The sequence below is a fragment of the Streptomyces deccanensis genome, assembly GCF_022385335.1.
In the GTDB taxonomy this organism is placed as follows: Bacteria; Actinomycetota; Actinomycetes; order Streptomycetales; family Streptomycetaceae; genus Streptomyces; species Streptomyces deccanensis.
In genome coordinates this window covers 7442321-7673006 of the sequence record NZ_CP092431.1, presented here as the reverse complement: position 1 = coordinate 7673006, position 230686 = coordinate 7442321, and the positions used below count along the sequence as shown (strand labels likewise).

The window sequence follows — 230686 nt, the reverse complement described above, 5'->3', positions numbered from 1 at the left end:
AGCTCCAGCCATCGCCGCCACGCCCACCGCTACGCCGCCCTGGGCACGCCACCGCTAATCGTCTCGGGCCCAAAGGCCAGCGGTACGGGGCTGAACGCCCGGCCCCCTCGGAGTCTCGGGGGCCCAGGTACCTGCCTACACCCCACTCACAGCGACAAGCGCAGTGCGGTGTCCAACAGCTGTCTCCGCCGCCCTCAGCGCACGGCTGCCCCTCCAGCGATCCCACCTTCCGGAGTCCACGCCCATGCCCCATCCGCCTACTGCCACGGAGGTGTCGTCCGTCTCCGCCGCGGACGGCACACCCCTGTCCGTCTACCGCGATACGCCTGTGCGCCCGCGTCGCGACGGCGCGACGGTCGTCCTCGTGCACGGCGCGTCCGTCACCGCCGACCTGTGGCGTCTGCACACCCGGCACCTGACCGGTCTGGGCCTGGGCGTCCTGCGCTACGACCAGCGTGCGCACGGCCACACTTCCCGAGGCCGGGCACCGCTGACGGTCGAACAGCTCGCCGACGACCTGCACCAGATCCTGACCCGCCTCGTCCCCACCGGACCGCTCGTGCTCGCCGGCCACTCCCTGGGCGCCCTGGTCCTGCAGGAACTCACCGCCCTGCACCCCGAGCACCTGGCCCGCGTACGGGGCATGGTGCTGCTGTCTCCCACCGCACGCGGTGCGACGGTGCTGCCCGGCCGCGGCCCGTGCGCCTGGCTGTTGGCCGCCGCGCGCAGCCTCGCTGCCCTGACCTGCGCCCACGCACCTCGCGCGGTGGATCTCCTGCGCCGACGGCTACCCGCCACGCACCCCCACCGCCTCGCCCCAGGCCCCAACCGGTCGGCCGACGGGCCACCGCCGTGCCGCCACGGCGTCCGCCACACCGCGACCGGTGATCTCGCCGCCCTGTGGCAGTCCCTGCGCGACTACAAGCCGCGCGACCTCACCGTCCTGAGCCAGCTCGGCGACCGGCTGCTGCTCATGGCGGGAGCCGACGACCGGCACATCCCCGCCGCCCACACCAAGCAGCTGGCCGCCCATCTCCCGGCCGCCGCACTGGACGTCCTACCCCGCACCACAGGGCTTCGGCGTAGTCGCATGACGTCCGGTTCGTGATCATCCGAGGCCGAGGAGTGCGAGGGGGCGGCGTGGGTCGCGGGCGTTGCGGCGAAGGCCGGCTGCGATGTTCTTCACTCCGGCCGTGCGGAGGACTCCGATAGCGAGGTTGCGCCAGGTAGCCATCACGCGGGGCGCGTTGCCGGTCCGCAGCTGGGAGGAGTCCTCGGCGAAGGTGGTGTCGCGGACATGGTGCAGGGCCTCGATCTTCCAGTGGTCGCGGACGAGTTCGGCGAGCTGGGCCGCAGTGGCCTGTTCGGCGGTCAGGCTGGTGACGGCGTAGACCGTCTTGACGGTGGTCTTGCCGGTCTTGCGGTCGGTGCGGCGGCGCTTGATCTGGACGGCCTGGCGGGCTCCGGGGAAGAGGAGGCTGTTGACGGTGGCGACCTTGATCCGGCGGATCTCCGAGCGGCCGTGGCCGATGCCCCGGGTGCGTCCCTGAAGCGGGATGTCTTTCCAGGGAAGGGACTTGAGCTGCCGACGCAGCTTCTTCTGGTTGCCCTTGACGATCACGATGTAGTGGGCGCCGCGGCCGAGGAGGTAGTCAGCGTGCTCGCGCTGGGTGTGCATCGCGTCGCTGGTGACGACGGTTCCTGCCAGGTCAGCGACGGTGTCCAGCAGCGGCTGGAAGCAGGTGATCTCGTTCGTCTTCTCGCCGACGTCCAGCTGGGCCAGAACCAGGCCGGTGGCGTGCTCCAGTGCGGCGAGCAGGTGGATCTTGCGGCCCTTCGCTCTGGCCGCGCCGCGCAGGCTCTTGCCGTCCACTGCGAGGCCGCGCAGCCCGGTCGCCTTCGGGCGGCGGTCGGCGAGCCATCGTCCGACCGCCCGGTCCAGCGCGTCGCCGTCGATGCGGGCCAGGAGCCGCCGGACCGTCGTTTCCGCAGGCAGGAGCCGTTTCGGGAACAGTGGGTCGAGGCGTATGCCGAGGGGTTCCAGGATGTGTGGCGGGGCGTCGGCGATCCATTCGCTGACTGCCAGCACAGAGGTCGCCCCCGCCAGAACTGCGCACGCGGCCAGCGCGAGCACGGCAACCAGAGCGTGCCGTACACCGCGTGGGTCTCGTGGGTCGGGCACCTCGGCCAGCCGCTCCAGCAGGCGCGGGACCTCGTCGGATACGACCTCGGGATGCTTGCGGAGCTGGTCAAGGGCGCGCGGGATCAGCGATGATGCGTCGACAGGCACGGTCTTCCACTCGGATCACGGGGCGTAGAGAACTCCATGATCTTCGAAGCCCGTGCCTGCCACGTTCCGGGTACCACCGAGTTGACAGACCGTCATGAACCGGGCCCCACACGACAACGTCGAAGTCCTGGAAGCAGGGCCGGTCAGTCGACGTCCAAGCCGCCCGAGTCCACGTCGGCGCTGTCTCCGCTGTCCTCCCGGTCGGGCCCGCCCGGCGGCCCGGCCGTTTCGCGGAGCTGTGTGCTTTTGGCGGAGAGGAATATCCCGGTGATCCCGCCCGCTATGCAGGCCATCATGAGGGCCATCCCCGAGAAGAACAGGGCGGCCCACGGCGGCCTGCTGGTGTCCACGTCGAAGAACATGAGCAGGAACGCGCCGGGCAACACGCCGAATATCCACGAACCGCAGACGGTAATCACGGTCAGGCTCTGGTGGAGATCGGAGAAATCTGCGTCGTCCCGTCCCGGCCACACGACCGGGATCAAGGCGATCGCCTGACAGGCCAGGCAGGCGAGTTGGATGACGGCGTAGCCCGCGAACCAAATCGGGCGCGACCAGTAGTACACCAACCCGGCCAGGGCGCTGAGGAATGTGCCCGCGTTACCCACCGTCACCCACACCGAGCGGGACCGTACGAAATCGGACACCGCGTCGAACACCTCCACCCAGAACCATCCCTGGGTGAAATCTCTCCGCCTGAGGTTGTGTTTGATGTTGTTCAGCATGCGCCCCCCGAGTGTGCCGGTGTCGTCCCTGCCCTGCATCATGCCCACGTCAGGGGACTCTTCCACCGGGCGCAGCCTCGCCGTCGGAGCCCTACGCACGGCCGGGGTGAAGAACATCGCGGTTGGTCTCCGCCGCAACGACCGCGACCCTCGCCACCCCCTCGCACTCCTCGGCCTCGGATGATCACGAACCGGACGTCATGCGACTACGCCGAAGCCCTGCCCCGCACCACACACGCCTTGCCCATCCGCCACGCCGCCCTCATCAGCGCCCGCATCGCCCGCCTCGCCGCCGAACCGGGCCGGCCCCATCACCCCCAGGACCAGCTATTTCCAAGCTCCCCACTTTCCATGCGATTTCACTAGGCGCTGGAATTCAATCCAGCACCATGCTCGCCCTGTCCGCCGAAGGCATCCTCCCCAAGGTCGACTACGCAATTTTCGCCGACACCGGCTGGGAACCCAAGGCCGTCTATTCCCACCTCGACCGCCTCGAACAGGAAATAGCCGCGCCTGCAGGCATACCCGTTCTGCGCGTCACCGCGGGAAACATCCGTAATGATGCCCTAGATCCCGAGCACCGCTTCGCGTCCATGCCTCTGTACATCCTCAACCAGGACGGGAAGCAGGGCATGACCAGGCGCCAGTGCACCGGGGAATACAAGATCAAACCGATCAAGAAGAAGGTCCGGGAACTCCTCGGCTACCCCTACCCCCAGCGCATCCCCAAGGATATATTCGTCGAACAGTGGGTCGGCATCTCGACGGATGAATTTCACCGGGCCAAGGACGCCGACGTCAAGTACATGCGCAACCGACATCCACTCATAGAGCTCGGCTGGTCACGCGCAGACTGTATCCGTTATTTGACCTCTATTGGCCTGGCAGACACGCCGAAATCGAGCTGCCTCGGTTGTCCATTTCACGGAAACGCGCAGTGGAGGAATATCCGGGACAGCAGTCCGGCGGAATGGGCGGACGTGGTCGCGTTCGACGCAGACATCCGCCAGGGCAACGCCCGCGCGAACGCCTCCGGGAACCGGCTGCTGGGCCAGGCTTTCCTGCACCGCTCCCGCGTCCCGCTCGACCAGGCCCCCATCGACCACGTCACCGCCGCGGAGTGGGCTGCGCGCCAGCAGGAACTCGACGACGGTGCCGTCATGGTGGAGGAGCTGGAGAACGGCGTGGTCGACGGTTGCTCTCCCTGGGCCTGCCGCGGAGCCTCCGAGCACGAGCCGGTGGAGGACGACTTCGGACTGGCCTCGTGAGGCGGATCATCCTCGATCTGTTCGCCGGCCCCGGCGGCTGGAGCCACGCCCTCACCGTCCTCGGCGCGCGGGACATCGGCCTGGAGTGGGATGAGTGGGCCTGCAAGACCCGGGCCATGGCAGGGCAGTTGACGATCAGGACCGATGTCGCCCGCTATCCGACGTGGATCTTCTCCGGCCGGATCCTCGGGCTGATCGCCTCCCCTCCGTGTCAGGCATGGAGCATGGCGGGCAAGCGCCTCGGTCTGGTCGACCAGCCGCTCGTCCACCAGGCCGTCGCCGACCTCGCGGCCGGACGCGACACCCGTGAGCAGCTGCTCGGCGCGTGCGCGGACGACCGCTCTCTCCTGGCGGCCGAGCCCATGCGCTACCTGCACGCCCTGAACACCGTGGGCGAGCCCGAGTGGGTAGCCATGGAAGAGGTCCCCGACGTTCTGCCGTTGTGGAAGCAGTACGCGGCCATCCTGCGCGCTTGGGGCTTCTCGGTGTGGGTCGGCATTCTCAACGCCGCTGACTACGGTGTCCCGCAGACCAGGCGGAGGGCGATCTTGCTCGCCTCCCGGGTACGGACCGCCGAGCCGCCACCTCCCACGCATGCACAACTGGCCGAGCCGGAAAGCCTGTTCGGGCCCGGCCGTGCCCGCTGGGTGTCCATGGCGGAGGCTCTGGGCTGGGGCGCCACCGACCGGCCCGTGCCCACTGTGTGCGCGGGCGGCGGACCAGGCGGAGGCCCAGAGCCCTTCCCCTCCGGCTCCCGCAAGACCCTCACCGACGCACGCGCCCGCGGCACCTGGGCACCCCGCCCCGACTCCGAGATTGTCCTGGCCTCCCGGCGAGAGGGCTCCGGCTGGACCGCCCGGCACGGCGCCCGCGACAACCGCCCCGCAGACGCTCCAGCCCCCACGTTCACTGCCGAGGCGCACCGCTGGTCGTGGTCGCTTCGTAGCAACAACCAGACCAACGCCACCATCCGCCGGTCCGACGAACCCGCCGGCACGCTCTTCTTCGGCCACCGAGCCAACGAGTGCACCTGGGTCGCCGAACCCACCGTCGAGGCAGCAGGGTCGGCACCGGAGCCGATCAAGATCACCGCACGGGAAGCGGGCGTGCTGCAGAGCTTCCCCGCCGGCTATCCGTGGCAAGGCAACAAGGGCCAGATGTTCTCGCAGATCGGCAACGCCGTCCCCCCTCGCCTGGCCGCACACCTGCTCGCCCCGCACCTCAACAAGCCCTTCAGCCCTCCTGACTTCACCCTCGCCGCCTGATGCCCCACACTCCCGATCCCCATGACGACGACGGCCTCGACCGCGTCCCGGCACCGAAGCCCGTGCACTACGCCGAGCAGGCCCTGCTCGGCGCCCTCCTCCTCGAGCCTGCGCGTCTGGCCGACACCGAGCCGCTGATCGCCCACCACTTCGACAGCCACACCCACGCCGCGTTGTTCACCGCGATCCGCGCGCTCCCGCCACCCGACCCCGCCGCCCACGCCAAGGACACCGCCTGGCTCAACGCGGTGCTGGACCACGCCCGTCCTCACGCTCGCGGCCTGAGCGCCTCCTACCTCCACGCCCTCATCCAGTTCTGCCCGCAGCCCAAGCACGCTGCGGCATATGCCAGGATGATCCGCGCCGACAACGCCCGCCGGATTCTGCGCGGGCACGCCGAGCGCCTCGCGTCCACCGCAACCGACCCGGGCCTGCCCAACCCGGTAGCCGCGACGCTCGGCCTGGCCGACGACATCGGCCGCGTCCTGGATTCCCTCGCCGAACAGTTCGTCCCGCACCCCGGCTCCTTCCCCCGCACGGCACTCCCCCCAGATGTCCCACGGCAGGCCGGCGAGGAGGACCTCGACGAAGAACGCCTCCTCCTGGCGACCGCCACCGCCTATCCGGCAGAGGTCCAGCAGATGCGGTGGCTGACCGAGGCGGACTTCCTGCTGCCGCTGCACGCCGCGCTCTGGCAGTCCATCACGGCGCTGGTCCACCGCGGCGACATGGTCGACCTTGTCACCGTCCTCGGCGAGGCCCAGCACCGCGGACTGCTCACCGACTCCCTCACCCCCAAAGACCTGATGGCCCTGGTCTCCACACCCGCCGGCTCCCCCGAGTACTGGGGCGAGAGAATCCTCCAGCGCGCCCTCCTCGCCCGCGCCCGCGCGGTTGCCGACCGGATCACCGCCTACACCGACGACCCCGCGAACACCCCCCACCAGCTCATCACCGGCAGCCGCCGCGCCCTGGCCGAGCTCAACTCCCTGCGCACCCGCTGGAACCGCGCCACCGCTCCAGCCCCGTCGCCCGCCACCCGGCCCTCGGCACGCCCAGCCCCGGCCCCCCGGGCCGGTCCGCCTCACCGGCCGGCCTTCACCTCCGCACGCACCCACTGATGACCTCAATCACCGGACCCGGCCACCCCACATCCGAGACCGAACCCGAATCGAGCCCCACCTCCATGTCCGACCACTCGATCGACGCCCACGTCCGCTTCGACACCCACCCCGCCCACACCAGCGCCGTGACCGCCACCCTCACCGGCACCCACCACCGCGCCGCCCAGGCCATCCTGGCCGCCCGCGGCTTCGAGAACCTCGACGACCACACCATGGTCCTGGCCCGGATCGACCACGAAGAGCCCTACTGGGCCCACCAAGCCACCCACGCCCTGCACGCCGAAGGCATCACCACCGAGATCACACCCCGGCTACGTGAAGCCATCGACGAGGAATGGACCTGGGCGAACTACCCCATGCACTGGCTGACCCGCGCCGAGGTACGGGAGGTCTCCAACGCAGCCCAGACCATCTACGACGACATCCGCCACGGCCGGCTCATCATCCACGCCCATGCCCACGACGGCTGGACCACCGTCGCCATCGGCACCTACCTCGACGGAGGGACCGTCGCCCTGCACGGCGAGAACCACCTGCGCTCCATCGCCGACAGACTCGAATCCCCCGCCCAGGCCCTCGCCTCCTTCCAACGCCTTCACGGCGACGCCGTACGCCCCGGACCCGCACCCATGACCGACATCGAACAGCAGACCGCCCAGGCACGCACCAGCCTCCGTTCACCCGACACGGCGCAAACCCCCGCCGCCCCACACGTCGCCAGGGTCCCCTCCTACGAAGCCGACCCTGGCGATCACGAAGCCCTGCTCAACGGCTTCCTCACAGAGAACAACGACTGGGAGAAGTACCGCACCTGGGAAGACCACACCACCGTCGCCACCCACGAGTCGCTCACCCTGCGGATCCTCTTCGACCACGAGGCCGGCCCCCGCGACCCGCGATGGACAATCGCCGCATACGAGAGCCCCGTCAGCGAACGCATGTGGCACATGGCCCTCACGCCCACCGTCCCCGCCCCCGTCGTCAAATCCCTCCTCGACGCCCTCGGCGCCGGTGACGCATGGGAGACCGCACTCGGCAGCCCAATCACCGACAAGCAGATCGCCGAGGCCACCCAGCCGCTCACCGCCGCCGGTTGGAGGTCTGCCGTAGACGGACACTCGCTGCACTGGAACACCCAACAAGGAGATGTCGGCGTCCAGTTCGACACCTTCGCCGCCCACAACCCCCACAGTCCCCTCCATACCTGGACCCTCTGGGCCGGCCCCGACAGCAATAACCCCACCTGGACAATCCACGCCTCCGTCTACACCCCCGCCGGTCTTCTCGCTGATCTCGCGGAGGAACTCGCGCACGGCACCGGGACCCGCCAGACGCGCTCCGGTCAGCCTCGGCGCGTGAGGCACATCGCCGGCAGCACGCCCGCAGCGCCGCCCCCGCCCCTCTCCACGCGCCTTCGACGCTGACACCTGTGCTCAGGCGTTGCGGGTCTTCTCACAGGTCCGGCGCTTTTCCTGAACGCCGACACCGGACGTGCAGAGGGGCGCAGCGTTGAAAAGGAACTCTTTCGCCAAGTGCCGACGGTGCGGCGATCTACTCCCACACTTTGGAGTGACGACGCTCCGGATGCGCTCGCGGTGTTTGACACCGAGGCCCCACATGAGCTGGAGTAGTGCTACCTGGCCCCTGGAAGCGGCCAGCTCCGAGTGCCGTTGAACCGACCCTGGCACTGCCGGACAACCCTCTCCGACGATCTCAAGATCAACCACTTCATCGAACAGTTTCATGAGCCTTCTGTGCCAGGTCGGGGCACGCACCAGAAGGAGCATGATGTTGATCGAGGAGCAAGTCGCCGCCGCCAGGCAGCAGATGACGGGGGAATCCCTGCGTGCCGTACGGCTGCGTGTCAAGGAACTGCCGAGCTGGCGGTCGCTCGTTCCGAGCGGCACGGACACCCAACTGCTCCTGGAATCAATCCTGTTGCAGTACATCGGCAACGTGCAGCTCTCCAGCCGCTTCCCGCTCGGGATCTCCGAAGTCGTTCCCTCATCGAGCCGCCTGGACATCCGCTTCGAGCACTCCGACTTGGTGCGCCCCGCCCTGGAGATGCTCCCCTACCGTGAGCGGGGCGAGCGGACGGTTCACGGCGTTCCCGGGCTGTGGGCCCGTGTGGTCGGCAACAGCATCGAGATCGCGTTCGCACGTCACCCTGCCGCAGGCGTCATCGCTCTCACCACACAGGACCGGTCCGACGATGTCGAAGGACTGCTCTCCGCATACGAAGCGTCCCTTTCCGCGCAGCGGCGTGTGCCCCTGTGGACCGTTGACCCAGGCACCCTTCCGCCCGAGAAGCTCCGCACCGGCGGCCGACGCCGCAAGCCCCAGCCCCGTACGATCATCGACGACCATCGCCCGGCGGTCGCGCTGCCCAGCGCCGTCCTACGCCGGATCCGGCTATGGGACCGGCTGTCCGGCCACACAGGTCTGAAGGTGTCAGCCGCAACCGCGGACCATGGCCTGGACTGGCTCATCGTGCGCGAGGTCCACCAGGACGTTCCCCTCCATGACGACCGGCTCGCCGCGATTCTCAGCGACCCCGTGGCCGGCCCGGGCCTCGTCGCCGATGGGGTAGGCCACCACTGTGATGACGACCGCTGTGTCATGGAGTTCACCGCGCCGGCCGACCACATGAGCGGCTGGCGCGGCATCCTGCGGGTGGAAACCGCTGCGGCGAGCGTCCCAGTACCGCCTGTGCCGCAGAGGCCACGCCATTTCACCGCACTCGACGAGACCGCGTTCCCCAGCCACGGCCTCCCTCGCAACGCACCCGCCGCCCGCCACCGTTCTCAACGCACCCGGGGCACCGACGGCGAGGAGCCGACGGCAGGCCGATCCACCCAGCTGCTCGCTCCTCGATTCAGCAGATGCCAGTGGGACCTGACGGCGATGGCGATGAAAATCGGCGCGGCCTGGGCCTTGGACGGCTGCGCGGTCCTCGTCGTGACCCACTCCTTCGACGCCGACCGTGAGGTGCGCCGCCTCTACGAGCATGACGTATTCGGATGGTCAATCCCAGATCGCCCGACCTTCATTCCGTCGTTGCCCTGGCGCAGGGGCAGGCTAGTTCCCGGCAGCGGCGCACTCTTCACCCACACGGTGTCCGGTTCCCGTACGGACGTGGGCGCCCTGCTCCAGCAGGCGCGCGCCCAATTCGACTGGGCCATCTTTGTGGACTGCAACGACGACCTCGGTATGGGCCCCTCCATCGAACAATCCGTGGACAGCCACTTCGTCGTAGTCGATTCTCCCGGATACCCCGAGAGCTTCCTGACCGCGCAGGCACGCAATGGCGTCGCCGAGCGCCGTGAGGTGGCCCTCACCCCGGCCGCATCGGCCATGGCCTGGCGCCAGCAACACCTCACCGGGATTCCCCTGGACCGTGTCCCCATGTCAGGCCTCGTCCTGCGGCAGTCCTCCCCCCGCGCCGGCAGCACCCCGTCACCGGACTTCACCGCACAGGTGGATGCAGAACTCGCGCGGTTCGGGATCCCGGTTCTCTCCCGCCTGCCCGAAGATCCCGACGTGGCCCTAGGAGACCCGTCCCCCACCGTGCTAGACGCTGTCGACGACGCCTCCCGGGAGGCGTACGTAAAGGCGTGCACGCCGATTCGCCTCGCCCTGCGGGCGGCTGAACCGTGCTTGATCCCGTCAGTGGATCCCTGGAGTTAGGCCGAGGTCGCCCTCGCCTCTTGCGTCGCGAGCGTGACGTGCGACTCCGTCCACTGAACCTCGCGGCGCAACAATCCCACCCACCACATTCATCTGACAGCCGGCAGCAGCGTGATCAAGGGCGCAGTCCACGTACCTGCCGACCTCGCGCACGCCCCGACGAACCGGCAGTTCACGCCCCTGGGACACCCGGGCGGTTGAGGCACCCACATGGTGGCAACGCAAGAGTGTGCCGACCCAGGGGTTTCTTCCCCCTTTCGGGTGGCCGTGAGGTCGGAAGTCCGCCGGGTTGCCTACCCTGCGCCGAAACGCGATCTACGGTGCGTCTGCGGCGTGACCACCGCTCCCCGGAGACCCTTTCGGCCCTGTTCCTCCACGCTCGGGTGAACCGGTCATCCAACGAATTACACGCATCCCACCGGATCTCGATTGCGTACGTCCTGGGCCGAGACGTACTGGAGACCCATGCGCGCACAGCACCAAGACGTTCCTCTGCTCCGACGGCTCTACACGGGGGAAAGCGTCCAACAGGCCCGCCGGGCAGTCGATGGCCTGCAGAACAGCCAGACCGCCATTCCAGAGACCGCCTCGCCGGCCCAGCAGATCCTCGAAGCCCGCGTCCTGGTCGGGCTCCTGGAGTTCCGCAACCTCTACACCCGCTTCCCCCTGGGAATCAGTGCGGTCCAGCCTCGGCCCGACGTCATCGGGCTCGGCGTCGAGAGTGAAGAGCGAGCGGCTGAAATCCTCTTCAACCTCTTGCCCTCCTTTGTCCCTGCCCACAACGAGGTGCATGGCGTACCCGGCCTTCGCATCACCCGACGGCATCAAACCGCGATCGAATTGCAGGTCCTGGGCGAGTCCGCCCGCCTGCGGCTGACCGGGCTGCCGTCCACTTTCTGGCGAAGCGCCGAAGAACGAGCACTCTCCAACTGGGTCGACGCGGACAGCATGCGCCTGTGCTGGCGTTCCTCGCCGCGCGCCTGGACCGCGGAAGAGCGGGAACACCACGCTCGCTGGGAGAACCCTGATGACCAGTACGTGCAGGTGAAGCGGCGTGGAGCTTGGCTGGGCAGCGGCCTACTCCGGCGGGCGGCGCTCCTGCACACCGTCGCGAACACATTCATGGCCGACGGACACCACTCCGCGGCCTTCGGTATGGCACGCCTGGTCCTGCAGTCCTCCCACGCCCGGGCACAGGGGCCGGGACCGCACAACGTCGTGGCGGCCCTGCTGGACCCCGTATGCGGCCTGCCCCTCGAACTTAAGAGGTACCGCGGCGACACGGACGAAAACTACGGCAGCGACCAGCAGTTCGTCCTCGAAGACGCTGACAAGACTGCCGTGCTCGATCTCCGGGCCGCGGTGGAGCGGCCTCCCTCCCGCCTTGCGCCCGAACTCTGGCAGGCCATCGTGCGCCGCATGCCCCGCTCGGGGTTCACTAGCGGCCTGTCCCCGAGCGTCCTCGCCGGCTTCTGCAGCCTCGGCGCCGCGTAAGAACACTCCGTCCCCGCCGACGGCCCAGCGCGAGCCGCGCTGGGCCGTCGGCGTGAAATGTCCACCGCCTCGCTCACGAGGACGGGGCTAGGTAGCTGTCGTATGCATAGGGTGCGTCGCACGGGCCTGGCGAGGTCCGACGTGCGGTGCGCCCACCCGACAGGGTGTGCCGAGAGGAGCCAACTCGGCTGGCGTCGCGTCTCAGTACGGATTCGTGTACCGCGGAGGACAGCCGCGCATCCTGGGGTCGGGACAGGCAACGCGGCGGAAAGCCTTCCGTGAAGAGCACCCGTGTGGAACGACGCGCCCAAAAGCTCCAACTGGCGACCGGGATGGTCTGGACCGACGCACTCAAGCGCGCGAGGTCCCTCCCACCCGCATCGCCGCTGATCCCCGAGGCGCAGCCAAGTCAGGCCGTCCTTGAGAGCTACATCCTGTCGGGCCACGCCTGGCCGATGATCGACACCCGCAACCCGTGGGGCATCCGATCCGCCGACCCCCGCCCCGACAGTCTGACCCTGACCTTCGAGAACGACGTCACCCAATCCCTCGCCTCGGAATCCATGGCCAGGGAACTGATCCGCAATCTCGTCCCCTGCTTCGACGAACATGGCGAGGTACGCGGCATCCCGGGAGCCCGCTTCACCGCCAACACCAACGGCATCCAGATCCGGCGCCTCGGTATGCCCGGCTCGATCACGATCCTGGGCATTCCCGCCGAAGACTGGTTCGCCGCCCTACCCCTTCAGCGAGAAGAGAACGCGGCGGACGGGAGGCGCTACTGTCACGAGCCGAGCCCTCATCGGTGGCACCGCAGCGAAGCGGCCTTCCGTGAACCGGCTACCAGCACCGTCCTGGGCCGATATCACCACCGCAAGAGGCCCTCAGCCTGGCTCGCCAGCGGCTTGCTGCGCCGCGCGCCGCTGATGCGGACCATCGGCGTACCCCTGAGCACCACGGCGTGGACCAACCTCACCGAAGACGGCGGCTCGGAATGGATCATCGAGTACATCAACGAGCCCCTCGCGGACGCTCCCTGCTACCACGAGGGCTTCACCAACCTGCTGACTGACCCGGACTGCGGCCTGCCGCTCGCCGGGACAGAACTGGACTGCTGCTGCGGTCTGCCGCCCGAGTCCTACTGGGGCTGCCGGTTCTACGCTCGAAGCGGCACCGGTCAGCCCGGCGCACTCCAAGTCCGCTTTTCCCGCAGATCTGGCGAGCGAGCGCACTTCTACGAGACCAACCCGACGGAGTACGAGAGGCGCCGGCAGCTCTACCAGCCCGTCCCTGCCCACCTCAGCCGCAGGCACGTCGAACCGATGCACAACCGCCACCAAAACGGGTGAACGCGACAGATAATCATCCTACTTCACCGACATCGCCGCGATCCGGGACAGTGTGACAATTCTGGTCCGCAGCTCAAACACCACGCTGAGCTGCGGACCATGGCTCACGTCACAGACAGGAACGCGACGGAGATGTCTGCTGCTCGAACCCGAGTCACGGCATCAGGGCATCCCAAGCAAAATCCAGGCCGTAACGCCGCCCAACTGGCCTGTGGAGCTACGCCGTTCCAACCACCCCTCCGGCATCCTCACTCTCGTCGAGCTCGTCGTTCTCGATCTCCACATCCTCGACCTTGACCACCGGATCGCCACTGGCCTCAGACAGCTCCAGGCCGAGCCACCCCTTGAGTCGCGTGTAGGCCAGACGCAGGAGGGCGTCAGCACGCTGATCCATGAACGTCGGATTCAACTCGTCCTCACGCTGACCCAGCGCCCGCAGGTGCGGGAGGTAGCGCGACATGGACGCTAGCTCTTCAGTCGCCTGCGCGAAATTCAAGCCAGAACTGTCGAGGATCGACTTCGCGTCGTCGGCCGTCGGGGCACCGAGTGCCGCATACAAGACCTTCTTCTCGTTCCAAGGCCGCGAGCTGAGGGACGCGTTGGCAGCGTTTGGCGCCAGGACCAGATTGCCCAGCTTGTGGACGGTCTCCTTCTCGCTGTAGAAATCCTCATCCCACCCACCCGTGGCCTGCTGCGGTGCGATGTGTTCGATCGTGAAGTGCGGCTCGTCCGCCCAACCGTCTGCGGTGAAGCACGAGGCGACCCCCGCCTTGCCTTGGATGATCAGTCCCGGACTCTCCGGATCTTCAATTGTGTCGTGATACGCAGCCAGAAGAAGGAAACGCGTCAGCGGGCGGCTAATCTTGTAGAGCGGCAACGCGGAAGCAGCTGCCACGAACGACGCCAAGTTTGGGACGCCGCCGAGCTTAGGGTCCGACAAACGCGCCGCAAGTTCCTTCTTCAGCGCCTCAGCGTCGACGATCGGATCAGGCTTCAATGCATCCGGCACTGCCCGCTGCCGAGCGAGCGGTCCAATGCCGGTGAGCGAGTCTCCGGCCATGACCGCCCGGTACTGGCTGTCGATGTTGCCCGTGCCGCGGCGGGTTGCTCGCCAGAAGACTGTGAAGGCAGCGATTGCCTTGATCGCCTTCTCGAACTCGGCGATGCGCTCGGTCCTCGCCTCCCCTTCGTCCGCGTGGACAGCTTCGGAGTAGAAGCGCACGAGCGGCGCGATGGCAATGGTGTGATTGAGTGAATTAAGGAAGGCCAGACACAACTTCACAGTGTCCGTCATGGCAGTCGCTTCTAGACCGGGTAGCGCGCGAGGAGAGCTGTTCGCAGGCTCCCATGCATTCCCGACAAAGGCCGCAGTGTCACGCAGGTGGCGCAGGTACGCGCTTCGATCCTCTGCCGAATCCTTGTGGTCCTCAAAGGTATCGCGCATGTAGACCCGTTGATCCGGGAGGCGCTTGGAGAGCTTCTCCCCAGTCTCTGCCAACGCGAAAGTGACCAGCAGGTCTCGAGTTGCGTTCTGAAGCTTGTCTCCGACATCGAAACGGTCCAGGTAGCCCTGAACCGCCTTCATGTACGCGTGTGCGTCGGAGTCCTGGTAGTCCTGAATCTTCTCTGCCATCACCACCCGAGGGAGGAAGGTCTCGAAGGCGGTCAGCGGCTCGCCCGTGGTATTCAACGACTCGAAGATCGTGAAGGCATAGTCCTCGTCCTTGCCTTGCACGACCGTCAGAGCGATGCGGTTCAAGCCATAGGCAGCAAACATGACGAGTCGCATCAGCTCAGCCTCGGGCTCGTCTTGCAACTCCCCCAGCCAAGCGCAGAGCTCGGGGTCGAGTTCGTGATTGAAGAGCGCACGCTGGAACTCGATGTTGGTGGCAAGGGTGGCTAGCGGCGGCAGATCCTCCAGCTCCTCGATGGACTTTCGCTGCGACAGCTTGGTCAACCCCATACGGATCTCGTTGAACCTCTTGATGAGGTCGCCTTCGCCTTCACCCGCATTCTGTCGCGCCGTCGGCCTGAAGTCCGTCGGCTTAGAAGACGGCAGCTCACTGTCGGCTAGCGATGAGTACGTGTAGATAAGGTTGGCGATCGGCGAATCATACTGCTTGAGCTTCTCGTCCCTGGCCCACTGATCCACGAAGGCTCGAATGAGGCGCGGGTAGATCGGCGTAGATCCGAAGTTCTTTCGCTCATAGAACGCCGCCGCAAGCATCTGCAGGATGTCGCTCGTTTCCGAGTAGAGGTGCGTCCGAGCACTGTCGGTCGGCTCCGGCGTCTTTCCCTTGAAGACCTTCCATGCACGCTGACGAATGAGATTGTGCAGGCCGACTAGCAGGATAAGGAGGCTCGACAAACGCTGCTGCCCATCGATCACGGTAAGGACCTTGGACGGGACCTCGGACTTGACGATCGGCTTCACCGTGACGTGGTTGACATCATGGATGGTGATGACGGTCCCCAAGAAGGTGAAGCTGTCCGGCGCCTTGCCCAGATTCTTGAGGCCATGCAGTGTGTCGTCGAGCAATTTCTCGACCTTGTCTTTGCCCCAGCCGTACGGACGCTGGTAGGGCGGCAGGTAGAGGCCCAGACCATTGTCAGAAAGCAGCTCGCGGACACTCTTGCTCTGCGCCTCGAATATTTCCTTGGCCTGCGTAGGCATGCGTATTTCCTTTTCCGTTCAGCAGGTTCGGTCAGATCAGATGCAGCATCACACTGGAAGGGGCCTGCGACCGGTATTTCTATTCAACGGTCGTGTCGTCGATGTCGCGAAGTGCGATGAAAGCAGCAAGACAACAGATCGAGTCCTCGAACTCGGCAAGCCGGTTAGGGCCGTGCGCGACGTCACCGAGGAGGCGTCCGATCTTGGGGAGCTCCAGCTGCATGCAGGCCGATAGAGAGGAACATAGAGCTCGCGACTGTGCTCACTGAGGAATTGAGGAACTGGGATAGGTGCCAAATCAAAGAGCTCGCGATTTCCCATATCCCCGATTTCTCTCCGTTACCGTTTCGCGCCGGTGGGTGAGCCGTCACTCATGGTGGCATACGAGTGGTCGTCGGAGGCAGCAGGAGCGGCATGCGCCCATCATGCCCCACATGTGACGTTGCGTCACTCCATCACAGAGAAGCTCGACTTGTCATGGGCGAGCGTGCTGTGTTCCTTCGGAAGGTCTGACTCGGAGTCTGGGCAAGATGACAACCTCAAGCGGGACAAGCTGGTTGGAAGTCGGGAAAACAACAGCGGCCCCAGCTCGGACTGCTGGGGCCGCTGTATGTGGTGCGCGTCAGAGGTGGCAGACGGAGCAGCCAGCCTCGTCATCGTCGGAGTCGAGCGCGTCCGAGAGCACCTCCAGGAGGGGCCGGTTGGGCTTGACGCGCTTGGCTGCACGTTCGAGGGCGGCCTGGTGCTTGGCTTCGATCTCGTCCTTGCGCTCTATGAGTTCCGGGAGCGACTCGCCTTGCGACCAGGTGTAATTGCGGCCCTTCATGGCGGTGTGCCGGAAGCGGACCTTGTCTTCGTACTCCACGGCCTTGTCGTACAGGTCCGGGTGGCGCTCCTTGAGGCCGACCCACTCGTGCTTTCGCTGGAAGAAGCAGAAGTAGCAGCCCGATCGCGTGCGCCACTCGTAGTAGCCAGGGAGTCCAATGCCGGCTTCATCGAGGATGCGCATCACGCCGTCCTTGTCGATGCCGTCCTCGCGGAAGGGGAAGACGGCATCGATGTTCGGCTTGGTGCTGACGTAGCCGAGGCGGTTCTCGTCGGCCCGGATCGCGACGTATGAGATGACCTTGTCGTCGCCGACCCACTCCTCCAGCGGCTTGATCTTCAGATTCTTGGTGCACCAGCGCATCTGGGGGCTGGGCAGGGTGCCCTGGTAGACCTCCATCCAGTGATCGAAGTCCCGGTCGGCGTTGAGTCGCTCGATGGGCTTACCGAGGGCCGCTTCCAGCCGGTTGAGGTACTCGTACGTCTCTGGCAGTTCGGCACCGGTGTCGCAGAAGAAGTACTCCATCTCCGGCACGCGATCGCGCATGTAGATGGCAAGCGCCGACGAGTCCTTGCCGCCTGAGATCCCCAGGACGTGGCGAACCTTCTCCTGGGTGACTGGATCCGTCATGCCCCCTCCTTCGTGTCAGTTGCTGTGACAGCCGGCCCGTCGGCAACGCGTTGTGCAAGAGCGGCGAGCAGGATCCGTGCACCGTCGGGTCCGAGGGCCTGCTCAGCCTGCTGCAGTACGTCGGCCGCGAGCTGGTCGGCCTGTCCGCGGGACTGTTCCGGCACGTAGATCAGCGTCCGTCGTTCCGCCCCTGTCTTGTCCGTCAAGGTCAACAGCCGCGTCTCCAGATTTACTTCCTGCTCGCGGGGCTCGCTGCTGTCCTGGTAGAGGTGGGCGACGCGGTCGAGGGATGCGGACATCTCGCGTGCAAGGCGAGGGAAGATGCCTGCGTCCCGGTCATCCCAGTCTCCGAGTGCCTTGTTGGTGAGACGGACCACGATCGGGTCGAGCCAGTCCTCGTCAGCGAGGCTCTCGCTGAGCACGAAGTCGACGAAGCCCCGCAACTCCGGGTTCAGCGACACCGTGGCGAAGCCGCTCAGCCGCGCAGCGAGTGTCGACCGCAGCTCGGGAAGCGTCGTAGGCAGACGGAACTCTTCGGCGAGAACCGCGACCACTTCTTCCCGCAGCGTGCGTTCGATTCCGGTGATCTCGTCTGCCGCTGCGGTCAGCCGGTCGGCATACTCCGTGGCGGCTGCCGCGTTGGCGCGGGTGCCTGCTTCGACGGGGGCGAGGCCCAGCGCCTTGGGCAGAGCCCGGAAGAGCAGGTCGTCCGGATCCTGGGAGTTTGCCAGGGCGTTGCGCACGGCGAGCGCATCCGGAGAGATGCGCTTGGTCTTGCGAGCGTAGCTGTTCAAAACCATGACGCGTTCGAGCAACGCCCTGGCTACGGACAGCAGATCAGGGTTACGCAGTGCCTGTGAGCGTGGTGGTTCGACCTTCAAAGACACCAGGAGCTTCTTGATCACGCTGGCGCGCTGCCCCTGTCCGACCGGCGTGTATTTCACGTCGAAGCGGGCTGGGGCGGCGAGGATGCGGTCGACGACGTCCGGCGTCAGCCGGGGCAGGTAGGAGCCTTCTTCGAAGAGGGCGACATCGTGTCGGCGGATCACCAGGGCGGTGACGACCAGCAGCGGCCAGACACCGGCCTTCACCCCGTAGGGCGGGCTCATTAGGACCCGGATGATCTGGTCGAGGCTGGTACGCCGGGTTGCTGCGTCCAGCGCCTTCTGCAGCGCCTCCCAGACTGGCTGGGCGTGCTCGTGGCCCTCGCCTGGAGCGGAGAAGCCGTAGGGCAGCAGGCTGTTGGGGGATTTCTCGGCCTGGATGGTGCTGTTGGCCCGGTGCAGGCCGAGGTAGGCCAGCGCGCCGCTGTAGATGGCTCGCTCCGGACCGTACCTTCCGGCCGTCGCGTCGAAGCCCAGATATTGCTCGCCGGAGCGGGTGAGCATCGCGTCCAGCACATCGCTTCGGGCACGGGCGGCGTTGCTGGTGAGCGAGTGCCGTCCGAGCATCTCGTTGCGAATGTGCGGGGTGTGCGGGAAGACCTTTTCGCAGGCGAGGGAGACGAGGCCGCTGAGGCTGCGGGCCGGCAGGCTCGAGCTGTCGGGAGACGCCTCAGGGGCCAGGCCGGCGTTCCACAGGTCCCAGGTGGCGTCCTGGGTCGGCGGGTAGAAGGCCGTCTGAATGACCTCCCGCAGCTCGGCCTCCGCCTGGACGGCTCGGTCGGTGACCTCGCGCCGGGCGACGTGATCGAGTTCCTTGTCTTCGAGCAGCTCTTTCAGAGCGATGAGGTGCGTGGCGGAGTTGAGTACCACGTCGGGGTGCGTGGTTGTTCCGAGAATCACCGGCAGCGTCGAGTTGACGGTGGGCAGCTGGTCCCGGGCGCCGAGGTGGAAGACGAGGAGGCCGTCGGCCGGGTCCTTCAGCTCGTCCGGCGCCTGGATCTCGCGGGTCTCTGGGCCGCTGACGGCGGTGAGGAACACCCGCATCATCCCGGTGACCTGGCTGTGGCGGCCAGCGACCACGGCGCTGGGGAGGTGTGCGCCCAGGCGCTGGACGATGGAGGCATCGTCGAGGTGACTGATGATCTCCTTCAGGCGGGCGTCGATGTCGAAGTCTGTGCCCTGCCAGACACGGTACTCACCGCTGAATTCCCGGTGGACGAGGAAGCCGCGGCGGACGAGGTCGGCGAGCTGCTCCTCAAGGCCGGCGAAGGCGCTTGCGTCGGTCAGGTCGGTCGGGTCGTGGAGCGCGAGGTGGATCATCTCGCTGGTGGCGCTGAGTGCGCCGTCGGCGTCGATGAGGTTCAGAACGCCGATGGTCTTCAGCAGTGCCTGGTCGGCGTCGGGCAGTCCGTTGGCTTCCTTGATGCGTGCGTCGACTTCGATCCAGCGGCCAGCGTTGGAGGCCGCGAGCAGAGAGGTCCGGCCGGAGTTGAGGAAGTAGTCGTACAGCTGTGACAGCTGCACGGTGCTGGCGCGTTCGGCATCCGGCCGGGAGTGTGCGGCCAGCGAGTCGCGGACGGTGTTGGGCTCTCCGCTGTTGAGGAAGCCCGACAGGCTGCGGTCGTGCTGGCCGATTTGCGCCGCCAGGATCGGCGCAGCGATCGCCGTCAGTGGGTGCAGCGGGTACAGGTTGGCAAAGTCGTCGCTGGCCAGCTCGGTAAGGACGTTCAGGCCATGGTTCTTCCACGCGAGGGCTGATGCCTGGGCCGAGGCGCGGATGAGGTCCTGGCCCGCTGCGTCGACCGCGGAGTGGTCCAGACGCCGGCGCAGGAGCTGCAGGGAGTCGCCGTGGTGCGGGACGAAGGTGACGTCTTCGAAGCGGCCCTGGATCTTTGCCCATTCGCGGATCTTGAGCTCACTGGAACGTGACGCGTAGTCCATGAACGACAGGTGCTGCAGGGTGACCAGGAAGACCGGCAGGCCGTTGGGCCCGGCGCTGTGCTCGGCGAGCTCCTGCAGGAGGAAGAGATCGTTCTCGGCGCCGGAGAATTCGTTGTGTCCGGCAAGGTGCTCCAGGGTCTTGCCGAACTCGTCGATGATCAGCAAGAGCGGCTGCTGATTGTCGGTCAGGGCCTTGATGGCGGCCATGACCTGCTTCGTCTTCGGCCCGGTCGTCATCGGGTCTTCGCAGGCCGCGAGTGCTGCGACGACGTTCTTCGGGATGCGCTTGCCCCAGCGGCGCTTTGCCGCGGTGTCCAGCGCACGGGTCACGGTGGTGACCAGTGGTTCCCGCCGCGCGGTGGCCACGGCTCCTAGGAACCCTGTTCCCGTCCGCTCAGCCCGAGCTGTGGCGAGACGCTCGGCGAGGGCTGGGCTGGTGTCCGCAAGGATCCGGTGAGCCTCGTCGCGGCGGTCCTCGTCACGGCCGAGAAGCGCGTCGATCAGGTTAGCCAGCGTGGACTTCCCGGAGCCGTAGGGTCCGGTGAAAGACCAGGCTCGGGGACGCCGCAGGTCGCTGACAGCGTTGGCGATGCGCTCCAGTACGTCAACTGCCTTCGCGCCGACATACGGTCCGTGCAGTTCGTCCTCGACGTCGCGTTCGAGGTTGGTCGACCGCATCTGGGAGCCGACCAGTTCGATTCCGGCCGGGAACTGAGGGGTTGCCTCGTCCTGCGGGGTGCGGGAGGTCCGCGTGGGAGCTGCGGTGGTCACGCGTTCTCCTGAGTCGTGAACTGCTGCTGGTGGTCCTGGGACTTGCGTTCAGCCTTCTCGGCCTTCTCGGCCTCCTCCGCTTCGGCCAACTGCGGGTACTGCGCGCTCCATTCGTCCCGGGTGGGAAAGCCGGGGCGCCGGGTGACGTGGTCGTACTGCTCGTCGAGGATGTCCCAGGCGAGCGCCCTCGGATCGCTGGAGAAGGACATGGTCCGCTGGCCGACGGCGTCCACCCGGTTGAGTTCCGGACGACCCACGGCGACCTTGTCCAGGGCGGCGACAATCTCAGGCTCCCGGACCCGGAAGGCCCGGCCAGGCGCTCCGGGCTCGTTGGCAAGCCGCGCCAGAGAGATGGAGCCGGAACCCTCGGTGTCGCGGGCGGCATAGTCGAGGCAGGCATAGACCAGAACGTGGGCCGGGAGAGAGGTGCGCGTGCCAGTCGTGAACTGCCACTCCTGCTTGCCCCGGGTGCCCACAGAGGTCAGCAAGTCCAGCTCACGGAAAGGGCAGGCCAAGAGGTCTTCATAGGTGGCGCGGGAACCGCTCTGTTCGACAGGCGTGCGCGCATACATCTTGGTCAGGCACTCGACATCCCGGGTGATCGACGCCTCAACCGGTCCATCACTGAAAGAGAAGTTGACATGCCGCGTCACGACCTGCGTCATATCCGCGACGGTGAAGCGAGAGAACGGAGCAAGGTGAAACGCCGTGTACCACGCGGGAGCCCAGCATTTGGCGCCCGGCCGCGACGACACGAGCCACCAGTGCAACAGCCACAGGCTGCCAGGTTCCTCAAGGTAGGGATCGGCGCCATCCTTCTCGTCGAGCAGCCACCGCGCTTCCCAAGTCGGGGACGCGTACTGGGCCTTCGTCTTACCCGCCGGGTCGGCGTGCTCACGGGTGAGCTTGAACGCCTTTGACCAGTACCGCATGGCATGGACCATGTTCTTACCCACGCCGAGCAGGACCGGAGCATCTTCAGCGAGGAAAGCAGCCGGATTCTCCTTGACCTGCATGTACGCCTTATGCAGCCAGCCGAAGCGGGGGGCGAAGGTCTCATGGCGCGCGAAGCTGGAATGTGCGGCTTCCGCGAGCCTGCTGTCTGCCATACGAGGGCCTCTCAAAGCACGAAGAGATAAAGGGAAACGTTGAAGTCAGTGAGCAGCCGCGCCGGCTGTCGCTGCCATGGCAGCGCGCACCTGGTGGACCGCACGCACCACCGCCTCGGCGGCTGCGGCGATCTCTTCCTCGGTTGTGGCGTAGCCGAGCGAGAAGCGCACAGTGCACTCCGCTTCCTCCCGGCTCAGCCCCATAGCGAGCAGGACATGGCTGGGAGTTGGGGCTCCCGAGGCGCAGGCGCTTCCGTCGGATGCGGCTATGTGCGGCATGGCGGCCATGACTGCGTCAGCCGGGGCGCCCGCAAAGGTGATGCTTGCCACACCGGGCAGGCGGGGTGCTTGTTGCCCGTTGATACGGCATCCATCCACAGCCGCGGTGACCATGTGTTCGAGCTGATCGCGCAGTTGGGTCACGCGGGCGACGTCGTCGGCAAGGTCACGGCTGACGGCCGCAGCGGCAGCTCCGGCACCGGCGATCCCGGGCACGTTGAGTGTGCCGGCCCTCCACCCCTTCTCCTGCCCACCACCGGTGATCAGCGGCCTGAACGGCAGCGGAGTACCGCGTCGTACGAACAGTGCACCAACGCCTTGAGGGCCGCCGAACTTGTGGGCCGACAGGGACAGAAGATCGACGTCCACTTCGGAAAGGTCCAGGGGCAGCCGGCCGATCATCTGTGTGGCGTCCGTGTGGACCAGCGCGCCTGCGGCATGCGCCGCCTTGACGACCGGCGTGAGGTCGGTGAGAACCCCGGTTTCATTATTGGCTGCCATCAGGGAGACGAGACCCACATCGCCCCGGCCGAGCGCTTCCTCCAGGGCCACGGTTTCCACCAGGCCGTCCACCCGCATTGGCAAGACGGTCAGCGATCCCGGCTCGTTTTGGGCCAGATCCCGGGCTGTCTCCAGCACCGCAGGGTGCTCTGCACCACCCGTCACAATGCGGGCACTGCGGCGATGAGCCGCGCGCAGCGCGAGATTGTTCGCTTCGGTTGCCCCCGACGTGAAGATGATCTCCCCGGGTGAGCAGTTCAGCAGGTCAGCAAGGTGCCGACGAGCGACTTCTACGCGATGGGCGGCGTCCCGGCCAGGGTGATGCACACTCGACGCGTTACCGACGGCCTGCAGGGCGTCCACAACGGCCGCCAACGCCTCGGGCCGAATTGGCGCCGTCGCGTTGTAGTCGAGATACGCCGAAACCGGCCCATCAGACTCATCCCTCATGCCCCACCTCGTCTCGCTCAGCACCGCACACAATCTACTCCTGGTGGAACCCGGACGTGCGCACCGGGGGCAGCACCAGGAGTGAGTCGCGATCGAAGCGATCGAGATCGATCAGTCCGCGAAACCGACACTCAGCCCGGAGCGCAAACTGTAACTCGAACTAATGTTCCCTATCGCTTGGGTGCCTGCAACCGGTATTGGGAAAGGACATCGACGCAGAAGCGGCACGGGATCCTCTAGGGGGCCTACCGCACGTCATCAGCGCCCCTGAGCTGCGAATATCGATCGCTGAGATCCGAGTGTCAGTGGGTGGGTTTATGGTGATCGGGCACTGTAACTCTGGGGCGACTCAGAGTTGCGGGCAGCTCGGCATGCACAGAACTGAGGCGGGAGCTCCGCAAGTTGACGGTCACTCAGACATTGGGGGAAATCTCCCCTGTTCCGCAGGGGTGGTGAATCGATGACAGCGTGGTCGCCCGGCCTGTCCTTCCAAGCCGTGCTGGACAGCGCTCCCATGCCGTACATCCGCGAGCGGCTCGGCAAGCACATGTGCGCTCTGCTTGACCTCATCGACGGCGGAAGCGCCGGCGATGAGCGGCTCCGGGCAGTCGCTGCCGTGGCGGTGGACGCCGAGAAGCTCGTGTCCCATCAGACGGACCGCGAGGAGCTGCTGCGGCTCCTGCCCGCCGACAAACAGACGGAGCTTGCCCAACGTCTTGGGGCGGACGGCGCGGGCACCGATGCCCTTCTCTACCTGAACGGTCTGAAGTGGGCGAGTGAGCAGCAGCGGCAACTGCTGGAGTTCTTCGGCTTCAGCGTCGACAGGGCGCCTGCGCTGCCCCCGCTCTTTCGGCAAGACGCCGAACCGGAGTACGGGCTGTTCCCCCACCAACGGCGCGCAGCCGCACGCGTGAAGGAGTTGCTGTACGACGGACCGCGGCGGGTTGTTCTTCACCTGCCGACGGGCGTGGGCAAGACCCGCACCGGAATGAACCTGATCGCCGACCATCTGCGACAGCACGAGCCCACCCTCGTGGTCTGGCTGGCGCGTGGGCAGGAACTGCTGGAACAGGCGGCTGCGGAGTTCGAGCGCGCGTGGTCCAAGCTCGGCGACCGTCCGATTACGGTCGTCCGGATGTGGGGCGAGGCGCCCACCGATGTGGAGGCGCTGACAGACGGCCTTGTCATCCTGGGGCTGGAGAAGGCCGTCTCCGCGGACAAGAGCGATCCTGAGCTTCTCCGCAAACTCGCATCGCGCAGCACCCTCACCGTCTTCGACGAGGCTCATCAGATCATCGCGCCGACCTACCAGCGAGTGGTGGACGCCCTCACCATCCGCCCCGATGCCAGCTTGCTGGGCCTGACGGCCACCCCTGGCCGAACCTGGGCGGACGTCACGCAAGATGAGCGGCTGTCGGACTTCTTCGCCCGCCAGAAGGTCATGCTGCAGATCGACGGATACAGCAACCCGGTAACCGCCCTCATCGAACAGGGCTACCTGGCCAAGCCCATCATGAAGACCGTCGCCTCCGAAGCCGGCCTGCATCTGTCCGCGCGCGATCAGCAACTCCTCGCGAAGTCCTTCGACATCCCGTCGGACATCATCGCGTCGCTGGCCAGCGACGAGCAGTGGAACCTCAAGGTCGTCCAGACCGTGCTGGAGCTACTGGAACGCCAGCACCGCAGGATCCTGGTATTCGCGGCCTCCGTTGACCATTGCCGCCTGATCGCCGCCGTCCTGTCGGCGCTCGGCCTCGACGCTGACTTCGTCACCGGCGAGTCCTCTCCCCGGCACCGGAACGACGCCATCAGACGCTTCAAGGGCGCCGGCCGACGCCCCATGATTCTGTGCAACTTCGGGGTCCTGACCACGGGCTTCGATGCCCCGGCGGCCAGTGCTGCCATCATCGCCCGACCGACCAAGTCGCTGGTCCTGTACAGCCAGATGGTCGGCCGGGTCATCCGCGGCCCCAAGGCCGGAGGAACCGCAACCTGCGAGATCGTCACCGTCGTCGACCCGGAGCTGCCCGGGTTCGGGGACGTGGCCGAGGCATTCACCAACTGGGAAGACGTATGGGAGACCGCGTGACCGGCGAGGGAAGCAAATACCGGATCGTCAGCCCTTCGCTGACCGTCAAGGCCATGCGCGACAGCGGCTACAAGAACACCGCCTACGCGCTAGCCGAGCTGATCGACAACAGCATCGACGCGGAAGCCACGCTGGTTCAGGTCTTCGCCTGTGAGAGCCCAGTGCAGGGCGCCACGCAGACGAGGCACCGGGTGGACACCATAGCTGTCCTTGACAACGGCAAGGGGATGGACGCCGAACGCCTGCGGCGCGCCTTGAAGTACGGCGACGGCCTCGGGGGTGACCGCAACCGCATCGGGCGATTCGGCATGGGTCTGCCCAACTCCAGCATGTCCCAGTGCACCAAGGTCGAGGTCTGGTCATGGACCAATGGGGCCCCGAACGCCATGTACACCTACCTCGATCTTGAGGAGATCAACGGCGGACTCGACGACGTCCCCAGTCCCGTACACCGCCCCGTTCCGGAGTACTGGAGCGACCTCAGCGAGTCACCGCTGGGCACCACCGGCACCCTCGTGGTCTGGTCGGACCTTGACCGGGTCAAATGGCACGGCGCCGGCGCCACCCTGCGCAACACTGCCGAGCTGATCGGCCGTGTGTACCGGCACTACCTCCACGACGGCAGGGTGGAGATCAAGATGGCGCCGGTCCGCGAAGCAAAGGTCCTCGAAGGAGACAACGGGGCGTACTTCGCCGAGCCCAACGACCCCCTGTACCTCATGGACTCAACGGGGACGCCGCCCCCGTTCGGGAATAAGCCCATGTTCGAGCCCTTCGACATGGGCAACGAGAAGGAACCCGGGGTCGCCTACTTCCCGATCACGGTCGACGGGACGAAGCACAACGTGAAGGTGCGGGCATCCATCGCCCGGCCCGAGGCCCGCCGCGCCGACGTCGAAGGTCACCCGTGGCCCGACAACGCGAACCCCAACGGGAACCCCGGTTTCCACCCGTGGGGTCAGCATGCTCGTCGGAACATCGGGATTTCCCTGGTCCGGCAGGGGCGCGAACTTGACCTCGATTCCAAGTGGGCCATCGGGTACGACCCCGTCGAGCGCTGGTGGGGCATCGAGGTGGAATTCCCCCCGGAGCTCGACGACATCTTCGGCGTCACGAACAACAAGCAGACCGCCACGGTCTTCTCGTCTCTCGCCCACTTCGACTGGACGGCCGAGGCCGAGGGGGACGAGACGCCCAAGGCGTTCAAGGACCGCATCGCCGAGTTCGGCGACCCGCGCCTTCCTTTGATCGATCTCGCGGTCTACCTGGAGAAGAACCTCCTGCCCGCAATGCGGCGGAAGCTGAGGCAGCAGACGCTGGGCAACCGGGGAGGCAAGAAGCGCCACGACGACGTCGTCACGTCCAAGGCCACGGACGCGGTGAAGCGCCGACAGGAGGACGGTCATACGGGAACGACCGACCGCCTGGCAGAGGAGGCCACCGAGAAGGACAAGCGCCAGGAGCAGTTCGCAGCGCTCACCGAGCGGCATCACCTCGACGAGCACACCGCCCAGTCCATGGTCGACGAGGCACTGGAGAAGGACTGGCGTGTTCGCTGGATCTCCAGCCCGCAGGACTCCACGGCATTCTTCAACATCGACCTTATGGCCGGCATGCTGCAGGTGATCTTCAACACCGAACACCCGCTGCACAGCGAGCTGATGACCGTCCTTGAAGACGTGCCTGAAGACGCGAGCGAGACCGAACTCCGCCAACGCCTCGCCCGCGCCTCCGACACCTTCAAACTCCTCGTCTTCTCCTGGGCCCGCATGGAGGACGAGATCCCCAACAAGCGGGACCGCGCCAGGATCTCGGACGCCCGGCGCGACTGGGGCCGCTACGCCCGCGACTTCATCGAAGACGGGAGCGATGACGAGTGACGCAGCCGGACCACGTCTGGCAGCAGATAGCCGACCTGATGAAGGGCGCCACCACGCGAGTGACCCTCGTGGCGCCCTTCATCAAAAAGACCGTCTTCGAGGAGACCCTCGCCTCGGTGCCGGCCTCGGTGGAGAAGATCGAATGCGTCACGCGCTGGACTCCGGCGGAAGTAGCCGCCGGAGTCTCCGACCCCGAGATCATCGAGGCAGCGGAGCGGGACGAACGCGTGCAGATCACTCTCTGCCCCTCGCTGCATGCCAAGATCTACGTCGCCGACGACCGATGCCTGGTCGGATCCGCAAACCTGACCGGCAAGGCCACCGGCCGAGTCCCCAACGCCAACGTGGAGCTCTTACTGGATGCACCCCTCACGCATCCCGAAGTGCAGCGCGTTCTCAGCCAGATCGAGTCCCACTCGGCAGCGGCCACACCCGTGGTGGCCGCCCTTGTTCGGCAGCAGGCAGAACTTCTGAAGGAGGAACGCATCACGTCCCCGGCCGAGGGTGGACCCGCCCCACTCTGGTACCCGGAGACGAGGCGCCCGGAGAACGTGTTCGCGCTCTACAGCGGGCGAACACGGTTCACCTCCCCGGTTGAGGCCGGCATCATCCAGGACCTTGCCATGCTCGATATCCCGGCAGGTTTGGCCGAGCACGACTTCAACACGGCGGTCGAAGCTCGGCTGCACGCCATCCCAGAACTCCACAAGCTGCTCGTCGGCGAGCGCCTCAGCAACATCGAGCTCCAGAAGGCCATCGTGGAACGGACAGGAGACCCAGAAGACCAGGCACGGAGGACGACCGAGACCCTCGCGGCCTGGCTGCAGCACTTCGGCCGCTATTACACCGAGGTGGGCTCGTGGGAGCTGCGGCCAGGACGGGAGCACACCTAAGATCTGCGTGCACGGCGTAGGGCGGCGGAGCACTCCCTCGCCCATCGCCACCCCACGGAGACGAAGGTGATGGGAAGGCTCCTCATGGCACAGGTGCGGGTCCCGTTCCTGCTGGGCCATGCCGAAATCGCCTCCCTCTATCGAGTGGAGCGCCAAACATCGCAGAAATGGCGGACAGAGGGCGCCCTCGCCGCACCTGACCTGGTCGCGTCCGGCAACCCGTACTGGCTGCTGGCGACGGTAATGCGGCTAGACGGCGTCGGCGACCGCCACGTGGCGCGAGACCGGCTGGCCTCCTACAAGACCGGCATCCCCCGCGGCTACGAGGTCCAGGACAAGGAGGACCTGCCCGTCATTCTCGGCATCCAGGAGGCCGCCCGCGTCCTCGCGCGGGACGCGCAGGCGATCTCCCGATGGCGTAACCGGCGACAGATCGCCGAGGCTGACTTGACCCTCTCCGGGTCCCCTCTCTGGCTCCTGGAGACCATCGTGGATGATGCGCAACAGCGGCAGCGCACCATCCTCTCGTCCGAGGTCGAGCTGCTGCGTACAGGTCACCGCGCCCCGCAGAAACCACGTGGGCGTAGGCAAAGAGAGCACCTCTCCCAGCCGCGACACAAGGCCCCGCCCGCAGCACGAACATTCACCGGTGCCGACCAAGCAGCCGCGGCCGAGTTCCTGGCAGCAGTCCTGGCGGAGGGACACTCTGTGGTCATCGAGCCGCGACCTTAGTCGGCCTCTCCCTACCTGACTGGGACGGATCCCCAGGACGCTATGCCGCCTAAGGGCCGTCCCGTAATCGATCTTCAGGCGCTCTGGCGGCGGTCCTCCGGCGGGCGACGGTGATCTTGTGCAGGCGAACGATGCCGAGCAGGACGGCTGCACGTAGGCTGCCCCTGGCTCGGCCTAGTCACTGGGACAGGCTCGCCGGGGGGTGATTTACCTGATAGCTCGTCATCGGTCTGAAGCTGCAGCATCAGTGGCTCGCCGGGTTGGCAGAGCCCTGGGGGTGGTCGCCGCCGCGGCGGCCGTGCTGGCGGCGCTGCTGTTGTCGCCTTTCGTGCTGGAGGACGTCTCTGGCTCCAAGGGGGTGGACTGGAACAGACTGAGTCAGGTCGGCGCGGCGTACGGCTTCACGTCTGCGATCGTCTCGGCACTCGCGTTGGCCGGCGTCGCTGCTTCGCTGGTTGTTCAGAACCGCCAGGCCAGGGCAGAGCAGGTCCAGGGGATCCGCAGTTACTACCTTGAGCTGGTCCGCCTGGAACTGGACGACATGGCGCTCTATCAGCCGGTTTGGGGCGCCACGGACATCGCCGATCCCCATGAGCGCAAGCGGCATGTCTATGCCGACCTGATGATGAACTACGCGTGGATGGGCTTCGAAATCGGGACCCTTCGCGAGCCTCTTCTGCGGGACATGCTGGCCGGGATGTTCACCGGAGACTCTGGGCGGCACTACTGGAGCAGGGCCCAGATCTCATGGACCGCCAGCTCGTCCGGAAGCCGTATCGGTCGTCGGTTCCTGGCCATTGTGGACGAGGAGCACGCTCGTGCCATCGCTGCCGGACCACCAACGCCGTCGGCCGCCGCACCTCATCCACCTGACGTGCCCGTCGCCGGAGCAGCGCCCGCATGGCGGACGTCAGTCGGCGCCCTGATCGGCCTGGGCGCCGGCTTGGCGCTCGGATCCCTCCTGCGCAGCCGACGCTAAAGGTTGTCGGCTACGGGTTGGATGATCACAGTGTAGGTTCTCACAGGCCCGAACGAGTGTTGAGAGACTCCAGATATGGGATCTTGGGGAACGTTGGGGCCGGCGTTGATGTCTCTAGCGGGCGTTGCCCTCGGCGCGGGCGGATCGCTGTTGGGCCAGTACCTCGTGTCACGAGCCAGCACCAGGCAACTGGAAGTGCAGGAGTCAGCCGCGCACCGCGCGGAGCTCAAGAACGCGGTCCTGAAGTTTCTGAGCATTGCGTCGCAGGTGGAGAAGGCGGCGCTCACGCCCTCGGACGCTGGCGGCACCGCGGTCGATACCGTGCACGGCCAACTCGTCGATGACCTGTGGCTCGCGCAGGCGGAGATCGACCTGGCAGCCAGGAGCGAGCCCCTGCGGGGCGCTACCTATCGTTATGCCTTCCGCCTCGCTGAGGCAGCCCGGGGTGAGATAGCCGACGCGTCCGCACTTCGCGGGCCACAGGTGCAGTTCATGGACGCCGCCTATGACGATATGTGGCCTGGCCAGCGACGGGCAGCCGGAATACCCGCCACATCGCAGTGAGACGATCTTGCTGTGGCTGGTGTGATCACGGCGTCGGAGCCGTCCTGGATAGCCCCGTTCACCGGGCTGAGCTCGCGGCAGTTCAGCAAGTTGAACACGGCGCTGCGGCGCGAGGGCGCGGACCCGGTGCGTAGAGGCCGACCGTGGAGTCTGCCGTTGGAGGATCGAGTGTTGCTGGTCGCGGCCTACTGGCGCACGAACCTGACAATGCGCCAGCTGGCCCTGCTGTTCGGCATCTCGAAGTCGGCGGCAGACCGGATCATCGACCACCTGGGCCCGCTGATGTCCCTGCAGCCGCGGCGCCAGTTCTCCAAGGACACCGTGCTGATAGTGGACGGCACCCTCGTGCCCACCCGCGACCACGAGGTAGCCGAGCAGTCCAAGAACTATCGGTACTCCACCAACCATCAGGTCGTGATCGACGCCGACAGCCGACTCGTCGTCGTGGTCGGTCGACCGCTGCCCGGCAACCGCAACGACTGCAAGGCGTGGCAGCTGTCCGGAGCCAAGGACGCTGTCGGCAGGACCACGGTGATCGCAGACGGCGGCTACCGGGGTACCGGACTGGTGATTCCGCATCGCCGCGAGCGCGGTCAGACCGAACTGCCAGCGTGGAAAGAGGAACACAACGCCTCCCACCGCAAGGTCCGCGCTCGCGTCGAGCATGTCTTCGCCCGCATGAAGGGCTGGAAAATCCTCCGCGACTGTCGTCTGAAAGGCGACGGAGTCCACCACGCCATGCGCGGCATCGCCCGTCTGCACAACCTCGTCCTCACGGGATAAGAGCAGAGACCACCGGTCGGCCCACCGCGCCCCCAACCCGTAGAAGATCGTTTGCGGGACAACCCTTAGCTTAGCTAAGCAGTGTTCGCCGACAGCTGTGAGAGAAACACTTGATACCTCTATGCTTCATCCATACTGTCTCTCACATGCCGATCTTGTCACGCACCCCCGGAGCCCACCACGACAACCCTACGAAAACGGACCCACGGGCCGTCCTCGACCTGGCCGTTCACCAGCCAAGTGAAAGCCCGATGAGGGTCATCTCCTACGGAGGCGGCGTCCAATCGACCGCGCTGCTGGTGCTGGCCGCCCAGCGCGAGATCGACTTCTCCACCTTCCTCTTCGCCAATGTCGGGGACGACAGCGAGCACCCGGCGACCCTCGCGTACGTTCGCGAGATCGCCATCCCTTACGCCGAGCGTGCGGGACTGCACATCTACGAGCTCAAGCGACGCCGCCGTGACGGGGCCACGGAAACCCTCATGCAGCGGCTGAACCGGCCGGATACCCGGTCGATCCCCATCCCGGTCCGTATGGCCAACGGCGCTCCTGGCCGCCGCAACTGCACCGCAGACTTCAAGATCAAGGTGGTCGGGCGGTGGCTTCGGGAGCATGGCGCCACCGCGAAGGCACCGGCGGCGGTCGGCATCGGCATTTCGCTCGACGAAATCCATCGCGCCAACCGTCGGCGGAGGGAAGCCCACGAGGTCATCGAGTACCCCCTCCTCGACCTCGGGCTGCGCCGAGACGACTGCGAGCGCATCATCACCGAGGCCGGCCTGCCAGTACCGCCCAAGAGCTCCTGCTTCTTCTGCCCCTTCCGTACCGTCGACGCCTGGCGTCACCAGCGTCGCCACGAGCCCGAATTGTTCGCACAGTCGGTCCGGCTGGAGGAGACGATCAACCGCCGACGGGCGGCGCTCGGCCGGGATGACGTCTATCTCACGCGGTACGGGATCCCGCTCACCCAAGCCATCCCCGATGAGAGCCCGGGGGAAGGCGAAGTCGATGAGGGTGACGGGGCATGCGACTCCGGCTGGTGCATGACCTGATGCCTGCCGAGCAGGCCACGACGGGCGGGCCCGAAGCCATTGGCGTCGGGCCCACCCGTCGTTTGCCTCTAGTCTGCCGACGTGGCCGTCGCAGGGCGCTGCTGGTGGCGGAATCAGAGCTCGGGCGGCTCGCCGGACTGGAGGTGGAGAACGGCGAGGTACTCGCCGTAGGGCATTTCTTCATCCACCCATCGGCTGCCGCCTGCGGAGTCGGGAATCCACATGCCGTCGAGAAGGTACTTGTCGTCGAAGACAGCAACGCGGTTTTCCTTCACCGCTGCGGTCATCAGCAGCTGGATCCCCAGCAGCAGTACCGTGGAGGCTTCCTTGGCCGCACAGACCTCGGCGTGTCCGGTGGGAAAGACCTTTCCGTCATCGTCGCTTCCCGGCTCGGGGATGGCGGCGCGGCCCCGGACGGCCATTTCGTGCAGGACAATCGCCTGGGTCACCGCTGCCGCCACCGAAGGGCCAGCGCCCGGCACGCCGTCCGAGGCATGCGTCCGCAAATGGTCGGCGACCGCATGCGCGTGCACCGGCCATGCGTCGGCATGGTGTTGCAACTGCTGCTCAGCGGCCTCCACCGCCAGACCAGGCTCCGCGGTGTCCGGGTACAGCAGCCGGACGAATCCTTCGAGTGCTGCGCGCAGGTAGCCGAGACGGACCTGGTGCTGCTGCCACTCCTCCATCATCTCGGTCCAGACGGCGTCGAAGTCGAGGCCCGCTGAGCACATGCCGCCGTCGTCGTAGGACATGTCGAACGTCACCGTGCGCAGGCCCTGGGCGAGGCGCAGCCACTTGTAGGCCGTGTCCCAGCCGTTCTGCGCCCCGGGGGCTCCTGTGACGGCGGAGGCATGCTCCACCCAGTCGGTGAGTTCACGGACATGGTCCTCGGGCTCGGACAGCGCGAGGGTGGACAGGGTTCGGTATGAGGGCAGGCAGGAGCCCTCCATCCGGGTGGTGGTCATGGGTGGAGCGTGGCACACGGCACTGACAATCACGGCGGTGCCGAAAGCCGGAGCGAGGCTCAGGTGCTGGTGGTGCGCCGTACGAGCCTGTGGCCTCGCAACTCCCGCTCGCAGCGAACGAGTTCGCGCTCCCACCCCTCTTCTGTGCCGATCAGGTGCGGGCTCTCGTAAAGACCGGCGCGGACCTCGGCGTCCGTGAGCCTCCGGTACTTGGGTGCGTCGGGATCATCCTCGGCAAGGAACTCGTGCTTGCGGTGCAGCAGGGGACGGTTGGTGGAGTCCGCGTACGAGGTGAAGGAGGACTTGAGGGTCTTCAGGTCGACGGCATACGAGGCCGCGATTCGCGGGTGGGGATCCGCGTCGAACTCGGGATAGTCGAGCCAGCTGACCCCGCGGCCCTGATGGCGGAGCTTGACGACAGACCACTCGCCAGGACGGCCGGCGGCAATGCTCGCGCACTGCTCGTACAGGCGCAGCACGGCCGGGATCCGATGGAGTGCGCGGCGGTGAACGTACAGGGCGGTCGCGGTGAACTTGCCGGCGATCGATCCGTTCATCGCCCGGCGGACGTAGGCGTCGTCGCGCAGTTTGAACAGCAGCCGATCCGCTCGGTGGCACGCCTCGGTGTACGACGGGAAGAAGGCACGGATGTCCAGTTGAACTGGCAGGGGCAGACTGCTGACCGGGCCTCGGCCGTGAAACAGCTCCAGCGCGAGGAACTGCAGTGTGTCGAGGGCTCCGCGCTCGGCGCTTCGTTCTACCTTCGCGGGGTCGGCTTCCTGCTCGGCAAGGCGCTTGAGTTCAGCGGGGCGCAGGTGGCCAAGGAGGCTGATGATGGGCTGCGGCATTTCCTCCAGCTGAGGCATCCTGCCGCGCTGTTCGAGATGATCGACGACCGAGGTGATCGCCGAGGCGGTGTCCTCGGACGCCATCCACCCCCCGTCAGGAGCGACCTGTCGGGCAAGGTAACTCAGGCGGGCCGCATCGTCCTTGAACGCGTAAACGATGCCGGGCGCCGCCGACACGCAGCGGACGCCGGTGGCCTCCTCGACGTAGTCGCGCAGCTCGCCAGCGGCGTAGAGGCGCTGGAAGGTGCGGCGCTGCGTGAGAATGCCGTCGCCGTACTCCGCGCCTTTGATCTGGTTACGCTCCCACCTCAGCCGCGCGGACACGACCAGCACCGATTTAGCGAGGTCCCAGGCTCGAAGGAGCGTCTCGCGTCGTTCGGCGGGATCCTCAATGACGTTCAGGACGTAGGTGAGAAGGACCACCTCGGCCGGCTCACGCCGCCCGTCCGGGAAGTGGACCGGGTCCCACCCCGCGGCGTCGAGGCCGAGGTGCTGCAGTGCCCGTACATCGCCGCCACGTCCGCACCCGTAGTCCAGTACTCCCGTGTCGGGTTCCAGCTGGAGGTCGCCGACGGCGCGACGAGCCGGCAGCGAGAGGCCGACTCGGCCGATCGCGGTCTGATGCCTCTGGCTACTCCAAAGCTGCTGTGTCATCGGCGTCCCCTGATTCCACGGACAGGCCAGCATGCGACAGCACCGAACTTTAACTGACACCCGATCCGGCTTACGCGGAGTCGCACCTCCCAGCTGACCTCGGGTGACGCTGCTCTCGTCACGATTGCGGGCGTGGCGGGTCGTCCACGTGACGAGGCCGAGGGGTCTGCCCGGGTTACGCCTGAAGCCGGCAGGAGGGCGCTACTGCCGCACAGGTGACCCGGATCTCCGAAGAGGTGTGCCGCTCGCTTCAGCGCAGGGTGATGGGGCACTTGGGCAGGCCGTTGGCGAGTAGCCCCGGCAATCAGGCCGAGGAGGCGTCGTGGTGGTGCAGCAGCAGGACCCGCTGAGCATCGTCGAGGGAGCGGACGCGGGCGGCTTCCCGCAAGGGTGGGCTGATCATGCCGCCCATTGTGGCGTTCATACCCTCTCTCGACGAGACGGTCCCCCACTCACACGGTGTTCTGATCTCTTGCCGGGAAGGGCGCGAGTGCGTGGGCAGGTGCGTGCAGCCCGGCCGCACGGACGACGTCAACACCTGGCGCAGCCGGACAGAGCGAGGTGCCCGAATATCTCGGGAGCCGGCCCCGTGTGGTTGCCAAGCTGGGTCAGGAACCCTACTGAGTGACGGTCGGCGGCGGAGTGGAAGCGGACGACCAGAACGAAGCGGCCCTGCATCCTGAAGCATTCGGGGAGCTCGGCGGGACAGTGGACCGCGCTGATCTCGCCTAACTGATCACCGACGGTGCACCGCACGCAGCCAGGCACCCTGGCCAACGGCGTTGGAGCCCGGAATCCGAGCCCTCATCACGCCGTACTGCCGTGCCGCACGCGCAATATAGCTGCGGGGGCCCGGTTACCGAAACCGGGCCCCCGCAGCATCATTGGTAGTCCACCGCCAAATCCGTTACCGCCAATGCGAAAGGGAAGTAGACCACCACCACTCACAACCGAATAACCCGCCTTGCCGTCCTCTCGGCTGCGAAGCCTTACGCCGCGGCATAGCTGAGGCGGAACAAGTCCTGGGCACGCTCCAGGTCCCGCTCCGTACGCAGCTGCACCTCCAGGTCGCCTGTGCCGTGGTGGCCGAGCCCCGTCACGTCCCGGGTAAAACCGGGGACGATGTCGACCGCCTTCGGGTCTGCCTTGAGGTAGACGAGGAGCTTGGTCTGCTGCGGCGGGCAGACGCAGGCAAAGTTCCGCAGCCGCTGGTACGCCGCGTACTGCTTGCGCTGGACCCGGTTGATGCCGTCCCCAAGGCCGAGCAGCACCTCGTCGACCGCTTCGGCCAGCTCCGCCAGGGTTCCGTCTTGCCTACGGGCAGACTTCGTCCCGGCCGCGCGCCGGCGGACTTGCTTGGCCATGGCCGAATGCCCGGTGACGGAGGCCACGGTCTCAAGGCCGATGAGGTCGTTGCCGAAGTACCGGTAGCGGACCAGGTCGATCGAGCGCCGGTGCTCACGCACGGCGTGCCCGTCGTAGCGGGTGAAATCGCCGGCGACACAGATCAGCCGGGGTGCGCTCCACAGCACCTGGGACGCGGCCGATACCCCGAGCCGGTCCCGGACCAGGTTCCGGAAGGCGTCCTTGTGCGCCATCAGCCACGCCATGTAATACAGGCCCTGATTGATCACGCCGGCCGCAGTGCCGCGCTTGAATTCCACGACCACCGGCGCCCCGTTCTCATCGAGCCCCAGCGAATCGATCCGGCCGCCGTCAGCACAGTCGATGACGTACTCACTCGCTAGGAACCGCACCCCCAGCATGGTCTCCATGTGCGCCTCGACGAGGCCCTGCACATCCGCCTCGGCCTCGGCAAGGCGCGGCGCGACCTCCGTCACGCCACCATTCATCGTGTGGAACAGTTTCAGGCCCGACACCTTCCCCTCCTCGGCTCGAAGATCGAGAACGCAGGAGAGGGGTAGATCTATTTCCGCGCGGGCGCACCGAACAGGTGAGGAGATTTGAGACGGTGAGCACCTGGCACAGTCGGGAACCCCTGCATCCCCATCCGTCCCAGAGATGTCCTCGTCCCACAGAGCCCCTGACGGCGCGTCAGCGAGAAGGAAAGTTGCAGGTCAAAGGACCTGCCGACGAGATACGCCAGGCGTCCGCTAAGCGCTTGGCCGCAGGTTCGAGTCCTGCCGGGATGCCTATGGCGGGTTAAGGCAGGTCGGGCCACGGATACAGGATCATTTTCCAGGCGCCTTCCAAGCACTCCGCCCAAATTGCTCCCGTGAAGGGTCCGCCTCGCACCGTTCCGATCAACAAACAGGCCGCATTCTTGCTCGGAGAGGCTCATCACGACGGCAAGGAGACCCGCTGCTTGCCTTCCCCCGCGGGCTAGCGGACGGGGCCCTGAGGCTGCCGCAGCCCGTCTAAGGATGTGCTCCCAGTACGACCTACACCCGATCCGGCTCCGCGCTATCCGCAACCGATAGACATGAGGCAGGACCGGCCCCTGCGATCTCTCACTACGGTGACCGAGAAGGTGTGCTGCCAGCTCGCTCAGAGCCGGATTAGCAGCACACCTTCCGTACCTGACAACCAATCAGAACGTGCGTCAAACGTGCGTCAAACATGCGCCGCGTGCGTCAAACGTGCGTCAAGATATCGCCCGTAACGCCCACAGCGCACATAACGCACACCACCCAAACTTGCAGGTCAGGCGCCCTTTGCCGCAGGCTCAAGGATCGCGACACACTCAACATGGTGCGTCATCGGAAACAGATCGAACGCCCGCAGCATCCGCACCCGGTACCCGCCCTCCCGGAAGTACCCCAGATCCCGTGCGAGCGCGGCGGGGTCGCAGGCGACGTAGGCGATGCGGCGGGCGCTCAGGGACGCGAGGTGTTGGACCGTCTTGCGGCCGGCGCCCGATCGCGGCGGGTCCAGGACGATCAGGTCGACCTCCGTGATGCCCGTGCGCGGCAGTACCGCCTCGACCTTGCCCTGTTCGATCCGCACCCGGTCGAAGTCGGCGAGGTTGTGCCGCGCGTCCTCGACCGCGCGCTTGCCGGACTCGATGCCGAGGACGGCACCCTTGTCGCCCACGCGGTCCGCGAGGGCGCCCGCGAACAGTCCCACACCGCAGTAGAGGTCCAGCGCCATGTCGCCCTTGCGGGGCAGCAGGCCCTGCATGACGGCCTTGACCAGGGTGTCCGCAGCCTTGGGGTGGACCTGCCAGAACCCACCGCTGCCCACCCGGTACGTCCGGTCGTCCGCGCGCTCGCGGACGAAGGGGCGCCCGTGGACACGGTGCACTCCCCCGTCCTTCTCCTCGACCCGCATCACGGACACCGGCTTGTCCAGCTCCACCAGAGGCAGCCTCGCGCCCGGCCGGGGCTCCAGGATCACCTGACGGTCCTGCGAACCCGTCGCCGCGATCGCGTCGATCGACGCCATGCCCGTCCAGTCGCGCTTCTCGATGCCCAGCTCGGAGACGCCGGGCGCCGCGATCATGCAGTGGTCGATCGGCTCGACCTCGTGCGAGCGGTGGCGGCGCAGACCGGCGCGCCCCGACTCGTCCACCGCGTACTGCACCCGCGTACGCCACGCCGGGACCTCGCCCGCCGGCACCTTGTCGCCCTCGGCCGGCATCACGGTGCCGTCCCAGCCCGCCTCCTCGGGGGTGAGACCCGCGAGGCGCTGCAGCTGTTCGGCGATGACCTCGCCCTTGAAGCGGCGCTGGGCGCCCGGCTTGGCGTGCTGCCAGTCGCAGCCGCCGCAGCGGCCGGGGCCGGCGTAGGGACAGGGTGCCTCGACCCGGTCCTTGGAGGGCGACAGGACCGAGACCGCGTCCGCCCGCAGGAAGCGCGCGCCCTCCTCGCCGTCGGTCACCCGCGCCACGACCCGCTCGCCGGGCAGCGCGTGCCGGACGAAGAGGACCTGCCCCTCCGAGGTACGGGCGATGCAGTGGCCGCCGTGGGCGACGGGGCCCACCTCGACCTCGTACTCCTCTCCCACCAGCGATTTCTTCGGTTCTGCCTGCATGGTGGGGTGACTCCGTAAGAAGAGGAAAGCGAAAACGGCCGGACAACAGCCCACCAGTCTACGTGGGTGCCGTCCGACCGTTGACCACGAGCGTCAGCTCTTGGGAGCCGACGACTCCTTCGTCCGTTCGTTCGCCGGACCACGCCGCACCGACCCCGGCGCGCTCCAGTCCTGCCGCTTGCGCGCCCGGCGCTTGGCGACCTCGGAGGACTCCAGCTGGTAGGGCACGGAGGTCACCATGACACCCGGCGTGAACAGCAGCCGCCCCTTGAGCCGGAGTGCGCTCTGGTTGTGCAGCAGGTGCTCGTACCAGTGGCCGACCACGTACTCCGGGATGATCACCGACACCGCGTCGCGCGGGGACTCCTTGCGCAGCCCCTTGACGTACTCGATCACGGGCCGCGTCACCTCGCGGTACGGCGAGTCGAGGACCTTCAGCGGTACGTCGATGCCGCGCCGGGTCCACTCCTCCTGGAGCGCCTTGGTCTCCACCGGGTCGACGTTGACGCTGAGCGCCTCCAGGGTGTGGGAGCGCATCAGCTTGGCGTAGGCGAGGGCGCGCAGGGTGGGGCGGTGGATCCTGGAGATCAGCACCACCGAGTGGACCCGGGACGGCCGGACCACGTCGTCGCTCGGGCCGTCCGGCGCGGCGATCTCCGCGGCGACCCGGTCGTAGTGCTTACGGATGGCCGTCATCGTCGCGTAGAAGATCACCATGCCGAGCAGGGCGACCCAGGCGCCGTGCGTGAACTTGGTGCCGAGCACGACGATCAGGACCAGCCCGGTGAAGAAGGCGCCGAAGGTGTTGATCGCCCGGGAGCGGATCATGTGGCGTCGCTTGGCCGGGTCCTTCTCGGTGCGCAGATGGCGGTTCCAGTGCCGGACCATGCCCGTCTGGCTGAGCGTGAAGGAGACGAACACACCCACGATGTAGAGCTGGATCAGGCGGGTGGAGTCGGCGCCGTAGATCCACACCAGGAGCACGGCGGCGCCCGCGAGGAGCACGATGCCGTTGGAGAAGGCGAGACGGTCGCCGCGGGTGTGCAACTGGCGCGGCAGGTAGCGGTCCTGGGCGAGGATCGAGCCGAGCAGCGGGAAGCCGTTGTACGCGGTGTTCGCGGCCAGGAAGAGGACCAGCGCGGTGGCGGCGGCCAGCAGGACGAAGAAGAACGTGCCGTCGCCGAAGACGGCGGCGGCGACCTGGGAGATCACCGGGTTCTGCACGTAGGAGTCGCCGACCGGCGTGCCGTCGCGCAGCAGGTCGTGCGCCGGGTTCTCGGCCATCCGCACCTTGGTGACCATGGCCAGGCCGATGATGCCGCAGAACATGGTGACGGCGAAGAAGCCCATCAGGGCCAGCGTGGTGGCCGCGTTCTTCGACTTGGGCTTACGGAAGGCGGGGACGCCGTTGGAGATCGCCTCGACACCGGTGAGGGCGGCACAGCCGGAGGAGAACGCGCGCAGCAGCAGGAAGACCAGCGCGAAGCCGGCGAGGCCCTGGTGCTCGGCCTTGATCTCCAGGCCGGCGGTGGGCGCCCGCATGGTCTCGTCCAGGACCAGTCCGCGGAAGGCACCCCAGGCGATCATCGCGAAGACGCCGACGACGAAGACGTACGTCGGGATCGCGAAGAGCTTGCCGGACTCCTTCACCCCGCGCAGGTTCATCAGCGTCAGCAGCACGATGATGCCGATCGCGCACAGCACCTTGTGCTCGACGAAGAAGGGGATGGCCGAGCCGAGGTTCTCCACACCGGAGGAGATGGACACGGCGACGGTGAGCACGTAGTCGACGAGAAGCGCGCTGGCGACGGTGAGGCCGGCCTTGGGCCCGAGGTTGGTGTTCGCCACCTCGTAGTCGCCGCCGCCGCTGGGGTAGGCGTGCACGTTCTGCCGGTAGGACGCCACCACGGTGAACATCAGCACGACGACCGCGACGGCGATCCAGGGGCTGAAGTGGTAGGCCGACACGCCCGCGATGGAGAGGACCAGCAGCACCTCGCCGGGTGCGTACGCCACGGACGAGAGCGGGTCGGAGGCGAAGACGGGGAGTGCGATGCGCTTCGGCAGGAGCGTCTCGCCCAGCCGGTCGCTGCGCAGAGCGCGCCCGATCAGAATCCGTTTGGGCACGTCGGTCAGTTTGGACACGCAGAGGATCGTAAGCGCCCCGACTGGTTCTGGGCACATCCGGGTGAAATCCCGGCGGGCCCCGGGGTGAAATCGGTCCGCCGACGACTGCGAAGTGCGTCATGTCACGCATCCTCCGGTCTGATGGCTGCGTCCTCACGTCTATATGACGAATCCGCCGATCCCGTGTACGCGCCGTGTGTGTGCCGGGCATCCGACGGAACCCGTGACGTTCCCACCCCCTCTCACCTCCCTGGAGGCCCCATGCAGGCCGCGACCGCTGAGCTGATCGGCGCTCTCGCCTCCCTCGTCGGACTCGGCTTCCTGACGAGGACCAGCGTCCGCCGGATCAGTCGCCGACGTCCCACGATGTGACCCGTGGGTGCACGGGGGTGCCCCCGGCGGACCGCGCGTGTGTAGCTTGGGCGACGGTCTGAGACCCTGTTTTCGACGTTTCGGCTGAACAGTAGCTATTGACACCGGAAGGACGGTCGTGCACATCGTCATCATGGGCTGCGGGCGAGTGGGTTCCACCCTCGCCCAGACCCTGGAGCAACAGGGGCACACGGTCGCCGTGATCGACCAGGACCCCACGGCCTTCCGTCGTCTGGGCTCGGGTTTCGGCGGCCGGCGCGTCACCGGGATCGGCTTCGACCGCGACACCCTGCGCGAGGCGGGCATCGAGGAGGCGGGCGCGTTCGCCGCCGTCTCCAGCGGCGACAACTCCAACATCATCGCCGCCCGGGTCGCCCGCGAGATGTTCGGCATCGAGAACGTGGCGGCACGGATCTACGACCCGCGCCGCGCCGAGGTCTACCAGCGCCTGGGCATCCCGACGGTCGCCACGGTCCGCTGGACCGCCGACCAGATGCTGCGGCGGCTGCTGCCGTCCGGTGCCGAACCGCTGTGGCGCGACCCCACCGGCGGCGTCCAACTCGCCGAGGTGCACGCCTCGTCGGCCTGGGTGGGCCACAAGATCAGCAAGATGCAGGAGGAGACCGGTGTCCGGGTCGCCTTCCTGACCCGTCTGGGCGAGGCGATCCTGCCGACCTCGCAGACGGTGCTGCAGGAGGGCGACCTCGTGCACGTGATGATGCGGACGGACGACGTGGAGAAGGTCGAGGCGTCCTTCGCCGAGGGCCCCGACGAGGAGGGCGGTCACTGATGAGGGTCGCCATTGCCGGAGCCGGCGCGGTCGGCCGCTCGATCGCGGGCGAACTGCTGGAGAACGGCCACGAGGTCCTTCTCATCGACAAGGCGCCGACCGCCATCTCGGTCGAGCGCGTCCCCCAGGCGGAATGGCTGCTGGCCGACGCCTGCGAGATCACCTCCCTGGACGAGGCGGCACTCCAGCGCTGCAACGTCGTCATCGCCGCGACCGGCGACGACAAGGTCAACCTGGTCGTCTCGCTCCTCGCGAAGACGGAGTACGGCGTTCCGCGCGTCGTCGCCCGCGTCAACAACCCCAAGAACGAATGGCTGTTCAACGAGTCCTGGGGCGTGGACGTGGCCGTGTCGACCCCCCGGCTGATGTCGGCGCTGGTCGAGGAGGCCGTCAGCGTCGGCGACCTGGTCCGGCTGCTGCGCTTCAGCCACGGCGACGCCAACCTGGTCGAGCTGACCCTGCCGCCCGAGTCGGCCCTGGCCGGCACCCAGGTCGGTGAGGTCGAGTGGCCGGAGGACACCTCCCTGGTCACCATCATCCGCGGCACCCGCGTCCTCACCCCGACCTCGGACGACTCCCTGGAGGCGGGCGACGAACTCCTCTTCGTGGCCGCGCAGGCGCGTGAGGAGCAGCTGGAGGACCTGCTGTCGGTACGACGCGAGGACGCGACGAGCTGACGCGGGACGGTACGACGGTGAAGGGCGCCCCGAATCCCTCGGGGCGCCCTTTCGTTCTCGGTGCCTGAGCGGGGGTCCGGGGGCGCAGCCCCCAGCGAGGCCCGCACCCACCCCCGGGTGCCTACTCGCCCGCCCGGGCCGCAGCCTTCCGCTCCTCCGCCGCGCGCTCCTCCGCCTCCATCTCCGCGAACACGTCGATCGGGGCCGGCGCCTTGGCCAGGAAGATCCAGGTCAGCCAGACCGCGAGCAGGAACGGCGGGATCTTCAGTGCGATGAGGACCCAGCCCAGCTGTGTGGTGTCAGCCCACCAGTAGAGCGGGAAGAGGATCGCGCACTTGCCGAGCAGGATCGCGCCCCAGGCGTAACTCGCCTTCGCGTACGCCTTCTTGCGTCCGGGGTTCCGGGTCCGCCAGGACAGGTTCTCCTTGAAGACCGGGCCGAGCATCAGACCGATCAGCGGCACACCGGCCAGCGTGGTGATGATGTACGCGAGCCCGAGGCCCAGCGTGTAGAGCATGCCCGGCAGATAGAAGTCCTTGGCGTTGCCGGTCATCATCGCGAAGACGACACCGAAGGCGACCCCGAAGACACCGCTGAACGCGTGCTTGACGGTGTCCTTCATGACCAGCCGCACGACGACCAGCAGGACGGAGACGCCGAGGGCCGCGAGAGCCGCCGAGTGCAGGTCCTTGTTGATCGTGTAGATGGAGACGAAGAGCAGGCCCGGGAGCACGGTCTCGACCATGCCGCGCACGCCACCGAACGCCTCGAACAGCGCGGCCTCCGTCACGGCCCTGGAGTCGTGCGAGCCGTCCTGTCCGCCCTGGGCGTCCTGGACGCCCCGCTGGGCGTCTTCCGTCGGCTTGTCGAGCGACGTCACCGGCTACTCCCGTCCGAGCGGTCTGAGTTCGTACTTCGGATTGAACAGCACCCTACGGCCCCGGCTCATCGAGATCCGGCCGGATGCGATCAGCTTGCGCCCCGGCTCTATCCCGACGATGGAGCGTCTGCCCAGCCACACGACGTCCAGGGCGGCCGAACCGTCGAACAGCTCGGCCTCCAGGGCCGGGACACCGGCCCGGGGGCGCAGCGTGACCGTGCGCAAGGTACCAGTAACGGTCACGATCTGTCGGTCGTGACAGTCACATATACGCGTGCAGCCCGCGGTCTCCGCGTCCTCGCGCAGCTCCTCCGACTCCAGGTCCGTCTGGGACGAGGAGAGCCGGTCGAGCATGCGCCGGAACCGGCCCGCCGGCTTCTCGGAACGAGGAACAGCACTCATGACAAAAAGCGTACCGGGGCCCGCCGACAGTCCAGCACCCCCGTACACGGGCCCGTGCGCACTTCGGCGTCTCACTTCTCGAAGCGGTACCCCATCCCCGCCTCGGTGATGAAGTGCCGGGGCCGCGACGGGTCGCGCTCCAGCTTGCGCCGCAGCTGGGCCATGTAGACCCGCAGATAGTTGGTCTCCGTCCCGTAGGACGGCCCCCACACCTCCTGGAGCAGCTGCTTCTGTCCGACCAGGCGCCCGGTGTTGCGGACCAGCACCTCCAGGAGATGCCACTCGGTGGGGGTCAGCCGGACGTCCCTGCCGTCCCGGTTCACCTTCTTCGCCGCCAGGTCGACGGTGAAGTCGTCCGTCTCCACGATCACGTCGCCCTCCTCGCCGCCCAGGGGCTCCGCGCGGCGGACGGCGGCGCGCAGCCGGGCGAGCAGCTCGTCCATGCCGAAGGGCTTGGTGACGTAGTCGTCGGCGCCCGCGTCCAGGGCCTCGACCTTCTCGTCGGAGGTGTGCCGGGCGGAGAGCACGATGATCGGCACCCGGGTCCAGCCGCGCAGCCCCTTGATCACCTCGACGCCGTCCATGTCGGGCAGTCCGAGGTCGAGGACGACGACATCGGGGTGCCGGGCGGCGGCGAGGGCGAGCGCGGTCGCCCCGTCGTGGGCCGCGTCGGCCTCGTACTTGCGGGCCTTCAGATTGATCACGAGCGCGCGCACGATCTGCGGTTCGTCGTCGACCACGAGCACCCTGGTCATGGGGACCGCCTCATCACCCTGGTCATGGGGACCGCCTCATCCGATTCGCCTCTCTGCCGATGTGGCCGTGCCGACCGCCGCGTCGGCGGCCGGGTCCGCCGCCGGGACGGCGTCCGCCGACGTAGACGCGCCCACGGCGGGATCGGTGCCCGACGGGGCCGTATCGGGCCCGGAGCCGTGCTGTGCGGCCCGGACGGTGAGCACCATGGTGAGTCCGCCGCCGGGGGTGTCCTCGGCGTCCAGCGTGCCGCCCATGGCCTCGGCGAAGCCCCGGGCGACGGCGAGCCCGAGGCCGACGCCGGTCCCGCGCGGGGCGTCGCCGTGGCGCTGGAAGGGGGCGAAGATGCGGTCCTTGGCCTCGTCGGGGACGCCGGGGCCGCGGTCGGTGACCCGGACCTCGACCCGGCCGCCGAGGGCGCTCGCGGAGACCTGGACGGGCGTGCCGGGCGGGCTGTACTTGACGGCGTTCTCGACGATGTTGGCGACCGAGCGTTCCAGCAGCCCGGGGTCGACGGCGACCATGGGCAGGCTCTCGGGGATCTCCAGCCCGACGCTGCCCTCCGGGACGCCGCCGAGCGCCATCGGCACCACCTCGTCGAGGTCGATCTCGCGGATCAGCGTGGTGACGGTGCCGGTCTGCAGCCGGGACATGTCGAGGAGGTTGCCCACGAGGTGGTCGAGCCGGTCGGCGCCGTCCTCGATCCCTTCGAGCAGTTCGGCCTCGTCCTCCGCCGACCAGGCCACGTCGTCGGAGCGCAGGGACGACACGGCGGCCTTGATGCCGGCGAGCGGGGTCCGCAGATCGTGGCTGACGGCGGCGAGCAGCGCGGTGCGGATGCGGTTGCCCTCGGCCAGCGCCTTGGCCTGGTCGGCCTCCTGCTGGAGGCGCCGGCGGTCCAGGACGACGGCGGCCTGGGCGGCGAAGGCGGCCAGGACCCGGCGGTCCTCGGCGGGCAGGACGCGGCCGGACAGGGCCAGCGCCATATGGTCCCCGACCGGCATGTCCACGTCCGCCGCCTCGGGACGGTCCACCCGCCGGGGGCCCACGCTGCCCGCGCAGGTCCACGGGTCGACATCACTCTCGCGCTCCAGCAGGGCGACGGACTCCATCCCGAAGGTCTCGCGCACACGTTCGAGGAGGGCCTCCAGGCTGGTCTCCCCGCGCAGCACACTGCCCGCGAGGAAGGACAGGATCTCCGACTCGGCGCGCAACCGGGCCGCCTGCTGGGTGCGCCGGGCCGCGAGGTCCACGACGGAGGCCACCGCCACCGCGACCCCTATGAAGACCACGATGGCGACGATGTTGGTCGGGTCGTCGACCGTCAGCGTGTGCACCGGCGGGGTGAAGAACCAGTTGAGCAGCAGCGAGCCCAGCACGGCCGCGGCCAGGGCGGGCAGCAGACCGCCGAGCAGGGCCGCGGCCACCGTCAGCGACAGGAAGAGCAACATGTCGTTGGCGAGACCGAGATCGGTCTCGACGTTGGCCAGCAGCGCCGCGAGCAGCCCGGGCCCCACCGTCCCGACGACCCAGCCCCCGATCGTCCGGGCCCGGCCGAGCCGCGCGCCCCGTGCGACGGGCAGTCCGCGCCCCTTGCCCGCCTCGCCGTGCGTGATCAGGTGGACGTCCAGGTCGGGTCCGGAGTCCCGGGCGACGGTGGCGCCCACACCGGGCCCGAAGACGTACTGCCAGCTCTTGCGGCGCGAGACGCCCAGCACTATCTGGGTGGCGTTGACACCACGCGCGAAGGCCAGCAGCGCGGCGGGGATGTCGTCGCCGACGACGTGGTGGAAGGTGCCGCCGAGGTCCTCGACGAGGGTGCGCTGGACGGCGAGTTCATTGGGCGAGGCGGAGGTCAGCCCGTCGCTGCGGGCGATGTAGACGGCCATGACCTCGCCGCCGGCGCCCTTCTCGGCGAGCCGGGCGGCTCTTCGCAGGAGGGTCCGCCCCTCGGGGCCGCCGGTCAGCCCGACCACGATCCGCTCGCGGGAGCCCCAGATCCGCGACACCTGGTGCTCGCTGCGGTACGCGTTGAGGTACTCGTCGACGCGGTCCGCCACCCACAGCAGCGCGAGCTCCCGCAGCGCGGTCAGGTTGCCGGGGCGGAAGTAGTTCGACAGCGCGGCGTCGACCTTGTCCGGCTGGTAGACGTTGCCGTGCGCCATCCGCCGCCGCAGGGCCTGTGGCGACATGTCGACCAGCTCTATCTGGTCCGCCCGCCGCACCACCTCGTCGGGGACGGTCTCGCGCTGCCGTACGCCGGTGATCGACTCGACGACGTCGCCGAGCGACTCCAGGTGCTGGATGTTGACGGTCGAGATCACGTCGACGCCGGCGGCGAGCAGGTCCTCGACGTCCTGCCAGCGCTTGTCGTTGCGGGAGCCGGGCACATTGGTGTGGGCCAGCTCGTCCACGAGGGCCACCCGGGGCCGCCGGGCGAGGACGGCGTCCACGTCCATCTCGGTGAAGACCGCGTCCCGGTACTCCAGCGACCGGCGCGGGATCTGCTCCAGTCCGTGCAGCATCACCTCGGTGCGCGGACGGCCGTGGTGCTCCACGACGGCCACCACGCAGTCGGTGCCGCGTTCGATCCGGCGGTGCGCTTCGGACAGCATCGCGTACGTCTTGCCGACGCCCGGCGCCGCACCGAGGTAGATCCGAAGCTTCCCGCGTCCCATGTCCCCATTGTCTTCCCGTGACCACCGCCTACGCAGCGTCGACCTTACGGCCAATAATCACGGCAAAACGGGCAGAGGCGGCCCCGAGGCCGCCTCTTTGACACAACCCTGACGCCGACACCCCGCGAGGGAACCGCGCAACCGGCCAGTGGGCCGACGCGGTTCCCGTACGGCCTCGGCCGGAACCGCTAGCGGACCTCGGTGATCTCCGGCCCGCGCTGCAGCTGCCCCATGCCGCCGGAGAAGCGGGACCCGGCCTGCTCCTCCTGCTGGACGCCCTCGGGCACCATCTGCGCGTCGTTCGGCAGCTTCAGGACGATCGGGTCGCGCGGAGCCATGGGACCCTCGCCGCGGACGACGACCGTGTCCCGGAAGATCTGCTCCAGCAGCCCGGCGGTCTGCGGCTCCACCGCGCCCCGCCCGGAGATCACTCCGCGCAGGAACCAGCGGGGCCCGTCCACACCGACGAAGCGGACCACCTGGAAGCCGCCCGTGCCGTCCGGCAGCTGCACCGGCACCTGCGCGCGCAGCTCCCAGCCCAGCGGGCCCTCGACCTCATCGATGACCCCGCCCTGCTGGGTGATGCCGGAGGCGATCTCCTCACGGACCTCGCCCCAGATGCCCTCGCGCTTGGGCGCGGCGAAGGCCTGCAGCTGGACCGCGCTGTCGCGCAGCACGACGGTCGCGGCGACGATCGCGTCACCGGCGACCTCCACCCGCAGCTCCATGCCGTCGACTCCGGGCACGAAGATGCCGCCGAGGTCCACCCGGCCCTCGCCGGGCTCGCGCACCTCGGAGCTGTCCCACGGCCCGTCCGGCCGGGGCTCGGGCTCGAGCCGCACGCGCTCCCGCTCGACGTCCGCCTCAGCGTCGGCTTCCCCGGCAACGCCGTCGACCTGCTCGGCCTCGCTCGCCGCGTCCGCCGCGTCCTCAGCGGAACCCTTCTTCTTGCGACGTCCGAACACGTCACTGTCCTTCCCGGTCGGATACGACCGAAGCGTATCGATTCCCACCCGTTGTGCCGCTTGTGCTGCTGTTGCCGCTCGCGCCGTCCACGGCGGCATGACCACCGGTGGACCCGAAGCCCCCCTCGGCCCGCGCCGAGTCGGGAAGCTCCGCCACCTCGCGGAAGCGCACCTTCTCGACCTGCTGGACGACCAGTTGGGCAATCCGGTCGAAGCGCTCGAACCGTACGGCTTCATACGGGTCGAGATTCACCACGATCACCTTGATCTCCCCACGGTACCCGGCATCAACCGTCCCCGGGGCATTCACCAGGGCGACGCCGCAGCGGGCGGCGAGACCGGACCGCGGGTGCACGAAGGCCGCGTACCCCTCGGGGAGCGCGATGGACACTCCCGTGGGGAGCACGGCCCGCTCTCCGGGCTTCAACTCCCGGCTCTCCGTGGTGCGCAGATCGGCTCCCGCGTCACCGGGCTGCGCGTAGTCCGGGAGCGGCACGTCGGGGTCGACGCGCCGGATCAGAACGTCGAGAGGGGGACGGCCGCCGCTCACGGGTTCACCTCGAAGGCACGGGCCCGCCGGACCTGGTCGGGGTCGTTCATGGCCGCCTGGATCTCCTCCTCGCGGCCGTGGTCGATGAAGTGGTCGACCTTGACCTCGACGAAGAGCGCGTCGGCGCGGACGGCGAGCGGTCCGTCGGGGCCGCCGATGCGTCCCTCGGCGGTCGCGAAGATCTTCCGCCCGGCCACGGCCGTGACCTCGGCACTCAGATGCAGCACGGTGCCCACGGGGACGGGCCGCATGAAGTCGGTCTCCAGCCGCCCGGTCACCGCGATGGTGCGCAGCAGCCAGGTGAGGGACCCGAGGGTCTCGTCCAGGGCGCTGGCCAGGACCCCGCCGTGGGCGAGCCCCGGGGCCCCCTGATGAGCGGCCCGCACGGTGAACTCGGCGGTGAGAGTGACGCCTTCGCCGGCCCTCGCCTCCAGGTGCAGCCCGTGGGGCTGCTCGCCACCGCAGCCGAAACACTGCCCGTAGTGCGCGCCGAGCAGCTCTCCGGGGGCGGGTGCCTCGGGATGGCGTACGGGCGCCGTGGCGTCCGCCGGGGGCCGCAGGGCCGCGGAAGTACCTCTCACAGCCGCAGACCTTACCCGTCCGTCAGCCTCCGGCCACCGCCCCTACGGGCAGGGTTTCCCCTCGGACGCCCCTACTTCGGGGCCGGAGGGTCCGCATGCCAAGCTTGACGCCATGCAGCATTCCGTCCCGCCGTACGAAGAACGCCTCACCGCTCCCCGCACGTGGTGGCTGGTCTGCCTCCTGGTCGGCGTCTCGATGGCCCTCATCCTGCTGCCGTTCGGCACGCTCCCCCTGCTGGGCGGCCTCGCCGGCGGGACCGCGGTCGCGGCGGTCGTCACCAGCTCGTACGGGTCGGTCCGTATCCGCGTCGTCGGTGACTCCCTGATCGCGGGCGAGGCGAAGATCCCGGTGAGCGCCCTCGGCGAACCGGAGATCCTGGACCGGGAGGAGGCCCAGGCCTGGCGCACCCACAAGGCCAACCCGCACGCCTTCATGCTCCTGCGCGCCTACATCCCGAGGGCCCTCCGCATCCCGATCACCGACCCGACGGACCCGACCCCCTACGTCTACCTGTCGACCCGGGACCCGGAACGCGTGGCAGCGGCACTGGAAGCGGCGAAGAAGACGACGGCGTAGCGCGGGCCGACGCGCCGCGCGCCTTGGGGCCGACAACGCGCAGCCGCGCGGGATGCCGCCGGTGCCCCAGCGGCTGATGCGCCTCGGGTGCGCAGCCGGGCCAAGGCGGACGACACACCCGCCCGAGGGCCCGGCCTGCTGCCGACGGCACTCAGCGGCGCGCCACCCGGCCGACCGCACCACGCCACCGGACAGTCCCGCTACGACGCGCCTCTTCGGTCACCGACGCTCGGGGCACGGCCGACGGCCCAACGACGGAACACGACCGCGCTGCGGAGCGCGGACGCGGGCGGTACACCCGTTCGACAGCGGGGGATGCGACTTGTCGGCGGGCGACGCTCGGCGGCACTGAAGCACCCGCTGCGGCGGAGACGACGGGGCAGAGCCGACGCGGGCGCACCAACGCGAGCGGTGCCCCTCTCGGCCGCGGCCCCCTTCTCTAGCTGAACTCTTACCGCTCACCGGCTCCTCGCTGCCGAGCAGCGCATTTCGGCGGTGCCGGAGTCGGGCGCGCGCCAACCCCACCCGCTCACGCCCGCCCGCCCTGCAGCCGTGCGGCGCTACGGCTCGTCCCGGCCGTCCCCGCCGAGTTCCTCCGGCAGCTCCCCCACCGGCACCGGATCCGTCGGCTTCTCCAGCGGCGGCAGTTCCGGCAGCGCCTCCCACGGCACCTGCATGCGCCGCAGGTCCTTACGGATCCGCTCGGCGAGGTGCTTGGTGTCCCGGCGGTTCATGACCGCCCCGACCGCGGCGCCCACCAGAAACGGCATCAGGTTCGGCAGATTCCGCACCATCCGCTTCATGATCTGCTGCCGCAGCTGCCGCTTGATCTGCCCACCGAGCGCCGAGTTGATCGTCGTCGGCTTCAGCACGTCGATCCCGCGCTCACCGGACCAGGAGTCCAGATACGCGGTACTGCGCTGCCGCAGATTCCCCGGCGGCCGCACCCCGTACACCTCGTGCAGCTCGGCGATGAGCTTCAGCTCGATCGCGGCGACGCCGGTGATCTCGGCGGCCAGCTCCGCGGGCATGGCGGGCGGCGCCGGCAGCATCGCGGCGGCCCCGACGCCCGCGCCGACCGTGGAGGACGCGTTGGCGGCCCCCGCCACCAGCTTGTCGGCGATCTGCTCGGGCCCCAGCCCCGGGAACTGGGCGCGCAGGGTCGCGAGATCGCGTACGGGGATCCGCGGGGCGATCTCGATGACGCGGTCGGTGATGTACGCGAGCCCCGCTCTGGCCCGGTCACCGCTCTTGCGAGCCCCGACCTTGAGGCCCTGTCTCACTCCGTCCCGGACGGCGGCGACGGCGGCCGACCGCCGTCTGGCGACCGGCGCCGGATTCTCCACCGGAACGGGCAGGCGTCCCTGCTCGTCCGTGGCGCTCTCCGACGCCGCGCCGGACGCACGTTCGAGCGAGGCCGCTCCCTGTTCGGAGGAGCCCCGCTCGTCGTCACGCACGCCGTCGGAGCCGTCGTACGGCCCCTGGTCCGCTCCCTCGCGGGAGCGGCGCTTCCATGGAGGGGTCGAGCCAGTCACGGCCGACCCCGCCTCAGTCGCAGTCGCGGCAGATCGGCTGACCGTTCTTCTCGCGGGCCAGCTGGCTGCGGTGGTGCACCAGGAAGCAGCTCATGCACGTGAACTCGTCCTGCTGCTTGGGCAGCACCCGGACGGCCAGCTCCTCGTTCGAGAGGTCGGCCCCGGGCAGTTCCAGGCCTTCGGCGGCCTCGAACTCGTCGACGTCCACGGCGGAGGTCGACTTGTCGTTCCGGCGAGCCTTGAGCTCTTCAAGACTGTCCGAGTCGACGTCGTCGTCGGTCTTGCGTGGGGTGTCGTAATCCGTTGCCATGTCGCTCTCCCCCTCTGGGTGTCTGCGGTGTCTCCAGCGCACGTAACGCGTGAGAGGCCGGACTTGTGCCCGACCTGAGGCGGAGATTTTGCCTCACATCAAGGTCTGTTACTCAATCGACACCCAACCGGACTCCTCAAGAGTGATCGGCTTGGATGGCGAACGGGACCGTACACGGTCCTGAGGCTGCATTTCAAAGGCGCCTCAGCATGTACTTCCCGTGATCTCAACCCCCGAAAACCCGGATTTTCCCGGCTTTACGACGGCTGCATGATCACGCTCGGTAGATGGCTGGAAAATCGCCCCTGTGATCGATCACACATCGGTCGTGCACGACCGTTTCGATCAGGCGCCCGGGAAATTCCGCGCAAAGCGAACACGTCCCGGAACCGGGGGTCATTTTCTCAGACCGGCAGGGTCACACGCATCACCAGCCCGCCTCCTTCACGTGGCCGGGCGGCGATATGGCCGCCGTGGGCGCGGGCCACGGACCGGACGATCGACAGGCCGAGGCCCACCCCCTTGTCGCTGCCCGTGCGTTCCGTACGCAGCCGCCGGAACGGCTCGAAAAGGTTGTCGATCTCGTACGCCGGGACCACGGGCCCGGTGTTCGTGACCACCAGCAGGGCCTGTCCGTGCTGCAGCTCCGTGGTGACCTCCACCCAGCCGCCCGCGCCCTGCACGTTGTACCGGACGGCGTTCTGGACGAGGTTCAGGGCGATCCGCTCCAGCAGGACGCCATTGCCCTGGACGACCGCGGGGGCCCGCTCGCCGCGGATCTCCACCTTCTTGGCGTCCGCCTCGGAGCGCACCTGGTCGATGGCCCGCGAGGCGACCTCGGCGAGGTCCACCGGCTTGCGTTCGACGATCTGGTTGTCGCTGCGGGCGAGCAGCAGCAGACCCTCGACGAGCTGCTCACTGCGCTCGTTGGTGGCCAGCAGGGTCTTGCCCAGCTGCTGCAGTTCGGTCGGCGCGTTCGGGTCGGAGAGGTGCACCTCGAGGAGCGTGCGGTTGATCGCGAGCGGTGTCCTCAGCTCGTGCGAGGCGTTCCCGACGAAGCGTTGCTGGGCCGTGAAGGCCCGCTGGAGTCGCTCCAGCATCTCGTCGAAGGTGTCCGCGAGCTCCTTCAGCTCGTCGTCCGGACCGTCCAGCTCGATCCGGCGGGACAGGTCCGAGCCGGCCACCGCGCGGGCGGTGCGAGTGATCCGGCCGAGCGGCGCGAGCACCCGGCCCGCCATCGCGTACCCGAAGGCGAACGCGATCACGGCGAGCCCCAGCAGGGCCAGCAGGGAGCGGCTGAGCAGGGTGTCCAGGGCGACCTTGCGCTGGTCGTCGATACAGGCGGCGATCGCGGCGTTGAAGTCCGCGAGCCGCACGTTCGTCGAACCGGCGTCCACCGCGGGGCACTTCTCGCTGGTGACACTGATGTCCGTGCCGCCCACGATCTTGAACAGCGGGGCGTTGCCCGTGTTCACGGCCTGGGCGGCCAGCAGGTAGATGATCGACAGCAGCAGGATCCCAGCGATCAGGAACATGCCGCCGTACAGCAGCGTGAGCCGTATCCGGATGGTCGGGCGCAGCCACGGGAGCGGGTTCTGGGGCCGCCTGGGGTCCCAGGTGGGCTTCGGGGGCGCCAACGGAGGCGCGGGGGTGGTGGCCATGGCGGATCAGATCCGGTAGCCGGAACCGGGCACGGTGACGATGACCGGCGGTTCGCCGAGCTTGCGGCGCAGCGTCATGACCGTCACGCGTACGACGTTGGTGAACGGGTCGGTGTTCTCGTCCCAGGCCTTCTCCAGGAGCTGTTCCGCCGAGACGACCGCGCCCTCGCTGCGCATCAGCACCTCCAGGACCGCGAACTCCTTCGGCGCGAGCTGGACCTCCTTGCCGTCGCGGAAGACCTCGCGGCGGTTGGGGTCGAGCTTGATGCCGGCGCGCTCCAGGACGGGCGGCAGCGGCACGCTCGTACGCCGGCCGAGGGCACGCACGCGTGCGATGAGCTCGCTGAACGCGAAGGGCTTGGGCAGATAGTCGTCGGCGCCGATCTCCAGGCCCTCGACGCGGTCGCTGACGTCGCCGGACGCGGTGAGCATCAGCACGCGCGTGGGCAGGCCGAGCTCGACCACCTTGCGGCACACGTCGTCGCCGTGGACGAGGGGGAGGTCGCGGTCGAGAACGACCACGTCGTAGTCGTTGACGCCGATGCGTTCCAGAGCGGCCGCACCGTCGTACACGACGTCGACGGCCATGGCCTCCCGGCGCAGTCCGGTGGCCACCGCATCGGCGAGCAGTTGCTCGTCCTCGACGACGAGTACGCGCACGTCGCTTGTCCTTCCTCTGTCCACCCGCGTAGCGCGCCATGAGCGCGCACGGGCAGGGTGTTCGTGGGTGTGTGACCTCCATCCTGCCTTTTTCGGCCGTAAGTCGGCTGTAAGACGACCCCGCGCAGGAAGGACCGGGATGCTCGACCGGGAATGCGGGACTTTTTCGTCCGGTTGAGGTTTCCGTACGAAAGACCGGGGGGAGGACGGCTTTACACCCCGCGATCACGCTCTGCTTGTGCCGCACCACCATGCGGTACGGGCTGTCCGCTTTTCCGCAGAGCGGGCGTGGGTGTCCGGCACCGTCGCCGCCCGGCCAGGGTGGCGCTGGGCATCCACAGGAGACGTGATCGCCCCTTCCGAACGGCACACCCCCGTGCCAACGACCCACGACCCAGGACGAGGGGGCGCAGCATGGACGCATTCACCGCAGGACTTCTGCAGCGCATAAGGGCGACCGAGTCCGACCTGACCAGGGCTCGCGACGAGGGCGACGACTTCCTCGTCGAGGTGGAGCAGGGCGAGCTCGACGACCTGCGCCGCCTCGCCGCCGACCACGGTGTGGAGGTCGGCGCGTACAGCGTCTGATTACCGACCCATACGCACGACGGCGAGACCCCCGGCAGATCCAGACGGGGGTCTCGCTCTTTTTGTCAGTCGTGCCAGGCGCCCAAGGCGTCCAGGCGGGTCTGGAGGGCCTCGAAGAGGGCCGGTGGGGCCGCGATGGTCAGGTCGGGTGAGAGGGGCTCTCCGGGGCGGCCACCGGTCAGGGCGCCCGCTTCCCGGGCGATGACGTCGCCCGCCGCGTAGTCCCACTCGTTCAGGCCGCGCTCGTAGTACGCGTCCAGACGGCCCGCGGCCACGTCGCAGAGGTCGATCGCGGCGGAGCCACCGCGCCGGATGTCCCGGACGTGGGGGATCAGCTCGCGCAGCACGTCGGCCTGCTTGGCCCGGCGCTCGGCGCGGTAGCCGAAGCCGGTGCCGACGAGGGCCAGCGCCGGCTCGGGGGCGGGTCGCACGCGCGCGGGGCGGTCGTTCAGGAAGGCGCCCTCGCCGAGGACGGCCCGGAAGGTCTCGCCGCGCACCGGGGCGTGGACCACGCCCACGACCGTCTCGCCGTCCACCCGGGCGGCGATGGAGACGGCCCAACTGGGCAGTCCGTAGAGGTAGTTGACGGTGCCGTCGAGGGGGTCGATCACCCACTGGACGCCGCTGGTGCCCGCGACGCTGGCGCCCTCCTCGCCGAGCACGCCGTCGTTCGGCCTGCGCTCGGCCAGCAGGCCGGTGATCAGCTTCTCGGAGGCGATGTCCATCTCGGTGACGACGTCGACCGCGCTGGTCTTGGTGGCGGCGACGCCCAGATCGGCGGGCCGGCCGTCGCGCAGGAAGTCCCCCGCGCGGCGGGCGGCGTCCAGGGCGATCTCCAGCAGTTCGGCCTTCAGGCCGTCCGGACGCTCGGGCTGGTCGGTCACGGTGCTCCTCACGCGTACGGGCTGTCGACGCCCGCGACGGCGGGCTGCGGGGTCCTGGCCGGGCAGCAGCCGACCGGGCACAGGTTGTGGCTCGCGCCGAGCGCGCCGAGGGCGCAGGGGGTGACCGCGTCCTCGCCGCGCTCGACCGCCGCGCGCTCCAGGACCAGGTCACGGATCGCGGCGGCGAACCGGGGGTCGGCGCCCACGGTGGCGGAGCGGCGGACGGGCAGGCCCAGTTCCTCGCCCTTGGCCATGGCCTCGGTGTCGAGGTCGTACAGGACCTCCATGTGGTCCGAGACGAACCCGATGGGCGCCATCACGACGGCGGGGACGCCGGCCGCGTGGCGCTCCTCGATGTGGTCGCAGATGTCCGGCTCCAGCCAGGGGATGTGCGGGGCGCCGGAACGGGACTGGTAGACGAGCTGCCAGGGGTGTTCGACGCCGGTCCGCTCGCGCACGGCGTCGGCGATGAGCTTCGAGACGTCCAGGTGCTCCGCGACGTACGCGCCGCCGTCCCCGTGGTCCTCGACCGGGCCGGAGGTGTCCGCCGAGGCGTTGGGGATGGAGTGCGTGCAGAAGGCGAGGTGGGCACCGTCGCGGACGTCCTCGGGAAGGTCGGCGAGCGACTCCAGGACGCCGTCGATCATGGGCTCCAGGAAGCCGGGGTGGTTGAAGTAGTGCCTGATCTTGTCGATCCTCGGCAGCTCCAGGCCCTCGGCCTCCAGGGCGGCGAGCGAGTCGGCCAGGTTCTCGCGGTACTGGCGGCACCCCGAGTACGAGGCGTACGCGCTGGTGGCGAGGACCAGGATGCGGCGGCGGCCGTCGGTGACCATCTCACGCAGGGTGTCGGTCAGGTAGGGCGCCCAGTTGCGGTTGCCCCAGTAGACCGGCAGGTCCAGGCCGTTCTCGGCGAAGTCCTTGCGGAGGGCGTCGAGCAGGGCGCGGTTCTGGTCGTTGATGGGGCTGACCCCGCCGAACAGGAAGTAGTGCTGCCCGACTTCCTTGAGGCGCTCCTTGGGGATGCCGCGACCCCGCGTCACGTTCTCCAGGAACGGGACCACGTCGTCCGGGCCTTCCGGGCCGCCGAAGGAGAGCAGGAGCAGGGCGTCGTAGGGGGTGGCGTCGTGCGCGTGTGGCATGTCTCCGATCCTGCCACCCGGCACCGACGGGCGGGATCTCGGCCCATCCCCGAGAATGACTTAGGGTTACCTCACCCGTAAGCTGTATCGACTGAGTTCGCGCCTTACGAGGAACTCATCCCTCCGCTTCCCGGAACGACCGGAGCCCTCGTGCCCAGCCCCTACACCGCCCTGTTCGCCGCGCCCGGCACCAAGGGCTTCACCGCCGCGGGTCTCCTCGGCCGGATGCCGCTGTCCATGATGGGCATCGGCGTGGTCACGATGATCTCCCAGCTCACCGGGCGGTACGGCCTGGCCGGAGCGCTCTCGGCGACCATCGCGCTGTCCGCCGCCGTGCTCGGCCCGCAGATCTCGCGGCTGGTGGACCAGTACGGGCAGCGGCGGGTGCTGCGCCCGGCGACCCTCGTGGCGCTGGCCGCCGCCACGGGACTCCTGCTCGCCGCGCACTACGGCGGGCCGGACTGGGTGCTGTACCTCTGCTCGGCCGGCATCGGCTGTGTGCCGAGCCTCGGGGCGATGACGCGGGCGCGCTGGGCGGCGCTCTACCGGGACACCCCGCAACTGCACACCGCGTACTCCTTCGAGTCCGTCGTCGACGAGGTGTGCTTCATCTTCGGGCCGATCATCTCCATCGGGCTGTCCACGGCGTGGTTCCCGGAGGCCGGACCGCTGCTCGCCGCCTGCTTCCTGGCGGCCGGGGTCTTCTGGCTGACGGCCCAGCGCGCCACCGAACCGGCGCCCCATCCGCGCGAGCGTCACGTCAAGGGGCGTTCGGCGCTGCGCTCGCCCGGGCTGCAGGTCCTGGTGGCGACGTTCGTGGCCACCGGAGCGATCTTCGGAGCGGTCGACGTGGTCACCGTGGCCTTCGCCGAGGAGCGGGGCCACAAGGCCGCCGCGAGCGTGGTCCTGGCCCTCTACGCGGCCGGTTCCTGCGCCGCGGGCATCGTCTTCGGGCTGCTGCGCTTCTCCGGTGCGGCGGAACGTCGTTGGCTGCTGGGCGTGTGCGGCATGGCCGTGAGTATGATCCCCCTCCTACTGGTCGGAAACTTGCCGTTTCTGGCCGTGGCGCTCTTCGTGGCGGGACTGTCCATCGCACCCACGATGATCACGACGATGTCCCTCATCGAAGAGCACGTACCACGCACGCAACTGACCGAGGGCATGACCTGGGTGGGCACCGGGCTCGCGGTCGGGGTCGCGCTCGGGTCCTCGGTCTCCGGCTGGGTGATCGACGCGGCCGGGGCGAAGGCGGGGTACGTGGTTCCGGCGGCCTCCGGAGCCGTCGCGGTCGCGGTCGGTTTTCTCGGGTACCGCCGGCTGCGCAGGCCGGCTCCAAGGCGGGGAGGGCCCCATGAGCACCACAGTGATCGGCAAGAGCGGCACGTGGCGTAACTGGGCGGGGAACGTCACCGCCCGCCCCGTACGGGAGGTCACCCCGGCCACCGTCGAGGAACTGGCCGCGGCGGTACGGCAGGCGGCCGAGGACGACCTCCGGGTGAAGGCCGTCGGGACGGGCCACTCCTTCACCGCGGCCGCCGCGACCGACGGCGTGCTGATCCGCCCGCAACTGCTGACGGGCATACGCAGGATCGACCGTGAGGCCATGACCGTCACGGTCGCCGCCGGCACTCCGCTGAAGCGGCTCAACCTGGCTCTCGCGCGCGAGGGGCTCTCGCTCACCAACATGGGCGACATCATGGAGCAGACGGTCTCGGGCGCCACCAGCACCGGCACCCACGGCACCGGCCGCGACTCGGCCTCGATCGCCGCCCAGATCCGGGGGCTCGAACTGGTCACCGCCGACGGCTCGGTGCTGACCTGTTCCGCGACGGAGAACCCCGACGTCTTCGCGGCCGCCCGCGTCGGCATCGGCGCCCTCGGCATCGTCACCGCGATCACCTTCGCCGTGGAGCCGATCTTCCTGCTCACGGCACGCGAGGAACCGATGCCGTTCGAGAGGGTGCTGGCCGAGTTCGACGAACTGCACGCCGAGAACGAGCACTTCGAGTTCTACTGGTTCCCGCACACCGGCAACACCAACACCAAACGCAACAACCGCAGCGCGGGCCCCGAGAAGCCGGTCCCCCAGCTGAACAGCTGGTTCGAGGACGAGTTCCTCTCCAACGGCGTCTTCCAGGTGGCCAACTGGGTGGGCCAGGCGGTCCCCGCCACCATCCCGACGATCGCGCAGATCTCCAGTCGCGCCCTGTCCGCCCGGACCTACACCGACATCCCCTACAAGGTCTTCACCTCTCCGCGCCGAGTCCGGTTCGTGGAGATGGAGTTCGCCGTTCCGCGCGAGGCCGTGGTGGACACGCTGCGTGAACTCAAGGCGATGGTCGACCGTTCGAACCTGCGCGTCAGCTTCCCCGTGGAGGTGCGCACCGCGCCGGCCGACGACATCACGCTCTCCACCGCCTCCGGCCGCGAGAGTGCCTATGTCGCCGTGCACATGTTCAAAGGCACGCCCTATCAGGCGTACTTCACCGCTGCCGAGCGGATCTTCACCGCGCACGAGGGACGGCCGCACTGGGGCAAGGTGCACACGCGGGACACGGACTATTTCGCCAAGGTCTACCCGCGCTTCGGCGAGTTCACCGCGCTGCGTGACCGGCTCGATCCCGAACGGCGTTTCCAGAACGACTACTTGCGCCGGGTGCTCGGGGCGTAGTCGGCCGGGCGGTTCTGGCGATCATGTGAAGCACGTCCCTCCCGGGGTTACGAAAAGGTCTGTTCCGGCAGCGGATCGACGTCCGACATGAGAAGTTGAGCGGCGTGCCGATCCACGCAAGTGGCCCGAATGGAGTACTGTTGCGAGCCCTGGGTCCGGACTCCCGCCAGGGTGTCCGGGGCCTTCGAGGACCGCCGGGAGGGGGATCGTTGCACAGGGTGATGAGGTTCGTCACTTAGCGTTGCGAATTGATAACCGTGCCATAACGGCGGCCTCGGGCTCACGCCCGACACGCCGGGCAACTCGGCAAGGTTGTGGCAGGCTGCACCCGGGCAGGCCACACTCGACTAGCGGAAGCAGCGACGCACGTGACGTCGGCAGGCACCACCCGGGAGGTCCCCATGCCCGAACTGCGTGTCGTGGCCGTCTCCAATGACGGCACACGGCTGGTGCTGAAGGCTGCCGATTCCACGGAGTACACGCTGCCGATCGACGAGCGGCTGCGTGCCGCCGTGCGCGGCGACCGTCCCCGCCTCGGCCAGATCGAGATCGAGGTGGAGAGCCATCTCCGGCCCCGTGACATCCAGGCGCGGATACGCGCGGGTGCCACGGCCGAGGAGGTCGCGCAGCTCGCCGGCATCCCCGTCGACCGGGTCCGCCGGTTCGAGGGCCCCGTCCTCGCCGAGCGGGCCTTCATGGCAGAGCGGGCGCGCAAGACCCCGGTCCGCCGCCCCGGCGAGAACGCCGCGGGACCCCAGCTCGGCGAGGCCGTCCAGGAGCGTCTGCTGCTGCGCGGTGCCGAGAAGGACACCGTCCAGTGGGACTCGTGGCGCCGCGACGACGGCACCTGGGAAGTGCTGTTGGTGTACTGCGTCGCGGGTGAACCGCACTCGGCGAGCTGGACCTACGACCCGCCCCGGCGGCTCGTCCAGGCCGTCGACGACGAGGCGCGCTCGCTGATCGGCGAGTCCGACGACCTCGGGACGCCCGAGCCGAGCTTCCCGTTCGTGCCGAGGATCGCGCGGCTCCCCCGTGACCGCCCCCTGGACCGCCAGGCGGAACGTCCCGTCCTGCCCGCGCCGCCCGAGGCCGACGAGGACATGGTGAGCGAGCGCGACTCGCTCACCAGCATCCTGGAGGCCGTTCCCAGCTACCGGGGCGACCTGGTGGTGCCCGAACTGCCCTCCGCCGAACCGCAGGAGGAGTCCTCCTCCGTCGAGGAAGTGGCGGAGGAGGAGTCCGCGGCCCCCGCGGCCTCGGCCGGTTCCGCCTACGCGGACGTCCTCATGCCTCGGTCGGTCAACGGCCACCGCGACCGGCTCATCGGCGCCACCGACCGCCAGGCCGAGGCGGACGGCGTCCGGCCGGGGCGGCGCGCGGCAGTGCCGAGCTGGGACGAGATCGTGTTCGGGACGAGACGCAAGAAGCAGGAGTAACGTCCCCACGGCGGTGGGGAATCGGAGCGGTCACTCGTTCCACTCCGTCCGGCGGATCCGTTTCTCTCGGGTGCAGGATCGGTCATTCATACGTGTGCGGGGCCCGCGTCGTTCAGACGCGGGCCCCCGCGCGTGCCGTCAGCTCCGGGTCACTGGGGGTCGGACCCGGTGGCCACCGGGCGCTCGCCGTCCCGGGACCACTCCGACCACGAGCCCACGTACAGGGCCGCCGGGATGCCCGCCACGGCCAGCGCCAGCACCTGGTGGGCGCCGGAGACACCGGAGCCGCAGTACACGCCGACCTCGGAGTCGGCGGTCACGCCGAGTCCCTCGAAGCGGTCGCTCAGTTCGGCGGCGGTGCGGAAGCGGCCGGATTCGGCCACGTTCTCCGTGGTGGGGGCCGACACCGCGCCCGGGATGTGCCCGCCGACCGGGTCGATGGGTTCCACGTCGCCCCGGTAGCGTTCGGCGGCCCGTGCGTCCAGGAGCAGTCCGGTGCGGGCCAGCGCGGCGGCACCGTCCGCGTCGAGCAGCGGCAGCGCGCCGGGGACGGGCTCGAAGGTGCCGGGGGCGGGCTCCGGGATCTCGGCCGTCAGCGCGCCGGTCCAGGCCGCCAGACCACCGTCCAGGACGCGCACGGAGGGGTGGCCGGCCCAGCGGAGCAGCCACCACGCGCGCGCGGCGGCCCAGTTGAGCCCGCCGTCGTACACGACGACGGGCCGGTCGGCCGAGACGCCGGCCGCGCGCATCGCCGCGCCGAAGGTACCGAGGTCGGGCAGCGGATGGCGGCCGCCGGAACCCGCCGGACCGGCGAGTTCGGCGTCCAGGTCGACGAAGACGGCCCCCGGGATGTGGGCCTTCTCGTACTCGGGGCGCAGGTTCGGGCCGCCCAACTGCCAGCGGACGTCCAGGATCACCGGCGGGCGGTCTCCCGCCAGTTCGTGTCCGAGGTCGGAGGCCGAGATGATGACGTTCATGGCCCCATCCTCGCGCACGGGGTGGCCGCCCGGCCCGGCTCCGGCTACTCTGCCCGCCGGGCGGTGCCGATCACCGGGTGTACGGGGTCGGGCACGAGCCGTACAACCGATGGACACCACACGGCACCGGCGCGGACGACAGCCGGGACCGGCGAGCCGGGCATCCTCGCGTACGTACGCGTCGTACGGCGGTGCGGCGCGGGCCGGTGGCACTACGGGTGGTGCGAGCATCGGCACGGGGCGTGATCGCGCGTGGACGCGGTACACGCGTACCGAGGGCGACGGACACGGCCACCGCGAGGGGCCGAGGAGAGAGTGACGATGACCGAGGCACGGGGGTCGACCGGCCTGAACGGCGCGGTGTATCCACCGGGCACACCTTGCTGGGTGAGCCTGATGGTGCACGGGACGGCCACGACCCAGGAGTTCTACGGGGCCCTGTTCGGCTGGGAGTTCCAGCCCGGCCCCCAGCAGCTCGGCCCGTATGTGCGGGCACTGCTCGACGGGCGCCAGGTGGCGGGGATCGGCCAGCTGCCGCCGGACCGTCATCTCCCCATCGCCTGGACGCCCTACTTCGCCTCGCCCGACGCGGACCGGACCGCGGAGACCGTGCGGCACTGCGGAGGCACCGTCGGCGTGGGCCCGTTGGACGCCGGTGACGCGGGCCGTCTGGTGATCGCCTCCGACCCCGCGGGCGCCGTCTTCGGCATCTGGCAGGCGGTGGAGCACCTCGGCGCGGACATCACCGGCGTCCCCGGCACGCCCGCCTGGGACGAACTCCTCACCGTCGACAGCTCACTGGTCGCCAAGTTCTACGAGACGGTGTTCGGCTACGAGGAGGAGCCGGTGGTCTCGGCCGACCTCGACTACGTCACCCTGCGCGTCGGGGGGCGCCCGGTGGCCGGCATCCATGGCGTCGGCGGCGCGCTCCCCCGTGACCGGGGCCCCCACTGGCTGACCTACTTCGAGGTGACCGACCCCGCCGAGGCCGCCAACCGCGTCATCGAACTCGGCGGCCACGTCCTCGAACCGGCCCATGACACCCCTCACGGGCCGGTCGCGACCCTGGCCGACCCGGAGGGCGCGAAGTTCGCGGTGGTGCGCACGGAACACCGGACCGCCGGCGGAGGCGGTCACACGGCCGAGTGAACCGGTGCGCGGAACCGCGTCGGGACCGGCATCGGGCCCGGCGTCGGCATCGGCTTCGGCATCCGCGTCGGGGCCTGTGCCGAGGTCAGACCGTCTCTACCGGCAGGACGTCCGGGGAGAGGGCGCCCGCGTGGGCCGTGGCCGCCGTCATCCGGCGGCGGTGGTGACGGCGGCAGAGGACCTCGTAGCCGATGTCGTCCGGCTGGTTGACGTCGCCGACGACGACCTGGGCGCCCTCCACGACCATCTGACCGCCTATGGTGCGGGCGTTGTGGGTGGCACGGGCGCCGCACCAGCACAGGGCCTCGACCTGGAGAACCTCGACGCGGTCGGCCAGCTCGACCAGGCGTTGGGAGCCGGGGAAGAGCTTGGAGCGGAAGTCGGTCGTGATGCCGAAGGCGTAGACGTCCAGGCCCAGGTCGTCCACGACGCGGGCGAGTTGGTCGATCTGCCCCGGGGCGAGGAACTGGGCCTCGTCGGCGATCACATAGTCCGCGCGGCGGCCCTGGGAGAGGTGGTCGACGAGGTAGGCGTAGAGGTCCTGGCCGTCCTCGACCTCCACCGCGTCGGTCACCAGGCCGAGCCGTGACGACAGTTTGCCCTCGCCGGCGCGGTCGTCACGCGTGAAGATCATGCCCTGCAGGCCGCGCGCCGAGCGGTTGTGCTCTATCTGGAGGGCCAGCGTGGACTTCCCGCAGTCCATGGTTCCGGAGAAGAACACCAGCTCGGGCATGTCGAGTTGAGCACCTTTCGGCGAGGAGGGCGAGACCGGCGGGTCCGGCGGGAGGCGGGTGAGCGGCGGCGGGGCCCCTCAGGAGCGTACTTCGAGGAGCGGGACCAGCTGTTCGACGGGGGTCATCGAACCGTGGTTGCCGACCATCGCCGACTCCTTGGGCTCCCGCTCGGAGGCGACGATCAGGACGTCGTCGTGGGCCGCCGCGACCACGTCCCCAATGCGCGCGTACACGCGTTCGTCGATGTGCGGGCCGAACCAGCCCGCCGCGACGGCCTCGTCGCGCGAGGCGATCCAGAACTGCTCGCCGAGCACCTCGCGCCAGCAGGTCAGGACGTCCGACTCGGCGCCCGGCACCGCGTACACGTGGCGGGCCCGGCCCTCGCCGCCCAGCAGGGCGACCCCGGCGCGCAGCTCCCAGTCCTCGTCGAAGTCGATGCGGTGCTGCTCGTCGAACGGAATGTCGATCATGCCGTGGTCGGCGGTGACGTACAGGGCGGTGCGCGGCGGCAGTTGCTCGGCCAGGCGCTGGACCAGCCGGTCGACGTGCATGAGCTGGCCGCGCCAGGCGTCGGAGTCGACCCCGAAACGGTGTCCCGCTCCGTCCAGCTCGGAGTAGTAGGTGTAGATCAACGCTCGGTCCCCGGCGGCCAGTTGCTCGGCGGCCAGGTCCATGCGGTCCTCGCCGGAGAGGCGGCCGTGGAAGGTGCCGCCGCTCAGCGCGATCTGGGTGAGGGGCGTGTTCTGGAAGGCCGGAGAGGTGACCTGGGCGGTGTGCACACCCGCCCGGTCGGCGAGCTGGAAGATCGTGGGGTACGGCTGCCACGCCTGCGGCGACGTCCACGGCTGCCAGCGGAGCTGGTTCATCAGCTCGCCGGTCCGCGGATCGCGGACCGTGTAGCCGGGCAGTCCGTGTGCGCCCGGCGGCAGGCCGGTGCCGACGGAGGCGAGGGAGGTCGCGGTGGTGGCGGGGTACCCGGCGGTGATGGGCCGGCCGGTGCCGCCGCGCGAGGACGCGAGCAGCGCCGTCAGGTAGGGCGCCTCGTCGGGGTGTGCCTTCAGCTGCTCCCAGCCCAGGCCGTCGACCAGGAACACACAGGCGCGGTCGGCCGCTGTCAGTTCCGGTATCGAAGCGGTCGTGTCGGGGACCCCCATGCCCGCCGCGAGGGTGGGCAGAAGGTCGGCGAGCGAACCGACGCCGTACTCGGGGACGGGGGCGGAGCCGAGGGCCAGGGGTTCCGGGTGGTCCCAGGTGGGCAGGGCCATCAGCGGGCGGTGTCCGCGGTCGCCTCGGAGAGGGACTGCGCGAAGGCGAGGGCCTGACGCACGGTCTCCGGGCCGTCCCCTGCCTCGCTCACGCGCAGGCTGAGGTCGTCCGCCGTCGAGCTGCCCGTGTACCCGTGGTCCGCCTCGCAGTTGGGGTCGCCGCAGGCGGCGGGCTCCAGGTCGATGCGGGAGACGGCTCCCCAGCCGATGGTCAGGACGACCTCGCGGGGCAGGGTGCCCGGGGTGTACGACTCGGGATTGGCGACGACCCGGCTGAGCACGACCGACGAGATGCGGCCGATCTTCACCGACTCGGTCGACGTCGTGGCGTACGGCGTGGGCGACGTACTGTCGGCGGCCTGCTCGTCGGTGTGGCTCACGATGAAGCGGTTGCCCGTGAGGACGAGGACGGTGACGTGCCGCCGCACCTCGTTCGCGTCGAAGGTCGTCTCCTGATGGACCAGGTACGACTTGATGGCCTCGCCGCCGACAGCGGCCTCCACCGCCTCGGCCACGAGGGCCGGGTAGTAGCCGCTGCGCTCGATCGCCGCACGCAGCCCCTGGGTCGTCGTACTGGTCTTGGCCATGACGTCCATCCTACGGTGGCGCACTGACTGCGAGGGACCGCTCTGCCGTCTCCGTTCTGTCGTGCACGGATCAATGCGCGGGCTCGCGCGCCGTCCGTACGGTGGCCGTGCGCCGTCTCCGGTGTCGCCGGGAGCGGCACGCTCAGTACACCGGGAGCGTCCGGGGGCCGAGGTCGTCGCGGGCGGGCGGGCGCGCGAGCCGGACGGTGGCGCCGAGCACGCTGAGGCCCTGCGGGGCGACGACGACGGGCTCCAGCGAGACCGCCACGACCTCGGGGTGGTCGTCGACCAGCCGGGAGACCCGCAGCAACAGCTCCTCCAGGGCCTCCGTGTCGACGGGGGCCGAGCCCCTCCAGCCGAAGAGGAGGGGTGCCGTCCGGATCGACCGGACCAGTGCGGCCGCGTCCCGCTCGGTGGCCGGAATCAGGCGGTGCGCCATGTCCCCGAGCAGCTGCGACGCGGGGCCGGCGAGCCCGAACGAGAGCACCGCTCCGGCAGCGGGGTCCACCACCGTCCGCACGATCGTGTCGACCCCGCGCGGAGCCATGCCCTGCACGACCGGGCGCAGTTCGTCCGGCCCACCGAAGAGTTCCGTCAACTCCGCGTACGCCCGTCGCAGTTGCTCCTCGTCCGCCAGGTCGAGCCGTACGCCGCCCAGGTCGGCGCGGTGCCGCAGGTGCGGGGCGGTGGTCTTGAGCGCGACGGGATAGCCGATGAGCCGCGCCGCCTTCGCGGCCTCGTCGGGCGTCGGCGCGGGGCGCGCCTGCCGCAGGTGGATGCCGTACCGCGCGAGCAGCGCGCCCGTCTCCTCGGCCCCGAGGGTGAGTCCCTCGCCCCTGGCCAGCAGCGCGTCGATCTGCTCGGCCGCGCCCTTCTCGTCGATGTCCTCGTACTCGGGCACCCGGCCCGGCTCCGCCGCGTCCCGCCGCCACTGGGCGTAGTTCACGGCTTCGGAGAGCGCGCGGACGGCCCGCTCGGCGGCGGGGTAGGCGGGGATGAGCCGGGCGCCGGGCGGCTCCGGAGGGGCTGCCGGCACGCGCTGCGCCCCCTCGACGGCCTGGGCCGCCGGCCCGCCGGGGCCTGCCGCGCCGGGGCGTCCCGCGCCTGGTCCTGCCGCGCCGGGGCCGCCGAGAGCTGGTCCTTCCGCGCCGGCGCCGGGCGGCGCACCAGGGCCCCGGACGCCTGAGGCGGGCACGCTCGGGCCCGTGGCCTCCCCCGCCGTGGCCGTGTGTTCCGCCGGGTGGTGCGGGTCGGCGTCGGCAGCCGTCTCCGCGCCCCTCGGTGCCGTGCTCGTCGCGGCCGACAGCGCCTCCGCCAGGCCGCCCAGTTCGACGTGGACGACCAGCACCGGCTTCGACGGGTTCGCGGCGGCGGCCGACATCAGCGCCTCCGCCAGGGCCGCGTCCCCCGGCGACGTCTCGCCCAGCGCGGGTATGGCCGTCACCACCACCGCGTCGCACGAGTCGTCGGCGAGGGCCCGCGACAACGCCGTGTGGAAGTCCCGCGCCGAGGCCCCCGTCGACAGATCCTGCGGCGGCAGCGGTCGCAGCCCCTCGGAGAGACACGCGTCGTACGTGAGCATCCCGAGCGACTCGGAGTTCCCCAGGATCGCCACCCGCGGCCCCGCCGGCAGAGGCTGCCGGGCCAGCAACAGCCCCGCGTCGACCAGTTCCGTGATCGTCTCGACCCGGATCACCCCGGCCTGCCGCAGCAGCGCGGAGACGGTGGTGTGCGGCAGCCGGGTGGCGCGCACCGCGTGCCCCAGGGGCGCGGAGCCATGGCGCGCCCCCTGCACCACCACGAGCGGCTTGACCAGCGCCGTGCGCCGGGCGAGGCGGGTGAACTTGCGCGGGTTGCCGATGGACTCCAGGTACATCAGGACGACATCGGTGTCCGGGTCCTCGTACCAGTACTGGAGGACGTCGTTGCCGGAGACGTCCGCGCGGTTGCCGGACGAGACGAACGTGGAGACGCCCGTGACGCCGGTGACCCCTCCCCCGCGCCGGTGCAGCCGGGAGAGCAGGGCGATCCCGATGGCGCCGGACTGGGCGAAGAGACCGATGCGCCCGGAACGCGGAGTCTCGGGGGCGAGCGAGGCGTTGAGCCGTACGTCGGGGGCGGTGTTGATGATGCCGAAGGCGTTCGGCCCGATGATGCGCATGCCGTACGTGCGGGCCTGGCGCACCAGTTCGCGCTGGCGTTCGCGGCCGTCGGGCCCGCTCTCGGCGTATCCGGCGGAGACGACCACGAGGCCCTGCACGCCGTGTTCCCCGCACTCGGCGACGACCTCGGGGACGTGGGCGGCGGGGACGGCGATCACCGCGAGGTCGACGGGTCCCTCGATGTCGGTGACGGACCGGCGCGCGGGCACCCCGTCGAGTTCCTTCTCGTCCTGCCCGAGCGCCTTGTTCACCGCGTACAGCCGCCCGGTGAAGCCCGCGCCCCGGAGGTTGGCGAGCACGCTGCGACCCACTCCGCCCGGTGTGCGCCCGGCTCCGACGACCGCGACCGAGCCCGGGGCGAGCAGCCGCTGGACTGACCGGGCCTCCGCGCGCTGCTCCCGGGCGCGCTGGACGGCGAGGGAGCGGTCGGTCGGTTCGAGGTCGAACTCCAGCCGGACGACGCCGTCCTCGAAGCTGCGCTGCTGCTGGTACCCGGCGTCGGTGAACACCTTGATCATCTTGCTGTTGGCCGGCAGCACCTCGGCGGCGAAGCGTCTGATGCCGCGCTCGCGGGCCACGGCGGCGATGTGTTCGAGCAGTGCGGAGGCGACGCCGCGGCCCTGGTGGGCGTCCTGTACGAGGAAGGCGACCTCGGCCTCGTCGGCGGGGGCGGACGCGGGCATTCCGTCGGCGCCGATGCGGTCGTAGCGTACGGTGGCGATGAACTCGCCGCCGACGGTGGCGGCGAGCCCCACCCGGTCCACGAAGTCGTGGTGCGTGAAGCGGTGGACGTCCTTGGCGGACAGGCGAGGGTACGGCGCGAAGAAGCGGTAGTACTTCGACTCGTCCGAGACCTGCTCGTAGAAGCTGACGAGACGCTCGGCGTCATCAACGGTGATGGGCCTGATGCGTGCGGTGCCGCCGTCGCGCAGCACCACGTCGGCCTCCCAGTGGGCGGGGTACTCGTGCCGGTCCGACGAGGTCTGCATGGGCCCCAGAGTACGGCTCGCGTCCGACAACGGCGCGGGGCAGTCTGGGGAGGCACGACAGAAGAACAACAGAAGTGCGACAGCCGGTTCGTGGTCAGGCCGTGGGCCCGTTCCGGTCGGTCGCCCCATATGGGAAACTGGTCTAGACAACCCGGTCTAGACCTCTCTGCAGCACCCGAGACACCTGAAGGGCAGCATCACATGGCTGAGCGCCGCGTCAACGTCGGCTGGGCCGAGGGCCTCCACGCCCGACCCGCATCCATCTTCGTCCGGGCCACCACGGCCTCCGGTATCCCCGTGACGATCGCCAAGGCCGACGGGAACCCCGTCAACGCGGCCTCCATGCTCGCGGTCCTGGGCCTCGGTGCCCAGGGCGGCGAGGAGATCGTGCTCGCCTCCGACGCCGAAGGCGCGGACGTCGCGCTGGACCGTTTGGCGAAGCTCGTCGCCGAGGGGCTCGAGGAACTCCCCGAGACGGTCTGAGTGACCGGGTAACCGCAGCGGAAAGGCCTGAAAAAGCCGCCCCGCGCACAACCGAAGGGCTCGTCCGATTTATCGGGCGGGCCCTTCTCATTTACATCCGGTTTCCGTTCTGCGGGCAGCAGGAAAAATGCCCCTCGGAATTCTTCCCTCTTTGTATACGGCGCCCGTGTTAATGCCGCAGGCTCGGCATGTTTACGGGGTGTTGCGAAGTCCTCACACGCTCGGGGCGCTCGGTCCCGCCGGGCCCGGGCGGAAAGCGGAGCCGGTGCGCGGCCGTGGCCCGCTCGGTGTGCAGGGACGTGATCGTCCGAGCGCGGTCGCTGTCGCCGCGCGCGACCGCGTCCACGATGCCGCCGTGCTCCGCCCAGGACTCCATGGGGTCGGACGGCGCCTCGACCGCGTACATCCAGGCGATCTTGTGCCGCAGCTGGGCGAGTGTCGAGGTCAGGGCGGGGCTGCCGGAGGCCTGTGCGAGCGTCTCGTGGAACCAGCCGCCCAGGGAGCGCAGATCCTCGCTGTTGCCCCTCCTGGCCCGCTCCTGGCCCAGCCTGACCAGACCCCGCAACACCTTGAGGTGCGCCTCCGTACGGCGCTGTGCGGCGCGGGCGGCGCCCAGGGGCTCCAGCAGCATGCGCATCTCCAGCAGGTCGGCGGCCTCCTGCTCGGTCGGCTCGGCGACGCACGCGCCCGCGTGCCGGCGCGTCACCACGAAGCCCTCGGCCTCCAGCGTGCGCAGCGCCTCGCGCACGGGCACCCGGCTGACGCCGTAGCGGCGGGCGAGCAGTTCCTCGGTGAGCCGGCTGCCGCGCTCGTAGACACCCGCGACGATGTCATCACGGATCGCCGTGCATACCGAGTGCGCCGGAATACGCATGACCGACCTCCGCCTTAATCCCCGTGAAACGTCGATGATTGACGTGTGTTCCAGCGACTCTATTGCAGCGGAGCGGAATTTCCGATGGCGGACCGGAATCCAGGGATATTTTTTGGACAGGAGGTACGTCACAAGTGGTTCGTAGAACGAGGAAAGCCCCGGCTCGGTGAGCCGGGGCCTCCTGGAAGCGTGGGTGCGCGTCAGACGTTCACGCCGTGCGAGCGCAGGTACGCGGCGGGGTCGATGTCCGAGCCGTACTCGGCCGTCGTCCGGGCCTCGAAGTGCAGATGCGCGCCGGTGACGTTGCCGGTGGCGCCGGAGAGGCCTATCTGCTGGCCGGGGGTGACCGTCTGGCCGACGGAGACGCCGATGGACGACAGGTGGCCGTACTGGGTGTACGTGCCGTCGTTCATCTTGATGACGATGTTGTTGCCGTAGGCACCGCCCCAGCCCGCCTCGACGACCGTGCCGGAGCCGACCGCGTGGACGGCCGTGCCGGACGCGGCGTGGAAGTCGACACCGGTGTGGCTGCCGGAGGACCAGACGGCGCCGCCGGCCTTGTAGCCGGTGGAGATGTAGGAGCCGCTGATGGGGGCGACGTAGGCGTTGAGGCGCTCGCGCTCGGCCGCGCGGGCGGCACGGGCCTTGATCTCCTCGCGCTCCTTGGCGGCGGCACGTTCCTGCTCGGCCTTCTCGGCGGCGGCCTTCCTGGCCTCCTCCTGCGCCTTCTTCTTGACGGCGGCAACCTCGGCGGCCTGCTGCTGGGCCACGGCCTGGGCGTCGACCTGGTCGGCGACCGTGTCGCCGAGGGTGATGATCTGGTTCAGGCCGGTCTGCTCGACGGCGGGCTCCTCCGCGGCGAGCGCGGGGCCGGCGAGGGTGCCGAAGACACCGGTGGTGGTGAGAGCGGCTACGCCCACGTTCCTCGTGGTCGTGCGCTGCACACGGCCGGGACGGCGGTGCTTGCCGGGGGCGCGGGTGAACGCCATGAAGTGGCTGATCCTTTCCTTCCTTCTCGCCTACCGGGTTAGCTGACGGGTTCGGAGCAGGAAGGTCTCCTACGGCTACCCCTCGTTTCGCGTCGCTCGCGAAGGGCACCCGATTCACCCCAGGGACTTCGGTGGGTCCCCGGCTCCCCTGGCTCGCGCCATGGGGACTCGGCGATGACTGTCCGGTGCCGCGGGTGCGGCGAACTTCTGACGAACAGCCGGACTGACGCTAAGTGGGCCGTCTTCGAAATAACAAACGGATCACAGGATTTGTTAACTACGCCACAGGTCAGACACACAACCTCCGCCATCAATACGGACAAACATGGGCCCTGGTGACTCTTCCGTCACCAGGGCCCCACTGACACGCGTCCGTACGGTCGTTCCCCTACTCGGCCGGGACGACGGTGACTTCGCCGATTCCGAGGGCCCTGACGGGCTCCTCGATCTGCGCGGCGTCCCCGACGAGGACGGTCACGAGACGGTCCACCGGGAAGGCGCTCACGGCCGCCGCGGTGGCCTCCACGGTGCCGGTGGCGGCGAGTTGGCGGTACAGCGTCGACTGGTAGTCGTCCGGCAGGTACTGCTCGACCTGGTCGGCCAGCGTGCTCGCCACGGCCGCGGCCGTCTCGAACTTGAGCGGGGCGACCCCGACCAGGTTCTGCACGGCGACGTCGCGCTCGGCGTCGGTCAGGCCCTCGGCGGCGAGGGTGCGCAGCACCGTCCACAGATCGTCCAGCGCCGGCCCGGTGTTGGGGGTGTCGACGGAGCCGCTGATGGCGAGCATCGCGACGCCCGAACCGTCGGGCGCGGCCCGCAGCACCTGGCCGAACGCCCGCACGCCGTAGGTGTAGCCCTTCTCCTCGCGCAGGACGCGGTCCAGACGGGAGGTGAGGGTGCCGCCGAGGCAGTAGGTGCCGAGCACCTGGGCCGGCCACACACGGTCGTGCCGGTCGGCGCCCACGCGGCCGATGAGCAACTGGGTCTGCACGGAACCGGGACGGTCCACGATGATCACGCGCCCGGTGTCGTCGGCGGTCACCGACGGCACGGGCCGCGGGGCGGCCGGTGAGCCGGTCCAGGCGCCCAGGGTGTCGCCGAGCAGCGTGTCGAGGTCGACCCCCGTGAGGTCGCCCACGACCACGGCGGTGGCCGTCGCGGGGCGGACGTGGCGCTCGTAGAAGGCGCGTACGGCCGCGGAGTCGATGCCCTCGACGGTCTCCTCGGTGCCCTGGCGGGGCCGTGACATCCGGGAGGTGGCCGGGAACAGCTGCTTGGAGAGCTCCTTGGCGGCCCGGCGGCCCGGGTTGGCGGTCTCGTGCGGGATCTCGTCGAGCCGGTTGGCCACCAGTCGCTCGATCTCGCCGTCGTCGAACGCGGGGGCCCGCAGGGCGTCGGCGAGCAGGCCGAGGGCCTTCTCCAGCCGCGAGACGGGCACTTCGAGGGACAGGCGTACGCCGGGGTGGTCGGCGTGCGAGTCGAGGGTGGCGCCGCACCGCTCCAGCTCGGCGGCGAACTCCTCGGCCGTGTGCTTGTCGGTGCCCTCGGAGAAGGCCCTGGTCATGATGGTGGCGACGCCCTCGATGCCGGCGGGCTCGGCGTCCAGGGGCGCGTCGAGGAGCACTTCGACGGCGACGACCTGCTGGCCGGGGCGGTGGCAGCGCAGCACGGTCATGCCGTTGTCCAGAGTGCCGCGCTCGGGCGCCGGGAACGCCCAGGGCCTGGCCTCGCCGGCCTGGGGCTGCGGGTGGAATTCCATGGTCGCGAGCTCGGTCACTTCGCCGACTCCTCGGTCTCGTCGGTGGTTCCGGCGGCCTCGGCCGCGGCGGTCTCGTCTTCGGCGCCCTCTTCGGCATCCTCCTCGCCGGCGACGGGCTCGTAGACGAGCACCGCGCGGTTGTCGGGCCTCAGGCGGGCCTTGGCGATCTCCTGGACCTCCTCGGCCGTCACCTCCAGGACCCGGTCGACGGCCGTCAGGGCGAGCTTGGGGTCGCCGAACAGGACCGCGTACCGGCACAGTTCGTCGGCGCGGCCCGCGACCGTGCCGAGCCGGTCCAGCCACTCGCGCTCCAACTGGGCCTGGGCGCGCTCCATCTCCTCGGCCGTGGGGCCCTCGGCGGCGAACCGGGCGAGTTCCTCGTCGACGGCGGCCTCGATGACGGGGACCTCGACGTCGCCGGAGGTCTTCACGTCCAGCCACGCCATGGAGGGCGCGCCGGCCAGCCGCAGCAGGCCGAAGCCCGCCGTCACGGCCGTACGGTCGCGGCGCACGAGCCGGTTGTAGAGGCGCGAGGACTCGCCGCCGCCGAGGATGGTCAGCGCCAGGTCGGCAGCGTCGCACGCGCGCGTGCCGTCCTCCGGCAGCCGGTAGGCGGCCATCAACGCGCGGGCGGGCACGTTCTCCTCGACGACCTCGCGCATTTGCGCGCCCATGATGTCGGGCAGCGCGCCGTCGCGGGGCGCGGGCTTGCCGTCGTAGGAGGGGATGGAGCCGAAGTACTTCTCGACCCAGGCGAGGGTCTGCTCCGGGTCGATGTCGCCGACGATCGACAGGACGGCGTTGTTGGGCGCGTAGTACGTCCTGAAGAACTGCTGGGCGTCCTCCAGGCTGGCCGCCTCCAGGTCGTCCATCGAGCCGATCGGCGTGTGCCGGTAGGGGTGGCCCACCGGGTAGGCCAGGCGGAAGATCTTCTCGAAGGCGGTGCCGTAGGGCACGTTGTCGTACCGCTGGCGGCGCTCGTTCTTGACGACGGCCCGCTGGTTGTCCAGGTTCTTCTGGTCGAGCGCGAGCAGCAGGCTGCCCATGCGGTCGGCCTCCAGCCACAGCGCGAGCTCCAGCTGGTGGGTGGGCATGGTCTCGAAGTAGTTGGTGCGCTCCCAGCTGGTGGTGCCGTTGAGCGAACCGCCCGCGCCCTGGACCAGCTCGAAGTGGCCGTTGTCCTTGACCTGGCCCGAGCCCTGGAACATCAGGTGCTCGAAGAGGTGGGCGAGGCCCGTACGGCCCTCGACCTCGTGGCGCGAACCGACGTCGTACCAGAGGCACACCGCGGCGACCGGGGTCAGGTGGTCCTCGGAGAGCACCACGCGCAGGCCGTTGGCCAGGCGGTGCTCCCTCACTGTCAGGCCTTCGGAGCCGGCCTCGGCTGTGGCCGTGTGACCCATGGGCGGTACGTCCCTTCGATCGCTGTGCTGTGGTCGCGGAATCCGTGGTCTGTCCGTCGTGGAATCGTCGTGGAAACCGCTGTTTTCCTGCCGGTCCTGCCACTGTATGCAAGCGCGCGGACGCCTGGAGAAGTTCCCGGGGCTCGTACGCCGAGAGCGAGACGGGGGTTGCCGCCGACGGTCACTGGTTAAAGTCGGCGCACGCTGTTGACGCGGCGGCTCGGGAGGGCGTGCCCGGCGGTCGGCGCCGGGTCGTGTCGGGCTTGTCAGTGCGGCAGTCCACAATGGTGCGCGTCAGATCCCGTTCACCTCCCGGTGGGAGTGAGCTGGAGACGTGAGCGCCCCGTAGGTGAGCGACCAGAAAAAGAGGAGCCGGCAGCGATGGCCCGCCGCAGCACGAAGACCCCGCCGCCCGACGACGCGTTCGAGGAGCGGATCCTCGACATCGACGTCGTCGACGAGATGCAGGGCTCCTTCCTGGAGTACGCGTACTCGGTCATCTACTCCCGAGCCCTGCCCGACGCCCGCGACGGCCTGAAGCCCGTGCACCGCCGGATCGTCTACCAGATGAACGAGATGGGCCTGCGCCCCGACCGCGGCTATGTGAAGTGCGCCCGCGTCGTCGGCGAGGTCATGGGTAAGTTGCACCCGCACGGCGACTCGTCGATCTACGACGCCCTGGTGCGCCTCGCCCAGCCCTTCTCCATGCGGCTCCCCCTGGTCGACGGCCACGGCAACTTCGGCTCCCTGGGCAACGACGACCCGCCGGCCGCCATGCGGTACACCGAGTGCCGGATGGCCGACGCGACGAGCCTGATGACGGAGTCGATCGACGAGAACACGGTCGACTTCGCGCCGAACTACGACGGCCAGGAGCAGGAGCCGGTGGCGCTGCCCGCCGCCTTCCCGAACCTGCTGGTCAACGGCGCGTCCGGGATCGCCGTCGGGATGGCGACCAACATGCCGCCGCACAACCTGGGCGAGGTCATCGCCGCCGCCCGCCACCTCATCCGGTACCCGAACGCCGACCTGGACACGCTGATGAAGCACGTCCCGGGCCCCGACCTGCCGACCGGCGGGCGGATCGTCGGGCTCTCCGGCATCAAGGACGCGTACGCGACGGGCCGCGGCACCTTCAAGATCCGTGCCACGGTTGCCGTGGAGAACGTCACGGCCCGCCGCAAGGGCCTCGTCGTCACCGAACTGCCCTTCACCGTCGGCCCGGAGAAGGTGATCGCCAAGATCAAGGACCTGGTCGGGGCGAAGAAGCTCCAAGGCATCGCCGACGTCAAGGACCTCACCGACCGCGCGCACGGCCTGCGCCTGGTCATCGAGATCAAGAACGGCTTCGTGCCGGAGGCCGTCCTGGAGCAGCTCTACAAGCTGACGCCGATGGAGGAGTCCTTCGGCATCAACAACGTGGCGCTCGTCGACGGCCAGCCCCTCACCCTGGGCCTGAAGGAGCTGCTGGAGGTCTACCTCGACCACCGCTTCGAGGTCGTCAGGCGCCGCTCGGAGTTCCGCCGCGGCAAGAAGCGCGACCGGCTCCACCTGGTCGAGGGTCTGCTCACCGCGCTGGTGGACATCGACGAGGTCATCCGTCTGATCCGCTCCAGCGACAACTCCGCGCAGGCGAAGGAGCGCCTGATGGAGCGCTTCTCCCTGTCGGACGTCCAGACCCAGTACATCCTGGACACACCGCTGCGCCGCCTCACCCGGTTCGACCGCATCGAGCTGGAGTCCGAGAAGGACAGGCTCAACGCCGAGATCGCCGAGCTGACCCGGATCCTGGAGTCGGACGCGGAGCTGCGCAAGCTGGTCTCCGGTGAACTGGCCTCGGTGGCGAAGAAGTTCGGCACCGAGCGCCGTACGGTGCTGATGGAGTCCTCGGGCACCGCGGTGGCCGCGGTGCCGCTCCAGGTCGCGGACGACCCGTGCCGGGTGCTGCTGTCGTCGACCGGGCTGCTGGCCCGTACGGCCAACGGCGAGCCCTTCACGGCGGACGAGGACGGCAAGCGCGTCAAGCACGACGTCATCGTCTCCGCGGTCCCCGCGACGGCCCGGGGCGAGGTGGGCGCGGTGACCTCGACCGGCCGCCTGCTCCGCCTGAATGTGGTGGACCTGCCGCAGTTGCCGGACACGGCGGTGGCCCCCAACCTCTCGGGCGGCGCCCCGCTCGCGGAGTTCCTCTCCCTCCAGGACGGCGAGACGGTCATCTGCCTGATGACGCTCGACGAGTCGTCGCCGGGGCTGGCCATCGGCACCGAGCAGGGTGTCGTCAAGCGGGTGGTCCCCGACTACCCGTCCAACAAGGGGGAGCTGGAGGTCATCACGCTCAAGGAGGGCGACCGGATCGTCGGCGCGGTCGAACTGCGCACCGGCGAGGAGGACCTGGTCTTCATCACGGACGACGCGCAGTTGCTGCGCTACCAGGCCGCCCAGGTCCGCCCGCAGGGCCGCCCCGCCGGGGGTATGGCGGGCATCAAGCTCACCGAGGGCGCGAAGGTCATCTCCTTCACGGCCGTCGACCCGGCCGTGGACGCGGTGGTGTTCACCGTCGCCGGTTCCCGGGGCACCCTGGACGACTCCGTCCAGACCACGGCCAAGCTGACCCCGTTCGACCAGTACCCGCGCAAGGGCCGCGCCACGGGCGGTGTCCGCTGCCAGCGGTTCCTCAAGGGCGAGGACTGCCTGTCCGTCGCCTGGGCGGGACCCGCCCCGGCCCGCGCCGCGCAGAAGAACGGCGCCCCGGCGGACCTCCCGGAGATGGACCCGCGCCGCGACGGCTCGGGTGTGTCCCTGGGCAAGACGGTGGCGTCGGTGGCGGGACCGGTGTGAGCCCCGGCCGTCACAGGTTGTCGTAGGAAGCCTCGGGTTCCTCGGCCTCCCCCTCCCGTACGTAGCGGAGGACGCCCCACATGCCGTGCTCGTCGGCGTGTAGGGCGTCGTTCGTGCACGCCTGCAACTCCTTGCGCAGAGCTGCGGCGTCGATCCCGGCCCCGATGAGCACGAGCTGAGTGCGTCGGGGCTCGTCACCGTTCCGGTCGCCGTCCGTCCAGGGCTCGGGGTGGAACCGCAGGAACCGCCCCACGGCATGCACGCTGTAGCGGTTCAGGGGGTCGTACGGGCCGAAGTCCACATACCCCTTGATCCGGTACAGCCCGTCGGCTCTCCCGTCCAGGAAGTCCATGAGCCGCCGGGGGTCGATCGGCACGTCGGAGACGAAGGAGACGCTGTCGTAGCCGGTGTGCAGATGCCCGGCGTGATCCTCGTCGTGGTCGTGCCGGGAGAGGTCGTCGAAGGAGAGCTGGCCGATGCGCTCCTCGGAGGGCCTGCAGTCGAACAGGAACTCGGGGTCGATCCGCCCGTAGGTGGCGGGCACGACCGCCGCCCCATCGCTGAGCGAGCGGACGAGCGCCAGGACTCCCGCCCCGTCCTCGGCCCGGTCGAGCTTGTTGACGACCACCAGGTCGGCGATGGCGAGATGACGGTCGATCTCGGGATGCAGCTCCCGGGTCCGCGCGAACTCGGCCGCGTCGACGACCTCGACCAGCCCGCCGTACATCACCCTGGGGTTCTCGCTGGCGAGCACCATCCGCACGAGTTCCTGCGGTTCGGCGAGCCCGCTCGCCTCGATGACGATGACGTCGATCCCGGCGGCGGGATCGGCGAGCCGCTCCAGATACCGGTCCAGCTCCTCGACGTCGACGGCGCAGCACAGACACCCGTTGCCCAGTGACACGGTGGAGTCCCCGAGCGCGCCGGCCACGGCCATCGCGTCGATCTCGATCGCGCCGAAGTCGTTGACCACGGCGCCGATCCGGCTGCCGCCGCTGCGGTGGAGCAGGTGGTTCAGCAGGGTCGTCTTGCCGGATCCGAGGAACCCGGCGAGGACGACGACGGGGATCTGCGGCACCTGCCGCGGACTCGACCCCGGACCCCGGCTCGACGACTGGCTCAACACGCGCCCTCTCCCAGACCGTTGCTCTCCTGTGCCGCTCGCATGCCGCACCAGGATACGAGTGGTGCCGCACACCCCCCGAGAGATTGTCAGCGGCGCCCGTGGGGCACACGATGGGCATGGCGCCGGGTCGCGCGACCCACGCATCCTTCCGTGCGCCTCCTCTCCGCCTCCCGGTGGACGAGCGCCTCTCGGGACACTGGGAGACGGCAAGCGCCGCCCACCGCTCGCCGGTCCCCAACCTGTCGACCCACACCCGACGACCGGCGGACGGCCGCCTGAATCGGGGATTGACATGGCCACACAGAATCATGGGGCGCGGGGACTCGGCCCCGCCGCGGCAGCGGGTCTCGCCTTCGCGGTGGGAGCGCTGGGCGCGTTCGCCGTGGAGCGGCGCATCAGCACCTTGCTCCGGCGCCTGGAACGACTGGAACGCGAGACGGAACAGCGCGCGGCACTGATCGCCTACCAGCGGCACAACTTCGACCTGGTCATGAAGGCCGCCGCGGACCCGACCCTGCTGCCCGTCCTGAACGCCTACGAGGAGGAACTGTCCACCGACCGGCAACGGCAGTACCTCTTCGCCAACCTCCTCTACACCCACGTCCTTCAGGGTTACCGGGTCGGCGTCTTCAGTCGGGCCGAGCTGTACGGGCACCTCCGCGGGATCTTCCAGAGCGCGCTGATGCGCGACTACTGGGCAGCCACGCGCCACCACCGGTCGAGCCTGAAGGAGGGGTCGGAGGAGTCGGAGATCGGCAGGATGGTCGACACCCTGATCAACGATCTGGAGGAGGCGAGCACGGACGAGTGGTGGGTCGTGGGCGAACCTCCCGCCGAGTGAAGCCCTTCACCCCGCACGGCGCTCGTCTCGCGCGGCGCGACCCCTCTCCCACGCTTCACTCCAGCGCGCCTTCGATGCATGCGCATCAACCGGGCTCATGGGGCAAAATTAGCCCGCTCGTATCACTACTCATGACCCAAGGATCGAACCCGTTGAAAATCGTGCGCCGCATCGGTGCCTCGCCCCGCGAGAGGGGCAGCGCCGCGGGGCAGACGTGCCCAGACATCTTCGAACTGCAAGACGGCAACTTCGCAGTGATCGGGACAGATCGGACAGAGAAACTCGACCCCGAGCTTCCTGCCGACGCCTCGCGCGCTGACTACGAGAGGATCGTGGTCATCAGCCGCGAGACTCTCATCCGGGCAAAGTCGGACATCCCCGACGCCTGATCCTGAACGGGGGCTCGCCTGCACTACAGCGCGGGCCCCTCGCGTCGCCGCCCCGCGCCGATGTCACGACCGCCGTTCCGCCCCGCCCGGCGCCGCGCCGCGCCAGTGAACCGCGCCGGTGAGCCGCGCTCCGACCCTTCCTTCGGCCCAGCCGGAGTTCGGTAGCAGGTAAGTCAGGTTAGGCTCACCTCTGTGAGTACGTGCACATCCGCGTCCCGACACCTCGACGAGCCTCTCGCGGGGACCGCCGCCACGGCGAGGACATGGCTGCTGCTGGAACAGCCGGGCCCCTGGGGCGTCAAGGCGCTCACCTCGAGCCACCTCGACCCCGCGCTCGGCCGCGCCCTCGAAGCCGCGACGGAGGGCACCGGCGTACGCGTGGCGCTCATCCGGCGCCCCGGCCGCCACGCGGACTGCCGCGCGGTCCGCGAGCGCCAGGTGTACGTGGCCCACACCGCTCCCGGGAACGTCTGGCTGCACGGCGCCACGACGTCCGACCCCGAGCGGCTGCTCGACCTCGATCTGGCCGCGCTCGGCAGGGGCGAACACCACACGATCGGAACCGTTCTGGGCGGGCGGCCCCACACCGGTGATCCTCTCGCGCTCGTCTGCACCAACGGCAAGCGCGACCGCTGCTGTGCGCTGCTCGGCCGCCCGCTCGCCGCCGAGCTGGCCGCCTCCGGGGTCGAGGGCACCTGGGAGGTCACCCATCTGGGTGGTCACCGCTTCTCCCCGACCCTGCTCGTGCTGCCCTTCGGCTACGTGTACGGCCGCGCCGAGGCCCATCACGTCAAGGAGGTCCTCCAGGGCGTGCGGGAGGGCCGGGTCGTCACCGAGGGGTGCCGCGGAAGCTCCGCCTGGGAACGCCCCGGGCAGGCTGCCGAGCTGGCGGTGCGCACCGAGTCCGGCGAGGACATCGCCGGCGCCCTGACGGTCGTCCGCACGGACGGCACGGCCCCCCGCTGGGACGTCGTCGTCGCCCACACCGACGGCCGCCGCTGGACCGTCACCGTCGCCCAAGGCACCGCCGAGCCGCCCCGCCAGGAAAGCTGCGGTTCCCTCTTGGGCTCCCCCACGAGGATGGATGTACTGGCCGTACGCGAGCTGACACCCGCGACCGTCGTGTAGCCGACCACGCGATCCCGCCGTCGTCGCGCAAACACCCGGTGGGTGAGATGCGCGCCACACCCCACTACGGCCGACCCGCCCCGTCCACGTACCGTCATGGGTATGAGCCCCACTCCCCCCGCACGCCGCCTGCGTCTCGGTATGCCGCGGCGGGTGTTCTCGCAGGTCCTGCTGATGCAGGTGGCGATCGCCGCCGGTGTCGCCGTCCTCGCGACCGGGCTGTTCCTCGCACCGCTCAGCGACCAGCTGGACGACCAGGCGATGCGCCGGGCCCTCGCCATAGCGCAGACCACGGCGGCCCAGCCGCAGATCGCGGAGGACCTGGTCTCGACGAAGCCGTCCGTGAACGGTCCCGTGCAGGTCGAGGCGGAGCGGATCCGGAAGGCCAGCGGGGCCGAGTACGTGGTCGTGATGGACCGCGAGGGGGTGCGCTGGTCGCACCCCGACCCGGCGGAGATCGGCGGGCTCGTCTCCACCGACCCGCGTCGCGCCCTGGCCGGCGACGAGGTCATGGAGATCGACTCGGGGACCCTCGGACGCTCGGCCCGGGGCAAGGTGCCGCTGCGCGACACCGGCGGGCAGATCGTCGGCGCCGTCTCGGTGGGGATCGAGTACGACAGCGTGCGCGCCCGGCTGATCCACGCGATCCCCGGGCTGCTGGCCTATGCCGGCGGGGCCATGGCGGTCGGGGCGCTCGCCGCGTACCTGATCTCCCGACGGGTCCATCGCCAGACCCGTGACCTGGCCTTCTCCGACATCGCGGGGCTGCTGGCGGAGCGCGAGGCGATGCTGCACGGCATCCGCGAGGGCGTGGTCGCCCTGGACCGCGCCGGGCGCGTGCGCCTCCTCAACGACGAGGCACGGCGCCTGCTCGGGATCGGTGACGAGGCGCTCGGCAGGTCGCTCGACGACGCGCTCGGCCCCGGCCGTACGACCGATGTGCTGGCCGGCCGCGTCACGGGCACCGACCTGCTGACCGTGCGCGGCCACCGCGTGCTGGTCGCCAACCGCATGCCCACGGACGACGGGGGCGCCGTGGCCACCCTCCGCGACCGCACCGAGTTGGAGCAGCTGGGCCGTGAGCTCGACTCCACGCGCGGTCTGACGGACGCCCTGCGCGCCCAGGACCACGAGCACGCCAACCGGATGCACACACTCCTCGGCCTGCTCGAACTGGAGCTGTACGACGAGGCCGTGGAGTTCGTCGGCGAGGTGGTCGGCGACCACCGGGCGACCGCCGAGCAGGTCACCGAGAAGATCCACGATCCCCTGCTCGCCGCGGTGCTGGTCGGCAAGGCGACCGTCGCGGCCGAGCGCGGAGTGGCCCTGTCGCTCGCGGGCGGCACACTGCTGCCGGACCGGCTGATCGACCCCCGGGGCCTGGTCACCGTCGTCGGCAACCTCGTCGACAACGCCCTGGACGCCGTCGCGGGCACCCCGCACGCGCGCGTGGAGGTCGAGCTGCGCGCCGAGGGCCGTACGGCGATCCTCCGGGTACGGGACACGGGCCCCGGAGTGCCGTCCGACAAGCGGGAGTTGATCTTCACGGACGGCTGGTCCACCAAGACGCGCCCGGCCCACCGCGAACGCGGCATCGGGCTCTCCCTGGTGCGCCGGCTCGCCGAGCGGCAGGGAGGCAGCGCCCGGGTCGACGAGGCGGAGGGCGGTGGCGCGGAGTTCACCGTCGTCCTGCCCGACGCACTCGCCGAACCGGGCCCGCAGCGGGAAACCGAAGCCGCCGTCACCGCCGCCGACAAGGAGTCGCGATGATCGAGGTCCTGATCGTGGACGACGACGTCAGAGTCGCCCGCGTCAACGCCGCCTACGTGGAGAAGGTCGCCGGTTTCCACGTCGCCGGTGTGGCCCACAACGCGGCGGAGGCGTTGCACCTGTTGGAGACGTCTCCCCACGTGGACCTGGTCCTCCTGGACCACTACCTGCCGGACGAGACGGGCCTCGTGGTCGTCCAGGAGATGCGCCGACGGGGTCATGAGACCGACGTCATCATGGTGACGGCCGCACGCGACGTCTCGACCGTCCAGGCGGCGATGCGCCAGGGGGCACTCCAGTACCTGGTGAAACCGTTCGCGTTCGCCGGGCTGCGGGCGAAGCTGGAGGCGTACGCGGAGCTGCGGCGCACCCTGGACGGCGGCGGTGAGGCCGAACAGGCCGAGGTCGACCGGATCTTCGGCGCGCTCTCGGCGGGCGGAGAACCGGACCTGCCCAAGGGGCACTCCCCCACCACCACCGAACTCGTGCGTCGTGCCCTGATGACCGCCGAGGGCGCGCTGTCCGCCCAGGAGATCGCCGAGCGGACGGGCCTGAGCCGTCAGACCGCCCAGCGTTATCTGAAGCTCCTGGAGCGCACGGGACGGGCCCGGCTGACCCTCAAGTACGGCGACGCGGGGCGCCCGGAGCACCGCTACGAGTGGGCGACGCGCTCCTGAGGGACCTGTAGCACACGCTTCTCCGACGAAGCCGCAAGGCGTGCTGTGCCTGTCGGGCACCCCCGAGCGATCACACCGCTCCCGCTCCGGTCAGCGACCGCACCTCGGTCTCCGCGTGCTTCGCCTCGTCCGGCGGCTCGGCCGAGGTGACCGTGCCGAGCCAGCCGGCGAGGAAGCCCAACGGGATGGAGACGAGGCCGGGGTTCTGCAACGGGAAGTACTGGAAGTCCACGCCGGGGAACAGCGAGTCGGCGCTCCCCGAGACCACCGGCGACAGCAGCACGAGGACCACGGAGGGGATCAGTCCGCCGTACACGGACCACACCGCCCCTCGGGTGGTGAACCCCCGCCAGAACAGCGAGTACAGCAGGACGGGCAGGTTGGCGGAGGCGGCGACCGCGAAGGCGAGGCCGACCAGGAAGGCCACGTTGAGGTCCTTGGCCAGCAGCCCGAGCGCGATCGCGACCACGCCGATACCGACGGCGGCCGTGCGCGCCACCGCGACCTCGCTGTACGGCTTCGAACGCCTGCGCCGCAGCGACGCGTAGAGGTCATGGGCGACGGACGCCGACGACGCGAGGGTGATCCCGGCGACGACCGCGAGGATCGTGGCGAAGGCGATGGCCGCGACGATCGCGAACAGAACCGTTCCGCCCGTGGAGTCGGCGCCGCCGCCCAGGTCCAGGGCCAGCAGCGGCACCGCGGTGTTCCCGGCCGCGTTGGAACTCCGCACGGCCTCCGGGCCGACGATGGCGGCGGCGCCGAAGCCCAGCACGATCGTCATCAGGTAGAAGCCGCCGATGAGACCGATCGACCAGACGACCGAGCGGCGTGCGGCCCGCGCGGTGGGCACGGTGTAGAAGCGCGACAGGATGTGCGGCAGCCCGGCCGTGCCCAGCACCAGGGCGAGCCCGAGGCTGATGAAGTCGAACCGCGCGATCCAGTCCCCGCCGTACCGCAGCCCGGGCGCGAGGAACGCGTCGCCGTGTCCACTGCGCGCGGCCGCCGTCCGCAGCAACTGGTCGAAGTCGCCGTGGAACCGGACCAGGACGAGCACGGTCAGGACGATCGCCCCGCCCATCAACAGGACCGCTTTCACGATCTGGATCCAGGTGGTGGCCCGCATCCCTCCCAGCGACACATAGACGACCATGAGCGCGCCGACCCCGATGACCGTCCAGGTCTGCGCAGCCTCGCTCTCTCCTCCCAGCAGCAGCGCGACGAGGGTGCCCGCTCCCACCATCTGCGCCACCAGATACAGAACGGACACGGTCACCGAGGAAGTTCCCGCCGCGATCCGCACAGGCCGTTCGTTCATCCGCGCCGCGACGACGTCGGCGAGCGTGAACCGCCCGCAGTTGCGCACCAGTTCGGCCACCAGGAACAGCACCACGAGCCAGGCGACCAGGAAGCCCACGGAGTAGAGCAGTCCGTCGTACCCGAAGAGCGCGATGAGCCCGGAGATGCCGAGGAAGGAGGCGGCGGACATGTAGTCGCCCGCGATGGCAAAACCATTCTCCATCGGCGAGAACAACCGCCCGCCGGCGTAGAACTCCTCAGCGGAACCATGGCGGTTGCGGCTCACCCACGTCGTGATGCCCAGCGTGACCGCCACGAACGCGCTGAACAGCACCAGCGCCAGCGTCTGATGGTCGGCGGTCACCGCGCACCCCCTCTGATGCCGCGCGTCAACTCCTGGGTGTCCCAGCGCAGATCGAGCGCCGCCCGGTCCCGGCGCAGCCGCGCGTGGCGCGCGTACGCCCAGGTGAACAGGAAGGTCGTGAGGAACTGACCGAGCCCCGCCAGCATCGCCACATTCACCGCGCCCGCCACCGGCCGTGCCATCAGGCCCGGGGCGGTGGTCGCCGTCACGACGTAGGCCACGTACCAGGTGAAGAAGACGGCGACGCCCGGGATCACGAACCTGCGGTAACGGCTGCGCACTTCCTGGAAGGCCGCGCTCCGCTGGACCTCCAGATAGACGTCCGCCGCGCCCTCGCTCCGGCTCTCCCGCGCGTCGGCCGCGACCGGGGCCGGCCCGCCGGTGCCGTCCAACTCCCCCCAGCCGGAGGCCAGCGCGTCGTACCACGGATCGTCGAACCGCACGTCCGCGCTGGCGAGGCCGTGCCCCTCGTGCTGCTCAACCGGGCTCTCAGAACCACCCCCGCGTCGACGGGGACGGCCGGTGCTTGACTGCATGCCCAAGCATGGACAGAACGGAAAGACCCCTGGCGCACCTCTTCACGATTGTTCACCCCATCAGGTGAAACCCCGGCCAGCCTCCCGCACTTGCGGCGCAAGAGACCCACCGGCGCCCGCGTACGGGCCGAAGAGGCGCCCTCCGGGCCCACCCCGCCGGACCGAAGGCACCCGCCTCCGGCCCGGTGACGGGGGCTACGCGTCGATGCGCGACCGGTCCAGCGTGGCCGCGGAGCTGGAGATGAACTCCTTGCGCGGTGCGACGTCGTTCCCCATCAGCAGGTCGAAGACCTGCTCCGCCGCCTCCAGGTCCGACAGGTTGATCCGCCGCAGCGTGCGGTGGCGCGGGTCCATGGTCGTCTCCGCCAGCTGGTCCGCGTCCATCTCGCCGAGGCCCTTGTAGCGCTGGATGGAGTCCTTGTACCGGACGCCCTTGCTCTGGAACTCCAGCAGCTTGTCGCGCAGCTCCCGGTCCGAGTAGGTATAGACGTACTTGTCCTGCCCCTTCTTGGGCTGGACCAGCTCGATCCGGTGCAGCGGGGGCACCGCCGCGAAGACGCGTCCCGCCTCGACCATCGGGCGCATGTACCGCTGGAAGAGCGTCAACAGCAGACACCGGATGTGCGACCCGTCGACATCGGCGTCGGTCATCATGATGATCTTGCCGTAGCGGGCCGCGTCGATGTCGAAGGTACGCCCCGAGCCCGCCCCTATGACCTGGATGATCGCGCCGCACTCGGCGTTCTTGAGCATGTCGGTCACGGACGACTTCTGGACGTTGAGGATCTTGCCCCGGATCGGCAGCAGCGCCTGGAACTCGGAGTTCCGGGCGAGCTTCGCCGTACCGAGCGCCGAGTCACCCTCGACGATGAACAGCTCACTGCGCTCCACGTCGTCGCTGCGGCAGTCGGCGAGCTTGGCCGGCAGCGACGACGACTCCAGCGCCGTCTTACGACGCTGCGCGTCCTTGTGCTGACGTGCGGCGATACGCGTACGAGCGGCGGCGACGGCCTTCTCCATGACGACCCGCGCCTGGGCCGCGGCATCCCGCTTGGTGGAGGTCAGGAACGCCTTGAGCTCCTTGGCGATCACCTGGGCCACGATGCGCCGGGCCGCCGAGGTGCCGAGGACCTCCTTGGTCTGGCCCTCGAACTGCGGCTCGGCGAGCCGCACGGTGACGACGGCGGTGAGGCCCTCTAGGGCGTCGTCCTTGACGATGTCGTCCTCGGCCACCCGCAGCATCTTCTTCGCGCGCAGCACCTCGTTCATCGTGGTGGCCACGGCCTGCTCGAAGCCCGCGACGTGGGTGCCGCCCTTGGGGGTGGCGATGATGTTCACGAACGACTTGAGCGTGGTGTCGTAGCCGGTGCCCCAGCGCATGGCGACATCGACGCCGAGCTCGCGGGTGACCTGCGTGGGCGTCATCTGACCGTGCTCGTCCAGGACGGGCACGGTCTCCCTGAAGGTGCCCTGCCCGGAGAAGCGGAGGACGTCGCAGACCGGCTTGTCGGAGGCCAGGTACTCGCAGAACTCGCTGATGCCGCCGTCGAAGCGGAACGACTCCTCGCCCTTGCTGCCGCCCTCACCGAGGCCGAACTCGTCCCGGACGACGATCGTCAGACCGGGCACGAGGAACGCGGTCTGGCGGGCCCGCTGGTGCAGGTTCTCCAGGGAGAGCTTGGCGTCCTTGAGGAAGATCTGGCGGTCGGCCCAGTAGCGCACGCGCGTGCCGGTGCGCGTCTTGGGGATCCGCTTGCCCTTCCGCAGACCGCCGGTCTCGAACTTGGCGTCCGGGCCGTTGCCCGAGAAGGCGCCGGGCACGCCGCGCCGGAAGCTGATGGCGTGCGTGCTGCCGCTGCGGTCGACCTCGACGTCCAGGCGGGCCGAGAGCGCGTTCACCACGGAGGCGCCCACGCCGTGCAGACCACCGGAGGCCGCGTACGAACCGCCGCCGAACTTGCCGCCGGCGTGCAGCTTGGTCATGACGACCTCGACACCCGACAGGCCGGTCTTGGGCTCGACGTCGACCGGGATGCCGCGGCCGTTGTCCCGCACCTCCACGGAGGCGTCGTCATGGAGGATCACCTCGATGTGGTCGCAGTACCCCCCGAGGGCCTCGTCCACGGAGTTGTCGATGATCTCCCACAGGCAGTGCATCAGGCCTCGACTGTCGGTCGAGCCGATGTACATACCCGGGCGCTTCCGCACGGCCTCGAGGCCCTCGAGGACGAGCAGGTGCCGCGCGGTGTAGTTGGAACCGTCCCGGTCTGCTCCGGTCAGCAGCGCTGTGGACGGCACGGACGTATCGGCGGTCACGCGGTTCGCTCCTCGCTGAATTTCAGGTGAGGCCCATTTGGGTAAGGGGCCGGGCTCTGTTGCCGGTCCGAGGGTACCGAGGCCTGGTAGAGCCGTTGTAACGCCACCCTCGTCCGAAACTCAGAGTAGTCCAGAGTCGCATACACGTTCGATCCCTCGATGGGGTGAAGTACATATCACGTTCCCTTCGAGGCATGAACCATTTAGGCTCCGGGCACGTCCTCATGAACAACCGGCAACCCAGCCGGGAGGACCGTACAACCGAAAGAACAACCGCCAGAACCCCCCGAAGAACCACTGACAGCCAGCGCGAACCCGTACGACACGAAGACACGCACTACGGCTCATTCGCCGCCAACCGGCAGCAGACAGCCGGCCCGGAAAGATTTTTTCGAGTTAAAGCCGCGAGCGGGAACGTTTTCGGCCTGGTTGGATGTTGACCCTGGTACGACAGCTCGTCGAGCTAGAGAAGAGGCGACGTGACTACTGTTCTGACCCCCGCGACCCCGCTGACGGCCGCTGACCGATGCGACCGCTGCGGCGCCCAGGCCTATCTGCGCGTCGTCCTGCTGAGCGGTGGAGAGCTGCTGTTCTGCGCCCACCACGGCCGCAAGTTCGAGCCCGAGCTCAAGAAGATCGCCGCGGAGATACAGGACGAGACGGAGCGGCTCACGGCCGCTCCCGCGACCGCAGAAGAGGACGAGCGCTGACGCTTCGCACCTGACGACGAGCCGCCACCGGCTCGAGGCCGGTGACCGGGCGGCCACTCCCGCACACACGGGGTGGCCGCCCGCTCTCGTGCCGCACCCACGACGGCGCGCTGCCGCGTACGGCGCCTCGGCGCCGCCTCAGCGGCTCTCCGCCAGCACCCGGGCCACGTACGAGCCCCTGGTGTAGACGCCGGGATTCCCGGCGAGCCCACAGCCGCTGCCCCACGACACGAGGCCGATCAGCTTCCCCCGGGCGACCAGCGGTCCTCCGCTGTCCCCCTGGCAGGCGTCCCGGCCGCCGTTCTGCTCCCCGGCGCAGACCATCGAGCCGGCCTGGTACCGGCCTTCCGCGCTGCCCGGGTAGGCCCGCTCGCAGACGGTGTCGGCCAGCACCTCCACCGAGGCGGCCCGCAGGCCCTGTGCGTAGTCCCCGGCACCCGTGGTGTCCCCCCAGCCGTAGACCGCGGCCGGCGTGCCCGGCGCGTACGCCGCGTCGCCGGCGCCCGCCAGTGCGATGACGTGGCTCTCGGGCAGCGGTGCGGCGAGGGTGACCACCGCGAAGTCCCCCGCGTTCGTATAGGGGTCGTACTCGGGGTTGACCCAGGCCCCGCTCACCGGGACCTCCGCGCCCTCGGCCGACTGCAGCTCGGCGCGACCGGCGATGACCCGCAGATCGGGGACCCGTTCCGGCGGACCGCCCAGCACGCCCTCGCTGAGGCAGTGGGCGGCCGTCAGCACCGTCGTGGGGGCGACCACGACACCGCCGCAGAACTGCCCGGCCCGCGTACCTCCGAACCGGTCACGGCTGGACAGCGCCACCGTCCAGGGCGCCTGGGAGATCTCGACCGGATGACCCCCGATGACGACCTCGGCCGTCGCCGGTGGCGGTGCCACCAGCGGTATGACGGCCGTGGTGGCCGCGACGGCCAGCAGTCGGGCGAACGATCGACGCATGCGCGCTCCTCACTCCGGGTCTTGGATGGCACACCCAGAGTGATCCACCGGATCGGCTTTCGCATGCCGCACACACGCCGAAGGCCCGGCTCCTTCGAGGGAACCGGGCCTTCGGACCGACCACGCGCGCCGGTGGGGCGTGCTGCCTAGTCGAGGTAGTCGCGCAGGACCTGCGAGCGGGACGGGTGTCGCAGCTTCGACATCGTCTTGGACTCGATCTGGCGGATGCGCTCACGCGTGACGCCGTACACCTTGCCGATCTCGTCGAGGGTCTTCGGCTGACCGTCGGTGAGACCGAAGCGCATGGAGACGACGCCCGCCTCGCGCTCGGAGAGCGTGTCGAGCACGGAGTGCAGCTGCTCCTGGAGAAGCGTGAAGCTGACCGCGTCGGCCGGGACGACGGCCTCGGAGTCCTCGATGAGGTCACCGAACTCGCTGTCGCCGTCCTCGCCCAGCGGGGTGTGCAGGGAGATGGGCTCGCGGCCGTACTTCTGGACCTCGATGACCTTCTCGGGGGTCATGTCGAGTTCCTTGGCCAGCTCCTCCGGGGTGGGCTCGCGGCCCAGGTCCTGGAGCATCTGACGCTGCACACGCGCCAGCTTGTTGATGACCTCGACCATGTGCACCGGGATACGGATGGTGCGGGCCTGGTCGGCCATGGCGCGGGTGATCGCCTGACGGATCCACCAGGTGGCGTACGTGGAGAACTTGTAGCCCTTGGTGTAGTCGAACTTCTCGACCGCGCGGATCAGACCGAGGTTGCCCTCCTGGATCAGGTCCAGGAAGAGCATGCCGCGGCCTGTGTAGCGCTTGGCCAGGGAGACCACCAGACGGAGGTTGGCCTCCAGGAGGTGGTTCTTGGCGCGGCGGCCGTCCTCGGCGATGATCTCCAGCTCGCGCTTGAGCTTGGGGGCGAGCTTGTCCGCGTTGGCCAGCTTGTCCTCGGCGAACAGACCGGCCTCGATGCGCTTGGCGAGCTCGACCTCCTGCTCGGCGTTGAGCAGGGGGACCTTGCCGATCTGCTTGAGGTAGTCCTTGACCGGGTCGGCGGTGGCACCGGCGGCCGCGACCTGCTGGGCGGGCGCGTCGTCCTCGTCCTCGTCGGACAGCACGAAGCCGGCGCTCTCGGTGCCCTCGGGCTCTTCGCCCGGCTTGCCGCCCGGGGTCTCCTCGAGGACCTCTTCCTCGATCAGCTCGACGTCGTCCTTCTTGGCCGTCGTCTTCTTGGCCGCCGTCTTCTTCGCGGCGACGGTCTTCTTGGCGGGGGCCGCCTTCTTGGCGACCGCCTTCTTGGCGGCGGCCTTCTTGGCGGGTGCGGCGTCCTCGGCGGAGGCGTCGGCCGCGGGCACCGCGGGGGCGGCTGTGGCGGTGGCCTTCTTGGTGGTCACCGTCTTCGCCGCGACCGTCTTGGTGGCGGTGCGCTTGGCCGGACTCTTCGCTGCGACGCTCTTTCGGGTGCGCTTGGGCTCCGCGGCACTGACCATCAGCGTCACACCCTCTTCCTCGAGGATCTGGTTGAGGCTGCGCAGTACGTTCTTCCACTGAGTGGCCGGAATCTGGTCAGCTTCGAAGGCCCGACGCACATCGTCGCCGGCGATCTGCCCCTCAGCCTTTCCCCGCTCAATGAGCGCCATGACAGAGACGGACTCGGCGATCTCCGGCGGGAGCGTACGGGATGTGCTGGCCGACACGAACAACCTCTCGGAACGTTGGAAAACGGCTTCCGGCCCCGTCCATTGCGGACAGGAGCCGACCACCGGCTTGGGAGTGGGCCGACGGTGCGGGCGGGGGCCGGGAAGAGGCACAGCGCCGTGAACGGCGTCCGTATTCCCTCCGCGGCTGTCACCTCTTAGGTCATCGCGCTGCCCTCACGAGCGTTACGCCCAATCTGCGTGGCCCGAGTCACACCCCGTAAGCACTCAAAAGCGGTCAGATACTGCCAGAGGTAATCGATCAAGGCCACAACCGGTTCTCTTCGGGTGGGTACCCGAACGAATCCCGAATGAACTCCTCGGCATGGATCACTGCCCGCAGCAGGATCCGGCACCCTTTTCGGGCACGAGCGCCGCGCCGGGACGCACCGCCCCCGGCAGGCCCACCGACCCACGCCGGACGAGACGGGGCGTCCCGGCAGCACGGGTCACCCCCTCGCTCCGGTGTCGCGCCGCCGGACCCCGCCGAATCCCAGGAGGATCCGATGGGGCCCGGCGGCACGGGTCCGCCGGTCGAGCGACGCCGCGGTAGGGGCCGGCACTCCGGCCGCGCCGCCCCGTCCCGCTACGAGCGCCCTCAGTGCTCGCGCGGCGCGGGCACCACACGTTCCACCTCGGGGTGGACGGTGAGCAGTTGCCGCATGGCCGCCTCGGCCGCCCCTCCGTCGCCCGCGGCGAGGGCGTCGACGATCCGGGCGTGGTGCGTCAGCGACGACTCGGTGGGCCGGTCACATCCGGTGACCGGTCCGCCGGAGACCTGGAGGGCCGCGGAGACGATCCCGGAGAGGTGCTCCAGCATGCGGTTGCCCGCGACCTGGATCAGCAGCGAGTGGAACTCGGCGTCCGCGCGGGAGAAGGTCAGCGGGTCGCCCTGGGCCATGGCGTGGCCCATGAGCTCGACCATGTCGCCGAGACGCTGCTGGACGTCGTCACGGCCGTGTCCGGCGGCGAGGCGGGCCGCAAGCGGCTCGATCGTCCAGCGCAGTTCGCTGAGCTCGCGCCGCTGGTCGTCACGCTGCGGACCGAAGGCCCGCCACTCGATGATGTCCGGGTCGAGCAGGTTCCAGTCGCTGACGGGGCGGACGCGCGTGCCGACGTTCGGCCGGGCGCTGACCAGGCCCTTGGCCTCGAGGACGCGCAGGGATTCACGGACGACGGTGCGGGAGACCTCGAACCGCTGGCCGATCTCCTCGGGCACGAGCGGGCGATCCGCGCCCAGGTCCCCGGAGACGATCATCTGGCCGAGCTGCTGGACGAGTTGGCCGTGCAGTCCGCGGCCGCGGCTCCCGGCGGCGCGTCGGCCCACGCGCCCCAGCTCGGGGTCCGCGCCGTCCCAGGCGGGGAGGCCCACGCGGTCGACGCCGGGGTGCTCGGCGTAGGGGTAGCGGTCGAGTTCGCCCGGTCCGGCGAGGCCGGAGTCGGCGGAGCGGGCGGCGGTCATCATGGTGTGCGCAAGGGTACTCACGCATCCTTTGTCGGCTGCGTTCTCAACTCCCTTGAGGTCTTTGGTGAAAAGCACACGAAAGGGTGATCGCTCACCCCGTCGCAATTGACGCCTTATCGGAAAGAAATGGGCGTTCTACGAGGAGTTGTGCGCATTGCGTCGGCGGAAGAGTACGGACGGTGAGCACGAAAGGATGACGGCGGTCATCCGCGGACCCGGCCGCGCAGGTTCGTGACCACGTAGGCCCCCAACAGCGCGGTCAACGACAACAGCAGCGCCCCGCCCACGGGTTGGACGATCGCCCGCGCCACCGCTTCCAGATAGCGCTCTCCCCCGAACGGCCACTGCACCAGCACGAGCTCGCGCAGCCGCATCGGAAACCCGATCGCACTGCGCACGGACGATCCCTCCACCACCTTCTGCACCAGGGGTACGACGAGGAGGGGCACGGCGACCACGGCGGCGAGTCCCGCGGACGTGGAGCGGAAGACCCCCGCCGCGAGCACCCCCGCCCAGGCGCACCCCACGACGAGCCCGAGCCAACTCGCGCCGAGCGGCAGCCAGTCGGTGGGGACGGAGATGAGCTCAGGGCCGTAGACGAGGTAGAGCACTTCGAGGTCGCAGCCCACCGCGAGGACCGCCAGGAGTACCGCGGTGGCCGCCGCGACGAGGAGCTTCGCGACCAGCAGGCCCAGGCGACGCGGCACGGTGCCACGGTCCGCGGCCAGGGCGGGGTGGCGGAACTCGTCACCGAAGGCGATGGCCCCGAGCAGCCCCGCGCCGATGGCGGCGGGCGGCAGTGGCAGTTCCCGCGGCCATGCGGCCAGCAGGCGCGGCTGCGGGGTGTGCCCGATCCGGGCCAGGACCAACGCCATGAGGGCGGACGTGACGAGCACGGCCACGGCGGTGACGTACGCGGTGCCGACGCCGCCCGCCCGCCGCAACTCGTACCGCAACGGACGCAGCGGGCTCGGCGCCGACCGCACGGTGATGGGCGGCGGGAGCGTCGGCAGGGGCGGCGAGGGTGGCAGCGCGCCCGTCTCGGACGGACGCGCGTCGTGCGGCGCGGTGTCGACATCGGCCGCGAGGGCGGTTCGGGGCTCGTCGTCGCCCTCAGCTTCGTCATAGGCCGACTCCAGGGTCTGCGGCTCGGTCGCGAACGTGCACACCTGAACCTCCTCGGCGGCCGTCCGGTGCGTCTCGAGCGGCCCCCACTCCCCTCGGACCGGGTCGGGCGCGCCCTGGCCCCACTCCGGATCGTCCTCGACCGCCACCGGCGGCAGCTGCGGCACGGGACCCATGTCGCCGATCTCGTCCGCGAGTTGGTGCACCAGGACGCCGTGCCGGAACGCGACCTCACCGATCTCCGCACACGTACTGCCGTACACCGACAGCCGGTTGCCTCCCTCCCGCACGATCTCCACGGAACGCCGTTCGGTCCGGGCCTCCTTGGTGAGCAGCGCCTCCAGTCGGGCCGCGTACGGGGTGCGGACGGCGACCCTGGGTCGCAGTCTGGTCCGGGAGAAGTCGGCGACCTCCTGATCGGCGACCAGCCTGCCCTGTTCGAGGGTGAGGACCCGGTCGGCGGTGCGCGCGGCCTCCTTGGGGTCGGCAGTGGTGAACAGGACCGTGCCGCCCTGGTCCGCGTGCGCCCGCACGATCCCGTGGAGCCACCGGCCTTCACGGACGGCCAGCCCGTCGGCCGGCTCGTCCAGCACCAGGGTGTGCGGGTCGGACAGCAGCGCGCAGGCCAGGCCGAGGCGGCGGTCCATGCCCCGTGAGAGCGTGCTCAGTCGCGCGTCGCGCAGACCGACCAGGCCCACGACCTCCAGAACTTCGTCGGCCCTCCGCGTGGGCACCCCCGCGGCCGCGCACAGCATGCGCAGATGACCTCGGACGGTGCGGGCCGGATGGCCGGGCACTTCGCCGAGGAGAACGCCCACCTCGCGCGAGGGGTGGGCGATGCGGTGCAGGGGACGCCCCCTGAAGTAGGCGACGCCACGGCCCTGTTGAAGTTCGAGCATGAGTTTCAGCGCTGTCGACTTACCCGCTCCGGGGGCCCCGAGGAGTGCGGTGACGCGGCCGGAGTGCGCCTCGAAGGACACATCGTCGACGGCGGGGGGAAACTCCTTGCGAGGCTTGCTGGTCAATCCGATGGCCTGGATCACCCTAGGCAAGATAGCGCGGTATGTCCGTTTTTTCGGGCACCTTGAGGCTCACCGCACGGCCAAGACAGCCGAACGCGGTGGAGAGGGCTCCGGCCGCGCGTGCGTCAGACCTCCGGGCGCAGCATCGGCGGGTTGAGGAGGGTGGCGCCGCCGGCGCGGAAGAGCTGGGCGGGACGGCCGCCCTGTCGCGTGGTGGTGCCGCCGGTGGGCACCAGGAAGCCCGGCGTACCCGTCACCTTGCGATGGAAGTTGCGTGGATCGAGGGCCACCCCCCACACGGCCTCGTAGACGCGCCGCAGCTCACCGACCGTGAACTCCGGCGGACAGAAGGCCGTGGCCAGCGAGGAGTACTCGATCTTGGAACGAGCGCGTTCCACCCCGTCCGCGAGGATCTGCGCGTGATCGAAGGCCAACGGCGCCACCGGCTCGCCGTCACGCCCGTAACCACCCTGTGCCAGCAGTTCCTCGACGGGTGCCCAGCGTGCGCTGTTGGCGTCCCCGCCCGGCCGGGGTGCGGGCAGGTCCGGGGCGAGGGCGAGATGGGCGACGCTGACGACCCTCATCCTCGGGTCGCGCTTCGGGTCGCCGTAGGTCGCCAACTGCTCCAGGTGTGCGCCGTTGTCCTGCGCCGGCTCGGACGGTTCGTGGGCGGTGAGCCCGGTCTCCTCCGCCAGCTCCCGCGCCGCCGCCTGCGACAGATCCTCGTCCGGCCGGACGAAACCACCGGGCAGCGCCCACCGCCCCTGGAAGGGCTGTTCGCCCCGTCGTACCGTCAGCGCACACAGCGCGTGGCGACGGACGGTCAGTACGACCAGGTCCACGGTGACGGCGAAGGGCGGATAGTCCGACGGGTCGTAGGGCATGCCGCGATCATAGTCGTCTGCCTGACGATAAACACTCCCTTCGGGGTCGCTTCCCCACTTGATCCACTTCTGTCCGATACCGGTCCGTCGGACCGACCGCCGACCCCGCGCACCACGCGCTGTCTGCTGTTCCTCCGCACGTCACGGGAGGTCACACTCCCAACTGCAGTCCGTCGGCCGCCTCCTCGACCATCGCGAGCCCGAGCCTGCTGACACGTACGGCGAACGGAGCGCCCGCGACACGCAGTCCAGTCATCCCGATCTCCCCGAGCGGCGCGCTGCGCACCGGCCGCAGCGTCACCGTACCCGCGGGGGCGTCGGGCCGGATTCCGGCGAGGGTGGTGAGCAGCAGCACCCCCGCGGCCGCCGCCGTCGCGGCCGGTCTGCAGGAGGCGGGGTGGGGCAGCGGGGCACTTCCCGCCGTCCGCTGCTCGCCCGCGTACATCTCGGGCAGCCGACGGTCGAAGCTCTCCGCCGCCGCCAGCACTCCCCGCAGGAGCGCGCTCGCCTCCTTCTCGTACCCGGCGGCCGCCAGCCCGGCCACCGCGATCGCCGTCTCCTGCACACGGACGGCGCCGCTGCGATGGCCGAAGGGGTTGTACCCCGCTTCCTTCGCCCCCAGGCTCCGCAGTCCCCACCCGGAGTCCATGGCCGGCCCTCCGAGCAGCCGGGCGAGCTGCTCGGTCCGCACCTTGTCGAGAAGCCCGGGCGCCTGCTCCCCGGCACCGAGCAGCCCGGTGTCGAGGAGGTGGGCGGCACCGGCCCCCAGGTGCGGCACGACGCGTCCGTCCGGGGTACGGGCGGCCGCGGGTCTGCCGCCGCCCCGGTCCTCGACCCAGAAGTCCGCCGCGAAGCGGGCCCGCAGTTCTCTCGCCCAGTCCCGTAGCTCGGCCCCGCCCGGTCGGCCGTACGCGTCGAGGAGGTCCGCGCCCAGCAGCGCTGCCCGGTGGGCGTGTGCCTGTGTCTCGCAGCGCAGCGGGCCCCCTGGGCGCGGGTCGGGCAGATAGGGACCGCCTCCGACAGCGCCCCGCAGCCACCGCAGGCAGCGCTCGGCGGCGGGCAGCAGTTCCTCGGTCTCCTGCTCGGGGAGTCCCCATCTCCTGGCCTCCGCGAGGAGCACGGGGAACAGGAGGGTCGCCTCGGTGCCGGTGCAGCCCGGCGGCAGATGCGGGCCCGCGTCCCGTCGAGGGCCCGGGATCATGCCGGACTGTGCTTCACGGCCCACGAGTTGGGTGCGGGCGAGGGTGCGCAGGGTGCCCGCGGCGAGGCGGGTGCCCAGCGGCAGGGTCATCCGGGCCGCGACCAGTGCGTCTGCCGGTGCCATGCCGCAGCGCCAGGGGGCGCCCGCCGCGAGGTGGGTGTCGGACGGGTTCTTCGGGTCGCGGAGCAGCAGGGCTTCGAGGTCCTCCAGGCACGTGTGCAGCAAGGCCTGTGCCGTCGGGTCGTCGCCCGCCGCCCCGGCCTGGGAGAGGGGGCTCGTGGCCCCCCGTCCCACCGGTCTGATGGGGCCCGCGCCGGCCGGTCGCACCCGTAGCTCCACGCTCCTGGTGCCGCCGGGCGGCAGCTCCAACTCCCAGCGCAGCAGCCCCGCGGAGGCCAGGGCGTCGGCGGGCGGCGGATGGGCCGTCACCGTGGAGTGCCCGTGCGGACTGGACCACCGGAGGCCGGAGTCGTGCACACTCGCCGGCAGTTCCGGACCGGCGCTGCCGGAGGCGACGGCGCCCAGTTCCGCGAGATCCGTCCCCAGGGACACCTCGACGGGCAGACGCAGTGGGCGGCGGGCCGTGCTGTGCAGTGTGATCCGCTCGGTGCCGTCGGCATACCGTGTGCGTTCGACCATGACATCCGGGTCCGGCCCCGCCTCGGCGGACAGGCGGAGCGTCGCCACGAACCGGGCCCGGTCGGCCGAGACCATGCGCGCCTGCACGGCGAGCGGTTCCCGTCCGGCCACCCTCACCTGACAGCGGGAGAGCATGCGCCGTCCGGCACGGTAGAAGCCCTCCAGTCCTCGGCCGTTCAGTTGGCCCTGCTCCGTCGAGATCGCGAGGCCCGGCAGGGCGACACAGATCAGCGTCGCGTGGGCCGGTGGCAGCTCCGCTGGGCGGCGGGGAGCGGAGGGCGACGCCTGCGGGGGCGAAGGGCTTCCGGTGGCCGGGTGCGGCACCCCGGTCGAGCCGCGCGCGCCGGGCACGGCGGGGATGGCGGGCATGGCGGGCGCCGGGCCGCTCCGGACCGGTGGGCGTGAGCCCGAGCTGCGGGGCACTGGACTGCGGATGGCCGTGCGGGGAGCGCCGGCTCCCTCCCCGCCGCCCCGGGCGGCGGGGAGGGCCGACCTGAAGAAGGACGGGACGTCGTCGGCATCGGACATGGAGGGCAGGGGCATGGAGTGGCTTCTTCTGTCTTCGGCGCGCGTTGGGTGCGCTCGGCACGAGGTGGGGAGCCGGAGAGGGACGGGGTGCGACGGCGGCGAGGCCAGGCCACGGGTACCGCCACTCAGGTGAACGGAGCGGCTCCGCTCCGGGTCACGCCCCGGGCCCGGGAAGCCGCGTGTGCAGAGACCGGGCGAGGTGGCTGCGACGTGCTCGGAGAGGAACAGCGCGCTCAGCCACGCCCCGATCCGGAACAGCACCCCCCTCCACGCCCCGTGCCGGTTCGGCGCGCTCACGTCTCCCCCTCGGTGGTCTGTCCACCGCCACTGCGGCGGCCCCGCGCTCGGGCGCTCGCGCCGTCGGCCGTGCTCCCCGGTCGTCGGCCGGCAGGTGCCGTGGCGGCAGCGGAGCGCGATCGGCGGGGGTGAGCGGCGCCGGGTGAGCGGCGGACGGTGCGGGTGTCGGCGCTCCCGTTGGGGTGTGCCCGGCGCCGGCGCCGGGGGCCCGTAGCGGCGCAGGGCTCGGCCGAGGTCGACTGGGCGAGGGGAGGCTGGTCGGAAGGGTTCCCGCTGTGGCTGGCATCGACATCGGCACCCGCACTGACCGCGACCGCGGCACTGGCGCTCTCACTGCCCCCGGCCCCGGCGCCCTCACTCGCACACGCGCTGTCCCTGGCGCCCGTGCCGGTGCCGGCATCGCCGGGGGTCGTCACCAGGCCGCGTCCCCTGCGCTCGGCACGCAGGCAGCGGCGAATGGATTCGGGGTCGAGGCCTTCGTTGCAGGCCTGGTGCAGAAGACGGGCGAAGAGGTAGTCGGGGTCCGCGGCGAGAGCCATGGCCAGGGCCTCTCGGGCCTCCAGTTCGTCCCCCGTGGACCAGGCGACCCAGCCGACCAGCGTGAGCGGGGCGGCGGCATGCTCGCCGTAGGGGCCGACGCAGCGGCGGGCGAGGGCCCGCCAGAGCCGGAGGGCCGGGCAGGCGTCGTCGCCCTCCATCCATTCGGCGGCGCGGTCGCGGGTGGCGCGGTCCTGGAGTCCGAGGATCAGTGTGGCCGCGTCCTCGTGCCCGACGAGTTCGTCGTCGTGCAGGTCCGCGTCCAGCGTGCCGAGGACGGCCGGAGCGGCGGCCAGGCGCTCGATGACGCGCTGCGCCACGGCAAGGGTCTCCTCGGCCACGTCCGCGCGGCTCTCCGCGTGCAGAATGCGGGGGACGAGCGCGGACTGCGCGGCGTCGAGGGCGGCTTCCTGCTGCAGCGCGGCAGCGGTCTCCCAGGGCAGCAGCCTGGCCCTCATCTCCTTGAGCGTGCCGCGCACCTGGAGGCCCGCGTAGGTCGCGGCGGCGGCCAGCACGGAGGTGCCCGGTAGCCCCATCGGCTCCCCGTCGGCGGAACAACATCCGTTGCCGGGGCAGCAGTAGGACCAGAACCGACCGTCGGAGATGCACAGGGCCTCGACGACCGGCACGTCCAGGGTGCCGCAGGCCCTGCGCAGCAGTTGGGCGAGGGGGCGCAGGCGTTCCATGACGTCGCGTGGCGATTCACCGCTCGCCGGGTCCTGGCAGAGGAAGGCGACCATGCTTTCCGGCCTGGCTCCTCGACGCTCGCTTCCGGTCACCAGCCCGTGGGCCAGTTGTTGGGCCACGGACGGCCAGTCGTCCGTCTGGGCCGGGATGCCCAGTCGTGCGCGGCCACCGAACCGGCCTCGGGCCTCCCGGTCGTGCAGTGCGACGAGGACGATGCTGTCCTCGGGGCGATATCCGAGCAGGTAGGGCAGGGCGTCGGCCAGCTCGGCAGGGGTGCGGAGAGTCACCTGCTGTCCGTCGAGGGGGCCGGTGGTCGCTCCGTGCCCCAGGTAGGCGGAGGGCCCACCCTTGCCTCCGCATCCGTTCTGACCGCTGATGTCACTGTTGCCGGAGGTCCCGGCCGCTTCGCTGTGATTCGTCATGCGGCGACCATCTCGCGGATCTTGAGATTCCGCTTTGGCCTGTGGATAAGTCCGACCATGACCACGTCAGAGCTTGTCCACAGTTCGCTCCTCTCGTTCGCGCGATGTCCGAGGCATCGGGTTGCATGGGGCCATGAGCGACGAAGACCTGTCCCCCATGGACCGCCGAGAGCTACGTACGGCCGCCGACACCGTGCTCGCCCGTCTCGTCGGCGCGCCGGCGGGTGGCGCGCGACTGCGCGAGGACCAGTGGCACGCCATCGAGGCGCTGGTCGCGGATCAGCGCAGAGCCCTGGTGGTGCAGCGCACGGGCTGGGGCAAGTCCGCGGTGTACTTCGTCGCGACCGCGCTGCTGCGCGAACGGGGTGCGGGCCCCACCGTCATCGTCTCCCCGCTCCTCGCCCTCATGCGCAACCAGGTGGATGCGGCCGCCCGCGCCGGCATCCACGCGCGGACGATCAACTCGTCGAACACGGAGGAGTGGGACACCATCCGCCAGGAGGTCACTGCGGGCACGGTCGACGTGCTCCTGGTCAGCCCGGAGCGGCTCAACAACCCCGACTTCCGTGACCAGGTCCTGCCCGAGCTGGCGGCCGCGACCGGGCTGCTCGTGGTCGACGAGGCGCACTGCATCTCGGACTGGGGTCATGACTTCCGCCCCGACTACCGGCGACTGCGCACCATGCTGGCCGATCTGCCGCAGGGAGTCCCGGTGCTCGCCACGACCGCGACGGCCAACGCGCGCGTGACGGCAGACGTGGCGGAGCAGTTGGGCACGGGCGGCGGCACGGACGCCCTGGTCCTGCGCGGGCCGCTGGACCGCGAGAGCCTGAGCCTCGGTGTGCTCGAGCTGCCGGACGCCGCCCACCGGATGGCCTGGCTCGCCGACCACCTGGACGAGTTGCCGGGCTCCGGGATCATCTACACGCTCACCGTGGCCGCCGCCGAGGAGGTCACCGCGTTCCTCCGCCAGTGCGGGCACACCGTGACGTCGTACACGGGCAAGACGGAGAACGCCGACCGGCAGCAGGCCGAGGAGGATCTCCTCGCCAACCGGGTCAAGGCCCTTGTCGCCACCTCCGCTCTGGGGATGGGCTTCGACAAGCCCGACCTGGGGTTCGTCGTGCACCTGGGCTCGCCGTCCTCCCCCATCGCCTACTACCAGCAGGTGGGCCGCGCGGGTCGCGGTGTCGAGCACGCCGAGGTGCTGCTGCTGCCCGGCAGGGAGGACCAGGCGATCTGGGAGTACTTCGCCTCGGTCGCCTTCCCTCCGGAGGAGCAGGTGCGCCGGACCCTGGACGTCCTGGCACACGCCGAGCGACCCCTGTCCCTGCCCGCCCTCGAACCGCTGGTGGAACTGCGTCGTTCCCGGTTGGAGACGATGCTGAAGGTCCTCGACGTGGACGGCGCGGTCCGCCGCGTCCAGGGCGGCTGGGTCTCCACCGGCGTTCCCTGGACGTACGACACCGAGCGCTATGCCTGGGTCGCCAAGCAGCGCGCGGCCGAGCAGCAGGCCATGCGTGACTACGTCACGACGTCAGGCTGCCGGATGGAGTTCCTGCGACGGCAGCTGGACGACGAGGAGGCGGCGCCCTGCGGGCGGTGCGACACCTGCACCAAGCCCAGGTTCGCGGAATCCGTCTCGTCGGCGGCGCTGGACGCGGCGCGCGGCGAGTTGGGGCGGGCGGGGGTCGAGGTGGAGCCCCGCAAGATGTGGCCGACCGGGCTGCCTGCGGTCGGCGTGAATCTGAAAGGACGCATTCCGGCCGGTGAACAGGCGGCTCCGGGGCGAGCGTTGGGGCGGCTGTCGGACATCGGCTGGGGCAACCGACTCCGGCCGATGCTCGCGCCGCAGGCCCCGGACGGACCGGTTCCTGACGACGTGGCGAAGGCGGTGGTGGCCGTACTGGCCGACTGGGCGAAGGGCCCCGGCGGCTGGGCCTCCGGACAGGCCGACGCACAGCCCCGACCGGTGGGGGTCGTCACCATGGCGTCCCGTACCCGGCCGCAGCTGATCGGTTCCCTGGGCGCGCGGATCGCCGAGATCGGCCGTCTGCCGCTGCTGGGTTCGGTGGCGTACACCGGCGCGGTCACGCAGGTCACCCGCAGCAACAGCGCACAACGGCTCAAGGCGCTCGACGGGGCGCTGACCGTGCCGCCCGAACTGGCCGCCGCCCTCAGGGAGGCGGACGGGCCCGTTCTGCTGATCGACGACGCCACGGAGACCGGCTGGACCCTCGCGGTCGCCACGCGCGTGCTCCGGCGCGCGGGCGCACAGGGGGTGTTGCCGCTCGTGCTCGCCGTCCGGGGGTGACCGACCGTCAACCACGCGTGAGCTCCGTGCCGCTTGGGCGTTACGGGCGCGTCCCATGCGCAGGGATATAAGCGGTGGATCACCACAAAACTGTCAGTGGCCCCAATTGCTCGTTGCCGCAACCAAGTTCGCCAGGAAGAATTGGGGTCCGCTCCCCGCACGGCCCACTCGTGAATCGGTAGGGCTTCTGCTGCGGCGTGCGCTCCCCCAAGTCCGACCCCCGCCCGCTGTGTGGGCGCGTAGCCGAAGGGAGGATCGTGACCTTCGGATTCGCTCCGTCCTCGGCGGCTTCCGTGTCGACCTCTGCCGACCTCTCCACCACTTCCGCCAACCGGTTGCTCGAGCCCGCGGAATGGGCCGCCGCCGGGATTCCGCTGCTGCGCAATCCCCGGGAGGTCGTCAGCGGACTGCACGCGCGCCATCAGCCCCGGCCCGCGACGGCGGTCATCGCCGTGCTGGATCCGGACGAGCGGTTGAGGGCGAGCGCCTCGTTCGTCCGGCGTCCGGCCCCGGCCGACGGCTGGATGTTCCGCAACGCTCTCCTCGCCCAGTTGCGCCGGGTCATTCCGCACGATCTGCGCCGGCGCACCCCGGTGCGTACGGCCGTGCTGCTCTACTGCCGTGACGGCGACGCGCGTTGGACGGAGGAGGACGGGGCGTGGATGTGGGGGCTGCGGGACGCCTGCACACTGCACGGGCTGCGCTGCGGGGCGTACATCACACTGACACGTGACGGCTGGCAGGTCCTCGGCGAGGGCCGAGGGGGTCGTCGTCCCCACGCGGACTCACCGGCCGAGCCCTTCGCCACGGCTGTCGCGCCGCCGCCCATGCCACGCACCGGTGGCGTCGCGTCGGAGGTACTGCGCCGAGCCGCGGCACGCTGAGCCGCAGGGGCGTTCCGAGCCGCAGGCACTCCGCGCCACATCCGCTCCGAGCCGCTTCGGCGCCCGGCCCGGACCAAGCGAACGGCCGCCAGACCAAGAGAACGCCCGCCCGGACCCAGCGATTGCCCGTCCGGGCACCCACACGCCCGCGCCCACCCCGCGAGAGAGCCCGCGGGGTGCGGCCCACGCCGAGCACGGCGCGCCATGCCGCCGCACCGCCACCCTGCCGCACCTCCCCGGCACCCGACCGCCCCGCACCGCAAGGCCACGGCACCGACCGCACCGCACCCCCGCGAACCGATCCCCGACAACGCCGAAACACCCCGCGGGCACGCCGAAGCGCCCCATCACGGGGTGTGGCCGCAGTGCCGCCCAGGTCGTCCCCGGGCACACACGACTCCCCGGCGGGCCCTCGCGGGCCGACCAGGGAGTGGTCCGCAGTCGCTCAGACTCCGGCGCCCAGCACCGAGTTGATCGTCTGCGGGTCGCCGCACACGATCAGCAGGGCCCGGGCCCGGCCGAGGGCCTTGGGCAGCGCCTGAGCGGTGACGGCATCGGTTCCGCCGTTGACGGCGACCACGACGACGGGACGCGGCGCGGCCCGGTCGGTGGCCGAGGCATCGGCGTAGAAGACGTCGTCGCCCGCGTCGTGCTGCGCCCAGTAGGCGGCCTCGCCGAAGGAAAGCTCGTGGTCGGCCCACGGATGCGACTCGCCGGTGGTGATCACCAGCACGTCACCGGGGGCACGGCCCGACTCCAACAGCAGGTCGACGGCTTCCTCGGCGGCGTCCAGCGCACCCTCGGCCGAGGCCGGGATCAGCTGGATCTGCGGGGTTGCGGCAGGAGCGGACGGCCCGGGCTTGACCGCGGCATGAGCCGCGCGCTGGGCCGGCACCGGCCGGGCAGGACCCGGACGACCGGGACGCGGCGGAGCCGCGGGACGGGGACCGGGTACGGGACGGGGGGTCGGCGCGACCCGGCCGCTGGCCGGAGTGGCACGCGGGCCCTGGGCACTCTCGTGAATCTGAGGCTCCTCGGGAATGAGAGGCATGAGCTGATGTTTATCAAACGCCGGTGCGACACGCGTCGGCGGGTGGCACATGAGTGCGAACGGATCCGTCAGAAATCGAAGCCGAGCTGGCCCTCGATCTCCGGAACGCTTCCGTCCGCCCAGTTGCGGGCCTTCTTGAGGTGTCGCCACTGGGGCAGCGCATCAAGATACGCCCACGACAACCGGTGGTACGGGGTGGGGCCCCGCTCCGCCAGCGCGGCCTTGTGGACAGGCGACGGATACCCGGCGTTGGCCGCGAAACCGAAGTCTGCATGGTCGACACCCAGTTCGGCCATCATTTTGTCGCGCTGAACCTTGGCGATCACCGAGGCGGCCGCGACGGCGACACAGGACTGATCGCCCTTGATCACCGTACGGACGCGCCAGGGTGACCCCAGGTAGTCGTGCTTGCCGTCGAGGATGACCGCGTCGGGCCGTATGGGGAGCGCCTCCAGGGCCCGCACGGCGGCCAGCCGCAGCGCGGCCGTCATGCCCAGGTCGTCGATCTCCTCCGGAGAGGCGTGACCGAGGGCGTGCGAGGTGACCCACGTCAGCAGTTCCGCGGCGAGCGACTCGCGTCGCTTGATCGTCAGGAGCTTGGAGTCGGTGAGGCCCTCGGGCGGTCGGCGCAGTCCGGTGATCGCCGCGCAGACGGTGACGGGGCCGGCCCACGCTCCGCGCCCCACCTCGTCGACACCGGCAATGACCTTCGCTCCGGTCGTGGCGCGCAGCGAGCGCTCGACGGTGTGAGTAGGTGGTTCGTACGGCATGGCGCCCTTAGCCTACGCCGCCCGCGTCCCCGTGCGACACCCAGGTTTCCCGGGGCAACCGCGCCCCTCTCCCCGACTGCGCCCAGGCACCTCATCGGCGCAGCAGCGGAACCATCAACTGGTCGATCATCTCCTCGATCTCCCGCTCGCTCCATTCGCTCCCGCACATCTTCGAGCGGTACATCATCATGGCCGGAATCGCGTCGAAGACATAGCTGTTGGCCGCGTCGGACCGCACCTCACCCCGCCGGATTCCACGCTCGACGACCTCGCGCAGCAGCTTGACCGTCGGCTGCACGACCCCCTCGATGATCACGCCATGGAAGCGCTCGGCCTGGGTGGTGTCGCATTCGTGAATCACCGACCGCAGAGCGAACCCGGGGCGGGAGAACATCGCCTCACGCGCCTGCCGGCACAGCGCCAGCAGATCCTCGCGCACGTTCCCGAGGTCGGGCGCCTCCTCGAAACGCGGCAGCCCGGCCTGCAGCGCGTCGGCGACGAGGTCCTCCTTGGAGGGCCAGCGGCGATAGACCGCCGCCTTGCCCGTCTGGGCGCCCGCGGCGACTCCCTCCATGGTGAGGCCGCTCCATCCGACCGTGCTGAGCTGCTCCAGCGCGGCGTCGAGGATGGCGCGCTCGAGCACGGCGCCGCGCCGGCGCGGGGAGACCGTCGGGGCGGGAGCGGTCGTCCAGCGCGAAGTGACCATCTGTGTTTCTCCGTTGAGCCAGGGGGCGGGGGTGCCGAAAGCGGAAGCGGACGGACGACGCGCGGACCCGGCGGCGACTCAATGAACGCTTGCGTTCACTAAGGGGGACTCACTACCGTGGACGCGTCAGTGAACGCGAGCGTTCACTAAGGCACTTGTGGGGGACCCATAGTGACAACCTCTCCGTTGATTAAGGATCAGAAGCCGGGAGCCGCCCGCCGGGAGGGGCGCCCCGGCATCGCACTCACCGTCATCGCGGCCTGCCAACTCATGGTGGTACTCGACGCGACGATTGTGAACATCGCCCTCCCGCACATTCAAGACGCGCTCAAGTTCAGCACCACCGACCTGACATGGGTGGTCAGCGCCTACACGCTGACCTTCGGCGGTCTGCTGCTCCTGGGCGGCCGGGCCGGTGACATCCTCGGCCGACGCCGGGTGTTCATGACCGGAATCCTGGTCTTCACCCTCGCCTCGCTGCTCGGCGGGCTCGCCCAGGAACCCTGGCAACTCCTCGCGGCCCGAGCCCTGCAGGGCGTCGGTGGAGCGATCGCGTCGCCGACCTCGCTGGCGCTCATCACGACGACGTTCCCGGAGGGACCGGAGCGGAACCGCGCGTTCGGCGTTTTCGCCGCCGTCTCCGCCGGTGGCGGCGCCATCGGTCTGCTCGCGGGCGGCATGCTCACCGAGTGGCTCGACTGGAGGTGGGTGCTGTTCGTCAACGTGCCCATCGGTGTGCTGATCGCCGTCCTCACCCCGATGTACATCAGTGAGTCCGAGCGGCACCCGGGACGGTTCGACATCGCGGGCGCGCTCACCTCGACCGCCGGTATGGCCTCGCTCGTCTACGGGTTCATCCGCGCGGCGGAGGAGGGCTGGCGCGACGGCCTGACCATCGGTTCCTTCGCGGCGGCGATGGTCCTGCTGCTGGCGTTCGGCCTCATCGAGAGGCGCGCGCGGGAGCCCATCACCCCGCTGCGGATGTTCACCGACCGCAACCGCTCGGGCACGTACGTGATCATGCTGAGTCTCGCGGCGGCGATGTTCGGGATGTTCTTCTTCATCGTGCTGTTCGTGCAGAACGTGCTGCGCTACACCCCGATCGAGGCCGGTCTGGCCTTCCTCCCGGTGACCGTCGCGATCGTCACCGGCGCCGGTCTGTCACAACGGTTCCTGCCTGTGCTCGGCCCCAAGCCGTTCATGGTGGTCGGCTCCACGCTCGTGGTGCTCGGCCTGACCTGGCAGACCTTCATCAGCCCCGACAGTTCCTACGTCAGCGGCGTGCTCGGTCCGATGGTGATGTTCGGCTTCGGCATGGGCCTGAACTTCGTGACCCTCACCCTGACCGCCGTGTCGGGGGTCGCACCCCACGAGGCGGGCGCGGCGTCCGGTCTGCTCAACGTGACGCAGCAGGTGGGCGGCTCGCTCGGCCTGTCCATCCTCACGACGGTCTTCGGTACGGCCAGTCGTGACGAGGCGGAGAAGCAGGTCCAGCTCTTCATGGCCCAGGCCACCGACGCGCAGAAGGCCGAGTTCGCAAAGACCCAGCAGTTGCCGGCTCCCTGGAGCCATGAGGTGCTCTCCCAGGGCATCTCGACGGCTTTCATACCGGCTGTCGCGATGGCCGTACTCGCCCTGGCCACCGCCGTCCTGGTGATCAGGGTCCGCAAGAGCGATCTGGAAGCCCTCTCCGGCACGGCAGGACCCACCGCCGGAGGCTGACGGGACGATCACGGAAGTGGCCGCACATCGGCCGGACCGCGCCCTGGTCCACGCCAGTCCAGGGCGCGGTCCGGCCGTGCGTGGGCCGCGACGACTCTCAGCGGTAGAACTCCGGACCCGGCTCACCGCACTCCGGTCCACTCGCGTCCCCCACCGGCGGACGCTCCTCCAGGATGCGCCTGGCCTCGGCCTCGCCCCAGCTCGTGGCGTACCAGGGAACGTGCTGCCGCTCGTCCAGCTCCTCCTTGATGTCCCACAGCGCGCACGACCGCATGGGCTCCTCCAGCCGGTCCAGGGCGGGCACCGCGTCGGCGGACAGCCCGCGCGCGTAGGGCAGGTCGAAGCGGCCCGTGGTCTCGTACCGCTCGACGTTGCGCTCGGCGATCAGCCCGTCCGGCGACACCAGCCCGAACGCGAGCACCACGGCGGCCGCACTGGCCGCGACGGCACGCGGCAGCCATCGGGCGCCCCACACACCGGCGGCCATGATGAGCACGATGACCAGGCCGAGCCAGAGCTCCATGGTCAGCACCGAGATCCTCAGCCGCGTCAGCCCGTAGGCCTCCATATACATGTCCATACGCCGCACCGCGGACGCCACGACGACGAGCGCCAGCGCGCACAGCGTCCCCAGTACCCCGCGCACGAGCGTCCTGTCACTCGACCGGGTGCGGGGCGCCCAGCGCAGGGCGACCACGATGACCAGCAGGGTGAGCAGCGTGGCCATGAGCAACTGCCAGAAACCCTGGCGCGCGTACTGGGCGTAGGTCTGGCCGGTCTCCTTCAGGACCGCGTCGTAGCCACCGAAGAGCACGGCGAGCTGGACGGCGTTGAAGACGGCGAAGAGCCCGACGAGTCCGACCAGGGGCAGCGCCCACTCGACGCGCCCGCGGGCACGCACCGCCGGCACCTGGATGCGGTCCCACCTGGCCGGTGCGGCCGCCGTACGGGCCGCCGCGAGGGTCCCGAACAGGCCCAGTGCGAGCAGCAGGATCCTCCAGGGCCCGTCGTTCACGGAGACGTCGGGCACCAGAGCGCCGAGCAGATCGGCGAAGGCCGCGTCGGCCCCGGCGAACAGCGCGCCGAAGACGAAGAGGAGGGCCGCGGCCACGACAAGCGCCCTCAGCAGGGGTGCCAGACGGCTCCGGTCGCCTCCCAGCCGCTCGCGCAGGCCCTGCCACGCCCAGGCCGCCCCGGTGACCAGCGAGGTGAAGACACCGACGGGTCCGAGCAGAACGGCCGGCCAGGTGCGGCCGCCGTGCAGGGCGAGCGAACCCACCGCGAAGGCGGTGACGACGGCCAGGAACGAGGGCCACTCGGCGGCTCGCAGCGCGGGCACGGTCAGCAGAGCCAGCCCGCCGACGCCCCAGACGAGGGCCCACGGGCGAGGACGGCGGCCCGCCCGGCGGCCCGCGAAGTACACGGCGAGCGTGGCGGGCACGGCGACGAAGACCAGGTTGACCGCCAGCCCGTCGCCCAGCAGGAACATGCTGAGCAGGCCGGTGGCCAGGGCCGCCCACAGGGTCGCGGTACGGATCGGCGCGGGATCGTCAGGTGCGAAATCGATCAGTCCGGGCGGCGCGGGCGGCGGTCCGCCCGGTATGGGTGCGGGTCTAGCAGGTACGGGTGCGGGTCCGCCCCGTAGGGGTGATGGTCCGCCCGCCTTGCCCGCCGCTGTGGCGTCGGCAGGACCTGTCGGCCGCGGCCGGTCCTTGTCCGTCCCCGCGCGAGCCCTCGGCGACGGGCCTTCGGATTCCGGTGTGGTCGGTACTGACGGTGTGTCGGACATGGGACCCCCTCCCCCGACCGGCCTCACCGCCCACCGTACGCAGCGCGCGGCTGCGGCAGAAGGTTCGTGGCCGGTACCTCGTCGCCGCGTCCGGTCATGATCAACAGGCGGCGTGGCGGACAGGGTATGTCGCGGGTGAAGGCACGAGGCCGACCGAGGAGTGCACTGTGGCATTCCTGTGACAGTTGTGGCGCTTGGGGTGGGTGGGCCCGGGGCAGCACGTCCTTTCGCCCGGACGCCTTCGCCGGCGCCGACGGGTCATCCCACCTGGAGCCAGTCCGGGAACGCCTCGGTCTGCCGTGTCCACGCCTCGGGAGGTGCCCCGGCCTTACCGGAGGCGACCACTCCGCCGACGATGGCGCAGGTCGTGTCGACGTCACCGCCGACCTGGGCCGTCGTCCAGAAGCCCCGCTCGTAGTCGCCGAGGGCGCGTGCCGCCGACCAGAGCGCGAACGGCACGGTGTCGTGCGCCGTCGTACGCCGTCCACAGCCCAGTACGGCGGCGACGGTGTCCGCGTCGGCGTAGTCGAGCATGTCCCGAGCACGCCGCAGACCCGCGCCGACGGCACTCTTCGGGACAAGGGCGATGACTCCGTCGAGCAGGGCTCCGGCGCTCGGCGGTCCGGCGGGGTCGGCCGCGAGGGCGGCGGCCGCGGCGACCGCCATGGCACCGACGACGGCCTCGCGGTGCTGATGCGTGGGGTAGGCCGAGATCTCCGCCTGGTGGGTGGCCTGCTCGGGGTCGTCCGCGTACCAGGCGCCGAGCGGGGCGATCCGCATGGCGGCGCCGTTGCCCCAGGATCCCTGGCCGTTGAAGAGCGCGGAGGCCAGCTCACGCCAGTCGCCGCCTTCGCGGACCAGACGCAGCAGGCGGTTGACCGCCGGCCCGTAACCGCGGTCGAAGTCGTGGTGCACCGCGAAGGAGCGGGCGAGTTCGTCCTGGTCGATCCGCTGGTGGGCCGCGAGGACGGCCACGACGGAGCAGGCCATCTCGGTGTCGTCGGTCCACTGCCAGGGGCCGGACGGGGTCTCGCGGCGCTTGAGCAGCGGGTAGTTCACGGGCACGAAGTACTGCGAGCCCAGCGCGTCCCCCACCGCGAGTCCGCGCAGGCTGGACAGGGCGCGCTCCAGGCGGCCCGTGGAAAAGGAGTCAGCGGTCATCGCCCTGCCACTCTAACTGGTGGCCCCGTACGACTCCGGGTCCCGCCAGCGGTCGAACGGCCGGTCGAGCGTGTACTTGCCGTCCTCCCCGAGAACGAGCATCCGCATCTCCGCGTTCCCGGGGTTCGACAGGGACTCGAACTCGGCGACCGTCCAGTGGAACCAGCGCATGCAGAACAGACGCATGGCGAGCCCATGGGTGACCAGCAGAACGTTCGGCGGGTGGTCGGGGTCCTCGAAGCTGCGGAAGAGGCTCTCCAGGAAGCCGCCGACCCGGTCGTAGACGTCGGCACCGGACTCGCCCTGCGCGAAGCGGTAGAAGAAGTGGCCGTACGCGTCCCGGTAGGCCTTCTGCAGGCGTACGTCGTCCGGGTCCTGCCAGTTGCCCCAGTCCTGCTCGCGCAGCCGTGGCTCCTCGCGCACGCGCACCAACTCGGGGTTCAGGTGAAACGCCTGGAACGTCTCGTGCGTCCGGCGATAGGGGGAGACATAGACGCTGACGCGCTCGCGGCCGAGGACGTCGCGGATGCGTTTGCCGGTCTCCTCCGCCTGCTGCCAGCCGAGATCGGTGAGGGCGAGGGCGTGGTCGGGCTCGCGCTCGTACACGGTGTCATCAACATTGCCCGTTGACTCGCCGTGTCGGACAAGGATGATGCGCCGTGGTCGTGCCATGCCAAGACCCTAAAGGGCGCGAGGGCGGATCGAGCACTCGTCCGGCTGCCATACGGCGTAGGTCACACAAGTCCCGCACACCGGCCCTGGGCTCCGGGACGCGAACTCACCCGAGTCGGACCCTCACACCGTCCAGCTCGGTTCCAGCTCCACGATGTCGCCGGTCATGGCCGCGACATCGGCCTCGATCTGGGCCCTCAGGGCCAGGCGTTCGATGCGTTCGACGCGGTACTTGCCGTGCTCCGCGGCCGACTGCCACATGGAAAGGATCATGAACTCGTGAGCGGGCGCCTCTCCGAAGAGGCCACGCACCATGCCCGGAGAGCCCGCCATCGCGGGGTTCCAGACCTTCTCCTGCATCAGCGCGAAGTGCTCGGCCCGCTCCTCGTGGACACGGCAGTGCGCGACCCGCACCAGATCGGCGTCCGTGAAGCGCGGCTCGAAACCGGTCTTCACATCGAACCGGTGATCGAAGAGCTTGGCCTGCATGTCCCTGAAGGTGCCCGACTGCGACGCGGCGAGCCGGTCGTGGGAGCGCGCCATGAAGGAGTCGTAGAAGGCACGGCTCTCCCAGAACGAGAAGATGTGCGCCACACCGGCCCGCCCCCGGCTCCAACCCCCGCCCTGTCCACGGAATCCCGGCTCCCCCAGTAGCCCCGCCCACTTTCGCTGCCCCCGCTCGAAACCGCGGCGGTCCACCACGGTGCAGCGAATCCACTTGACCAGCACCGCGCCATGGTAAGGCCACGGAACGTGGCGACGGTCACTCTCCGGCCGGTTGCACCCGGGCGAGCGCCCCGGCGCGCATGCGAGGATGGACAACTGGCCTGGACCGCCAGGCAGTTCGGCCCGCACGCACAGAAGAACGGGGAGGGAGTTCTGTTGAACGGCCTCAACAAGGGCATCCGCAAGGTCGAGGTGTCGCTGAAGTGGGACCCGAGTCCGGCCGGACAGCCGCCGACGGATCTCGACATCGTCGCGGCGACCTACTCGGCGGCCGATCCGAGCGGCGCGCCCGCCTATGTCGTGCACTTCGACAGCCGCTCGCCCGACGGCACCATCACCCTCAACCGCGACAGCAAGACCGGGCAGGGCTTCGGCTGGGACGAGGTCATGACCGTCGAGCTGAACCGGCTCGACAGCCGGTACGGCCGGGTCGTGATCGGTGTCGCCATACAGCAGGGATCGGGCACGAGGACCTTCGTCAACGTCACCAAGCCCGCCCTGCGTATCCGTGAGGACTACACCGTCCTGGCGGAGGACGACTTCGGCGGTGTCCTCGGGTCGACGGCCGCGACCGTCGCCGAGTTCGTCCGCGACACCACCGGCGAATGGACGTTCCACCCCGGCATCACCGGCTTCGACGAGGACCCGGCGACCTTCGCCCGTGTCATGGGCGGCCCGCCCCGGGCCTGACGCGCCACCCGAACAACAGACCGAGGGCGGTGGAGCCTTGCTTCGGCTCCACCGCCCTGTCACGCCGGTTCGCGCCCGGGGGCGCTCAGATCAGCTGCAACCGCTCGTCGAGCCGCAGCCCTCGCAGATGTAGCAGGAGCCGGCCCGCTGCATCTTCGTCCCGCAGGAGAAGCAGAGCGGGGCGTCGGCCTGGATACCCAGCTGCATCTCCACCAGCTCGGCGCTGGTGTGGGCCTGCTTCGGAGCGGGCTTGGCGCCCTCCTCGTCGACGTCGGCCTTCGGAGCGGAGACCGCCTTCAGGGACTGGCGCGGCGCCGACTGGGCGAGGCCCTCGACGTCGACCTCCTCCTCGATCGGCTCGTACGACCCGGTCTCCAGGTGACGCTGACGCTCCTCGGCGGAGTGGATGCCGAGCGCGGAGCGGGTCTCGAAGGGCAGGAAGTCGAGCGCCAGGCGACGGAAGATGTAGTCGACGATCGACGCCGCCATCCGCACGTCCGGGTCGTCCGTCATACCGGCCGGCTCGAAGCGCATGTTCGTGAACTTCGAGACGTACGTCTCCAGCGGCACGCCGTACTGCAGACCCACCGAGACGGCGATCGAGAAGGCGTCCATCATGCCCGCGAGGGTCGAGCCCTGCTTGGACATCTTGAGGAACACCTCACCGAGACCGTCGTCCGGGTAGGAGTTGGCGATCATGTAACCCTCGGCGCCGCCGACGGTGAAGGAGGTGGTGATGCCGGGGCGGCCCTTCGGGAGGCGCTTACGGACGGGGCGGTACTCGACGATCTTCTCGACCGTGGCCCGGATCGTCTCCTCGGCCTTCTCCGTGATCTCCGCCTTCTCCGTCTCCTTGGTCTTCGCGGAGAGCGGCTGACCGACCTTGCAGTTGTCGCGGTAGATCGCGAGCGCCTTGACGCCCAGCTTCCACGCCTCGAAGTAGATCTCCTCGACCTCCTCGACGGTCGCCGTCTCCGGCATGTTGACCGTCTTGGAGATGGCGCCGGAGATCCACGGCTGGATCGCGGCCATCATGCGGACGTGGCCCATCGGGGAGATGGCGCGCTCGCCCATGGCGCAGTCGAAGACCTCGTAGTGCTCCTGCTTGAGGCCCGGGGCGTCGATCACATTGCCGTGGTCGGCGATGTGGGCGACGATCGCCTCGATCTGCTCCTCCTGGTAGCCCAGGCGGCGCAGGGCCTGCGGGACCGTGCCGTTGACGATCTGCATCGAGCCGCCGCCGACCAGCTTCTTGAACTTGACCAGCGCCAGGTCCGGCTCGACACCGGTGGTGTCGCAGGACATGGCCAGGCCGATCGTGCCGGTCGGCGCGAGCACGGACGCCTGCGAGTTGCGGAAGCCGTTCTTCTCGCCGAGGCGGAGGACGTCCTGCCAGGCCTCGGTGGCGGCGGCCCACACCGGGGTGTCCAGGTCGTCCATGCGGACGGCCGTGCCGTTGGCGTCGGAGTGCTGCTTCATCACGCGGTTGTGGGCATCCGCGTTGCGGGCGTAGCCGTCGTACGGGCCGACGACCGCGGCCAGTTCGGCAGAGCGCTTGTACGCCGTGCCGGTCATCAGCGAGGTGATGGCACCGGCGAGGGCGCGGCCGCCGTCGGAGTCGTACGCGTGGCCGGTCGCCATCAGCAGGGCGCCGAGGTTGGCGTAGCCGATGCCGAGCTGGCGGAAGGCGCGGGTGTTCTCGCCGATCTTCTGGGTCGGGAAGTCGGCGAAGCAGATGGAGATGTCCATCGCGGTGATGACCAGCTCGACGACCTTGGCGAAGCGCTCGACCTCGAAGGACTGGTGGCCGAGGCCGTCGTCCTTGAGGAACTTCATCAGGTTCAGCGAGGCGAGGTTGCAGGACGTGTTGTCCAGGTGCATGTACTCGCTGCACGGGTTGGACGCGGTGATACGGCCGGACTCGGGGCAGGTGTGCCAGTTGTTGATCACACCGTCGTACTGGATGCCCGGGTCGGCGCAGGCCCACGCGGCCTCGGCGAGCTTGCGGAACAGCGCCTTGGCGTCGACCTTCTCGATGACCTCGCCGGTCATCCGGGCGCGCAGGCCGAACTCGGTGCCGTTCTCCACGGCCGTCATGAACTCGTCGTTCACCCGGACCGAGTTGTTGGCGTTCTGGTACTGGACGGACGTGATGTCGTCGCCGCCCAGGTCCATGTCGAAGCCCGCGTCGCGCAGGGCGCGGATCTTCTCCTCCTCCTTCACCTTGGTGGCGATGAAGTCCTCGACGTCCGGGTGGTCCACGTCCAGGACGACCATCTTGGCGGCGCGGCGGGTGGCGCCGCCCGACTTGATCGTTCCTGCGGAGGCGTCGGCGCCCCGCATGAAGGAGACGGGACCGGAGGCGTTGCCGCCGGAGGAGAGCAGCTCCTTGGAGGAGCGGATGCGGGAGAGGTTCAGGCCGGCGCCGGAGCCGCCCTTGAAGATCATGCCCTCTTCCTTGTACCAGTCGAGGATCGACTCCATGGAGTCGTCGACGGACAGGATGAAGCAGGCGGAGACCTGCTGGGGCTGCGGGGTGCCCACGTTGAACCACACGGGGCTGTTGAAGCTGAAGATCTGGTGCAGGAGGGCGTACGCCAGTTCGTGCTCGAAGATCTCGGCATCGGCGGGCGAGGCGAAGTACTTGTTGTCCTCGCCGGCCTTCGTGTACGTCTTCACGATGCGGTCGATCAGCTGCTTGAGGCCGGTCTCGCGCTGCGGGGTGCCCACGGCACCACGGAAGTACTTGCTGGTGACGATGTTGACCGCGTTCACCGACCAGAAGTCGGGGAACTCGACGCCGCGCTGCTCGAAGTTGACCGAGCCGTCGCGCCAGTTGGTCATGACGACGTCACGCCGCTCCCAGACCACCTCGTCGTACGGGTGCACGCCGGGGGTGGTGTGGATGCGCTCGATACGCAGGCCCTTGCTCGCCTTGGTGCCCTTGGCGCGGGAACTCCGTGCCGGACCGCTCGCCGTCTCTGTCATGCCGCCTCCCTGTACGGGCGAAAACGCCCTGAAGTGCCACGATGTTCCCGTGACACGGTGTTCTGTCTTGTGTCGCGACCCGGCTGACACAGCCGTTCGCGACAGGTCTGGATCGCCGCCCGTCGTCCGGACCCACTGGTCCGGCGGGGCGGCCCGCCGTCAGTCGGCGGCGTTGGCGGGCACCGGGACCTGCGCGGCCCCTCCGGACCCGCGGTCACCCTCCACGCGCCCCTCGACCACGCTCACGACGCCCTCGTCGTTCGCGTCGGGGCGCTTCCCCTGCTCTTCCCTGAGTTCCGCGATCGCGGCCTCGAAGTCCTCCAGCGAGTCGAACGCCCGGTAGACGCTCGCGAACCGCAGGTAGGCGACGAGGTCGAGTTCCTGCAAGGGGCCGAGTATGGCCAGCCCCACGTCGTGGGTGGTCAGCTCGGCGCTTCCGGTCGCGCGCACCGCCTCCTCGACCCGTTGGCCGAGTTGGGCGAGCGCGTCCTCGGTGACAGGCCTGCCCTGGCATGCCTTGCGGACGCCATTGATGACCTTGGTACGACTGAAGGGCTCGGTCACGCCGGACCTCTTGACCACCATCAGCGAGCACGTCTCCACCGTCGTGAAACGACGGGAGCAGTCGGGACACTGGCGGCGCCTGCGGATCGACGTGCCGTCGTCCGTCGTACGACTGTCGACGACGCGGCTGTCGGGGTGCCTGCAGAAGGGACAGTGCATAACTCCAACCCTCCTCACAGCACGACTCAATAGGCCCCACGAGCCACTTGGGCCCCGCGGAAGCAGCCCCAAGCATAGGGGATGACCTTGAGCCCGAGGACCCGGGGGACCACAACTTCTGGGCCGTTGCGGCAATCCAAGCACTAGATGTAGGGCTTGGCACGTAAATCCCCCTACGGCGCGCGTGTCGCGCACGTATCGGCATGTGCCAGACGGAGAGTCCGTCGCGGAGCGCGTCCGAACCGTCGCGGAGCGGACGCGGGCGCGGCGGGGACGCCACGAGAACGGGGCCGGTACCCGGCCGACGAGGTACCGGATGGCAGACTGGGCCGCGCGACGACAGCGGCCCACAAGGCCCCTCGCCTCGGCGGTGAAGAGTACAGGAATCAATGCTTTTGTCCGCCGGAGCCGCCGCCCTACACCCCGACGCATGGTCACGTCAGACAATCCACGGTTTTTCACTCGAACGTGTGTTTGGCGCAACCTTTCGAAAGCAACTACCGTTGTGCTGCACGGGAGACCATCGAGAGGGGCCGACGTGACCACCACCGCTGACAGTGCCACCATCACTGCCCAGGACCGCTCCCAGAGCCGACTCGAGCCGGTGCATGCGATGAACGAAGCCACGAACCATGAAGGGCCCAAGCGCGCCCTGCCCGGCCGACCTCCAGGCATCAGGGCGGACAGCTCCGGGCTCACCGACCGGCAGCGCCGAGTCATCGAGGTGATCCGGGACTCGGTGCAGCGGCGCGGATACCCGCCGTCGATGCGGGAGATCGGCCAGGCTGTCGGCCTGTCCAGTACGTCCTCCGTGGCGCACCAGCTGATGGCGCTGGAGCGCAAGGGCTTCCTGCGCCGCGACCCGCACCGTCCTCGTGCGTACGAGGTCCGCGGCTCCGACCAGGCCTCGGCCCAGCCGACGGACACGGCGGGCAAGCCGGCCGCTTCGTACGTGCCGCTCGTCGGCCGGATCGCCGCCGGTGGCCCGATCCTCGCCGAGGAGTCCGTCGAGGACGTGTTCCCACTCCCCCGCCAGTTGGTGGGCGACGGTGAACTCTTCGTCCTGAAGGTCGTGGGCGACTCCATGATCGAGGCCGCCATCTGTGACGGGGACTGGGTGACGGTCCGCCGTCAGCCCGTCGCCGAGAACGGCGACATCGTGGCCGCCATGCTGGACGGCGAGGCCACGGTCAAGCGCTTCAAGCGCGAGGACGGCCATGTCTGGCTGCTCCCGCACAATGCCGCCTACGAGCCCATCCCGGGTGACGACGCGACCATCCTCGGCAAGGTGGTGGCCGTCCTGCGCCGCGTCTGACACCAGCGGCGGACGGTCGCCCGTGCCCGTCCCCGCCCCTGATCCGGGCCCCGGAATCCACTGCGCCGGTTCCGGGGCCCTGGGCTGTCCAGGGTCCGCCGAAGCCTCGCGGCCCGAAGCCGAGCCCGTGCGCATGACGGCCGGTGGCCTGTCCCCATGGTTCGTGGGGACAGGCCACCGGCCGTTCGTCATGCCACCGGCCGTTCGTCATGCCTCCGCTTCGACCACATGTTCCTGCTTCTCCGCCTCTTCCCTCGCCTTGGCGGCACTGTCGATCGCAGCGAGCGATCTACGGACCTGGTTGCGGTCCGTCGTGTACCAGAAGTCGGGCAGTGAGGCCTTCAGATAGCTGCCGTACCGCGCGGTCGCGAGCCGCTGGTCCAGTACGGCGACCACACCGCGATCACCCTGCGCCCGGACGAGGCGGCCGGCGCCCTGTGCCATCAGCAGGGCCGCGTGCGTGGCGGCGACGGCCATGAAGCCATTGCCGCCGGCCTCCTCGACGGCCTTCTGGCGTGCGCTCATCAGCGGGTCGTCGGGCCGGGGAAACGGGATCTTGTCCATCACGACCAGCTGACAGCTGGGACCTGGCACGTCCACGCCCTGCCAGAGCGAGAGGGTGCCGAAGAGACATGTCTTCGGGTCGGCCGCGAAGCCCTTGATCAGCTCTCCGAGTGTTTCCTCGCCCTGCAGCAGGATCGGGTACTCGGGGATACGGACGCGCAGCTCCTCCGCCGCCAGCTGGGCGGCCCGCATCGACGAGAACAGCCCGAGCGTCCGACCGCCGGCCGCCTGGATCAGCTCCGTGAGCTCGTCCAGCATGTCCGCACGGTCGCCGTCCCGCGCGGGACGTGACAGATGCTTGGCGACATAGAGAATGCCCTGCCTCGGATAGTCGAACGGCGATCCGACGTCGACGCCCTTCCACTGCGGCAGGTCGTCGCCCTGGGTGCCCTCCGGGGCCAGTCCCAGTGACGCACCCACGCCGTTGAAGTCGCCGCCCAGCTTGAGCGTGGCCGAGGTCAGGGTGACGGAGCGGTCCGCGAAGAGCTTCTCCCGGAGGAGACCCGAGACGGACATGGGGGCTACGCGCAGGGACGCGCCGAAACGGTCATGACGTTCGTACCAGACGACGTCCCACTCGGAGCCGTTGCTGATCCGCTCCGCCACGTCGTGCACGCTCTCCACGGCCGCCAGGGCCTGCTTGCGGACGGCGTCCTCGTCCTGGACGGACTTGTCACGGGTGCTGCCGATCGCCGAGATCACGGCGCGAGCGGCGTCGCGCAGCGCCATCAGGACGTACGCCAGGTCCTCGGGGATCTCCTCCAGCCGGCCCGGCAGAGCCAGCTCCATGACCCGCTCGAACCCCTCGGCGGCGGTCTGCAGCTGGTCCGCCACCTTCTCGTTCACGAGCTTCGCCGCCCGCTTCACCGCGCGGTTGACCTGGCCCGGGGTGAGCTCGCCGGTCGCCACACCGGTCACCCGGGAGACGAGTTCGTGCGCCTCGTCCACGATCAGGACCTCATGCTGCGGGAGCACCGGAGCGCCCTCGATGGCGTCGATCGCGAGCAGCGCGTGATTGGTGACGACGACCTCGGCGAGCTTGGCCCGCTCCCTGGCCATCTCGGCGAAGCACTCGGCGCCGTACGCGCACTTCGTGGCGCCCAGGCACTCCCTGGAGGACACGGAGATCTGGGCCCAGGCACGGTCCGACACACCCGGGGTGAGGTCGTCCCGGTCGCCGGTCTCGGTCTCCTGCGACCAGTCCCGCAGCCGCAGCAGGTCCTGGCCCAGCTTGCTGCTGGGCGCGGCCGCCTCGAACTGGTCGAAGAGGCCCTCCTCCTCGTCCTGCGGCACACCCTCGTTCAGCCGGTGCAGGCACATGTAGTTCGACCGGCCCTTGAGCATCGCGAACTCCGGGCGGCGGCGCAGCAGGGGGTGCAGCGCGTCGACCGTTCTCGGCAGGTCCCGCTCCACGAGCTGCCGCTGGAGGGCGAGGGTCGCCGTGGCGACGACGACGCGCTCTCCCTGGGCGAGCGCGGGCACCAGGTAACCGAGCGACTTTCCGGTGCCGGTGCCTGCCTGGACCAGCAGATGGGAGCCGTCGTCGATCGCCTCCGCGACGGCTTCGGCCATGGTCACCTGGCCGGGGCGCTCCGTGCCGCCGACAGCGGTGACGGCGGCGTGCAGGAGTTCGTGAAGTGAGGGCTTCGTCATAGCGCGACCACCCTACGGGTCACCACTGACAAACGGGTGATCGCGGCGGACGTGTGGGGTCTGGGAGGCGGGGTCCCATGGGGCCTGCGGGGCGGGATCGTGTGGGTCCTGGGACGCGGCATCGTGTGGGGCCTGGGAGGCGGCATCGTGTGGGGCCTGGGAGGCGGGATCAAGACTGTTCTCTTCGACGGGGCGGGGTGGACACGGGACGGATGGTCACGGGACGAGACGTCTCGGGACGGGATGGTCGCCGGGCCCGGGAATTGCGTCGGCTCGACCGGGAACCGGATCGGATCGGGCGGTGTACCAGATATGACGGCGTCACAGCAGATCCACATCGGAACTACATCAGATCGCGCAGCAGCCGATCTCTGCACATGAGGGCGGCCCGCTTGTCGGGCAGGTCGACCTCGGCGGAGTACCGGAAGCCGGCGCTGAGGAAAGCGGAGATGGAGGGAAAGTTGCGAAGGTCGGGTTCCGCGACGACGCGGGCACAGGAAGGTCGTCTGTCCAGGACGAGATCGGCGACGGCGCGGAGCAGGGTGGAGCCGAGACCACGCCCCCGATCGGCCACGGGTCCGATGAGCAGATGGATCCCGGTGTCGTGCGGGCGGGCCGGGTAGTGACGGGCAAGGGGGTCGAGGTCCGCCCGGTAGATCTCCCAATAGCTCATTGGGGTGCCGTTCAGTAGTCCGAGGCAGGGAATGCTGCGGCCATCTCCGCCGAGCTGGGTCCGTAGGTGGTTCGCGGTCACGTCCTCGGCTCCGCCGAGCTTCCAGTAGGAATCCACGGCCGAGTCGTTCATCCAGCGGGAGATCAGCGGGAGGTCCCGTTCGAGCCGCACCGGGACGAGCTGCAGGGTGCCTGCCGGGGTGACGACCGCCCCCCAGTCCGCGAGGTGGTCGAGCAGCTCGCCACTGGCCCGAAGTCCCCCCTGCCCCGCCTCGGTACTGCCACCGCACGGGTCGGGGTCCTCGGTCAGGAGCGCGAGGAAGTCGTCGGTCAGGCGCAGTTCGAGTGTGTCCTCGTTGCTGGGGGCCGCAGTGCCGGTGTCGGTGCTCGCGTGGGTGCTCGCGCCGGTGCTCGCGTCGGTGGGAGACACGGCGACGCTCCTCTCAGGAGATCGGGTGGGTCATGTTCCTCGGGGCTGAAGGGAGTCGGAGTACGCGGACGAGTGGGTTGAACAGCTGTAGGAGGTGGAGCGGCCGGTCATGGGTGGAGGGGGTTGGTGATGGTGACGTAGACGGACTGGGTGTCGACCGGGCCGACGAGTTCGTCGAGGCCGTGGAGACGGGTCAGGAGGTTGGCCTTGCAGCGCAGGACCGGTGAGTCGAGCAGTCGGGCCGGCAGGGTCGTGTTCAGCCGGGCGGGACCGGTCGCCACATCCGTGAGGAAGCGACGGAAGGCGGCGAGAAGAACTCGCTCGTGGGCGAGACGCTGCGAGCCGAACGCGCCGATGAGGCCGAGCACGTTGTTGATGCCGAGGTAGTAGGCGAACCGCTCGTCGGCGACCTCGTCGGAGACGAACGTGTCGCTGCGCTCTCCGATGCCGTGCAGCCGGGATCGGAGCTCCGCACGGCGGGATTCGCGGAAGTAGTAGCCCTGGTTGTCGCGGTACCGACCGCCGATGGGCCAGCCGTCGGGGTCCAGGAGGACGAGCGTGTTCTGCTGGTGTGCTTCGAGGGCGATCCCGGCCTCACCGTCGAGCCACAGCACAGGCCGCACGACGTGCTCGAGATAGCGCAGGAACCACTCGACGGCCACGGCACCCCGGGGACGCCCGGTGCGCCCGGCGAGACGAGTGACGACCTCCTCGAGCCGCGACCGCATGAGCAGGCGCTCGTCGGGATGACGGTCGCCGGGACGACTGTCGTTGAGATGGGGGTCGTTGCGAGGGGGGTCGTCGGGGCGGTGTTCGCCATGGGGATACGGCACGGGTGACACGAGGCCGGCGACGCAGGACGCGTCGTCCCCCGGGCCGAACGGGTTGTGCCGGATGACCACGTCCAGGCCCGCCAGGGGGTCGCCGTCCGGTGCGGTGACCGCCAGCCAGGCTGGGTCGCGGACGATGTCGAATCCGGGGTGGGCCGCCTGCCACCGCTCGGCCAGGCCGGTGCGCAGCAGGCGGTGTACCTCGACACCGCGGTGGAGTTCCTTGCGGAGGTTCTCACGACGGGAGTTGGTGATGCGCAGGCCCAGCGAGAGTTTCAGCATCGCGGGGGCACCGGTGCGGTGAACGGTGCGGACGGAGGAGGTGGCGTGCCACGGGGCACCGTGCGGGCCCAGGTCGCGCACCAGACCGGCGTCGAGCAGAGCGGCGACGGCCGGGCGGTGGCGGACCTCGCGGAGCTGCCAGGGGTGGAGGGGCAGAGCGGTGAAGCCGTCGGGCAGTGGCAGTGCCGGGCCGGCCAGCCGCGCGGTCAGCCGGTCGGCGGGGACGACACGGCCGCGCTCGGTCCACGCCGAATCGGTCGACAGGACGGAGGGTGCGATCGCCAGCCAGTGCAGGGGGAAGGAGCCGCGCAACTCGGGTGAGTACAGCCGCTCTTCGGCCCCGGAGAGCCCTTCCCGGCTTTTCGGGGTGGGGTGCAGAGGGTGGCCGAGGAGAAGCGCCTGCTCGGCGGCCAGGAACCGGTCGGGGTCGTCGGTGGGTTGAGCTCGGCGCTCGGTGATGAACACGGCGACGCGGCGGGCCGAGTCGGCGACCCTGCCGACCAGGTCCAGTTGGTCACGCTGGACGAGGGCGCTCTCGTGACCGAGACAAGGAGGTTGGCCAAGCCGCTCGCCCTGGGAGTTGTGTGCGCACTGGGTGGGCTGCTCTCGCTGGGTGTGCCGGGTGGGCTGGATGTGCGGGGTGGGCGCGACCGTGGGTGGGGGTTCGGTGGCTGTGCCCGGTGTGTGCCGTGCGGTCGCTTCGCGGGCCAGTAGGGCTGCAACCGTGATCGCGTCTACAGGGGGTGCGGTGTCGGGGGTGCTGGCGAGACGGGGGAGCCCGAATCGGTGCCAGCCGGTCGGGGACCAGTAGCGCACCGGGGCGATGAGGGTCGTGCCGGTGGCAGGAAGAGGGATATGGAGGAGGCCGCCGTGGTCTTGGGGAGGGGTGAGGTCGTGTTCGCGTACCCAACAGCGCAAGAGGTTCTCGACCGCTGCGGCCTGGGCAGCGGTGTGCGGGTCGGGATGGTGAAGGAGGTCGGCGTCGGGGTGGGGCGGGGGTACTGGCGCCCCGATGCCGTCGCTGGCTCGGCGAGGGGCCGACCGACCGCGCTCATGCCTTGGCTCACTCGGAAGCTGAGGGGGTGCGGATTGGCGAGGGACCGGCTGGGTGGGGGACGGGGCCTGCGCGGGCGCGTCGGGTCCAGGGCCCGCTTGGTGCCGCCGGGGCTCCACCAGGCTGAACCCCGGCTCCAACAAGCGGGACCCCCGCTCGACCTGACTGGGCTCAATCTGCCCCGGGGGCTCGACCTGGCCCGGCGACTGCTGCCCCGGCTCGGCTTGGCGGGAGCGCAGCTGCCCCGGCTCGACCTCGCCCGGCGATGGTTCGGGTCGCCTGGGCAACGGCTCGGCACTCGACTGGCCAGGCGGTGGTTCGGCACTCAGCTGGCCCGGGGTGGGGAGGGCGTGGGCTTCCCGGGTGTGGTGGTGGGTGCGGGCCCCGGGGGTGGGCGGCGGGTTCACGGCGGTTCCTGGGGTTGCTCGTGCGAGGGGGAGAGCGCGGGTTGTTGCGGGCGAGCGGGAGTGGGGTCGGTGCGGGAGGGGTGCGGGGCGGTCGCGCTGTGGTGTGCGGTGTCGGGCGGGCGGTCCGGGCGGTGGGGCGGTGCCGTGGGTGGATGGCTACTGCGGGCGTGGCCTGGCGGGCGGCGGCTCGGGTGGGTGCGGTGTTCATCCGCCCGGCATGTGTGCGGGCCCTCCGGCTCGCATGCGGCGCGGGTGCGCCGGGAATCGCGCCCGTGCGGTGGCCGCCACCGAGGCGATCGCATCCGTCAGACGGTCGAGTACGGCGTTCGCCTGTTCGTCGGTGATCGTGAGCGGTGGGAGGAGGCGTACGACGCCGGCGTTGCGGCCTCCGAGGTCGACGATCAGGCCTCGGCGGAGGCACTCGCGTTGCACCGCCGTGGCGAGGGAGGGGGCGGGTGGAGGGGGGCCGGTGGCGTCGGATCCAGGGGGTGCGTCCGGGGTGACCATTTCGATGCCGATCATCAGCCCTCGTCCTCGTACGTCACCGACGCAGGCGAAGCGCTCGGTGAGGGGGCGCAGCTGCGCGAGGATGCGGGCGCCCAGGGTGTCGGCACGTTGGGCGAGGCCGTTTTCGCGGACGTGGGCGAGGGTGGCGGCGCCCGCGGCCATGGCGAGCCGGTTGCCGCGGAAGGGGCCGGTGTGGGTGCCGGGCCGCCACACGTCGAGGTCGTCGCGGTGGACCACGACGGCCAGGGGGAGGCTGCCGCCGATGGCCTGGGACAGGACCATGACGTCGGGGACGACGCCGCTGTGCTCGACCGCCCAGAAGCGTCCGGTGCGGCCGACGCCCGTGCCGACCTCGTCGGCGATCAGTGGGATCGAGCGTGCGGCGGTGATGGCGCGCATACGGCGCAGCCAGCCGTCCGGGGCAGGGAGGACACCGCCCTCGCCCTGGACGGGTTCGAGGATCATGCCGGCGGGCAGCGGCGCTCCGGACTCGGCCTCGTCGAGGACGGACTCGGCCCAGCGGGCGGCGAGTTCGGCGCCGCGTTCGCCGCCGATACCGAACGGGCAGCGGTAGTCCTGCGGGTAGGGCAGGCGGGCCGCCCGGACAACGCGCGCGCCTGTGAGAGTTTCGGGGGTTCCGATGGCCGGGCCGGTGTGGGCTCCGGTGAAGGCGAGCATGCCGGAGCGTCCGGTCGCGGCCCGGACCAGGTTGCAGGCGGCCTCGACAGCGTCCGCGCCAGAGGGGCCGCAGAACCGAACTCGGGCGCGGGCGGCGAACTCTGGAGGCAGGGTGCGGAGCAGTTCGGTGGTGAAGGCGTCCTGGGCCGGGGTGGCGAGGTCGAGGACGTGCAGGGGAGCGCCCGAGTCGAGGGCCTTACGGATCGCTTGGAGGACGACCGGGTGGTTGTGGCCGAGGGCGAGAGTGCCCGCGCCGGAAAGACAGTCGAGGTAACGGCGGCCGTCGGCGTCCTCGATGGTCAGTCCGCGGGCGCGTACGGGCACGACGGGCAGGGAGCGGGCGTAGGTGCGTGCCGCCGAGTCGCGGGCGGCCTGCGGCCGCGCGATGACTCCGTACCCCGACCTCACCGCACGCGCCCCGTCGTACTCCCGTCGTGGGCGGGCCCATTCGCTCTCGGGTCCCGAACGCGCTCGCTCGGGCTCACGCCCCACCGGCGCCACCGCAGACTCGGTCACCGCCACTGCTGCACTTCCTCCCACGGCTCATCAGAGGCGAGTCGGCAGGGGTCACCGAACACCGGCGGGTCCCCCGCACGTACCAACGACGCGACCGGTACGGGGAAGCGGGTAGGACGAAAATCCTTGCCGGGCGGGAGCGGTGTCGGTCGGGCTCGGTCCACCTCCGTCTCGCGGACGGAGCCACTGGCCGGGCAAACAGGAGCCGGGCATGCACGGGTCTGCCGCCGCAACGGGTTGTCGTGCAGCAGGTTGTCGTGCAGCGGGTTGTTGCAGAGGGTCAGCGCGGTGAGTCGGCCCGGTGCGTCAGCGGTTCAGGCCGACACCGCCGAAGTGAGTGATGTCGAAGAGGCGTACGAGGTCGGTGTGGCTGCGCAGGGTCATCGGCGCCGAGCCCTGTCCGTTCCAGTAGACGAGGTGGCTGCCGGGCGGTACGGCATTCAGCAACCGCCGCACTATGGCCTCCGCTTCGTCGGTGTCCGTGACGAGGTTCAGGACGCCCAGCATGGTGATCGCGATGGGCTGATCGAAGTCCAGGGTGACCGCGGCGCCCCTCAGGATCGTGTCGGGGTCGTGGACGTCCGCGTCTATGTAGTCGGTGGCGCCTTCGAGGGTGTTGAGCAGAGCGTGGGCGTGCGCGAGGACGATGGGGTCGCTGTCGACGTAGACGATCCTGCAGGAGGGGTCTACGCGTTGGGCGACCTCGTGGGTGTTGTCCGTGGTGGGCAGGCCGGTTCCGATGTCCAGGAACTGTCGGATGCCCACCTCTGGTGGCGGCGTCGCCACCGCCGGACGTCTTGGGGGGGTGGGCGTGTACTGCACTTGTCGACAACGATCCCGAACGGCCGACCGGTGTCCGGCCCCCCTTGGGCGACAGGACTTCGTCCAAGTCCTCAAGGGCAACAGCCCGTCAAATGGGGGTGTACGTGGAGGATTGCCCGGTCGGTCGGCTCGTAGCCAAACCGTTGCCGTTCCACCGGATGTCCCCCACAACGACCGCATAGTGTGTGGTGCCGTTCCGAAGGATGCGGCTGGGTGGATGGCACCAAGCCGCGCGGACGACGACTACGTACGCACTACGTATGAAGAAACAGATGTGCGGAGCCGCGCGAATGTCGTGTCGGCTACGTACAAGGAGGCGGTCGGCGTGCGGAGGTGTCGCGCGCCGTCCGTTTCGGCACCACAGATTTCTCTTACGCCCCAGGGGGAGTTCAGACCATGCGACCCATACGACCGCTCTTCGCCGCTCGTCGAGGGAGGAGCACGCGCCGCAAAACCTCCCCCGTGCTGGCCGCGGTCGGCCTCGCCACGGCTCTGTCGTTGACCGCCACGGCGTGCGGCTCGGGTGACACGACGGCGAACGCCGAGGCGTCGGCGTCCGCGCAGGACAGCGGCAGCGCGGGTGACGGCAAGATCCGGATCCCGGACGACATCAAGGACAATCTCAAGGAACACGGGATCGACCTCGACAAGTGGCGGGGCGGGGCCTGGAAGAACTGGGACAAGGACGACTGGCTGCGCGAGGCCGAGGACTACGTCAACCCGATCATCAAGGACCTGTGGGACCCGGACCGGATGCGGGACGCCGAGGAGCCGGAGAAGGAGGTCGACGAGGGAGATCTCACCGGTGACCACGGCGTAACAGACCCGACGCCCCGGTCTGTCGACGCGAAGGCGGTGGCGGCGCAGTACCACGCGAACGTGCCGGAGGCGGGCAAGGTGTTCTTCGACGCGCCCGAGGGCACGATGGTCTGCTCGGCGACGGTCGTGCAGGACCCGGCCAACCCGGGCAAGTCCAACCTCGTGTGGACGGCAGGCCACTGTGTGCACGCCGGGAAGTCGGGCGGCTGGTACCGGAACATCGCCTTCGTGCCCTCGTACAACGACAGCGCCAGGCCGACGTCGGAGTTGAAGACGGCCACCAAGGAGGAGGTCGCTCCGTACGGCGTCTGGTGGGGTGACTGGGCGCAGACCTCGGACCAGTGGATCGAGCAGGGCGGTCAGACGGGCGGTGACGGGGCGCCGTACGACTTCGCGGTGATCCATGTGACGCCGGAGGAGGGCAGCGGGGGCAAGTCGCTGGAGGAGACGGTCGGTTCGGCGTTGCCGGTGGACTTCGACGCGCCTGCCGTGCCGCAGGTGGAGAGCATCACCGCGACGGGTTACCCCGCCGGGGCCCCGTACGACGGGGAGACGATGTACCAGTGCACGGACAAGCCCGGGCGGTTCTCGCTCGTCGAGTCGGATCCGACGATGTACCGCATCGGCTGCACGATGACCGGCGGCTCGTCCGGTGGCGGCTGGGTGGCCACCGGCTCGAACGGTGAGCCCGCGTTGGTGTCCAACACCTCCATCGGGCCGGTGAGCGCCGGTTGGCTGGCCGGGCCGCGGTTGGGCAAGGAGGCAGAGGGTGTCTACCAGGCGGTGAGCGACAAGTTCGCGTCGCAGTGACATCGGGCTGGTCGACAGCAAGCCGGCCGACTCCCGGCCGACCGACGACCAGCCGACCGACGACCAGCTGATGAAGTGGTGCCGCCCCGGGAGGGCGGAGGGGGGCGCGCAGAGACTCCGGTCGCGCGCCCTCCGTCCGTCCCCCTACGGCGGTCGGTGAGCGTATGCCGGGGGGTGCTCGTCAGGCCGCCGCTGTGTTCCGTGCGGCGGCGGGCCGGTCCCGCAGTTGACCCGCGTGGCGGGCGGCGGTGGCGGGCTGGTGGCCGCCATGGAGGCGTACTTCGCCCGCAAGTACGCCATCGACCCGGACTTCTGGACCGACTTCGGGACCGTGTCGGGGACGGGGGACGGCCCGGAGGGTGGTCGCCGCCCGCTGGATATGACCGACCCGGACGACGCGAAGGTGTGGGAGTCGCGGCGCAAGGTGTTCGTCCGCTTCTACACCGTGCGCGCGGGCGGCTCGTACAGCCTCGGCTGCCACGACGAGAGTGGAACATCCTCGTCAGGCTGAACCCGGCGCGTGCCGGACATCGCGCGTACGGCCCCGGTGAACTGATCGCCGCCTACTACGGCGGACGCGCCCGCTCGATGGCCGAGAGCGAGCTGGAGACCCCCCGGTTACGAGGTCAAGGAGAAGACCGCGTAGCGCCGGGGGAAGGACGGGGGGTGCGCGGGGGCGCCAAGCGGCCGGTGTCCCCGGGCATACCGAAGGCCCGCCCCTCGGCGGAGGGGGCGGGCCTTCGGGTACACCTGGGGCGGGTCGACGCGGCCGGACGATCGGGCACGGCAGGACAACGAAATCCCACCGGCCGTCGGTCCCAGCCGGACAGTCAAGTCCCACCGCTCGGTCGGGCCCTCACCGCGTGGTCGGCCCCACCGGACGATCGGACCGACCGAACGATCCCGGCCTGACCATCGGACCCGGCCGAACCATCGAGCCCAGCCGGGCGATCGGACCCGGCCGAACCACCGGCCCCGGCCGGACGGCTCAGGCCGTCGTGGCGGTCGGCACGTACGGCGTCAGGTCGGCCGCCAGTTCCTCGTGGACCCGGGCCTTGAGCAGGGTGCCCTCCGGGGTGTGCTCCTCGGAGATCACCTCGCCCTCGGCGTGGGCGCGGGCGACGAGCTTGCCGTGGGTGTACGGCACGAGCGCCTCGATCTCCACCGAGGGGCGCGGCAGTTCCTCGTCGATCAGTGCGAGCAGTTCCTCGATGCCCTGGCCGGAGCGGGCCGAGACCGCGATGGAGCGCTTCTCGATCCGCAGCAGTCGCTGCAGCGTCAGCGGGTCGGCCGCGTCCGCCTTGTTGATCACCACGATCTCGGGGACCTTGGTCGCGCCCACGTCATTGATGACCTCGCGCACGGCGGCCAGCTGCTCCTCCGGGTCGGGGTGCGAACCGTCGACCACGTGCAGGATCAGGTCGGAGTCGCCGACCTCCTCCATCGTGGAGCGGAACGCCTCGACCAGGTGGTGCGGCAGGTGGCGTACGAAGCCGACGGTGTCCGCCAGCGTGTACAGCCGCCCGCTCGGGGTCTCGGCCCGGCGCACGGTCGGGTCGAGGGTCGCGAACAGGGCGTTCTCGACCAGGACACCCGCGCCGGTGAGCCGGTTGAGCAGGGAGGACTTGCCGGCGTTGGTGTAGCCGGCGATGGCGACCGAGGGCACCTTGTTCCTGCGGCGCTCCTGGCGCTTGATCTCGCGGCCGGTCTTCATCTCCGCGATCTCCCGGCGCATCTTCGCCATCTTCTCGCGGATCCGACGCCGGTCAGTCTCGATCTTGGTCTCACCGGGACCACGGGTGGCGAGGCCGCCGCCCTTGCCGCCGCCCATCTGACGGGACAGCGACTGACCCCAGCCTCGCAGCCTCGGCAGCATGTACTGCATCTGCGCGAGCGCGACCTGCGCCTTGCCCTCCCGGGACTTGGCGTGCTGGGCGAAGATGTCGAGGATCAGGGCCGTACGGTCGATGACCTTGACCTTGACGACGTCTTCGAGGTGGATGAGCTGCCCCGGGCTCAGCTCACCGTCGCAGATGACGGTGTCGGCGCCCGACTCGAGGACGATGTCCCGCAGCTCGTTGGCCTTGCCGGAGCCGATGTAGGTGGCCGCGTCCGGCTTGTCGCGGCGCTGGATCACGCCGTCGAGCACGAGCGCGCCCGCGGTCTCCGCGAGGGCGGCCAGCTCGGCCAGCGAGTTCTCCGCGTCCCGCGAGGTTCCCGTGGTCCAGACACCGACGAGCACGACCCGCTCCAGGCGGAGCTGTCGGTACTCGACCTCGGTGACGTCCTCGAGCTCGGTGGAGAGGCCCGCGACACGGCGCAGGGCCGCGCGGTCGGAGCGGTCGAACTGGTCGCCGTCCCGCTCTCCGTCGATCTCGAAGCTCCAGGCGACGTCCTCTTCCATCAGGGCATCGGCCCGAAGACCTTCGGGGTTGTTCTGCGCGAAGGCGCGCTGTGCGGCCTGGGAAGGGGAAGAAGAGGAGGTCATTGGGTCCTTACGTCGATTGGGGATACCGAAGGGCGACGGATCTTCACGATCCCGATCCGTTCGTCACGGATTTTGACCCGTCACCGGTGACAACGTCCGGGGCTTCCCGGTGATTCCCGGGGCCTGCCGTCGTCGACCCGATGATGGTCGCACGGCACGCCCCGTCTCGTCACCCGGGTTATTTCCCGTCCGCGCGGGGGTCACACCCGTGCGAGGGGCGGGTCATCGCCGGGCCGCGGCCTCCACCGGCGCCGACTTCCAGTCGGGGTGTCCAGGCATGGGCGGCGTCCTCAGCTCGTACAGCCAGGCGTGGAAGAAGTCGCCCAGGTCGCGTCCGGCGATCCGGGAGGCGAGGTCCCGGAAGTCGGCGGTGGACGCGACACCGTCCCGGTGGACGGTGACCCAGGCCCGCTGCAGCAGGGCGAAGGCGGAGGCGCCGATCTCCTGGCGCAGGGCGTAGAGGAAGAGGGCGGCGCCGTCGTAGACGTTCGCGCGGAAGATGCCGATCTTCTGGCCGTTCTTGGGCTCCTTGGGTGCCGCCGGTGGTCCTCCGGCGGCACGCCAGCGGTCGGATGCTCCGTAGGCGGCCTTCATGCGCGCGGCCATCGAACGGCCGGCGGTCTCCTCGGCATACAGGGCCTCGTACCAGGTGGCGTGTCCTTCGTTGAGCCACAGGTCGGACCAGGTGCGCGGGCTGACGCTGTTGCCGAACCACTGGTGGGCCAGCTCGTGGACCATGATCGACTCGACGTACCACTTGGGGTACTCGGGCCGGACGAACAGCGCCCTCTCGAAGAGCGAGAGCGTCTGCGTCTCCAGCTCGAACCCGGTCTGCGCCTCGGCGATCAGCACCCCGTACGTCTCGAACGGGTAGCGGCCGACCTTCTTCTCCATCCACTCGATCTGGGCGGGGGTCTTCGCGAGCCACGGTTCGAGCTTCGCGCGGTCCTTGGCGGGGACCACGTCGCGTACGGGCAGGCGGTGCGGTCCGGTCCGATGCACGACGGCGGAGCGGCCGATGGAGATCTGGGCCAGTTCGGTGGCCATGGGGTGCTGGGTGCGGTACGTCCAGGTGGTGGTGCCGGCGGCGCGGTCCGTGCCGGTGGCGAGGCCGTTGGAGACGGCCGTGTAGCCGTCGGGGACGGTGACGCGGACGGTGAACATGGCCTTGTCGGAGGGGTGGTCGTTGCAGGGGAACACGACGTGCGCCGCGTCCGCCTGGTTGGCCATCGCGAGTCCGTCGGCGGTCCGTACCCAGCCGCCCTCCACCTCGCCGGTGTAGACCGGGTCACTGGTGTGCCGCACGGTGATACGCGTCCGGCTTCCCTCGGGAAGCGGCACCCGGGGTGTGATCACCAGGTCCTCCCCCGCGCCGGTGAAGGCGGCGGGCGCCCCGTCGACCTGGACGGAGTCGACCTTGCCGTGGGCGAAGTCGAGGTTGATCCGCTCCAGTGGGGCGGTCGTCCGCGCGTCGATGGTGGTCACGGCGGTGAGCGGCTCGCGGTTGCTGCCGGGGTAGGTGAAGTCGAGGTCGTACGACCGCACGTCGTACCCCGGGTTGCCGAGGTGCGGGAAGAGCCGGTCGCCGACGCCCAGGGGGACGGCGGGGGACGGGGCGCTAGCGGCGATCAGGCAGACGGAGACGGCGGAGGCGAGCAGCGCGGCCTGGACGCGGCGGCTCCTGAGGCGTGGGGTGAGCGGCATGGACCACCGCTACCAGCGCGCCCCCGCCCGGTGCCGCCGACGCGCAGCGGGCCCACCCGAACGAGCGGCTGACGGTCCGCCGAGCCGCCCGTCCGCAGACCTCCCGTCCTTCGGAGGCCGCCCGTCAGCCGAGCCACCCATCCGTCGAACCGCCCGTCCGCAGACCTCCCGTCCTTCGGAGGCCGCCCGTCAGCCGAGCCACCCATCCGTCGAACCGCCCGTTCTTCGAGCCGCCCCCGCCCGCCCAGGTCTTCTCAGTGGGCGGCCACCGTCTGGTGCTGGGCCCGGCCCACGTCGTACACGCCCGGTACGTTCCGCATGGCGCGCATCAGGGCCGGGAGGTGGGCGGCGTCCGGGAGTTGCAGGGTGTAGGTGTGGCGGACGCGCTGCTGGGTCGGGGGTTCGACGGTGGCGGTGACGATGTCGACGCCTTCGAGGGCGATGGCCTCGGTGAGGTCGGCCAGCAGGTGGGGGCGCTGGAAGGACTCGGCGACGAGGGTGACCCGGAACTCGGTGGTGTCGCCCCAGCGCACGTCGATCTCCGGGCGCCCCAGCCCCTTCATCCGTGTGACGGCGGCGCATTCGACGCGGTGCACGGTCACCACTCCCCCGCGCACGGCGAAACCGGTGACCTCGTCGGGCGGTACGGGCGTGCAGCAGCCGGCGAGCCGGACGGTCGCCTCGGGCCTGTCGACGACGACCACGGCGCCGGCGGCACCCACGGTGTCGGGTTCGGCGGCAGGCTCGTCGAGTGCGGGGCGGAGGGTGGGCGTCTCGTCCTTGGGACCGCCGTCGCGCTCGTCCTGGGCGTCGGCGGCGGGTGACGGGTGGGTGGCGAGCCAGCGCTGGATGGCGATGCGCGCGGCGGGCGTGTGGGCGTGCTCCAGCCACTCTCTGGAGGGCTCGGAGGCCGCGTCCTGGCCCATCAGGAGCTGGACGGTGTCGCCGTCCTTGAGGACCGTGCTGAGCGTCGCCAGTCGGCCGTTGACGCGGGCGCCGATACAGGCGTGGGCGTCCTCGCCGTACTGCGCGTACGCCGCGTCCACGCAACTCGCGCCCTCGGGGAGCCCCAACGTGCCCCCGTCGGGCCGGAACACGGTGATCTCGCGGTCCTGGGCGAGGTCCTCGCGGAGGGTCGACCAGAACATGTCGGCGTCCGGGGCCGCCTCCTGCCAGTCGAGGAGCCGGGAGAGCCAGCCGGGGCGTGTGGGGTCGATGCGCTCGCCCTCGCCGTCGGTCCGGCGTCCGTCGGGCTGCTCCTCCGCGGGAGTGGCGTACGGGTTGCCGAGCGCGACCACGCCGGCCTCGGCGGCCTTGTGCATCCGGTGGGTGCGGATGAGGACTTCGGCGACCTGGCCGTCACCGCGCGCGACGGCGGTGTGCAGCGACTGGTACAGGTTGAACTTCGGTACGGCGATGAAGTCCTTGAACTCCGAGACCACGGGCGTGAGGCAGGTGTGCAGCTCGCCGAGGACGGCGTAGCAGTCGGCGTCCTCGCCGACGAGGACCAGGATCCGGCCGAAGTCGGTGCCGCGCAGCCGTCCGCGTTTGCGGGAGACGCGGTGCAGGGAGACGAAGTGACGTGGCCTGATGAGGACTTCGGCCTGGATGCCCGCCTCGCGCAGGACGCCGCGCACCTCGTCGGCGATCTCGGCGAGCGGGTCGGTGTCCTGTGCGGCGTTGTCCGCGATGAGTTCGCGGGTGTGGGCGTACTCCTCGGGGTGCAGGATCGCGAAGACGAGGTCCTCCAGCTCCGTCTTGAGCGCCTGCACGCCGAGTCGTTCGGCGAGCGGGATCAGGACGTCCCGGGTGACCTTGGCGATGCGTTCCTGCTTCTCGGGACGCATGACGCCGAGGGTGCGCATGTTGTGCAGCCGGTCGGCGAGTTTGATGGACATCACGCGGACGTCGTTGCCGGTGGCGACGAGCATCTTGCGGAAGGTCTCGGGTTCGGCGGCGGCGCCGTAGTCGACCTTCTCCAGCTTGGTGACGCCGTCGACGATGAAGCACACCTCCTCGCCGAACTCCTCGCGCACCTGATCGAGGGTCACATCGGTGTCCTCGACCGTGTCGTGGAGCAGAGAGGCCGTCAGGGTCGTGGTCTCCGCGCCGAGTTCGGCGAGGATCAGCGTCACGGCGAGCGGGTGGGTGATGTACGGCTCACCGCTCTTGCGCATCTGACCGCGGTGCGAGGACTCGGCGAGGACGTACGCCCGGCGCAACGGCTCCAGGTCGGCGTCGGGATGGTGGGCGCGGTGCGCCTCGGCGACATGGCTGATCGCGTCGGGCAACCGGTCGCGGGTCGTCGGGCCCAGGAGTGCGGCGCGGCCCAGACGGCGCAGGTCGATACGAGGTCGGCCCTTCCTGCGGTGCGCTGGTGGCGGCGCAGGGGCGGGCGATACGGCGGGGTTCGTGGCCTCCGCGCTCATGGGCACCTCCGGCTGCGTGGACCGGCGGACGGGTGCCCCAGGGCGTGCGGCGGCTCATGGGATCGTGTCGTTCCCCCGTCCGTGCCGGTGCTTGATGCTACCGAGCCCATCACGCCCGTCCGACCGCCTCTCGCCGAGCGTGAAACGGATCACCCATTCGAGCGAAGGTTCCGAGGTTTACGGTTTTTGGCCACCCCACTTGGGGGCGCCATGGATTCATACCCCTGAGCACGCAGTGGTCTTGGATCTCTACGACGTCCGCGCCACGGATGCCTTGATCTGAAGCCCTATCACACCTCAACGCACCGCGTTTTCCAGCCACTTGGCGTCGATCTCGCCCTCGGCGACGATCACCGCGGGGCCGGTCATCTCGATCTCGCCGTCGGGTCGTTCGGTGATGACCAGCGTGCCGCCGGGCACGTCGACGGTGTAGGTCGCCGGGGCGCCGGTGACCGCCGGGTCGGCGCCGTCGCGCCGGGCGGTGGCCACGGCGACGGCGCACGCGCCGGTGCCGCAGGAGCGGGTCTCGCCGGAGCCGCGCTCGTGGACGCGCATCGCCACGTGACGGGGGCCCCGGTCGACCACGAACTCGACGTTGACGCCCTGCGGGTAGGCGGAGGCGGGGCTGAAGGGGGGCGCGGAGAGGAGATCACCGGCGTCCGCGAGGTCGTCGACGAACGCCACCGCGTGCGGGTTGCCCATGTTCACGTTGCGCGCGGGCCAGCTGTGCTCGCCGACGCTCACCGTCACGACACCCTCGGGGAGCCGGGCGGCGCCCATGCCGACGGTGACGTCACCGTCCTTGTCGATGTGGACCTTCTTCACGCCCCCGCGCGTGGCGACGGCGAGGTCGCCCGCGGTGACGTGCCCGGCGTGCAGGAGGTAGCGCGCGAAGACCCGCACGCCGTTTCCGCACATCTCGGCGATCGAGCCGTCGCCGTTGCGGTAGTCCATGAACCACTCCGCCTCGGCGGCCAGCGCCTTCGCCTCGGGGTGGGCGGCCGAACGGACGACGTGGAGCACTCCGTCACCACCGATGCCCGCGCGGCGGTCGCACAGGGCGGCGACGGCGGCCGGGGGGAGGTCGATGGCGTTCTCGGGGTCCGGGACGATCACGAAGTCGTTCTCGGTCCCGTGCCCCTTGAGGAAGGCGATCCGCGTGCTCATTCCTCGATCGTACGGGAGCGCTCCGCTGGGTGAGCCGTGGGAGGGCTTGCGGTTTGGAGGGTCCGCGCGGGTGGGTCGTGGCTGGTCGCGCCCACGCGGCGGAGCCGCATATCGACACAGCCCCGCGCCCCTCACGGGGCGCTCCAGACGCGGCGCTCTAGCGGAGCCGTGCCACTCGCCAGACGGCCAGGAAGGCGACCGCGGCGACGACCAGGGCGTAGGCGAGGACGATGCGCCAGTCCGGACGGCGGCCTGAGCCGCGGGCGGGTAGGCCGGGCCACGTGTAACCGACGCGGCGGGCGGCCATCATGCCCCAGCCGGCCGCGGTCGCGCAGATCAGCAGACCGAGCATGGCGACCACGGCGCCGCCGTCGCCGAACTCGAAGGCGAGCGGGAAGGCGAACATCAGGGAGCCGACCGCGCCGAGGCCCACGATCGGGGCGAGCTGCCAGAGCCGCAGCCTGCGCTGGGGGCGCAGCTCGACCTCGACCTCCGGCCCGGTCATCTCGTCCGGTTCCGGTCCGTCGTCGCTGACGCCGTCGGGGGTCTGGTCCTCCGGGCCGTCCGGGCTCAGCGGATCACCTTCGGAATCCAGTGCGTACCCCTCGGTAACCAGCTGGTCCACGTCCTCCGCGGTGCCCTGCTCCGTGCTTTGTGCGGTGTCGCGAGGGCCGGCCTCCATCGCCACGCGCCCTCCCAACTCGGACTCCACTTGGTCGATCGAAGCTCGATGATGGCACGCCCCCGCGAGCCCGGATGACCGGCGGGGCGACCCGATGCCATGACGTGATCAGGCTGTGACCGGTCGTTCGATCAACGCCAGTGCGAGCTGCGGGAGTTCCGTCAGGTCGGCGAGCCCCCCCTTGAGCCAATGCACCCGTGGGTCCCGCCTGAACCATGAATCCTGACGGCGCGCGAAGCGCTTGGTGGCACGCACGGTCTCGGCCCGCGCCTCGTCCATCGTGCACTGCCCGGCGAGCGCCGCGAGGACCTGCTGGTAGCCGAGCGCACGCGACGCCGTACGCCCCTCGCGCAACCCCTGCGCCTCCAGTGCGCGCACTTCTTCGACCAGTCCGGCGTCCCACATGCGGTCGACGCGGCGGGCGATGCGCTCGTCGAGTTCGGGCCGTGCCACGTCGACGCCGATCTGGACGGTGTCGTAGACCGCGTCATGGCCCGGCAGGTTCGCCGTGAACGGCTTTCCGGTGATCTCGATCACTTCGAGGGCGCGGACGATGCGGCGGCCGTTGCTGGGCAGGATCGCGTGGGCGGCCTCGGGGTCGGCGGCGGCGAGCCGGGCGTGCAGCGCGCCGGAGCCGCGCAGGGTCAGCTCCTCCTCCAGCCGGGCGCGGATCTCGGGGTCGGTCCCGGGGAACTCCAGGTTGTCGACGGCCCCCCGGACGTACAGGCCCGAGCCGCCCACCAGGATCGGCCAGCGGCCGTCGGCGAGCAGGGCGTCGATGCGGGCGCGGGCGAGCCGCTGGTACTCGGCGACGCTGGCGGCGGCCGTGACGTCCCAGATGTCCAGGAGGTGGTGCGGGACTCCGTGGCGCTCCTCGGGGGTCAGCTTGGCGGTGCCGATGTCCATCCCCCGGTAGAGCTGCATGGAGTCGGCGTTGACGACCTCGCCTCCCAGGCGCTGCGCCAGAAAGACACCCAGATCGGACTTTCCGGCCGCGGTCGGTCCGACGACGGCGATGACCCGTGGAGGGGGAACTGCGTTACTCACCGACCCAGTCTCGCAAATGTCGGGGCCCGATCTCGAACGAGCTACGTGACGCGGGGGAGCCGGGGTCGTTGCGTGTTGCGTGTTCGCAGCGCCGGTTTCGAGTACCGGTGACCCGGATGACGCAATCGGACGCTCCGGGAGAGGGCGGGAATTAACCCGCATGATTAGCATTGAGGTTGATATGGGCGTTTTCTCACTGTTCCGTCGTAAGGCGAAGGACGCGGACGAGGCCGCCGTGACGGCGCCCCAGCCGGTCGCCGAGACGGAGGCGGAGAAGCCGGACGAGGCGAAGGGAACCACCGAGCCCGCCCAGCCGGAGGCCGGGAGCACGTCCGAGGCCGAGGCGAAGGGCGACGCGGCCGAGCCGGCGGCGGAGGCCGTCGACGCGGCGGACGACGTGGAGATCCCGAAGCAGCAGACGGCCGATCAGGCGGCGGACAACGAGTCCAGTGAGAACGCCCGCAAGTGACCACCCCTCGCGGGAAGGTGAATCATGGGCCTGCTGGATAATGTGAAAACCAAACTCTCCCCGGCCAAGGACAAGATCTCGCACCTCGCGCAGAAGCACGAGGACAAGATCCAGCACGGTCTCGACAAGGCCGCGCACACGGTCGACAGGAAGACCAAGGGCAAGTACAGCGACAGGATCCAGTCGGGCACGGGCAGGGCGAAGCACGCCATGGACCGACTCGCGCACCACGACGACGGTCACACACCGCCGCCTCCGGGCGGCGGCGGCCCCACGCCTCCGGGCGGCGGCGCCACGCCTCCGCCTCCGGCTTCCTGAACCCGCGCATCGTCGGACGGCCGCGGAGCCTCTCGCTCCCGGCCGTCCGCCGCGCCTGGCCCGCCGTCCAGGTCTATGACCAGGCGGCCACCAGGTAGCCCACGCCGTACGGCGCGTCGTCGTAGAGCAGGCTGCCGTCCAGGCCCGCGCCCTCCGCGGCGCCCGCGAGGATCTGCCAGGGGGCGCGACCAGAGGCCTGCAGCTCGCGGGCGAGCCCGGTGTCCAGCGCACGCAGAGCCTCGATGTCGGCGTCGTCGAGCGCACGCGCGACCCGCGCGTCGAAACCGGCCGCGCGGTCGTCCAGGTACCCCGGGGCCTTCAGCGTGCGGCACGCGCTGGCGTCGCCCATCACCAGCAGAGCGACCCGCCCGGCCGACCCGGCGACTTCCCTCCCGATGTGCATACACCGCTCGACGGTGATCGGTTCCGCCACCCCGAGCCCCTCCATCGGTGCGTCGGCCCAGCCCGTGCGGTCGAGCAGCCAGGCGGCGACGGCGAGGGAGGCGGGCAGCCGGGCCGTCGGGTCGCCGTTCCCCCCGCGCCCGAGGCGGACGTCGAGGTCCACGCCGAAGCCCCGGAACGAGCCGCCCGTGCCTTCCGGATACGACGCGTCGCGCCCGTCGGGGCCGACGACCACCAGCCGGTCCGGCCGCGCGGCGGCGAGCACCCCGAGCGCGTCCGCGCACGCGTCCCGCGCCGGTTCCAGCTCGGGCGCGGCCCCGGCGGCGACCTCGGGCACGAGCAACGGCGGACAGGGGCAGACGGCGGCGGCGACAAGCATGGTGCGCAGGGTAACTTCCGCAGCCCAGGGGTGACACCCGCGCCCTGAAGTGCGGGGAACTGCACGAACAAGCCCCACGCACCGGCAGCCCGCGAACAACCGTCAGGACCGAGCGGAACCCGCTACCGACGACTCCGCCGAAGTACCTCTACTGAAGAACCCCGCACCCACCCGTGGTGGCCGCCGGCAGCGGCTCCGGAGCCCCGATCTTCGGCAGCCCCAGCATCACCCCGGCCGCCTTCTCCGCGGGCGCGGCGTTCCGCTTCTCCCAGGCGTCGCCCGCCCGCGTCCGCCGTACGTCCAGGACCGCGCCCTCCGCCAGCAGGTGGTGCGGCGCGGCGTAGGTGATCTCGACGGTCACCACGTCGCCGGGGCGGACCTCCTGGTCCGGCTTGGTGAAGTGGACGAGGCGGTTGTCGGGGGCGCGGCCGGAGAGGCGGTGCGTGGCGCCGTCCTTGCGGCCCTCGCCCTCGGCGACCATCAGCTCCAGGGTGCGGCCGACCTGCTTCTTGTTCTCCTCCCAGGAGATCTCCTCCTGGAGGGCGACCAGGCGCTCGTAGCGCTTCTGGACGACCGCCTTGGGGATCTGGTCCTCCATGGTGGCGGCCGGGGTGCCGGGGCGCTTGGAGTACTGGAAGGTGAAGGCCTGGGTGAAGCGGGCCTCGCGGACCACGTGCATGGTCTGCTCGAAGTCCTCCTCGGTCTCGCCGGGGAAGCCCACGATGATGTCGGTGGTGATCGCGGCGTGCGGGATGGACGCGCGGACCTTCTCGATGATCCCGAGGTAGCGCTCCTGGCGGTACGAGCGGCGCATGGCCTTCAGGACCGTGTCCGAGCCGGACTGGAGCGGCATGTGCAATTGCGGCATCACGTTCGGCGTCTCGGCCATGGCGGCGATCACGTCGTCGGTGAAGTCGCGGGGGTGGGGCGAGGTGAAGCGGACGCGCTCCAGGCCCTCGATCTTTCCGCAGGCCCGCAGCAGCTTGCTGAACGCCTCGCGATCGCCGATGTCGGAGCCGTAGGCGTTGACGTTCTGGCCGAGCAGGGTGATCTCGGAGACGCCCTCGCCGACCAGGGCCTCGATCTCGGCGAGGATGTCGCCGGTCCGGCGGTCCTTCTCCTTGCCGCGCAGGGCCGGGACGATGCAGAACGTGCAGGTGTTGTTGCAGCCGACGGAGATCGAGACCCAGGCGGCGTAGGCGCTCTCGCGGCGGGTCGGCAGCGTGGAGGGGAACGCCTCGAGGGACTCGGCGATCTCGACCTGCGCCTCGTCCTGGATCCGGGCGCGCTCCAGCAGGACGGGCAGCTTGCCGATGTTGTGCGTGCCGAAGACGACGTCGACCCAGGGCGCCTTCTTGACGATGGTGTCCCGGTCCTTCTGGGCCAGACAGCCGCCGACGGCGATCTGCATGCCGGGGCGGGCGGTCTTCATCGGGGCGAGGCGGCCGAGGTTGCCGTAGAGGCGGTTGTCGGCGTTCTCCCGGACGGCGCAGGTGTTGAAGACGACGACGTCGGCGTTGCCCTCGCCGGCGTCCGCAGGCGCGCGGACGTATCCGGCGTCCTCCAGGAGACCGGACAGGCGTTCGGAGTCATGGACGTTCATCTGACATCCATAAGTACGCACTTCGTATGTCTTGACGCCCACTGCCTGACTCCGGTCGCTGCTGTTGGTCACTCCGTAAGCCTAAGGCAGCGCCCGGGGAGCCCTCGTCCCCAGGCGCTGCGGTCTCAGTGGTCCGCGTCGAGCACGGTCTCCGGGATCTGCACGTTGATCAGTTCGCCGGTGCGCGGGTCGACGGTGAGGCCCCGGCCGGGCTTGCGGCCGCGCAGGTGGGCGTGGGCGAGGCGGGCGCCGATGTTGTCGCCCTCCAGGATGCTCTGCGGGCCGAGGAGGACGCCCTTGCGGTGCCGTTTCAGGGCGCTGAGCCAGCCCATCGCGCCCGTCATGGTCTCGGCGGTGGCGGCGATGACGATGCCGATGCCGTGGTCCCGGCCGGACTGGGCCAGGGAGCGCAGGTTCTGGTCGATGTCCGGCAGGACGAACAGGTCGGCGTCGTCCACCACGACCACCCGGGGCCCGGCGCCGGCCTCCAGGGCCTCGGTGAACTCCTCGACCGTGGGTTCCGTCGCGGTGATCAGCCGTACGCCGGGGTGGCTCCCCAGGGTGCGCAGCGGCGACTCGCGCGGGGCGAGGACCACCAGGCGGGTGCCGGAGGCCAGCAGGGAGACGGCGAGGGCGGCGAGGGTGGTGCTGCGGCCGGAGCCGGGCGGGCCGACGACCGAGAAGGTGGGTGAGGTCTCCGCGAAGTCCACGCCGACCGGGGAGACGTCGTCGCCGCCGAGGCCCAGCAGACCCCACATCGGCCGCCGGAACTCCTCCCCCACCTTCTCGTAGGCGTCGGTGAACGTGACCTTCACCGGCAGGGTGCCGATGCGGGCGGGGCGGCGGTCGGCCGGGAGTCCGGCGTCGCGGCGGGTGGCGTCGGCGCCGATCGCGCGCAGTGCCTCGGCCTGCTCCTGGCCGGAGGCGCCGGGGGCGAGCAGGGCGACCTGGATCTCGGTGCCGCCGTCGGAGGTGAAGCCGCGGCCGGGGAGGACGAGGTCGGGGATGTCGCGGGCCCGTTTGCCTACGGCGTGGTAGTCGGTGCGGTCGTTCAGGCGCAGCAGCAGTTTGTTGTCGTTGAGGGCGGTGGCCCGGCCGGAGAGCAGGGCGCGCTCGGAGGTGGCGACGAGGTGGATGCCCGCCGCGGCTCCTTCCCGCAGGAGACGGTTGACCTGTTCGACCAGGCGTCCGCCGTTGTGGTCGGCGACGGCCTCGATCAGGGCGTCCCAGCCGTCGATGAACAGCATGACGTGAGCCGGGCGGTCCCCGGGGGCGACCAGTTCGCGCAGTTCGGTGAGGTTGCCGGCGTGATGGCGGGTGAGCAGCTCCTGTCGGCGCTCCAGATCGGTGTCGAGCCGCGCGAACAGCCGCTCCAGGCGCTCGATGTCACCGCGCGGGACCACGGCTCCGGTGTTCGGGAGCACGCCCAGCGCGGTGAGCGCGCCGCCCGCGAAGTCGATGCCGTAGAGGTGGACGTCGGCGCTGGAGTGGGCGCGGGCCAGTGCTCCGGCCATGGTGCGCAGCACCTGGGAGCGGCCGGAGCGCGGGACACCGACGACGTACAGGTGTCCGAACTCGGCGAGGTCCAGCCGGACCGGCAGCTGCGCCTGGGCCTCGGGGATGTCCGACAGGGCCCAGGAGACGGGGGCGAGCCGTGCGCCTCCGGACGTGTCCGGCTGGGGCAGATCGTCGATCAGGACGTGCTGGCCGAGCGCGGGCAGCCAGGGGCTGGGCTGCGGGACGCAGTCGGCGAGGCGGGCGGCCTCGGACAGGGCCTCCACCAGGGCGTTGAGGTCGGTGGGCGCCTCCTCGGCCATCAGGTCCGCCGGGTCCGTGTCCGGCCGGCCGTCCGGGGCTCCGGGCCGGGCGACGGCTCGGCCGAGGCGCTGCCAGTGGAGCGCGGTGCCCCAGATCCGGGCCTCCTCGGCGGCCTGCCGCTCCTGGCGGGCCCGGGCCTCGGCGGACGGCTTCGCGATGGGCCGGGGAGTGCCGGCGTACGCGGTCTGGAAGGGGACGACGGTGCCGTGGCCGAGCCGGGCCAGGGCGCGGCCGGGGGTCGCCGGGGAGATGCTGACGGCGTCCTTGGTGTCGATGACGTCCATGCTCTCCGAGGAGTCGGTGACCCGGAGCGCGATGCGCAGGTTGGTGTTGGCGCGGATGTCGGAGTTGACGACTCCGGCGGGGCGCTGGGTGGCCAGGATCAGGTGGATGCCGAGGGAGCGGCCGCGCTGGGCGATGCTGACGAGACCGGGGATGAAGTCGGGGATCTCCCGGTAGAGGGTGGCGAACTCGTCGATGACGATCACCAGTCGGGGCACGGGGGCCAGTTCGGGGGTCCGGCGGCGCATGCCCTGGTACTCGGGCAGGTCCTTGGCGCCGGCCTCGGCCAGGAGGTGCTCGCGGCGGGTGAGTTCGGCGGACAGCGAGGTGAGCGCGCGCTGCACGAGGTGGCTGTCGAGGTCGGTGACCATGCCGAGGGTGTGGGGCAGGTCGACGCAGTCCTTGAAGGCGCTGCCGCCCTTGTAGTCGACGAGGACGAAGGTGAGTTCGTCGGGGCGGTTCATCGCGGCGAGGGAGGCCACGAAGGTCTGCAGCAGTTCGGACTTGCCGGAGCCGGTGGTGCCGGCGACGAGTCCGTGCGGCCCGTCCTTGACCAGGTCGAAGGCGACCGGTCCGTCGTAGCCGGCGCCCAGCAGGACGCCGGTGGAGGCCGGGCGCTGCGACCAGCGGGCGGTGATCAGTTCGGCGCTGGGCTGCGGCAGTCCGAGGAGTTCCAGGAGTCCCACCTCGGTGGGCAGACCCTCGGAGGCGTCGGGGGTGACGTCCCGGATCGGGGCGATGCCCCGGGCGGCGCGTTCGCACCAGTCGGGCTCGACCAGGTCGGGGCGGATGTCGGTGATGTCGGGCAGCCCGGTGCGGCGCAGGGTCAGCCGGTGGTTCTCGTGGCGGACGACGGCGGTGCACTCCTCCGGCAGGAGCCGTTCCTCCTGGTCCAGGCAGAGCGGGAAGATCCGGACGCCGGGTCCCTCCTTGAGGATCGCGACCACGCCCGGTACGTCACGCAGCCGGCGGGCGCCGTCCATGACCACCAGGACGTCCGGCTCGCTCAGCAGTGCCTTGCTCATGGTGGACTCGGCGGCCCGCTGGCGGGTGCGCAGGGTGGAGACCAGTTCGGCGACGCGGTTGGCGACCGTCTCGGGGTCGTTGCCGATGAGGGTGACGGCACCGCCGCGGGTGCCGGGCAGTCCGTCGCGGGAGTGGGGCAGCCAGCGGGCCCAGTTCCAGGAGTCCTCGGAGCCCTTGTCGGTGAGGACGACGATCCGCAGGTCGCGCGGGGTGTGCAGGATGGCGGCCTGGGCCGTCATCCAGCGCGCCAGCGCCTGCACGGGGCCGGGCGCTCCGGCCAGTCCGACCACGCCGCTGTCGACCAGGCCGACGCTGACGGGGGCGTCCGGGATGGTCCAGTGGACGGCGGTGTGGTTGTCCTCGCGGGCCGTGTCGTCGATGCCGAGCAGCGACGGCTGCGGGGCGGTGCCGATGCGCAGGGCGAGGTGGTCCGGGTCGCCGCGCCGGCGCTCCCAGAGCCGTCGGCCGGGGCCGACCGCCCACAGTCCGGCGACCGCCGGGTCGGGCGCGCTCTCGGTGCGCAGCCGCCGCTCGGTGGCGACCTTCTCGCGGACGTCCTCCTCCAGGGAGGCCCGGCGCTGCCGGTAGACGCGGGACCGCTCCTCGTAGTCCTTGCGGGCCTGGCGCCGTCCGCTGACGTAGTTCGCCGCCATGAGCACCGGCGAGAGGAACATGAAGATCAGATAGAAGTACGAGTTCCAGAACAGCATCATGGCCACGCCGAAGACCATCGGGGCGAGCGAGACCATCAGCGGGATCGGCCTGCGGGCCGGGGGGTCGGGCGGGCCGGGCAGCCGGAAGCGCTCGGGTGCCAGGTGGGGCAGGATGCGCGGCGGCCGGTTGTAGTCGAGCCCGCCGCCGCCCTCGGACGGCACCACGGCGGCGTCCCTCGGGGTCGGTTCGGTCAGCCGCAGCAGATACTCGCCGACCGACAGCTCCGCTCCGACGTCCCACGGCTGCCAGCCGTCGGGGAGGGCCGGGCCTTCGGCGTCCTCCTCGGGGCCCGTGCCCTCCTCCTCGTTCTCCTCGTCCTGTTCGGCGAGGGGCAACAACGGGGTGTCGGGCCGCCCCCGGTGCTCCGGCGGTTCCGGCACGGACAGCCGGGCGGGCCCGCCCTCGCGGAGCTCCACGACGGCCGAGCCGTCCGGGCGTACGGTCACCCGGATGCCCTCGCTCGGCAGGCCGCGGCCTTCGAGGGGCACGGCGGCGTCCTCCAGGGGGCCGATGCCGTGGGTGCCGAGGCCGAGGGGGTACACGCGTCCGGCGTCGGGGCCGCCCACCACCTGGAGTTCGACCACGGGCGCGTGGTCGAGCCGGTGCGGCTGCGGCATCGCGTCGCGCTCGGGGCCGTACGCGGTGGCGGTCGGGGCCTGGGGGCGGCCCAGGGCGACGACGCTGCCGTCCATGAGCCGCGTGCCGGACAGCGGGGTGCCAGGCGCGAGGGGCTCGTCGCCCAGGAAGCAGGCGGGGGCGGGGCCGGGTGACGAGCCGTCGGTCTCGTCCGGCTCCCCGGCGCGCAGCCGGGCCAGGTGCGCGGCGACGTCCTCGACGGGGGTGCTGCCGGACGCGGTGAGCAGAACGTCCTGGCTGCCGCGGGAATCGGCGCCGTCGACTGTCGTGATGAGGAGTTTCACTTCTCCCCTTGCGGGTGGTTCGGGGGCGGGGGGTGGTGCGGGAGCGGACCCGTCGGTCAGTCGTCCCTGGTGGTGGAGGAGGCCGCGGTCGGGCGTTCGCGAGCGGTGGCCGGTTCCGCGAGCAGGTCGGTGCCGGTGGTGGTGGGGAGGGCGGGTTCCGCCTGGTGTTCCTGGAGGGGGGCGATCTCGTCCAGGAGGTGGGGGCGGGGCTCCTCGGGGCGGCTCGGGCGCGGGCGGGCCGCCGACGGCTCGCGGCGCAGACGGCGCCGGTCGGCGCGTACGGCGGCCACGACGGCGCGGCCCAGGGGGCCCGAGTCGGCGTCCAGGTCCAGCTCCGGCGCGGTCACCCGGCCGCGGCCGTCCACCCGGAGGGTCCAGGCGTGGCCCGCGACCCGGCCGTCGACCAGGCAGACGACGGCACCGGAGGCGGCGAGGGCGCCGAGCCTGCGGGCCTGGTCCGGGGTGGGGGCGGCGCAGACGACCACGGTGGTGGCGGCACGCCCCTGCTCCCCGATCTCGTCGGGCTCCCGGATCCCGCCGTCCTCGGCGGCGTCCGGGGCGGGCGCGGTCTCCAGCTCCGTCAGGAGCGTGTCGAGCCGTTTGCCCCGGTGCTGCGGATGGACCCCGTCCGCGACGACCACAGAGGCCCCGCTGCCGGGCCGGTCCAGCTGGGCGGCGAGTGCCTGGAACAGCAGGGCGCGGGCGGCGGTGTCGCCCTCGACCGTGATCAGCCGTGGTCCGGCGGCCAGGTCGACGTGGACACAGGCGTCGTCCGCCATGCCGACGGCGACCGGCAGCGGCCTGACCGCACCGGCGCGGGTGCGGCCCGCCGGCAACGCGTCCGCCTCGTCCAACGGCAGCTCCCAGCCCTGCGGGCCGGGCTCGGCGGCGGCCTCCCAAGGGGCGGGCGGTTCCGGCAGCCGGCGGGCGGCGATCTGCACACAGGCCCAGCCGGGTTCGAGACGCACGGCGTGCGCCACGGCGCCGGGGACGTCGGCGAGGGCGGCCGCCGCCGCGTCGAACAGCCGTCGTACGAGGAGTCCGCCCCGGGGGTCGGAGAGCTGCCGGGCGAGGGCGCGGACGCCTCGGCGGTGGCGACGGTAGGCCCGCAGCGGTTCGCCGAAGGCACGCCGGGTGAGGGTCAGTTCCCGGCCGACGCTCCGCCGGAACCGGCGCCAGCCGCCCCGCTTGCGGATCATGTGGCGCAGCAGCAGGACGAGCAGGATCAGCACGACCGCGGCGACGATGACGACGGTGAGCACCGAGTCACCGGGCTTGCCGAGCGCGACCCCCCCGCTGTGCGCGGCGAGGTCGGCGCCGGTCACGACGGGCCCGGTCATGCCGCCGCCAGGGCGTGTTCGGGGTGCCGGCGGCGCAGTTCCCGTATCGCGTGGTGGGTACGGGACTTGACGGTGCCCGGGGGGATGCCCAGGGCGTCCGCGGCGTCGGTGCCGGTGCAGCCGAGGACGTAGACGTAGAAGAGGACCTCGCGGTGGGGGTGCGAGAGCCGGGAGAGGGCGTGGACCATGAAGCGGCGCTGGACGGCCTGGCTCATCGGGTCCACCGGTTCGAGGTGCCTGTCCAGGGCGTGTTCGTGCTGGATGTCGGTGTGCACGCGCTCGCGGCGGGACCAGTCGATCACCAGGTTGTGCGCCACCCTCATCAGCCAGGCCCGGGACGGTGACCAGCCCGAGGGCTGGTTCGCGGTGCTCAACCAGGCGCGGACCAGGGTCTCCTGGACGAAGTCCTCGGCCCGCTGGCGGTCCCCCCGGATGAGGCTCGACACATAGCGCAGCAGGGGGCCGTGGTGCTCTTCGTAGAGTTTGCGGACGGAACCGTCGTGGGAGGAGGGCGCGGCCTCGCCGGTGTCCGGGGCGCTTTGGGACATGGCGGTACTGCTGGGTCTGGGCGTTCTCATGGATTCCCCCAGGGCCGGCGTTGGTCTCTGAGCCGGTCCGGTCGGGCGCCGCGGCGGCGGCGTTGGCTGGGCAAGGGGCTGAGCACGGGTACCCGGGTGACCTCACGGTTCGTGGGTGGAAGGTGAGGTTCCGCTGGGAGTCTATGAGCGCTTGCGGATGTTTCAAGAGTTCCTGAGAAGAACCTGAGGTTACTGACGAGAACGAAACCTTCCTTGCAGATGATCCGGAGAAACGACAGCGCTCGTGAGGTTCGAGCCGTCGAACAAGGGGGGCAAAACAGACAGGGGCGCCGGTCCCGGGGGAAGGACCCGCGCCCCTGTCCAAAGGGTGCCGACGGAGGGGGAGTTGAGGGGCCGGCACCCCGCTTCGGCGTGGCTCAGCTGGGGATGCCGCCCGCGATCTGCGAGTCGAGGTTGTTCACCGCGTTGCAGATGTCACGGAACTGCTTGGAGAACTGCGTGATGTTGTTCACTGCCTCCGTCAACGACTTGTTGAAGTTGGCGTAGGAGGTCTGCATCTTCGGGCTGGTGGCCGTCAGCAGGAGGCCGCCCTGGAGCAGGTTCTCGACGTCGGCCTGCAGCGAGGACAGCTGCGGGACCAGCGTGTCGCTGACGGCGGAGTCGAGCTTCTTGGCAGTGCTCTCGATTTCCTCGTCGTCGATGACGTTCTTCGGCATGGTGCACCTCGTTCTCTGTTGATGGACCCGGCAGCGCGGGAAGAGCGCGCGGGGAGCTTCGGGGCGGGCGCCGCGGCGCCCACGGGGGTCAGCGCCAGTTCTCGCCGAGCGTCCCCAGGGGAGGTTCGTCGCCGTAGCGTTCGTGCTGGGTGACGGATTCCCTCAGGTACCAGGTCCCGTCCTCGCGCCGCTGCCAGATCTCCTGGATCTCGTCGTTCTCTCCGGCCACGAAGCGCTGTCCCGTGTTCTCGTTGGTGACGACCTTCAGGACGGAGCCGTCGGGCTCCGTGTAGTTCGTCCGCCTGACACCGTCCTGCACCTGGGTCGTCGTGCCCGGGGCGGAGGAGTTCCCGGACGGGCGGCCGTCGGCGTCGACGACCGGGTTCTCCACGGTCAGGTAGGCGGGAGGCCGGTCCAGGAACTGCTGGGCGTCCTCCTTGCCGGCCTCGGAGGCGAGGTAGGTCTCCTTGTCCATCCGCAGCACCCAGTCGCCGTCGGCCGTCTTGCTCCAGATCTGCTGGGTGTCCCGGCCGGTCGCGTCGGTGACGTAACGCATCGCGGACCCGTCGGCGTCGACATCCGTGTAGACCTTGGTCACCGTGCCGTCGGAGCTGCGGATCGTCGTCACGGAGTCGCCCTCGCCGGAGAGCGGGTGGTACGTCTCCGAGTACGACAGGCCCGTGTTCTTGTTGGTGACGGTGGTGGTCGTCTCGACGGGGTCGCCGTTCTTGTCGACCTTGATCTCGCCGTTCTCGTCGAGCTGGAACGACACGGTGGTGGTGCTGTTCTCGTCCTCCATCGTGTAGCCCTTGGGCACGAAGGCCTCGGGCGGCAGATCGTCCAGCTCACCGCGCATGCCCCGGAGCTGACCGAGGTCCTCGTCCTTGTCGAAGTCCCGGTCGCGGATCTCGTCGAGCTTCTCGCCGAAGCCGTCCTGGAGGTCCTGCTGCCGCTGTTGGAGGGGCTTCTCCTCCTCGGTCAGCGCGGTCTGCGCGTCCTCGGTGTCCGCCTGGTCGTCCCACAGCTCCTTCTGACGCCTCTGGAGATCGTTCGACTCCTGCTCCAGGGGGTCGAGTCGTGACTGGAGGTCGGCGCGATCGGCGTCGAGGTCGTCCCGCTTGCCCTTCATGGCGTCCTCGACCTCCTGCTGGGTCGACTTCTCCAGGGCCCACAGCTCCTTCTGCTCGGCCTGCAGCGCGTCCTGCCGCTCGGAGAGGGGCTTCTGGTCGGCGGCCAGCGCGTCGCGCTCGGCGTCGATCTCCTTCTGCCGTGCGTCCAGCGGGGCGAACACCTTCTGCTGGTCGCGCTGCTCCTGCTCCAGGGCGTCCCAGCGCGCCTCCAGGCCCTTGCCCTCGGACTCCCACAGGGCGTCCCGCTCCCTGTCGAGGGCGTCCTGCTCGCGCTGCCAGGCATCGAGATCGGCCTGGGTGACGCCGTCCTGGGCGAGCAGGGCCCGCCGCTTGTCCCAGAGGGCTTCCTGCCTCTCCTGGAGGGCGTCCTGTTTGGCGTCGTAGGCCTTCTGCTCCTGTTCGAGGGCGGTGACCTTCTTCTCCATCGCCGCGTCCTGCTCGGCGCGGAGCGCCTTCTCGTCCTCCCAGAGCTGCTGCTGCTTGCGCTGGAGCTCCTCCTGCCGCTTGATCAGGGGTTCCTGCTCCGCGCGAAGGGCCTCGTAGTCCTTCTGCAGTTCGTCGCGCCTCGCCTGGAGCTTCTCCTCGCGCCGCGCGAGCAGTTCCTTCTCCTCCTGCCACAGCTGCTGCTGCCTGGCCTGGAGTTCGTCCTGCTGCTTCAGCAGGGGCTCCCGCTTCGCGGCGAGTTCCTCCTGCTCCCTGTTGAGCTCCTGCTGCCGCTTCTCCTGGGCCGCGGCCTGCTCGTCGAGTTTTTTCCGCTTCTCGACGAGGGCGTCCTGCTCCTTCTTCAGGCGCGCCTGCTGCGTCCTGTAGCCGGCCTCCAGACGTCGGGCCAACGCCTCGCGCCGCTTGCCGTCCAGCGTCTGCTTGCGCACCTCGTTCTGCCGGGTGGCCTCGTCGCGGACCTGTGAGGTGACCTGCTGGGCGGCGCCGGCGGCATGGGCGGCGTCCTGGTCGTAGAAGGCCTTGCCCGCCCGGTCGAGGAGGTTGCCGAGGTCGGTCATGACCTGCCAGCCCTCCTGGAACGACTTCTTCCAGGCGCCGTAGAAGTCCTCCAGGGCCTCGGCCGTCTCCCTGCGGGGGCCGATGTCCCCGGGGGCGAACGTCTTGTCCGTCTGCGAGGTGACGTCCAGCTCGTCGCGGAGGTGCCACAGGTGGCGCGCGAGGACGGTCATCAGGTCGTAGTCGTAGGAGACGCGCACCATGTCCGCCGTCCTTTCCTCGAAGCGGTCGTGTGCCGGGCGATCGGGCGCGGGGGCCGGTCCCGCGGCTCGCGCCGGAGTTCGGTGCCGAGCCGCCCTGTAGACGAGGGGCCGGGGCCGGATGGTTCAAAAAACTTTCGGCCGCACCGCGCTGACCGGCGGAGATGTGGCGTGCGCCACTTTCTTGAACTCTCAAGCCGCTCTCGTACGTCTGCTTTCGGTACCCCAAGTCCCGGACCGCGTGGAGGATTCGTTGGCCACCTCCGACGAGTGGAGCAGAGTCGGTTTCACCGGCAATCCGGTGACCGGGAATCCGGGCGTGCTGGAGGCCGTCACCAAGGAGCTGCGCGACCTCGGCGATCTGGCCGGGCGGGTCAGCGCAGGCCTCGACACCCTGCTGACGAAGGCCGAGGACGGCGGCTTCGAGGGGCGCACCGCGGACGCGCTGCGGACGTACGTCAAGGACGAGCTGAAGACGTACATGGCGAACATCAACCGCTCGTTCGAGATGGCCGCCGACGCCACCGCCCGCTACGCCCGTGCCCTCGGGGACGCCCAGGACCGGGCGGAGAACGCCGCCGACACCGTGGCCGCGCTGGAGCGGGTCGGCGGTCAGCCGCTGGCCGACAACGATCCGGAGATGACGCGCGCCCGCGGTGAGGTCGACGCGGAGCGGGACGCCGTCCAGGCCGAGGCGAAGATCCTGGAGGACGCCCTGCACGAGGCGTCCCGGCTGGTGTCGCGGCCCGTGAAGAAGCCGAAGAAGAGCTTCTGGAAGCGGTTCGTGTCGACGTTCTTCAAGGTGCTGGAGATCGTCGCGCTGGTCATCACCCTCGTCGCGGCCGTGATCGGCGGCCCGCTGGGCCTGGTGGCCTTCGGCCTGGGCGCGGTGCTCTTCGCCAAGGCCCTCGTCGACTACGCCACGGGCAACGGCAACGCCCTGAGCCTCGGCCTGGCGTTCCTGGGCATCCTGTTCCCGTCGACGAAGGGCCTGACCACCCTCGGCGGGCTGTTCCGGCTGGGCTCCTCGGGGGCGAAGGCCCTCGGCGGCGCCCTCTCCGCGAGCGGGCGGCTGCTGTTCCGGGGCGGCAGGGCGCTGATGTCCTCCCCCGGCCGGCTGCTCTCGCTGGCGGGGCAGGGGCTGGTCAGGTTCGGCGGAGGGCTGGCGAGCCGGGCCGGCAGCGGGCTGATGGCGCTGCCCCGGGTGCTGTCGAAGACGCCCGCGATGCTGGGGTCGGCCCTCAGGTTCATGGGCGGCTTCGCCCGGGGCACGTTCCGGCAGGGCTGGTCCGCGCTCAGCCGCGACTTCTACCAGTCGACCGCGTTCGTCACCGGCAACATGGCGACCAAGCTGGGCGTCTTCACGGTCATGGGCCTCGGCCGGCTCACGGCCACGGCTCTGCTGCCGATGAGGTACTCCGAGATCGCCCGCTTCGGATACCGGGGCGCGGCCCGGATGGGTTTCATCGACCGGGGTCTGCACTTCGCCCCGAAGGGCTCCGGCCTCCTCACCAGGACGGGTTCCCTGACCGGCGACCTGCTGGACCTGCCGGGCAGGAACCTCGACCGGGGCGGCACCCTGCGCCCGTTCGACGGCACCGGCTCCGACCGGCTCGCCGTGCCGGGCACCCCCGCGTTCGACGACACCCTCGACGAGCTGGCCGACATCGCGGTGACCCCGGTGACCGCGCCCCGCACCCCGGGGTTCAGCTCGCTGCCGGGCCCGAGCCCCGTCCGGATGCCGGGCCGCCTCGACGACCTGGGCGTACGGCTCGGCGCGCTCGACGGCCTCGACACGGTGGGCCTGCCCGTCGGCACGGTCCCCGGTGGGCAGCGCCTCGGCCTGCTCACCCCCGTGAACGGGCGTCTCCGCCTCCTCGACCCCATGACCGGCCGCGTCGGCGACGATCTGCTGCCACCGCCGACCGCACTCGACGAACTGCGGGACCTCGACGCCCTGACCGGGATGGAGCGCACCCCGACCGGTCTGCTCAGGCCCCTCGACGACCTGGCCGAGCTGAGCCTCGACGGCAGGCTGGGCGGGCTGACCGAATCCCAGGTGCGGCAGGTCCTGGACGGCGAGATCGACCTGGTGCGGGTCACCCCCGACGGGGTGGTCCTGCGCATCGGGAAGACCGATCCGATCGACGTCCGGGTGGGTCTGAAGGACGGGGTGACGATCGAGGCCCTCGGACCGGCCGACCCCCGCGTCCCCACCTGGAACGCCACGAAGGGCGCCGAGGGCCTCGACGACCTCGGCATCAAGCTCGACGACCTCACCCGACTGCTCCCCGACACCGGCGACGGCTCCCGCACCGCACGCGACCTGCTCGGCCTGGGCCCCGTCCGCACGGACGTCGCCGCGCCCCCGGCCACCAAGCCCTTCACCGCGCTGACCCTGCGGGACATCGTCACCGGCGGCGCCACCGGCAGGCTCGCCACGGAGCGCTTCCAGACCTGGCTGCGCGCCCAGTCCGCCCAACTGCAGCTGGACACCGCCGGGCGCAGGCTCAGCGACCTCGACGGGCTGACCGACGTGCCCCCGCTGAGCCGCGCGCGGGCCGAGCTGGATCTGAGCGCGGCGCGCCTCGACCTCAACCAGGCGCGGATCGCGTTCGACCGGCTCGGGATGAACCTGGACACGGTCCGCCGGGACGTCGTGGTGATGAGGGCCCGGGTCGACGGCCCCGCCGCCGTCCTGCCCACGGGTGAGCTGCGACTGCTGGACGACCTCGGGCTGCCCACCGGTCGGTGGATCACCATGGAGCCCGGGCAGAACGTCACGTGGGTGCTCAGGACCGACGCCGGGATCGTCCCCGACGTCGAGGTGCGGATGGTCGACGGAACCTTCACGGTCACCGGCCCCGAGGGCGTCACCCGGTTCGGCGCCGACGGACGGCCGGACCGGCTGGCGTTCGCCGCCGACCGGTCCGTCGACATCCAGGCCATCGCCCCGGCGCCGGTCTGGCGCGCGACCGACGAGACGCTGTGGCGCATCGGCGGCAGGCGGCCCCTCGACCAGATCTTCCGCGAGGGGTTCACCGTCCGCGATCCGCTGGAGACCAACCTCGACGTCATGGTCAGGACCGGCCAGCCGTCCGCGTTCGTCAGCACCACGACCGACCGGAACCTCGTCTGGGACGGGATCTACAAGTTCGAGATCGAGGCGTCCGGCGGGATCGACGTCGGGCGGACCTTCGAACGCTCCATGGGCCCCGACGCCTGGTGGGCCTCGGGTTGGGCGTCGGAGAACGAGATCGCCTTCCCCGGCGGTATCGCCTCCGACTTCATCCGGGGCGCGTACCGGATGGACGCCCAGCAGAACCTGCTGGAGTGGATCCCCAACCCCAACTTCCGGGGCAGCGACCCCCTGCCGGCGCTGGCGGCGGATCTGCGGGTGCCCGGCGAGGGCACCTCGGGTCTCACCGGCGGAGCCACGTCGGGCCTCAGCGCGCTCGACTTCCAGGGGCTGTCCCTCGACGACCAGCTGCGGCTGCTGGACCAGCTCGACCTGGGCGGGACCGGCACGCTCGACGACCTCGGCTCGGTGAACGGCCTGGATTCCCCTATCGGGCTCGACTCCCCGATCGGGCTCGACTCGCTGAGCAGGGGCGACTCGCTGAACGACCTGGGCAGCCGGCTCGACGACCTCGGCCATCTCTCCGACGACTTCCGGTTCGACCGCTTCGACGCGCCCGCGCCCCGGGCGGACACCGTGGTGGTGGACCCGGCCGACCTCACGGGCGTGACCGGCTTCCGGACGGAGTGGCAGCGGACCCCGCTGGAGGACGGCGGGTTCAGGCTCACCGACCGGACCGGTGACCTCCGACTGGTGTTCGACGCGAACGAGGTCCGGCAGTTCACCGACATCCGGCTCCCGGGCGGCGACGGCTTCGTACGCTTCGACGCCGACGCCGGGCCGGGATCGCTGCCCCGGATCGTCGGCGAGGACGGGGTGCCGCTGCCCGGCGGCGGGACCATCGAACCCGTCAGGGGCGCGCTGGGCGTGGTCACCGGGGTGCGGGTGCAATCGCTCGACGGCGCCTGGATCGGCCGCTTCGACCTCGACGGTACGCGGCTGTCGGAACAGCTGACCCTGTCCGGCCCGGTCGGTGGCCCGCTGACCGGATCCCGGCTGACCACGACGTTCACCCAGCTGCCGGGCGGCACCCAGCCGGCGACGTACCGGCTGACGGTGTCGGGGCCGGCGCCGGGGCTGGGCAACGGTGCCTTCGACGTCGTACGGCTCGACGGGGCTCTGGCGGGGCGGCTGCCGGGCGGCTTCTCGGTGACCGACACGGCGACCGGGACGCGGTTCGTGTTCGACCGGGGCGGCCGGTTCGTGGACCTTCCCGCGGACGGGGCGCCGACGACCGGGCTGGACACGTTCGGGGCGACGGTGCCGGAGACGGCGGCGCGGCCGGTGACGGACACGGCGGGGCGCCCGGTGACGGCCCTCGACGGGCTCGACGTGGTCCCCCGGCTCGACGATCCCAACGGGCTCGATGGGCTTCACCGGCTCGACGAGCTGGGCGGGCTCGACGGGCTGGGCGGGCTCGGCGGCACTCCGCCCGAGCGGCTGCTTCCGGCGTCCCTCCCCGGGGCCGGAGTCCTGGACGACGCGGCGAGCGAGGTCGCGGGACCGCCCCCGGTCGGCGAACGCGTGTCCTTGGAGGACCTGGCTGTTCCGACCCCGCCCCGCGTCGCCCCGCCGCCGCCCGCCCCACCCCACGTCGCTCCGCCACCGGTTCCCGCCGCCGCTCCCCCGGCGCACCTGCCCGGGGCGCCGGTGTCCGCCCGGGGCCCGCGAGCCGTCGCACCGGGCTTCGACACGTCCTTCCCCGCCCCCTCCATCGGCACCGAGAGCGAGCTCGGCGGGTTCGTCGTCGCCCTCCCGGGGAGCGCGGACCGGACCTTCGCCTTCGTGTCGAAGGTCGACACCGACGAACCCCTGCTCATGGTCACCAAGGACATGAGCAAGGGCGCGTACGCCAACCCCGCGGACCTCACGATGGCCCGGCAGGGCAACTGGCAGACGCACACCGTGGAGCTGATCACCTACCCCTCCCGCCTGGGCGACCAGGGGGCGATCGGCGCCCGCAACGGCGCGACCCAGTGGCTGCTCGACGTCTTCAAGGAGCGGCTCGGCATCCACAACCACCGGCCGCTGGAGTCGATGGTCAGCCCCGACGGGCTCTACCGGCTGCAGGTGACGAGCGACCGCCACGTCATCGCGGCGGGGTCGGGCCTGGAACTCGAAGGCATTCCCTCCGTCTCCATGCCGACCACCCAGCAGCAGGCCACGATCGGCATCAGAGCCGGGGACTTCGGCTCCCGTGCCACACCCGAGCTGAGACTGCTGGCCGACCACGCCCACTGGTACAAGCCCGCCTTCCGCGACGACGACGCCCTGCGGACGGCGCTGACCCGGGAGACGCTCGACGCGCCCGAACAGGTCGAGAACGCGTACACCTATCTGAAGTCCGTCATCGACTTCACCTCCGACCTGGTCCGCAGGCACGGCACCCCCATGGAGGACTGGGCCGGCGCTCCGCCCTACCTCGGTCTGACCCACCCGGCGGTGAAGAACGAGTGGTCCGTACTGCCCAGGACCAGGCCGAGCCTCGTCCTCGACTCCCTGTCGCCCGGCGACCGCGCCGTGACGCTGAGACTCCTGCGCGAGGCCCCGGCCCTCGGTGACGAGCCCGTGTGGAACGCCGCGCGGCAGTACATCCTGAACGGCAACGAGGTGGCCGGACGCGGCATCAACAACGCCACGGTCGGGGGCGAACGAGCCCTGCTGTTCGAGTTCCGCTCTCTCCCGGACGAGCTGAAGGGCGCCGTACCCCACGAGAAGGCGCCTGTCGCCGTGGTGACCGACCCGTTGGCGGAGCTGGGCGCGAACCGGGCGGCCGGCGTGCGGAGGATCAACGACTTCGTCTCCGGGCCGGAGAACCGGGACGCCTTCGCGGACTGGTACCGCGCGGAGTTCCCCAGGGATCCGGACGCCGGGCGCATCCATCAGAACAAGAGCACCGATGCCGTCCTGAAGATGGCGGCGGCCAGTCACAAGGCCGAGTGGATCAGCCTGCGGCACCCGCAGGCCTGGCAGGACATCACCACGAGGCCCGTGGCACCCGTCAGGCCGCCAGCCACCGCCGTCCCGTCCGCCCCGCCGGCGCCCCCGCGTCCCGGCGGGGGACCGCTGCCGGGCGAGTTGAACCGGCCGCTGAGCAACCTCGACGAGCCGCACATCCCGGCGACCGACGTGACGCGGCCCGCTCAGCTGCCGGGGGTCGACCTGCCCCGGATCACGGGGACACCGGACGTCGGCCCCACCCCCGCCCCCGAGCTGAGCGCCTCCCCCCTGCGAGGGCAGTCGCTCGACTCCCCTCCCCCACTCGTGCACTCGGTGCGCGAGGTTCCCCTGTCCGGCCTGGACGACGTGGCCGGGCTGCGGCTGCGCGTCACGGAGGTCCCGGCGACCGACGCCGCCCCGGCGTCCGTACGCGTCGAGGTGCTGGACTCCACCACCCACGGCGGGCCGGCGCGGCTGCCGGGCGCCTCGGTCACCCTGCGGGAGGGCGGTGGCTTCACCGCCACCGGCCCGCAGGGCGGCGTGCGCTGGCAGTTCGACGCCGCGGGGCGCCTGGAGCACAGGGAACTGCCGCTGACCGGCACCGACTTCTCGCTGCGCTTCACCGATGACGCGCTCCGCCCGATCCAGGTGACCGGCCCGGACGGAGTCCCCGTCCCCGGCGCCACGGTCAGGCCGGTACGGGACGCCTCCGGCACGGCGAGCGAGCTGGTCGTGCGCGTGCCCATGCCGGGCCCCGACGGCCCCACCGCCGTGTGGCGCTTCGAACCGGGTGGCCTGACACAGTCGCGGGAGCTGCCGCTCACGCTGCCGGGCCTGGACGGTCCGTCCGGTCTGGGGATCAGGACGACGACCTCCACCGGCGCGGGCGGCACCACGACCAGGGTGCTGGAGCTGACCGGTCCACCGGACCTCACCGCTTCCTTCCGGCTCGACCCCGTGGGCGGAACGCTCTCCGGACGACTGCCACAAGGCTTCACGGTCACCGACACGAGCACGGGTGCCCGCTTCCACTTCGACGCCGACGGCCATCTCGCGCTGCGCGACCTGCCCGCCCACGACAGCTCCGGCTTCCTCCGCATCACGGAGGGGGCCGGGCCGGACACCCCGCCCGTACGCCTCGACGAACTCGGAGACGCCCACGACCTCTGGAACGACCTGACCCAGGACGTACGGCCCCTCTCCCTCGACGAACTCAACCGCGTCCTGGGCCCCGACTCACCGCGCGTCGACGCGTTGTCCGACGTCAGCGACCTGTCGGACACCGAGTGGGCGAACCTCCAGGCACGCCTGGACGGCGTCCGGCGGATGGACGACGGCCCGTCCGGCACCGACGAGCCGTTCCTCGTCCCGCTGTCCGGCGTGGACGACCTGGCGGACTTCGACCTACGGGTGTCGCGCCTCCCGGCGACCGACGAGGCGCCCCAGGGCACGTACCGGCTCGAACTCACCGACCGCACCCCCGGCGGGACCGGACCGGTGCGCGCGTCGGACTTCACGGTCGAACTGCTGGACGACAGCGGCCGGTTCGCGGTGGTCGATCCGACCGGCGGCACCCGCTTCGAGTTCGCGCCGGACGGCGCCTTCCTCGGGAGGCAGACCACGCTCCCCCACGACGGGTTGCCGCAGGGCCTGCGACTCCAGGTGACGCACACCCCCTTGGGCGACGGCACCGAGCGGGTCTGGGTCGATGTGACCGGCGCCACCGGCTCGATCCGGTTCACCGAACTGGACGCCACGCTGTCCGCACGGCTGCCCGGCGGCTTCACCCTCACCGACACCGTCACCGGCTCACGCTTCCACTTCGACAACACCGGCGGGCTCGCCTTCCGGGACCTGCCCGACCCGGAGGGCTCCGGCTTCCTCCGCTTCACCGAGGGGGCCGGGCCGGACACCCCGCCCGTACGGCTGGACGAACTCGGTGACGTCGGCGACCTCGGTGCCCTCGGCGACACCCTGGGCGAACGCTTCCCGCTCGGCTCGCTCCCGGAGCACGAGACCCTGGACGACGCCCTGGGCAACGCCGAACTCGCCCGCGTCTTCGAGCGCACGCTCGACGAGGCCTCCGGCCTGCGTACGGTCCCGGAGGGCGACCCGGTCGATCTGTCCGGCATCGCCGGCGCCATGGACTTCCTGCACACCGCCCCCGACGGGCACGCGTTCCAGGGGCTGGACCTGCCCGGCGTACAGCGGCTGGCGGACGACGCGGCGGCCTCGCTCGACCGGCTCGGGCTGCGCCCGGACCTGCTGACCGACCAGCTGCGCCAGATGACCGAACAGGCCCGGCTGGGTCTGCGGCGAGGGGCCCTCGGCGCCCTCGACGAGTATCTGGACCTGCCGCTCGCGACCCGCCTCGAAGACCTGCGGGCCACGACCCCGACGGGCCGCGTCCTCGGCGACTTCACGGTCACGCCGACCCCGCACGGCGGCCCCGGCGGCAGCCGCTACACCGTGCACCACCACCCGTCCGACGTGACCCTGGGCTTCGACGCGAACCGCTCGCTGGTCCACCAGGAGGTCTTCCTGCGCGGCGGCCCGACCTATCTCGACGGGCTGAAGCTGGGGATCACCGGCCGCTCGGTGGACGGCGGGCCCTGGACGCCGACGGCGGCCGACTTCGTCGGCGCCCGCCCCGCCGACGACCTCTTCACCGTCTCCCCGAGCACCGAACTGCGCGGCGGTGTCGTCCTCACCGACGCGACCGGCACCACGCGATGGCACTACGGCCCCGAGGGCGTGCACGCCTTCCGCGACGTCGACCTGCCCGGCGACCGGGGTGTCCTGCGCTTCGAGGCCGGCGGCGCACCCCAGGTCCTGGACGCGACGGGCCACGCCCGGCCCGGCTTCCGAGCGGAGGCGCTCGACAACGGCAGGGTCGCCCTCGTCCCCACCGCGAAGGGCTCCCTGCCGCTGGAGCGGGCGGTGTTCGACCCGGCGGGCAAGTTGGTGGAGGAGACCGTCGCCGTGCGGGTCAAGAGCGGCAAGACCGACGGCCGGCTCTGGAAGATCGACCACACGGGCGGCACGGCCGTACGGCTCGACGACTCCGGGACCCCCCTCACCGGCCGCTTCGACACCGCGAAGGTGGAGAGGTCCGCCACCGGCCAGTACAAGCTGATCGGCGAGGGCAAGGTGACGCTGTTCGAGCGCGAGGTGCTCGGCAACGGACATGTCCTCCACCTCGACCTGGACCGGTTCGGGCGGGCCCGCTGGACGGAGTTCGACGAGGCCGGCAACCGGCTGCGGGCCGGGGAGCGGATCTTCGACGGCGACCGCCGCACGTACCACGACACGCTCCCCTACCGCTGGGCCCCGGTGGACATCCTCGACGTGCGCACCTACACCAAGGCCCTCGACGGCGGTCTGATCCGGGCGGAGAAGAACGCCGAGGGCAGCTGGGCCTGGACACGGTTCGACAAGGACGGCACCGAGGTGCTGCACGGCACCCGCGACTGGTCCTGGACCCGGATCGGCTACAAGGACACCTACCTCGACCCGGCCACCGGGGAGCGGGCCGTGGCCCAGCGGCGGGGCGACGTCTGGCCGTTGGACGGCTACCACGGCTCCCGCCAGTACCTGGAGCACCCGCTGCTGTCCGGCCCCGCGCCCGGCGGGATGCGGACCAACCCGGTGCTGCACACCGCCGTCGGCCCCAACAACAAGCCGATCGACTTCATCGACGAACTGACCGAGGAAATGGCGCAGTTGGCGGACGGCGGCACCCTGCACGTCGCCCGGATCTCGGACCAGCGCCTCCCGGCGGCCGTCTGGTACCCGCGCGCGGGGCACGGCCGGTTCGACGGGTTCTTCCGCAACTTCGTCACCGGCGACTCCATGTTCCAGGTGTCCACGTGGACGGAGACCGCCGCCGACGGCGCCAAGCTGCGGGGGGTCCGGCTGGTCGCGCACGCCGGCCGCGGCTGGCAGGACGTCGACCAGTTCGGCCGGGTCGTCCGTGAGACCCGCACCCTGGAGAACGGCAACGTCGTCGAGGTGGGCCGCAGCGCCGCCGACCCCAAGCAGTGGGCCCCGGCCCCGAAGTGGAGCGGCTCGGCGGACGCGTACGAGCTGCCCTGGCTGGACACGAAGAGCGGCAGGACCGGCACCCGGTACGTCTCCGCCGACGGCGGCTTCGTGGACGTCTTCAAGAACGCGGCGGGCGACGAGCTGCTGTCCCTGCGTTCCCAGGGCACCGGGGTGCGCGAGTACCTCGCCGAGAACCCGGCGCGCGGCATCGGCGCCGACGACGTGACCGGAGTGTGGGTCGACAAGAACACCCAGCTGCAGATCACCGGCCGGCGGGACCACTGGGGCGAGCTGTACGTCGAGGCGCACGGCGACCCCCGCAAGGACCACTGGACCTGGACGGCCACCGGCCCTGACGGACAGGTCACGGAGGGCGTCCGTATCCAGAACCGCGGCTCCCTGGTGCACACCAGCACCTGGGACGACTCGTTCATCGATTTCGAGCGGCTGCCCGACGGCCGTCGCGGCGACGCGATCCGCGAGCGCAACGCCACCGACAACGGCTCCGTCTGGGTGGACGCCACCCGCGAGCCCGGCGGCACCTGGTCCTGGCGGAAGATCAACGCGGACGGGACGGTCGAGTCCCAGGGCATCCGCACCTACCAGGACCTCGCCAAGGGCCGCTGGACCGACCACATCGGCACCGACGCCGTACGGTTCCGGGACGGCGGCCGGGTCCGCGAGTACGCGTACACGGTGAACGAGCGGGCCGCCCCGCCGCCCGTGCAGTCCGGCCGGATCTCCCTGTCCGACCTCCTCGCGCGCTCCGCGCGGCACTTCGAGCCGGATGTGTCGGCCACCGTGAACCGGGAGGTCTGGCAGGAGTTCGACATGGGCAAGGCGCTCCGCCGCCGGGATCCGGTGGAGGGGGTCGAGGGCCGCTTCCGGGAGTCGGAGCCGCTGTGGAACCAGTGGCGCGAGTACCAGGACGGCCGGCTGGTGGCCCAGCGCACCATCACCGGACGGGTCTGGGCCACCGACGCGTTCGGCCGCTGGTCGAACTTCGACATCGCCAAGCTGCCCGAGATCAGCAGCCTCCCCAGGGTCGGCGGCGAGGTGGGCCTCGACGGGCACCGCAGCTGGCGACTGGTCGGGCGCGAGGTCGACTTCCGCGGCTACACCACCGAACTGCGCGGCTACAACCGTGAGTTCCGCGATGTGTTCCACGAGATCTGGACCGGTGTCGAGGACGGCTCCTCGGCCGCCATGCCGATGTGGCGGCACCAGATCCGCAAGGCCGTCACCGACTTCACCATGGGCTATCTCATCGAGTTCGGCACCAGCTTCGCCGTCTCCGCGATCGTCGCCGACCTCGACAACAAGAAGTTCGACCTGACCACGGCCCTGCAGCGGGCGGCGCTCAACGGCGCGATCGGCGGCGGCATCCGCGTCGGCGTCAACGTCGCCTACGACACCACCCGCCTCGGCTACCTCAAGTACGGCCTGACCAACCTCGACCAGGGACAGGACTGGCACCGCCACCCGCTCGCCTCCAACGACGACTGGGACGGCGAATGGACCGTGTTCGAGAACCCCACCCGCTGGCGTTCCGGCACCTACGACTTCTTCAACAACCTGGGCGTCGGCGTCCTCACCGGTTTCGTCAACAGCACCGTCAACGCGGCCGTGTTCGGGGTCGACGGCCAGAAGCGCACCGGCGTCGACGCGCTCGAAGCGGGCGCGTGGGGCGCGGCGGCGAGCGCCTTCGCGGGGGTCACCAGCGGTCTGCTGCGCTACGGCGTGCACGCCACGGCGGGCTCCCGGCTCTTCCACCGCGGCGGCCCCGGCGAGCTGATCTGGCAGATCGCCGAGGCACTGGGCGCGGGCACCCTCAACTACGGGCTCAACAACAAGAACGCCGACATCCAGCCCTCGCGCGCCTTCCCGCCCCCGGCGAGCACCACGACCCCGGCAACCACCCCGGCCGCCCTCACCGCGCCGATACGGCCCCCCACACCCCCGCAGCCGCCGCTCACCATCGACCCGGTCGCCCTGCCCGACGGAACGGAACTCCTGTGATCCCCACCGCCACCGTGCACCGGGTCGCCCCCAAGGGACGCGGCGCCCATCGCAGCATCGCCTCCGCCCTGCGCGCCGCCCGCGACGGCGACGAGATCCATGTCGCCCCCGGCGAGTACGTCGAACACCTGGTGATCGACCGTGCGGTGCGGCTGCTGCCGGAGGAGGGCGCGCGGCACGCCGTACGGCTGCTTGCGGCCTCCCCCGGCCGCCCGGTGCTGGAGGTGGCCGCGCGGGACGTGTACGTAGAGGACCTCGTTTTGGTCGGCCAGGACCCGGGGCTGCCCGCCGTGCTGGTGGACGCCGGGGATCTGGAGCTGGACGGCTGCGACGTGTCCGGCGGCCGCGTCGAGGCGGGCGGTGACGCGTCGCTCGCCCTGACGGACTGCCGTGTGGCGGGGGCCGAGCTGGCGGCCGTGCACCTCAACACCACCGGATCGGCGCGGCTGACCCGGGTCGTGGTCGAGGACGTCGAGGGAACCGGTGTCGTCGTCGGCTCCCGGGCCACCGCCGAGGCCGACGAGCTGACGGTACGGCGGGTCACCGGGTCCGGTGTCCGGGTCCGGGGCGGCGCCCGCGCGGCCCTGCGGGAGTGCCGGATCTCCGGCCCCGGGCGCAGCGGGCTGCTGGTGGAGGACGACGCCTCCGTCACCGCGCGGGACTGCCGTGTGACGGACACGGCCGCCGAGGGGGTGCGGGTGCTGGGCAGTTCGGCGCGCTCCGCATCGCCCTCGGGGAACGCGGAGTCCGCCGAGGGCGGGGTGGTGCTCGTCCGCTGCGAGGTGCTGCGCACCGGCGGGGACGGGGTCGCCGTCTCCGGCGGCGGCGATGTGCTGATGCTCGGTTGCCGGCTGCGGGACGGTTCGGGGCCCGGGGTGAGCGTGGAGGACGAGGGCCGCGCCGAGCTGGTGGACTGCCAGGTGGACGGGGCGCACGGCTCGGGTCTGGTGGCCCGGGGGGCGGCCCGGCTGTCGGCCGAGGGCACCTCGGTGACGGGCAGCCGGGCGAACGGGCTGCTGGCGGGCGGCCGCGCCGAGGTACGGGTGGACACCGGCGACCTGACGGCGTGCTCGTTCAGCGCGGTGCACGCCTGCGACGACTCCCGGGTGACGCTCACCGCCTGCCGGATCGGCTCCTCCGCCGAACACGGCATCCGGGCCACCGACCGGGCCGGGCTGACCGTGGAGGGCGGCCGGATCTCGGACTGCGGGCTGTCCGGGGTGCGGATCGACGGGGCCGCCGAGGCGCGGATGCGCGGGCTGTCCGTCGTGCGCGGCCGGGCCGGGATCACCACCGAGTCGTCCGGGACCGTGGTCCTGGAGGAGTGCGATGTCGTGGGCGCCGAACGGTCCGGGATCTCCTGCGGCACGGAAACCACGCCGGTGCTGCGGGACTGCCGGATCAGCGGGACCGGCACGGCGGGCCTGGTGATCGGCGAGCGCGCCGCCCCCAGCGTCGAGGGCTGCACGGTCCGGGACGCGGCAGGCTCCGGCGTCGTCGTGGGCCCCCGCGCCGAACCCCGGATCCGGGCCGTGACGGTCGCCCGGACCGGCAAGAACAGCCTGTTCGTGGGCGAGAAGGCCCGCGGCACCTTCGAGGACTGCGTCTTCAGCGGCGCGGGCACCGACGGCGCCGCCTTCCCCGCCCTGCACGTCTCGACGGGCGGGGCGCCCGTGCTGCGCGGCTGTCTGGTCCGCGACAGCGAGGAGGACGTGGCGCTGGAGAAGGGCGCCCGCCCGGTCTTCGACGACTGCGTCTCGCGGGACGTGAAGAACCCGTCCCTGCCGACCGGCGCCGAACAGGCCCTGTCGGCGGCCGGGGGGCCGGAGGCGGCGGGCGCCGGGACCACCGCGCGGGAGACCGAGGCACCCGACGAGGACACCCTGGACGACCTGCTCGCCGAACTCCAGGGTCTCGCGGGTCTGGAGCGCGTCAAGAACGACGTCTCGTCCCTGGTCAAACTGATGCAGATGGTCCGCCGCCGGGAGGAGATGGGCCTGGCCCCGCCCCCGCTCAGCCGCCACCTCGTCTTCACCGGCAACCCGGGCACCGGCAAGACCACCATCGCCCGTCTCTACGGCCGGATCCTCGCCGCCGTCGGCCTGCTGGAGCGCGGCCATCTGGTCGAGGCCGACCGCTCCGCCCTGGTCGGCGAGTACGTCGGCCACACCGGCCCGAAGACCACCCGGGTCTTCCAACAGGCCCGGGGCGGTGTGCTGTTCATCGACGAGGCGTACTCCCTCACCCAGTACGCCGGGACCAACGACTTCGGCCAGGAGGCCATCGCCACCCTGCTGAAGCTGATGGAGGACCACCGCGACGACGTGGTGGTCATCGTCGCCGGATACCTCAAGGAGATGGAGGTCTTCGTCCGCTCCAACCCCGGCCTGGCCTCCCGCTTCAACCGCACCCTGCTCTTCGACGACTACAGCGGCGCCGAACTGGTCAGCATCGTCGAACACCAGGCCGCCCAGCACCAGTACGAACTGACCCCGGACGCCGTCACGGAGCTCACCGCACGCTTCGACGCCATGCCCCGCGACCGTGGCTTCGGCAACGGCCGCACGGCACGCCAGCTCTTCCAGGCCATGACGGAACGCCAGGCGTACCGGGTCGCCGAACTGCCGGAGGCCTCGGAGGCGGACGTGATGACCCTCAGACCGGAGGACATCCCCCAGACCCTGTGAACCGAGCGCCGTACCCGTTCACCACCCGCCCCCGTTCCACCACCCGTACCCGTCGCACCACCCGCCGCCGCGCCCACCCGCACGGACCCACCACCAAGGACAAGGACCGCCCCCATGCCGCACTCACCCGACCGAAGCGACCGCCGGGACGGCGAGTTCGCCGACCTCTTCGCCCGCAGGACCCGCGTCCCGCTCCGCGGCTTCCTGCCCGGCCGCCGGGTGTGGAAGGCGATCGGTGGCTCCGCCGCCGCGGTCCTGGTGATCGCCGGCTCCGCCACGGCCGTGGCCGCCATCGACTGGAGCGGCGGTTCGTCCGAGAAGGTGACCACGGCGGCCGACGAACCGGCCGACGACCAGTCCGTCCCCGGCGACACCAAGAAGGCGGCGGTCGACCCGTCGCCGACGGACCGGGCCAAGGGCGAGGGCAAGGGCAAGGACGACCCGGACGTCGTCTACGTCCCGGTCAGCGGCGGAGCGGGAGCGGGGACGGGCGGCGCGGCGGAGCCGGCACCGGACACCGACTCCGGGTCCGACACGGGCGGAACCACGGGCGCCAGCACCTCGGGTTCGACCGGCTCCACCGGCTCGACGGGCTCGACGGGCTCGACGGGCTCGACCGGCACCGAGGAGAAGTCCTCGACCACCCAGAACACCGAGTCCGGGTCGACGTCCGGCTATCTGTGGGCCGACGGAAGCGTGGAGGCCGACTCGAACGACTACTGGGACCAGAGCACCGTCACCGTCAAGTCCACCAAGCCGCTCACCTCGCTCAAGGTCGTCGTCCGCGTCATCCAGACCGGCGGAGTGTCCAGCACGGGCGCCTGGACCTCCCTGGGCGACAAGATCGCCGTGGGCCAGAACGCCACCGGCGACCAGATCGGGTACGTCATGACCCTGAAGTCGGGTGTCACCCTCGCCCCCGGCACCTATGTCTTCAAGGTCCAGTACGACCACGCCCAGGGCCGACGCGACGCGGGCCGCGACCTCTACACCGTCACCGCCGTCGCGAACGGCTCGGACGACGAGTCCCTGTCCGGCCGTTTCTGAGCCTGGCCCCCCGCGGGGGCTCAGCCCGCCCAGCCCTGTTTCCGCAGGACCGAGGAGACATCGGGTGCCCGGTAGTGGTCCCCCTTGAGCACCTTGCCGTCGGCCCGGCGGGCGACCCGCCCGTCGGGGCCCAGCTTGGTCATGTTCGAGCGGTGGATCTCGGCGATCACCGCGTCCAGGTCGATGCCGTGGACGAGAGCGGTGCCGTACGCCACGTACACCACGTCGGCCAGTTCGTGAGCCAGCCGGTCGAGGGGCCCGTCGACCGCCACCTCGGCGACCTCGGCGGCCTCCTCGGCCAGCAACTCCCCCCGGTGGGCGGCCAGCTCGGGCGAGACCTCGGTGGGGGCGGTACGGACGTCGAGGCCGAAGGCTTGGTGGAACTCACGGACCAGGCGAGCGGGAGAGGAACTCATCCGGCGACCCTACCGACCGGCCGCCCTCCTTCGACAGTTCCGTCGGTCTCGTACGCTCATGACGCCCAAGTCCCCTGCTGTCATGGATCTTTGACGCTATGTCAGCACAGGGGGGCCGGTGCCGGAACCTGTGACTCCACTCCGTACGCTCCGTTGTGTCTTCACGTACCACCCCGAGCATTGAGGACCCCACCGTGAGCGTTCCCCCCACCTCCCCCAGCCATCGGGCCACCTCCCGGGTGACCCGCCGTACGGTGATCGGCGCGGCCGGCGCGGTCGCGGCCGGCGCCGTGATCACGCCGACCGTGATGGCCACGACCGGTGACTCCGGCACCGCCCCGTCCTCGGACACCGGCGCCGAAGGATCGGCGGCCGGCACCACGACCGAGACCTTCCCGAAGACCCGCAGCGAGGCCGCCACCGGCGAGGCACCCGTCGAGGCGGCCTTCCCCATCGGCTACGTGGGCGTGCGCTGGGGCGGCACCGACGAGACCACCGGCGGCGGCATCAGACTGACGGACGCCGACGGCGCCCAGGGCGAGTGGCGGTCCCTCGGCGACGGTGGCTGCTCGGTCGCCAACGGCGGCGGTGTGCTGCTCGCGGCCGACCAGGCCGCCGGCTACGAACTGAAGGCGCCCGACGGAGCCACCGGGCTGCGTTCGCTGGCGCTCGACTGCAAGCACGGGCCGGACCGGAAGGTGAAGGTGCCGAGCGACCCCACGCGCGTCCGAGGTGTCCAGTACCTGACCCGGGCCGCCTGGGGCGCCGACGAGTCGCTGCGGTTCAAGGCGGACGGCACCGAGAACACCCCGACCGCGTTCTACCCGTTCCAGACGATCACCGTGCACCACACGGCCATGGCCAACGACGACCCGGACCCGGCCGCCACGGTCCGCGCGATCTACCAGCTGCACGCCGTCACCAACGACTGGGGCGACATCGGCTACCACTTCCTCATCGACGAGGAGGGCCGTATCTACGAGGGCCGCTACTCCGGTGACGACGGCCTGCCCGCGCACGACGCCGACGGCAAGGTGGTGACCGCCTTCCACGTCGGCGGCTTCAACTCCGGCAACCTCGGCATCGCCCTGCTGGGCACCTTCACCGAGCAGGGCCCCAAGGAGGCCGCCCGCGCCGCGCTGACCCGGCTCGTGAAGGTCCTGGTCCGCCAGCACGGCGTGGACCCGCAGGCCCGCGTGACGTACACCAACCCGGTCAACGGCACCCAGAAGGAGGTCGCGGAGATCAGCGGCCACCGGGACTGGATGGCGACGGAGTGCCCGGGCGAGGTCATGTACGGGGAGCTGGAGCGCCTGCGCACGGCCGTGGCCACCGGCCGCTGACCCCCCTCGTCGGCCCCGGCCGCCGGACCCCGCCCCGCAGGGGTCCGGCGTCGCCGAGGTCACGAGCTCGCACCGGATGGGTCCGACCCTGGCCGCCCGCCCGGTGACCTGGCAGGATTTCGTCGCATGGTCCAGGTACTCCCCCGCATCGGCAGGCGGCACGCGCTGCTGGGCTCGATGGCTTCGCTGGTGGTCCTCGGGCTGCTCGCGTGGTGGCTGTGGCCGAGCGAGGAGCCCCCGAACGGGACGATCACGGTGACCACGGGAGCCGAGCGGGGCGTCTACCAGGAGTACGGCAGCCGCCTGCGGAACGCGATCGCCGGGGACATGCCCAAGCTGCGGGTCCAGCTCATGCCGAGCAACGGCTCCCAGACGAACGTCCGCCGGGTGGCCACCGGGCAGGCCGACTTCGCCATCGCCGCCGCCGACGCCGTCCAGACGTACATCGACGAGGACCAGCCCGGCGCCGATCAGCTGCGCGGGGTGGCCCGGCTGTACGACGACTACGTGCAGCTGGTGGTCCCGGCCGACTCGACCATCCAGAACGTCTCGGAGCTGAAGGGCAAGCGGGTCGCCGTCGGCCCCGAGGGCTCCGGCGTACGGCTGATCGCCGAACGCCTGCTGGAGGCGGACGGGCTCGACATCGACAAGGACATAGACGCGCGGCGCGACACCATCGGCACGAGCCCCGACGCCCTGCGCACCGGGAGGATCGACGCCTTCTTCTGGTCGGGCGGCCTGCCCACGAAGGGGCTGACGGACCTCGCGGAGAAGGAGAAGTACGCCTTCCGGTTCGTCCCGATCCGCAGCGACCTGGTGGCGGCGCTGCACGACCAGGGCGGGGTCTTCAGTCACTACCGGGCGTCCGTGATGCCCGCCGACGCCTACCCGACCATCCTCACGGCCCCGGTGCCCACCCTCACCGTGGCGAACCTGCTCATCACCCGCGCGGACATGGATCCCCGCCTCACCGAGTGGCTGACCCGCGTCGTCCTCAAGAGCCGGGACAACATCGGCCAGCACGTCCACGCGGCCCAGGTGGTGGATCTGCGCACCGCGATCTACACGGACCCGCTGCGGCTGCACCGTGGCGCGAGGGCGTACTACCGGTCGGTGAAGCCGTAGTCCGCCAGGGGCGCCGCACAACGGCCTCTCGCACGGTCCTCCCCATCCCTCTCGGACCGCTCAGACCGCTCAGACCGCTCAGACCGGCGGACGCGACCGGGGCACCGTCACCGTGACCCGCAGCCCGTGCGGCTCGTGGTGGGCGTAGGCGATGGAGCCGCCGCCCGCCGCGATCAGCGCACGGGAGATGGAGAGCCCGAGACCCGAGCCCTTGATGTTCTGGTGGGCGGTGCTGCGCCAGAAGCGGTCGCCGACGCGCTCCAGCTCCTCGTCGCTGAGGCCGGGCCCACCGTCGGTGACCACGACCGAGGACGTCTCACCGTTCGAGGCGACCCGGACCTCGACACGTTCCCCGGCCGGCGTGAACTTCAGCGCGTTGTCGATCACCGCGTCCAGGGCGCTGGACAGGGCGATGGGATCGGCCCAGGCGGTGGTGGCCGGGCAGGTGCCGACCAGCGACACGCCCTTGTCGTGGGCCAGCGGCGACCAGGACGCGACGCGCTCGGCGGTCAGCTCGCCCACGTCGATGAGCCGCAGATCGGACTCCGCGTGCTCGGCGAGCGCCAGGTCGAGCAGGTCGTCGAGGACCGACGCGAGCCGTTTGCCCTCGGTGCGGACGGAGGCGATCTCCTCGTTGCCCTCGGGCAGTTCGAGCGCGAGCAGGTCGATGCGGAGCAGCAACGCGGCGAGCGGGTTGCGGAGTTGGTGCGAGGCGTCGGCGACGAAGGCGCGCTGTTGTTCCAGCACGTCCTCGACGTTGTCGGCCATCTCGTTGAACGACCGTGCCAGGCGCCGCAGTTCGGGTGGTCCGCCGGCCGCCGCGACCCGTGACTTGAGGCGTCCCGAGGCGATGGCGTGGGTGGTGACGTCGAGGACACGTACGGGCTTGAGGACCCAGCCCGTGAGCCGCAGCGCGGCGCCGACGGCGAGGAGCATCGCGGCGGCCTCGCCCGCGCCGATGATCAGCCAGCCGCGCAGGATCTTGGAGCGCATCTGGTCGGTGGGCGAGTCGGTGACGACGGCCGCGACGACGTCACCGTCGTGGATGACGGGGGACGCGACGACGAGCCGCCCCTCCTGCCAGGGCCACACCTGCTTCGGGTCGTGCGGGCGCCGCCCCAGCAGCGCCTCCTCGAAGGCGGCGAGTCCCTCCCCCTCGGTGGGCCGGCCCCATTCCAGGGGAGCGTTGGCCATGGCCGGCTGGCTCTTCTCCCGGTAGAACACGCCGGCCTTGATGCCGTACACCCGGTAGTACTGCTCCAGCTCCCGCTGGAGGGTCTCGCCGCGGCCGTCCGTGGTGTCCACGCGGGATCCGCTCGGGCGTTCGGTGACGAACTGGGCGAGGGCCGCGAAGCGCGCCGTGTCGTCGATGCGGTCGACGACCACCTCCTGCTGCCGCGCCGCCGCGAGGCTCACCGCCAGCGGAATGCCGAGGGCCAGCAGCACGGCGGCCATCAGGACGATGAGCAGCGGAAGAAGACGAGTGCGCACGCGGGCACGCTACGGCGTCGGGGCGACCAGCCGATAGCCGACCCCGCGCACCGTCTCGATCAGGGCGGGCATCCGCAGCTTCGACCGCAGGGAGGCGACGTGTACTTCCAGGGTGCGGCCGGTCCCCTCCCAACTGGTCCGCCACACCTCGCTGATGATCTGTTCCCGGCGGAAGACGACACCGGGCCGCTGGGCCAGCAGCGCGAGCAGATCGAACTCCTTGCGGGTCAGCTGGACGACCGCGCCGTCCACGCTGACCTGCCGGGTGGGCAGCTCGATGAGCACGGACCCGAGCCGTAGCCCGCTGTCGCCGGGGGCCGCGGCCTCGTCGGGGGCCCGGCGGCGGGCGACGGCGTGGATCCGGGCGAGCAGCTCGCCGGTGTCGTAGGGCTTGACCACGTAGTCGTCGGCGCCGAGGTTGAGGCCGTGGATCCGGGACCGTACATCGGAGCGGGCCGTCACCATGATCACCGGGGTGCTGGTGCGCTTGCGGATCTTGCCGCAGACCTCGTAGCCGTCCTGGTCGGGCAGGCCGAGGTCGAGCAGGACGACTCCGAAGCCGTTGCCCTCGGGGACGAGCGCCTGGAGCGCCTCCTCGCCGCTGCGGGCGTGGGTGACGTCGAAGCCGTGCCGGGCCAGGACCGCGGACAGGGCGGCGGCGACGTGGTTGTCGTCCTCGACGAGGAGCAGCCTCATTCCGGCCCCTTCCTGCTCGGTGGGTCATGCGTTTCGGTCATGTGTGCGTCTCGGCTGGCACACATTACGCGGATTCGCATGCCGGGCACGCGCACATCGGCCCCTTCGCAGTCACACTGATGAGTGAGGACGCCGTCAAGGCCGGACGGGTTCCGAACGAGTTCCGTTATCCAGCCGAAACACCCCGCCCGGGCCCGTCACGTGCAGTGTCCGTCCGGCTACCAGATCGTTATGCTCAATTCTCGCTCAGATGTAATGACGCTGGTCGTCGCCGGTCACTACTGTCCTCCGAAACCGAGGAAGACGGAGCCCAAAGCGATGACCGAAGTTTCGGTGGTCAAGGACGCGGTGCCCGCGGCCGACGACCTGGTCGTCCTGAAAAGCGTCAACAAGCACTTCGGCGCGTTGCACGTACTCCAGGACATCGATCTGACGATCACCAGGGGCGAGGTCGTCGTGGTGATCGGCCCCTCCGGGTCCGGTAAGTCCACCCTGTGCCGCACCATCAACCGGCTGGAGTCGATCGACTCCGGCGACATCACGATCGACGGCAAGCCGCTGCCCGCGGAGGGCAAGGCGCTCGCACGACTGCGGGCGGACGTCGGCATGGTGTTCCAGTCGTTCAATCTCTTCGCGCACAAGACCGTGCTCGAGAACGTGATGCTGGGGCAGCTCAAGGTCCGCAAGACCGACAAGAAGCAGGCCGAGGAGAAGGCACGGAACCTGCTCGACCGGGTCGGCGTGGGCACCCAGGCGGACAAGTACCCCGCACAGCTCTCCGGCGGTCAGCAGCAGCGTGTCGCGATCGCGCGGGCGCTGGCCATGGACCCCAAGGTCATGCTCTTCGACGAGCCGACCTCGGCGCTGGACCCCGAGATGATCAACGAGGTCCTGGAAGTCATGCAGCAGCTGGCCCGGGACGGCATGACGATGGTCGTGGTCACCCATGAGATGGGCTTCGCCCGTTCGGCCGCCAATCGGGTGGTGTTCATGGCGGACGGCCGCATCGTCGAAGAGGCTGTGCCGGACCAGTTCTTCAGCAACCCCCGCAGCGACCGGGCCAAGGACTTCCTCTCGAAGATCCTGCACCACTGACGGCCCCGCCGACGCCCTTTCCGGCCCCCGGCACCCGCACCATGACGGTCCGCATCTCTTCACCACGCAAAGGATGTTCACCATGAAGCTCCGCAAGGCCTCCGCCGCAGCAGCCGCCGCCCTCGTCCTCGCCCTGACCGCCACCGCGTGCGGCGGCGACGACAGCAACGGCAACGACGGCGGCTCCGACTCCGGTTCCAGCGGCGGCGGCAAGATCAAGATCGGCATCAAGTACGACCAGCCCGGCCTCGGCCTGAAGAACCCGGACGGTTCCTTCTCCGGCTTCGACGTCGACGTGGCGACGTACGTGGCCAAGGAGCTCGGCTACGACGCCAAGCAGATCGAGTTCGTCGAGACCAAGAGCGCCGACCGCGAGAACGCGCTGGCCCGCGGCGACGTCAAGTTCATCGCGGCGACGTACTCGATCAACGACGAGCGCAAGAAGCTCGTCGACTTCGCCGGCCCGTACCTGCTGGCCCACCAGGACCTGCTGGTCAAGGCCGACTCGGACATCGCCAAGGGCACGGACCTCAACGGCAAGACCCTCTGCTCGGTGACCGGCTCAACCTCGGCGGAGAACGTCAAGAAGGACATCGCCCCGAAGGCCCAGCTCAAGGAGTACGGCGGCTACTCGGAGTGCATCGCCGGCCTGCAGAGCGGTGCCGTGGACGCCGTGACGACCGACGACTCGATCCTCGCGGGCTTCGCCGCGCAGGAGAACTACAAGGGTCAGTTCAAGCTCGCGGGCCTGAAGCTCAGCAACGAGAACTACGGCATCGGTGTCAAGAAGGGCGACAAGGCGACCGTCGACAAGATCAACGCCGCCCTGGAGAAGATGGTCAGCGACGGCGCGTGGGAGACCGCGGTCAAGGAGAACTTCGGCCCGGCCAACTACAAGAACGAGCCCGCCCCGAAGATCGGCGTCATCGCCTAGTCAGCGGACATCCGCCACCAGCGCGGATCTCGTTGTCGCGCCGCCGCCCGCCGCAAGGCGCGGTCAGGGCGGCGGCGCTCTGCGCCTGCCACGTATGCCACACACCCGGAAGCGCGGGAGACAGTGTTCGACTTCCTTTCGACTTACAACGACCCAACCTTCTTGGGTGCGTTCTGGATGACGGTCAAGCTCACCGTCTTCTCAGCCATCGGCTCCCTGATCTGGGGAACCCTGCTGGCCGCCATGCGCGTCAGCCCCGTGCCCCTCATGCGCGGCTTCGGCACCGTCTATGTGAACGTCGTGCGGAACATCCCGCTGACCGTCATCATCGTCTTCACCTCGCTCGGCCTCGCCGACATCTTCCGGGTGACGATGGGCGCGGGCAACGACGTCAAGCTCACGGCGTTCCGACTCGCCATTCTCGGTTTCGTGGCCTACACCGCGGCCTTCGTCTGCGAGGCGCTGCGCTCCGGCATCAACACCGTTCCCGTCGGTCAGGCCGAGGCGGCACGCGCCATCGGACTGAGCTTCAGCCAGGTCCTCGGCCTCATCGTGCTGCCGCAGGCGTTCCGGTCCGTCATCGGACCGCTGGCCAACGTACTGATCGCGCTGACCAAGAACACGACCGTGGCCGCGGCGATCGGTGTGTGGGAGGCCGCCTACCTCATGAAGGGCATGATCGAGAAGGAGGCGCAGACTCTGCTCATCGGTGGGATCTTCGCCTTCGGATTCGTGGTTCTGACCCTTCCCACCGGCCTGATCCTGGGCTGGCTGAGCAAGCGACTGGCGGTGAAGCGATGAGCTCCGTTCTCTACGACGCCCCCGGCCCCCGGGCCAAACGGCGCAACGTGATCCTCACGGTGGTCTTCGTCGTCCTGCTCGCCCTCCTCGCGTGGTGGCTCTGGGGAGCGCTGGACAGCAGGAACCAGCTGGAGTGGAAGCTCTGGAAGCCGTTCTTCACCTCCGAGGCCTGGACGACGTATCTGCTGCCCGGTCTCGTCAACACGCTCAAGGCCATGGCGCTCTCCATCGTGATCGCCCTGCCCCTCGGCGCGCTCTTCGGCATCGCACGCCTCTCCGACCACCTGTGGGTCCGCATCCCGGCCGGTGCGGTGGTCGAGTTCTTCCGGGCCATCCCGGTCCTGCTGCTGATGCTGTTCGCCAACGAGGTCATCGCCCGCTCGATGAACGTCACCACCGAGCAACGGCAGCTCTGGGCGGTCGTTGCCGGTCTGGTGCTGTACAACGCCTCGGTCCTCGCCGAGGTCGTGCGCGCCGGTATCCTCGCCCTGCCCAAGGGCCAGACGGAGGCCGCCCAGGCGATCGGTCTGCGCAAGGGCCAGACGATGTCCTCCATCCTGCTGCCGCAGGCCGTCACCGTGATGCTGCCGGCCATCGTCAGCCAGCTCGTGGTCATCGTGAAGGACACCGCGCTCGGCGGCGTGATGATCGGGTTCACCGAACTGCTCAGCGGACGCGCGACGCTGGCGGCGGTGTACGCCAACGTCGTGCCCAGCTTCGTCGTCGTCGCGATCATCTACATCGTCCTGAACTTCATCATCACCAGCTTCGCGAGCTGGCTGGAGCAGCGGCTGCGGCGGGGCAAGAAGTCGACCGGGGTGGTGCTGGGCCCGGCGGCGATCGAGGGCACCGCGGCGACCGGCGCGGGCGCAGGCGTCGGCATGGGCGGTGTCGCCGGCGGCGATGGCGATGGCGAAGCAGGCACCTGACAGGTGATCAGGTGACATCCCCCCAGGATGTCCCCCGATTCGCTCCCCGGAGGGCAGTGGCATGATCGCCACTGCCCTCCGTCACTTGACGCAAGCACCGGCAATGGGTTGCATACGTTCTGTGATCGTGCACCCTGCTCCAACTTCCTGTTCACCCACGTCCGCCGGGACGTCGCGTCGGGCAGGGGGCGCCGCGCCGTGGATCCGGTGATCATCGTCGGTGCGGGGCCCGTGGGGCTCACGCTCGCCCTCGCGCTGGCGCGCCAGGACGTCCCGTCCGTGGTCCTCGACGAGGGACCGGGGAAGGACGAGCAGCGGCTCGCACGGACGGTCGTCCTGAACGAGGACACGGCCGCACTGCTGGAACGGTTGTCCGGAGCCCCGCTCTCCCGGATCGGCTTCCGCTGGGCCGGATGGCGGTCGATGCGGCGCAAGCAGGTGATGCGTCAGGTCAGGTTCGGGGAAGCCGACTTCGAGGAGCCGGGCATCCCGCCCCGGGACGGCGCGAAGGCCGCCCGCGGCGGCCACGACGCCGTCGTGGAGGGTTCCGCCGACCTCCCCCCGCTCCACATCGCCCAGCACGTCCTGACCGCCGCCCTGCGCGAGGCCATCGCCGGTGAGCGGCTCGTCAAGATCGCCGTGGAGAGCCGGCTCGACGCCCTCGAACAGGAGAAGTCCGGCGTCACGGCCCACACCCGTGGCCCCAAGAGCACCTGGTGGCGCGGCAGTTACCTGGTCGGGTGCGACGGCCCCCGCTCCACGGTCCGCAAGCTCCAGGACATCCGCTTCCCCGGCCGTACGGCGGTGGAACGACACGCGGTGGCGGCATTGCGCGCCGAACTCCCCTGGCCGGGCGAAGCGTTGCTGCACCGCATGCCACCGTGGCGCACGGCGGGCCCGTCCGGCGGGGAGATCACCGCGCGACCCCTCGACGAGGGTCTCTGGCGCCTCGACTGGCTCCTGCCACCGGGCAAGGACCTGGTGACGCCCGAACTCCTCGTGGCCCGCGTCCGCGAGACCCTCGCCGGCTGGACAGGCGGCTCGACACCGCCCTACGACCTGCTGGACACCGGCGTCCACACCGTGCACCACCGGCTCGCCCGGCGCTGGCGGGTCGGCCGGGTCTTCCTCGCCGGCGACGCGGCCCACCTGCTCGGGGCACTCGGCACCCAGGGTCTGGACGAGGGACTGCGGGACGCCGACAACCTCGCCTGGAAACTGGCCCTGGCCTGGCACCACGGCCCCCACGAGACCCTGCTCGACAGCTACCAGACGGAACGGCGCGCGGTCGTCGCCGCCCGGTTGCGCGCCGCCGACCAGGTACTGCCCCTGCTGCGCGGCGGCAAGGGGCTGCGGTCCTACGTCCCCGGCTCCGGCCGGGGCCACGACGCGCTGCTGGCCGACGGACACCTGGGGCGCGGGGCACTGGGCGCGCCGGGGGCGTACTCCGACTCGCCTCTCATGCCTCCACGCGCCGCCGCGGAGACTCCGGTCGACACACTGCCGGGCACCCAGGTCGTGGATGTGGAGGTGACGGCGGAGGACGGCACCTTCGTACCGCTGCGGGACCGGCTCGGACGCGGGGCTCTGCTGGTCGTGCTGATCGCGCCGGGCACCGGGGTGTGGGAGCGCAAGCACTGGATGAGCGCCGGGATCATGCCCCGTCTCGCCGCCGCCGTCTCCGCCCTGCCGCGGCCCGCCGAACTGCTGGTCGCCGAGGCCTACCCGGGCGCCGCCGCCCACACCGTCCTCCTCGTCCGCCCCGACGGCTACCTCGTCACCGCCCTGAGCGGCGTGCGCCCGGCCGACCTGTACGCGGCCGCGGAAGCGACACTGGGCGGGGCGAAGCAGCAGCCCGAGACCAGCGACAGCGACGCGGCCACGAGCGCGTGCTGAGCGCCGACTTGCCCTCGGAGACGCCCTGTCCCGCGCTGAGAGGCGCCGGACCGATCGACGGCCGTCACTGTGTGTCCACATAGTGACGGTGAGTTGACCACCCAGCCCGGTCATGGTGTACTCCGGTCCGTGACCGACACCTCTACGCGCCTGTGGCGGAGGGTCCATATGGACCTCGTCCGCTATGCGGGCTGCGTGTGTCGTCCGTCCTGCTGACTTCGCATCCCTCTTCTTTCGCGCGCGCCACCCGTGTGCAGCCGCGCGCTCCCCAGCGAACGCACTTCAGGACGGTACCCGTGTCTGTGTCCCCCGTTGTTCCCCCCGCTTCCGCTCCGACCGCCTCCGCCCCCACGCAGGCGGAACTGCTCGACTTCGTTCGCCGGACCGCCGCCGACGCCGAACTGATCGCCTCACTCCCGCTCGACCCCGAGGGCCGCACCTGGGTGCGGCTCGAAGGTCCCGGCGGCAGCGAGGCCTGGCTCATCGGCTGGCCGCCCGGCACGGGGACCGGCTGGCACGACCACGCCGACTCGGTGGGCGCCTTCGTCACCGCCGCCGGCGAACTCAAGGAGTACTCACTCGCCGCCCGGCTGCCCACCGACGGCTGGAAGACCCTCGAACTCACCGAAGGCGTCGACCGCGAGCGGCAGTTGCCCGCCGGCAAGGGCCGTTCCTTCGGACACCACCATGTCCACGAGGTGCTCAACGAGTCCTCCGAGGAGCACGCGATCTCCGTCCACGCCTACTACCCGCCCCTCCCCCGCATCCGCCGCTTCAGCCGCACGGGGCAGGTGCTGCGCCTGGAGCACGTGGAGCGCCCGTCGGACTGGCAGTGAGCCCCGGGGGCCCAAGCGGCCCCCGGCCCGCTTCCTCTCCTCGAAGCCCCCCCGCTCCCTCTCCCCGTACCCTTCGCTCCCCCCTCGCCTCAGTACCCCTCGTCCTCCAGCCCCTCCGTCTCCTCCCCCTCTTCCTCCAGCGCCTGCCGGACCACTCGCAGGGCCATGCCCTCGGGGTAGCCCTTGCGGGCGAGCATGCCGGCGAGCCGGCGGAGGCGTTTGTCACGATCGAGGCCACGGGTGGAGCGCAGCTTGCGGGCGACGAGCTCGCGCGCGGTTGTCTCCTCCTGCTCCGAATCGAGCTGGGAGACGGCCTCGTCGATCAGGGCCGAGTCGACACCTTTGGTGCGCAGCTCCCTGGCGAGGGCTCGTCGGGCCAGGCCCCGACCGTGGTGCCGGGACTCCACCCAGGCGTCGGCGAACGCGCTGTCGTTGATCAGCCCGACCTCCTCGAACCTCGACAGCACCTCCTCCGCCACATCCTCCGGGATCTCGCGTTTGTGCAGGGCGTCCGCGAGTTGCTTACGGGTGCGCGGGGTCCCGGTGAGCAGGCGCAGGCAGATCGCGCGCGCCCGCTCAGCCGGGTCCCCTGAGGACTCGCCTTTCTCGGCCCTCGACGAGAAAGACGAACCCCCGTCCTGCGGTCCCCCGTCGTCCGGGCCGTCGCCCGCTTCCCCGAAGCCACGCCGCCGACCGCTGCGGCCGCCGCGCCTGCCACGCGCGTCGCCGTCCGCACCGCCCGCACCGCGCGTGGGGCCGCCACCACGCCGACGACCGCCGACGGCCGGGCCCGCACCGGAGCGCGATCCGTCCTCCCCCCGTGCGACGTCGCCGTCACCGTCGCTGTCGTAGGACCGGAAGCCCTCGTGGCCGTCCTCGTCCTCGTGCGCGCCGAATCCCCCGGTCCCCCCGCCGGTACCCCCGCGCCCCCGGCCCTCGGGAGCACCGGGATACGCGTACTCGCCCCAGTCCGTTCTGCGCGTCACGGACTAGCTCTTCGCCGCCGCGGCCTTGGTCTTGGTGGCCTTGGCAGCCGGAGCGGACACCGCCTTCGCGGCGTCGTCAGCGGTGGTCGGGGCCGCGCCCGCCGCGTCCGCGCCCGGTTCGGCGGTGGGCTCCTCGGGCCGGACGCCGACGCCCAGCTTCTCCTTGATCTTCTTCTCGATCTCGTTGGCGAGATCGGGGTTGTCCTTCAGGAAGTTACGGGCGTTCTCCTTGCCCTGGCCGAGCTGGTCGCCCTCGTACGTGTACCAGGCACCGGCCTTGCGGACGAAGCCGTGCTCCACGCCCATGTCGATCAGGCCGCCCTCACGGCTGATGCCCTGGCCGTAGAGGATGTCGAACTCGGCCTGCTTGAAGGGCGGCGCGACCTTGTTCTTGACGACCTTGCAGCGGGTGCGGTTGCCGACCGCCTCCGTGCCGTCCTTCAGGGTCTCGATACGACGGATGTCGATACGCACCGAGGCGTAGAACTTCAGCGCCCGGCCACCGGTCGTGGTCTCCGGGGAGCCGAACATCACGCCGATCTTCTCGCGGAGCTGGTTGATGAAGATGGCGGTGGTCTTGGACTGGTTGAGCGCGCTGGTGATCTTCCGCAGGGCCTGGCTCATGAGACGGGCCTGCAGACCCACGTGGCTGTCGCCCATCTCGCCCTCGATCTCCGCGCGCGGGACGAGCGCGGCGACGGAGTCGATGACGATGAGGTCGAGGGCGCCGGAGCGGACCAGCATGTCCACGATCTCCAGGGCCTGCTCGCCGTTGTCGGGCTGCGACAGGATCAGGTTGTCGATGTCGACACCGAGCTTCTTCGCGTACTCGGGGTCGAGGGCGTGCTCGGCGTCCACGAAGGCCACCTGGCCGCCGGCCTTCTGGGCGTTCGCCACCGCGTGCAGGGTCAGGGTCGTCTTGCCGGAGGACTCCGGGCCGTACACCTCCACCACGCGGCCGCGCGGCAGGCCACCGACGCCGAGGGCGACGTCCAGTGCGGTCGACCCGGTGGGGATGACCTCGATGGGCTCGTTCGGCCGCTCGCCGAGGCGCATCACCGCACCCTTGCCGAACTGCCGTTCAATCTGTGCGAGCGCGGCGTCGAGCGCCTTCTCGCGGTCGGTTCCTGCCATGGGTTCCACCCGGTTTGCTTGAGTCGATCGCTTCACGTGAAAGACGCTAACGCCTGCCACTGACAATGGGCCCCGACGCCCGCCCGGCCTGTGGATAACTCGGGCACTTCTCCACGAAAACCCTGTCGAACTCCCGTCGACAGCCGCGCCGGAGCCTCCATAAGAATGGATGTTCGATTTTAGTGTCAAGCGACACCACGAGCCGTCCGGAGGACTTCCGCATGTCCTCGCCGAGGCACCTTCTCGGGCGGCCGCGCCCTACGGAGTACCGCGCTCCGGCCCCGCGTCACCCTCCGGTCCGGCGCCACCCTCCGGCCCGGCGCCACCCTCCGAACCCGCGTCGCCCTCCGGCCCGGCGTCGTCCCGGGTGTCGTCGCCTGCGTCGTCCGTCGGTCGGCTCGTCGGCCGGTGCCGGTCCGCCTTCTCCTCCAGCCGCGTACGCAGACGCGCGAGGGGGTTGCGGGAGCCCCGGCTGCGGTGGCCGTGCACCCGGGGGTCGTCCGTGACGTCGTACCGCTTCACGTACGCCCCGAGGAACGCCTGCAGGGTGGCGATGGCGGGAATGGCGATGAGCGCGCCGACGGCACCGAGGAGAGCGGTGCCCGCGATGACCGACCCGAAGGCGACGGCCGGGTGGATGTCCACGGTCTTGGCGGTCAGCTTGGGCTGCAGCACGTAGTTCTCGAACTGCTGGTAGATGACCACGAAGACCAGGACCCACAGCGCGTACCACGGGTTGACCGTGAAGGCGATCAGCATCGGCAGGGCGCCCGCGAGATAGGTGCCGATGGTGGGGATGAACTGCGAGACCAGGCCGACCCAGACCGCGAGCGCGGGCGCGTAGGGCACGTCGAGGTACTCCAGCAGGACGTAGTGCGCCCCGCCGGAGATCAGCGCCATCAGCCCGCGCGAGTAGAGATAGCCGCCGGTCTTGTCCACGGCGATCTCCCACGCGCGCAGCACCTCGGCCTGCTTCGCGGGCGGCAGCACGGAGCACAGCGCCCGCCGCAGCCGCGGTCCGTCGGCGGCGAAGTAGAACGAGAACAGCGCGATCGTCAGCAGCTGGAAGAGGCCGCCCAGCACCTGCGCGGAGACGTCGAGGACGCCCGTGGCGCTGTTCTGCACGTACTTCTGCAGCCAGTCGGAGCGGAGCAGCCCCTCCTGGATGTCCACCCGCTTGAGCTCGGTGTGGAAGCTGGTGTTGATCCAGCTGATGACGGAGTCGAGGTACGCCGGGAAGTCCTCGACCATCTTGATGATCTGGCCGGCGAGCATCGAGCCGAGCAGGGTGACGAAGCCCGCGGCCCCGACCAGTGTGATCAGGAAGACCAGGAAGGTCGCGAAGCCCCTGCGCAACCCCTTCGAGGCCATCCAGCTCACCGCGGGCTCGATCGCGAGCGCCAGGAAGAACGCGATGAGGATGTTGACGAGCAGCCCGATCAGCTGGTGGAACGCCCAGCTGCCCAGTTGGAAGACGGCTACGAGGGAGAGCGCGAGCACCATCGCGCGCGGCAGCCAGCGCGGCATACGGCCGCTCGGCGCGGCGCCGGGTCCCGGGCCGGCCGGGGGGCCGGTGGGCGGTGTCGTGCCGGACGGGGGTACCTGCTGCTGCAACCTCGCGGTCTCGTCTGTGGGGGCCACGCACCAAGTCTCGCCCACGCCACCGACAATCAGTCGCCGCCCCCGGATCCTCCGGCGCAACGATCGACGTCCACGTGGTGAAGTCCCGGGCCTTTCAGCGGTTTTCAGCCGGAACGCCCATGGTGGCGCACACCACGCGCCACACGTCCTTGGCCTCCCAGCCCGCGTCCAGCGCCTCGTGGACCGTACGTCCGCCGAGGTCGGACATCACATGATCGCGCGCGAAGGTTTCGGCGTACCCCGCACCGAAGTGCTCCGCCATCCGCTGCCAGAAGACCGTCAACCGCATGAGTCCAGTATCCCGCCCCAGGGGGTGGGCCTTCACGGGACGGCCTTCCGATACCGCTTTCCGCCCTACGGTCGGAGCCATGGCCGAAACCGGAGCATCCCCACTCCCCTCGTCGTCCCCGGCGCAGACCCCGCTGGCTCGCGCCGAGCAGTTCGTCTGGCTGACCGCGCGCGTGCTGGAGCAGCGCCGCTTCGCCTACCACTTCCTGGAGGGGAGCGCCGACGCGGTGGAGACCGCGCTGGCCGCCTACCGCAACGCCGACGAGGGGTACGGGCACGCGCTCGAACCCGATCTGCGCGGACCCGTGAGCCAGCCGCTGCACACCGGGCACGCGCTGCGCGTCCTGGACTCGATCGGGCGCTGCGGCGGACAGCGGGTGGAGCGCGCGTGCCGCTATCTGACCTCGGTGTCGACCTCCGACGGCGCGCTCCCCGCAGTGCACCCCAGCCAGCGCGGCTATCCCGCGGCCCCGTTCGTGCCGATCGTCGACGACCCACCCAGTGATCTGCTGGCCACCGGGCCCGTGGTGGGTCTGCTGCACCGCAACCAGGTGTGGCACGCGTGGTTGTTCCGGGCCACCGACTTCTGCTGGCAGGCGGTCGAAACCCTGGAGAAGTCGCACCCCTACGAGGTCCATGCCGCCGTGGCGTTCCTGGAGTCGGTGCCGGACCGCCCGCGCGCGCGGGCGGCCGCCGACCGGCTCGGCCGCCTGGTGCGCGAGCACCGGCTCGCCGCGCTGGATCCGGAGCGGCCGCACGACTTCCCCGTGTCCGCCGGCTACGCACCGGGCGAGCACCACTACCCGCACGACTTCGCGCCCACCCCGGAGTCCCTCGCGCGCGCGTGGTTCACCGACGAGGAGATGTCCCGTTCCCTGGACTTCCTGGCGGGCGAGCAGGCGGAGGACGGCGGCTGGCCGATCCGCTGGCGTCAGTGGGCCCCGAGCACGGCCATGGAGAGCCGCCCGATCGTGACGATCGAGGCGCTGCGTACGTTGCGCGCGTACGGGCGGCCGATCGGCTGAGGCCTGCCGGCTGGGGGTTTGTCGGCACGCACGCGCACACGTGAGTGCATCCGGCACGCGCGTGTGCGTATGCCTGCGTGCGTGTGCGTGCGTGCCGTACGGACAGCCACGGCGACCGTCAGCCCGTGATCGCCCGCGCCCCCGCCGTCACGAGCACCGCCGCGGCCACGACGACCAGGAAGGGGGCCCGCAGGAGCAGCGCCACGGCGGCCGCGGCGAGCCCCGCGGCCCTCGCGTCCACCACCAGGTCGTGACCGTCGGCGAAGGTCTGCTGGGCTGTGAGGGCGGCGAGAAGGGCCACCGGCAGCAGGGCGGCGAGGCGTTGCACGAGGGGGCGTTCCAGGACGCCCTCCGGCACCAGCAGGCCGATCAGCTTGACCGCGTAGCAGCCGACGGCGGTGACGACGACCGCGATCCAGACGTTCACCGCTCGTCCCCCTGCGTGTCGCCGCGCATACCGTCCTCGCCCTGCGGACGCTGCCCACCGGCGTCTTCACCACGTGCCTCACCACGTGCCTCGCCCCCTGGGCGGTCGGTCCTGCGGCGGCGCCCCTCCACCCAGAGGACGATCGGGGCGGCACTCGCGGCGACCAGGACCGGGACCCCGGCGGGCAGGACCGGCAGCAGGCCCAGCCCCAGGACGACGGCGACGCCCGCGACGGCCCGTTCCCCCGCGGTCTTCAGCATCGGCGCGAGAAGGGCCAAGAAGACAGCGGGCCCGGCCGCGTCGAGCCCCCAGGCATCGGTGTCGCCGAGGGCCTCCGCACCGAGCGCGCCGAGCAGCGTGGTGAGGTTCCACAGCACGTAGAGGCTGAGCCCGGTGACGGCGAAGCCGATGCGGGTGGCACGCCGGGTGGGCTGGGCGAGGGCGACGGCCGTGGTCTCGTCGATGACCCACTGGGCGGCGAACGGCCGCACCGCGCGCGGGAGGGCGAGCATCTGTGACAGACGCAGCCCGTAGAACGCGTTGCGCACGCCCAGGAAGAAGGCCCCGGCGGCTGCCGTGAAGGGGTTGCCGCCGGCCGCGAGCGCGCCCACCAGAGCGAACTGGGAGGCCCCGGTGAACACCAGGAGGCTCAGCGCGCAGGTCTGCAGCAGGCTGAGTCCGCTGCCGGCCGAGGTCACCCCGAAGGCGAACCCGGACAAACCGACGGCCACCCCCACTCCCAGGGCGTCCCGGACGACCGCTCCGTCGGGTTTCGTGCCGCCACCGTCGTCCCGTGTCTCCGCGAGACCTGTCTGTTCACTCACCACGCCCCGGACGGTACGAGCCGGCGGCGCTATCGGTCTTGTACGTTCTTGCGCCCCCGCGCGCCGTCCGTGTGTCCGGGCGCGCGCTCCTCCCGCCCCCGCCCGCCGTCGGGACCACCGATGCGTTCGCGCTGGTAGGCCCCCGGAGGCACGCCCACGATCCGGCTGAAGTGGCGGTTGAGGTGCGGCTGATCCGTGAAGCCGACGGCGACGGCGGCATCGACCGGAGCCGTGCCCGCGTCGAGCAGGCTCCGCGCCCGCCGCACGCGGGCGTCGGTCAGCCAGGCGTGCGGGGGCATGCCGTAGGCCGCGCGGAAGGCCCGCAGCAGCGCGAAGGGGCTGGTGCCCAGGTCGGATGCGAGCTGCGCCAGGGTCGGCGGGTCGGCCATCCGCTCCGACAGCACCGCACGCGCGCGTGCCGCGGCGGAGGTGCCGGCCGTACGGACGGGCCGTTGGGGGAGTGGACCGCCGTTCAGGCGCAGCAGCCGGGTCACGGCGACCCGCAGCAGGGTGTCCGCGGCCAACGCGTTGCCCTCGTCGACGGCCCGCAGCACCTGATGGACGAGGCCGGCGGCGTACGGGTCGTCGAGCACCGGATGCACGAAGCTGGGGGTGCCGCGGATCGTGGTGGTCTCGGCGGCGATCTCGGCCACCACGTCCGGGGACGGGTAGACGGCGCCGTACCGCCAGCCCTCGGGCACACCGGCGCGACCGGTGTGGGGAGTGTCCGGGTTGACGAGGGCCAGGGTGCCCGGGCCCGCGTACTGATCGGCACCGCCGTGGTGGAACACCTCGAGGCCGTCGGCGATGGCCGCGATCACGAAGTTCTCGTGGGTGTGCCGCACGAACTTCTTCTGGACGTACCTCGCTCGCAGCAGGTCGACCCCGGGCAGCTCCGCGTACCGCCAGTGCCTCGCCCGCTCCATCGAACCCGCCATACCCCCATTCTGCGGCCGCCCCGAACGGCGAACGCCCACAGGCCCCCGCCCGGCCGCATCCACCCCCGCCCGCCTCACCCGACCGCCTCACCGCCAACAGCCTCACCGCCGACCGCCTCACCCCCGTCCGCCCTCCTCCGCACCACGCCCCCTCATCCCGCCCCCTCATCCCGTCCCACTCCGAGCCGTTTGCCCAGGTCCGGGCCGTTGTCAGTGGTCGGGTGCAGGATGGGGGCATGGTCAGCTCCGCAGATCGAGCCCTCGACGGCTTCTCCCCCGCCACCCGTGGCTGGTTCACGGGGGCCTTCTCCGCGCCCACCGCGGCCCAGGCCGGGGCGTGGCGGGCGATCGGCGAGGGCTCGGACGTGCTGGTGGTCGCCCCGACCGGCTCCGGCAAGACGCTGGCCGCGTTCCTGGCCGCGCTGGACCAGCTGACGTCGAGCCCGCCCCCGGCCGACCCGAGGAAGCGCTGCCGGGTGCTGTACGTGTCACCGCTGAAGGCCCTCGCGGTGGACGTGGAGCGGAACCTGCGCAGTCCGCTGACCGGCATCCGCCAGGAATCGGTGCGCCTGGGACTGCCCGAGCCGGAGGTGAAGGTGGGCATCCGCTCCGGGGACACCCCGGCCGCCGAGCGCCGGGCCCTGGCGACCCGCCCGCCGGACATCCTGATCACCACCCCCGAGTCGCTGTTTTTGATGCTGACGTCGGCCACCCGTGACGCGCTCACGGGCGTGGAGACGGTGATCCTGGACGAGGTGCACGCGGTCGCGGGCACCAAACGCGGCGCTCACCTGGCCCTCACCTTGGAGCGCCTCGACGAGTTGCTGCCCCGGCCGGCCCGCCGTATCGGCCTGTCCGCCACCGTGCGGCCCGTCGACGAGGTCGCGCGCTATCTCTCCCCGCGCCGCAGGGTGGAGATCGTCCAGCCGCCGTCCGGCAAGGAGTTCGACCTGTCGGTGGTCGTGCCGGTGGAGGATCTGGGGGAGCTGGGCGGTTCCCCCGTCGCCGACGCCAACGAGGGCGCGGAGCGGCCGTCGATCTGGCCGCACGTGGAGGAGCGGATCGCCGACCTCGTCCAGGCCCACCGCTCCACGATCGTCTTCGCCAACTCCCGGCGCCTCGCGGAGCGCCTGTGCAACCGGCTCAACGAGATCGCGTACGAGCGAGCCACCGGCGAACCCCTGGACGAACACCACGCCCCGGCCGAGCTGATGGGCGGTTCGGGCGCGGCCCAGGGAGCGCCCCCGGTCCTCGCCCGCGCCCACCACGGCTCGGTCTCCAAGGAACAGCGCGCCCTGGTCGAGGAGGATCTGAAGGCGGGTCGGCTGCCGGCCGTGGTCGCCACCTCCAGCCTCGAACTGGGCATCGACATGGGCGCGGTGGACCTCGTCGTCCAGGTGGAGTCACCTCCGTCGGTCGCTTCGGGCCTGCAGCGCGTGGGCCGGGCCGGGCACCAGGTGGGCGCGGTCTCCACGGGCGTGGTCTTCCCCAAGTACCGGGGCGACCTGGTGCAGTCGGCCGTGGTCACCGAGCGGATGCGCAGCGGCTCCATCGAGTCCATGAGGATCCCGGGCAACCCCCTGGACGTCCTGGCGCAGCAGATCGTCGCCATGACCTCGATGGACACCTGGCAGTTCGACGACCTCCTCGCCACCGTCCGCCGGGCGGCCCCGTTCGCCTCGCTCCCCGAGTCCGCGTTCACGGCCGTCCTCGACATGCTCGCGGGCCGCTATCCGTCCGACGCCTTCGCCGAGTTGCGCCCGCGCGTGGTGTGGGACCGGGTCGCCGGCACGATCACGGGCCGCCCCGGCGCCCAGCGGCTCGCCGTCACCTCCGGGGGCACGATCCCGGACCGGGGCCTCTTCGGGGTCTTCCTCGCGGGCTCCGACCCCAAGAAGGGCGGCGGCCGGGTCGGTGAGCTGGACGAGGAGATGGTGTACGAGTCCCGGGTCGGGGACGTGTTCACCCTCGGCACCAGTTCCTGGCGGATCGAGGACATCACACGCGACCGGGTGCTGGTCTCCCCCGCGCCGGGCGTCCCGGGCCGCCTGCCGTTCTGGAAGGGCGACCAGCTCGGCCGCCCGCTCGAACTGGGCCGTGCGGTCGGCGCGTTCCTGCGCGAGGTGGGGTCCCTGTCCGAGGAGGACGCCCGACTCCGTCTGCTGACCGCCGGACTCGACGCCTGGGCCGCGGACAACGTGCTCTCCTACCTGGCCGAACAGCGCGAGGCCTGCGGCCACGTACCGGACGACCGCACCATCGTCGTCGAACGCTTCCGCGACGAGCTGGGCGACTGGCGGGTCGTCGTCCACTCCCCCTTCGGTGCCCAGGTGCATGCCCCCTGGGCGCTCGCCCTCGGCGCCAAGCTCTCCGAGCGGTACGGCATGGACGCCCAGGTGATGCACGCCGACGACGGCATCGTGCTGCGCCTGCCCGACGCCGACCTCATGGGCCTGGACCTGCTCGACATGGAGCCCATGAAGGCGGGCACGGAGTACGACGCCGAGCAGGCCCCGCTCGGTGCGGCGGACGTCGCCTTCGACAAGGGCGAGATCGATCAGATCGTCACCGACCAGGTGGGCGGCTCGGCCCTGTTCGCCTCCCGCTTCCGCGAGTGCGCCGCCCGCGCGCTCCTGCTGCCCCGTCGCAACCCCGGCAGGCGCACGCCCCTGTGGCAGCAGCGCCAGCGCGCGGCCCAACTGCTCCAGGTCGCGAGCGAGTTCGGTTCGTTCCCGATCGTCCTGGAAGCGGTCCGCGAATGTCTGCAGGACGTCTTCGACGTCCCCGGCCTCGCCGAGCTGATGGGCGACATCGAGTCCCGCAAGGTCCGCCTCGTCGAGGTCACCACCCCGGAGCCCTCCCCCTTCGCCCGCTCCCTCCTCTTCGGCTACGTCGCGCAGTTCCTCTACGAGGGCGACTCCCCGCTCGCCGAGCGCCGCGCGGCCGCCCTGTCGCTGGACTCCCGGCTGCTCGCCGAGCTGTTGGGCCAGGCGGAGCTGCGGGAGCTGCTCGACGCCGAGGTGCTGACCGAGCTGGAGCGGGAGCTCCAGTGGCTCACCGAGGACCGACGCGTCAAGGACGCCGAAGGCGTCGCGGACCTGCTCCGCCTCCTCGGCCCCCTCACGGACGCCGAGTTGGCCGAGCGCGGCGCCGAGCCGCAGTGGGCGCCGGAGCTGGCCAGGGCCCGCCGCGCCATCCGCGTCCGCGTCGCCGGCACCGACCACTGGGCGGCGATCGAGGACGCGGGCCGCCTGCGGGACGCGCTCGGCACCGCCCTGCCGGTCGGTGTCCCGGAGGCCTTCACCGAACCGGTCAAGGACCCCCTCGGCGACCTCCTCGCCCGGTTCGCCCGCACGCATGGCCCGTTCACCTCGGCCACGGCAGCCGCCCGCTTCGGCCTCGGCGCGGCCGTCACGGACGGCGCGCTGCACCGTCTGGCGGCGAACGGCCGTGTCGTGCAGGGCGAGTTCCACCCGGCGGGCATCGGCCAGGAGTGGTGCGACGCGGCCGTGCTGCGCCGCCTGCGCCGCCGTTCTCTCGCGGCCCTGCGCCATGAGCTGGAGCCGGTGCCGCCCGCCGCGCTCGCCCAGTTCCTGCCCCAGTGGCAGCACGTGGGCGGCGGCCACGGACTGCGCGGCGTCGACGGCCTGGTCCGCGCGATCGAACAGCTCCAGGGCGCCTCCGTGCCGGCCTCCGCCCTGGAGAAGCTGGTCCTGCCCTCGCGGGTGGCGAACTACAGCCCCGCGATGCTCGACGAACTCACCGCTGCCGGAGAGGTCGTCTGGGCCGGGGCCGGAGCCCTCCCCGGCAAGGACGGCTGGGTCTCGCTGTATCTGGCGGACGCGGCCCCCCTCCTCCTCCCACCGCCTCACCCCCTGGAACTGACCGCGCTCCACGAGTCGATCCTGAGCGCCCTCTCCGGCGGCTACGGCCTCTTCTTCCGCCAGATCGCCGACCAGGTCCGCGCGACCACCCACCCCGACGCCACCGACCCCCAACTGGCCGACGCCGTCTGGGACCTGGCCTGGTCCGGCCGGCTGACCAACGACACGCTCACCCCCATGCGCTCCCTCCTCGGCTCGGGCCGCACCGCGGGCTCCACCGCCCACCGCGCCAAGCGCACGGTCCCGCGCGGCCGGTACGGCTCCCTGACCGCTGCCCCCCGCCCCCAGTCCCGTACGGGCCCGCCCACGGTCGCCGGCCGCTGGTCCCTCCTCCCCGCCCATGAGCCCGATCCCACCGTCCGCGCCCACGCCCTGGCCCGCACCCTCCTCGACCGCCACGGTGTCGTGACCCGGGGCGCGGTCGGCGCCGAGGGGGTCGAGGGCGGCTTCTCAGCGGTCTACCGCGTCCTGTCCGTCTTCGAGGAGAGCGGCCAGGCCCGCCGCGGTTACGTCGTCGAGGGCCTGGGTGCCGCCCAGTTCGCGATGGACGGCGCCGTGGACCGCCTCCGCGCGGTGTCCAACGCCCGCGAACGCAACGAGCCCGTGCCGAGCCCCGCCCCGTACACCTCCGCCGACGAGGCCCACCCCACAGCACAGCCCCTGCCCTCGTGGGACACCTTCATCGACGCCGCCTCCTTCACCCCCGTCGACCCCGGTGCTCCCGACCTGAACCTCGACTTCGACTCCCCGTACACTCCCGACACTCCCGTCGGCACCCCGAACGGCACTCCGGACGGACACCCCACGCCCGCCCAGGCCGACCCGTACCACCGCACCGGCCGCGCCCCGAACCGCACCCGCTCCACGCCCTCCCCGCGAGCCGTCGTCCTCGCCGCCGCGGACCCCGCGAACGCCTACGGCGCCGCCCTCCCCTGGCCCGAGCCCCCCACCGAGGCCGGGCACAAACCGGGCCGCAAGGCGGGCTCCCTGGTCGTCCTGGTCGACGGCGAGCTGACCCTCTACATGGAGCGCGGCGGCAAGACCCTCCTGGCCTGGCCCGCCGACCCCGATGCCAGACCCCTGGAGGACCCCCGCCTGCGCCCGGCCGCCGAAGCCCTCTCGGCGGCGGCACGCGCGGGCTCCCTGGGCACGATCACGGTGGAGCGCGTGAACGGCACCTCCGCCCTCACCTCCCCCCACGGCCCCCTCCTGGAAGGAGCAGGCTTCATCGCGACCCCCCGTGGCCTGCGCATCCGAGCGTGACCCGTGAGAGCCCCCACATCAGGGGCACGAAGCGCCGCCACCGTGCGCCCCCACGCCCCTCCGTGCCACGAGGACGACCAGCCGTCCCCGGAGCACCCGGTCCCCCGACATGCCACCCTTGACCCATGCCCGAAGGTGACACCGTCTGGCAGACGGCGAGACGACTCGACACCGCCCTCGCCGGCAAGGTCCTGTCCCGCTCCGACCTGAGGGTCCCGAAGTTCGCCACGGCCGACCTCACCGGCCGCACCGTCCTGGACGTCACCCCCCGGGGCAAGCACCTCCTCACCCGCATCGAAGGCGGCCTGACCCTCCACTCCCACCTGCGGATGGACGGCTCCTGGAAGGTGTACGGCAACGACGAGCGCTGGCGCGGCGGCCCGGCGCACCAGATCCGCGCCATCCTGGGCACCGTCGACCGCACGGCCGTCGGCTACCGCCTCCCCGTGCTGGAGCTGATCCGTACCGTCGACGAGTCCCGCGCCGTCGGCCACCTCGGCCCCGACCTGCTCGGACCGGACTGGGACCCCGACCGAGCCCTCACCAACCTCCTGAGCGACCCCGCGCGCCCCCTCGGCGAGGCACTGCTGGACCAGCGCAATCTCGCCGGCATCGGCAACGTCTACAAGAGCGAACTCTGCTTCCTGCTCCGGGTCACCCCCTGGCTCCCCGTCGGCGCCCTTCCCGAGGACCTCGCCGCCCGGTTGCCCGTCCTCGCCAAGAAGCTCCTCGAAGCCAACCGCGACCGCCCGATCCGCAGCACCACCGGCCACCGCCATCACGACCTGTTCGTGTACGGCCGGGCCCCTCGGCCGTGCCTGCGCTGCCAGACCCCCGTCCGCGCGGCCGACCAGGGCGACGGTTCCCGGGAACGCCCCACCTACTGGTGCCCCACCTGCCAATCGGGACCGGCACCGGCGCCCGGCACCGCCAGAACGTCTCGCGCGCACCCCCGCACCGCACACGGAACCCGACGCCGCACATCTGATTGACGGACCGTCAGAAACGCTCGTACCGTCGCCTCATGCCCATCCCGGCGTACGACCTCACCGGCCGCACCGCGTTCGTCACCGGCGCCGGCAGCGGTATCGGCCGCGCGTCGGCGGTACTGCTCGCCGAGGCGGGCGCCACGGTGCACTGCGCGGACCGCGACGCGCAGGGCCTGCACGAGACGGCGACCCTGATCAAGGCCGGGAACGGTACCGCCCACGTCCACCACCTCGACGTCACCGACCGCGCACAGCTCGCGCGCGCGGTGGCCGCCTGCGAGCGGCTCCATGTGATGGCGGCGATCGCCGGGATCATGCACAGCAGCCCGGTGCTGGAGACCCGCGACGAGGACCTGGAACGGGTGTGGAGCGTCAACTTCAAGGGCGTGCTGCACGCCTGCCAGGAAGCCGCCCGCCGGATGATCGCCGACGAGACACGCGGCAGCATCGTCACCATGGCCTCCGGCGCCGTCGACACCGGCGGTCCCGGACTCCTCTGCTACGGCGTGACCAAGGCGGCGGTGGTCCAGCTGACGAAGACCCTGGCGACCGAGGTCGGCCCGCACGGCATCCGCGTCAACGCCGTGGCGCCGGGCTGGGTCCGTACCCCCATGACCGACCGGCACGACGGCGAGGCGCAGGCGCGGACCGAGTCCCGCATGGCCCGGCTGTCACCGCTGAGCCGGGTGGGCGAGCCCGACGACATCGCTCATGCCGTGCTGCACCTGGCCTCCGACGCATCGGCGTTCACGACCGGCCAGATCCTCCGTCCGAACGGCGGGGTGGCCATGCCCTGGTGACCACGGCCCCCACCGTGCCCCCCAGAACAGGACCACCCCTCGCGCCCCCTGACGCGCCCCCCGACCGTTCCCGCGCCCGCTTCGGCACGCAGTGGACAGGCAGGAGACTCAGCCCCCACCCCCCGGCCGCGACCGCCCCCTCCACCGCGCCGGCGTCCGGCACCAGCGCGAGTCGCAGCACACCCCACCACCACAGCGCACCGAGCCCCAGAGCCGCCCCCCAGCGAGCTATTCGCATGGCCGCCACCTCCAAGGCCTTCGGGCCCCCAGAACGACGCTAGACGGCCCTCGTCACGGCCGGAGAGGGCGCACCACCGGCACAGGGACGCACGGCCCTCTCACGGGGACCGCGCCCACGGGCCACCCGATGCGCCCCGCAGCCACTCACCGCCGTCCTCACGCCCCCACCCGTCACCCGCGCCGCGCCACCCGTTCTCCGCCCGAACTCCACGCGCCACCGGTTCTCCACGCGGAACTCCACGCGCTACCCGTTCTCCGCCTGGAACATCCAGTGGTGCTTCTCGAGATCCGCCGTGATCCCGATGAAGATGTCCTGGCTCACCGGATCCGCCTCCGCCGTGCTCTCCACCCGCGCCCGCATCCGGGTGATCACCGCGCCGAGCGCCTCCACCAAGGTCCCGACCGCGTCCGCGTCCTTGACCCAGCCGTCCGGCACCCTGCCGATACCGCTGCTCCCGGCGACCGTCCCGGCCCGCCCGTCCGGCGAGACACCGAGGGTGGAGGCGCGTTCGGCGACGGTGTCGGAGTGCAGCCGTGCGGTGTCCACGACCTCGTCGAGCTGGAGATGGACCGAGCGGAATCGCGGCCCGACGACGTTCCAGTGAATCTGCTTGGCCACCAGGGAGAGGTCGACAAGATCGACCAGGGCACCTTGCAGCGCCTCGGAGACGGTCTTGAGATCGGCCTCGGACAGCGGGCTCTTCACCACGTACATCAGCGCGCTCCGGATTCTTGAGACGACCGTAGGACCACCATGACCGCACACCGCCACCCCGGCAAACGGGAGCCCCAGGCAACACAAAAGCCCCGGTCGGCACCCCCAGGTCTCCCTGGCGGCCCCGACCGGGGCTTCCGCTTCGTTCTACCGTTTCACCGGCGCGTGCCGGTGCTCATGCAATCGGTCGCGGCAGGTCACGCCGCGACGACGTCCACCGCTTCGGCGGGCGCCTTGATCGTGACCCGCTCCGGCGGCACACCGGCCACCGAGACGGAGTTGAGCATCGGTCGACGCACTGGCGCTGGCACCGGCTCGGTGGCCGCTGCGGACTGGGCCAGCTCGGCAAGGGCGAGCTCGTCGCTCACTTCCCGCATGAGCTCGGACATCCGTACGTCCAGCGCGTCGCAAATGGCGGAGAGCAGCTCGGAGGAAGCCTCCTTCTGCCCCCGCTCCACCTCGGAGAGATAGCCGAGTGAGACTCGGGCGGACGAGGAGACTTCGCGCAGAGTACGGCCCTGGCGCTGGCGCTGCCGACGCAGCACGTCACCCAGCAGGCGACGGAGCAGAATCATCGGTGGCTCCCTCCTCGGACCGCGTAGCCGCATCCTTCACGCCCCACCGTACCGCCTTGCGCTGCGGCCGTGCGGGGAGCGCTGTTGTGTTCACTCAGGGCTGCAAACATCAAGTCCCCCCGTTCTGTTCCGTATCCTGTGCCCGCTCATTCCCGGTCTGTTCGCCCGCAAGCTCCTCCAGGAGCAGTGCGAGTACGCTCCGTACACTCTCCATACGGATTTCCGCCCGGCCGCCGTTCAACCGCAACGACGACACTTTCCCGCCACCTGATACGCCGGATCCGGCTGTGGACGGTCCGGCGACGGCCACGTAGACCGTGCCGACGGGCCGGCCGTCCTGTGGCTCCGGGCCCGCGACGCCGGTGGTCGAAATCCCCCAGTCGGCGCCGAGCGCCTTGCGGACGCCGTCCGCCATCTGCGCCGCGACCTGCGGATCCACCGCTCCGCGCTGGTCCAGGAGGGTGGCGTCGACATCCAGCAACTGGTGCTTGAGCTCGGTGGCGTAGGCGGTGACCGAGCCCCGGAAGGCCTGGGAGGACCCGGGGGCCGCGGTGAGCGCGGCCGCGACCAGACCACCGGTCAGCGACTCCGCGACGGCGACCGTCTCCCCCCTCACGGTCAGTAGTCGCAGCACTTCGGCGGCCGTGGATGTCAACGTTCCGCTCCCTCCGCCGCGGCTTCGCGCTCGGCGGTTCCGCGCCGGCGCAGCACAATGGCCTGTCTCACATAGTCGATTCCGGTGACCACGGTCAGAATGACCGCCGCGGCCATCACCCACCACCTCAGAGTGGCCAGGGGGCCCTCCAGTGCCAGCACGTACATCCCGACGGCGATGCCCTGGGTCAGGGTCTTCAGCTTGCCGCCGCGGCTCGCGGGGATGACTCCGTACCGGATGACGACGAAGCGCAGGAGGGTGATGCCCAGCTCCCGGCCGAGGATGACACCGGTCACCCACCACGGCAGATCGCCGAGGTAGGACAGACAGATCAGGGCGGCGCCCATGATCGCCTTGTCGGCGATGGGGTCGGCGATCTTCCCGAAGTCGGTGACGAGGTCGTACGTCCGGGCCAGATGACCGTCGAAGACATCGGTGATCATGGCGACGGCGAAGGCGGCCCAGGCCCAGGCCCGCCAGACCGGGTCGTATCCGCCGTCCATGAGCATCAGGACGACGAAGCCCGGCACGAGGACCAGGCGGACCATGGTCAGGATGTTCGCGATGTTCCAGAGGCTGGCCTGATCGACGGCAGCGGCTCCCAGCTTCCCGCCACGGACGGGTCGCGTCTCCCCGGCAGCGCTGGAGGCGGCGGCGCCCGGGGCGCCGGGAACGCCGGAGGCGCTCGCCGCGCTCTTGGCGCCGGAGGTGCCGCCCGCCGCGGATGCCGGGACTCCCGTCATCTGGCCGCCTCCTCAGTACACGCGGGGGAGGCGAGCGAGCCCGGGAGCACCTCGGCCACCAGGTCGACGCCTTCCGTGTCGACCACCTTCGCCTCGACCATAAGGCCGACGCTCAGGCCCTCGCCGTTCGTGAACAGCACCTGGCCGTCCGTCTCGGGCGCCTGGTGCGCGCCGCGGCCGTAGGCGCCCTCGTCGCCGTCGACCGACTCGACCAGCACGCGCACGGTCTGTCCGACGCGCTCCTCGGCGCGCTGCGAGACCAGTTCCTCGGCCAGGCGCGAGACCCGCGCGAGCCGCTCGGCGACGACGTCCTCGGGCAGCTTGTTCTCGTACGTCGCCGCTTCGGTGCCCTCCTCGTCGGAGTATCCGAAGACACCGATGGCGTCCAGTCTCGCGCCGTTCAGGAACCGCTCGAGCTCCGCGAGGTCGTCCTCGGTCTCACCGGGGAAGCCCACGATGAAGTTGGACCGGACGCCGGCCTCGGGGGCCTTGCCGCGGATGGTGTCCAGCAGCTCCAGGAACCGGTCGGTGTCGCCGAAGCGGCGCATCGAACGCAGCACCGCGGGGGCGGAGTGCTGGAAGGAGAGGTCGAAGTAGGGCGCGACCTTGGGGGTGGAGGTGAGCACGTCGATCAGGCCGGGCCGCATCTCGGCGGGCTGGAGGTAGCTGACGCGCACGCGCTCGATGCCGTCGACCTCGGCGAGCTCGGGCAGCAGGGACTCCAGCAGCCGGATGTCGCCCAGGTCCTTGCCGTACGAGGTGTTGTTCTCGGAGACCAGCATGATCTCCTTGACGCCCTGCTCGGCCAGCCAGCGGGTCTCGTTCAGCACGTCCGAGGGGCGTCGGGAGATGAAGGAGCCGCGGAAGGAGGGGATGGCGCAGAAGGAGCAGCGGCGGTCGCAGCCGGAGGCGAGCTTCACGGAGGCGACGGGTGAGCCGTCGAGGCGGCGGCGCAGCGGGGAACGCGGCCCCGAGGCCGGAGCGATGCCTTCCGGAAGATCGACGGGGGCGTGCCCCGGAAGCGCGACCTCGGCCGCGGACTCCTGCCGCTGGGCCGGGCTGATCGGCAGCAGCTTGCGCCGGTCGCGCGGGGTGTGGGAGGCGTGGATGCCGCCGTTCAGGATGGTCTGCAGACGGTCGGAGATGTCCGCGTAGTCGTCGAAGCCGAGCACGCCGTCGGCCTCGGGCAGCGCCTCGGCCAGTTCCTTGCCGTACCGCTCGGCCATGCAGCCGACCGCCACGACGGCCTGGGTTCTGCCGTGTCCCTTGAGGTCATTGGCCTCCAGCAGGGCGTCGACGGAGTCCTTCTTGGCGGCCTCGACGAAGCCACAGGTATTGACGACCGCGACGTCCGCTTCCTCGGCGTCCTCGACGAGCTCCCAGCCGTCCGCCTCCAAGCGGCCTGCGAGCTCCTCCGAGTCCACCTCGTTACGGGCGCAGCCAAGAGTGACGAGTGCGACGGTACGGCGTTCAGGCATGGGCTCAAGACTACTTCGTCCCAGTGACAGCCCACGTCGACGGGGTTGGCCGATCATGGCCAACCCCGTACCCGTGTCTCCCTTTGAATCGTCCGTACGCCCGCCCCGGACGCTCCGAAGGCTCAGCCGACCTCCGGGTCGCCCTTCGTGTACGTCAGTCGTTCGACCTGGCCGGGCTGGAAGTCGTCCTTGATCTTCTTGCCGTTGACGTAGAGCTGGACGGCTCCGGCGTCACCGAGGACGAGGTCGATCCTGGAGCTGTCCTGGAAGGTCTTGGACTGGCCCTGCTTGAGCAGGCCGTCCCACAGGAAGCGGCCGTTGTGGTCCTTGGCGGAGATCCAGCTGCGGCCGTCGGACGCGCTGACCTGCACGGTCACCTTGTCGCGGGGCGCGGCCGCGATGGCGCTGTCGGTCGGGTCGGGCTTCGGGTCGGCGTCGGGCTTGTCGGCCTTGGGCGTCGGCGAGGGGGACTTGCCGGTGGTCGGCGTGGAACCCTCGGCGACCTGCGTGGTGTCGCCGTCGTCGTCCCCGCCGCTGAACGCGGTGAAGCCGACGAAGCCGATCACCGCGACGATCGCGGCGACCATGGCGGCGGTCCAGTTGGGGCCGCGTCGTTCGGGACGGACCCGCTCCGCCTCGAACAGCGGGGCCGCCGGGGTCGGCGCGGGCCGCCCGCCGTGCGCCTCCGCGAACTGTTCGAGGAGCGGGGCGGGGTCGATGCGCACGGCGCGCGCGAGGGTGCGGATGTGACCGCGCGCGTAGACGTCGCCGCCGCAGGGGGCGAAGTCGTCCTGCTCGATCGCGTGCACGATGGCGATGCGGACCCGGGTGGCGTTGCTGACGTCGTCGACGGTCAGCCCGGCCTCGATGCGGGCCTGCTGGAGGGCACGGCCGATCGAGGGGCGTTCCGCCGAGCGTTCGTCACGGTCGTCTTCGAACGGACGCTCGTCTTCGGGGAAGTTGCCGTCAGGGGAGTTGCCGATGGACACGGGGGCGCCTTTCGAGCGTGTAGCCACCTGTGCTGGAGGTTCAGTCTAGGGGGGGTGCGAAAGGGTGGGGCAACCGGGCGGTGGGACTTTGTACGCCATCAGAATGGCCGGTCATCCTGCTGGTGGTGAGGGTGGGGCACGGGGCTGTCCCCTCGTCCAACTTGACGTACGACGAAGGGAAACGGTTGCTCACCATTTCCTTACGGGTGAGTCACGTTCGAATACCCGGATGCCGTAATCACATCCGTGTTCCGACCGTCGGACAACCGGTTTTTCCCTGCCGTGCGCCCCTGTCGCGCCCCTCCGCGATACCGCTGCGGCCCTTACGCCTCAGTCTCCCCCCGGATCACGGCCAGCACGCCGTCCAGCTCATCGGGTTTCACAAGAACGTCACGCGCCTTGGAGCCCTCGCTCGGCCCGACGACGCCCCGGGACTCCATGAGGTCCATCAGCCGCCCGGCCTTGGCGAAGCCGACGCGCAGCTTGCGCTGGAGCATGGAGGTCGAGCCGAACTGCGTGGAGACGACCAGTTCGGCCGCCTGGCACAGCAGGTCGAGGTCGTCGCCGATCTCCTCGTCGATCTCCTTCTTCTGCTTGGTGCCCACGGTGACGTCGTCTCTGAAGACGGGCGCCATCTGGTCCTTGCAGTGCTGGACGATCGCCGCGACCTCGTCCTCGGTGACGAACGCGCCCTGCATACGGGTCGGCTTGTTCGCCCCCATCGGCAGGAAGAGCCCGTCGCCCTTGCCGATCAGCTTCTCGGCGCCCGGCTGGTCGAGGATGACGCGCGAGTCGGCGAGGGAGGAGGTGGCGAAGGCGAGCCGTGAGGGCACGTTCGCCTTGATCAGACCGGTGACGACGTCCACGGACGGCCGCTGGGTGGCGAGCACCAGATGGATGCCGGCCGCCCGCGCGAGCTGGGTGATGCGGACGATGGCGTCCTCGACGTCCCTCGGCGCGACCATCATCAGGTCGGCCAGCTCGTCCACGATGACCAGCAGGTACGGGTACGGCTGCAGCTCACGCTCGCTGCCCTCGGGCAGCTTCACCTTGCCGTTCCTGATGGCCTCGTTGAAGTCGTCGATGTGCCGGTAGCCGAACGCGGCCAGGTCGTCGTAGCGAAGGTCCATCTCGCGCACGACCCACTGGAGCGCCTCGGCGGCCCGCTTGGGGTTGGTGATGATCGGCGTGATGAGGTGCGGGATGCCCTCGTACGCGGTCAGCTCGACGCGCTTGGGGTCGACGAGCACCATGCGGACGTCCTCGGGCGTCGCACGCATCATGACCGAGGTGATCAGGCAGTTGATGCAGGACGACTTGCCGGAGCCGGTCGCGCCGGCGACCAGCATGTGCGGCATCTTCGCCAGGCTGTGCATGACGTAGCCGCCCTCCACGTCCTTGCCGAACGCGACCATCATCGGGTCGTCGTCCTCGGCGAGGCGGAGCACGTCTCCCAGGTTGACCATCTCGCGGTCGCTGTTGGGAATCTCGATGCCGACGGCGGACTTCCCCGGGATCGGGGAGATGATCCGGACATCAGGGCTGGCGACCGCGTACGCGATGTTCTTGGTCAGGGCGGTGATTTTCTCGACCTTGACCGCCGGCCCCAGCTCGACCTCGTACCGGGTGACCGTCGGCCCGCGGGTGAAGCCGGTGACGGCGGCGTCGACCTTGAACTCGGCGAACACGTTCGTCAGGGAGGCAGCTATGGCGTCGTTGGCCGCGGTACGCGTTTTTCCGGGTCCGCCCCGCTCCAGCAGGTCGAGCGAGGGCAGCGCGTAGGTGATGTCGCCGGAGAGCTGGAGCTGTTCGGCACGCGCCGGCAGCTCGCGGGGCGCGTCCGGTGCCTTCTTGGTCAGGTCCGGCACCAGGGCGTCCTGCCTGGCGCCCTTGGGCGGCTTGGCGGCCGGGGGCTCCTGCTGGGGCGGCTTGCTGCGCGCGGCCGGTACGGGAGTGGTCTCCTCCCGGTCCCCCGCGGTGACGCCCTGCGTGAGGTCGGCGACCACCGGCGAGGGCGGCATGCCGTGCAGCACCGCCCCGTCGAGCGCGGCGGCGGCCGCCGCGGCGACGTCCACGGCGTCCATCGGCCGGTCCGGGTCGGGCTGCCGTACGGCGGAGCGCCTCGGGCGGCGCCGGGTGAGGGCCTCCTGCTCGGCGCCGTCCGGGTCGTACGGCTCGGGCGCGGAGCCGCGCCGGCGGGGGCGCGCGGGCAGGGCGTCGCGCCACTGCTCCTCGTAGCGCGCGTCGTCCTCGGCGAACTCGTCGTCGTCCTCGTCGTCCGCGATGATGCCGAGCTTCTGGCCGAGCAGCCGCAGTCGTTGCGGGATCGCGTTGACCGGCGTCGCGGTGACGACGAGCAGCCCGAAGACCGTGAGCAGCACGAGCATCGCCACGGCGAGGGCCTCGCCCATGGTGTACGTCAACGGGGTGGCCGTGCCCCAGCCGATGAGCCCTCCGGCGTCCCTTATCGCCTGCATGCCGACGCTGCGGGCGGGCGAGCCGCAGGCGATGTGGACCTGGCCGAGGACGCCGATGACGAGCGCGGACAGGCCGATGACGATCCGGCCGTTGGCCTCGGGCTTCTCGGGGTGCCGGATGAACCGCACGGCGACGACCGCGAGCAGTATCGGCACCAGCAGGTCCAGCCGGCCGAAGGCACCGGTCACCAGCATCTCGACGAGATCGCCGACCGGGCCGCGCAGATTCGACCAGGTGCCGGCGGCGACGATCAGGGAGAGCGCGAGCAGCAGCAGCGCGACACCGTCCTTGCGGTGCGCCGGGTCGAGATTCCTGGCGCCCTGCCCTATGCCGCGGAACACGGCACCGACGGCGTGCGCGGCACCGAGCCAGACGGCGCGTACGAGTCGGTACACGCCTCCGGTCGGACTGGGCGCCGGCTTCGGAGGGGCCGTCTTCTTCGCCGTCGCCTTCTTGGCAGGTGCCTTCTTGGCGGCGGCTTTCTTAGCGGGGGCCTTCTTCGCCGGAGCCTTCGTCGGAGCGGCCGCCTTCTTAGCGGGCGGCTTCTTCGCTGCGGACTGACGTGAGGCCATGAGTGTGAGGTTACCGGTGGAGGCCACGGCCGACACGTGTGCCTACTGCTTCACCCGTTCGTGTCGCGCGCGAGCCACCCTGAAGCTGACACGACCTGACCGACCATCAAAGACACCAGCCCCAGCAACGACACAGCACCGGCACCGGCACCGGCACCGGCCGCAACGAGGTGCGGGCCCGGGCCACTTGTGTGACCGGGCCCGCCCCACGACCTGCGCTCAGTTCTGCGACGGCATCGGTGAAGGTCCGCCCGTGCCCGGCTCCAGCGCGTCCAGCGCCCGGCGCAGGCCGGTGAGTTTGCGCTCGAGATGGGCCGCTGTGGCCACCGCCGCGGCGTCCGCGGAGTCGTCGTCGAGCTGTTTGGAGAGCGCCTCCGCCTGCTCCTCCACGGCCGCGAGCCGCGCGGAGAGTTCGGCGAGGATGCCACCGGAGGGCTCCTTGGAACCGCCCGCCGCACCCTTGCCCCCGCCCTCCAACTGGAGTCGCAGCAGCGCCGCCTGCTCCCTGAGCTGGCAGTTCTTCATGTACAGCTCGACGAAGACGGAGACCTTGGCGCGCAGCACCCACGGGTCGAACGGCTTCGAGATGTAGTCGACCGCACCCGCCGCGTACCCACGGAACGTGTGATGCGGTCCGTGGTTGATGGCGGTGAGGAAAATGATCGGGATGTCCCGGGTCCGTTCGCGCCGCTTGATGTGCGCGGCCGTTTCGAAACCGTCCATTCCCGGCATCTGGACGTCCAGCAGAATGACCGCGAAGTCGTCCGTCAGCAGCGCCTTGAGCGCTTCCTCCCCGGACGATGCCCGCACCAGTGTCTGATCGAGCGCGGAGAGGATGGCCTCCAGCGCCAACAGATTCTCCGGCCGGTCATCGACCAGGAGGATCTTGGCCTTCTGCACCATGGCCCGCCCTCCTCGCCCCGGCTTGGGGCCTCCCCTGTCCGCAGGACTCGGCGTGACACCGCTCGGCGTCACCCCAGGGGACGACTCCCTCGCGCCACCCGTCCTTGTGCCGGTCATCGTAGCCGCACCCCGCCCGTCGCCACACCCTGTCACCGTGATGTCACTGTGCTCGTAGCAGAAACGCAAGCGGGGACCAGAAGGTTCCCCGAATCCCGCGTTTCTACACGGCCTCGGCCACACTCAGTCAGCAACTCCGTGCGCCCCCCAACGGGTTGTGACCACGGGCCGCACCACCTGTCACTCACTTCGCATCCACTGCTCCATGACCGCCAGCAGATGATCCGGATCGACCGGCTTCGTCACATAGTCGGAAGCACCCGAGTCGATCGCCTTCTCCCGGTCGCCCTTCATCGCCTTGGCCGTCAGCGCGATGATCGGCAGCCCGGCGAACTGGGGCATCCGGCGGATCGCCGTGGTCGTCGCGTACCCGTCCATCTCGGGCATCATGATGTCCATCAGCACGACCGTCACATCGTCGTGCTGCTCCAGGACCTCGATGCCCTCACGGCCGTTCTCGGCGTACAGCACGGACAGGCCGTGCTGCTCCAGGACGCTGGTGAGCGCGAAGACGTTACGGATGTCGTCGTCGACGATGAGGACCTTCTCGCCGTCGAAGCGGGCCGCCGTCCGGCGCGCCTGCGACGCCGCCTCCTGAGCGGCCTGCTGCGCCCAGTGCTCCTGCGCGTGCCCGTTGCCCTGCGCGAGCGAGGCGGACGGGGAACCGGCCGACACGGACCGGCGGCGCCGCCTGAAGAGCGCGGCGGCCCCGTTCTGGGTCTCGCGGTACGACTTCACCTCGGCCGGCGTCTCCCGGCGCTCGGCCAGCTCGTCCTCGGACTCCAGCAGCTCCCCCGCCTCCAGCGCGGCGGACGCGTTGTGCGCGTAGCCCTGCGGCGGCAGTTCGCTCGGGTGCAGCGGCAGATACAGGGTGAAGGTGGAACCGCGTCCCGGCTCGCTCTGCGCGTGGATCTCGCCGCCCAGCAGCCGGGCGATCTCCCGCGAGATGGACAACCCCAGACCCGTACCGCCGTACTTGCGGCTCGTGGTGCCGTCCGCCTGCTTGAACGCCTCGAAGATGACCCGCATCTTGCTGGCCGCGATCCCGATGCCCGTGTCCGTCACCGAGAAGGCGATCATGTCGGCGTCCGCGTCCCGCAGCGAGCCCGCCTCCAGCAGCTGTTCCCGAATGGCCACCGGCACATCCGCGCCCGCCGGCCGGATGACCAGCTCCACGGCCCCGGAGTCGGTGAACTTCACCGCGTTGGACAGCAGGTTCCGCAAGACCTGCAACAGGCGCTGTTCGTCCGTGTGCAGCGTGGCGGGCAGCTCCGGCGAGACCCGTACGGAGAAGTCGAGCCCCTTCTCCGCGGTCAGCGGCCGGAAGGTGGCCTCCACGTAGTCGACGAGCTGGACGAGGGCGATCCGGGTGGGCGAGACGTCCATCTTGCCCGCCTCGACCTTCGACAGGTCCAGGATGTCGTTGATGAGCTGGAGCAGGTCCGAACCCGCCCCGTGAATCGTCTCGGCGAACTCGACCTGCTTCGGCGTCAGGTTCGACTCGGCGTTGTCGGCGAGCAGCTTGGCGAGGATCAGCAGCGAGTTCAGCGGCGTGCGCAGCTCGTGCGACATGTTCGCGAGGAACTCGCTCTTGTAGCGCATGGACACCGCGAGCTGCTCGGCGCGCTCCTCCAGGACCTGCCGCGCCTCCTCGATCTCGGTGTTCTTGACCTCGATGTCCCGGTTCTGCCGGGCCAGCAGCTCGGCCTTCTCCTCCAGTTCGGCGTTGGACGCCTGGAGGGCCTTCTGCCGGTTCTCCAACTCGTCGGACCGCTCACGCAGTTGCTCGGTCAGCTCCTGCGACTGCTTCAGCAGCACCTCGGTCTTGGTGTTGACGGAGATGGTGTTGACGCTCGTCGCGATCATCTCCGCGATCTGGCTCAGGAAGTCCTTCTGGATCTGCGTGAACGGCGTGAACGACGCCAGCTCGATCACCCCGAGCACGGTCCCCTCGAAGAGCACCGGCAACACGATGACCTGCGCGGGGGGCGCCTCGCCGAGCCCGGAGGAGATCTTCAGGTAGCCGCTGGGCGCGTTCTCCACCAGGATGGTGCGCTTCTCCTTGGCCGCCGTCCCGACCAGCGCCTCCCCGGGCCGGAACGACGTCGGCATCGAACCCATCGAATAGCCGTACGAGCCGAGCATGCGCAGCTCGTACTGGTCGTCGTTGTCCGGGGCCAGGTCCTTGCCGTCGAGGAACGGCAGCGCGAGGAAGAACGCGCCGTGCTGCGCGGACACCACCGGCGTCAGCTCGCTCATGATCAGCGAGGCCACGTCGTCGAGGTCCCGCCGGCCCTGCATCAGGGCGGAGATCCGGGCGAGGTTGCCCTTGAGCCAGTCCTGCTCCTGGTTGGCGATCGTGGTGTCGCGCAGGTTGGCGATCATCTTGTTGATGTAGTCCTGCAGCTCCTTGATCTCGCCGGACGCGTCGACGTCGATCTTGAGGTTCAGGTCGCCCCGGGTCACCGCGGTGGCCACGCGCGCGATGGCACGCACCTGCCGGGTCAGGTTCCCGGCCATCTCGTTCACCGACTCGGTGAGGTCCCGCCAGGTGCCGTCGACGTCCCGCACGCGCGCGAGGCCGCCGAGCTGTCCCTCGGTGCCCACCTCGCGGGCCACGCGGGTGACCTCCTCGGCGAAGGAGGACAGCTGGTCGACCATCGTGTTGATGGTGGTCTTCAGCTCCAGAATCTCGCCGCGCGCGTCGATGTCGATCTTCTTGGTCAGGTCGCCCTTGGCGATGGCGGTCGTCACCATCGCGATGTTGCGGACCTGCCCGGTGAGGTTGGACGCCATCGAGTTCACCGACTCGGTGAGGTCCTTCCACGTACCCGCCACACCCGGCACATGCGCCTGGCCGCCCAGGATGCCGTCCGTACCCACCTCACGGGCCACCTTGGTGACCTGGTCGGCGAACGAACTCAGCGTCTTCACCATGCTGTTGAAGGTGTCGGCGAGCTGCGCGACCTCACCGGCCGCCTCGATCGTGACCGTACGGGTCAGGTCGCCGTTGGCGACGGCCGCGGCGACCTGGGAGATGTTCCGCACCTGCATGGTCAGGTTCTTGGCCATCAGGTTCACATTGCCGCTGAGGTCCTTCCAGATGCCGGTGACGCCCGGCACGTGCGCCTGGCCGCCGAGGATGCCCTCGGTGCCCACCTCACGGGCCACCCGGGTCACCTGCTCGGCGAAGGACGACAGCTGGTCGACCATCGTGTTGACGGTGGTGACGAGTTCGAGGATCTCGCCCTTGGCGTCGACGGTGATCTTCTTCGACAGGTCGCCCTTGGCGACGGCTGTCGTGACCTCGGCGATCTGGCGCACCTGGATGGTCAGGTTGTTCGCCATGAAGTTCACCGACTGCGTGAGGTCCTTCCAGGTGCCGGAGACGCCCTGCACCTCGGCCTGACCGCCGAGCTGGCCCTCCGTACCCACCTCACGGGCGACCCGGGTGACCTCCTCCGCGAACGACGACAGCTGGTCCACCATCGTGTTCAGCGTGTTCTTCAGCTCCAGGATCTCCCCGCGCGCGTCCACGGTGATCTTCTGGGAGAGGTCGCCCCGGGCCACAGCCGTGGCGACCTGGGCGATGTTGCGCACCTGGCCGGTCAGGTTGCCGGCCATGCCGTTCACGGACTCGGTGAGGTCGCGCCACACACCGGCCACGCCGGGCACCTGCGCCTGACCGCCGAGACGGCCCTCCGTACCCACGTCCCGGGCGACCCGGGTCACCTGGTCGGCGAAGGACGACAGCTGGTCGACCATCGTGTTGATGGTGTTCTTCAGCTCCAGGATCTCGCCGCGCGCGTCCACGTCGATCTTCTGCGACAGGTCGCCGCGCGCCACGGCCGTCGTCACCTGCGCGATGTTGCGCACCTGCGAGGTGAGATTGCCGGCCATCGAGTTGACGGAGTCGGTGAGCTCCTTCCAGGTGCCGGACACACCGTCCACGCGGGCCTGACCGCCCAGCCGGCCCTCCGTACCCACGTCCCGGGCCATCCGCGTCACCTGGTCGGCGAAGCTCGACAGCTGGTCGACCATCGTGTTGACGGTGTTCTTCAGTTCGAGCATCTCGCCCGCGACATCCACGGTGACCTTCTGCGAGAGATCACCGTTGGCCACGGCCGTCGTCACGGCCGCGATGTTCCTCACCTGTCCGGTGAGATTCCGGAACGCCGTGTTGACGGAGTCCGTCAGGTCCTTCCACGTCCCCGCCGCGCCCGGCACCTGCGCCTGACCACCCAGCCGACCCTCGGCACCGACCTCATTGGCCACCCGGGTCACTTCGGCACCGAAGTAGGAGAGCTGGTCGACCATCCCGTTGACGGTGTTCTTCAGTTCGAGCATCTCGCCCGCGACATCCACGGTGACCTTCTGCGAAAGGTCACCGTTGGCCACGGCCGTCGTCACCGCCGCGATGTCCCGCACCTGGATGGTCAGGTTCCGGAAGACGGTGTTCACGGAATCGGTGAGGTCTTTCCAGGTTCCCGCCGCACCCGGCACCTGGGCCTGACCGCCCAGCCGACCCTCGGCACCGACCTCGTTGGCCACACGCGTGACCTCGTCGGCGAAGATCCGCAGCGTCTCGGTCATCTGGTTGATCGTCTCGGCGAGCTTGGCGACCTCGCCGCGCGCCGGCACGGTCACCTTCTGCGACAGATCACCATTGGCGACCGCGGTGGTGACCTGAGCGATCCCGCGCATCTGAAGCGTGAGGTTGCCGGCCATGGTGTTCACCGAATCGGTGAGTTCCTTCCACACCCCGGCCACGCCCGGCACCTCGGCCTGCCCCCCGAGCTGACCCTCGGTGCCCACCTCACGGGCGACTCGCGTCACCTCGGAGGAGAACGCGGAGAGCTGGTCGACCATCGTGTTGACGGTCTCCTTCAGCTCCAGCATCTCGCCGGCCACGTGAACCGTGACCTTCCGGGACAGATCACCCTTCGCGACCGCGGTCGTCACCAGAGCGATGTCCCTCACCTGAGCGGTGAGGCGATACGCCATCGTGTTGACGGACTCCGTCAGGTCCTTCCACGAACCGGACATGCCGCGCACCTTGGCCTGCCCGCCCAGCTTGCCCTCGGTGCCCACCTCGCTGGCCACCCGGGTGACCTCGTCGGTGAACGTGGACAGCTGGTCGACCAGGTTGTTGACCGTACGCCCGACCTTCAGGAACTCCCCGCGCAACGGGTGCCCGGTCCCGTCCGGCGCCTGTGTCCGCAGCTCCATGCGCGGCGACAGATCACCGTCCGCCACGGCCGACAGCACCCGGCTGACCTCGGAGACGGGCCGCACGAGGTCGTCGACCAGCGCGTTCGACGCGTCGATCGCCGCCGCCCAGGACCCCTCGGTGGCCCCCGTCTCCAGCCGCTCGGTGAGCTTGCCCTCACGCCCGACGACCCGCCGCACCCGCGACAGCTCGCCGGTCAGATGCAGATTCCGGTCCGCCACCTCGTTGAAGACCGCGGCGATCTCGGCCATGACCCCGTCGCCCGAGACCGTCAGCCGCTTGCGGAAATTGCCGTCGCGCATCGCTTCCAGAGCCGTGAGCAGCCGGTTCAGGGCGGCCGTGTCCACGGTCGTGGTTCCATTGCGCGGTTTGCGCGACTTGCGCTGGTCACTCAGGGACTGTCCGCCTTTCGCGCGCGCCTTAGTGCCCCGCGTCGCTGCGCCAGACTCCACTGTGTCCCTCCCGCAAGGGTCGACCGTTCCTGCTAGACGTACTTCACCGTATTCGAACGCTTTGCACTGCTCGTACTGCTCGCACTGCTCGTACCACTCGTACTACTTCGTACTCGGAGTCGCCCGACCTACTCCTGGAAGCCTGCCCAGTGTTTCACCATGGCTGAACCAGGCCATAACAGTTCGGCAGCTTCGCACACGGTCCGCACACCTCCGGGCGGAAACACAGACGACCGGCATCCGCATGGACGGCGAAGGTAAGTAACCTTGCATGCGGCTGTCCAGCCACGCCGGTTCCGACCCGGCCTGGGCGGTGGCGCACGAGCACGAGCGGGCAGGCATCGGAGGGGCGGCCTCACCATGACCACCGGACTGCATCCCGGGGAGACCCCCCAGGACCCCAGGCCGACGGAGAACCAGCCTCTGCCACGGCAGGAGGCCGTCCTCGCACCCCCGCACGCAGAGCACGTAGAGAACCGGACAAGGAGTGCTGTGATCACCGCGCGCGCGGCCGCCAGCTTCGCTGCCGTCTCACGGTCCGTCGCGACCGCCCGCTCGTTCGTCCGCGACACCCTCCAGGGCTGGGGCTTCGCCGACATCGTCGACGACGCGGTGGTCCTCACCAGCGAACTCGTCACCAACGCGGTCGTCCACGCCGGCACCCCCGCCGACGTCCTCTGCCTGCGCACCGAGGACGGCGTACGCATCGAGGTCGCCGACAGATACCCCGAACGTGAGATCCCCCTCCAGGGCAGCCACATCAACATGGGCAGCCCGGACCGCGAGGGGGGCCGCGGCCTCCAGCTGTGCGCGGCGATGGCCACCCGCTGGGGCGTCGAATACACGCCCACGCACAAGCAGGTCTGGTTCCAACTCGACCTCCCCGACCGCCCGGTGGGCACCCGCTCGGCCGGCCCGTCCCTCCCCGCCGACCTCCTCCCGCTCGCCGACGGCAGGGTCCGCGTCGCCGTCGTCCAGATCGACCGGGCGGGCGCCATCGGCGCCTGGAACGAGGACGCCGAGGAACTCTTCGGCTACGCCCCCGACCAGGTCATCGGCAAGCCCCTCACCGACCTCGCCGCGTGGCCGCACACCCCCGGCACCAGCACCGGCGTCGCCGAGGCCCTCCAACTCTCCCGCTGGGAGGGCAGTTACGGCATCCGCGCCGCCAACGGCCGTGTGACGCCGGTCTACGCCTCCCACCTCCGGGTCCGCGACACAGCGGGCGACCCCTCGACGGTCTGCCTCCTCGTACGCGACCACGAGCGCGCCGTCCTCCAGACCCCGCTCCGCATGCCGTCCGGCGACAACTCCGGTTCCGGCGAGGGCCAGGCGACCGACCCCTTCGAGGTCTTCATCGGCTCCCCCGCCCCGGACGACCTCGACGGACTCCTCCAGCGCACGGTGGAACGCGCCCGCGACATGCTCGACGGCGACTCCGCCTTCCTGCTGCTGGCCACCGACGACGAGACGGAGCTGGAGGTACGGGCCTCCACGGGCCTCCCCTCGGCCCGCCAGCGCTTCGCCCGCGTCCCCGTGGAGGCCGGCCCCGGCCGGTACGGCTCGGCCCGCATGCCGGCCGTCCACGACGACCTCACGGCCGTCCCCGGCGCCGTGCCCCTCCTCAACGGCACGGGCATGCGCTCGGTCGTCACGGTCCCCCTCAAGGTCGAGGGGCGCCTCACGGGCTCGCTGGGCGTCGCCGCCGAGGCGCAGGGCCGGTACTCCAACGAGGAGGCCCTGCGCCTGCAGTTCGCCGCCGACCGCATCGCCCTGGCCGTCGAGTCGGCCCGCCTGGGCGAACTCGAACGCCTTCGCCGCGGCTCGCTGAGCTTCCTGGTGGAGGCCTCCGACCTCCTCGCGGGCACCCTCGACCGCGACCAGACGCTGGCCCTCATGGCCCAGATGACCATCCCGACCCTCGCGACGTGGTGCGCGGTCTACACGATCGCCGACCAGGCCTCCGACCCCTACCTCTCGTACGTCCTGCACGAGGACGAGGACCTCATCGACGGCCTCAAGGCCCTCCTGGTCAAGATCCGCCCGCCGGAGCCCATCCCCACCCCGGGCGCCCGCGTCTGGACGGCTCCCGCCGAGGCGGCCCACCAGGCGGCCCTGCGCACCTCCATGCGCAGCCTGGGCCTCGGCGAGCCCGCCACGGTCAGCTCGGGCATCGGCACCACTCTGGCGACGGCCTCGGCGGTGGGCGGCGAGACCGTCGTCCTCCCGCTCGTGGCCCGCAACCGCGTCATCGGCATGCTGACCCTCGGCAAGCCCACCGACGAGCACTTCCGCCAGGAGATCCTGGAACTCGCGGAGGACCTCTCCCGCCGGGCCGCCCTCGCCCTGGACAACGCCCGCCTCTACTCGGAGCGCGTGGCCATCAGCCAGTCCCTCCAGCGCAGCCTCCTCCCGCCGGAGCTCCCGCAGATCGACGGCGTCGAGGTCGAGGTCATCTACCGCGCGGCCGGCGAGGGCAACGAGGTCGGCGGCGACTTCTACGACCTCTTCCCGATCCGTGACGGCGCGTACGGCTTCGCCATCGGCGACGTCTGCGGCACGGGCCCGGAGGCCGCCGCGGTCACGGGTCTCGCCCGGCACGCCCTGCGCCTGCTCGCCCGCGAGGGCTACGCCGGCCCGGCGGTCCTGGAGCGCCTCAACTCCGCGATCATCGACGAGGGCGCCCGCAGCCGCTTCCTCACGCTCCTGTACGGCGAGTTGTGGCCCCAGGAGGACGGCAGCGCGGTCCTGAAGGTCGTCTGCGCCGGCCACCCACTCCCGCTGCGCCTGCGCCAGGACGGCACGGTCGAGCCGGCCGCCGAACCGCAGGCCCTGCTCGGCGTCATGGAGGATCTGGAGCTGTACGAGCAGACGGTCACCCTCGACCCCGGGGACGTCCTCCTCTGTGTCACGGACGGCGTCACCGAACGCCGTGAGGGCACCCGCATGCTGGGCGACGACGGCCTCACCGAGGTCCTCACCACCTGCACGGGCCTCACGGCCGGCGCGGTCGCGGCCCGTGTGATGCGCGCGGTCGAACGCTTCGCCTCCGACGCGCCCTCCGACGACATGGCCATTCTGGCGATGCGCGTCCCGGGCCTCCAGCACGACTGAGCGAGCGCGCAGGACCGAGCGAACTCGCAGGACTGAGCGAACACGAAAAAGGCCCCGCCCAATGGGCGGGGCCTTCAGTCTGAGCCCCCAAACGGAATCGAACCGTTGACCTTCTCCTTACCATGGAGACGCTCTGCCGACTGAGCTATAGGGGCCGGTCGCCTGTTCGAGGTTTCCCTCGCGGCAACGAGATAGATCATACCCCGATTCGGCGGATGCTTCGAACCACCAGCGCGCCGGCCGGGCACAGTGCCCGGAGTCGCCCGAAGTACCGGAACTAGAAAGCCGGTTGCAGCAGCCCACCGAGCGCATTGCAGGCGGACACCAGCCGATGCAGCTGCCGCCGGGACATCTCGCCGCCGATGTGCAGCGCCAGCGTCTCGTCGGCTGCCCGTTCGGTCTCCGGCAGACACACGTCACGTCGGAACGCGGGCATCCGGTGCACCGGGGTCTTCACCGGCACGCTGCACTCGACTCCCTTCGCCCGCACGGCCCGCGCGAACGCGTCCCGGTCCGGCCGCCCGTTCCCGGGGACCCGCACGACGTACTGCTGGAAGGTGTGCCCGTCACAGCCCTCGGGAGTCCGTACGCCCTTCAGCTTGGCGCTGAGGTACGCGGCCCGCTGCCGACGCTCCCCGAGTTCGCTGTACGGCGCCTCCGACTCGCCCTGCTCCAGCACCAACAGCCCATGCCGCTGGCCGACTTGATGAAGCGCCGCGACATCGGCGGACCTTCCGAAGCGGTGTACGACGACCGCGGCCACCGTCCGCGACGTCACCGCGGCCTCGACAGCCGAGGCATCCAGGCAGTACGTCACCGGGTCTATGTCGGCGAACACCGGCACAGCCCCGGCCAGGCTCACCGCCTGGGCGACCTCCGGGTTCCCGAACGCCGGCACCACGACCTCGTCACCTGCGCCGACACCTGCGGCCCTGAGCATTCCAACGGTACCCATGGCGCGGATCCTGGTCGCGCAACGTGAACTCCAAGTAAAGCGCAACAAAAAAGAGCTGGTCCCCGAACCGAAATTCGGGGACCAGCTCTATCAATATTTGTTCGGCGGCGTCCTACTCTCCCACAGGGTCCCCCCTGCAGTACCATCGGCGCTGTAAGGCTTAGCTTCCGGGTTCGGAATGTAACCGGGCGTTTCCCTCACGCTATGACCACCGAAACACTATGAAACACTCAACCGCACCAACCGTGACCTGGGCGGGGTTGTTCGTGGTTTCAGAACCAACACAGTGGACGCGAGCAACTGAGGACAAGCCCTCGGCCTATTAGTACCAGTCAACTCCACCCATTACTGGGCTTCCATATCTGGCCTATCAACCCAGTCGTCTACTGGGAGCCTTACCCCATCAAGTGGGTGGGAATACTCATCTCGAAGCAGGCTTCCCGCTTAGATGCTTTCAGCGGTTATCCCTCCCGAACGTAGCCAACCAGCCATGCCCTTGGCAGAACAACTGGCACACCAGAGGTTCGTCCGTCCCGGTCCTCTCGTACTAGGGACAGCCCTTCTCAATATTCCTACGCGCGCAGCGGATAGGGACCGAACTGTCTCACGACGTTCTAAACCCAGCTCGCGTACCGCTTTAATGGGCGAACAGCCCAACCCTTGGGACCGACTCCAGCCCCAGGATGCGACGAGCCGACATCGAGGTGCCAAACCATCCCGTCGATATGGACTCTTGGGGAAGATCAGCCTGTTATCCCCGGGGTACCTTTTATCCGTTGAGCGACGGCGCTTCCACAAGCCACCGCCGGATCACTAGTCCCGACTTTCGTCCCTGCTCGACCCGTCGGTCTCACAGTCAAGCTCCCTTGTGCACTTACACTCACCACCTGATTGCCAACCAGGCTGAGGGAACCTTTGGGCGCCTCCGTTACCCTTTGGGAGGCAACCGCCCCAGTTAAACTACCCATCAGACACTGTCCCCGATCCGGATCACGGACCCGGGTTAGACATCCAGCACGACCAGACTGGTATTTCAACGACGACTCCACCCGAACTGGCGTCCGAGCTTCACAGTCTCCCAGCTATCCTACACAAGCCGAACCGAACACCAATATCAAACTGTAGTAAAGGTCCCGGGGTCTTTCCGTCCTGCTGCGCGAAACGAGCATCTTTACTCGTAGTGCAATTTCACCGGGCCTATGGTTGAGACAGTCGAGAAGTCGTTACGCCATTCGTGCAGGTCGGAACTTACCCGACAAGGAATTTCGCTACCTTAGGATGGTTATAGTTACCACCGCCGTTTACTGGCGCTTAAGTTCTCAGCTTCGCCACCCCGAAGAGTGACTAACCGGTCCCCTTAACGTTCCAGCACCGGGCAGGCGTCAGTCCGTATACATCGCCTTACGGCTTCGCACGGACCTGTGTTTTTAGTAAACAGTCGCTTCTCGCTGGTCTCTGCGGCCACCCCCAGCTCACCGAGTAAATCGGATCACCAGTGATGGCCCCCTTCTCCCGAAGTTACGGGGGCATTTTGCCGAGTTCCTTAACCATAGTTCACCCGAACGCCTCGGTATTCTCTACCAGACCACCTGAGTCGGTTTAGGGTACGGGCCGCCATGAAACTCGCTAGAGGCTTTTCTCGACAGCATAGGATCATCCACTTCACCACAATCGGCTCGGCATCAGGTCTCAGACTATTGCCAGGCGGATTTACCTACCTGACGTCCTACACCCTTACCCCGGGACAACCACCGCCCGGGATGGACTACCTTCCTGCGTCACCCCATCACTCACCTACTGCAAGTCTGGTTCGTCGGCTCCACCACTCCCCTTCACCCGAAGGATCCGGGGCGGCTTCACGGACTTAGCATCGCCTGGTTCGATGTTTGACGCTTCACAGCGGGTACCGGAATATCAACCGGTTATCCATCGACTACGCCTGTCGGCCTCGCCTTAGGTCCCGACTTACCCTGGGCAGATCAGCTTGACCCAGGAACCCTTGGTCAATCGGCGCAAACGTTTCTCACGTTTGTATCGCTACTCATGCCTGCATTCTCACTCGTGAACCGTCCACAACTCGCTTACACGGCTGCTTCACCCGGCACACGACGCTCCCCTACCCATCCATACAGGCGTTGGCCCTATTGTATGAATGACACGACTTCGGCGGTACGCTTGAGCCCCGCTACATTGTCGGCGCGGAATCACTAGACCAGTGAGCTATTACGCACTCTTTCAAGGGTGGCTGCTTCTAAGCCAACCTCCTGGTTGTCTCTGCGACTCCACATCCTTTCCCACTTAGCGTACGCTTAGGGGCCTTAGTCGATGCTCTGGGCTGTTTCCCTCTCGACCATGGAGCTTATCCCCCACAGTCTCACTGCCGCGCTCTCACTTACCGGCATTCGGAGTTTGGCTAAGGTCAGTAACCCGGTAGGGCCCATCGCCTATCCAGTGCTCTACCTCCGGCAAGAAACACACGACGCTGCACCTAAATGCATTTCGGGGAGAACCAGCTATCACGGAGTTTGATTGGCCTTTCACCCCTAACCACAGGTCATCCCCCAGGTTTTCAACCCTGGTGGGTTCGGTCCTCCACGAAGTCTTACCTCCGCTTCAACCTGCCCATGGCTAGATCACTCCGCTTCGGGTCTTGAGCGTGCTACTAAAATCGCCCTGTTCGGACTCGCTTTCGCTACGGCTACCCCACCCGGGTTAACCTCGCAACACACCGCAAACTCGCAGGCTCATTCTTCAAAAGGCACGCAGTCACGAGATGGAAGCAAGCTTCCATCCGACGCTCCCACGGCTTGTAGGCACACGGTTTCAGGTACTATTTCACTCCGCTCCCGCGGTACTTTTCACCATTCCCTCACGGTACTATCCGCTATCGGTCACCAGGGAATATTTAGGCTTAGCGGGTGGTCCCGCCAGATTCACACGGGATTTCTCGGGCCCCGTGCTACTTGGGTGTCTCTCAAACGAGCCGTACAGATTTCAGCTACGGGGGTCTTACCCTCTACGCCGGACCTTTCGCATGTCCTTCGCCTATCCATACGGTTTCTGACTCGTCTCACAGCCGGCAGACTGTGAAAGAGAGATCCCACAACCCCGTATACGCAACCCCTGCCGGGTCTCACACGCATACGGTTTGGCCTCATCCAGTTTCGCTCGCCACTACTCCCGGAATCACGGTTGTTTTCTCTTCCTGCGGGTACTGAGATGTTTCACTTCCCCGCGTTCCCTCCACTTGCCCTATGTGTTCAGGCAAGGGTGACAGCCCATGACGACTGCCGGGTTTCCCCATTCGGACACCCCCGGATCAAAGCCTGGTTGACGACTCCCCGGGGCCTATCGTGGCCTCCCACGTCCTTCATCGGTTCCTGGTGCCAAGGCATCCACCGTGCGCCCTTAAAAACTTGGCCACAGATGCTCGCGTCCACTGTGCAGTTCTCAAACAACGACCAACCACCCATCACCCCCGGTTTCCACCGGAGTTCACTGGGGTCGAGCACTGAGGGGACGTTCATTCCCTCAGACACCCAACAGCGTGCCCGACACCCCCGCCGCTCGTGATCAGCGTTCCACGCTCCGAAGAGCAGTACTTGCAGCCCGAGACGGCCGACGGTGCCGAATAATCAACGTTCCACCCATGAGCAACCAGCATCAGACGTTCGCTGATGATCTGGCCTCTGGACTGCCGTGGCAGCCTAGAAGTGCTCCTTAGAAAGGAGGTGATCCAGCCGCACCTTCCGGTACGGCTACCTTGTTACGACTTCGTCCCAATCGCCAGTCCCACCTTCGACAGCTCCCTCCCACAAGGGGTTGGGCCACCGGCTTCGGGTGTTACCGACTTTCGTGACGTGACGGGCGGTGTGTACAAGGCCCGGGAACGTATTCACCGCAGCAATGCTGATCTGCGATTACTAGCAACTCCGACTTCATGGGGTCGAGTTGCAGACCCCAATCCGAACTGAGACAGGCTTTTTGAGATTCGCTCCGCCTCACGGCTTCGCAGCTCATTGTACCTGCCATTGTAGCACGTGTGCAGCCCAAGACATAAGGGGCATGATGACTTGACGTCGTCCCCACCTTCCTCCGAGTTGACCCCGGCAGTCTCCTGTGAGTCCCCATCACCCCGAAGGGCATGCTGGCAACACAGAACAAGGGTTGCGCTCGTTGCGGGACTTAACCCAACATCTCACGACACGAGCTGACGACAGCCATGCACCACCTGTACACCGACCACAAGGGGGCGACCATCTCTGGCCGTTTCCGGTGTATGTCAAGCCTTGGTAAGGTTCTTCGCGTTGCGTCGAATTAAGCCACATGCTCCGCTGCTTGTGCGGGCCCCCGTCAATTCCTTTGAGTTTTAGCCTTGCGGCCGTACTCCCCAGGCGGGGAACTTATTGCGTTAGCTGCGGCACCGACGACGTGGAATGTCGCCAACACCTAGTTCCCACCGTTTACGGCGTGGACTACCAGGGTATCTAATCCTGTTCGCTCCCCACGCTTTCGCTCCTCAGCGTCAGTAATGGCCCAGAGATCCGCCTTCGCCACCGGTGTTCCTCCTGATATCTGCGCATTTCACCGCTACACCAGGAATTCCGATCTCCCCTACCACACTCTAGTCTGCCCGTATCGAATGCAGACCCGGGGTTAAGCCCCGGGCTTTCACATCCGACGCGACAGACCGCCTACGAGCTCTTTACGCCCAATAATTCCGGACAACGCTCGCGCCCTACGTATTACCGCGGCTGCTGGCACGTAGTTAGCTCAGCGCTTCTTCTGCAGGTACCGTCACTTTCGCTTCTTCCCTGCTGAAAGAGGTTTACAACCCGAAGGCCGTCATCCCTCACGCGGCGTCGCTGCATCAGGCTTTCGCCCATTGTGCAATATTCCCCACTGCTGCCTCCCGTAGGAGTCTGGGCCGTGTCTCAGTCCCAGTGTGGCCGGTCGCCCTCTCAGGCCGGCTACCCGTCGTCGCCTTGGTGAGCCGTTACCTCACCAACAAGCTGATAGGCCGCGGGCTCATCCTTCACCGCCGGAGCTTTCCACACTCATCGGATGCCCGAGAGTGTCGTATCCGGTATTAGACCCCGTTTCCAGGGCTTGTCCCAGAGTGAAGGGCAGATTGCCCACGTGTTACTCACCCGTTCGCCACTAATCCCCACCGAAGTGGTTCATCGTTCGACTTGCATGTGTTAAGCACGCCGCCAGCGTTCGTCCTGAGCCAGGATCAAACTCTCCGTGAATGTTTACCCGTAATCGGGTGCACACATCACGAGAGCGGAACCACCGGCGGAATAAGCCGATGGTTCACAGCGTCCTCGCTGTGTTTATTTCAAAGGAACCTCGCCCCAGCAGATGCTGGAGACGGGGTATCAACTAATCTGGCGTTGATTTTTGGCACGCTGTTGAGTTCTCAAGGAACGGACGCTTCCTTTGTACTCACCCTCTCGGGCTTTCCTCCGGGCAGTTTCCCTTCGGTCTTGCTGTCTTGCGTTTCCGACTCTATCAGACCGTTTCCGGTTCCGATTTCCTCGGTGCTTTCCAGGTTTTCGCTTCCGCGTTTCCCTTTCCGGCGGTTCCGACTTTATCAGAGGTTCTGAGTCGGAATTTCCACCCGGTCCGGACGGCTCCTGGCGCATCAGTTGCGCCGGGTTCCCCCCTGGGCGGAGCCGTAAACGTACTGGAGCGGGGCGCCCCGATGCAAATCGAGGGGCCCCGCTCCAGTCGGGCGCTGACGGAGGGTCAGACCTCAACCACCACAGGCAGGATCATCGGCCTGCGCCGGTAGGTGTCGGAGACCCACTTGCCGAGCGTGCGGCGGATGAGTTGTTGCAGCTGGTGGGGCTCGACGACCCCGTCCTGTGCCGAACGCTCAAGAACCTCGGTGATCTTCGGGGCGACCGCACTGAACGCGGAGTCCTCGATACCGGAGCCGCGGGCCTGGATGTGGGGACCACCGGTGATCTTGCCGGTGGAGGAGTCCACGACGACGAAGACGGAGATGATGCCCTCGTCCCCCAGGATCTTGCGGTCCTTGAGTGCCGGCTCACCGACGTCACCGACCGAGAGGCCGTCGACGTACACATAACCGGCCTGGACCTTGCCCGAGATCTTGGCTTTGCCCTCGATGAGGTCGACGACCACGCCGTCCTCGGCGATGACGATGCGGTCGTGCGGTACGCCGGTCAGGGCGCCCAGTTCCGCGTTGGCGCGCAGGTGGCGCCATTCGCCGTGCACCGGCATCAGGTTCTTCGGGCGGCAGATGTTGTAGAAGTACAGCAGTTCGCCGGCCGAGGCGTGTCCGGAGACGTGGACCTTGGCGTTGCCCTTGTGGACGACGTTCGCGCCCCAACGGGTCAGGCCGTTGATGACGCGGTAGACCGCGTTCTCGTTGCCGGGGATCAGGGACGACGCCAGGATCACCGTGTCGCCCTGGACGATACGGATCTGGTGGTCCCGGTTGGCCATGCGGGACAGGGCCGCCATCGGCTCACCCTGCGATCCGGTGCAGACGAGGACGATCTCGTGCTGCGGCAGGTCGTCGAGTGTCTTGACGTCCACGACCAGGCCCGGTGGAACGCGCAGATAGCCCAGGTCCCTGGCGATGCCCATGTTCCGGACCATCGAGCGGCCGACGAAGGCGACCCGGCGGCCGTACTCGTGGGCGGCGTCGAGGATCTGCTGGATGCGGTGGATGTGGCTGGCGAAGCTGGCCACGATGATCCGCTTGCTGGCGCCCGCGAAGACCTGGCGCAGGACGTTCGAGATGTCGCGCTCGGGCGGAACGAACCCTGGTACCTCGGCGTTCGTGGAGTCCGAGAGAAGGAGATCGATGCCCTCTTCGCTCAGCCGTGCGAACGCGTGGAGGTCGGTGAGGCGGTTGTCCAGCGGGAGCTGGTCCATCTTGAAGTCACCCGTGTGGACCACCATGCCCGCGGGGGTGCGGATGGCCACCGCGAGGGCGTCCGGGATGGAGTGGTTGACCGCGACGAACTCGCAGTCGAAGGGGCCGATGCGCTCACGGTTCCCCTCGGCCACCTCGAGGGTGTACGGGCGGATGCGGTGCTCCTGGAGCTTCGCCTCGATCAGGGCGAGGGTCAGCTTGGAGCCGATCAGCGGGATGTCGGGCTTCTCGCGCAGCAGATACGGGACCGCGCCGATGTGGTCCTCGTGGCCGTGCGTGAGGACGATGCCCTCGATGTCGTCGAGGCGGTCCCTGACGGACGAGAAGTCCGGCAGGATCAGGTCGATTCCGGGCTGCTCCTCCTCAGGGAAGAGCACCCCGCAGTCGACGATCAGCAACCGGCCGCCGTACTCGAAGACGGTCATGTTCCGGCCGATCTCGCCGAGACCGCCCAGCGGGGTGACCCGCAGGCCCCGCTCGGGGAGCGGCGGCGGCGGGCCGAGTTCAGGATGCGGATGACTCAAAAGACTCTCCTCACCACGCACGCCACGTACCTCTGTGGCACGTGGCGCGCATGACGTTCGTGCAAAAGCAGTTGTGGATGTGGATGACGCAGGCGCTTTCGTCCTGCTTATTCAGTTGTGAAGTCTGGTTGTCGCGTCGTGCGAAGTCCGGTGCTAGAGCTGTACCCCGCCGGCACCAAGATCGATCTTGAGCTGGGCCGTCTCCTCGGGAGAAAGCTCCACCATGGGGGCGCGCAGCGGTCCGGCGGGCAGGCCCTGGAGGGCGAGCGCCGCCTTGGTGGTCATCACGCCCTGGGTGCGGAACATGCCGGTGAAGACCGGGAGCAGCTTCTGGTGGATCTCGGTTGCCTTCTGGACGTCACCGGAGACGTACGCCTCGACGAGGGCACGCAGCTCGGGGGTGACGACGTGGCCGACGACCGAGACGAAACCGACCGCGCCCACGGAGAGCAGCGGGAGGTTGAGCATGTCGTCGCCGGAGTACCAGGCGAGGCCGGAGCGGGCGATGGCCCAGCTGGCGCGGCCGAGGTCGCCCTTGGCGTCCTTGTTGGCGACGACGCGCGGGTGCTCGGCGAGCCGGACGATCGTCTCCGTGTCGATCGGGACGCCGCTGCGGCCCGGGATGTCGTAGAGCATGACCGGGAGGTCGGCGGCGTCGGCGATCGCCTTGAAGTGGCGGTACAGGCCCTCCTGCGGGGGCTTGTTGTAGTACGGCGTGACGACGAGGAGGCCGTGGGCGCCGATCTTCTCGGCGGCGCGGGCCAGCTCCATGCTGTGGTGGGTGTCGTTCGTGCCGACGCCGGCGATGATGTGCGCGCGGTCGCCGACGGCTTCGAGGACGGCTCGTACCAGGTCCGATTTCTCCGCGTCACTGGTGGTGGGGGACTCGCCGGTGGTGCCGTTGATGACCAGGCCGTCGTTGCCTGCGTCCACCAGGTGGGCGGCGAGCCGCTGCGCGCCGTCGAGGTCGAGTGCGCCGTCCGCCGTGAAGGGCGTGACCATGGCGGTGAGGACCCGCCCGAAGGGGGTCTGCGGAGTCGAGGTCGGAGCCATGGGTAACACGCTACTCGCTGCTCAGGGCACGGTCTGCCCTCGGGGGGCGGGAAAAGTCAGGACAAATGCGGAGCCCGGCACTGCCTGCTCGGGGGTTCAAGCAGTGCCGGGTCCGTTTGATCAGGCTAGATGAACTTCGCGAAATGCCGCAATACGGACACTTCGCTCGGCTGACCCGCACATCTGTGCCTGGCCGAAAGTCGACGGCTCGCCATGGCTCGGCGTGGTCCGCTACGGCGCGACACGGCCGTTCGCGTTGAACGCGGCGTGCGTGAGCGGCATGAGCCTCGCCCACTCCGCCTCCATCCGCTCGCCCACCATCTCGATCTCCCGCTGCGGGAAGGACGGCACCTTGGCGAGCTCGTGCTGGGTGCGCAGACCGAGGAAGTGCATCAGCGAGCGGGCGTTGCAGGTGGCGTACATCGACGAGAAGAGTCCGACCGGGAGGACCGAGCGGGCGACCTCGCGGGCCACCCCGGCGGCCAGCATCTCCTGGTACGCCTCGTACGCGTGGACGTACGAGTCCTCCATGACCCGCCCCACCAGCTCCTGCTGCGCCTGGGTCCCCTCCACGAAGACGTACTTGCCGGGACGCCCCTCCTGCACGAGCTTGCGGGCCTCGTCCGGGACGTAGAAGACGGGCTGGAGCTCCCGGTACCTCCCGGACTCCTCGTTGTAGGACCAGCCCACCCGGTGGCGCATGAACTCGCGGAAGACGAAGATCGGGGCGCTGATGAAGAAGGTCATCGAGTTGTGCTCGAAGGGGCTGCCGTGACGGTCCCGCATGAGGTAGTTGATGAGGCCCTTGGAGCGCTCGGGGTCCTTCTGCAGCTCCTCCAGGGACTGCTCGCCGGCGGTGGAGACGCGGGCGGCCCACAGCACGTCCGAGTCGGCGGCGCTGTGCTTCACCAACTCGACGGTGACATCGCTGCGGAAGCTGGGCTTGAGGTCGTCGACGGGGGTGTCGGTCACGGCTCGGAGGGTCCTTCCCATGGCTGCTCTCGGGCGGCGCCCACTCTACGGGCCGACACCGACAGACGGTCCGGATGCCCTGAGTTGCACCCTCTTGTGCCCCTGTTGGACCCCGAGAGTGGTGGGGACGGGTCCGGCTCGGTAGCCTCACCCGGCGACCCTGTGCGTGGATTGAGTGAGGATCAGCCGTGCCCCTGCCCTTCCTGACCGCCGACCGCGCCTTCGACCAGGCAGTGGACGAAGCGCTGCCCTTCGAGGACCGTGACCGCTGGCGGCGCCCCTACCGGCCCGGCCCCTGGCGGGTCGGCGCGGCCGCGCTCCTGCTGCTGCTCTCCTCGTACGTGCTGGTCGCGGCGGTCATCATCGCGGCGGCCGAGACGGCGCAGGCCGGCGCGATCTGCTTCGGGGGGGCGCTGCTCATCATCGCCTGCGCCCTGCGGCTGCTGCGGGTCGGCATCTGGGTGAGCGCGCGCGGGGTGCGGCAGGTGGGCTTCTTCCGCACGCGTACGGCGTCCTGGGCGGCGAGCGTGTCGGTGCGTACCGTGCAGCAGCCGGTGCGGTGGCTCGGGCTCCCCCGGTCCGTGCAGGGGCAGGCACTGCTCCTCGTCCGCAGGGACCGCGTGCAGGAGTACGTGACGCCGCTGATGACCACGCACAACGCCGACTTCCTGGCGCGTACCGAGGCCTTCGACCGGGCGGCCGACACGATCGAGGCGTGGGCGGCGGAGTACGGACGCGCCGCGTAGTCGAACACGCGACTGAGGGGCCGGTCCGCTGGTGCGGTCGGCCCCTCAGTCATGTGTGCGGCGGGTCAGGCGGTCGGCGTCGGCCTGCCGTCGTGGAGGGCGATGGCGCGCTGCATGGCCTTGCGGGCCCGGGGGGTGTCGCGGGCGTCGTGGTAGGCGACGGCGAGCCGGAACCAGGTGCGCCAGTCGTCGGGCGCGTCCTCGGTCTCCGCCTTGCGCTGCGCGAAGACCTCGTCGGCCGAGTCGCGGTCGATGCGGCCGCTCGGGGTGCGCTTCAACTCGTCGACGGGCAGGCCCCCTTCGGCGTCGAGTTCGGCGGCGAGCTGATTGGCCCTGCGGACGAACTGGGTGTTCTTCCAGAGGAACCAGAGGCCGATCGCCGGCAGGACGAGCACGGCGACGCCGAAGGCGATCGTGACCGGTGTGCCGGTCTCTATGAGCAGGACCCCGCGGCTGCCGACCAGGACGAAGTAGACGACCAGGACGGCTGCCGTGACGGCGTAGGTGATCTTCGCGCGCATGACGTTGCCGGCCTGTCAGCCCAGGTCGAGGAAGTGTTCGAGGCCGAAGGTGAGGCCCGGGGTGGTCACCACGCGGCGGGCGCCGAGCAGGATGCCCGGCATGAAGCTGCTGTGGTGGAGGGAGTCGTGGCGGATGGTGAGGGTCTCGCCCTCGCCGCCGAGGAGGACCTCCTGGTGGGCCAGCAGGCCGCGCAGCCGGACGGAGTGGACGGGGATGCCGTCGACGTCCGCGCCGCGCGCGCCGTCCAGAGCCGTCTCCGTGGCGTCGGGCGCCAGGGCCGTGCCTGCCGCGCGCCGTGACTCGGCGATGAGCTGGGCCGTGCGCGTGGCGGTGCCGGAAGGGGCGTCGACCTTCTTCGGGTGGTGCAGTTCGACGACCTCCACCGACTCGAAGTAGGGGGCGGCGATCTGCGCGAACTTCATGTTCAGGACGGCCCCGATGGAGAAGTTGGGCGCGATGAGCACGCCGGTCTCCGGGGAGGCGGCCAGCCAGCCGTTCAGCTGCGCGAGGCGGTCGTCGGTCCAGCCCGTCGTACCGACGACCGCGTGGATGCCGTGGCGTACGCAGTAGTCGAGGTTGTCCATGACCGAGGCGGGGGTGGTCAGTTCGACGGCCACCTGGGCGCCGGTCTCCGCCAGCGTCTCCAGCTTGTCGCCCCGGCTCAGGGCGGCGACCAGCTCCATGTCCTCGGCGGCCTCGACGGCCCGTACGGCCTCGGAGCCGATACGGCCCCGGGCACCGAGGACCGCCACGCGCAGCTTGCTCATTGCTTGGTTCCTTAACTGGGGTTAGGCGACGGCTTCGTGCAGACGGGACGCCTGTTTGTCCTTGAGCGGGCCGATCACCGACAGGGAGGGGCGCCGGCCCAGGATCTCGCGGGCCACGTCACGGATCTCGTCCGGGGTCACCATGGCGATCCGGGTCAGCATCTCGTCGACGGACATCTGCTCGCCCCAGCACAGCTCGCTCTTGCCGATGCGGTTCATGATCGCGCCGGTGTCCTCCAGGCCGAGGACCGTGGATCCGCGGAGCTGGCCGATGGCGCGCTCGATCTCCTCGTCGGGCAGCCCGTGCTGAGCGACCTGGTCGAGTTCGTCGCGGCAGATCTTGAGCACGTCGTGCACCTGGGAGGGGCGGCAGCCGGCGTAGACGCCGAAGAGGCCGCAGTCGGCGAAGCCGGAGGTGTACGAGTACACGCTGTAGGCGAGGCCGCGCTTCTCCCTGACCTCCTGGAAGAGGCGGGAGGACATGCCGCCGCCCAGTGCCGTGTTGAGGACGCCGAGGGCCCAGCGGCGGTCGTCGGTGCGGGAGAGACCGGGCATGCCGAGGACGACGTGGGCCTGCTCGGTCTTGCGGCCGATCAGTTCGACCCGCCCGGCCGTACGCAGACCCCGGCTGCCCTCACGCGGGCCGATCGGGGTGGCGTCGACGCGGGTGAGGGCGCCCGCGCTCTCGAAAGCGGCGCGGACCTGGCGTACGACCTGGTTGTGGTCGATGTTGCCGGCGCAGGCGACCACGAGGTGGGTGGGGTCGTAGTGCTTCTTGTAGAAGCGGCGGATGCGGTCGGCGCTGAGGGCGTTGACCGTGTCGACGGTGCCGAGGACCGGGCGGCCGAGGGGGGTGTCGCCGAACATGGTGTGCGCGAACAGGTCGTGCACACAGTCGCCCGGGTCGTCCTCGGTCATCGCGATCTCCTCGAGGATGGCGCCGCGTTCGACGTCGACGTCCTCCTCGCGGATGAGCGAGCCGGTGAGCATGTCGCAGACCGTGTCGATGGCCAGCGGCAGGTCGGAGTCGAGCACGCGTGCGTAGTAGCACGTGTACTCCTTGGCCGTGAACGCGTTCATCTCGCCGCCGACCGCGTCGATCGCGGACGATATGTCGAGTGCGCTGCGCCGGGTGGTGCCCTTGAAGAGCAGGTGCTCCAGGTAGTGCGTGGCGCCGTTCAACGCGGGTGTCTCGTCGCGGGAGCCGACGTGCGCCCAGATGCCGAAGGTGGCGGAGCGCACGGACGGCAGGGTCTCGGTGACGATGCGCAGGCCGCCGGGGAGGGTGGTCTTGCGGACCGTGCCGATGCCGTCTCTGCCCTTGATCAGGGTTTGGGTACGGGCGACGGCCCGCGCCTCCGTGGAGGTGCGGGCCGTCGCCTTGGAGCTACGGGACGTCACTTGTCGCCGTCGTCCTTCTTGTCCTCGGAACCTTCCTCGCCCTCGATCACGGGGATGAGGGAGAGCTTGCCGCGGGAGTCGATCTCGGCGATCTCGACCTGGACCTTGGCGCCCACGCCGACGACGTCCTCGACGTTCTCCACGCGCTTGCCGCCGGCGAGCTTGCGGATCTGCGAGATGTGCAGCAGACCGTCCTTGCCCGGGAGCAGCGACACGAACGCGCCGAACGTCGTCGTCTTCACGACGGTGCCCAGGTAGCGCTCGCCGACCTCCGGCATGGTCGGGTTGGCGATGCCGTTGATCGTGGCGCGGGCGGCCTCGGCGGCCGGGCCGTCGGCGGCACCGATGTAGATGGTGCCGTCGTCCTCGATCGTGATCTCGGCGCCGGTGTCCTCCTGGATCTGGTTGATCATCTTGCCCTTGGGGCCGATGACCTCGCCGATCTTGTCCACGGGGATCTTGACGGTGATGATCCGCGGGGCGTTGGGGGACATCTCGTCCGGGGTGTCGATCGCTTCCATCATCACGTCGAGGATGTGGAGGCGGGCGTCACGGGCCTGCTTGAGGGCGGCGGCCAGGACGGAGGCCGGGATGCCGTCCAGCTTGGTGTCGAGCTGGAGGGCGGTGACGAACTCCTTGGTGCCGGCGACCTTGAAGTCCATGTCGCCGAAGGCGTCCTCCGCACCGAGGATGTCGGTGAGGGTGACGTAGTGCGTCTCGCCGTCGATCTCCTGGGAGATCAGGCCCATGGCGATACCGGCGACGGGGGCCTTCAGGGGCACACCGGCGTTCAGCAGCGACATGGTGGAGGCGCAGACCGAGCCCATGGAGGTCGAGCCGTTGGAGCTGAGCGCCTCGGAGACCTGGCGGATCGCGTAGGGGAACTCCTCACGCGTCGGCAGGACCGGGACGAGGGCGCGCTCGGCGAGGGCGCCGTGGCCGATCTCGCGGCGCTTCGGGGAGCCGACGCGGCCCGTCTCGCCGGTGGAGTACGGCGGGAAGTTGTAGTTGTGCATGTAGCGCTTGCGCGTCACCGGCGACAGGGTGTCGAGCTGCTGCTCCATGCGGAGCATGTTGAGGGTGGTGACGCCCAGGATCTGGGTCTCGCCACGCTCGAACACCGCGGAGCCGTGCACCCGCGGGATGGCCTCGACCTCGGCGGCGAGCGTACGGATGTCCGTCGCGCCGCGGCCGTCGATGCGCTTCTTCTCCTTGATGACGCGCTCACGGACCAGGGACTTGGTCAGCGAGCGGTACGCGGCGGAGATCTCCTTCTCGCGGCCCTCGAACTGCGGGAGCAGCTTCTCGGCGGCGAGCGCCTTGACGCGGTCCAGCTCGGACTCGCGCTCCTGCTTGCCGGCGATGGTGAGCGCCTGCGCGAGCTCGTCCTTGACGGCGGCCGTGAGGGCCTCCAGGACGTCGTCCTGGTAGTCGAGGAAGATCGGGAACTCGCCGGTGGGCTTGGCGGCCTTCGACGCGAGGTCGGCCTGGGCCTTGCAGAGGACCTTGATGAAGGGCTTCGCGGCGTCCAGACCGGCGGCGACGACCTCCTCGGTCGGCGCCTCGGCGCCGCCCTTGACCAGCTGGATGGTCTTCTCGGTGGCCTCGGCCTCGACCATCATGATCGCGACGTCGCCGTCCTCCAGGGTGCGGCCCGCGACGACCATGTCGAAGACGGCGTCCTCGAGCTCGGAGTGCGTCGGGAAGGCCACCCACTGGCCGTTGATCAGCGCGACGCGGACGCCGCCGATCGGGCCGGAGAAGGGCAGACCGGCCAGCTGCGTGGACGCGGAAGCGGCGTTGATCGCCACGACGTCGTACAGGTGGTCGGGGTTGAGCGCCATGATCGTGGCGACGACCTGGATCTCGTTGCGCAGGCCCTTCTTGAAGGACGGGCGCAGCGGGCGGTCGATGAGGCGGCAGGTGAGGATGGCGTCCTCGGAGGGACGGCCCTCACGGCGGAAGAAGCTGCCGGGGATCTTGCCGGCGGCGTACATCCGCTCCTCGACGTCCACCGTGAGGGGGAAGAAGTCGAGCTGGTCCTTGGGGTTCTTGGAGGCGGTGGTGGCCGACAGCACCATGGTGTCGTCGTCCAGGTACGCCACGGCGGAGCCGGCGGCCTGCTTGGCCAGGCGGCCCGTCTCGAAGCGGATGGTGCGGGTGCCGAAGGAACCGTTGTCGATGACGGCCTCGGCGTAGTGGGTCTCGTTCTCCACTAGTGAATTCTCCTCGTCTTCGTCCCTGGTCCCGCCCGTGTGGCAGGGGGACGGTGGCGGAGAAGCGCGCCGTCTGGTGCGGGCCGGTCTTCGATCGAAGCCCTCGGGGTTCGCAATGCCCCGGGGGCCACTACCGAGGACCGGCGGCGGCGAGGTGCGCTTCTCCTCGTTCGGTGTGTGTGCGGCTGCCCGTCCCGGGCGTCCTCACACTGTGTCGTGCCTATTGCGTCGTGCTACCACACTACAAAGGGGTGGTGACACTCCGCACGTTTCCGCCCGGACGTCCCGCGTACGGCGGGGCCACGCGCGCCCCTGTCCGGCGAGGTCACGCCGGGGTCCGGCGGGGTCCGGCCGGGATCCGGCGGGTGCCGCGGAGGGGCGTACAGCAAAGGGAGCGGCTCCCTTTCTCCCGGGAACCGCTCCCCTGCACGGCGTCTTACTTGGCGCCCGCCGCACCGCGGCGGATGCCGAGGCGGTCGACCAGCGTACGGAAGCGCTGGATGTCCTTCTTGGCGAGGTACTGCAGCAGGCGGCGACGCTGACCGACCAGGATCAGCAGACCACGGCGGGAGTGGTGGTCGTGCTTGTGGGTCTTGAGGTGCTCGGTCAGGTCCGAGATGCGGCGGGAGAGCATCGCGACCTGGACCTCGGGGGAGCCGGTGTCGCCCTCCTTGGTACCGAACTCGCTGATGATCTGCTTCTTCGTAGCGGCGTCGAGCGACACGCGATACTCCTCATGAGTCTCATTGATGCCACCGAGTGCCCCTGGTCTTCTTCTCAGGGGGGCTTACGTGACTCTGGTGACGGGATCCGTCGGCGCGGTCTTCGAGGTTCTTGGGAGAGCCCGGAGGTGCGTACACAGACGGCCGTCACACAGGGTACCAGGACGGGGGACCGACCTGTCCGGGGGCCGGTCAGCGCCTGTGGAGGGCGACGCTCTCGTAACCGATCGCCACGGTGGTCTCCTCCCCGACCTCACCCTTGTCGCTCGGGCCGTACAGGGTTTCGGTGGCGAAGTAGATCCGGCCGTGCTCGTAGATGATGTCGTCCTCCGTCGGATCACCGACGGCGCCGAGGTCGAGGGTTCCACCGATGAGCAGGAGGAGCGTCTCCTTGCGGGACACCGGATCGAGGCTGACGACGGCGGCGGGCGAGAGATTGCCGGCCTCCCGGTACGCGATCAGTTCACCGCCGCTCATCCTCAGCGGGTACATCCGCCGTCCGGGTATGGAGTCGAACTTGAACACGGTCCTTCCGGTGCCCAGGTCGTAGGCGACGATGTCGTCGTCCGTCGTGATGTAGAGCCGCTCCTCCCCGACGACGAGCGTGCTGCAGGTCTCGACCACCGCGTTGAACGTCTCGCTGCAGTTGACGACCTGGTGATCGCGGTTGGGCTGGATCGAGGCGCGCGCCTTGCCCCTGTCGTCGAGGGAGATCAGGTCGGTGACGGCGTAGCCACCCGCCATGACGGCGATGACAGCCGGCTCGGAGGAGATCAGGTAGACCTCGTTGACGCCCGTGGCGACCTTGTAGGTCCACCGGGACTTGCCCGTGCGGGCGTCGACCTTCTCCACCCGGAACTCGGGGTCCCTCGAGTCTCCGCACCGCTGCAGCGCGATCAGACCCTGGCCACCCGCGAACCCGGAGTCCTCGCACGCCGACGGTGTGGTGTCCGCCCACAGTCGCTTGCCTGTGGTCATGTCGTACGCCGCCGAGCCCTGTCCCCAGGTGACGAGGACCGCACCGTTGGTCATCGTGACGTTGACCGACATGGCGCTGCCGTCGCCCGGCAGGAGCACGTCCCACCTTTTCCTGCCCGTGTCGACGTCGAAGACCGCGAGGTGGTCGCAGGGCAGGCTCATGGCCGTGGAGATGGGGTTCTCGTCAGGATCGGGGCTCTGGCCGGGGTAGGCGACGGCCGTCCAGCCGGCCACACTGACGTGGCGCGTCACCGCGCACAGTGGGGCGGGGAAGTCGAGCTTGTACAGTTCCTTGCTCTTGTCCCCGTGTTGGGTGAACCCCTGGACGTAGTCCCCGATGCCCTTCGCGAAGACCTTCTCCGTCGCCCAGGTGCCGATGGACGAGATGTTCCTGCCCACCGTCTTGATCTGCTCGACGAGATAGAGGGACCTGCCGCCCTCCGGCGACTCAGGCGCCTTCTCCACGGTCTCGCGGATGTCGTCCGGAGCCTCCCGGACGGCCGCCGGACGCCGCTCCGGCTCCACATCGTCACCGCCGGACGTGAGGCCCAGGATGCCCGCGGCGACGACCGCCGCGGTCAGAACCGCCGCGCCGGCCGTCCGCAGGCGCCGAAGTCGGGTGCGGCGCTCGGATTCGAGGGCGGAGGCGGTGTACGGAGAGTGGAACGAGCCGCTCACAGACCGTGGCCTTCCTGTGCGACGGGGACACTGCCGCCCGGGCATGGGCGCGAAGGATGATCAAGAACCATACGGCTCGCCGTGCGGCGACGACCCAGCCGCCCGCGTGAAGCTTTGGTGAGACCGCACCGAACCCTGTAGCGAAGCTGACACTCCTCGTTACGGTCGTACCTGGGCGAACCCCTGAGCAGCGAGAACGGCAGCAAGTAGGGTGACCTCACGGTGCGTTGGCGCGGAGGAAGGATCGATGCCGTCATGGCCGAGGCCGAGGACAAAGAACTCAAGGCACGCAAGGAGCGGGAGAAGGACGAGCTCTACGCGCTCGACATCTCGGGTCTCGAGTGGCACAGCGCCCCTGGCACGGAGGAGCACGAGGAGCGAGTCGAGATCGCATACCTCCCGGAAGGCGCGGTGGCGATGCGGTCGTCGCTCGACCCGGAGACCGTGCTGCGCTACACAGAGGCGGAGTGGCGAGCCTTCGTGCTGGGAGCCCGGGACGGCGAGTTCGATCTGGAACCGACTCCGCACGATGGGGGGCTGGACGCGGAGACCGGCGTCTGATGAATGGGGTAGGGAACCAGCGATCGGCTTCCCTGCCCCATTGGCTTGCACGGTATCCGCAGACCGGTTGGCATCGTCGACAAGGTCGCCCTGTTCCTTGCTCGTGGAGGAAGACCTAAGCAAAGGCAAGGAGGCGAGCCGGAGTTCGGCCCCTGACTGCCTGTCCGCCCTCGCCCCCGGCGACAGAGCTCGCCCGGACCTTCGGCGGAAGAGCACTGCCCGCTTCCTACCCGGACAGGTACGCGGGACGGGCCCCACCACTAGCTCGTCAGGGCCCGGGCCCGTGCGTACACGTCGAAGACGGCCAGCGCCAGTGGGATCAGCGTGAGCAGGACGAAGCTTTCGGCGATCTCCAGGAAGCGTCCCCAGAACGGGGTCACACCACGCTGCGGAGTGATCAGACCGATCGCGGTGACGAGGACGACGGCTGTGGCGATCGCCGCGGCGAGCCAGACGCTACGGATGTCGAGCGCAGTCGTATCGCCGAGGACGGCGTCGCGCACATAGTCCTGCGGCGGGTTCAGGGCGAGCCCGAGTCCGAGGAAGACCAGGGCCGTGAGGCCTGCCGCCAGGGCGGCGCTCACCTGCGCGGTGTAGCGGAAGAGGTGGGCTCGCATCAACATCGCCACACCTGTGGACAGAGCCAGAAGCTCCGCCCACACATTGCCGGAGAAGGCCAGGACGATCGACGCGCCCACGGAGACGAGCGCGCAGCCGCCGACGAGACCGACGAGAAGCTCGTGGCCGCGGCGGGCCTGGGCCGCGACGCGTTCGACGTCGATGGGATCCTGCGCGTCCGGCTCACCCTCGTCGTAGCCGCCCCAGGACGGATTGGGCGGTTCGAAACCGATCGGCAATCGCGCGAAGCGCATGGACAGGCCGGGCAGGAAGGCGAGCGCGACAACGGAGAGCGGGGCACAGATGGCCGCCGTCTCGATGGGCCGCAGCTTCGTGAGGACGGCGATGAAGGTGGTGATCAGACCGATCGCGGAGGCGAAGACGAAGGCCACGAAGGGACCGTCGCCTCCGGGCGACAACAAGGTGAGTACCACGGCGGCGAGCAGGACGGCCGTGCAGGCGAGCAGAAACTGCAGCCGCCCGATGCCCTGTCCCTCGGAGAGAGGAAGGAGTCCGGAACCGGCCACAGCGACGTTCGGAAAGGACCCCAGACCGAGAGCGATCGCTGAGCCGCGATCGCCGTACACCCGTGCGCGCACGCAGGCGATGGTGAGCAACAGCAGTCCGAAAACGCCGGCGATGACACCCTGCAGGCCGTGCATGTCGTGACGGATCTCGGAGCTCCAGGCCACGAACGCCAGCAGCACCGGCAGGACGCCTCCCGCGATGAGACCGGCGGTCCGTGTGAGCTCGCCGTTCCAGAGGGTGCGGTCACGGGTGACGGCAGCGGCCACCGCCTCGGAGACGTCGTCGAGGACGGCCGGCGGCAGCGACGCTGCGAACGGACGCAGGGTGAGCAGCTCTCCGTCGAGGATGCGCTGCGCCGCGAACGACCGCGCCCCGTCGAGGACCGTGCCGTCACGGCGTACGAGGTGATAGCCGACAGGAGCACCTTCGTCAGGGCTCTGCTGGGAGAGCCTCAGGATCTCCGGATAGAGGTCGGCGACCGGTACGTCGTCGGGCAGCGCCACGTCGATGCGGCTGTCGGGTGCCACGATGGTGACCCGGCAGAAACCCAGGCCCGTGCCTGCTGCGGAAGGGGCTCCGATGCCCGGTCCGCCGGTCGCGCCGACCGGCGCGGAGGCCGTCAAGCTCACCTGCTGTTCCCCCTCGTCGGTGATCGGGCGGTCCGCGGTGCCGCTGCACACCCGTCCGCCCGCAAAGATTCTGTGCACGTTGCGCCGCGCCGCCCGCGCAACCGGGCAACGATGTCGTCACGCCCGGGAAGTGCGGGGCGGCGCCTGGTTCCGAGCGTTGCGGATTGCCCGGTTTTCCCGGACCGATTCGCAACTGCTCACACACCTCACGGGAACCCTACCGCCCGCCGGTATCGGTGGTTGTCAGTAGGATCACCGTTCGCGATCGACGTCCGCCGGACACGGGGCGGCGGACGAAACATCTCGGTCCGGCAAGGGAATTGGTG

At 70.1% G+C, this 230686-nt stretch carries 164 protein-coding genes, 1 tRNA gene, 3 rRNA genes, 1 pseudogene and 1 riboswitch (1 of these 170 only partly in view); of the genes and pseudogenes, 61 read left to right on the top strand and 108 right to left on the bottom strand.

The genetic code is table 11. The features are described 5' to 3' along the window. Together L3078_RS33905 and L3078_RS33900 are read left to right on the top strand one after the other, a co-directional pair. Positions 1-58 carry the final stretch of a hypothetical protein gene (locus L3078_RS33905; protein WP_239757738.1) on the top strand. The gene continues 188 nt to the left of window position 1, outside the view, so the window shows 58 of its 246 coding nt (coding positions 189-246); its start codon lies off the left edge, out of view; it ends in the stop codon at positions 56-58. Between the two features lie 186 nt (positions 59-244). Next, the gene (locus tag L3078_RS33900) at positions 245-1108 is read left to right on the top strand and encodes an alpha/beta hydrolase (protein ID WP_239757737.1); all 864 of its coding nucleotides are present in this window, start codon (positions 245-247) and stop codon (positions 1106-1108) included. Positions 1109-1261: 153 nt separating this feature from the next. On the opposite strand, the pseudogene L3078_RS33895 reads toward L3078_RS33900, so the two are convergent. Then, a pseudogene (locus L3078_RS33895) lies at positions 1262-2182 on the bottom strand (ISAs1 family transposase); the annotation flags it as partial. Positions 2183-2433: 251 nt separating this feature from the next. Continuing rightward, complete coding sequence (locus L3078_RS33890) at positions 2434-3015, bottom strand: hypothetical protein (protein ID WP_239757734.1); 582 nt, start codon at positions 3013-3015, stop codon at positions 2434-2436. A gap of 389 nt (positions 3016-3404) precedes the next feature. On the opposite strand from L3078_RS33890, the gene L3078_RS33885 reads away from it, so the two are divergent. From L3078_RS33885 to L3078_RS33870, 4 genes are read left to right on the top strand one after another with little or no spacing between them, the layout of a single operon-like run. Continuing rightward, positions 3405-4283, top strand: a complete 879-nt coding sequence (locus L3078_RS33885) for an adenine nucleotide alpha hydrolase family protein (RefSeq protein ID WP_239757732.1) — start codon at positions 3405-3407, stop codon at positions 4281-4283. A gap of 5 nt (positions 4284-4288) precedes the next feature. Continuing rightward, positions 4289-5548, top strand: a complete 1260-nt coding sequence (locus L3078_RS33880) for a DNA cytosine methyltransferase (protein WP_239760562.1) — start codon at positions 4289-4291, stop codon at positions 5546-5548. Further along, the gene (locus L3078_RS33875; RefSeq protein ID WP_239757731.1) at positions 5548-6669 is read left to right on the top strand and encodes a DnaB-like helicase N-terminal domain-containing protein; all 1122 of its coding nucleotides are present in this window, start codon (positions 5548-5550) and stop codon (positions 6667-6669) included. Before L3078_RS33880 ends, L3078_RS33875 begins: the two co-directional genes overlap by 1 nt. Next, the gene (locus tag L3078_RS33870; protein WP_239757730.1) at positions 6669-8096 is read left to right on the top strand and encodes an SPDY domain-containing protein; all 1428 of its coding nucleotides are present in this window, start codon (positions 6669-6671) and stop codon (positions 8094-8096) included. The genes L3078_RS33875 and L3078_RS33870 overlap by 1 nt, the downstream gene beginning before the upstream one ends. 9 nt (positions 8097-8105) lie before the next feature. On the opposite strand, the gene L3078_RS33865 is transcribed toward L3078_RS33870, so the two are convergent. Beyond that, positions 8106-8417, bottom strand: a complete 312-nt coding sequence (locus L3078_RS33865; RefSeq protein WP_239757729.1) for a hypothetical protein — start codon at positions 8415-8417, stop codon at positions 8106-8108. Between the two features lie 40 nt (positions 8418-8457). Here L3078_RS33865 and L3078_RS33860 point away from each other — a divergent pair, with 40 nt between their 5' ends. The 3 genes from L3078_RS33860 to L3078_RS33850 all read left to right on the top strand — a co-directional run bounded on the left by L3078_RS33860 (position 8458) and on the right by L3078_RS33850 (position 13202). Next, positions 8458-10359, top strand: coding sequence for a hypothetical protein (locus L3078_RS33860; protein WP_239757728.1), 1902 nt, complete (start codon positions 8458-8460; stop codon positions 10357-10359). Between the two features lie 465 nt (positions 10360-10824). Next, complete coding sequence (locus tag L3078_RS33855; protein ID WP_239757727.1) at positions 10825-11853, top strand: hypothetical protein; 1029 nt, start codon at positions 10825-10827, stop codon at positions 11851-11853. Positions 11854-12131: 278 nt separating this feature from the next. Then, complete coding sequence (locus L3078_RS33850; RefSeq protein WP_239757726.1) at positions 12132-13202, top strand: hypothetical protein; 1071 nt, start codon at positions 12132-12134, stop codon at positions 13200-13202. A gap of 217 nt (positions 13203-13419) precedes the next feature. On the opposite strand, the gene L3078_RS33845 is transcribed toward L3078_RS33850, so the two are convergent. The 5 genes from L3078_RS33845 to L3078_RS33825 all read right to left on the bottom strand — a co-directional run bounded on the left by L3078_RS33845 (position 13420) and on the right by L3078_RS33825 (position 23291). Continuing rightward, positions 13420-15876 carry a DUF262 domain-containing protein gene (locus L3078_RS33845; protein WP_239757725.1) on the bottom strand — a complete coding sequence of 819 codons (2457 nt, stop codon included), beginning with the start codon at positions 15874-15876 and terminating at the stop codon, positions 13420-13422. A 622-nt stretch (positions 15877-16498) separates the two neighbouring features. Beyond that, positions 16499-17332, bottom strand: coding sequence for a phosphoadenosine phosphosulfate reductase family protein (locus L3078_RS33840; RefSeq protein ID WP_239757724.1), 834 nt, complete (start codon positions 17330-17332; stop codon positions 16499-16501). After that, positions 17329-20928, bottom strand: a complete 3600-nt coding sequence (locus L3078_RS33835) for a P-loop NTPase family protein (protein ID WP_239757722.1) — start codon at positions 20926-20928, stop codon at positions 17329-17331. The genes L3078_RS33840 and L3078_RS33835 overlap by 4 nt, the downstream gene beginning before the upstream one ends. Next, positions 20925-22037, bottom strand: a complete 1113-nt coding sequence (locus tag L3078_RS33830; protein WP_239757721.1) for a DUF4007 family protein — start codon at positions 22035-22037, stop codon at positions 20925-20927. The genes L3078_RS33835 and L3078_RS33830 overlap by 4 nt, the downstream gene beginning before the upstream one ends. Positions 22038-22082: 45 nt before the next feature. Beyond that, a complete protein-coding gene (locus L3078_RS33825) occupies positions 22083-23291 on the bottom strand; it encodes a cysteine desulfurase family protein (protein WP_239757719.1) in 1209 nt (402 codons plus the stop codon). 490 nt (positions 23292-23781) lie between these two features. Between L3078_RS33825 and L3078_RS33820 the strand changes: the two genes are divergently transcribed. From L3078_RS33820 to L3078_RS33785, 8 genes are all read left to right on the top strand, one after another. Next, positions 23782-25356: a DEAD/DEAH box helicase gene (locus tag L3078_RS33820; protein ID WP_239757718.1), complete on the top strand. Its 1575-nt coding sequence runs from the start codon at positions 23782-23784 to the stop codon at positions 25354-25356. Further along, positions 25353-27236, top strand: a complete 1884-nt coding sequence (locus L3078_RS33815; protein ID WP_239757716.1) for an ATP-binding protein — start codon at positions 25353-25355, stop codon at positions 27234-27236. The genes L3078_RS33820 and L3078_RS33815 overlap by 4 nt, the downstream gene beginning before the upstream one ends. After that, positions 27233-28129: a phospholipase D family protein gene (locus L3078_RS33810; RefSeq protein ID WP_239757715.1), complete on the top strand. Its 897-nt coding sequence runs from the start codon at positions 27233-27235 to the stop codon at positions 28127-28129. The genes L3078_RS33815 and L3078_RS33810 overlap by 4 nt, the downstream gene beginning before the upstream one ends. A gap of 84 nt (positions 28130-28213) precedes the next feature. Further along, positions 28214-28861 (top strand): hypothetical protein, encoded by a 648-nt coding sequence (locus tag L3078_RS33805; protein WP_239757714.1) that lies wholly within the window; start codon positions 28214-28216, stop codon positions 28859-28861. A 277-nt stretch (positions 28862-29138) separates the two neighbouring features. After that, positions 29139-29840 carry a DUF6082 family protein gene (locus L3078_RS33800; RefSeq protein ID WP_239757712.1) on the top strand — a complete coding sequence of 234 codons (702 nt, stop codon included), beginning with the start codon at positions 29139-29141 and terminating at the stop codon, positions 29838-29840. Positions 29841-29915: 75 nt separating this feature from the next. Beyond that, positions 29916-30404: a hypothetical protein gene (locus L3078_RS33795; protein ID WP_239757711.1), complete on the top strand. Its 489-nt coding sequence runs from the start codon at positions 29916-29918 to the stop codon at positions 30402-30404. A gap of 12 nt (positions 30405-30416) precedes the next feature. After that, positions 30417-31187 carry a transposase gene (locus L3078_RS33790; protein WP_239757709.1) on the top strand — a complete coding sequence of 257 codons (771 nt, stop codon included), beginning with the start codon at positions 30417-30419 and terminating at the stop codon, positions 31185-31187. Between the two features lie 251 nt (positions 31188-31438). Continuing rightward, complete coding sequence (locus tag L3078_RS33785; RefSeq protein ID WP_420864198.1) at positions 31439-32239, top strand: adenine nucleotide alpha hydrolase family protein; 801 nt, start codon at positions 31439-31441, stop codon at positions 32237-32239. A gap of 113 nt (positions 32240-32352) precedes the next feature. On the opposite strand, the gene L3078_RS33780 is transcribed toward L3078_RS33785, so the two are convergent. The 5 genes from L3078_RS33780 to L3078_RS33760 form a co-directional block, all read right to left on the bottom strand. Beyond that, a complete protein-coding gene (locus tag L3078_RS33780; RefSeq protein WP_239757707.1) occupies positions 32353-33204 on the bottom strand; it encodes a hypothetical protein in 852 nt (283 codons plus the stop codon). Positions 33205-33263: 59 nt separating this feature from the next. Next, positions 33264-34706: a DNA phosphorothioation-associated putative methyltransferase gene (locus tag L3078_RS33775; protein WP_239757706.1), complete on the bottom strand. Its 1443-nt coding sequence runs from the start codon at positions 34704-34706 to the stop codon at positions 33264-33266. Between the two features lie 989 nt (positions 34707-35695). Next, the gene (locus L3078_RS33770) at positions 35696-36586 is read right to left on the bottom strand and encodes a DUF5655 domain-containing protein (protein ID WP_239757705.1); all 891 of its coding nucleotides are present in this window, start codon (positions 36584-36586) and stop codon (positions 35696-35698) included. A 784-nt stretch (positions 36587-37370) separates the two neighbouring features. Next, complete coding sequence (locus L3078_RS33765; protein ID WP_239757704.1) at positions 37371-38699, bottom strand: class I SAM-dependent RNA methyltransferase; 1329 nt, start codon at positions 38697-38699, stop codon at positions 37371-37373. Positions 38700-38792: 93 nt separating this feature from the next. After that, entirely contained in the window at positions 38793-40844 is a 2052-nt protein-coding gene (locus L3078_RS33760) for an APC family permease (protein ID WP_239757703.1), read from the bottom strand. A gap of 472 nt (positions 40845-41316) precedes the next feature. Between L3078_RS33760 and L3078_RS33755 the strand changes: the two genes are divergently transcribed. Both L3078_RS33755 and L3078_RS33750 read left to right on the top strand, forming a co-directional pair. Then, positions 41317-41988, top strand: coding sequence for a potassium channel family protein (locus L3078_RS33755; protein ID WP_220646141.1), 672 nt, complete (start codon positions 41317-41319; stop codon positions 41986-41988). Then, on the top strand, positions 41988-42665 hold the full coding sequence (locus tag L3078_RS33750; RefSeq protein ID WP_033525196.1) for a potassium channel family protein: 678 nt from the start codon (positions 41988-41990) through the stop codon (positions 42663-42665). The genes L3078_RS33755 and L3078_RS33750 overlap by 1 nt, the downstream gene beginning before the upstream one ends. A 121-nt stretch (positions 42666-42786) precedes the next feature. On the opposite strand, the gene L3078_RS33745 is transcribed toward L3078_RS33750, so the two are convergent. From L3078_RS33745 to L3078_RS33715, 7 genes are all read right to left on the bottom strand, one after another. Next, positions 42787-43545, bottom strand: coding sequence for a DUF3159 domain-containing protein (locus L3078_RS33745; RefSeq protein WP_239757702.1), 759 nt, complete (start codon positions 43543-43545; stop codon positions 42787-42789). Between the two features lie 3 nt (positions 43546-43548). Further along, complete coding sequence (locus tag L3078_RS33740; RefSeq protein WP_239757701.1) at positions 43549-43947, bottom strand: OB-fold nucleic acid binding domain-containing protein; 399 nt, start codon at positions 43945-43947, stop codon at positions 43549-43551. A gap of 71 nt (positions 43948-44018) precedes the next feature. Beyond that, positions 44019-44702, bottom strand: a complete 684-nt coding sequence (locus L3078_RS33735) for a response regulator (protein ID WP_239757700.1) — start codon at positions 44700-44702, stop codon at positions 44019-44021. A gap of 36 nt (positions 44703-44738) precedes the next feature. After that, entirely contained in the window at positions 44739-47378 is a 2640-nt protein-coding gene (locus L3078_RS33730) for a sensor histidine kinase (RefSeq protein WP_239757698.1), read from the bottom strand. Between the two features lie 188 nt (positions 47379-47566). Beyond that, positions 47567-48343, bottom strand: coding sequence for a DUF3710 domain-containing protein (locus tag L3078_RS33725; RefSeq protein ID WP_033525191.1), 777 nt, complete (start codon positions 48341-48343; stop codon positions 47567-47569). 1 nt (position 48344) lies between these two features. Further along, the gene (gene dut / locus L3078_RS33720) at positions 48345-48893 is read right to left on the bottom strand and encodes a dUTP diphosphatase (protein ID WP_239757697.1); all 549 of its coding nucleotides are present in this window, start codon (positions 48891-48893) and stop codon (positions 48345-48347) included. Further along, on the bottom strand, positions 48890-49474 hold the full coding sequence (locus L3078_RS33715; RefSeq protein ID WP_239757696.1) for a PaaI family thioesterase: 585 nt from the start codon (positions 49472-49474) through the stop codon (positions 48890-48892). Before L3078_RS33715 ends, dut begins: the two co-directional genes overlap by 4 nt. Before the next feature lie 112 nt (positions 49475-49586). On the opposite strand from L3078_RS33715, the gene L3078_RS33710 reads away from it, so the two are divergent. After that, positions 49587-50051: a DUF3093 domain-containing protein gene (locus L3078_RS33710; protein WP_239757695.1), complete on the top strand. Its 465-nt coding sequence runs from the start codon at positions 49587-49589 to the stop codon at positions 50049-50051. A 560-nt stretch (positions 50052-50611) separates the two neighbouring features. Here L3078_RS33710 and L3078_RS33705 read toward each other — a convergent pair. From L3078_RS33705 to L3078_RS33690, 4 genes are all read right to left on the bottom strand, one after another. Further along, positions 50612-51586 (bottom strand): hypothetical protein, encoded by a 975-nt coding sequence (locus tag L3078_RS33705; RefSeq protein WP_239757693.1) that lies wholly within the window; start codon positions 51584-51586, stop codon positions 50612-50614. 13 nt (positions 51587-51599) lie between these two features. Further along, positions 51600-51896 (bottom strand): DUF4193 domain-containing protein, encoded by a 297-nt coding sequence (locus L3078_RS33700; RefSeq protein ID WP_005481602.1) that lies wholly within the window; start codon positions 51894-51896, stop codon positions 51600-51602. A gap of 404 nt (positions 51897-52300) precedes the next feature. Beyond that, positions 52301-53557: a sensor histidine kinase gene (locus L3078_RS33695; protein WP_239757692.1), complete on the bottom strand. Its 1257-nt coding sequence runs from the start codon at positions 53555-53557 to the stop codon at positions 52301-52303. A 6-nt stretch (positions 53558-53563) separates the two neighbouring features. Then, positions 53564-54217: a response regulator transcription factor gene (locus L3078_RS33690; RefSeq protein ID WP_046917975.1), complete on the bottom strand. Its 654-nt coding sequence runs from the start codon at positions 54215-54217 to the stop codon at positions 53564-53566. A 414-nt stretch (positions 54218-54631) separates the two neighbouring features. On the opposite strand from L3078_RS33690, the gene L3078_RS33685 reads away from it, so the two are divergent. Beyond that, positions 54632-54805: a hypothetical protein gene (locus tag L3078_RS33685; RefSeq protein WP_192829560.1), complete on the top strand. Its 174-nt coding sequence runs from the start codon at positions 54632-54634 to the stop codon at positions 54803-54805. Positions 54806-54870: 65 nt separating this feature from the next. On the opposite strand, the gene L3078_RS33680 is transcribed toward L3078_RS33685, so the two are convergent. Next, complete coding sequence (locus tag L3078_RS33680; protein WP_239757690.1) at positions 54871-55689, bottom strand: inositol monophosphatase family protein; 819 nt, start codon at positions 55687-55689, stop codon at positions 54871-54873. 8 nt (positions 55690-55697) lie between these two features. After that, a complete protein-coding gene (locus tag L3078_RS33675; protein ID WP_239757689.1) occupies positions 55698-56828 on the bottom strand; it encodes a ferrochelatase in 1131 nt (376 codons plus the stop codon). Between the two features lie 150 nt (positions 56829-56978). On the opposite strand from L3078_RS33675, the gene L3078_RS33670 reads away from it, so the two are divergent. From L3078_RS33670 to sepH, 3 genes are all read left to right on the top strand, one after another. After that, positions 56979-58220 carry an MFS transporter gene (locus tag L3078_RS33670; protein WP_239757687.1) on the top strand — a complete coding sequence of 414 codons (1242 nt, stop codon included), beginning with the start codon at positions 56979-56981 and terminating at the stop codon, positions 58218-58220. Next, on the top strand, positions 58180-59499 hold the full coding sequence (locus L3078_RS33665) for a D-arabinono-1,4-lactone oxidase (protein ID WP_239757686.1): 1320 nt from the start codon (positions 58180-58182) through the stop codon (positions 59497-59499). The genes L3078_RS33670 and L3078_RS33665 overlap by 41 nt, the downstream gene beginning before the upstream one ends. Before the next feature lie 401 nt (positions 59500-59900). Next, positions 59901-60935, top strand: a complete 1035-nt coding sequence (gene sepH / locus L3078_RS33660) for a septation protein SepH (protein ID WP_239757685.1) — start codon at positions 59901-59903, stop codon at positions 60933-60935. Between the two features lie 149 nt (positions 60936-61084). On the opposite strand, the gene L3078_RS33655 is transcribed toward sepH, so the two are convergent. After that, positions 61085-61912 carry a sulfurtransferase gene (locus L3078_RS33655; RefSeq protein WP_239757684.1) on the bottom strand — a complete coding sequence of 276 codons (828 nt, stop codon included), beginning with the start codon at positions 61910-61912 and terminating at the stop codon, positions 61085-61087. A gap of 321 nt (positions 61913-62233) precedes the next feature. Here L3078_RS33655 and L3078_RS33650 point away from each other — a divergent pair, with 321 nt between their 5' ends. Next, a complete protein-coding gene (locus L3078_RS33650; protein ID WP_239757683.1) occupies positions 62234-63061 on the top strand; it encodes a VOC family protein in 828 nt (275 codons plus the stop codon). An 85-nt stretch (positions 63062-63146) separates the two neighbouring features. Here L3078_RS33650 and L3078_RS33645 read toward each other — a convergent pair whose 3' ends face one another. The 4 genes from L3078_RS33645 to L3078_RS33630 all read right to left on the bottom strand — a co-directional run bounded on the left by L3078_RS33645 (position 63147) and on the right by L3078_RS33630 (position 68798). Then, entirely contained in the window at positions 63147-63794 is a 648-nt protein-coding gene (locus tag L3078_RS33645) for a thymidine kinase (RefSeq protein WP_045561074.1), read from the bottom strand. Between the two features lie 78 nt (positions 63795-63872). Continuing rightward, complete coding sequence (locus tag L3078_RS33640) at positions 63873-65060, bottom strand: alkaline phosphatase family protein (protein WP_239757682.1); 1188 nt, start codon at positions 65058-65060, stop codon at positions 63873-63875. Beyond that, entirely contained in the window at positions 65060-65647 is a 588-nt protein-coding gene (locus L3078_RS33635; RefSeq protein ID WP_184900191.1) for a DUF5998 family protein, read from the bottom strand. The genes L3078_RS33640 and L3078_RS33635 overlap by 1 nt, the downstream gene beginning before the upstream one ends. Positions 65648-65789: 142 nt before the next feature. After that, complete coding sequence (locus L3078_RS33630) at positions 65790-68798, bottom strand: bifunctional acetate--CoA ligase family protein/GNAT family N-acetyltransferase (protein ID WP_239757681.1); 3009 nt, start codon at positions 68796-68798, stop codon at positions 65790-65792. 201 nt (positions 68799-68999) lie between these two features. Here L3078_RS33630 and L3078_RS33625 point away from each other — a divergent pair, with 201 nt between their 5' ends. Further along, a complete protein-coding gene (locus tag L3078_RS33625; protein ID WP_037700813.1) occupies positions 69000-69281 on the top strand; it encodes an HPr family phosphocarrier protein in 282 nt (93 codons plus the stop codon). A gap of 169 nt (positions 69282-69450) precedes the next feature. Here L3078_RS33625 and L3078_RS33620 read toward each other — a convergent pair whose 3' ends face one another. From L3078_RS33620 to L3078_RS33605, 4 genes are all read right to left on the bottom strand, one after another. Further along, positions 69451-70155, bottom strand: a complete 705-nt coding sequence (locus L3078_RS33620) for a GntR family transcriptional regulator (protein ID WP_239757680.1) — start codon at positions 70153-70155, stop codon at positions 69451-69453. 200 nt (positions 70156-70355) lie between these two features. Continuing rightward, the gene (locus L3078_RS33615) at positions 70356-71144 is read right to left on the bottom strand and encodes a M23 family metallopeptidase (protein ID WP_237313176.1); all 789 of its coding nucleotides are present in this window, start codon (positions 71142-71144) and stop codon (positions 70356-70358) included. A 13-nt stretch (positions 71145-71157) separates the two neighbouring features. After that, positions 71158-71328, bottom strand: a riboswitch (cyclic di-AMP (ydaO/yuaA leader). Between the two features lie 204 nt (positions 71329-71532). Continuing rightward, on the bottom strand, positions 71533-72921 hold the full coding sequence (locus tag L3078_RS33610) for a M16 family metallopeptidase (protein ID WP_239757679.1): 1389 nt from the start codon (positions 72919-72921) through the stop codon (positions 71533-71535). Continuing rightward, positions 72918-74306 (bottom strand): M16 family metallopeptidase, encoded by a 1389-nt coding sequence (locus L3078_RS33605; protein WP_239757677.1) that lies wholly within the window; start codon positions 74304-74306, stop codon positions 72918-72920. Before L3078_RS33605 ends, L3078_RS33610 begins: the two co-directional genes overlap by 4 nt. Before the next feature lie 381 nt (positions 74307-74687). Between L3078_RS33605 and L3078_RS33600 the strand changes: the two genes are divergently transcribed. Beyond that, complete coding sequence (locus tag L3078_RS33600) at positions 74688-77144, top strand: DNA gyrase/topoisomerase IV subunit A (RefSeq protein ID WP_239757676.1); 2457 nt, start codon at positions 74688-74690, stop codon at positions 77142-77144. 10 nt (positions 77145-77154) lie between these two features. Here L3078_RS33600 and L3078_RS33595 read toward each other — a convergent pair whose 3' ends face one another. Further along, complete coding sequence (locus tag L3078_RS33595) at positions 77155-78267, bottom strand: CobW family GTP-binding protein (protein WP_420864197.1); 1113 nt, start codon at positions 78265-78267, stop codon at positions 77155-77157. 295 nt (positions 78268-78562) lie between these two features. Here L3078_RS33595 and L3078_RS33590 point away from each other — a divergent pair, with 295 nt between their 5' ends. The 5 genes from L3078_RS33590 to L3078_RS33570 all read left to right on the top strand — a co-directional run bounded on the left by L3078_RS33590 (position 78563) and on the right by L3078_RS33570 (position 83075). Continuing rightward, on the top strand, positions 78563-79111 hold the full coding sequence (locus L3078_RS33590; protein WP_239757674.1) for a DUF6082 family protein: 549 nt from the start codon (positions 78563-78565) through the stop codon (positions 79109-79111). Between the two features lie 152 nt (positions 79112-79263). Next, the gene (locus tag L3078_RS33585) at positions 79264-79500 is read left to right on the top strand and encodes a hypothetical protein (RefSeq protein ID WP_033525166.1); all 237 of its coding nucleotides are present in this window, start codon (positions 79264-79266) and stop codon (positions 79498-79500) included. A gap of 192 nt (positions 79501-79692) precedes the next feature. Further along, positions 79693-80628 (top strand): sucrase ferredoxin, encoded by a 936-nt coding sequence (locus L3078_RS33580; RefSeq protein WP_239757673.1) that lies wholly within the window; start codon positions 79693-79695, stop codon positions 80626-80628. A 102-nt stretch (positions 80629-80730) separates the two neighbouring features. Beyond that, complete coding sequence (locus L3078_RS33575) at positions 80731-82398, top strand: ATP-binding protein (protein ID WP_239757672.1); 1668 nt, start codon at positions 80731-80733, stop codon at positions 82396-82398. Next, positions 82395-83075 carry a response regulator gene (locus tag L3078_RS33570; protein WP_239757671.1) on the top strand — a complete coding sequence of 227 codons (681 nt, stop codon included), beginning with the start codon at positions 82395-82397 and terminating at the stop codon, positions 83073-83075. The genes L3078_RS33575 and L3078_RS33570 overlap by 4 nt, the downstream gene beginning before the upstream one ends. A gap of 70 nt (positions 83076-83145) precedes the next feature. Here L3078_RS33570 and L3078_RS33565 read toward each other — a convergent pair whose 3' ends face one another. The 3 genes from L3078_RS33565 to L3078_RS33555 form a co-directional block, all read right to left on the bottom strand. Continuing rightward, a complete protein-coding gene (locus L3078_RS33565; RefSeq protein WP_239757669.1) occupies positions 83146-84738 on the bottom strand; it encodes a solute symporter family protein in 1593 nt (530 codons plus the stop codon). Next, positions 84735-85274 (bottom strand): DUF485 domain-containing protein, encoded by a 540-nt coding sequence (locus L3078_RS33560; protein WP_239757668.1) that lies wholly within the window; start codon positions 85272-85274, stop codon positions 84735-84737. Before L3078_RS33560 ends, L3078_RS33565 begins: the two co-directional genes overlap by 4 nt. Positions 85275-85469: 195 nt before the next feature. Then, a complete protein-coding gene (locus tag L3078_RS33555) occupies positions 85470-87590 on the bottom strand; it encodes a DNA gyrase/topoisomerase IV subunit B (RefSeq protein WP_239757667.1) in 2121 nt (706 codons plus the stop codon). Between the two features lie 479 nt (positions 87591-88069). Between L3078_RS33555 and L3078_RS33550 the strand changes: the two genes are divergently transcribed. Then, positions 88070-88300, top strand: coding sequence for a DUF7455 domain-containing protein (locus L3078_RS33550; RefSeq protein ID WP_013000244.1), 231 nt, complete (start codon positions 88070-88072; stop codon positions 88298-88300). A gap of 138 nt (positions 88301-88438) precedes the next feature. Here the strand turns inward: L3078_RS33550 and L3078_RS33545 are convergent, their stop codons facing one another. The 7 genes from L3078_RS33545 to L3078_RS33515 form a co-directional block, all read right to left on the bottom strand. After that, positions 88439-89254, bottom strand: coding sequence for a S1 family peptidase (locus tag L3078_RS33545; protein ID WP_239757666.1), 816 nt, complete (start codon positions 89252-89254; stop codon positions 88439-88441). A 146-nt stretch (positions 89255-89400) separates the two neighbouring features. Next, positions 89401-90945, bottom strand: a complete 1545-nt coding sequence (locus L3078_RS33540; RefSeq protein ID WP_275593188.1) for an RNA polymerase sigma factor — start codon at positions 90943-90945, stop codon at positions 89401-89403. Between the two features lie 598 nt (positions 90946-91543). Continuing rightward, the gene (locus tag L3078_RS33535; RefSeq protein ID WP_239757664.1) at positions 91544-92431 is read right to left on the bottom strand and encodes a FadR/GntR family transcriptional regulator; all 888 of its coding nucleotides are present in this window, start codon (positions 92429-92431) and stop codon (positions 91544-91546) included. A 182-nt stretch (positions 92432-92613) separates the two neighbouring features. Beyond that, positions 92614-94578, bottom strand: a complete 1965-nt coding sequence (locus L3078_RS33530) for an ABC transporter ATP-binding protein (protein WP_239757662.1) — start codon at positions 94576-94578, stop codon at positions 92614-92616. A 104-nt stretch (positions 94579-94682) separates the two neighbouring features. Then, positions 94683-95441: an NUDIX hydrolase gene (locus L3078_RS33525; protein WP_239757660.1), complete on the bottom strand. Its 759-nt coding sequence runs from the start codon at positions 95439-95441 to the stop codon at positions 94683-94685. A gap of 151 nt (positions 95442-95592) precedes the next feature. Then, positions 95593-97650 (bottom strand): glycogen debranching N-terminal domain-containing protein, encoded by a 2058-nt coding sequence (locus L3078_RS33520; protein WP_239757658.1) that lies wholly within the window; start codon positions 97648-97650, stop codon positions 95593-95595. A gap of 452 nt (positions 97651-98102) precedes the next feature. Next, positions 98103-99752, bottom strand: coding sequence for a DUF4192 domain-containing protein (locus tag L3078_RS33515; protein ID WP_239757657.1), 1650 nt, complete (start codon positions 99750-99752; stop codon positions 98103-98105). Between the two features lie 133 nt (positions 99753-99885). Between L3078_RS33515 and L3078_RS33510 the strand changes: the two genes are divergently transcribed. Together L3078_RS33510 and L3078_RS33505 are read left to right on the top strand one after the other, a co-directional pair. Further along, positions 99886-102066 (top strand): RecQ family ATP-dependent DNA helicase, encoded by a 2181-nt coding sequence (locus L3078_RS33510; RefSeq protein ID WP_239757655.1) that lies wholly within the window; start codon positions 99886-99888, stop codon positions 102064-102066. Between the two features lie 257 nt (positions 102067-102323). After that, entirely contained in the window at positions 102324-102950 is a 627-nt protein-coding gene (locus tag L3078_RS33505) for a hypothetical protein (RefSeq protein ID WP_239757654.1), read from the top strand. A 445-nt stretch (positions 102951-103395) separates the two neighbouring features. On the opposite strand, the gene L3078_RS33500 is transcribed toward L3078_RS33505, so the two are convergent. The 3 genes from L3078_RS33500 to L3078_RS33490 form a co-directional block, all read right to left on the bottom strand. After that, a complete protein-coding gene (locus L3078_RS33500; RefSeq protein ID WP_239757653.1) occupies positions 103396-104001 on the bottom strand; it encodes a hypothetical protein in 606 nt (201 codons plus the stop codon). Positions 104002-104069: 68 nt separating this feature from the next. Beyond that, positions 104070-104771, bottom strand: a complete 702-nt coding sequence (locus L3078_RS33495; protein WP_239757652.1) for a ribonuclease HII — start codon at positions 104769-104771, stop codon at positions 104070-104072. Positions 104772-104862: 91 nt separating this feature from the next. Beyond that, positions 104863-105477 (bottom strand): TetR/AcrR family transcriptional regulator, encoded by a 615-nt coding sequence (locus tag L3078_RS33490; RefSeq protein ID WP_239757651.1) that lies wholly within the window; start codon positions 105475-105477, stop codon positions 104863-104865. 171 nt (positions 105478-105648) lie between these two features. Between L3078_RS33490 and L3078_RS33485 the strand changes: the two genes are divergently transcribed. Further along, the gene (locus L3078_RS33485) at positions 105649-107199 is read left to right on the top strand and encodes an MFS transporter (RefSeq protein WP_239757650.1); all 1551 of its coding nucleotides are present in this window, start codon (positions 105649-105651) and stop codon (positions 107197-107199) included. A 97-nt stretch (positions 107200-107296) separates the two neighbouring features. Here the strand turns inward: L3078_RS33485 and L3078_RS33480 are convergent, their stop codons facing one another. The 4 genes from L3078_RS33480 to L3078_RS33465 all read right to left on the bottom strand — a co-directional run bounded on the left by L3078_RS33480 (position 107297) and on the right by L3078_RS33465 (position 111550). Further along, entirely contained in the window at positions 107297-108988 is a 1692-nt protein-coding gene (locus L3078_RS33480; RefSeq protein WP_420864130.1) for a DUF4153 domain-containing protein, read from the bottom strand. A gap of 258 nt (positions 108989-109246) precedes the next feature. Then, positions 109247-110149, bottom strand: a complete 903-nt coding sequence (locus L3078_RS33475; protein ID WP_239757649.1) for an ADP-ribosylglycohydrolase family protein — start codon at positions 110147-110149, stop codon at positions 109247-109249. A gap of 12 nt (positions 110150-110161) precedes the next feature. Beyond that, a complete protein-coding gene (locus L3078_RS33470) occupies positions 110162-110821 on the bottom strand; it encodes a histidine phosphatase family protein (protein WP_239757647.1) in 660 nt (219 codons plus the stop codon). A 123-nt stretch (positions 110822-110944) separates the two neighbouring features. Next, positions 110945-111550, bottom strand: a complete 606-nt coding sequence (locus L3078_RS33465) for a YdbC family protein (protein WP_239757645.1) — start codon at positions 111548-111550, stop codon at positions 110945-110947. Positions 111551-111703: 153 nt separating this feature from the next. Here L3078_RS33465 and L3078_RS33460 point away from each other — a divergent pair, with 153 nt between their 5' ends. Continuing rightward, complete coding sequence (locus L3078_RS33460) at positions 111704-112237, top strand: TerD family protein (protein ID WP_239757643.1); 534 nt, start codon at positions 111704-111706, stop codon at positions 112235-112237. Positions 112238-112327: 90 nt separating this feature from the next. Here the strand turns inward: L3078_RS33460 and L3078_RS33455 are convergent, their stop codons facing one another. Together L3078_RS33455 and nrdR are read right to left on the bottom strand one after the other, a co-directional pair. Continuing rightward, on the bottom strand, positions 112328-115225 hold the full coding sequence (locus L3078_RS33455) for a vitamin B12-dependent ribonucleotide reductase (RefSeq protein WP_239757642.1): 2898 nt from the start codon (positions 115223-115225) through the stop codon (positions 112328-112330). Between the two features lie 159 nt (positions 115226-115384). Then, the gene (gene nrdR / locus L3078_RS33450) at positions 115385-115948 is read right to left on the bottom strand and encodes a transcriptional regulator NrdR (RefSeq protein ID WP_060883041.1); all 564 of its coding nucleotides are present in this window, start codon (positions 115946-115948) and stop codon (positions 115385-115387) included. 538 nt (positions 115949-116486) lie between these two features. Between nrdR and lexA the strand changes: the two genes are divergently transcribed. Beyond that, a complete protein-coding gene (gene lexA, locus L3078_RS33445; protein ID WP_045561107.1) occupies positions 116487-117263 on the top strand; it encodes a transcriptional repressor LexA in 777 nt (258 codons plus the stop codon). Positions 117264-117470: 207 nt separating this feature from the next. On the opposite strand, the gene L3078_RS33440 is transcribed toward lexA, so the two are convergent. The 5 genes from L3078_RS33440 to L3078_RS44680 all read right to left on the bottom strand — a co-directional run bounded on the left by L3078_RS33440 (position 117471) and on the right by L3078_RS44680 (position 125762). After that, on the bottom strand, positions 117471-119480 hold the full coding sequence (locus L3078_RS33440; protein ID WP_239757641.1) for an ATP-dependent DNA helicase: 2010 nt from the start codon (positions 119478-119480) through the stop codon (positions 117471-117473). A 343-nt stretch (positions 119481-119823) separates the two neighbouring features. Next, on the bottom strand, positions 119824-120582 hold the full coding sequence (locus L3078_RS33435) for a GNAT family N-acetyltransferase (RefSeq protein ID WP_239757640.1): 759 nt from the start codon (positions 120580-120582) through the stop codon (positions 119824-119826). Between the two features lie 107 nt (positions 120583-120689). Further along, positions 120690-122867 carry an IucA/IucC family protein gene (locus L3078_RS33430; protein WP_420864196.1) on the bottom strand — a complete coding sequence of 726 codons (2178 nt, stop codon included), beginning with the start codon at positions 122865-122867 and terminating at the stop codon, positions 120690-120692. Between the two features lie 492 nt (positions 122868-123359). Then, positions 123360-124862, bottom strand: coding sequence for a diaminobutyrate--2-oxoglutarate transaminase family protein (locus L3078_RS33425; RefSeq protein ID WP_420864129.1), 1503 nt, complete (start codon positions 124860-124862; stop codon positions 123360-123362). A gap of 300 nt (positions 124863-125162) precedes the next feature. Continuing rightward, on the bottom strand, positions 125163-125762 hold the full coding sequence (locus L3078_RS44680; RefSeq protein ID WP_420864195.1) for an SAM-dependent methyltransferase: 600 nt from the start codon (positions 125760-125762) through the stop codon (positions 125163-125165). A 312-nt stretch (positions 125763-126074) separates the two neighbouring features. Here L3078_RS44680 and L3078_RS33415 point away from each other — a divergent pair, with 312 nt between their 5' ends. Next, complete coding sequence (locus L3078_RS33415; RefSeq protein ID WP_239757639.1) at positions 126075-127307, top strand: trypsin-like serine peptidase; 1233 nt, start codon at positions 126075-126077, stop codon at positions 127305-127307. A 226-nt stretch (positions 127308-127533) separates the two neighbouring features. Beyond that, positions 127534-127818, top strand: a complete 285-nt coding sequence (locus L3078_RS33410; RefSeq protein ID WP_239757638.1) for a hypothetical protein — start codon at positions 127534-127536, stop codon at positions 127816-127818. Between the two features lie 477 nt (positions 127819-128295). Here L3078_RS33410 and hflX read toward each other — a convergent pair whose 3' ends face one another. The 6 genes from hflX to miaA form a co-directional block, all read right to left on the bottom strand. Continuing rightward, positions 128296-129795, bottom strand: coding sequence for a GTPase HflX (hflX, locus tag L3078_RS33405; RefSeq protein WP_239757637.1), 1500 nt, complete (start codon positions 129793-129795; stop codon positions 128296-128298). A 222-nt stretch (positions 129796-130017) separates the two neighbouring features. Beyond that, a complete protein-coding gene (locus L3078_RS33400) occupies positions 130018-131499 on the bottom strand; it encodes a M1 family metallopeptidase (protein WP_239757636.1) in 1482 nt (493 codons plus the stop codon). Positions 131500-131753: 254 nt separating this feature from the next. Next, the gene (locus L3078_RS33395) at positions 131754-133928 is read right to left on the bottom strand and encodes a RelA/SpoT family protein (protein WP_239757635.1); all 2175 of its coding nucleotides are present in this window, start codon (positions 133926-133928) and stop codon (positions 131754-131756) included. Positions 133929-134225: 297 nt separating this feature from the next. Next, positions 134226-135095: a diaminopimelate epimerase gene (dapF, locus tag L3078_RS33390; protein WP_239757634.1), complete on the bottom strand. Its 870-nt coding sequence runs from the start codon at positions 135093-135095 to the stop codon at positions 134226-134228. Positions 135096-135252: 157 nt separating this feature from the next. After that, positions 135253-135777: a hypothetical protein gene (locus tag L3078_RS33385; RefSeq protein ID WP_239757633.1), complete on the bottom strand. Its 525-nt coding sequence runs from the start codon at positions 135775-135777 to the stop codon at positions 135253-135255. A gap of 108 nt (positions 135778-135885) precedes the next feature. After that, complete coding sequence (gene miaA, locus L3078_RS33380; RefSeq protein ID WP_239757632.1) at positions 135886-136824, bottom strand: tRNA (adenosine(37)-N6)-dimethylallyltransferase MiaA; 939 nt, start codon at positions 136822-136824, stop codon at positions 135886-135888. Positions 136825-137005: 181 nt separating this feature from the next. On the opposite strand from miaA, the gene L3078_RS33375 reads away from it, so the two are divergent. Beyond that, a complete protein-coding gene (locus L3078_RS33375; protein ID WP_239757630.1) occupies positions 137006-137293 on the top strand; it encodes a hypothetical protein in 288 nt (95 codons plus the stop codon). Between the two features lie 24 nt (positions 137294-137317). After that, positions 137318-137611, top strand: coding sequence for an antitoxin (locus L3078_RS33370; protein WP_239757629.1), 294 nt, complete (start codon positions 137318-137320; stop codon positions 137609-137611). Positions 137612-137684: 73 nt separating this feature from the next. Here the strand turns inward: L3078_RS33370 and L3078_RS33365 are convergent, their stop codons facing one another. From L3078_RS33365 to L3078_RS33335, 7 genes are all read right to left on the bottom strand, one after another. Next, positions 137685-138392, bottom strand: coding sequence for a class III extradiol dioxygenase subunit B-like domain-containing protein (locus tag L3078_RS33365; protein WP_239757628.1), 708 nt, complete (start codon positions 138390-138392; stop codon positions 137685-137687). 148 nt (positions 138393-138540) lie between these two features. Further along, the gene (gene miaB / locus L3078_RS33360; protein ID WP_275593187.1) at positions 138541-140067 is read right to left on the bottom strand and encodes a tRNA (N6-isopentenyl adenosine(37)-C2)-methylthiotransferase MiaB; all 1527 of its coding nucleotides are present in this window, start codon (positions 140065-140067) and stop codon (positions 138541-138543) included. A gap of 53 nt (positions 140068-140120) precedes the next feature. Then, the gene (locus L3078_RS33355; protein ID WP_239760558.1) at positions 140121-144755 is read right to left on the bottom strand and encodes an FtsK/SpoIIIE domain-containing protein; all 4635 of its coding nucleotides are present in this window, start codon (positions 144753-144755) and stop codon (positions 140121-140123) included. A gap of 56 nt (positions 144756-144811) precedes the next feature. Further along, entirely contained in the window at positions 144812-146095 is a 1284-nt protein-coding gene (locus L3078_RS33350) for a hypothetical protein (RefSeq protein WP_239760766.1), read from the bottom strand. Next, on the bottom strand, positions 146092-146643 hold the full coding sequence (locus L3078_RS33345; RefSeq protein WP_239757626.1) for a sigma-70 family RNA polymerase sigma factor: 552 nt from the start codon (positions 146641-146643) through the stop codon (positions 146092-146094). Before L3078_RS33345 ends, L3078_RS33350 begins: the two co-directional genes overlap by 4 nt. Before the next feature lie 407 nt (positions 146644-147050). Further along, positions 147051-147350, bottom strand: a complete 300-nt coding sequence (locus tag L3078_RS33340; protein ID WP_086748184.1) for a hypothetical protein — start codon at positions 147348-147350, stop codon at positions 147051-147053. Between the two features lie 88 nt (positions 147351-147438). Next, the gene (locus L3078_RS33335) at positions 147439-149682 is read right to left on the bottom strand and encodes a coiled-coil domain-containing protein (protein WP_239757625.1); all 2244 of its coding nucleotides are present in this window, start codon (positions 149680-149682) and stop codon (positions 147439-147441) included. Positions 149683-149932: 250 nt separating this feature from the next. Here L3078_RS33335 and L3078_RS33330 point away from each other — a divergent pair, with 250 nt between their 5' ends. The 3 genes from L3078_RS33330 (at position 149933) to L3078_RS33320 (ending at position 165555) form a co-directional block, all read left to right on the top strand. Continuing rightward, positions 149933-161821, top strand: a complete 11889-nt coding sequence (locus L3078_RS33330; protein WP_239757624.1) for an actin cross-linking domain-containing toxin — start codon at positions 149933-149935, stop codon at positions 161819-161821. After that, a complete protein-coding gene (locus L3078_RS33325; RefSeq protein ID WP_239757623.1) occupies positions 161818-164508 on the top strand; it encodes a right-handed parallel beta-helix repeat-containing protein in 2691 nt (896 codons plus the stop codon). Before L3078_RS33330 ends, L3078_RS33325 begins: the two co-directional genes overlap by 4 nt. Before the next feature lie 114 nt (positions 164509-164622). After that, positions 164623-165555: a hypothetical protein gene (locus L3078_RS33320; protein ID WP_239757622.1), complete on the top strand. Its 933-nt coding sequence runs from the start codon at positions 164623-164625 to the stop codon at positions 165553-165555. Positions 165556-165575: 20 nt separating this feature from the next. On the opposite strand, the gene L3078_RS33315 is transcribed toward L3078_RS33320, so the two are convergent. After that, positions 165576-165971 (bottom strand): pyrophosphohydrolase domain-containing protein, encoded by a 396-nt coding sequence (locus L3078_RS33315; RefSeq protein ID WP_239757621.1) that lies wholly within the window; start codon positions 165969-165971, stop codon positions 165576-165578. 194 nt (positions 165972-166165) lie between these two features. Here L3078_RS33315 and L3078_RS33310 point away from each other — a divergent pair, with 194 nt between their 5' ends. After that, positions 166166-167314, top strand: coding sequence for a peptidoglycan recognition protein family protein (locus tag L3078_RS33310; protein WP_239757620.1), 1149 nt, complete (start codon positions 166166-166168; stop codon positions 167312-167314). 126 nt (positions 167315-167440) lie between these two features. Continuing rightward, on the top strand, positions 167441-168439 hold the full coding sequence (locus tag L3078_RS33305) for a TAXI family TRAP transporter solute-binding subunit (protein WP_239757618.1): 999 nt from the start codon (positions 167441-167443) through the stop codon (positions 168437-168439). 78 nt (positions 168440-168517) lie between these two features. Here L3078_RS33305 and L3078_RS33300 read toward each other — a convergent pair whose 3' ends face one another. Both L3078_RS33300 and L3078_RS33295 read right to left on the bottom strand, forming a co-directional pair. After that, entirely contained in the window at positions 168518-169930 is a 1413-nt protein-coding gene (locus tag L3078_RS33300; protein ID WP_239757617.1) for a sensor histidine kinase, read from the bottom strand. Between the two features lie 9 nt (positions 169931-169939). Beyond that, positions 169940-170626 carry a response regulator transcription factor gene (locus L3078_RS33295; RefSeq protein WP_239757616.1) on the bottom strand — a complete coding sequence of 229 codons (687 nt, stop codon included), beginning with the start codon at positions 170624-170626 and terminating at the stop codon, positions 169940-169942. Positions 170627-170944: 318 nt separating this feature from the next. Between L3078_RS33295 and L3078_RS33290 the strand changes: the two genes are divergently transcribed. The 7 genes from L3078_RS33290 (at position 170945) to L3078_RS33265 (ending at position 177117) form a co-directional block, all read left to right on the top strand. Continuing rightward, positions 170945-171721, top strand: a complete 777-nt coding sequence (locus L3078_RS33290; RefSeq protein ID WP_239757615.1) for an amino acid ABC transporter ATP-binding protein — start codon at positions 170945-170947, stop codon at positions 171719-171721. 82 nt (positions 171722-171803) lie between these two features. Then, positions 171804-172655 carry a glutamate ABC transporter substrate-binding protein gene (locus L3078_RS33285; RefSeq protein WP_239757614.1) on the top strand — a complete coding sequence of 284 codons (852 nt, stop codon included), beginning with the start codon at positions 171804-171806 and terminating at the stop codon, positions 172653-172655. A gap of 123 nt (positions 172656-172778) precedes the next feature. Continuing rightward, the gene (locus L3078_RS33280; protein ID WP_275593186.1) at positions 172779-173456 is read left to right on the top strand and encodes an amino acid ABC transporter permease; all 678 of its coding nucleotides are present in this window, start codon (positions 172779-172781) and stop codon (positions 173454-173456) included. Then, positions 173453-174385, top strand: coding sequence for an amino acid ABC transporter permease (locus L3078_RS33275; RefSeq protein WP_239757612.1), 933 nt, complete (start codon positions 173453-173455; stop codon positions 174383-174385). The genes L3078_RS33280 and L3078_RS33275 overlap by 4 nt, the downstream gene beginning before the upstream one ends. A 198-nt stretch (positions 174386-174583) precedes the next feature. Further along, positions 174584-176281 carry an FAD-dependent monooxygenase gene (locus L3078_RS33270; RefSeq protein WP_239757611.1) on the top strand — a complete coding sequence of 566 codons (1698 nt, stop codon included), beginning with the start codon at positions 174584-174586 and terminating at the stop codon, positions 176279-176281. 168 nt (positions 176282-176449) lie between these two features. Then, positions 176450-176497 (top strand): hypothetical protein, encoded by a 48-nt coding sequence (locus tag L3078_RS45000; protein ID WP_309506048.1) that lies wholly within the window; start codon positions 176450-176452, stop codon positions 176495-176497. Positions 176498-176577: 80 nt separating this feature from the next. After that, a complete protein-coding gene (locus tag L3078_RS33265; protein ID WP_239757610.1) occupies positions 176578-177117 on the top strand; it encodes a cupin domain-containing protein in 540 nt (179 codons plus the stop codon). 89 nt (positions 177118-177206) lie between these two features. Here the strand turns inward: L3078_RS33265 and recX are convergent, their stop codons facing one another. The 4 genes from recX to L3078_RS33245 form a co-directional block, all read right to left on the bottom strand. Beyond that, the gene (recX, locus tag L3078_RS33260) at positions 177207-178103 is read right to left on the bottom strand and encodes a recombination regulator RecX (protein ID WP_239757609.1); all 897 of its coding nucleotides are present in this window, start codon (positions 178101-178103) and stop codon (positions 177207-177209) included. A gap of 3 nt (positions 178104-178106) precedes the next feature. Next, entirely contained in the window at positions 178107-179237 is a 1131-nt protein-coding gene (gene recA, locus L3078_RS33255) for a recombinase RecA (RefSeq protein WP_239757608.1), read from the bottom strand. A 258-nt stretch (positions 179238-179495) separates the two neighbouring features. Beyond that, the gene (locus L3078_RS33250) at positions 179496-180878 is read right to left on the bottom strand and encodes an AI-2E family transporter (protein ID WP_420864128.1); all 1383 of its coding nucleotides are present in this window, start codon (positions 180876-180878) and stop codon (positions 179496-179498) included. Positions 180879-180972: 94 nt separating this feature from the next. Beyond that, positions 180973-181167: a DUF3046 domain-containing protein gene (locus tag L3078_RS33245; RefSeq protein ID WP_045561144.1), complete on the bottom strand. Its 195-nt coding sequence runs from the start codon at positions 181165-181167 to the stop codon at positions 180973-180975. Between the two features lie 79 nt (positions 181168-181246). On the opposite strand from L3078_RS33245, the gene L3078_RS33240 reads away from it, so the two are divergent. Next, positions 181247-182191 (top strand): hypothetical protein, encoded by a 945-nt coding sequence (locus L3078_RS33240; RefSeq protein WP_239757607.1) that lies wholly within the window; start codon positions 181247-181249, stop codon positions 182189-182191. Positions 182192-182309: 118 nt separating this feature from the next. Here the strand turns inward: L3078_RS33240 and L3078_RS33235 are convergent, their stop codons facing one another. The 3 genes from L3078_RS33235 to L3078_RS33225 are packed head-to-tail and all read right to left on the bottom strand — an operon-like array spanning position 182310 to position 184380. Beyond that, positions 182310-182618 (bottom strand): AzlD domain-containing protein, encoded by a 309-nt coding sequence (locus tag L3078_RS33235; protein WP_239757606.1) that lies wholly within the window; start codon positions 182616-182618, stop codon positions 182310-182312. Then, entirely contained in the window at positions 182615-183442 is an 828-nt protein-coding gene (locus L3078_RS33230) for an AzlC family ABC transporter permease (protein ID WP_239757605.1), read from the bottom strand. Before L3078_RS33230 ends, L3078_RS33235 begins: the two co-directional genes overlap by 4 nt. A gap of 29 nt (positions 183443-183471) precedes the next feature. After that, positions 183472-184380 carry an AraC family transcriptional regulator gene (locus L3078_RS33225; protein WP_239757604.1) on the bottom strand — a complete coding sequence of 303 codons (909 nt, stop codon included), beginning with the start codon at positions 184378-184380 and terminating at the stop codon, positions 183472-183474. Between the two features lie 236 nt (positions 184381-184616). Here L3078_RS33225 and L3078_RS33220 point away from each other — a divergent pair, with 236 nt between their 5' ends. The 3 genes from L3078_RS33220 (at position 184617) to L3078_RS33210 (ending at position 191316) form a co-directional block, all read left to right on the top strand. Then, on the top strand, positions 184617-189527 hold the full coding sequence (locus L3078_RS33220; protein ID WP_239757603.1) for an ATP-dependent helicase: 4911 nt from the start codon (positions 184617-184619) through the stop codon (positions 189525-189527). 125 nt (positions 189528-189652) lie between these two features. Continuing rightward, positions 189653-190519 carry an Fpg/Nei family DNA glycosylase gene (locus tag L3078_RS33215; protein WP_239757602.1) on the top strand — a complete coding sequence of 289 codons (867 nt, stop codon included), beginning with the start codon at positions 189653-189655 and terminating at the stop codon, positions 190517-190519. 32 nt (positions 190520-190551) lie between these two features. Continuing rightward, on the top strand, positions 190552-191316 hold the full coding sequence (locus L3078_RS33210) for an SDR family NAD(P)-dependent oxidoreductase (RefSeq protein WP_239757601.1): 765 nt from the start codon (positions 190552-190554) through the stop codon (positions 191314-191316). On the opposite strand, the gene L3078_RS33205 is transcribed toward L3078_RS33210, so the two are convergent. The 10 genes from L3078_RS33205 to L3078_RS33160 all read right to left on the bottom strand — a co-directional run bounded on the left by L3078_RS33205 (position 191264) and on the right by L3078_RS33160 (position 206463). Beyond that, the gene (locus L3078_RS33205) at positions 191264-191554 is read right to left on the bottom strand and encodes a hypothetical protein (RefSeq protein WP_239757600.1); all 291 of its coding nucleotides are present in this window, start codon (positions 191552-191554) and stop codon (positions 191264-191266) included. The two genes, L3078_RS33210 and L3078_RS33205, sit on opposite strands and share 53 nt — an antisense overlap. A 246-nt stretch (positions 191555-191800) precedes the next feature. After that, complete coding sequence (locus L3078_RS33200; protein WP_239757599.1) at positions 191801-192271, bottom strand: Dps family protein; 471 nt, start codon at positions 192269-192271, stop codon at positions 191801-191803. Positions 192272-192468: 197 nt separating this feature from the next. Continuing rightward, complete coding sequence (locus L3078_RS33195) at positions 192469-192846, bottom strand: helix-turn-helix domain-containing protein (RefSeq protein ID WP_005481441.1); 378 nt, start codon at positions 192844-192846, stop codon at positions 192469-192471. Positions 192847-192955: 109 nt separating this feature from the next. Beyond that, on the bottom strand, positions 192956-193501 hold the full coding sequence (locus L3078_RS33190) for a CinA family protein (protein WP_239757598.1): 546 nt from the start codon (positions 193499-193501) through the stop codon (positions 192956-192958). Beyond that, positions 193498-194244 (bottom strand): CDP-diacylglycerol--glycerol-3-phosphate 3-phosphatidyltransferase, encoded by a 747-nt coding sequence (gene pgsA, locus L3078_RS33185; protein WP_239757597.1) that lies wholly within the window; start codon positions 194242-194244, stop codon positions 193498-193500. The genes L3078_RS33190 and pgsA overlap by 4 nt, the downstream gene beginning before the upstream one ends. Next, positions 194241-195722 carry a 30S ribosomal protein S12 methylthiotransferase RimO gene (rimO, locus tag L3078_RS33180; RefSeq protein WP_239757596.1) on the bottom strand — a complete coding sequence of 494 codons (1482 nt, stop codon included), beginning with the start codon at positions 195720-195722 and terminating at the stop codon, positions 194241-194243. The genes pgsA and rimO overlap by 4 nt, the downstream gene beginning before the upstream one ends. 122 nt (positions 195723-195844) lie before the next feature. Further along, positions 195845-196711, bottom strand: a complete 867-nt coding sequence (locus L3078_RS33175; protein ID WP_239757595.1) for a helix-turn-helix domain-containing protein — start codon at positions 196709-196711, stop codon at positions 195845-195847. A 323-nt stretch (positions 196712-197034) separates the two neighbouring features. Then, positions 197035-199761 carry an FtsK/SpoIIIE family DNA translocase gene (locus tag L3078_RS33170; protein ID WP_239757594.1) on the bottom strand — a complete coding sequence of 909 codons (2727 nt, stop codon included), beginning with the start codon at positions 199759-199761 and terminating at the stop codon, positions 197035-197037. A 219-nt stretch (positions 199762-199980) separates the two neighbouring features. Beyond that, complete coding sequence (locus tag L3078_RS33165) at positions 199981-200664, bottom strand: response regulator (protein ID WP_033525098.1); 684 nt, start codon at positions 200662-200664, stop codon at positions 199981-199983. A gap of 297 nt (positions 200665-200961) precedes the next feature. Continuing rightward, on the bottom strand, positions 200962-206463 hold the full coding sequence (locus tag L3078_RS33160; RefSeq protein WP_239757593.1) for a HAMP domain-containing protein: 5502 nt from the start codon (positions 206461-206463) through the stop codon (positions 200962-200964). A 360-nt stretch (positions 206464-206823) separates the two neighbouring features. On the opposite strand from L3078_RS33160, the gene L3078_RS33155 reads away from it, so the two are divergent. Continuing rightward, a complete protein-coding gene (locus L3078_RS33155; protein ID WP_239757592.1) occupies positions 206824-209577 on the top strand; it encodes a SpoIIE family protein phosphatase in 2754 nt (917 codons plus the stop codon). An 82-nt stretch (positions 209578-209659) separates the two neighbouring features. Here L3078_RS33155 and L3078_RS33150 read toward each other — a convergent pair. The 8 genes from L3078_RS33150 to thyX form a co-directional block, all read right to left on the bottom strand. Then, positions 209660-209732: transfer RNA gene (locus tag L3078_RS33150), tRNA-Thr, on the bottom strand. 122 nt (positions 209733-209854) lie between these two features. After that, positions 209855-210517: a DegT/DnrJ/EryC1/StrS family aminotransferase gene (locus L3078_RS33145; protein WP_239760556.1), complete on the bottom strand. Its 663-nt coding sequence runs from the start codon at positions 210515-210517 to the stop codon at positions 209855-209857. A gap of 114 nt (positions 210518-210631) precedes the next feature. Then, positions 210632-210748 (bottom strand): 5S ribosomal RNA (gene rrf, locus L3078_RS33140). Positions 210749-210834: 86 nt separating this feature from the next. Continuing rightward, positions 210835-213954, bottom strand: a 23S ribosomal RNA gene (locus L3078_RS33135). A gap of 302 nt (positions 213955-214256) precedes the next feature. After that, a 16S ribosomal RNA gene (locus L3078_RS33130) occupies positions 214257-215784 on the bottom strand. Together the 16S, 23S and 5S rRNA genes form the textbook arrangement of a ribosomal RNA operon. 499 nt (positions 215785-216283) lie before the next feature. Beyond that, positions 216284-217969 carry a ribonuclease J gene (locus L3078_RS33125; protein WP_239757591.1) on the bottom strand — a complete coding sequence of 562 codons (1686 nt, stop codon included), beginning with the start codon at positions 217967-217969 and terminating at the stop codon, positions 216284-216286. A gap of 153 nt (positions 217970-218122) precedes the next feature. Then, complete coding sequence (gene dapA, locus L3078_RS33120) at positions 218123-219022, bottom strand: 4-hydroxy-tetrahydrodipicolinate synthase (RefSeq protein WP_239757590.1); 900 nt, start codon at positions 219020-219022, stop codon at positions 218123-218125. A 231-nt stretch (positions 219023-219253) separates the two neighbouring features. Further along, positions 219254-219994 (bottom strand): FAD-dependent thymidylate synthase, encoded by a 741-nt coding sequence (gene thyX / locus L3078_RS33115; protein WP_239757589.1) that lies wholly within the window; start codon positions 219992-219994, stop codon positions 219254-219256. A gap of 188 nt (positions 219995-220182) precedes the next feature. Between thyX and L3078_RS33110 the strand changes: the two genes are divergently transcribed. Further along, on the top strand, positions 220183-220740 hold the full coding sequence (locus L3078_RS33110) for a hypothetical protein (RefSeq protein ID WP_239757588.1): 558 nt from the start codon (positions 220183-220185) through the stop codon (positions 220738-220740). Positions 220741-220805: 65 nt separating this feature from the next. On the opposite strand, the gene L3078_RS33105 is transcribed toward L3078_RS33110, so the two are convergent. From L3078_RS33105 to L3078_RS33080, 6 genes are all read right to left on the bottom strand, one after another. Further along, positions 220806-221261, bottom strand: a complete 456-nt coding sequence (locus L3078_RS33105) for a tetratricopeptide repeat protein (RefSeq protein ID WP_239757587.1) — start codon at positions 221259-221261, stop codon at positions 220806-220808. Positions 221262-221276: 15 nt separating this feature from the next. Continuing rightward, positions 221277-222029 (bottom strand): 4-hydroxy-tetrahydrodipicolinate reductase, encoded by a 753-nt coding sequence (gene dapB, locus L3078_RS33100; protein ID WP_239757586.1) that lies wholly within the window; start codon positions 222027-222029, stop codon positions 221277-221279. Between the two features lie 21 nt (positions 222030-222050). Continuing rightward, positions 222051-223430: a M16 family metallopeptidase gene (locus L3078_RS33095; protein WP_239757585.1), complete on the bottom strand. Its 1380-nt coding sequence runs from the start codon at positions 223428-223430 to the stop codon at positions 222051-222053. Then, positions 223427-225646, bottom strand: a complete 2220-nt coding sequence (locus L3078_RS33090) for a polyribonucleotide nucleotidyltransferase (protein WP_239757584.1) — start codon at positions 225644-225646, stop codon at positions 223427-223429. The genes L3078_RS33095 and L3078_RS33090 overlap by 4 nt, the downstream gene beginning before the upstream one ends. A 436-nt stretch (positions 225647-226082) precedes the next feature. Continuing rightward, entirely contained in the window at positions 226083-226370 is a 288-nt protein-coding gene (gene rpsO / locus L3078_RS33085; protein ID WP_033529274.1) for a 30S ribosomal protein S15, read from the bottom strand. Between the two features lie 190 nt (positions 226371-226560). After that, complete coding sequence (locus tag L3078_RS33080; protein WP_239757583.1) at positions 226561-228024, bottom strand: outer membrane protein assembly factor BamB family protein; 1464 nt, start codon at positions 228022-228024, stop codon at positions 226561-226563. 255 nt (positions 228025-228279) lie between these two features. Between L3078_RS33080 and L3078_RS33075 the strand changes: the two genes are divergently transcribed. Then, positions 228280-228585 (top strand): DUF397 domain-containing protein, encoded by a 306-nt coding sequence (locus L3078_RS33075; protein ID WP_239757582.1) that lies wholly within the window; start codon positions 228280-228282, stop codon positions 228583-228585. 260 nt (positions 228586-228845) lie between these two features. On the opposite strand, the gene eccD is transcribed toward L3078_RS33075, so the two are convergent. Beyond that, entirely contained in the window at positions 228846-230354 is a 1509-nt protein-coding gene (gene eccD, locus L3078_RS33070; protein ID WP_239760555.1) for a type VII secretion integral membrane protein EccD, read from the bottom strand. Positions 230355-230686: the final 332 nt, after the last annotated feature.

Coding starts and splice junctions, on each gene's coding strand:
- L3078_RS33900 (WP_239757737.1), top strand. CDS start 245: ATGCCCCATCCGCCTACTGCCACGGAGGTGTCGTCCGTCTCCGCCGCG.
- L3078_RS33890 (WP_239757734.1), bottom strand. CDS start 3,015: ATGCTGAACAACATCAAACACAACCTCAGGCGGAGAGATTTCACCCAG.
- L3078_RS33885 (WP_239757732.1), top strand. CDS start 3,405: ATGCTCGCCCTGTCCGCCGAAGGCATCCTCCCCAAGGTCGACTACGCA.
- L3078_RS33875 (WP_239757731.1), top strand. CDS start 5,548: ATGCCCCACACTCCCGATCCCCATGACGACGACGGCCTCGACCGCGTC.
- L3078_RS33870 (WP_239757730.1), top strand. CDS start 6,669: ATGACCTCAATCACCGGACCCGGCCACCCCACATCCGAGACCGAACCC.
- L3078_RS33865 (WP_239757729.1), bottom strand. CDS start 8,417: ATGAAACTGTTCGATGAAGTGGTTGATCTTGAGATCGTCGGAGAGGGT.
- L3078_RS33860 (WP_239757728.1), top strand. CDS start 8,458: ATGATGTTGATCGAGGAGCAAGTCGCCGCCGCCAGGCAGCAGATGACG.
- L3078_RS33855 (WP_239757727.1), top strand. CDS start 10,825: ATGCGCGCACAGCACCAAGACGTTCCTCTGCTCCGACGGCTCTACACG.
- L3078_RS33845 (WP_239757725.1), bottom strand. CDS start 15,876: ATGCCTACGCAGGCCAAGGAAATATTCGAGGCGCAGAGCAAGAGTGTC.
- L3078_RS33840 (WP_239757724.1), bottom strand. CDS start 17,332: ATGACGGATCCAGTCACCCAGGAGAAGGTTCGCCACGTCCTGGGGATC.
- L3078_RS33830 (WP_239757721.1), bottom strand. CDS start 22,037: ATGGCAGACAGCAGGCTCGCGGAAGCCGCACATTCCAGCTTCGCGCGC.
- L3078_RS33820 (WP_239757718.1), top strand. CDS start 23,782: ATGCCGTACATCCGCGAGCGGCTCGGCAAGCACATGTGCGCTCTGCTT.
- L3078_RS33805 (WP_239757714.1), top strand. CDS start 28,214: ATGGCACAGGTGCGGGTCCCGTTCCTGCTGGGCCATGCCGAAATCGCC.
- L3078_RS33795 (WP_239757711.1), top strand. CDS start 29,916: ATGGGATCTTGGGGAACGTTGGGGCCGGCGTTGATGTCTCTAGCGGGC.
- L3078_RS33785 (WP_420864198.1), top strand. CDS start 31,439: ATGAGGGTCATCTCCTACGGAGGCGGCGTCCAATCGACCGCGCTGCTG.
- L3078_RS33780 (WP_239757707.1), bottom strand. CDS start 33,204: ATGACCACCACCCGGATGGAGGGCTCCTGCCTGCCCTCATACCGAACC.
- L3078_RS33775 (WP_239757706.1), bottom strand. CDS start 34,706: ATGACACAGCAGCTTTGGAGTAGCCAGAGGCATCAGACCGCGATCGGC.
- L3078_RS33765 (WP_239757704.1), bottom strand. CDS start 38,699: ATGCAGGCAGAACCGAAGAAATCGCTGGTGGGAGAGGAGTACGAGGTC.
- L3078_RS33750 (WP_033525196.1), top strand. CDS start 41,988: ATGAGGGTCGCCATTGCCGGAGCCGGCGCGGTCGGCCGCTCGATCGCG.
- L3078_RS33740 (WP_239757701.1), bottom strand. CDS start 43,947: ATGAGTGCTGTTCCTCGTTCCGAGAAGCCGGCGGGCCGGTTCCGGCGC.
- L3078_RS33735 (WP_239757700.1), bottom strand. CDS start 44,702: ATGACCAGGGTGCTCGTGGTCGACGACGAACCGCAGATCGTGCGCGCG.
- L3078_RS33730 (WP_239757698.1), bottom strand. CDS start 47,378: ATGGGACGCGGGAAGCTTCGGATCTACCTCGGTGCGGCGCCGGGCGTC.
- L3078_RS33710 (WP_239757695.1), top strand. CDS start 49,587: ATGCAGCATTCCGTCCCGCCGTACGAAGAACGCCTCACCGCTCCCCGC.
- L3078_RS33700 (WP_005481602.1), bottom strand. CDS start 51,896: ATGGCAACGGATTACGACACCCCACGCAAGACCGACGACGACGTCGAC.
- L3078_RS33695 (WP_239757692.1), bottom strand. CDS start 53,557: ATGGCCACCACCCCCGCGCCTCCGTTGGCGCCCCCGAAGCCCACCTGG.
- L3078_RS33685 (WP_192829560.1), top strand. CDS start 54,632: ATGGACGCATTCACCGCAGGACTTCTGCAGCGCATAAGGGCGACCGAG.
- L3078_RS33675 (WP_239757689.1), bottom strand. CDS start 56,828: ATGCCACACGCGCACGACGCCACCCCCTACGACGCCCTGCTCCTGCTC.
- L3078_RS33665 (WP_239757686.1), top strand. CDS start 58,180: ATGAGCACCACAGTGATCGGCAAGAGCGGCACGTGGCGTAACTGGGCG.
- sepH (WP_239757685.1), top strand. CDS start 59,901: ATGCCCGAACTGCGTGTCGTGGCCGTCTCCAATGACGGCACACGGCTG.
- L3078_RS33655 (WP_239757684.1), bottom strand. CDS start 61,912: ATGAACGTCATCATCTCGGCCTCCGACCTCGGACACGAACTGGCGGGA.
- L3078_RS33650 (WP_239757683.1), top strand. CDS start 62,234: ATGACCGAGGCACGGGGGTCGACCGGCCTGAACGGCGCGGTGTATCCA.
- L3078_RS33645 (WP_045561074.1), bottom strand. CDS start 63,794: ATGCCCGAGCTGGTGTTCTTCTCCGGAACCATGGACTGCGGGAAGTCC.
- L3078_RS33640 (WP_239757682.1), bottom strand. CDS start 65,060: ATGGCCCTGCCCACCTGGGACCACCCGGAACCCCTGGCCCTCGGCTCC.
- L3078_RS33635 (WP_184900191.1), bottom strand. CDS start 65,647: ATGGCCAAGACCAGTACGACGACCCAGGGGCTGCGTGCGGCGATCGAG.
- L3078_RS33630 (WP_239757681.1), bottom strand. CDS start 68,798: ATGCAGACCTCGTCGGACCGGCACGAGTACCCCGCCCACTGGGAGGCC.
- L3078_RS33625 (WP_037700813.1), top strand. CDS start 69,000: ATGGCTGAGCGCCGCGTCAACGTCGGCTGGGCCGAGGGCCTCCACGCC.
- L3078_RS33620 (WP_239757680.1), bottom strand. CDS start 70,155: ATGCGTATTCCGGCGCACTCGGTATGCACGGCGATCCGTGATGACATC.
- L3078_RS33615 (WP_237313176.1), bottom strand. CDS start 71,144: ATGGCGTTCACCCGCGCCCCCGGCAAGCACCGCCGTCCCGGCCGTGTG.
- L3078_RS33605 (WP_239757677.1), bottom strand. CDS start 74,306: ATGGGTCACACGGCCACAGCCGAGGCCGGCTCCGAAGGCCTGACAGTG.
- L3078_RS33600 (WP_239757676.1), top strand. CDS start 74,688: ATGGCCCGCCGCAGCACGAAGACCCCGCCGCCCGACGACGCGTTCGAG.
- L3078_RS33590 (WP_239757674.1), top strand. CDS start 78,563: ATGGCCACACAGAATCATGGGGCGCGGGGACTCGGCCCCGCCGCGGCA.
- L3078_RS33575 (WP_239757672.1), top strand. CDS start 80,731: ATGAGCCCCACTCCCCCCGCACGCCGCCTGCGTCTCGGTATGCCGCGG.
- L3078_RS33570 (WP_239757671.1), top strand. CDS start 82,395: ATGATCGAGGTCCTGATCGTGGACGACGACGTCAGAGTCGCCCGCGTC.
- L3078_RS33560 (WP_239757668.1), bottom strand. CDS start 85,274: ATGCAGTCAAGCACCGGCCGTCCCCGTCGACGCGGGGGTGGTTCTGAG.
- L3078_RS33545 (WP_239757666.1), bottom strand. CDS start 89,254: ATGCGTCGATCGTTCGCCCGACTGCTGGCCGTCGCGGCCACCACGGCC.
- L3078_RS33525 (WP_239757660.1), bottom strand. CDS start 95,441: ATGCCCTACGACCCGTCGGACTATCCGCCCTTCGCCGTCACCGTGGAC.
- L3078_RS33520 (WP_239757658.1), bottom strand. CDS start 97,650: ATGCCCGCCATCCCCGCCGTGCCCGGCGCGCGCGGCTCGACCGGGGTG.
- L3078_RS33515 (WP_239757657.1), bottom strand. CDS start 99,752: ATGACGAATCACAGCGAAGCGGCCGGGACCTCCGGCAACAGTGACATC.
- L3078_RS33510 (WP_239757655.1), top strand. CDS start 99,886: ATGAGCGACGAAGACCTGTCCCCCATGGACCGCCGAGAGCTACGTACG.
- L3078_RS33500 (WP_239757653.1), bottom strand. CDS start 104,001: ATGCCTCTCATTCCCGAGGAGCCTCAGATTCACGAGAGTGCCCAGGGC.
- L3078_RS33495 (WP_239757652.1), bottom strand. CDS start 104,771: ATGCCGTACGAACCACCTACTCACACCGTCGAGCGCTCGCTGCGCGCC.
- L3078_RS33490 (WP_239757651.1), bottom strand. CDS start 105,477: ATGGTCACTTCGCGCTGGACGACCGCTCCCGCCCCGACGGTCTCCCCG.
- L3078_RS33480 (WP_420864130.1), bottom strand. CDS start 108,988: ATGTCCGACACACCGTCAGTACCGACCACACCGGAATCCGAAGGCCCG.
- L3078_RS33475 (WP_239757649.1), bottom strand. CDS start 110,149: ATGACCGCTGACTCCTTTTCCACGGGCCGCCTGGAGCGCGCCCTGTCC.
- L3078_RS33470 (WP_239757647.1), bottom strand. CDS start 110,821: ATGGCACGACCACGGCGCATCATCCTTGTCCGACACGGCGAGTCAACG.
- L3078_RS33455 (WP_239757642.1), bottom strand. CDS start 115,225: ATGACAGAGACGGCGAGCGGTCCGGCACGGAGTTCCCGCGCCAAGGGC.
- nrdR (WP_060883041.1), bottom strand. CDS start 115,948: ATGCACTGTCCCTTCTGCAGGCACCCCGACAGCCGCGTCGTCGACAGT.
- L3078_RS33440 (WP_239757641.1), bottom strand. CDS start 119,480: ATGACGAAGCCCTCACTTCACGAACTCCTGCACGCCGCCGTCACCGCT.
- L3078_RS33415 (WP_239757639.1), top strand. CDS start 126,075: ATGCGACCCATACGACCGCTCTTCGCCGCTCGTCGAGGGAGGAGCACG.
- hflX (WP_239757637.1), bottom strand. CDS start 129,795: ATGACCTCCTCTTCTTCCCCTTCCCAGGCCGCACAGCGCGCCTTCGCG.
- L3078_RS33400 (WP_239757636.1), bottom strand. CDS start 131,499: ATGCCGCTCACCCCACGCCTCAGGAGCCGCCGCGTCCAGGCCGCGCTG.
- L3078_RS33395 (WP_239757635.1), bottom strand. CDS start 133,928: ATGAGCGCGGAGGCCACGAACCCCGCCGTATCGCCCGCCCCTGCGCCG.
- dapF (WP_239757634.1), bottom strand. CDS start 135,095: ATGAGCACGCGGATCGCCTTCCTCAAGGGGCACGGGACCGAGAACGAC.
- L3078_RS33385 (WP_239757633.1), bottom strand. CDS start 135,777: ATGGAGGCCGGCCCTCGCGACACCGCACAAAGCACGGAGCAGGGCACC.
- L3078_RS33375 (WP_239757630.1), top strand. CDS start 137,006: ATGGGCGTTTTCTCACTGTTCCGTCGTAAGGCGAAGGACGCGGACGAG.
- L3078_RS33370 (WP_239757629.1), top strand. CDS start 137,318: ATGGGCCTGCTGGATAATGTGAAAACCAAACTCTCCCCGGCCAAGGAC.
- L3078_RS33365 (WP_239757628.1), bottom strand. CDS start 138,392: ATGCTTGTCGCCGCCGCCGTCTGCCCCTGTCCGCCGTTGCTCGTGCCC.
- L3078_RS33350 (WP_239760766.1), bottom strand. CDS start 146,095: ATGACCGGGCCCGTCGTGACCGGCGCCGACCTCGCCGCGCACAGCGGG.
- L3078_RS33345 (WP_239757626.1), bottom strand. CDS start 146,643: ATGTCCCAAAGCGCCCCGGACACCGGCGAGGCCGCGCCCTCCTCCCAC.
- L3078_RS33340 (WP_086748184.1), bottom strand. CDS start 147,350: ATGCCGAAGAACGTCATCGACGACGAGGAAATCGAGAGCACTGCCAAG.
- L3078_RS33335 (WP_239757625.1), bottom strand. CDS start 149,682: ATGGTGCGCGTCTCCTACGACTACGACCTGATGACCGTCCTCGCGCGC.
- L3078_RS33320 (WP_239757622.1), top strand. CDS start 164,623: ATGCCGCACTCACCCGACCGAAGCGACCGCCGGGACGGCGAGTTCGCC.
- L3078_RS33315 (WP_239757621.1), bottom strand. CDS start 165,971: ATGAGTTCCTCTCCCGCTCGCCTGGTCCGTGAGTTCCACCAAGCCTTC.
- L3078_RS33305 (WP_239757618.1), top strand. CDS start 167,441: ATGGTCCAGGTACTCCCCCGCATCGGCAGGCGGCACGCGCTGCTGGGC.
- L3078_RS33295 (WP_239757616.1), bottom strand. CDS start 170,626: ATGAGGCTGCTCCTCGTCGAGGACGACAACCACGTCGCCGCCGCCCTG.
- L3078_RS33290 (WP_239757615.1), top strand. CDS start 170,945: ATGACCGAAGTTTCGGTGGTCAAGGACGCGGTGCCCGCGGCCGACGAC.
- L3078_RS33285 (WP_239757614.1), top strand. CDS start 171,804: ATGAAGCTCCGCAAGGCCTCCGCCGCAGCAGCCGCCGCCCTCGTCCTC.
- L3078_RS33275 (WP_239757612.1), top strand. CDS start 173,453: ATGAGCTCCGTTCTCTACGACGCCCCCGGCCCCCGGGCCAAACGGCGC.
- recA (WP_239757608.1), bottom strand. CDS start 179,237: ATGGCAGGAACCGACCGCGAGAAGGCGCTCGACGCCGCGCTCGCACAG.
- L3078_RS33245 (WP_045561144.1), bottom strand. CDS start 181,167: ATGCGGTTGACGGTCTTCTGGCAGCGGATGGCGGAGCACTTCGGTGCG.
- L3078_RS33240 (WP_239757607.1), top strand. CDS start 181,247: ATGGCCGAAACCGGAGCATCCCCACTCCCCTCGTCGTCCCCGGCGCAG.
- L3078_RS33225 (WP_239757604.1), bottom strand. CDS start 184,380: ATGGCGGGTTCGATGGAGCGGGCGAGGCACTGGCGGTACGCGGAGCTG.
- L3078_RS33220 (WP_239757603.1), top strand. CDS start 184,617: ATGGTCAGCTCCGCAGATCGAGCCCTCGACGGCTTCTCCCCCGCCACC.
- L3078_RS33215 (WP_239757602.1), top strand. CDS start 189,653: ATGCCCGAAGGTGACACCGTCTGGCAGACGGCGAGACGACTCGACACC.
- L3078_RS33210 (WP_239757601.1), top strand. CDS start 190,552: ATGCCCATCCCGGCGTACGACCTCACCGGCCGCACCGCGTTCGTCACC.
- L3078_RS33205 (WP_239757600.1), bottom strand. CDS start 191,554: ATGCGAATAGCTCGCTGGGGGGCGGCTCTGGGGCTCGGTGCGCTGTGG.
- L3078_RS33200 (WP_239757599.1), bottom strand. CDS start 192,271: ATGTACGTGGTGAAGAGCCCGCTGTCCGAGGCCGATCTCAAGACCGTC.
- L3078_RS33195 (WP_005481441.1), bottom strand. CDS start 192,846: ATGATTCTGCTCCGTCGCCTGCTGGGTGACGTGCTGCGTCGGCAGCGC.
- pgsA (WP_239757597.1), bottom strand. CDS start 194,244: ATGACGGGAGTCCCGGCATCCGCGGCGGGCGGCACCTCCGGCGCCAAG.
- rimO (WP_239757596.1), bottom strand. CDS start 195,722: ATGCCTGAACGCCGTACCGTCGCACTCGTCACTCTTGGCTGCGCCCGT.
- L3078_RS33170 (WP_239757594.1), bottom strand. CDS start 199,761: ATGGCCTCACGTCAGTCCGCAGCGAAGAAGCCGCCCGCTAAGAAGGCG.
- L3078_RS33165 (WP_033525098.1), bottom strand. CDS start 200,664: ATGGTGCAGAAGGCCAAGATCCTCCTGGTCGATGACCGGCCGGAGAAT.
- L3078_RS33155 (WP_239757592.1), top strand. CDS start 206,824: ATGACCACCGGACTGCATCCCGGGGAGACCCCCCAGGACCCCAGGCCG.
- L3078_RS33145 (WP_239760556.1), bottom strand. CDS start 210,517: ATGCTCAGGGCCGCAGGTGTCGGCGCAGGTGACGAGGTCGTGGTGCCG.
- dapA (WP_239757590.1), bottom strand. CDS start 219,022: ATGGCTCCGACCTCGACTCCGCAGACCCCCTTCGGGCGGGTCCTCACC.
- L3078_RS33105 (WP_239757587.1), bottom strand. CDS start 221,261: ATGCGCGCGAAGATCACCTACGCCGTCACGGCAGCCGTCCTGGTCGTC.
- dapB (WP_239757586.1), bottom strand. CDS start 222,029: ATGAGCAAGCTGCGCGTGGCGGTCCTCGGTGCCCGGGGCCGTATCGGC.
- L3078_RS33075 (WP_239757582.1), top strand. CDS start 228,280: ATGGCCGAGGCCGAGGACAAAGAACTCAAGGCACGCAAGGAGCGGGAG.